Below are 230686 nucleotides of genomic sequence, written 5' to 3' on the forward strand. Positions count from 1 at the left end.
CCGGTCCGTCTAGGCAACGGACCGGCTCAAGACGGGTTTCCCCTGCGGCCTGACGTGGCACGCCTGATCCGGCACCGGCCGGCGATGATAAGAAGGCAAATTGGGGATATCGGACAAGATGGCGACGAAGAACTGGGGCGAGCTGAAAGAAAACCTGCGGACGAGCGTCAGCGAGTACAACTACACCAACTGGATCGCACCGCTGGAGCTGCTGTCCCTGCGTGAAGGTGTCGCCACTGTCGCTGCCCCCTCGGGCTACGCGGGCACCTATGTCCAGCGTCACTTCGAAGACGACATCCTGCGCGCCCTGACCGTGCTCGACCCGGCCGTGCGCCGCATCGATTTCACCGTCGTGCCGCGCTCCGCCAATTCCGCCAGCGCGCCCAGCACCGCCGCCGCCCCCACGGCTGCCCCCACCGCCCATACCGCCGCGCCCCAGCCCACCCCGCGTCCCGAAGCCGCCGCCCCCCGCGATGCCGGCCTCTCGATGCAGGACCGCATGCTGCAGCCCGCGCCGCTCGACCCGCATTACACCTTCGACAGCTTCGTCGTCGGCAAGCCGAACGAACTGGCCCATGCCGCTGCCCGCCGCGTCGCCTCCGGCGGCGAGGTGGAGTTCAACCCGCTCTTCCTCTACGGCGGCGTGGGCCTGGGCAAGACCCACCTCATGCACGCCATCGCGCATGAGCTGAAGGCCTCCCAGCCGCACCTCAATGTCGTCTACCTCTCGGCGGAGCAGTTCATGTACCGCTTCGTCCAGGCGCTGCGCGAAAAGAAGATGATGGACTTCAAGTCCCTCTTCCGCACCGTCGACGTGCTGATGGTCGATGACGTGCAGTTCATCGCGGGCAAGGATTCGACCCAGGAAGAATTCTTCCACACCTTCAACGCGCTGGTGGATCACAACAAGCAGATCATCATCTCGGGCGATTGCGCCCCCAACGAGATCAAGAACCTGCCGGCCCGCCTGTCCTCGCGCCTGTCTTCGGGCCTGGTCGTCGACCTGCACCCGACCGACTACGAACTGCGCCTGGGCATCCTGCAGTCCAAGGTCGCGACCTTCCGGATGAAGCACCCCGACCTGGCCGTGGCCGACGGCGTGCTGGAATTCCTGGCGCACCGTATTTCGACCAACGTGCGTGTCCTCGAAGGCGCGCTGACCCGGCTCTTCGCCTTCGCCTCCCTCGTGGGGCGCGAAATCACGCTGGAACTGACCCAGGATTGCCTCTCGGACGTGCTGCGCGCCTCGGAACGCAAGATCACCATCGAAGAAATCCAGCGCCGCGTTGCCGAACATTACAACATCCGCCTTTCGGACATGATCGGCCCGAAGCGCGTGCGCAGCTTCGCCCGCCCGCGCCAGATCGCAATGTATCTCTGCAAGAAGCTCACCTCGCGCAGCTTGCCGGAAATCGGCCGCCGCTTCGGCGGGCGCGACCACACCACCGTCATGCACGGGGTGAAACGGATCGAGGAACTGATGCAGCAGGACGCCCAGATCGCCGACGACCTGGAACTGCTGCGCCGCGCGCTCGAAGCCTGATCTGTCAGGGCGACCTGTAGGGCGAGGCCCCGGGAGTGGTGGATGAAATCCACCGTTCCCGGACCCGCTCGCCCCCCGTAGGGTGGATGCCAATCCACCAATCCGAGACCAACCCCGCACCACCCCACGCCCCGCGCGATCACGCGCTGCGCACCTCACACGGCAGCATCCCGTGGTACAGGCCCTCGATTTCCGCGGCACCGGTCCGGATGTCCGCCATCCGCCGCAGCGATTGCGCCGCCGCCTCTGCCGCCCCCGGCTCGTAGGCGCGCAGGGCCGCGATCAACCCGCGCAGGGTCATCGGCGCGCGAAACACCCCGGGGGCGAAATTCCCCTCCCGGAAATGCGGCAGATCCGCCGGCGTGACGAATCCCCCGATGCCCGCCGGCCCGGCCAGAACAAGGCCGATCCCCGCCGCCAGGCACTCCATCGCACAGCGCCCCGATGCGATGGCGATGTCATGGCCGCGCGCATGCTCCGGCAGGTTCTCCACCCGCTTCAGGTAGCGCGGCCCGACCAGTGACAGCCGCATCCCCAGCCGTCCCGCCGCCAGCACCCCGTAGCCCAGCAGGTTCCGGTCGCGCTTCTGCTGCCCGACCAGCAGCAGGCGCCGCGGCACCTTCGGCAGCGGGTCCTGGCGCGGGGTGAAGCGGCCCAGGTCGACGTAGTTGCCCAGAACCCGATCGGCCGGCCGCCCCGTCAGGCGCAGGATCTTGCGGTTCATCGTCGGGGTCACGCCGCAGACCAGCCGGATCTCCGGCACCGGCACGGCGAAGTCATCGGGCACCCTGCGATGCCACTGCAGCAGCATCGGCACGCCGGGGAACCGCGCAGCCAGCGGCGCGGCCAGTGCCAGGTCGTTCAGATGCACCACGTCGGGCCGGGTCAGCGCCCCGGGCTCGCAGACCTCCAGCCCCTCGTTGCGGCGCAGCTCGCAGGCCAGCGGCCCCAGAAGCGGGGCGGTCAGGGTCACCCGGTGCCCCCGCGCCCGAAGCGCGACCGCCAGGTCGCGCGCGGCCATTTCCGTGCCCGTCCGCTTCGACAGGCGCTCATTCGCGATCAGGACATGCATTCTCGGAATCCGGACTTGGCCGGCTCCGCTCCCGACCTCGAAAGTTCATGCCGCAGCTTGTCGCAGACCCTCCCGCAGCTGTCCCCCGAAAATCGCCCCGCCGCCGGAAATTCCATCCCCTGGGGAAGGGTGGCAACACAGACCCGGCCCCGCGCCCCACCCCCAATTGTCACACCAACGCCCACCCCCGGCGCACGCCCCGTTAACCCGGCCATTTCGCCCATGCTGCACCGCCGCAATACCGACGGAATACCGACGTGATACCGACGTTGCGATTTCGGGCCGAAAGCCCTGTTAACCAAGGCGCCGCCCGCGTGATTCGCCGCACTGCAGTACCGACGTTGGAAACGATGGGGTAAGGTGCGGTTAACCCCGCCCCGCGCCGGGGCCGATGGGCCAGCCCCGGTGGCATCCGCCATCCGTCCGGTTGCGTCATGGGCACGGGCCCCGGCATTCCGCCGTCAGCCTGCTTGACCTCCCCCTCCGGAGGCCCGAAAACGAGAAAAACCGTTGTACTGCCTGCGGAAACAGGTAGCTTAACGATCCCGGGCCACCCGGGAACCAGCACGAGGGAAAATGGCCATGAAATTCAGCATCGAACGTGCCGCGCTTCTCAAGGCCGTCGCCCAGGCGCAGTCGGTCGTGGAACGCCGCAACACCATCCCGATCCTGGCCAACGTGCTGATCGAGGCAGAAGGCAACGACGTCCAGTTCCGCGCCACCGACCTGGATATCGAGGTCGTGGACAAGGCGGCAGCCGTTGTCGAACGCGCAGGCGCAACCACCGTCTCCGCCGTAACTCTCCATGAAATCGTGAGAAAATTGCCAGACGGCGCCATGGTCACCCTCTCGGATGACGGGGCTGCGGGGCGCCTGACGGTGCAGGCCGGCCGGTCGAATTTCAACCTGGCGACCCTGCCGAAGGAAGATTTCCCGGTCATGGCGACCTCGGAATACGCCTCCAACTTCTCGGCCCCGGCGCCGGTGCTGCGGCGGCTGTTCGACAAGTCGAAGTTCGCGATCTCGACCGAGGAAACCCGCTACTACCTGAACGGCGTCTACATGCACGTGGCCGAAAGCGAAGAGGGCCGGGTGCTGCGCTGCGTCGCCACCGACGGCCACCGCCTGGCCCGCATCGACGCGACCCTCCCCGAAGGCGCCGAGGAGATGCCCGGCGTGATCGTCCCCCGCAAGACCGTGGGTGAACTGCGCAAGCTGCTGGACGATGACGAGATGCAGATCGCGGTGTCGGTCAGCGAAACCAAGGTGCGTTTCGCCACCCCGCAGATCACCCTGACGTCGAAGGTCATCGACGGCACCTTCCCCGATTATTCGCGCGTGATTCCAATGGGTAACACCCGCCGCCTGGAAGTCGACGCGGCAGAGTTCGCCAAGGCCGTCGACCGGGTCGCCACCGTCTCCTCCGAACGCTCCCGCGCGGTGAAGCTGGCGCTGGACGAGGACCGGCTGGTGCTGTCGGTCAACGCCCCCGACAGCGGCGCGGCGGAAGAGGAACTGGCCGTGGCCTATGCCGACGAGCGGCTGGAGATCGGCTTCAACGCCAAGTACCTGCTGGAAATCGCATCCCAGGTGGATCGTGAAAACGCGGTCTTCATGTTCAACTCCTCCGGCGACCCGACCCTGATGCGCGAAGGCAATGACACCTCCGCCGTCTATGTCGTCATGCCGATGCGGGTGTAAGACGACGAGCGGCGAAGGGGTCGCGCCGCTGGCGCGACGGCCTTCGGCGAGAGTATTTTCAGCCAACGAATAGGGGGGTTTGGCCCATGGGGCGGCTGTGTCTGACCCGGCTGGACCTGTCGCATTTCCGCTCCTGGCGGCGCGGATCGCTCAGCGTCGACGGCCGGCCCGTGGCGATCTGGGGTCCCAACGGCGCGGGCAAGACCAACATCCTCGAAGCGGTCTCGATGTTTTCGCCCGGGCGTGGGTTGCGCCGTGCGGCGGCAGAGGAGATGGTGCGCCGGCCAGAGGCGATCGGCTGGAAATTGTCCGGCATTCTCCGCAGCTTGCACCAGGTGCACGAGATCGGGATGCAGGTGGAGCCAGGCCAGGGCCGCACCCTCAGGATCGACGACAAGGCGGCGGCGCAACTGGCGCTTGGCCGCATCGCCCGGGTGCTCTGGCTGGTGCCCTCCATGGACCGGCTGTGGATCGAAGGGGCCGAGGGACGCCGCCGTTTCCTCGACCGCATGGTGCTCAGCTTCTTTCCGACCCACGCCGATGCCAGCCTCGCCTACGAGAAGGCCATGCGGGAACGCAACCGCCTGCTGAAGGACATGGTGCGCGACGCCCACTGGTACAGTGCGCTGGAACGCCAGATGGCCGAGGCGGGGGAGGAGATCAGCTCCAACAGGCTGAAAGCACTGCAACTTATTGCCGAGGCGACGGAGGAGGCAGAGACCGCCTTTCCCGCGCCCCAGCTGTCGCTGACCCATCCCGAAGGGGAAATGGCCCTGAACGCCCCGGACCTGCTCGCAGGCTTTGCCGAAGGGCGCGCGCGGGACATGGCCGCCGGGCGCACCCTTCTGGGCCCTCACCGGGTCGATATGGAGGCTTTCTGGGCCACCAAGGGCATCCGCGCCGCCGATGCCTCCACCGGGGAGCAGAAGGCCCTGCTGGTCAGCCTGATCCTGGCCAATGCGCGCGGGTTGTCGCGGGATTTCGGCGCGCCGCCGATCCTGCTGCTGGATGAGGTCGCGGCCCATCTGGACGCCGGCCGCCGCGCCGCGCTTTATGATGAGATCTGCGCCCTGGGCGCGCAGGCCTGGATGACCGGCACCGGGCCGGAACTGTTTGCCGATCTGGGGGATCGCGCGCAGTATCTGGAGGTAACGGAGGAGGCCGGCGAGAGCCGTGCCGAGGAAAGGACAGCCCCATGACCGACAGCCCCGCACTGCCCGCCACCTTGCCCGCCGCCCGGGTCAGCCTGATCACCCTGGGCGTCGAAGAGCTTGATCGCGCACGTCAATTCTACGAGGCGCTCGGCTGGGTCCCGGCACAGGTGGCGCCCTCGATCGTATTCTTCCAGCTCGACGGCATGGCGCTTGGCCTCTTTGGCAAGGCCGCCCTTGCCGCGGATCAGGGCCGCCCCGATACGCCCCTTGGCACCGGCGCCATGACCCTGGCACAGAACTTCAACGACCGCGCCTCGGTCGATGCCGCCTATGCGCTTGCCCTGGCCTCCGGCGCGACGGCCCTGAAGGCCCCGGAAGAGGTCTTCTGGGGCGGCTACTCCGGCTACTACGCCGATCCGGACGGCCATGTCTGGGAAGTGGCCCACAACCCGTTTGCCACCCTGGATGCCGCAGGCCGGTTCGCCCTGGGCGGCACGGACTGAGGGCCGGCGCAGAGCCGCATCCCGCGCCGCTAGCCGCCGTCCGGAACAGCCACTTTGACAGGCGCCCTTCGTGCTGCCCGGATGGCCTTTCAGCGCCCCGTTCCGCGCCCCGCGGGCAGAGCGGAAAACGGCCCGGAAAGTTATGTCATCGACGTGACATTCTTCCGGCCGGAAGGTATAAAATCGGCAGCAGAAAGAGGACCATAGCCGCATGTCGGACACGCCTGAGCAACAACCCAGCTATGATGCAGGATCCATCAAGGTTCTCAAGGGCTTGGATGCCGTCCGGAAACGCCCGGGCATGTATATCGGCGACACCGATGACGGGTCCGGCCTGCACCACATGATCTACGAGGCCGTGGACAACGGCATCGACGAGGCGCTTGGCGGTTATGCCGACTTCGTGAAGGTGGTGATCCACGCGGACAACTCGGTCTCCGTGCGCGACAACGGGCGCGGCATTCCGGTGTCGATCCACCCCGAGGAAGGCGTTTCCGCGGCCGAGGTCATCATGACCCAGCTGCACGCCGGCGGTAAGTTCGACCAGAACTCCTACAAGGTGTCCGGCGGTCTGCACGGTGTGGGCATCTCGGTCGTGAACGCGCTGTCGGACTGGCTGGAACTGCGCATCTGGCGCGACGGCAAGGAGCATTACGTCCGCTTCGAACATTCCGAGACGGTCGAACCGCTGAAGGTCGTGGGCGATGCCAATGGCGAGAAGGGCACCGAGGTGCGCTTCCTGTCGTCCACGCAGACCTTCTCCAACCTGGAATACAGCTACGCCACCCTGGAAAAGCGCCTGCGCGAACTGGCCTTCCTGAACTCCGGCGTGCGCATCGTGCTGGAAGACCACCGCCCGGCGGAAGCCCTGAAGACGGAGCTTTACTACGAAGGCGGCGTGAAGGAATTCGTCAAGTACCTCGACCGGTCCAAGCAGGCGATGATGACCGACCCGGTCTTCATCACCGGCGAAAAGGACGGCATCGGGGTCGAGGTCGCGATGTGGTGGAACGACAGTTACCATGAAACGGTCCTGCCCTTCACCAACAACATCCCCCAGCGGGACGGCGGCACGCACCTTGCGGGCTTCCGTGGTGCGCTGACCCGGACCCTGACCAAATACGCGCAGGAAAGCGGCATCGCCAAGCGCGAGAAGATAAACTTCACCGGCGACGATGCCCGCGAGGGCCTGACCTGCGTCCTGTCGGTGAAGGTGCCCGATCCGAAATTCTCCAGCCAGACCAAGGACAAGCTTGTTTCGTCCGAGGTGCGCCCCGTGGTCGAAACCCTGGTGGGTGAAAAGCTGTCGGAGTGGTTCGAGGAAAACCCCAACGAAGCCAAGATGATCGTCGGCAAGATCGTCGAGGCCGCCATGGCCCGCGAAGCGGCGCGCAAGGCGCGCGAACTGACCCGGCGCAAGACGGCGATGGACGTGAACTTCCTGGCCGGCAAGCTGAAGGACTGTTCCTCCAAGGTGCCCGCCGAAAGCGAAGTCTTCCTGGTCGAGGGTGACTCCGCCGGCGGTTCGGCCCAGACGGGCCGAGACCGGCGCACCCAGGCCGTCCTGCCCCTGCGCGGCAAGATCCTGAACGTGGAACGCGCGCGGTTCGACCGGATGCTGTCCAGCCAGGAAATCGGCAACCTGGTGATGGCGCTCGGCACCGGCATCGGGCGGGACGAGTTCAACATCGAGAAGTTGCGCTACCACAAGATCGTCATCATGACCGATGCCGACGTCGACGGCGCGCACATCCGGACCCTGCTGCTGACCTTCTTCTACCGGCAGATGCCGGAGCTGATCGAAGGCGGCTACCTCTATATCGCGCAGCCCCCGCTCTACAAGGCGACGCGCGGCAAGTCCGAGGTCTACCTGAAGGACCAGGCGGCAATGGACGACTACCTGGTCGAACAGGGCACCGACGGCACCCGGCTGAAGCTGGGCGGCGGATCCGAACTGGCCGGTGAGGACCTGAAGCGCGTGGTCACCGAAGCGCGGCAGCTCAAGCGCGTGCTTGATGCCTTCCCGACCCATTACCCGCGCCACATCCTGGAACAGGCGGCGATCGCCGGGGCCTTCGTGCCCGGCGCCGTGGATGCCGACCTGCAGGGCGTCGCCGACAAGGTCGCGGCACGGCTCGACCTGATCGCGCTGGAATACGAAAAGGGCTGGCAGGGTCGCATCACCCAGGATCACGGCATCCGCCTGTCCCGCATCCTGCGCGGCGTCGAAGAGCTGCGCACGCTGGACGGCCCGATGCTGCGCTCGGGCGAGGCGCGCAAGACCGGCTCCTTCACCAAGTCCCTGCAAGAGGTCTACAACGTGCCCGCCACGCTGGTCCGCAAGGACCGCAGCCAGGTCATCTACGGCCCGCTGGAACTGCTGCACGCGATCCTCTCCGAAGGGGAAAAGGGCCTGTCGATCCAGCGCTACAAGGGCCTGGGGGAGATGAACCCCGACCAGCTGTGGGAAACCACGCTGGACCCGGATGCCCGCACCCTGCTGCAGGTCCGGATCGAGGATATGGCAGAGGCCGACGACATCTTCACCAAGCTGATGGGCGACGTCGTCGAACCGCGCCGCGAGTTCATCCAGCAGAACGCGCTGAGCGTGGAAAACCTCGACTTCTGATCGGGTTGTCATTGCATTGAAAGGGCCGCGCCTTCCCCGGGCGCGGCCCTTTTCCGTTTCGCCCCGCCGCTGTCGCAGGAATTTTACATTCGCGTCACGGGGGTGAGATCATCCGCGCCTACTCCGGAAACATCCGAATGAATTGGGTGAGGCGGGATGAGCGGCAACTGGGAAATCGCGAGGAACTGGATCGTCGACAGCATCGCGTCGAAGGCGCTGACCCAGGGCGACAGGCTGCCGACGGAACAGGAGCTTCTGCGCCAGATCGGCGTCGGGCGGCATTCGCTGCGCCGGGCCGTCGCCTCGCTCGCGGCCGAGGGCGTGCTCTCGGTCGAACAGGGGCGCGGGACCTTCGTGCGCGACCAGCCCCGGATCAACTACCGTATTGGCCGCCGCACCCGCTTTCGTGAAAACCTGCTGAGCCAGGGCGTGAAACCGGGAGGGGAGACGATCTCCGCCGACGTGATCCCGGCAGAGGCCGACGTGGCCGATCACCTGTCGCTGCCCGCTGGCACGCCCGTGCACCGCATCCTTGGCCGGTCCCGCGCCGATGACCATCCGCTTGGCCTGAACCGCAGCTTCCACCCCGCCGACCGCTTCCCCGGCCTCGGGCGGCAGCGTGAAAGCCGCCGCTCGGTGACGGAAATCTACGCCGAATACGGCGTGACCGATTACCGGCGCCGCACCACCTCCATCTACGCCCGCCAGCCGGAGAAGTGGGAGGCGAAGCTGCTGGAACAGCCCGCCGACCAGCCCGTCATCGTCATGTGCAAGCTCGACGAAGACCTCTCCGGCACCCCCATCGGTTGGTCCGAGGCGGTCTATGCCGCCGGCCGCATACGTTTCACCCTCGATTTCCCGGATTGAGCCATGTTCGACACCGACGGCGCCCTGCCGCCCTCCGACATCCTGACCACCCTGGCCCGGGCCGATGCGGCACGGCTGAAGGCCCTGGCCGAAGACATCCTGCCCCTGCTGGGCGATCCGCAGGTCCTGAAAAGCGGCACCGGGCTAGTCATGCTGCCCCTGCGCGACACGGTGCAGGGCGTGGCCTTCCACCTGGGCGAGGTCCTGGTGGCAGAGGCCCACATCCGCCTGCCCGACGGGTCGGAAGGCTACGGCATGATTACCGGCCACGACATCGAACGCGCCATGGCCATGGCGCTCCTCGACGGCGCGCTGACCGCCGGCATCGCGGCGGACCGCGTCCGTGCCTTCGTCATGGCAGAGGCCGCAACCCAGCAGGCCGAGGATGAGGCAACCCTGCGCCGGATCGAGGCCACCCGCGTCGACATGGAGACTTTCTGATGCCCACAACTCCCCTGCATGCCACGCCCCTGCCCGACACCGAAGAGGTCCGCGACAACGCCAGTTTCGAGGCGATCCTCGGCGCGCTGTCCCGCCCCGGCACCCTGCACCCCCTGCCCGAACCCGGGCTGCTGCCCGTGGCGCTTGCCCTGCTGGACCGCGAATGCCGCTTTGCCGCCGATGATCCGGCGCTTGCCGCCCGGCTCGCCATGACGGGCGCGCAGCCCGCGCCGCTGGCGCAGGCCGATCATGCCTTCCTCGACCTCTCCGACGCCCCCGACCGCCTGACCGAGCTGCCCGCCGGGTCGCAGCTCTACCCCGACGAGGGCGCCACGGTGATCGCCACAGCCCGCCTCGGCGAGGGGCCGGAGCTGGAGCTGACCGGCCCCGGCATCCGCGACACCACCCGCATCCGGCTGGGCGGCATCGGCCCCGGTCTCTGGGCCGCGCGAGCACGGCTTTGCCGTTACCCGGAAGGGATAGAGATGATCTTCGTCGACGGTGCGCGCCTGCTGGCCATCCCGCGATCCACCACCGTGAGGGAGCTCTGACATGGCCTATGTGGCAACCCGGGGCGGCGAACGCGCCATCGAACAGTCCGAACGGCTCTACCGTGCGCAGATGGGCCGCATCGAGGCCGCCCGCGTGGCGGAGATCGAACGCGCCCTGCCCGCGCTGATCGACCGGCTGATGGGGGAGGCCTCCCTTTACGCCCCCGACCTTGCCGCGCTGGCGCTGGCCCAGGCGGGGGGCGATCATTACGAAGCGCTGCTGCTCTTGCGGGCCTGGCGCACGACCCAGCCGCGCCTGCAGGTGGCAGAGGTCGTGGCCCCGGACGAAGGCTTTACCCACCGCCGCATCTCCGCCGCGTTCAAGGACATTCCCGGCGGCCAGATCCTTGGCCCGACGCTGGACTACGCGCACCGGCTGCTGGCGACCGAGGTGCTGGAGGGCCGGCCCTTCGACCCTGCCCCGGTCACCCCGGCGGCCCGGCCCGCCCCCGCCCGCCATCCGTCGCTTGCCGCATGGCAGCAGGCGCAGGGGCTGGCCGACAAGCCCAAGGCGGAGGAGACGCCCCCCGACGACATCCCCGACCTCACCCGCGAACCGCTGCTCTTCCCCGCCAGGCGCGCCCACACCCTGCAAAGCCTCGCCCGTGCGGATACCGGGGGCACGCTGGCGCTCGGCTACTCCGCCATGCGCGGTTACGGCAATGCCCACCCCACGGTGAACGAACTGCGCCTGTCTGAGGTGGAGCTGACGGTGCGCCACCCCAATGGCACCCCCTTCTCCGCCGGTCGGGTGAAGACCTCCCAGGCGGAGGTCGTGACGACGAAGGGCAAGGGTAAGCTGCGGCTGGGCTTTGCCGCCACGCTGGGCTGGAACGAGGTCAAATGCATCTCGGCCGCCACGCTGGACCTGAACGCGCCGGGGGCCGAAAAGGGCTCCCCCGTCGAGGAGGAGTTCTTCCTCTACCACACCGAGCCGGTCGAAAGCTCCGGCTTCTGCATCCACTTCAAGCTGCCCCATTACGTCACCTTCCAGTCCTCGCTCGACACCCTGCGGGCGGCGAAGGCGACCCGGACGGAAAGGGAACCCGCATGAGCCTCGCTGCACTCTCCGGCCAGTGGAAGGCGTTTTCCTACGGCTTCCTCGACGGCTCCGCCAAGCGGGAGCTGCGGCGCAAGATGATCAAGGCCGTGGCGGTGCCCGGCTGCCAGATGCCCTATGCCTCCCGCGAGGTGCCGATCGCGCGCGGCTGGGGCACCGGCGGGCTGCAGGTGACGCTGACGCTGGTCAAGCCGTCCTCGGTGGTGAAGGTCATCGACCAGGGCGCCGATGACAGCGTCAACGCCGCCTCGATCCGGCGCTTCCTGTCGCGCGTCTCCGGCGCGGCGGAAACCTGGGACACCCAGGCGGCCACCCTGATCCAGTCGCGCCACCGCATCCCCGAGGAAAAGCTGCGCGCCGACCAGGTGCTGATCCTGCAGGTGCCCAACCCCGAACCCCTGCGGCCCGTCGAACCCAACATGTCCATCGCCCGGCAGATGCATGCGGATGCCGATTACGGGCGGATGTGGCTGGTGCTCTACGAACAGATGGTGCGCTCGGGCCGGGTCATGCTGGGCGCCTCCTATCCGTCGATGGTCAACGGGCGGCACGTCATGGCGCCCTCCCCCATTCCCCGCTGGGACGTGAAGAAACTGCACATGGCCGAACACCTGACGATCCTCTCGGCGGGGCGCGAAAAACGGCTCTACGCCGTGCCGCCCTTCACGCGGGTCGAACCGCTGGTCTTCGACGACGTGCCCTACCGGGTCGAGGATCACGCCCGGCTGACCTGCGCCCGCTCCGGCCTCACCGGGTTCTTCATGAACGAGATTCCGCAGGCGGACGGCACCTCCCTCCATGAGGTCTCCGACAGCAACCTCGGCATCAAGGCGATCGACGGCCAGCCCCTGGGCGAGACCTGGTATCGCGACGGAGACATGGCATGACCGCCCTTCCCAAGGAGGCGCCGCGCCTCGTCACCACCCGCCCGCTGATGGAGCTGACAGGGGTGAGCAAACGCTACGGCCCCGTGACGGCACTGGATCACGTCTCCGCCCGCGTCTACCCGGGCGAGGTTCTGGGCATCGTCGGCGAGAGCGGGTCGGGCAAATCCACCCTGCTGCGGATGATGAACCTGGAGGAGGAGCCGGACACGGGTACCTACCACCTCGACCTGCCGGACCTGCCCGCGAACCTCTTCGACCTGGACCGTTTCGACCGCCGCATGCTGCGCGCCCGGCGGATCGGCATCGTCTACCAGAACCCGCACCTGGGCCTGCTGATGAAGCACAGCTCCTCCGGCAATGTGGCCGAACGGCTGCTGATCGCGGGGGAACGCCGCTTTGCCGTGCTGCGCGACAAGGCGCAGCAGGCACTGGAGGCGTCGGAATTCCCGATCCCCCGCATGGATGCCCCCCCGGCGGAGCTGTCGGGCGGCATGCAGCAACGGGTCCAGCTGGCCAAGGCCATCGCGCTGGAACCCGCCGTGCTGCTGCTGGATGAACCGACGACGGGGCTCGACGTTTCGGTGCAGGCGCTGGTGCTGGATACGCTGAAGCAGCTGCAACAGGATCGTCGCATCACCATGGTACTGGTCAGCCACGACCTCGGCGTGATCCGCACCATGGCCGACCGGGTCATGGTCATGCGCCACGGCCGCGTGGTCGAGGAAGGGCTGGCCGACCAGGTCTTCCAGGATCCGCAGCACGCCTACACCCAGCAACTCGTCCACGCCAAGCTGTGAGGAAGCGATGACCGAAACACCCGTGATCCTGCGCGCCTGTGGCCTGTCCAAATCCTTCCGGATGCACCACCTGGGGACGGAGCTTGCCGCCTTCGAAGGCCTCGACTTCACCCTGCACGAGGGGGAGTTCCTGCTGCTGTCCGGTCCCAACGGCGTGGGCAAATCGACCCTGCTGCGCACGCTCTACCGCAGTTACCTGCCGGTGGCGGGGCAGCTGCTGTTCCATGGCCGCGACGGGGTGATCGACCTGGCGCGCGCCGCCGACATCGACGTGGCCCACCTGCGCCGCACCGAAATCGGCTTCGTCACGCAGTTCCTGACCGCCCGGCCCCGCGTCGCGGCGGAGGAGATCGTGGCCGAACCCCTGCGCCTGGCCGGCACCCCCCGGGCGGAGGCGCTGGACCAGGCCCGGCACTGGCTTTCGGCCTTCGGGGTGAAACCCGACCTCTGGCGCGCCTATCCCACGACCTTTTCGGGCGGCGAACAACAGAAGGTGAACCTGGCCCGCGCGCTGATCCTGCCGCAGCGCCTGCTGCTGCTGGACGAACCCACGGCCTCGCTGGACCGGGGCGCGCGGGCGGCCCTGGTGGACCGGCTGGCCGAGCTGAAGCAGCAGGGCGTCGCCATGATCGGCGTCTTCCACCACCCGGGCGACGTGGCCGCGCTGATCGACCGGGAAATCCCCCTCTCCCCCAAGACCCCGATACAGGAGCTTGCCGATGTGGCTGAGTGACTTCCGCGTCGTCCTTCCCGAAACCGTCCTGCCCCAGGGTTCCGTCCGGATCGAGGGCAGCCGCATCGCCGAGGTGGTGGACCACCCCGTCGCCAATGCGCGGATCGACGGGCGCGGCCTGCTTCTGATGCCCGGTTTCATCGACATGCACGGCGACATGATCGAGCGGGAGGTGGAACCGCGCCCCAACGTGAAGATGCCGATGGAACTGGGCCTGCGCGATCTGGACCGGCGGCTGAAGGTGGCCGGCGTGACGACCGGCTTCGCCGCCGTTTCCTTCACCCCGAAATCCGTCCACGGCCATATGCGCAGCTATGAACATTCCTCCGAAATGCTGCGGTCGCTGAAGCAGATGCGCGGGATGCTGAAGGTCGATCACCGCGTCCACGCCCGGTTCGAAGTGAACTTTCCCAATGCCCTGGCGGTGATAGAGGAACTGATCGCGGAAGGGACCGTCGATCTGGTCTCCCTGATGGACCACACCCCCGGGCAGGGACAGTACCGCGACCTGGAAAAGATCCGCGCGAACGCCATGCGCGCCGGGGCCACGGCGGCGGAAGCGGATGAAAACATCCAGCGTCGGATCGACATGCGCCTGGCCGCCCAGGGCGACGTGGGGGCGACCCTCGCTGCCATCTCCGCCACCTGCGCCGAACATGACATCGCGCTTGCCTCCCACGATGACGACACCGCGGAGAAGGTCGCGCTCATGCAGTCTCTCGGCGCGGGAATCTCCGAGTTTCCGGTCACGCTGGAGGCGGCGCAGGCGGCAAAGGACCGCGGCTTGCTGACCGCCATGGGCGCCCCGAATGCCCTGCGCGGTGAAAGCTATTCCGGCAATCTTTCGGCCCGCGACGCCTGGCAGGCCGGGGTGCTCGACATCCTGGCGGCCGATTACCACCCCTCCGCCATCCTGCCCGCCATCCTGGTCCTGGCCCGCAGTGCCGGGCGCGACCTGGCGCAGGCCACCCGGCTGGCGACGCTGAACCCGGCACGTGCCCTGCACCTGACCGATCGTGGCGCGATCGAAACGGGCAAACGTGCGGACCTTGTCATCGCCGATGACGAGGGCGTCGGCCACGTGCGTGTCACCTATTCCGGGGGCTGTCCGGTCTTCTCCGACGGCTCCCTCACCCCGCGCGACATCTCCCTCGCGGCGCAATAAGGAACCTTCCCATGACCCTCCCCGTGATCGGCGCCGCCCTTGGCGTCTCCGAACTGGCCACCTTCCGCGACTGGCTGTTCGAAAAGGACCGCGACCTGGAAATCCAGAGCTTTTCCAAGCCCGAACTGCTGGTCTCCGGCGACTGGCAGCCGCTGGTGGACGAGGCGAAGAAGCAACTCGACGGTTTCGGCGGGCGCTACGGCATCCACGGGCCCTTCTGGGGCCTGAACTTCGCCAACCCCGATCCGGAGATCCGCGCGGTGGTCCGCAAACGCATGACCCAGGGGATGGAGATCTGCGAGGCGCTCGGCGCGAGCCACATGGTCATCCACTCGCCCTTCACCACCTGGGATCACCACAACCTTGCGACCTATCCCGGCGCCATCGACATGGTCACCGGCTGGATCCACGAATGCCTGGATGAAACCGTCGCCCGGGCGGAAAACGCCGGTGTCACCCTGGTGCTGGAAAACATCGAGGATATCGACCCGGAGGCCCGCAAGACCCTGGTGAAGACCTTCGACAGCGACGCGCTGAAGCTCTCCATCGACACCGGCCATGCCCATTACGCCCATGGGTCCACCGGCGCGCAGCCGGTCGATTTCTTCATCCGCTCGGCGGGGGAGATGCTGGGCCATGTCCACCTGCAGGATGCCTGCGGCTACGCCGACCGCCACTGGGCCCTAGGCGAGGGCACGATCCGCTGGCACGAGGTCTTCCGCGCCCTGGCGGAGATCGACGCCACGCCGCGCCTGATCCTGGAACTGCGCAACAAGGCGGGCATCCTGCCTTCCATGGCCTGGCTGGAACGGGAGGGGCTGGGCCAGTAACGCCCAGGCAGGGCCGGCAACCCCTACCTGCGCTGGCACCATTTCACCGTCGTCTCCCACTCCAGGGGGATGGCGGTTTCTTCGGCGTCGGCGCCTGCACCTGCGGCGGCGTGCACATGGGCCGCGCAGATCGCGTTCAGCTCCGCCATGACCGGGCCAAGACCGATGCGGCGCACCAGGGTCCAGACCACCGCGCGGGTCAGGTAGAGGTCGACAACCTGCCGCGCACTGCGTCCTTCGGTCCAGCGATAGGTTCGCGACCGTGCCGTCTTGAACCCCGGCAGGCCCGACAGTTCGCGCACCGTCGGCTCCCTGCTGGCCGTGGTGGCGGGGAAATCGCCGATATCGCGGGATGCCTCGCTGACGTATCCGTCCAGCGCATCCAGCAGGGGCGACGGAACCCTGCGATTGCGCACCACCGCCAGAAGGCCGCCCGGCGCCAGGACGCGGCGCGCCTCGGTGAAGAAGGCCGCGCCGTCGAACCAGTGGAAGGCGGAGCAGGCCACGATCAGCCCGGCGGACCCATCGGGTAGCGGCAGGGTTTCCGCCAGCCCGTCGGCCACCTGTACCCGGGGCTCCCCGCTGAAACTGCGGGCCAGGACCCGGCGCATGTCGCGCCCCGGTTCGACCGCCGTGATCAGCCAGTCACCCGGCAACGCCGCGCGCAGGGGCCGGGTCGAATTGCCGGGCCCCGCGCCGACGTCCACCGCCAGGACCCTGTCACTGCCACAGGCCGGAAGAAGATCGCGGAACGCCTCGACCGGGTAATCCGGGCGATGCAGGGCGTAGGTCTCTGCCAGCCCTTCGAAGCGTTCGACGTTCTCGGGCATCATGGGGCGTCGAAATCTCCGCTTCGGAAGGCCGTACGGCCCGCGCGCATTGTCATGACGACCCGGGGCGCCGCGCCCTCCGGCCAGTCGAGCAGCACCAGGTCGGCACGCTGACCCGGGGCGATCTCCCCCCGGTCGGGCAGGTTCGACGCCCGCGCCGGGTTGGTCGAGATCAGCTTCCACAGCTCGTGCAGCGGGCGCAGGCCATCCGCGTGCATCCGCGCCACCGCCCCCAGCATCGCAGGATAGTAGTAGTCCGAGGCAAGGATATCGCAGAGCCCCGCCGCCACCATCTCCGCCGCTGAAGGCGATCCGATGTGGCTGCCACCGCGCAGCACATTGGGCGCCCCGAAGATGATCCAGTCGCCCGCCGCCCGCGCGGCCTCTGCCACGGTCAGGTTCATCGGGAATTCGCTGACGCGGGAGCCATGGGCGCGGTAGAAGTCCCGCGTTTCCACCTGCGTGTCGTCATGCGACAGCATCGACGCCCCGGCCGCCCGCGCCGCTTCCGCCACCCGGGCGATCTGCCCGGGCACCTGCGGGCGCAGGTCCCATGTCCGGCGCATCAGCGCCACGAACTCCGCCACCGGCACATCGGCCCGGGCCGCGCGCTTTTCCATCTTCTTCGCGAAGGCCGCGCTTGCCATGTCCGTCACCGGGTAGTCCGGCACATGATCGAAAGGCCGCGCCTGCAGCGGCACCGAAGGATCCAGCAGCCCCATCGTCGTATGGTCGTTGAAGGCGACCGAGGGCGTCAGCGGCCCGGCCAGCATCTCCTCGATCAGGGGAATCGCCTCGAAACAGAAGGTCTCCCACCGCAGCTGCACCCGGTTTTCCACCGACAGGCGCGGCGCCAGCGCAGCCAGCCGCGCCGTGATGTCCCGCCCATGGGCCACGGACCGCAACCCGGGCTCCCAGCTCAGCGTCAGGGCATGAAAGGCCGTCGCGATACCGTTGCCGGCAAGTTGCCGGTCGGTTTCCAGCAGGGCCGTATCGACAGGGAAGAACACCCCCGGGCGCGGCATCAGCTGCCGTTCGAAGGCATCGCCATGGATATCGACCAGCGCCGGAGCCAGGATCAGGCCCCGCGCGTCGATGACCGCCGCGCCGTCGCGCGCCATGTCCAGGCCCCGGATCTCCCCGCCCTCGACCTGCACCGAAACCTCTTCGGTTCCGTCCGGAAGGAGGACCTTTGCCCCGTCGATCTGGAATTTCTGCATGCTGCGCCTCCTCACCACCGCCTGCGCATCGCGCCGCGGGGCCAAGTGATCCGAATGAATACCTATGCGCTGCACGTAACGGGAAGGCGTCCGATTTGTGAATGGATCTTGACGACCGCGCAGCGGAAACATCCGGACCAATTCCCGCCCCCTGCGACAGGACCCACCGCGAGGACTCGCCTCAACTCCATGAAATTAAAAGATTTCCCAAGACGCCATTCACAAATTTGACTCAACGGTTGGGCGCAATATTCATCCGAATGAAATTCTGGGGTCACGATCCTGCCCGACGGTCCCGCCCATGGAAAACGCATCCCTGACCCTCACTTCCGTCACGCGCCGCTTCGGGGAAACCCGGGCGGTGGACAACGTGACCCTGACAGTCGAGCCCGGCCAGTTCGTCGGCGTCATCGGCCGCTCAGGCGCAGGCAAGTCGACGCTGCTGCGCCTGATCAACCGCCTGATCGATCCCAGCGAGGGGCAGATCACCTTCGGAGACCGCCAGATCACCGCCATGAAGGGCCGCGAGCTGCGCGCCTGGCGGCGCGACTGCGCGATGATCTTCCAGCAGTTCAACCTGGTCGAACGGCTGGACGTTCTGACCAACGTCCTGGTGGGCCAACTGGCGGGCCACGGCTTCCTCAACTCGATGACCATGCGCTTTTCGGATGCCGAACGCGCCATGGCGATCGAGGCGCTGGACAGGCTGGACATGGCCCCCAAGGCGCTGCAGCGCGCGGGCACCCTCTCGGGCGGCCAGCAGCAGCGCGTCGCCATCGCCCGCGCCCTGGTGCAGAACCCGCGCATCATGCTGGCGGATGAACCCATCGCCTCGCTCGACCCCGGCAATGCCACCCGCGTGATGGAGGCCCTGCGCAGCATCAACCGCGAAGACGGGCTGACCGTGCTGGTCAACCTGCACACCCTCGACACCGCCCGCGCCTATTGCGACCGCATCATCGCCATGCGCGAAGGCCGCGTCTTCTTCGACGGCACCGCCGCCCAGCTGACCGATGATGTCGTGCGCGACATCTACGGCTCCGACGGGCTGGAGGAGTTCAACGAGGCCGTCACCTCCACCTCGATTTCCACCGGTCACGCCGCCCGCATTCCGGCCTGACCCCGCTTGCAGACAATCCCAGGGAGAGACCCCATGAAACTGCTCAGCACCGCTGCCCTCGTGGCACTGATCGCCGCCCCCGCCATGGCCGAGGGCTGGAAGGACGACTACCAGGTCGTGAAATTCGGCATCCTCTCGGGCGAGAACGAGAAGGACCGGCTGATGCGCAACGAACCGCTGCGCGCCTACCTCGAAGCCACCCTCGGCGTGAAGGTGGAGATGTTCACCGCCGGCAACTACGACGGCGTGGTGCAGGCCATGGCCGCAAACCAGATCGAGGCGGCCTCCTTCGGCTCCTCCTCCTATGCGGCGGTCTACACCCTGACCGACGGCGGCGTGCGCCCCACGCTGACCTCCATCAAGAAGGACGGCAACACCGGCTACCGCTCCATCGTGGTGACCCGCTGCGACAGCGGCATCAAGAGCCTGGAAGACGCCAAGGGCAAGATCCACGCCTTCGCCGACCCTGACAGCACCTCCGGCTATGCCGTGCCCTACTTCAACATGAAGGAAAAGCTGGGCATCGACCCCGCCACCTACTTCAAGGCGACCCCCTTCGGCGGCAGCCACGAAGCGGATGTGACCGGCGTGGTCAACGGCACCTTCGACACCGCCTCCACCTACCAGAACAACGACGAGGACGGCGTCTACCAGCGGATGGAAGCCAAGGGCATGATCGAGCCCGGCGTGATCTGCAAGATCTGGGAATCCCCGGAAATCACCACCGGCCCCTGGACCTTCCGCACCAACCTGCCCGAGCAGATGATCGAGGACATCACCTCTGCCATCGAAAGCTTCCCCCAGGCAGATCCCGAAGGCTACGCCACCTATTCCTCCTTCGACCCCGAGGATCCCAACCCCTCCGTCGGCTACACCCGCGTCGATCATGAGCGTTACCAGTGGATCGTCGATATGCGCGAATGGCTGAAGCGCGAGCGTCGCGGTTCCTGATCGCCTGACCTTCGGGCGGGTCCCTGCGGACCCGCCCCTTTCCGTTCCGGAGCCTCCCATGACCCTGATTGCAGAGTTCACCGACAGCCCACCCCTGTCCGGCCCTTCCGCCATTGCCGCCTTCGAACGCGACTTCTCTGTCCGGCGGCGGCGCGCGCGGGTGAACTGGGCCCTGGGCACCGTTCTCTTCATGGCGGTCTTCCTGCTGACGGCCTGGATGGGGGATTTCTTCAAGGTCACGCAGGTCACGCTGCGCGACGGGTCGCGGGAATGGGCCTGGATCATCCCCGCCGGGCTGCCCCGGCTGGGCGAATTCATCGTCAAGACCTTCCCCGACCTGCACCGGGCCACCCTGGGCGCCGACCTGGCCGAATGGTTCTGGCGCTGGCAGACCTGGCTGCGGCTGCTGCTGGAAACCGTGCTGATCGCCTTCATGGCCACCGTCTTCGGCGTCATCGGCGGCTTCCTGATCTCCTTCCCGGCCTCGCGCAACCTGGCGCCCAACCGCACTGTCCTGTGGATCGCCCGCCGCTACCTGGAAATCGCCCGCACCGTGCCGGAACTGGTCTGGGCGCTGATCTTCGTCTTCTGCTTCTCCGTCGGCCCCATGGCCGGGGTGCTGGCGGTCGGCCTGCACGCCTGCGGCTCCCTCGGCAAGCTCTACTCGGAAGTGAACGAAAACATCGACATGCGCCCGCTGGAGGGCGTGAAGGCCGCCGGCGGCAGCTGGTTCGACCAGATCCGCTATGCCGTCGTGCCGCAGGTCCTGCCCAACATCATCAGTTACACCCTGCTCCGGTTCGAGATCAACGTGCGCTCCTCGTCGATCATCGGCTACGTCGGCGCGGGCGGGCTGGGGCAGGAGATCCGCACCGCCATGTCCTTCCAGGAATACACCGACCTCTCGGCGCTCTTCCTGATCATCCTCGTCACCGTCGTCGTGATCGACTTCGGGTCCGAGAAACTCCGCCATCGCATCATCGGCCTGGGAGAGCGCGACGCATGACCCCCGAACAGATCGCAGCCGCCCGCGCCGCCTACCCCACGGCCTTCCGCGCGCCCCTCGGGATCCGCCTGCGCCGCGCCGCCCTCTGGGCCGCCTTCGCCGCGCTCTTCCTCTACTGCCTCATCGCCTTCGACTTCTCCCCCGCCCGAATCTGGACCGGGATCGAACGGTTTGGCGACGTGCTGGGCTTCATGTTCCCGCCCTACATCTGGAAAAGCTGGGCCGAGTTCCTGCCGATCCTCGAAGGGCTCGGCGAAACCCTGTCCATGGCCTTCCTCGGCACGCTGATCGGCGCCGTCTTCGCCTTCCCGCTCTCCTTCCTCGGCGCCAAGAACATCAACCGCTTCTGGCCCCTGCGCCTGGGCATCCGGCGCGGCTACGACGTGATCCGCGCCTTCGAAACCCTGATCCTCGCCCTGATCTTCATCCGCGCCTTCGGCCTGGGCCCCCTCGCCGGGATCCTCGCCATCGGCGTCAGCGAGGTCGGCACCTTCGCCAAGCTCTTCTCGGAAGCGATCGAGAACACCTCCGAAAAGCCGGTCGAGGGGATCCGCGCCTCCGGCGGCGCCCGCCTGCAGCAGATCCGCTTTGCCGTGATGCCGCAGGTCATGCCGGTGATCTGGTCGATCCTGCTCTACAACTTCGAATCCAACGTCCGCTCGGGCACCATCCTGGGCATCGTCGGCGCGGGCGGCATCGGCTTCCTGTTGTCGGACCGCATCGCGGCCTACAAGTGGGACGAGGCCTGGTCGATCATCTTCCTGATCATCGCCATGGTCTACGTGATCGACTGGATCTCAGGCATCATCCGTGCCCGCATCATCGGCACCCCCGAAGGCGCCGCCCGCTGACCCCGAAAGGCCCCCCATGTCCGCCAAGCGACTGACCGAAACCCCGAACGTCCACGACAGCGCCACCGTCATCGACTGCACCCTTGGCCGCTGGTCCGAAGTGCAGGCCAATGTCACCCTGAAGGAGGTCACCTTCGGCGATTACTCCTACATCGTGAAGGACAGCTCCGCCGTCTGGTCCACCATCGGCAAGTTCTGCTCCATCGCGCAGGGCGCCCGGATCAACCCGGGCAACCATGCCACCTGGCGGGCGACGCAGCACCATTTCACCTACCGCGCGGAGATGTTCGACCTGGGCGAGGATGATCACGCCTTCTTTCAGTGGCGCCGCGATCACTGGGTCACCATCGGCCATGACGTCTGGATTGGCCATGGCGTCACCGTCCTGCCCGGCGTCACCATCGGCACCGGCGCGGTGATCGGCGCGGGCGCCGTGGTGTCAAAGGACGTCGCCCCCTACGAGATCGTCGGCGGCGTTCCGGCCCGTCCCCTCAAGCGGCGGTTTACACCGGAGCAGGGAGAGGCGATCATGGCGATAGCCTGGTGGGACTGGAGCCATGAGGAGCTGCGCGCTCGCCTGCCGGACATCCGAGCCCTTTCCATAGACGCCTTCATCGAGAAATATTCGTGACATCCCCCAACGGGTCCGAGGGATCTCCCCCCGGTCCGAAAAAGCGCAAGAAGATCGACGCGGGTCTCATCACCCTGCTCTCCATTTGCCTGGCCAGCGGCGCCGGGGTCTGGGTGAAATTCGGCTTCGGCACCGTGCTGGCGACCATGCAGTCCGAAATGGGCTTCGTCCTGGTCCTGCTGCCGAAACTGATCGGCGCGGCGCTGCTGGCGGTCTCCCTGGGCTATGTCATTCCCCGCGAAAGGATCATGGCCCTGGCCGGTCCCGATAGCGGCGTGCTGGGCCTGGCGGTGGCGGCCATCGCCGGGGCGGTCTTTCCGGGCGGGCCTGCGGTGACCTTTGCCCTGACCGCCGGCCTCATGGCCTCGGGGGCCGATCTGGCGGCGGGAGTGGCCATGGTCACGGGCTGGGTGCTGCTTTCGGCCAACCGCACGCTGATCTGGGAATTGTCGTTCCTGCCCGCGCATTTCGTGATCTTCCGGGTGCTGGTCACCCTGCCGGTGCCGATCCTGCTGGGCCTGGCCATCCGCCGCTTCACCCCTCGGGAGGTGCCGGCGGAATGAACATCCTGATCGGCACGATCGTCATCTGGGCCGCCGCCCTCTGGGCGCTGCACCGCGTCCGCCGTGATCACGCGTCCGAACTGCGGACGGTCTTCACCATCTCGATGGATACCTTCACCTTCATGCTGCCCCGGCTGATCCTCGGCATGATGAGCGCGGGCTTCATCGCCCTCCTCCTGCCGGAGGAATTCATCCGCCGCTTCCTCGGGGAAAGCTCGGGCCTGTCGGGGATGCTGATGGCCTCGGTCTTTGGCGCGCTGACGCCTGCCGGGCCCTTCGTGGCCTTCGCGATCTCCGCCTCGGCGATCAAGGCGGGCGCCACCTTCGGGGCCGTGGCCGCCTATGTCACCGCCTGGTGCATCTACTCGCTGCTGCGCATCATGAGCTACGAGGTGCCGATGCTGGGCGGCCGCTTCGCCCGGCACCGGCTGCTCTACTCGCTGCCGGTGCCGGTGCTGATCGGCCTGGCCGCCCAGGCGCTGATGTAGCGCTCAGCCCGCCGCCTTCTGCGGCTCGGCCCCGTGTTTCGCGGCCCATTCGGCGCAGGAACGGATCCCGCCGAGCGGGAAGAAATGCAGCTGTTCCGGCACATTGTCCTGCGTCGCCATGGCTTCGGCGAGATCGGTCAGCACCTCTGTCGGTTCATAGGGCAGCATCAGCTTGGTCACGTCCATCGCGCGCTTCTGCAACACCTTCAGCGACGGACCGACACCGCAGGCGATGGCGAACTTGATCAGCGTCTGCAGCTTCGCGGGCCCCGCGATGCCCACATGCACCGGCAGCTCCACCCCCTCGGCCCGCAGCCGCGCGATCCAGTCCAGCACCGGCTGCGCCTCGAAGGCGAACTGGGTGGCGATGGCCATCTGCGCATCCGTCCGTTCGCTGAAGGCCTGTTTCCAACGCAGCGCCTCGTCCACCATCCGGGTCGAGCCGTCGGGGTCGATGTCCTTGTTGCCCTCCGGGTGGCCACCGACATGCAGCCGGGTGAAGCCGTCGAAACAGCCCGTCTCCATCAGCTGCATCGAGGAGTGGAAATCGCCCACCGGGGTCTTCACCCCGCCCGCCAGCAGGAGCGCCTGATCGACGCCCGCCTCGCCCCGGTAGCGCGCGATCCAGTCCGCAAGCATCGCCTTGTCCGCGATGATCCGCGCCGGGAAATGCGGCATCACCGGGAAACCCTCCCCGGCCAGCCGTTTCGCCGTCGCCACCATTTCCTCGATGGGCGTGCCCTCGATATGGGCGATGTAGACCCGGGTGCCCGCGGGCAGCAGGGTGCGGAAATCCTCGATCTTGGCGGCCGTGCGCGGCATCACCTCGATCGAGTAGCCCTGCACGATCCGATGCAGACCGGCCCCGGTGGCCGCGCCCGACCTGTCGCGTCGTCCGATGAAAGAAATCATGTCTGCTATCCTCCTCATGAGATCGGCCATCCCGGCCCCTCAGTTCATCATCGTGTCCGGCAGGATCAGGACGATCTGCGGGAAGGCGACCAGGATCGCCAGCGTCACCAGCATGGCGACCCAGAACGGCGTCACCCCGGCAAAGATCCGACCCAGCGGCACGTCGCGGGCCACCGATTTCACGATGAACACGTTCACCCCCACGGGGGGGGAGATCAGCCCCATCTCCAGCGTCAGCACCACCAGCACCCCGAACCAGATCGGATCCAGCCCCAGTTGCAGGATCACCGGGAAGTAGATCGGCATGGTCAGCACCAGCATCGCGAACCCCTCCAGGAAGCAGCCCAGCACCAGGTAGGTCAGCAGGATCAGCGCCAGGATCACCGTCGGGCTCAGCGCCAGACCTTCCAGCCAGAGCCCCACCAGCTCCGGGATATGGGTCAGCGCCAGGAAGGGGTTGATCATATGCGCCGCGATCAGGATCAGCATGACCGTCGCCGTCGTCACCACGCTGTCCTTGGCGGCCGCCCAGAAGCGGCGGAAGGTCAGCTTGCCCTGCGCCGCCCCGATCACGATCACCAGACCCGCCCCCACGGCCGATGCCTCGGTGGGCGAAAAGATCCCGGTGTAGATCCCGCCGATGGTCAGGATCACCACCATCAGCACCGGCAGGGCCCCCACCATGGCACGCGCCTTGTCGCCCATGGTCGTGCGCGGCCCCTGCGGCCCGAACCCCGGGCGCAGCCAGCACAGGATCGAAATCGTCGCCAGGAACATCGCCAGCAACAGCAGCCCCGGCAGGACGCCCGCCAGGAACAGCCGCCCGATGCTCTGTTGCGTCAGGATCGCGTAGATGACGAAGCCGGTCGATGGCGGGATCAGGATCCCCAGCGTCCCCCCGGCGGCCACCACCCCCGTCGACAGCCGGCTGTCGTAATTGTAGCGGTCCATCTGGTCCATCGACACCTTGCCCATGGTCAGCGCCGAGGCGACCGAGGACCCAGACAGCGCCGCGAACCCCGCGCAGCCCAGTACCGTGGCCGAGGCCAGCCCACCCTTCATCCGTCCGATCACCGCATAGGCGGCATCGTAAAGCCGCGCGCTCATCCCCGTGACGGAGGCGACATTGCCCATCAGGATGAACAGCGGCACCACCACCAGCTCCGCCGAAGAGGCGAGGGTGAAACTTTCCGAGGCCATCAACGACATGGCCGAATTCAGGTCCCGCAGCACCCAGATGCCCACGAACCCCACGGCGAACATGGCGATCGCCACCGGGATGCGCAGCACCAGCAGACACAGCAGGATCACCATGCCGATCAGGCCGATCATCTCTCCGCTCATTCACGGATCTCCTTCTCGGCCCGGGCCGTTGCCCCCGAAAGGGTCAGTTCCACCGCCCGCAGCAGCATGCCCAGGGCGGTCACCACCGCCAGGGCCGACAGGCCCCACTGGAAATACCATTTCGGCAGGCGGGCAATGTTCGTGGCCAGCTTCAGCATCTGCGACAACTTCGAACTGTCGTAGACCGTCCAGGCGATGCCGGCAAAGATCGCGGCCCCCAGCAGGGCGGCGGCGATATCCAGCAGGTGGTTCAGGCGCGGCGGAAAGCTGCGCTCGAAGATGTCGACGCTGACATGCCCGCCCAGCTTGTCGCAAAGCGCCATGCCGCCGAAGACGATGATCACCATCCCCATCTGGGTGTAATCCTGCGCGCCGGTCAGCGGCGCGTGGAAGCTGCGGCCGAACACATCCACCAGCACCACCAGCGTCACGAAGACCAGGCCCAGGGTGCCGATGAAAGCGGACAGGCCGATCAGCCCGTCCGCGATCTTTCTGAGGGATCCCAGCATTTCGGGCCCTTAGTTGCCGTGCATCACGGCATAGACGTCCTCGCCCCCGATTTCGGAGACGACCTCCGCCGTGACCGGTTCGGTGATCGCGCCAAAGGCCGCGGCCGCGTCGGCCGACAGGGTGATGACCTTCTTCGCAGGATCCGCTTCCAGCCCGGCGATGGTCTCATCCGCGACCCGGTTCCAGGCATCCTCGGCACTCTTCGACAGGGCCTCGCCGGAATAGGCGTCGATGGCGGCCTGCATCTCGGGCGTCAGGCTGTCGAACTTGGCCTGGTTCATCACCACGTAGAAGGTCAGCCGGCCAAGCGGCGCGCCGATGGTGTAGGAATTGGCCACCTCCGACAGCTTGAAGTCGGTGACGGCAGAGGCGCCGGTGACGACGCCGTCGATCAGCCCGGTCTGCAGCGCATTGTAGATCTCGCCCGCGGGCATCTGCACCGGGGTGGCGCCAAGCGCCTCGATCATCGCCGCAGAGGTGGATCCGGCGACCCGCATTTTCAGGCCCTTCAGGTCCTCCGGGCTCTCGATGTCCTTGTCCTTCATGATGAAAATGTTGGGCTCAGACGTCCACAGCGCCAGCGGCTTGGTCGCCGGGAACTCCTGCTTGATCAGGTCCATCGCGGCCCAGAGCGCGGGATAGCCCGGCTCTCCATCCGCGATCACGCCCGGCATTTCGGCGATCATGGTCTTCTGGAACTGGGACGAGGTATAGCCCGGCAGGCCCCAGACGATATCGGCCACGCCCTGCACCACGCGGACGTATTGCTCCAGCGGGCCCTTGCCCAGCTCGCCGCCCGGATAGGCGCGGATGGTCAGCGCGCCATCGGTATCGGCGGCCACGCCATCGGCCAGGGGCTCAATCACCGCGCCCGTCAGGGTATGGGTCGGCGCCGCGAAATGGGCGAAGGACAGTTCCTCCGCCTGGGCGGTCGCCGCGGCAAAGGTAAAGGCACTGGCAAGCGCCAGGCCGGTCACTAGACGATTCATTATTTTCCTCCCGTTTGCAGGGTCGCGGCGCGGGCTCCTCTTCCCGCGTCACTCCGGACCCATGTATACAGACGATACGCCGGATTTCTGAAATATCGAGGGGTTTCGTGGCGAAACCTCGTTTTGTTCTCCTGATTTCCGGGATCACCCCCGGCCCGCAGGGCAGGCCGGGGATACATGGCACTGGATCAGGCGGGCTCTGCCGTCTTGGTGCGCCAGCTGTCCGCGTAGTTCTCCCGCGCTTCCTTGGCATAGGGCGTGGCAGAGACGCGCACCCGGATGTCCGCCTGGCGGTGCTTCTCGGTAGAGGTCTTCTGCGTCTCGTCCGGCTCGCCCCACTTCAGGGTCAGCACGTCACCGATCTGCACGTCCTGGGCCACCACGCCGAGGGAAAGCACCCGGCGCTCGTTGAAGGAGTAGCCGTTGAACATCGACATGCCGACCATCTTGCCGTCCTTCATCACCATGTCGGTGGAGGAGGAGGCATAGTTGGGCTGCGGGAAATCGATCCACTTGCAGGGCACGCCGTCCTCGAAGCTGGAGGCGATGACCTTCATCACGTCCTCGGGGTTCCACTCGAAGGTGACCTTCTTGCGGTTGCTGGGGGCGTCCTTCAGCTTGGCCAGGGCCTCCTTGCCGATGAAGCTGTCCTTCTTCCAGCCGATGTAGAACCCGTAGCCCAGTTCGAACGGGTTGGTGTAGTAGTTCGCGATATCGTCGGTCACGTAGGACCCGCCGATGGAGCCGACGGCCTCGTAGGCATCGGCGCCCAGCCAGTCGCGGTATTCGGCCATCATGCCGTCGCCGGTGTAGATGCCCGGCAGCGGGGAAGGGATCCAGCCCGATTCCAGCGTGTTGGTGGAATAGGCGCGGGACCCGACGCGGCGCAGGTCGACCCCGACCTTCTGCGCGGCCTCCAGGATGGTGGACAGGACGTAGTCGCGATCCTTGTAAGGGCCCCAGACCTCCAGCCCCGGCGCGCCGGCCATGCCGTGCCGCAGCGCCTGCACCTTCTTGGAGCCGATGTTGATCCAGTCGACGTTGAAGAACTTGATCTCCGGCACGGGGCCGCCGTTGATCTCGGTAAAGATCTTGTCGGCATCCGGGCCCTGGATCTGGAACCGGTAATGGGTGCGCAGCACGCGCTCGCCATCGGGCCGGGAATCGGAGCGGGGGTCATGCAGAAGGCGGACGTTCCACTTACCGATGGCAGCCTGGAACTTGGTCCAGTTGGCGGTCGGCTGACGACCGACGAGGACGAACTTGTCCTCGCGTTCGCGGAAGATGATCATGTCGCCGATCACATGGCCCGCGGGCGTCACCGGGACAAAGTGCTTGGCCTTGTTGGTGTCGAAGCTCTTGAAGCCGTTGATGCCGACATAGGCCAGGAAGGCCTCTGCATCGGGGCCCTCGACGATCAGCTCGTCCATGTGGTGGGTCTGATCGAACAGCACCGCGGTATCGCGCCAGGCCTGCTGTTCGCTGCGCCAGTTGGAATATTCCGGGGCGACGACCGGGTATACATAAATCCCGCTTTTCGAATTGCGCAGCAGGTCAACAGCGTTGCCGGCAGCCGAAATAGCAGAGCTAAGGCTTTGAATGGCCATGTGAGGCTCCTCCCTAATCACATGTCTATGTATACATGGGATCGCGAGTCGCGGCGAAAAAATCAAGAGGAAATTCCACGCACCCCCAATAGGAGGCCCGTCGAAAGGCGGCAAATCGCCCCCATCTGCCCTTCTTTCACAGGGATTTTACGGGATCACTTTTCCAGCGGCGCCAGAAGCTCCAACCCCGGAACGGTGGTGATCATGCTGTGATCGCGCGAGAAGATGTATTCAAGATTGCGCCGTGCCGCCTGGGCATGCTCCCGCGCGAGGGCCTCTGCCCGCGCCCCGGCACGCGCCGCGATCGCCGCCACCAGCTCCCGGTGCTGATCCTGTCCGATGGCGAGCGACCGGCGAAAGGCCGAAAGCTCCCCCTCGTTGGGCAGAAAGGCGGAGGGGGAGGCAAAGGGAAGGCTCTTCACCCTCAGAAGTTCCCTCTCGAAGGTGGCGGAGCCGGGAAGGGCCGCCAGGGCCTCGTGAAACTGGCCGTTGAGGTCGGAATAGGCTTCGAAATCAACATCATTGGGATCATCGCCAAAGCAATCATCCAGCCGCCGGACGATATCGCCGATCTCCCTCATCCTGGCCTCGGGCACACCCCTTTCGGCCGCCAGCCGCGCCACGGTACCTTCAAGAACGCCGCGCAATTCCAGGGTATCCAGCACATCGGCATAGGCGAAGCTGCGCACCATGAAGCCGCCATTTCGTGCCCGCTCCAACAAGCCCTCTTCGGCCAGGCGCGACATGGCTTCGCGCACCGGGGTGCGGGAAATCTGCAGCTCCTCCGCCATGGCGACCTCGAACAGGCGGGTGCCACCGGGCAGATCCCCGCTCATGATCCTCTGACGCAGCTCCACCAGGGCGCGCATCGTGTGGGTCTTCGCGGTGGATTCACGGGCCATGTCACTCTCCATCTGACCGGGGATTTGTATACACGCGCCGGGCGCCGCGCAAACCACTTGCGGGAAAACTACCAGCGCGACCACACCATGTATACATTTCAGGCCATTTATCCTTGATACAGACCCGATTCCCGGATAATCCTTCGATCAATGTATGCGCCGTGGAGGGAAGGGAGGACCGCCATGACGACACTGCTACTGATACCGGGGCTTGTCTCCGACGCGCGGATCTGGCGGGAGGTGGGCCAGAGCGCCCCGCTGCCGGCGGCGGATGCCGATGTCACCCGCGACAGCACGATTCCCGACATGGCCCGGCGCCTTCTGGCGGAACACCCCGGCCCGCTGATCCCCGTGGGGCACTCCATGGGCGGCCGCGTCGCGATGGAGATGGCCCGCCAGGCGCCAGACCGCATCCGCGCGATGATCCTCGCCAATACCGGCCACGACAGCCGCAAGGAGGGTGAGGAACCGAAACGCCTGGCGAAAATCGCCCTGGGCCACGCGGACATGGCACGGCTGGCCGCCGAATGGCTGCCGCCGATGCTGGCGCCGGAACGGGTGGGCGACACCGCCCTGGTGGCGGATCTGACCGAGATGGTCCTGGCCATGGGTCCGGAGGTGCATGAGCGCCAGATCCGCGCCCTGCTGGACCGGCCCGACGCCAAGCGCGCCCTGCCTGCGATCACATGCCCCGTGCTGCTGATCACCGGCGCGCGGGACGGCTGGTCCCCCGAGAAGCAACATCATGAAATTGCAGCGCTTCTGCCGCAGGCAGAGGTGAAGGTGATCGAAGGCGCGGGCCATTTCCTGCCCGTCGAGCGGCCGGAGGAGACCGTCGCCGCCATCATCCCCTGGCTGCAGGCACATCTGGAGGAATGCGCATGACCGAAGCGACCATCCCGGAAACCCCGCTGTTCGACCGGCAGGGATCCATCCGGGGCTACAAGATGAACAAGATGGCGATGTCCCTGGGCATCCCGGCCAACCGGGAGGCGTTCCGGATGGACGAGGAAGGCTACCTCGACAGTTACGGCCTGACGGCAGAGGAAAAGGACGCGGTGATGTCGCGCGACTGGCGCCGCATGGTGGCGCTTGGCGGCAACCTGTTCTTCATCCTGAAGATTTCCGCGATCGACCCGGTGGCGATGTCGCAGATCGGCGCGGCCCAGGCGGGGCTGGAGCACGAGGATTTCCTGAAACAGCGTCTGGGGAAAGTGTAATGGCCAGGATCATCGGCGGCGTGGGCACCAGCCACGTACCCTCCATCGGCGTGGCGATCGACAAGGGGCTGGCGGGGACGCCGGACTGGAAGCCCTTCTTCGACGGCTACATCCCCGGCAAGCAGTGGATGGCGGACCAGAAGCCGGATATCGCGGTGGTGATCTTCAACGATCACGGCAACACCTTCTTCCTGGACCGCGTCCCGACCTTCGCCGTGGGCGTGGCCGAGAGCTATCACCCGGTCGATGAAGGCTGGGGCCCGCGGGCGATCCCCGATTTCCAGGGCGCGAGCGAGCTGAGCTGGCATTTCGTGGACAGGCTGGTGGAGAACCATTTCGATCCGCTGGTCTGCCGGGAGATCGAGGTGGATCACGGGCTGCAGGTGCCGATGGAGCTGTTCTTCGGCCGGCCCGAGGCCTGGCCGGTGAAGGTGGTGCCGATCTGGGTGAACACGATCCAATACCCGATTCCCACGCCGCAGCGCTGCTGGGAGATGGGGAAGGTCCTGCGCGAGGCGATCGAGAGCTTCCCCTCGGACGAGCGGGTGGTGATCATGGGCACCGGCGGGCTGTCGCATCAGCTGCAGGGCAGCCGGGCGGGGTTCATCAACCGCGAGGCCGACGAGGCCTGGCTGGACGGGATCGCCAACGATTTCGAGAAGTACCGCGACATGAGCCGCGAGGATTATGTCGAGCAGTTCGGCTCGGAAGGTGCCGAGTTGATCATGTGGCTGGTAATGCGCGCGGCGATGAACCCGCAGGTGGCACTGAAGCACCGGCATTACTACGCCCCCGCCTCCCTCACCGGGGCCGGGATGGTCGTGCTGGAGAACGCGTGATGGCCTTCTTCCTGATGCGCTGCCTGCATCACCCGGACCAGGACGCGGCGAGGGATGCGCACCGCCCGGCGCATCGCGCCTGGGTGCAGTCGGGGGGCGGAGGTCTGGCCTCCGTCCTGATCGGGTCGGCCCTGCTGGGGGAGGCGGGCGGGATCGGCAATTTCGGCATCCTGGAGGCGGCGAGCGCAGCCGATGCCCGGGCCTTTGCCGAGGGCGATCCGTTCAACGCCGCCGGGATCGTGGCGCGGATCGAACTGACCCCGCTGCCCGACACCTTCCAGGCGGGGCGGATCACCGATCCGATGTCGCCCCGGCTGACCGATGCCTGACGGCGCGCCCCCTGCACTGACCGGCCTGCGCACCCGGGTCTTCGTGGAGGGGCTGCAGGTGCAGGCCCTGATCGGCGTGCTGCCGCATGAGCAGGGCCAACGGCAACCGCTGATCCTGGACGTCGAGATGGAGGTGACGCCGCCCACCCGCGACGACCTGCAGCAGGCGCTCGATTACCGCCTGGTGGAGGAGATCGCCGGCGCGCTTGCCGCCCGGCAGACGGGCCTGGTGGAGGTCTTCGCGCAGCGGCTGGCGCGGCAGCTGGTCGATCATCGGCAGGTGCATTCCGCCCGGGTCCGCCTGCGCAAACCCCGCGCGCTGGACAACGGGATCGCCGGGACCGAGGTCACGCTGAGCGCGGCGCACTGAGTCTCCCCCACCGGCAAGATCGCTCAGGATTCAGGTAGAACTTTGCCGATCTTGCTGCGGGGCAGAAACAAAGTTTCCTTTCAAACACACGTGGATCCTTGTTTTCCACGCTCTGACGTCCCTGGACGCCTTGCATGTGCGCTCACAATATTTAACACATTGCGCCAAGATGGGGCGCCGGAACGGCAAGGCCCAGCCAGCGAATTTCGAAAGGACGGGGCCATGAGCTATCCCGACACGCTTCTTCTGATCGACGGTGCCTGGGTGCCTGCCGCCTCCGGCAAGACCCTGGGCGTCGTGAACCCCGCCACCGGCGAAGAGATCGGCCGCTGCGCCCATGCCGGGACCGAAGACCTGGATCGCGCCCTGGCGGCGGTGGACCGGACCTTCCCGGCGTGGAAAGCTGCGGGTCCCTACGAACGCGCGAAGATCATGCGCCGCGCCGCCGACCTGCTGCGGGAGCGCGCCGATGCCGTGGCCGCCATCATGACCGCCGAACAGGGCAAACCCCTGGGCGAGGCCAAGACCGAGATCCTGGGCGCCTGCGACACCATCGACTGGTTCGCCGAGGAAGCCCGCCGCGCCTATGGCCAGGTGATCCCGGCCCGCAAGCCCGGCGTGACCCAGATCACCATCAAGGAAGCCGTCGGCCCGGTCGCCGCCTTCACGCCCTGGAACTTCCCCATCAACCAGGTGGTCCGCAAGGTTTCGGCGGCCCTGGCGACCGGCTGCACCATCATCGTGAAGGCGCCGGAAGAGACCCCGGCCTCCCCGGCCGAACTGATCCGCGCCTTTGTCGATGCGGGCGTGCCCGCCGGCGTGCTGAACCTGGTCTATGGCGATCCGGCCGAAATCTCCGGCTACCTGATCCCGCATCCGGTCATCAAGAAGATCTCCTTCACCGGGTCGACCCCGGTGGGCAAGATGCTGATGGGGATCGCCGGCCAGCACATGAAGCGCGCGACGATGGAACTGGGCGGTCACGCCCCGGTGCTGATCTTCGACGATGCCGATGTGGATGCCGCCATCCAGGGCATGCTGGGCGCCAAGCAGCGCAACGCGGGCCAGGTCTGCGTCTCCCCCACCCGCTTCCTGGTGCAGGAAGGCGTGGCCGATGCCTTTACCGAAGGCTTCGCCAAGGCCTATTCCGCGCTGAAGGTGGGGCCGGGTACCGATCCGGACACCCAGATGGGCCCGCTGGCCAATGACCGCCGCATCCCGGCGCTGGAACGGATGATCGAAGATGCCGTGGCGAAGGGCGCCACCGTGAAGACCGGCGGCAAGCGGGTCGGCAATGTGGGCAACTTCTTCGAACCGACGGTGATCTGCAACGTGCCCACCGATGCGATGATGATGAACGACGAGCCCTTCGGCCCGCTGGCCATCGTCAACCGCTACGAGACCGAGGACGAGATCTTTGCAGAGGCGAACCGCCTGCCCTTCGGCCTGGCCTCCTATGCCTGGTCGACCTCCTCGCGCCGCGTGCAACGGCTGCAGGACGAGGTGCGCGCGGGCATGCTGACGATCAACCACCTGGGCCTGTCGATGCCCGAACTGCCCTTCGGCGGGATCGGCGACAGCGGCATGGGGACGGAAGGCGGATCCGAAGCGATTGAATCCTACCTCGAAACCCGCTTCGTCACCCGGCTGGGATGACGAAGCGGGCCGACCGGTGAACGCGCCGTCCCGAGCGCGTGACCGGATCAGCTGAGTTCGATGTTGAGCATCTTGCGGAGCAGCACCTTCAGCTGCTCCTCTTCCTCGTCGGTGAGATTGGTCGACACCCGACGTTCCAGCCGCGCGATATCGTCATCGGCGCTTTCGAGCAGCAGGAACCCCTTGCGGGTCAGGTTCACGCAGATCGACCGCGCATCGGTGAGCGAGGCAAGCCGCTCCACCAGACCCTTCCGCTCCATCCGGCGCAGGGTATCGCTGACCGTGTTGACGTCCAGCGCGACCATCTCCCCAATGGTCTTCTGCGAGGAATTCGGCTTCTGCCCGATGGCCACCAGCAGTGCCAGCTGACGCGAGGTGATCTCGTATTCCGCGAACACACCCGGAAACAGCGACTCGCACCGGAAATGCGCCCGACGGAGCAGGTGAACCATCACGTCCAGCAAGGCATACTTGCGCGCCACGCTGGACATCCGCATGTCCAGTTCGGCCCGGTCTTTCATATTTTCCATAACACCCATGAAACATCCCCTCCTGCCCGCGTCATCGGGTAGAATGCGCGGAACTGATACAAACAATTTTGATTTTACCTAAAACAACTACACATTGACACAACTCAATTTGCAATTGAGCAATTACGTCGGGCTAATTATACTTTTGTCGTACGGCAGACGTGATTTCATTGATCAGCGCCCTTTGCGCGGGGGTCGGGATCCAGTCTGCCCGAGTGGTCAGACCGATGGGGCGCCGTGTCCCTTCGAGGGCCAGGTGCAGGGGCCGGATCAGGCCCAGGTCGACCTCTGACGCGACCTGCATCCGGGAAATGAACCCGATGTGATCCGAGGCGCGCAACAGTTGCCGCATGAGGATCATCGAGCTCGTCTCGACAAAGCTGTCGGGCCGGGGCAGCCCTTCGAAGAGCGCATCGAAAATCTGCCGTGACGGGGTGCCGTGGCGCGCCAGGACCCAGGGCATCCCGGCCAGTTCCTCCAACGTCAGGTCCGTCCTGTCCCGCAGGGGATGATCGGGGCCCACCACGGCAATCAGATCATCCTCGAACAGCACCTCCTGTTGCACGTCGCCAATGGGAAGCGGGTCGCGCAGCGCGCCGATCAGCACGTCGATCTCCCCCCGGCGCAGACCGTGCAACAGGTCGTCGTAGGGGCCCTCGTCTATGCGGATCTCGATCGTCGGGCGCGTGGCGCGGAAGGCGACGATGGCCTCCGCCAGGATCGAACTGCGCGACAGCGGCATGGCACCCACGACAATGCGCCCGGCCTCCCGCCCTGCATGTTCTGCAAGCTCCATCACGGCCTGGTCGAGTTCGGCAATGGCCAGGCGCGCCGCATCCGCCAGCTGGCGCGCGGCGGCCTTGGCGCGGATGCCCGATGCGCTCCTTTCGAACAGGGGTTTGCGCGCTTCCTCCTCCAGGTAGGCGACGGCACGGTGCACTGTGGGCTGCGCCAGGCCAAGCTGCCGCGCCGCGAGAGAGAAATTTCCCGTTTCCCGCAAGGCGATCAGCGCTTCGAGCTGGGCCAGGCTGGCACTACGCCCCAGGCGCGGGGCGATCGGTGCGGCGGCCCCGTCTATGCGGCGCAGGGCGCGCCCGACCCGGGCGGCCAGAAGCTCCCCCGCGTGGGTCGCGTAAAGGCCCTGCGCCTGATGCCGGAACAGCAGCTGCGCCAGGTCCCGCTCCAGCTTGGCGATCGCCTGGGTCGCCGCGGGCTGCGACAGGTGACAGTCCTCCGCCGCGCGGGAGACAGAGCTGTGCTGCACCACCGCCAGGAAGACCCGCAGGTGACGCAGGTTCCATTTCACCATGATCCGCCCCTTTTGGAATCGGCCTCGCTGCATTGCAGAAAGATCCGCGGCATTGGGAATTCCGCCGCCTTTCAATTGCCGCCGCGGCAAGATGAACGGCCAAGACGCCCATCCTGTCTATAGCATGAGCTTATGAGCTGTCACTGTCTTCAAATTTGGGTTTTGCCCGGCGATGCCCGACAGTCCGCGCGAGCGCAACCGCCGCCTGCCGCGCGGTTGCCAGGAAGGAGACCCCCCAATGCCCGACTCGTCCGACAAACCCACCGTCCTGGTCCTTTCGGCCCACGCCGCCGACTTCGTCTGGCGCTGCGGTGGCGCCATCGCCCTGCACGCCCAGAAGGGCTACGACGTGACCGTCGCCTGCATGTCCTTCGGCGAACGCGGAGAGAGCGCGCGCCTGTGGAAGGACGGCAAATCCCTGGAGGAGGTGAAGGCCATTCGCCGCGCAGAGGCAGAGGCCGCCGCCGAAGCGCTTGGCGTGGCCCGGCTGGAATGCTTCGACCTGGGCGATTACCCGCTGGAGCTGGACTGGGAGGACAAGTACCGGCTGGTCGATCTGATCCGGCAGGTTCAGCCGAAGTTCATGCTGAGCCACAGCCAGTACGACCCCTACAACACCGACCACATGTACATGACCCAGGTCGCGCTGGAGACCCGGATGATCGCCCAGGCCTGGGGCCACAACCCGGGCGAAAAGGTGCTGGGCGCGCCGCAGCTCTACCTGTTCGAGCCGCACCAGACCGAGCAGATGGGCTGGAAGCCGGATACCTTCCTGGACATCACGCCGGTCTGGGACAGGAAGCGCGCGGCGATGGAATGCATGAACGGGCAGGTCCATCTGTGGGACTACTACACCCGTGTCGCGCAGCAGCGCGCGAACCATTTCAAACGCAACTCCGGCGGGATGTCCGGCGGACGTGACTGCCAGTACGCGGAGGGCTTCCAGTCCATCTTCCCGCGCACCGTCGACGAACTGTGAGGCCCGAGATGACCCAAGTCCCCACCATGCCGCAACCCGACCTGGCCCACCTCGGCCATGTCGAGGTGCTGACCAACAAGTACGAGGAAAGCCTCGATTTCTTCACCCGGGTCTTCGGCCTGAAGCTTTCCGCCGAGGACGAGGGCAGCGCCTACCTGCGCGCCTGGGAAGACTACGAGTTCTGCACGCTGAAGCTGACGAAATCCGACACCACCGGGATCGGGCACATCGGCTACCGCGTCGCCTCGCCCGAGGCGCTGGAGCGGCGCGTGGCCGCCATCGAGGCCAGCGATTACGTCAAGCACGGCTGGGTCGAGGGCGACCTGTCCCATGGCCGCGCCTACCGGTTCGAGGATCCCTTCGGCCATGTGTTCGAACTGTACTGGGACACGGTGAAGTACCAGGCGCCGCCCGAAGATGCCTCGGCGTTGAAGAACCTGGCCTCGCGCTATCATCACACCGGCATCAGCCCGCGCCGGATCGACCACGTGAACCTGCTGGGCGAGGACGTGACCGCCTTCCGCGACTGGGTGGCGACCTGCCTCGGGTCCCGCGTGACCGAGTACATCCAGCTGGACAACGGGCGGCTGGGGGGCTGCTGGTTCTCCTGCAACAACAAGACCTATGACCTTGTCTGTTCCGAGGAACGCGGCGGCGGCAATGGCCGTCTGCACCACGTCACCTTCGCCACCGACACGCGTGAAGACATCCTGCGCGCCGCCGACATCTACCTGGAAAACGGCGTGCATATCGAGACCGGGCCGCACAAGCATGCGATCCAGGGGTCGTTCTTCCTCTATGCCTGGGAGCCTGCGGGCAATCGGATCGAACTGGCCAATGCCGGGGCGCGGCTGATCCTCGACCCGACCTGGGAACCCGTCGTCTGGACCGAGGCGGACCGGATGAAGGGCCAGGCCTGGGGGCTGAAGACCATCGAGAGCTTCCACACCCACGGCACCCCGCCGGTGAAGAAGGAGCACTGAGCCATGGCAAATGTTGTCGTTCAAAACGTCGAGCGGGCCGATCCTGCCGTGATCGACGAGCTGGCCGCCGCGGGCGTGGCCACCGTGCACGAGGCCGCCGGGCGCACCGGCTGCCTTGCCGCCTACATGCGTCCCATCCAGCAGGGGGTGAAGATCGCGGGATCGGCGGTCACGATCTCTGCCGCGCCCGGGGACAACTGGATGATCCACGTGGCCATCGAGCAGTTGAAGGCGGGGGACGTGATGGTGCTGGCGCCGACATCACCCTGCGACAACGGCTATTTCGGTGACTTGCTGGCGACCTCCGCCCAGGCGCGGGGCTGTCGCGGGCTGATCATCGACGCCGGCTGCCGGGATACCGCCGACCTGCGCGAGATGGGCTTTCCGGTCTGGTCCAGGGCGGTATCGGCGCAAGGCACCGTGAAGGAAACGCTGGGGTCGGTGAACGTGGATATCGTCTGTGCCGGGCAGGCGATCCGGGCGGGCGATATCGTGGTGGCCGATGACGACGGCGTCTGCGTGGTGCGCCGGGAAGAGGCCGGAACGGTGCTGGAGGCCGTGCGCAAGCGGCTGGCGGCGGAAGAGGCCAAGCGGGTGCGGCTTGCCGCCGGTGAGCTGGGCCTCGACATCTACGACATGCGGCCGAGGTTGGAGGCCAGGGGCCTGAAATACATCTGAGGGAGGGAGGGGGCGCTGCCCCCCTCTTGAGCCCTGGCGGGCTCAATTCACCCCCGGAGTATTTCCAGCCCGGTGATTGGGAGTTTCGCGATGAGCTTTGAGGCCGATGGCATTCCCTGCCTGTGGATGCGGGGCGGGACGTCGAAGGGGGCCTATTTCCTGGCCTCCGACCTGCCGGCGGATCCCGCCGCGCGGGATGCGGTTCTGCTGCGGATCATGGGATCCCCCGATCCGCGCCAGATCGACGGGATCGGCGGGGCGGATCCGCTGACCTCCAAGGTGGCGGTGCTGGCGCCGCCCACACGGCCCGATGCGGATGTCGACTACCTGTTCCTGCAGGTCTTCGTCGATCAGGCGCTGGTCAGCGATGCCCAGGCCTGCGGCAATATCCTGGCAGGTGTCGGCCCGGCGGCGATCGAACGCGGGCTGGTGCCGGTCGCGGGGGAGGTGACCGGGGTGCGTATCCATATGCTCAACACCGGAGAGGTCGCCGTGGCGAAGGTGCAGACGCCGGGCGGGAGGGTCAGCTACGCGGGCGATGCGGCCATCGACGGCGTGCCCGGGACCCACGCGCCGGTGCCGCTGATGTTCACCGGGATCGCCGGGTCGATGACCGGCGGGGGCGTGATGCTGCCCACCGGGAACGGCGTCGACGTGATCGACGGCGTGGCCTGCACCCTGATCGACAACGGCATGCCCTGCGTGATCATGGCCGCCCGCGATCTTGGCATCAGCGGCGAGGAGACGCGGGAGGAGCTGGAGGAGAATGACGCGCTGAAACAACGGCTTGAGGCGATCCGCCTGCAGGCCGGCCCGCGGATGAACCTGGGCGACGTGACCGGGAAGTCGGTACCGAAGATGACGCTGGTCTCCGCCCCGCGTGCGGGCGGCGCCCTGTCGACGCGGAGCTTCATCCCGCATCGCTGCCATGCTTCCATCGGGGTCTTTGCCGCCGTCACCGTGGCCTCTGCCTGCCTGGTGCCGGACAGCCCGGCGGCGCGGCTGGCGGTGCTGCCCGGCGACGGACGGTTCCGGATCGAGCATCCCTCGGGCGCTGCGGAGGTGCTGATCGAGACCGACGCAGCGGGCGCCATCACCGGGGCGGGCACCCTGCGGACGGCGCGCAAGCTGTTCGATGGAAAGGTTTTTACCTGAAGATCAGAAGACGGGGTGTTCGATCTCGGGCGGGAAGATCACCGTGCCGTCCTCGTCGTGGTAGAGGTAGCCGTAGGGGTCGATCCGGGCATCGCCGATGCGCAGGCGGACATCGACCTGGCCGTCCCCGCGCGACATGCAGTGGCGGGGGATATTGCCCAGGGCGAGGATGCCGATGTCGAACGTCCGGATCTCCGTCACGTCCTTCACCGCGCCCCAGATGACGATGCCGGCCCAGCCGTTTTCGGCAAAGCGGCGGGTGAGTCGGCCCCCCAGAAGCGCTGCGTGCACGGATCCGCCGCCATCCACGACCAACACGCGGCCATCGCCTTCGCTGCGGGAGAGTTCGCGCAGTTTCGTGTTGTCTTCGAAGCACTTGAGTGTCTCGATAGGGCCGTGGAATACCGTGCGGGAGCCGTAGGATTTCAGGCCGTAGGGCAGGATCTCGATTGCGTTTCCGTAATCTTCATGCAGGTCGCATGTCGTCTTCATCGTTACCGTTTCCAGAAGGGGGGACAGGCCCGCATGGAACGCCTCGCAGAGCTTTTTTTCAATGGCTTGCCGCCCGAATCTGCCGTGCTCATGGCGGGTATGAGCCTCGCGTCTAGCTTCATCACCGCGTCGATGGGGATCGGCGGCGGGGTGCTGCTGCTGGCGGTGATGGCGAGCCTGTTTCCGCCGCTCGCGCTGATCCCGGTGCATGGGGTGATCCAGCTGGGGTCGAACTTCTTCCGGGCGCTGGTGATGCTGGGGCATGCGCATCGCGGGCCGGCGCTGGCTTTCCTGGCCGGGTCGGTCCTGGGCGTGGCCCTGGGCGGGCTTTTCGCAGTGCAGCTGGAGCCTGCCTGGGTGCAGATCGGCATCGGCGGCTTTGTCCTGTGGTCCGTCTTCATGAAGCCGCCGAAATGGCTTTCGAAGGCGGCGGGGCCGACCGGGCTGATCTCCTCCTTCCTGACGATGTTCTTCGGCGCGACCGGGCCTTTCGTGGCCAACTACGTGAAATCGCTGCAGCTTCCCCGGCAGGGCCATGTCGCCACCCAGGCTGTCCTGATGACGATCCAGCACCTGCTGAAGAGCGTGACCTTCGCCGTGCTGGGGTTTGCCTTCGCCCCCTGGGCGGGGTTCATCGCGCTGATGATCGCCATGGGGTTCCTGGGCACGCTGCTGGGCAAGCGGGTGCTGATGAAGATGGGCGACCGGGGGTTCCGCCGGGCGCTGGATATCATGCTGTTTCTGCTGTCACTGCGGCTGCTGTGGCAGGGTGGGAGCACGCTTCTGGGGATCTAGCGGCCCAGGGCGTCGATCTCCTCCAACAGGGAGATATCGGCGGTGATCCCGCTCTCCGTGATCTCCTTCCGGAGCTGCTGACGCCGGCGGCCCGGCAGGCGGGCACCTTCCATCCCCTCGATTTCATTGGCCAAATCGGCGAAGCGGGCGGTGGCCTGGGGGCCGAAGACGCCGGCGTCGATGACCAGGATGGTCTGGCCGACCTTCATGGCGGGGCCGTCGAGATCGAAGAAGGAGGCGGCCTCGTAGCCGTAGGCGGCACCCGTCAGGCCGGCGCAGAGCATTTCCACCATGATCGCCAGAGCGGTGCCCTTCGCCTCCCCCATGGGGACCATCGTGCCCTTCATCGCGGCATGGGCATCGGTGGTCGGTTTGCCCTCGGCGTCCAGCGCCCAGCCTTCGGGGATGTCCTCTCCCTTCTGGGTGGCGGCCATGATCTTGCCCTTGGCGACCTTGGACAGGGAGATGTCGACCACCACGGGGTCCCCTCCGGCGACGGGCGCGGCAAAGGCGATGGGATCGGTGCCGAAGAGCGGCTTGCGCCCGCCCCAGGGCGCCATGGCGGCGGGGGCATTGGCCATGAAGATGGCGATCAACCCCTGCCGCGCCAGCGCTTCCACCGGCAGGCCTGCAACGCCGCAGTGATGGGAATTATGGAACCCTGCCAAGGCGATACCGTTTTCGCGCGCCATCTGCGGCAGCTGTTCCAGCGCCAGATCCATGGCCGGGTAGGCAAAGCCGTCATGCACGTCGACCAGCAGCGCGCCGGGCCGAACCCGCTGGCTGGTGGGCTGCGCGCGGCCCTTCACCTTGCCCGAAAGAACGTGGCTGCCGTAGATCGGAAGGCGGCGCAGACCGTGGCCGTATTGCCCCGTGAGCTCCGCCCCGACGAGGGCCTCTGCCACCGGGGCGGCATTGGCGGGATCGGTCCCGCAGCGGGTGAGCGTGTCGATGACGAGGCTGCGAGCCTCGGCGACGGAGAGGGTTCTGGTCTGCATGGAATGTCCGATCGGTAATCTGCCGCCAATGGGCCAGAGAGCCCCGCAAAGGTCAAGTTCCGCAGCGTCAAAAACCGCGCCGATACGTACCCGCAATTGAATCGCGAAGTGTCTGAAAAGGGCTGTTTTTAACGTCGGTATTACGTCGGTATCGCGGCGGTATCACGCAGGTGCGATCCGCGCGGCGCCCAAGCGGCGGGCCAGATCAGGACCGGGCCGGATCTAGATCGGGCGATGGCGGTTCAGCCGCAGCAGCAGCGCAAGCGCCGCGAGACTGATCAGCCCGAGGATCCAGAGCATCGCGGCGGGACCGATCCCGGTCAGCACCAGCGCCAGCAGCGGCGGGGCAAGGGCGTTGCACAGGTTGCGCGGCAGCGAGATCGCCGCCGAGGCGCGGGCGAAATCCGCACCCTCGTAGAAGACCAACGCCATGGTGGCCCGCGACACCGCAAAGGCCCCCGCCCCCGCCGCGAAGAGCAGGAGGAAGAGGCCGATCCCCCAGAGCGAGGCCCCCAGCAGGCCGATGGCGAGGAGCCCCGCCGGCATCATGACCGAGGAGACGAGGCCGGTGGTCAGCCCGTCCCAGCGGCCGCCGCCCAGGATGTCGATCACCCGGCCGCCGATCTTGAAGAGCGCCATGGCCGAGGCCGCCGCCAGCGCGACGTCGGGGGCGGCGCCGAGACTGCGGAAAAGCTCCAGCCCCATCGTCTCGATCCCGAAGGAGGCGAAGGAGTTGAGAGAGAGCGCCGCCAGCAGCAGCCAGAACACCGGGGCGCGGTAGAAGCTGGGCGGGGGCGGGGCAACTGCCGCCGGGTCAGCCTCCGGGATTGGGGGCTTCGGGGTTGGGGGCGCCGGGCGCGCATCGGGCAGCAGGGCGCGGGTCATCAGCGGCAGCGGCAGGGCGCAGAGCAGGGCCAGGCAGGCGACCGCGCCGCGCCAGCCGAAGGCCCCCTGAAGCCAGTGGGTGACCGGGTAGATGATGCCGGTGGCCAGCCCCGTCACCAGCATGAGCGCCCCGATCAGCCCGCGCGCGGCACGCGGCCCTGCGACATCGGCAAGGTAGACATGGGGCGCCGTCGCCAGGAAGGCCGCCGCCCCCAGCCCGCAGACCGCCCAGGCGAGATCCAGCACCACCGGCCCCGGCGCCGCTGCCACGCCCGCCAGCGACAGGCCGCAGAGCACCCCGCCCCAGGTCATCGCCGCCCGGGTGCCGATCCGCAGGAAGAGCCGCCCGGCGGCCGGGCTGGCCAGGGCCATGGTGGCAAAAAGCAGGGAGGTGCCGGCGTAGACATGGGGCAAGCTCATCTGCAGGTCGGCGGCGATGGCGGGCGCCAGCACCGGCAGGAAGAGCAGCGCGCCCCAGCCCAGCGTCTGGGTGATGGCGAGCACGGCGAGGATGCGCAACCGGGCCGGGGGCAGACCGAGGATCCTGCCCTGCGCCCCGGGCGTGGCGCTCATGCCGTGCCCAGCAGCTTGTCCGCGATCAGGTCCCCGATGGGCAGGGCAGAGGTCGCCGCCGGGGAGGGGGCATTGCACACGTGCAGCATGCGCGGCGTGTCGAGGAAGACGAAATCCTGTTGCATCGTGCCGTCCTTCATCACCGCCTGGGCACGGATGCCGCAGGGCTCCGGCGTCAGGTCGCCCAGCTCCAGCGCGGGGCAGTAGCGGCGGCAGGTTTCGAGGTAGCGGCGCTTGAACAGCGAATTGCCGATCTCGGTCAGGCCGGGGCCGATGTACTGGGCGATGGATTTCCAGAAGCCGGGGAAGGTGAACATCTGCGCCATGTCGCGGGCGTTGACCGAGAGCTTGGGATAGCCTTCGCGGGCCAGGCCCAGCATGGCATTGGGGCCCACGGTGACATAGCCGTCGATCATCGGCGTCAGGTGGGTGCCGAGGAAGGGCAGGCCCGGTTCCGGCACCGGGTAGATCATGGCGTTGACCACGTCGTTCAGCCGCGGCGCGAGGCGGTAGTATTCGCCACGGAACGGCACGATCTGCAGCCCCGGTTCCAGCCCGGCCATGCGCGCCACGCGGTCCGACTGCAGCCCGGCGCAGGCGACGAGGCGGCGCGCGGTGAAGCTTTCGGAGGCGGTGGCGATGGAAACGCAGTCGCCCTCCTCCCGGATGGCTTCGGGCGCGGTGGAGAAGCGGATCTGCGCGCCCTGGTCCGTGATCTCCGCCAGGATGGTGCGCATGACGGCGGTGTAGCTGACGATGGCCGCTTCGGGCACCCAGATCGCCTTCAGCCCGGTGACATTGGGTTCGCGTTCGCGGATGCCCTCTGCGCTGACCAGTTCGGCGGTGATGCCGTTCTGGCCCGCCCGTTCGAAGAGCGCGTCGAGGCGGGGGATTTCATCGGGCCTCGTGGCGACGATGAGCTTGCCGCGATCCTCGAAAGGAATGCCGTGCTGCTGGCAGAGCTCCTTGGTGCGGGCCGAGCCTTCGCGGCAGAGCTTCGCCTTGAAGGAGCCGGGTGCGTAGTAGATGCCGGAGTGGATCACGCCGGAATTGCGCCCGGTCTGGTGGCGGCCGAGGTCGGCTTCCTTTTCCAGCAGCAGGAGGGAGGCGCCGGGGGTGCGGGAGAGAAGCGCGCGCGCGGTGGCGAGGCCGACGATGCCGCCACCGATGACGCAATAGTCGTAGATCATGGATCCGGTCCGGATTGAGTCGCGGGGACCGGGGGTGCCCTCGGTCCCGGGGATGATGGCAGCCTTGGGGCGAAAGTGCCAGAGCCGGAGGTGGGTATCGGGATTATGCGGCTGACGCATGAAGCCATGAGAGGAACTCGTTTCATGTCGGGCGCTTCGGGCGGTAGGTAGGGAAAAGGCATGACGAGAGGGAATGACATGGCATCGGGAACGGGTGAGGCGCCGCTGAAGGGTCTGAAGGTGGTGGAGCTGGCGCGGATCCTGGCGGGGCCCTGGATCGGGCAGACCCTGGCGGACCTCGGCGCCGAGGTGATCAAGGTGGAGGCGCCGGAGGGCGACGACACCCGCCGCTGGGGCCCTCCGTTCATCACCCGGCCCGACGGCCACGGCGGAGAGGAGACGGTGGCCGCCTATTTCCACGCGGCGAACCGGGGCAAGACCTCCATCACCTGCGATTTCGGCGATGCGGCGCAGCTGGCGCAGCTGAAGGCGCTGATCGCGGAGGCGGATGTGGTGCTGGAGAATTTCAAGGTCGGCGGGCTGGCGAAGTTCGGGCTGGATTACGAGAGCCTGCGAGCGGTGAACCCGCGGCTGGTCTATGCCAGCGTGACCGGGTTCGGCCAGGACGGGCCGCGGGCGAAGCAGCCGGGCTATGATTTCCTGATCCAGGGGATGTGCGGCATCATGGACCTGACCGGCGATCCGGCGGGCGAGCCGCAGAAGATCGGCGTGGCCTGGATCGACATCTTCACCGGGCTTTACGGCGTGATCGGCGTGCAGGCCGCCCTGGCCGAGCGCGAACGGTCCGGCCTGGGGCAGCATGTGGACCTGAGCCTGCTGGAATCGGGTGTCGGCGTCCTGGCCAACCAGGCGATGAACTACCTTCTGGGCGGGCAGGTGCCGCACCGGCTGGGCAATGCCCATCCGTCGATCGTGCCCTACCAGGTCTTCCCGGCCAGCGACGGCCATTTCATCGTCGCCTGCGGCAATGACCGGCAGTTCCGCGCGCTTTGCACGATCCTGGGGCTGGACCTGGCCGATGATCCGGATTTCGCCACCAATGCCGCGCGGGTCGCCAACCGGGACCGGCTGGCGGCGCTGATGACCGAGAAGACCGGCGCGCGCCCCAAGGCGGAGCTGATCGCGGCGATGGAGGCCGGCGGCGTGCCCGGCGGGCCGATCAACACCGTGGCGGAGGCCCTGGCCGATCCCCAGATCGCCGCGCGGGGCATGCAGATCGCGCCGGAGGGAATCGCCGGGCTGCGCAGTCCGATGCAGTTTTCGCGTTCCGGGCTGGTGGCGGAGAAGGCCGCGCCGGCGCTTGGGGACGGGGCGTGGCGGTTCACCTCGGAGTGAGGCATGCATACATTGCGGCGGCGTAGGAAAGGTGGATTGCATCCACCCTACGGGTGCAGGGTGGATATGATCCACCATTTTTCGCCCAAATATCGCCTTGTAACGCCACCTGCTGGGAAAAAGGCATAGCCTGCGCACCGGCTCCCATGTATACATCACGATGGAGGAGTGAGCGGGTGCCCATGGCATCCGGGGAGGCAGCATGCAGCAGAGACAGGACCGTTCCGCCCCGCGCGGGGGCCTGGGCCGCGAAAGGCGCCCGATCGGAACCCCGTGCCTCCGAAAGGAAACAGCGGGGTGCATTTCGCCGCCTTTTCGCGCGGAAGTGTCGCGCCCGGCGCTGCGCGGGCCTGTTTTCCCGCCAGAAGTTCCGGTAGCGAAGCACCGACCCGAACCGCCCGCCCTCCGCGCGCGGAGACACAGGAGCCCGAACGCATGCCCGAACAAGAGACCGCGCAAATCATTGATGGCAAGGCCTTCGCCGCGGACGTCCGTGCCCGCGTCGCCCAGAACGTCGCGGCGCTGAAAGCTGAACACGACATCACCCCCGGCCTGGCCGTGGTGCTGGTGGGCGAGGATCCCGCCAGCCAGGTCTATGTCCGCAACAAGGGCAAGCAGACCATCGAGGTCGGGATGAACAGCTATGAACACAAGCTGGATGCCGACACGCCGGAAGAGGCGCTGCTGACCTTGGTGGCCAGCCTGAACGTGGACCCGTCGGTACATGGCATCCTGGTGCAGCTGCCCCTGCCCGACCATATCGACGAGGCCAAGGTGCTGGCCGCCATCGACCCGGCGAAGGACGTGGACGGATTCCACATCTCCAACGTGGGCCTGCTGGCCACCGGGCAGAAGGCGCTGGTGCCCTGCACGCCGCTGGGCTGCCTGATGATGCTGCGCGAACAGCACGGGTCGCTTTCGGGCCTGAACGCCGTGGTCGTGGGCCGGTCCAACATCGTGGGCAAGCCGATGGCCCAGCTGCTGCTGCGCGACAGCTGCACCGTGACCATTGCCCATAGCCGCACCAAGGACCTGGCCGAGGTCTGCCGTGGCGCCGATATCCTGGTGGCCGCCGTGGGCCGCCCGCAGATGATCCCCGGTGACTGGGTCAAGCCCGGCGCCACGGTGATCGACGTGGGCATCAACCGCATCCCCGCCCCGGAAAAGGGCGAAGGCAAGACGCGCCTGGTGGGCGACGTCGACTTCGCCAGCGCCGTGAAGGTCGCCGGTGCGATCACCCCCGTGCCCGGCGGCGTCGGCCCGATGACCATCGCCTGCCTGCTGGCAAATACCCTGACCGCCTGCTGCCGCGCAGCCGGGCTTCCCGAACCCGAGGGCCTGACCGCCTGAGCGCGGCACCCCACCGACAAGGGCCCCGGCCAAACGGGGCCCCTTCCCAACAAGGACCTGACAATGAGCGAATTCACCCTGACCGTGACCTGCGCCACCCGGCGCGGGATCGTTGCCAAGATCTCCGGCTACCTGGCCGATGCGGGTTGCAACATCACCGACCTGAACCAGTACGACGACGTGATCACCGAGCGGTTCTTCTGCCGCGTGAGCTTCGTCAGCCAGGAAGGCAAGGATGCGGCGGCGCTGACCGAGGGCTTTGCCGAGATCGCCGGTGACTTCGACATGCAGTTCCAGTTCCACGACCCGGACGAGCGGATGAAGGTGATCATCATGGTCAGCCGCTTCGGGCACTGCCTGAACGACCTGCTGTACCGGGCGCGCATCGGTGCGCTGCCGATCGACGTGGTGGCCGTGATCTCCAACCACATGGATTACCAGAAGGTCGTGGTGAACCACGACATCCCCTTCCACTGCATCAAGGTGACGAAGGAGAACAAGCCCCAGGCCGAGAGCGCGATCATGGACGTGGTGCGCGACACCGGCGCCGAGCTGATCGTGCTGGCGCGCTACATGCAGATCCTTTCGGACGAGATGTGCCAGAAGATGTCGGGCAAGATCATCAACATCCACCATTCGTTCCTGCCGTCCTTCAAGGGGGCCAACCCCTACAAGCAGGCCTATGAACGTGGGGTGAAGCTGATCGGGGCGACCTCGCACTACGTGACGGCGGATCTGGACGAGGGCCCGATCATCGAGCAGGACACCGTGCGGGTGACCCATGCGCAATCCCCGTCGGATTACGTGTCCCTTGGCCGCGACGTGGAGAGCCAGGTTCTCGCCCGTGCGATCCACGCGCATATCCACCACCGGGTCTTCCTGAACGGCAACAAGACGGTGGTCTTCCCGGCGTCCCCGGGCAGCTATGCGTCTGAGCGTATGGGGTGAATTGACGAACCTCGCTTCACGAGGCGAAACGTCCGGGGGACGTTTCGGTCAATTCACGGGCGGAGCCCAGGGGCTGAGTTCCGATCTGCTCGCTCGCAGAGTGAGCAGATGAAACGCTCCGGGGGAGCGTTTCAAGGACCGAACGCGGCAGGCGCGAGCCTGTCGCGCACCCGGACCGTTTGGAGTGATTACGGGCGGAGCCCCGGGGCTTCGAGGAGTGATGGACAGGGCCTGCGCTTGCGGGCCCTTTTTCTTTTGGCAGCTGATCTTCCGCCATGCAGAACTTGCGGATCTGGCGCCGAATACCCCCCTTTCACCAAAGTCGAAACCTTCCGAAATTGACGTCAGGCAAATTGACGTCAGGCAATGCCACCATAGACCCTTGGCACGTCACCTCCCCTTGCGGGCGAAACAAGCCCCCCCCCCGAAATTGCCCCAAGCAAGGGACCGAGGGTCAATAAGAAATACAAATCCCTCCGCTACCCAAATTGACTTGATACATTTGCCGTGCAAGGTTTTTGCCTGGATAAGCTTGAATTTCTGCGTCGAATTTTCCAATGCGCAGCGCGACACCCCGAGGACATCCATGAGAAGTTTCATACTCTCCTTATCCGTGATTGCAGCCTCGATCTTCGGCAGCGCATTGCAAGCCGAGATAGTTGAGGAACTTCAAAAGCTTTGCCTTCAGGGAGACCTGACAGCCTGTGAAAGCGCAGGATTTTCATATGAAAGCGGAACCGAAATCGCGGCGGACAATGTCAGGGCCGCTGAATTCTACGGCATAGGTTGCACGGGTGGGCATGGAAAGTCCTGCAGCCGCCTATCCCGGCTATATGCAGATGGACGCGGCGTTACGCAAAGCTTCGACGAGGCCTGGCGGCTCATTGGTCTTGCCTGCGACAATGGGCATTTCTACAGCTGCAATACTCTCGGAACCGCGCACGAACGCGGATTTCCCCTCACCCCGAACTCATATGGACCACCGGATCCATTGCAAGCTTCTGAATTTTACAATCTCGCGTGCGAGGGCGGATACGGTATTGGGTGCAGCAATTTGGCAGCCCTCTATCACGCCGGGTCTGGCGTGCCGCAGAACACTGAAACGGCCCGGTCCCTTTATCGAAAGTCATGTGAACTGGGGGCCCGTTCCGGGTGCAACGGCCTGGCACGGCTGGATCAAATCGACCGGTAGAAGATCAATCATCGCCCCCCTGAGCGGCACCAAGAAGGCCGCATACCCGGCGGCCCTGGCAGTTGCGCGAGCGAAGGACCGAGGCGGCGGTGAGCCTGCCGCCCGGCGAATTGGATGGTGGATTGCATCCACCCTACGAGCGGAGGGCGTCCGCAGGCGGCGTGCCGCGTAGGGTGGATGCCAATCCACCATCCCCACCCCGCCTTTTCACCGCCCGCGCTTCGTGATCTGTTGTCCCCCACCCACGGAGAGCACCCATTGACCGACCAACCCGAGACAGATGAACCGGCGAAGCTGCGGCAGAACCCGCATGCGCTGCGCGAAAGCCGCGAGAAGAACCTGGAGGTCGCCATCGGCCGGCAGGTGCGGGAGCTGCGCAAGCGGCAGCGCATGACCGGAAGCGACCTGGCGCAGGCGGCGGGGCTGTCGGTGGGGATGCTGTCGAAGATCGAGAACGGAGTGATCTCCCCCTCGCTGTCGACGATCCAGGTGCTGGCCCATGCCCTGCGCGTGCCGCTGGTCCAGCTGTTCACCGGCTACGAGGAAGCGCGTGGCTGCGTCCACACCAAGGCCGGCGAAGGCGCCGAGGTCGACCGCGAAGGCACCCGCGCGGGGCATCAGTACAACCTGCTGGGGCATATCGGGTCCAACAACTCGGGCGTCGTGGTCGAACCCTACCTGATCACCCTGAGCAACGAGAGCGACCGCTTCCCCGTGTTCCAGCATGAGGGGATGGAAATGCTCTACATGCTGGAGGGCCTGCTGGATTACCGCCATGGCGATCAGCTCTATCGGTTGGAACCCGGCGATACGCTGCTGTTCGATTCCGATGCGCCCCACGGGCCCGAGGGCCTGCAGGAATTCCCCATCCGCTACCTGTCGATCATCACCTATCCGCAGCAGAAGTGAGCCGGGGCACCCATCGGGCGCCGCACGGCTCCCTTCGCCCCCGCCCCCTTCGGCCCCGCACCCGGGCCGGATCTGCACGGTTTTTCGGCACCCGGCGGGGCCATGGTTGCGCCTGGGCGGCACTTGGGCCTGATGCGGCCGACCGCAGCCGCATTATTTCCAGAGGGGCGAATTTATTTCTTGAAAGGAAACTGAGGCGCGCGCTATCACCATGGCAACGGGGCCCTGAGTCCCCTTTGCTGATGGAGTGACAATATGTGTGGCATCGTTGGCCTGTTCCTGAAAAAGGACGAGCTGCGCCCCCAGCTGGGCAATATGCTGACCGATATGCTGATCACCATGACCGACCGCGGCCCCGACAGTGCCGGGATCGCGATCTATGGTGACGCGGAAGACGGCCTGAAATTCACCGTGCAGTCGGACGATCCGGCAGCCTTTGCCGGCCTCGACGGGGCACTGGACGACGCGCTTGGCGTGACCGTGAAGATGACGGTGAAGGACACCCACGCCGTCCTGCTGATCCCGGCCGAGAAAGAGGCCCTGGCCATCGAGGTGATCGAGGCCCGCGGCCTGCGGATCATGGGCATCGGCGAGGCGATGGAGATCTTCAAGGAAGTCGGCCTGCCCAAGGACGTCGCCGCACGCTTCGGCCTGCGCGAGATGGGCGGCAGCCACGGCATCGGCCACACCCGCATGGCCACCGAGTCGGCCGTGACGACCCTGGGCGCGCACCCGTTCTCGACCGCCGAGGACCAGTGCCTTGTCCACAACGGCTCCCTGTCGAACCACAATGACATGCGCCGCAAGCTGGCCAAGAAGGGCGTCTTCACCAAGACCGAGAACGACACCGAGGTGGGCGCGGCCTACATCAGTTCCCGCATTGCCGAGGGCGCGAGCCTGGGCGAGGCGCTGGAAGGGACGCTGAAGGACCTGGACGGGTTCTTTACCTTCGTGACCGGCACCAAGAACGGTTTCGGCGTGGTGCGTGACCCGATCGCCTGCAAGCCCGCCGTCATGGCCGAGACCGACGACTACGTCGCCTTCGCCAGCGAATACCGCGCCTTTGCCGACCTGCCGGGCATCGACGCCGCCCGCGTCTGGGAACCGGAACCCGCCACCGTCTATTTCTGGGAGCGCTGATCCATGACCACCCTCGACCTGTCCCAGACCCCGCTGCGCGAGGTCAATTCGACACTTCAGGCGGCGGCCAAGGCCGGTGCCAACGAACCCTTCGAGATCGTCAACCCGCGCGGGTCGCATGCCATGGCCGTGGGCCTGGACGGCCCGGTCAGCGTGACCGTGAAGGGATCCACCGGCTACTACTGCGCCGGGATGAACAAGGACGCCACCGTGCATGTCGAAGGCTCTGCCGGGCCCGGCGTGGCGGAAAACATGATGTCCGGCACCGTCATCATCGACGGTGACGCCAGCCAGTATGCCGGGGCCACGGGCCATGGCGGCCTGCTGGTGATCAAGGGCAATGCCTCCTCGCGCTGCGGGATTTCCATGAAGGGGATCGACATCGTGGTGCATGGCTCCATCGGGCACATGTCCGCCTTCATGGCGCAGAAGGGCAACCTGGTGGTGCTGGGCGACGCGGGCGATGCGCTTGGCGACAGCCTGTACGAGGCCAGCCTCTTCGTGCGCGGTTCGGTCAAATCGCTGGGCGCCGACTGCATCGAGAAGGAGATGCGGCCGGAGCATCTGGCGACCCTGAAGGACCTGCTGGAAAAGGCCGGTGCGGATGCCAAGCCGGAAGAGTTCAAGCGCTACGGCTCTGCCCGGAAGCTCTACAATTTCAACATCGACCACGCCGACGAGTACTGAGGAGCGCGACATGGAAAAGACCCCGCACACCGAACCGCGCCAGTCCTGGACGTTTTCGAAGGAAGTGAACTCGGAAATCCGCCGGGCGGCGGCGACCGGCATCTACGACATCCGGGGCGGTGGCGCGAAGCGCCGCGTGCCGCATTTCGATGACCTGCTGTTCCTTGGCGCCTCGATTTCGCGCTACCCGCTGGAGGGCTACCGGGAGAAGTGCGAGACCGCCGTCACCCTGGGCACGCGGTTTGCCAAGAAGCCGATCGAGCTGAAGATCCCGATCACCATCGCGGGGATGTCCTTTGGCTCGCTGTCGGCCAATGCGAAGGAAGCGCTTGGCCGCGGGGCGACCATGGCGGGCACCTCCACCACCACCGGCGACGGCGGCATGACCGAGGAAGAGCGCGGCCACAGCGAGAAGCTGGTCTACCAGTACCTGCCGTCCCGCTACGGGATGAACCCCGACGACCTGCGCCGTGCGGATGCGATCGAGGTCGTGGTGGGCCAGGGCGCCAAGCCCGGCGGCGGCGGCATGCTGCTGGGTCAGAAGATCACCGAGCGGGTCGCCGGGATGCGCGATCTGCCCGTGGGCATCGACCAGCGGTCGGCCTGCCGTCACCCCGACTGGACCGGGCCGGACGACCTGGAGATCAAGATCCTGGAGCTGCGCGAGATCACCAACTGGGAAAAGCCGATCTACATCAAGGTCGGCGGCGCGCGCCCCTATTACGACACGGCCCTGGCCGCCAAGGCCGGTGCGGATGTGATCGTGCTGGACGGCATGCAGGGCGGCACCGCCGCGACGCAGGACGTCTTCATCGAGCATGTCGGCCAGCCGACGCTGGCCTGCATCCGGCCCGCCGTTCAGGCGCTGCAGGACCTGGGCCTGCACCGGGAAGTGCAGCTGGTGGTGTCGGGCGGGATCCGCAACGGCGCGGATGTGGCCAAGGCGCTGGCGCTTGGCGCCGACGCGGTGTCCATCGGCACCGCCGCGCTGATCGCGCTTGGCGACAACGATCCGAAGTGGGAGGCCGAGTACAACAAGCTGGGGTCGACCGCGGGGGCCTATGACGATTGGCACGAGGGGCGTGACCCGGCGGGTATCACCACCCAGGATCCCGAGCTGATGGCGCGGCTGGATCCGGAGGCGGCGGGGCGTCGCCTGCGGAACTACCTGAACGTCATGACGCTGGAATGCCAGACCCTGGCCCGGGCCTGCGGCAAGAGCCATGTGCACAATCTTGAGCCGGAAGACCTTTGCGCGCTGACCATGGAGGCCGCAGCCATGGCGCAGGTGCCGCTGGCCGGTACAAACTGGTGGCCGGGCAAGCCGGGGTTCTGAGAAGACAGGTAGCGGCGGGGTGAACCCCGCCCTACGCATTTTTGGTGCCCGCGGGGTGGCGTTGATCCCGCCGCGCGGGACCGGACCGCTCTGGAACGGTGGATTTCATCCACCCTACGGGGCAGGCGCGACATGGGCCGGATCGGCCCGTAGGGTGGATGCCAATCCACCGATCGCCACGGCGACGACGACGAACGAACGAGACCGGGGCACACCCCCGCGACACGACAGGGAAAGGACAAGCCGATGACCGACCTTACCGCCTTCGCGAAGGAAAAGGGCGTCAAGTACTTCATGATCTCCTACACCGACCTCTTCGGCGGGCAGCGGGCCAAGCTGGTGCCGGCCGCCGCCATCGCGGACATGGTGGAGGACGGTGCCGGTTTCGCGGGTTTCGCGACCTGGCTGGACATGACCCCCGCCCACCCCGACATGCTGGCGGTGCCGGACCCCACCACGGTGATCCAGCTGCCCTGGAAGCCCGAGGTCGCCTGGGTCGCCGCCAACTGCGTCATGGAAGGCCAGGAAGTTGACCAGGCCCCGCGCAACGTGCTGCGCAAGCTGGTGGCCGAGGCCGCCAAGGAAGGCCTGCGCGTCAAGACCGGGATCGAGGCGGAATTCTTCCTGCTGACCCCCGAAGGCGACGTGATCAGCGACCCCTTCGATACCGCCGAGAAGCCCTGCTACGACCAGCAGGCCGTGATGCGCCGCTACGACGTGATCTCCGAGATCTGCGACTACATGCTGGATCTGGGCTGGGGCCCCTACCAGAACGACCACGAGGACGCCAATGGCCAGTTCGAGATGAACTGGGAATTCGACGACGCCCTGGTCACCGCCGATCGCCACAGCTTCTTCAAGTTCATGGTCAAGTCCGTGGCCGAGAAGCACGGCTTCCGCGCGACCTTCATGCCCAAGCCCATCGAGGGGCTGACGGGCAACGGCTGCCACGCGCATATCTCGGTCTGGGACCTGGACGGCAAGACCAACGCCTTTGCCGGTGACGCGGGCGGCCAGATCGGCGAAGTGGGCCTTTCGGAACGCGGCGGCTACTTCCTGGGCGGCATCATGAAGCACGCCGAGGCGCTGGCCGCGCTGACCAACCCCACCGTCAACAGCTACAAGCGCATCAACGCGCCGCGCACCATGTCGGGCGCCACCTGGGCCCCGAACACGGTGACCTGGACCGGCAACAACCGCACCCACATGGTCCGCGTCCCGGGCCCGGGCCGGTTCGAACTGCGCCTGCCGGACGGCGCGGCCAACCCCTACCTGCTGCAGTCGGTGATCATCGCGGCTGGCCTGTCGGGCATCCGCTCCAAGGCCGATCCGGGCCAGCGCCACGACATCGACATGTACGCCGAGGGCCACAAGATCACCGATGCGCCCAAGCTGCCGCTGAACCTGCTGGACGCCATCCGCAACTTCGAAGCGGATACCGAGCTGCAGGCGATGCTGGGCGAAGGTTTCTCCACCTCCTACGCGAAGATGAAGCACCAGGAATGGAATTCCTTCGTGTCGCATTTCTCCAAGTGGGAGAAGGACAACACCCTGGATATCTGAGGTTTACCCCGAGCGGCCTTTGGGCCGCCTGACCTGGGCCCGGCTTTTGCCGGGCCTTTTTTGTGGGTGGCACCGGACATTGCGCTTGCCCGGGCCAAGGCGGAGGGGGACACTGCCCCATGAGCATCACCAACCGATCCACCGCCCCCCATTACACCTGGGCACAGGTCTGCGACGGCTGGCGCCTGCTGGAGGGTGACGACCTGAGCGTGATCGAGGAGCGCATGCCGCCGGGCAGTGCAGAGACCCGCCACCGGCACGGCGCGGCGAACCAGCTATTCTACGTGCTGGACGGTGTCCTGACCATTGAGATGGATGCAAAGGTGCACCGGCTGTCGGTGGCAGATGCGCTGAACGTGCCGCCCGGGCGGGCGCACCAGGCGCGCAACGAAGGCTTGGTCGATGTGCGGTTCCTTGTGATTTCTGCCCCGACGACGCGGGGTGACCGCGAGGCGGTCTGATCCATCCGGCCAGTGCGGAATTAACCGGGAATGACGCACGGGATGACGGCTACAGATGACGGCATGGGCTGACAGGCGGCGCGCTTTGGTCTAGGTCCGGGCCGTTTGCATAAAATCGGAGGCACGGATGACCGTTTCACGGAGTGAACTCGCACGGCGGATGGCGGGGGTGGCGACGCTGGAAGGAGAATTCCTGCTGCGCTCCGGCCAGGTGTCGCGGACCTATTTCGACAAGTACCGGTTCGAGGGCAATCCGGCGCTGCTGAAGCCGCTGGCGCAGACCATGGCGGAGCTGCTGCCACCGGAGACGGAGATCATCGCCGGGCTGGAACTGGGCGGGGTGCCCCTGGTCACGGCGATCGCGCTGGAAACCGGGCTTCCGGCTGCCTTCGTGCGGAAGGAGGCCAAGACCTACGGCACCTGCCGCGCCATCGAGGGGCAGGACGTGACGGGCCGCAAGGTGACCTTCATCGAGGATGTCATCACCACCGGCGGCGCCGTGGCCGATGCCCATGCGCTGTCGCGGGCCGAGGGCGCGGAGGTGCTGGCCGTCGTCTGCGCCATCTGGCGGGGTGAGGGCGCGCCCGCCATCCGGGGCCTGCCCGGGCTGGAGGTGCGCCCGGCCTTCACCCGCGCCGACCTGGAGTGCTGAGACAGGCAAAACCCCCCGCCGTTGCCGGCGGGGGGGCAGGACCGGGGAGAGCCCGGCGCCCTTGGGGGACGTTAGCTGCGACCGGGCCTTCCGCGCCCTGCTTTCCTTGCAGACAGGCCTCGCTGCGGGACCTTGCTGCCGGGCATTACTGGGCCCAGGTCTTTTCCTTGAAGCTCTTGACCAGGGCGTAGATCAGGAAGGCCGCGGCCAGAACGACGCCGATGTAGATCAGCGCGTAGAAGATCGGGTACATCGGTTGGTGATCCGACGCGACTTCAAGGGTTTGCATCACGGAGCCCACGGGGGCGTCCTGCGCCGCAGCCGGGCCGGCGAGGGCCAGAAGGGCGAGCACTTTCGCGGTGAGGGCCTTCGGGGTGAAGCGGGTGAGGATATTGGTCATCTCGGTACTCCTTCCTTCGCTCAGGCGGTGACCGCAGAGCGGTTGCCCAGTTTCAGCCAGGTCGCCGGGTGGCGGCCATCGAAGGCCAGGTGCGGCACCTTGACGGCGAAACGACCATCGCCTGCCACGACCAGCACCCACATCATCAGCAGCCACATCAGCGGGAATTCATAGCCGCCCACGGCGTAGACCGGGCCGCGGAAGAACACGACGCCGATCACGCCGATCATCAGCGGGGTCATGGCGATCATGCAGAAGCGGGAATAGATGCCCAGCACGAGGAAGGGGATCACGAAGACCTCGGAGCAGATGTCGAGGTAGGTGAAGAGCCCGGCGAGCGGGAAGCCACGCTCGACAAAGGACTGGGTGGTGTAGCTGAGGGGTTGCGAGATCTTCCAGTAGAAGTGGTAGGCGAAGAACGCCGCCAGGATGATCCGCAGCATCAGCGAGACAGTTGCGGCTGCCTTTTCGTTGTACATGTGTCTTCTCCGTTACGGGCGCGCCGGTGGCCGGCGCGCGGGCCGTCGTCTTGCGCCCGGCGCCCGAGTGAAGGCGCCGGTGGCGGGACGGCTTGCGGTGTCAGTTCATGAAGCGGACAACGGACCACCGGGGCGCTGGCCAATGCGTGCGCCCCGTATCGTCTGAGGGGACCTGCCCCCAGGTCCCTGGCCATCCGGCTCCGTCGCGACAAGCTGTCGCATGTGAAGCGTTTGATAAATCCTAAAAATCCCTTTTGGAATGTGTTGAATGAAGAAGTATTAATTCACTACAGGTGAAGAATGGACCTTCTGGCACATATGCGCATCTTTGCCGCCATCGCGGAGCAGGGCAGCCTGGCGGGGGCGGCGCGGGTGCAGGGCATCGCGCCCTCGGCCGTGACGGCCAGCCTGAAGCGGCTGGAGGATCACGTGGATGCCCAGCTGGTGCTGCGATCCACCCGGCAGCTGAAACTGACGCCCGAGGGGCAGCGCTTCCTGGCGGATTGCCGGGAGATCCTGCAGCGGGTGGAAGGCGCGGTGGATCAGCTAGCGGCGGACGGGCCGTTGCGGGGGATGATCCGCATCACCTCGATCATGGATTTCGGCCGGTCGCGGCTGGCCCCGCTGCTGGAAGAGTTCGTGGCGCGCCACCCCGGGGTGCAGGTGGACCTGCAACTGGAAGACCAGATGGCGGAGCTGATCGGCGGCGGGTTCGACCTGGCGCTGCGCACCGGGCCGCTGAGCGACTCGCGGCTGGTGGCGCGGCTGCTGCGGCGCAGCCGGCGCATGGTGCTGGCCGCGCCGGCCTATTGGGACAGGCACGGCCGCCCCGCCCATCCAGCAGAGCTGGGCGGGCACAACTGCCTGCACCTGTCGCAGCGGCACCGGGCCTCCCGCTGGGAATTCCGGGCGGCGGGCAAGCCGCTGCTGGTGGCGGTGAAGGGCAACCTGACCAGCAATGACGCCGGGCTGTTGCGGCAATGGGCGGTGGCCGGGCGGGGCGTGGTGCTGAAGAGCGATCACGACGTGGCCGGGGATGTCGCAGCCGGGCGGCTGGAGCCGGTGCTGGAAGGGTTCATGCCAGCGGAAGTGAACCTCTATGCCGTCCATGCGGCGGGCGCGCATTTGCCGCGACGGGTCGAAGCCCTGCTCGACTTCCTGGCGGAGGCGCTGCGGGCGGAGGTCTAGCCGCGCCCGCTGCCCGGCGGATGGCCGTATTCGCGGCGGTAGAGATCGGCGAAATGCGCCTGGCTGGCGAAGCCGGTCATCTGGGCGACCTCGCCCACCGACAGGCCGGGGTGGCGCAGCAGTTCGCGGGCCGTCGACAGGCGTATGCGGCGGTAGAGCGCCATGACCGAAAGCCCCGTCGCCGCCTGCACCTGGCGTTGCAGCTGGCGCGGCGACAGGCCCGTGAGCTGGGCCAGCTGGCCAAGGTCGAGCGGATCGGCGAGGTGGCTTTCCATCAGCGCGATGGCCGCTTCGGCCGCTGCCGGGAGCGCGCCGTAACGGGCGGCGATCGAGGCCTGCTGCGGGGCTTCGGCGGGGCGGACCTCTGTCTGGATGAACCAGTCGGAGATCTTCTGCGCGAAGGGCACGCCGTGGTCGCGGGCGATGATGGCGTGCATCATGTCGAGCGGCGCGGTGCCGCCGGCGCAGGTGTAGCGGTCGCGGTCGATGACGAAGAGGCGGCGTTCCATCAAGAGGTCGGGGCGCAGGCGGCGCAGGTCGTCTTCGTGGTGCCAGTGCACGGTGAAGCGGTAGCCGTCCAGCAGCCCCGCCAGCGCCAGCACCACCGCACCCCCGGAGATGCCGCCAAGCGCCACCCCCGCCCGCGCCTGCGCCCTGAGCCAGGCAAAGAGCGCCGGATCCTGCAGGGTCGAGGGATCGCCCCCCGCCACGACGAAGAGCATGTCGAGCCCCGCAGGCGCCATGCGGTAGGCCACCGAGGGAAAGCTGGCCCCCACGGAGGAGCGCGCGCTTTCGCCCGGCCGCCGCAGCGGGTGCAGGTCGTAGACCGGCTGCGGCGCAAAGAGATTGGCCGCGCGGAAGGGTTCCAGCGCCGCCGCGGTGGACATCAGCGCGTAACCGTCAAGGAGCAGAAAGCCGAGCCGCCGCATGTGTCCCTTTCGCGATGCATCATGACCTTTTCACGAAAGAAATAGTCGGGGTGCCCCGCTATCTCAAGGGCAACAGACCAAAGGAGCACCCATGCGCTTTTCCGGGTTCAAAGTGGTGAAGGAAGCCCTGACGGGTCACAAGGGATGGAAACCCCTGTGGCGCGATCCGGAGCCGCAGCCGGAGTACGACATCGTCATCGTCGGGGGCGGCGGTCACGGGTTGTCCACCGCCTATCACCTGGCCGCCAAGTTCGGGCAGGCGCGGATCGCCGTGCTGGAAAAGGGCTGGCTCGGGTCCGGCAACATCGGGCGGAACACCACGATCATCCGGTCGAACTACCTGCTGCCGGGCAACCAGCCCTTCTACGAGCTGTCGATGAAGCTGTGGGAAGAGCTGGAGCAGGAAGTGAACCTGAACTCCATGGTCAGCCAGCGCGGGATCATCAACCTGATCCACACCGACGGCCAGCGCGACAGCTACCGTCGCCGGGGCAATTCGATGATGCTGTCGGGTGCGGGCGCCAAGCTTCTGTCGCGCGACGAGCTGCGGGAGATGGTGCCCTTCCTGAACTACGACAACCCGCGATTCCCCATCAAGGGCGGGCTGATGCAGGAACGCGCGGGCACCGCCCGGCATGACGGCGTCGCCTGGGGTTATGCCCGGGGCGCGGACATGCGCGGCGTGGACATCATCCAGAACTGCGAGGTCACCGGGTTCCGTATCGAGAACGGCGCGGTGAAGGGCGTGGAGACGAACCGCGGCTACATCGGCGCCAAAAAGGTGGGCGTGGCCGTTGCCGGATCGTCGGGCCGGGTCATGGCCATGGCAGGCATGCGCCTGCCGATCGAGAGCCACGTGCTGCAGGCCTTCGTGAGCGAGGGTCTGAAACCGGTGATCCCCGGGGTCATCACCTTTGGCGCGGGGCATTTCTACATCAGCCAGTCGGACAAGGGCGGGCTGGTCTTCGGCGGCGACATCGACGGCTACAACAGCTACGCGCAGCGCGGCAACCTGCCGGTGGTCGAGGACGTGGCCGAGGGCGGCATGGCCCTGATGCCGATGATCGGCCGGGCGCGGCTGCTGCGCATGTGGGGCGGGGTCATGGACATGTCCATGGACGGATCGCCGATCATCGACCAGACGGGGGTCGATGGCCTCTATTTCAACGGTGGCTGGTGCTATGGCGGCTTCAAGGCGACGCCTGCCTCCGGCTTCTGCTTCGCGCATCTGCTGGCCACGGGCCGCAGCCACGAGGTCGCCGCCGCCATGCGGCTGGACCGCTTCACCCGTGGCGCGCTGCTCGACGAGCGCGGCGCCGGCGCGCAACCCAACCTGCACTGAGGGCGACATGCTGATACCGCACCCCCTTCTGGGCCTGCGCGACGCGCAGGAGTTCACCTACCTCGGCGATGCGAGCCTGCTGAACCGGCCAGATCCCGCCCTGGGCGAGGCCGTGATGGCCGAGCATGTCTACCTGCGCGACAACCCCGCGGGCATCCACCGGGAGCTTTGGTACCACGAGCAGGGCGACCGGTCCTGGCTGGTGGTCACGCGCAACACCCTGACTCACGAGATCCTGGGCGCCGAACTGGCGCGGGACGTCAAGCAGGAGGCCGGGGCATGATGCAGAAGGCAAGGCTTCAGGGCGGTCTGATCGACCGCAGGAAACCGCTGAACTTCCGCTTCAACGGCCGGGAGATGCAGGGATACCAGGGGGATACGCTGGCCTCTGCGCTGCTGGCCAATGGCGTGCGCCTGGTCGGGCGCAGTTTCAAGTACCACCGGCCGCGCGGCATCTTCACCGCCGGGTCGGAGGAACCCAATGCGCTGGTCACCCTGCGCGAGGGCGCCCGGGCCGAGCCCAACACCCGCGCCACGGTGGCCGAGCTTTACGACGGGCTGGTGGCCGCGAGCCAGAACCATGCGGGGCCGCTGGGGCTCGACATGCTGGCCGTGAACGACCTGCTGTCGCCCTTCTTTGCCGCCGGGTTCTACTACAAGACCTTCATGTGGCCCAAGGCCTTCTGGGAAAAGGTCTATGAGCCGATCATCCGCAAGGCCGCGGGCCTGGGCGCGCTGTCGGGGCTGGCCGATCCGGATGCCTACGACAAGGGATTCCTGCACTGCGACCTGCTGGTCATCGGCGGGGGCGCCGCGGGGCTGGCCGCCGCGCTGACCGCGGGACGCGCGGGGGCGCAGGTCATCCTGGCGGACGAGGATTTCCGCCTGGGCGGGCGCCTTCTGTCGGAGCGCGACACGCTGGACGGCGGGCCAGCCGTGGACTGGATCGCCACGGTCGAGGCGGAGCTGGAGAGCCTGCCCAACGTGCGCATCCTGCGGCGCAGCACGGTCTTCGGGGTCTATGACCACGGCATCTACGGCGCGGTGGAGCGGGTGGGCGACCACCTGGCCGAGCCTGCAGGCCTGCGCCAGACCCTGTGGCGGATCACGGCCAAGCGTGCCGTGCTGGCCGCCGGCGCGACGGAGCGGCACATCCCGTTCCAGGACAACGACCGCCCCGGCATCATGCAGGCGGGCGCCATGCGTGCCTACATGAACCGCTGGGCCGTGGACCCGGCGCCGCGCGGCAAGGTCGCCGTCTTCACCAACAACGACGACGGGCACCGGACGGCGGCGGACCTGCTGGAACGCGGGGTGGAGCTGCTGGGTGTCATCGACACCCGGGCGGATGCGCCGCGCCTGGGGGATTACCAGATCTTCGCGGGCGGCCGGGTGACCGGCAGCCGTGGCCGGCGCGGGCTGAGCAGCATCCGCATGGCCTGGGACGACAAGGAGCACGAGCTGGAATGCGCCGCGCTGGCCGTTTCAGGCGGCTGGAACCCCAATGTGCAGCTGGCCTCGCATCACCGTGGCCGGCCCGCATGGGACGAGAGCCGGCTGGCCTTCCTGGCGCAGGGCGGCCCCGAGGGGCTGATCCCCGCAGGTGCCGCCGCCGGAGAGGGATCCACCGCGAAGGCCCTGGCCGATGGCGTGCGCGCCGCGACGGAGGCCCTGGCCGCGCTGGAGATCACCGCCCATGCCCCCGCCCTGCCGCAGGCCGAAGATCACCCCGCCCGTGGCGAGGCCTTCTGGCACGTGCCCGGCAAGGGCCGCGCCTGGGTGGATTTCCAGAACGACGTCACGGTCAAGGACATCAAGCTGTCGCACCAGGAGAACATGCGCTCGGTCGAGCACATGAAGCGCTGGACCACGCTGGGGATGGCCACCGACCAGGGCAAGACGTCGAACGTGACGGCGTTGGCCGTGATGGCAGAGCTGACCGGCAAGGGCATCCCCGAGACCGGCACGACGATCTTCCGCCCGCCCTATACCCCGGTCGCCCTGTCGGTGCTGGGCGGCGGCGATACCGGGCCCGACTTCCGGCCCCGGCGCCTGACGCCGACCCATCACTGGGCCGAGGCGCGCGGCGCCGTCTTCACCGAGGTCGGCCAGTGGATGCGCGCGCAGTACTACCCGCAGCCGGGTGAAACGCACTGGCGCCAGAGCGCCGACCGCGAGGCCCTGGCCGTGCGCAGCGCCGTGGGTCTGTGCGACGTGACTACCCTGGGCAAGGTCGACGTGCAGGGCCCCGACGCGGGCGAGTTCCTGAACCGGATCTACGCCAACATGATGGGCACCCTGAAGGTCGGCAAGGTCCGCTACGGGCTGATGCTGCGCGAGGACGGCTTCGTCTACGACGACGGCACCTGCGCCCGGCTGGGCGAGGCGCATTACGTGGTGACGACCACCACGGCCAATGCGGGCCTCGTCTTCCGCAACATGGAATTCGCGCGGCAGTGCCTGTGGCCCGACCTGGACGTCACGCTGATTTCCACCACCGATGCCTGGGCGCAGATCGCCGTGGCCGGGCCGAAATCCCGCGAACTGCTGAACCGGATCGTCGATGATTTCGACCTGTCGAACGAGGCCTTCCCCTTCATGGCCTGTGCCGAGTTGACCGTGGCAAATGGCTGCCCCGCGCGGCTGTTCCGGATCAGCTTCAGCGGCGAGATGGCCTTTGAACTGGCCGTGCCCGCGCGCTTTGGCCATGCCCTGATGCAGCGGCTGACGGAGCTGGGCGAGGACCTGGGCGTGACCCCCTACGGCACCGAGGCGCTGTCGATCTTGCGGATCGAGAAGGGCCATGCCGTGGGCGCAGAGATCAACGGCCAGACCACGGCCGCCATGCTGGGCATGGGGCGGATGGTATCGCAGAAGAAGGATTCGATCGGCGCGCTGATGTCGCGCCGCGCCGCGCTGGAGGCGGACAACCGCCGCCTGGTGGGGCTGCAGCCCGTCGTTGCCTCCCAGGCTGTCGCGGCCGGATCGCATCTGTTTGCCGAGGGTGCCGCGCGCGACATGGCGCATGACCAGGGCTGGGTGACCTCTGCCTGCTGGTCGCCGCATGTCGAGAGCTTCATCGCGCTCGGCTTCCTTGAAAAGGGTGACGAAAGGATGGGTGAAACCATCGTCGCCGCCAACCCGCTGGAGGGGGTCGAAGTGACCCTCCGCGTGGTGCCTGCCCACTTCGTCGACCCAGAAGGAGGACGTCTTCGTGACTGACCTTGCTCCCATGGGCGCGCTTGGCACGCCCGACCCCGCGACGGCGCGCATCGGCGCGCTGGAACTGACCGAGAATACCGCGCTGATGCTGATTTCCGTGGCCACGCGCCCGGGCGCACCCGCGCCGCACCCGCTGGGCCTGCGCCTGCCGGGGCCCGGGGGCTGGTCGACCGGCGTCGGCGCCGCCGCCTTCTGGACCGGGCCGGGGCAGTGGATGATCGAAACCGATGTGCCCGATCACGCCGAACGCCTGCGCGACGCCATCCTGAGCGCACCGGGCGCACGGCTGACCGACCAGAGCGACGGCTGGGTCTGCATCGAGCTGCGTTCCTTCGAGGGAGCGGGGCCGATCCGCGCCCTGCTGGAAAAGACGGTGAACCTGGCGCCCGACCAGATCGGCACGGGCCGGGCCACCCGGACCCTGCTGCATCACATGGGCTGCTTCGTCATTCGCCGTGCCGAGGACCGGCTGGCGGTGCTGGCGCCGCGTTCGTCGGCCGGAAGCCTGTGGCATGCGCTGTGCGAGACCGCGGGGCGGCTGCCCGCCGCGCTGGAGCTTGCCTGAGCACCAGGACCGGCTTCGGCCAAAGGTGACACGCCCATGCGGCGCGGGATCTGGACAATCCCGCGCCGCAGGTTTTCAGTGCCTTCCGAAACGAGAGGAAGGCGAAGATCATGGCACGCGAGACAGTTGAAAACCGGGAACCGCTGATCTTCGACGGGCACAACGACCTGATCCTGCGCCTGTTGTCGAACAAGGTCACCGCGGCCCAGGTGAAGAGCGGCGGCCACGGGGGCCATATCGACCTGCCCCGCGCCGAAGCCGGGGGCCTGGGCGGCGGGTTCTTTGCCGTCTTCGTGCCCTCCCCCCAGGAATCGGGCTTCTCGATGTCCGATTTCGCCAGCCCTTCCTATGACGTGCCCCTGCCCCCGCCGCTGTCGCAGCCCTATGCCGCCGAGGTGACAGAGGCCGGTTTCCAGGCCGCGGAGGCCCTGGCAGCGGCCGGCGTGATCGAGATCTGCACCGATGTGGACGCGCTGGAGGCCGCCCTGCCCGGCCCCGCCATGGCCGCCATCCTGCACGTGGAGGGCGCCGAGGCGATCAGCGCCGACATCTCGGAGCTGGAAGGCATGCATGCGCGCGGCCTGCGCTCTCTCGGTCCGGTCTGGAGCCGGCCGACGATCTTTGCCGAGGGGGTCCCCTTCCGCTACCCGGCCACGCCCGACACCGGCGGGGGCCTGACGGAGAGCGGCGCGCGGCTGGTGCGGGAATGCAACCGGCTGGGCATCCTGATCGACCTGAGCCACCTGAACGAAAAGGGCATGGACGGGGTCGCCGCGCTGAGCGATGCCCCCCTGGTCGCCACCCATTCCAACGCCTGGGCGGTCTGCCCCCATGCGCGCAACCTGACGGACCGGCAGCTGGCGCAGATTGCCGAAAGCGACGGCATGGTGGGGATCAACCTGGCCACCGGGTTCCTGCGGCCGGACGGGCAGATGGATGCAGACATGCCGCTGGACATGCTGCTGCGCCATCTGGATCACCTGGTGGAAAAGCTGGGGGAGGAGCGTGTCGGCTTCGGATCGGATTTCGACGGTGCCATCGTGCCGGCGGAGATCGGCGATTGTGCCGGTCTGCCCGCCCTGAGGGCAGCGATGCGCGCCCATGGCATCGACGAGGCGCTGATGACCAAGCTGTGCCACGGCAACTGGATGCGGGTCCTGCGCAAGACCTGGAAGAACTGACACGGGAAAAGCGACGCGGGGAAAGCGACGCGGGGCAGAGCCGCCCTGGGCTGTCGGGCCATGATGCCCCGAGGGTGGCCCCGTTCAGGCGCGCCCCGGCGCCTGCCGTGCGGCGGCCCTGTCGATCACCCAGCGGGACAGCGCGGCCATGGCCGCCGTTTCATCCTGCCGGTCCACGGCGCGGCACAGCTCAGACAGGGCGGCGGCGATTTCAAGCTCCGACAGATGCGCCTCTGCCGCGCGCAGGATCTTGGGATGGGGCGTGGTGCGCATGTCGGAACCGATCAACAGCTCCTCATGCAGCTTTTCGCCGGGACGCAGGCCGGTAAAGCGGATCTCGACCTCTCCCCCGGCATGGCCGGTTCCCTCGGCATGGCCAGGCCCCTCTGAGCGGTCGGGCAGGCGCGGGGTGAGGCCAGCAGCGCGGATCATGCGCTGCGCCAGGTCCAGGATGCGCTGCGGCGGCCCCATGTCCAGCACGAAGACATCGCTTGCGCGACGGGGATCGGGGCTTGCGCATTGGACATCGGGGCGAGGGTCCGAGCAAGTGTCGCTTCGGGCCGGGTCGGGGAAAAGCCAGGCCCCGGCGAGCAGGGTAAGGCGGACCGCCTCGGCCCCGGTCATGAAGTAGCGGGTGACCCGGGGATCGGTGACGGTGACGGGCCCGCCCCGGGCGATCTGATCCGCGAAGAGCGGCACGACAGAGCCGGACGACCCCATGACATTGCCGAAGCGCACCATGGCGAAACGGGTGCCGGTGCTGCGCGTCGCGAGGTCCTGCACCACCTCTTCGGCCAGCCGTTTCGTGGCCCCCATGACAGAGGTCGGGCGCACCGCCTTGTCGGTGGAGATCAGCACGAAGCGGGCGGTGCCGGCACGGGCCGCGGCCTCTGCCAGGGTGCGGGTGCCCAGGACGTTGTTGGCGATGCCGGGCAGCGGGTTCTGCTGCACCAGCGGCACATGCTTGTAGGCGGCGGCGTGAAAGATCGTGTCGACCCGGTACCGGGACAGCAGGCCCGAGACCAGCGCACCATCGGTGACCGAGCCCAGCAGCGGGGTGACGGCAAAGCCTTCCTCCGTCAGGTCGCGGGCAATGGTGTAGAGCGCCGCTTCGGAGTGGTCGAGCAGCAGCAGGCGGTGCGGGGCCATCCGGGCCAGCTGCCGGCAGAGTTCGGCGCCGATGGAGCCGCCCGCGCCGGTCACCAGAATCACCCTTCCGGCGTAGCTGTCACGGGTCTGCGGCAGGTGCCGGTCGATCCCCGCCCGCCCCAGCAGGGCGCCAAGATCCGGCGGCCCGTCCTGCCCGCCCCAGAGCCGCGCGGCAAAGGCTGGCAGGGTCAGGACCTCTGGCTGCGGATCCTGCCGATGCCGCGCGCAGAGATGGGCGCGGGTGCGGGCGGCGCCCCGGGCGCCGGGGGGCAGGGCCAGGACGATCGCATCCATGTGCTGTCGCGCCAGCAGGATCGGCAGGCGGGCCGGCGCATGCACCGGAAGCCCGAAGAGCCAGCCGCCCTGCTTGCGCGGATCATCGTCGATGAAGCCCGCGCAGAGGTGGGTCCGGTCGGTGGCGAGGGCCGCCGCCAGCTGCCGCCCGGCCTCCCCCGCGCCCCAGATCAGCAACCGCGCGGGGCGATGCGCCCGGGCATGGGCGATCCGGGCCAGCCGCAGCAGCAGCAGGTGCCCCGTGAGGGTCAGCGCGACAAAGAGCGCCGCCAGCATGACCGCCGTGGCAAGCGGAACAAGCGGCAGGGCCAGCAGCCCCAGGGCGAGGGCGAGCGCAAGGCTGCGCGGCAGGCCATGGGCGGGATAATGCATCAGCTTCACCCGGTGCAGGCGCAGCGCCGCGCCGCCCGCCAGTGCCGCAAGCGGGGCCAGCACGGGTGTCATCGCGGGCGTCATCGGCGGTGCCAGCAGCCCGGCGAAGACCCCGGCCAGCAGCCCCGCCAGAGCCTCCAGCGCCAGCAACACCGCCTGCTTCTGGCGCGGCCCGAGGCCGGTGATGAGGCTGCTGATAAGGCCGGTGATCCGCAGCGGCGTCATGCCTGCCCCCGGGGCGGACCGGCACGCCAGCGGCGGCGCGGCCAGAAGGTGCGCCCGATCACCCAAAGATCCAGCCCGATCCCGGCCCGCGCGCCATAGAACAGATCCAGCCGCGCCTTGGCGGGCAGGCAGCGCGTCAGGTAGATCCGCTCCGTCTCTGCCGGGCTGCGACAGGGGGCGAGGAGCCGGGCCTCCCGCCGGCGAAAGACGACGGTGGCCAGGCCGGTCAGGCCGGGACGGCAGGACAGGATACGGGCAAAAAGGTGCGGCTGCGCCTCCACATGGGTGCGGAGCGGCGGGCGGGGCCCCACCACGGAGATATCGCCGCGCAGCAGGTTCCAGAGCTGCGGCAGTTCATCCAGCCGCCAGCGGCGCAGGTGCCGCCCCAGGGGCGTGATGCGCGCCGCCTTGTCCCCGCCGGTAACGCCCCGGTCGCAGGGATCGGGCCGCATGGTGCGGAATTTCCACAGGCGGAAGGGCCGACCCGGTGCGCGCATGCGTTCGGAGGCGAAGACCACCGGGCGGCCATCGCAGAGCAGCACCAGCAGGGCCACCCCCAGGATCAGGGGCCAGAGAAGGGCAAGACCGGCCAGGGTCAGGCAGAGGTCGAACGCACGCTTGCGGGTCGAGAGGGGGATGCGGGGGGTCATACCGGGGCCCCCGGTCCCAACCCTGCCCCCACGTGGCCGAAGCCGGGCCACTGCGCCAGCAACCCCTGCGCCGTACCACTGCCGTCCAGCCCGCCGACAAGTGCCTGCAGCCGGTCGGTATCGAGGGACAGGTCATGCAACGCGCCCGCCGGCGCCTCCTGCCAGGTGACGAAGTGACCGGCGGCGCGCACCACATCTTCCATCGGAAGGGACACCGGCCCGGCGAGGTTGAGGCGTTGCGGCAGCTGTTGCAGCGGCAGGTCGGCCAGGCGGGCCAGCACCCGGGCCAGATCCGCCACCCCGAGGTAGGCCCGGCGCGGCCCCGTGCCATCGGCGAAGAGATCGAGCGTGACGGGCGCGGCGGTGGTCGCGCCCTGATCTTGGCTGGTTCCTTGGCTGCGTCCCTGAATGGTCCCCGAATTGGCCCCCGACTTAGCCCCCGACTTAGCCCCCGACTTAGCCCCCGCACGGGCAATCGCGACCGACAGGCTGTCGGCGCCCAGCAGGTTGCCCAGCCGCAGCACCACGGCACGCGGCCCGTCATCGTGGCGACGGGCCCAGGCGGCAAGCTCTGCCTCCGTGGCGGCCTTGGCGCGTCCGTAGGCCGAAAGCGGCGCGGCGGGCGCATCATCGGGCACCGGCCCGCCCACGCGGTGCCCGGCTACCACGGCCCCGCTGGACAGATGCAGGACCCGATCCGCACCGATGCGCCGCCCCAGCCGCTGCGCCGCCAGGGCGAGGGGGGCGTTGCGCGCCAGCGCCTCTTCCGAGCCGGAGGTCACGCCCCAGAGGGAAATCACGACCCGCGCCCGCAGCCCCGGCGGCAATTCCGCCCCAGGGGTCCAGCGAAGGCGCCCCGGCCCGCCGCGCCGCGACTGCCACAGCAGGCGCGCGTCACCGAAGAGATCCGGCCACTGCACCAGCGCGGCCCGCAGCAGGTGGCCGATACGCCCGTCGCTTCCCAGTATCAGAAGATCCGCGGTGGTCATCGCTCTCGCCTCGTTCCGTCCCGTGGCGGCAGGCTGACGGCATATGGTTAAACTTCCCCTCCCAACGGGAGGGCCCCCACGACAGTATCTGCGCGGGCGGCGGGAGGCAGGCAGGGCTCGGCCCGTGAAATCACGAAAATTGCGCCTGTTAAGCCCGCTGCAACCCCGCCGCGCTACCCCTTGGGACGGGTGAGTAAAGAGGTGGATGGGATGAGCGGGCCAAGCAACGCCCAGCCGATCATTATCAAGAAGGTCAAGAAGGGCGGCGGCGACGGCCACCATGGCGGAGCCTGGAAGGTTGCCTATGCCGACTTCGTGACGGCCATGATGGCCTTCTTCCTGCTGATGTGGCTGCTGAATGCGACAACCGAAAAGCAACGCAAGGGTATCGCGGACTACTTCAGCCCGACGATCCCCCTGAACCGCGTGTCCGGCGGGGGCGACGGCGCCTTTGGCGGCGAAAGCACCTTTTCCGAGATCGCCCTGCCGCAGGTGGGCACCGGGGCGACCTCCCTCAACCCGACGCCGCAGGACAAGTCGGCGGGGCGCGAGGTAAAGGAGGAGGCGGAGCAGCAGGAGCAGCGCCAGCTGGAGGAGATCGAGAAGATCCTGCGCGGCCAGGCGGGCGAGAGCAACGTGCACCCCGAGATGCTGCGCCATATCATCACCCGGGTCACCGACGAGGGGCTGGTGATCGAATTGTTCGAGACGGAGGAGGCCGGGCTGTTCGTCGGCGAAACCTCCGAGCCGACCGCCCTGCTGGAGGAGATGGCGGCGATGCTGGTGCGCGTGACCTCCCTTGTCCGGAACCAGATGGCGATCGAGGGTCATGTGCATGCGCGGCCCCTGGTGTTGCTGGACAACCCGGTCTGGGACCTGTCGACCCGGCGGGCCGAGGCGATGCGGCGGCTGATGGAACAGCAGGGTCTGCGCAACGAGCGTGTCGCGCGGATCACCGGCCACGCCGACCGGGAGCTGGTGGACCGCAACCCCATGTCCCCGCGCAACAATCGACTGGAAATCATCCTGCTGCGGCAGGACCGCTAGGGCCAGAACCGCCCCGATCCCCCGGAAAACAGAGGTCCGAGCGGCCCCGCGCGAGGCGGGCGCCGCCCCCCGGAAGTGCCGAGGATTTTAGTTGTTAGCGGCATGTTAAGCCGGCGCCCGTAGCTCTGTGCACGACGAAAGGTCGATGCAGCAGAAAGGCGTATTCATGACTATTTCCTCGTCCCTCAACGCGGGCGTTGCCGGTCTTCAGACCAATGCCACCCGCCTTGCGGCGATTGCCGACAATATCGCCAACTCCTCCACCTACGGCTACAAGCGGGTCGAGACCGACTTCAGCTCTCTCGTGCTGGGGGATTCCGGCGGCGGCTATACTGCGGGCGGCGTGCGGGCCACGACCCAGCGGCTGATCGACCAGCGGCGGTCCATCGTGCCGACGGACAATCCGACGGACCTGGCCGTGCGCGAACGCGGCATGCTGCCCGTGGCCCTGTCGACGGAGGTCGCGGCGACGGGCACCTTCGACCAGATGCTGCTGACCTCCACCGGGTCGTTCCGGATGGATGCGGACGGCTACCTGACGACGGAAACCGGGCTGATCCTGCTGGGCTGGCCAGCCAATTCCGACGGCACCTTCGACAATGTCCCGCGAGAGACCGACAGCGCGCTGGAACCGATCCAGATCGACCCGTCGAGCTATGCCGGAAACCCGACGACCGAGATCAGCATGGGCGTCAACCTGCCCGCGACGGAGACGGAGCCCACGGCGGACGGCGATCCCCTGGAAGTGACGGTCGAATATTTCGACAACCTGGGCAAGCCGCAGACCCTGACGGTGACCTATACGCCCGACACCTCTGGCGCGACGGCCACCAACATCTGGGCGATGGAAATCACCGACAGCGCCTCCGCAACGGTGGTGGGCGAATACGACCTGACCTTCAACGACTCGCGGACGGCGGGGGGCACCCTGGCCGACGTGACGCTGACCGGGGCCGGCACCGCCTATGACACCACCGCGGGCACGATCGTCGTCACCGTGGCCAGCGGCCCGATCGAGATCGACCTGGGGCTTTACGGAGAGAGCGGCGGCCTGACCCAGCTGGGGGATGCCTTCGCCCCGACCGGGATCACCAAGGACGGATCGGCGGTGTCGAACATGACCGGGGTCGAGGTCGACGCGAACGGCTATGTCCGCGCCTATTTCGAAAGCGGCGAGGCGATGATCCTGTACCAGGTGCCGCTGGCGGACGTGGTGAACGTCAACGGCATGCGATCTCTGGACTACCAGACCTACATGCCGACCCCCGAAAGCGGCGGCTTCTACCTGTGGGATGCGGGCGACGGGCCGACCGGCGACATCGTTTCCTACGCGCGGGAGGAATCGGGCACCGACGTGGCGGGCGAACTGACGGACATGATCCGCACGCAGCGCGCCTATTCGTCCAACGCCAAGGTATTCCAGACCGTAGACGAGATGTTGCAGGAAACCACGAACATCAAGCGATAACAGCCGCTTGACGGAACCGCGGCGCGCAGCGTGCCGCGGACCACCAGCCTTTCGCGATGAGAAAGCCCTGAGCCATGTCCCTATCCGGCGCCCTTTCCAATGCCCTGTCGGGCCTGACCGCCACGGCCCGCAACTCCTCTGTCGTGGCCTCCAACATCTCCAACGCGATGACGGAGGGCTATGCCCGCCGGACGCTGGAAATCTCCGCCCGGTCCTACGGCAGCTGGGGCGGGGTCCAGGTGGACGGCGTCCTGCGCCATGTCGACCAGGGCCTGGTCGCCGACCGGCGGGAGGCCAATTCGGCCCTGCAATACGCCGACACCGTCACCACCTTCTACACCCGGATCGAGGATCTGATGGGCACGCCCGAGGATGGCGCCAGCCTGTCGGGCCGGCTGACCACCTTCGAAAGCGCGATGATCGCCGCCGCCGCCCGCCCGGACCTGACGGAGCGGCTGACCACGGCCTTCTACGCCGCCGAAGAGGTCGCGGCGACGATCAAGGACATTTCCGACGGGATCCAGGATGTCCGCATGGACGCGGATACAGAGATCGACACCACCGTCACCCGGATCAACACCCTGCTGGACCAGGTGGCAGAGCTGAACGTGGGCATCAACAAGGCCCGCATGACCGGCGGTGACCCGGCTTCGCTGATCGATCACCGCCAGGCGGTGGTGGACGAGCTGTCGGACTACATCCCCATCGTGGAGGTCGCGCGCGACAACGATACCGTCGCGCTCTACTCCGCCGGTGGGGCGATCCTGCTGGACGGGTCCTCTGCGGTCGAATTCGGCTTCACCCGCACGACGATGATCACCGCCAACCTGACCCAGGACAACGGCCTTCTGTCCGGGCTGACGATCAACGGCGTGGCGATCGACACCGCCGACGGCACAGGACCGATCAGCGGCGGCCGCCTGGCCGCGCTGTTCGAGGTGCGCGACGGGCTGGCGGAAGAGGCCCAGGCGCGGATCGATTCCGTCGCCCGTGACCTGGTCGAACGGTTCCAGGACCCGACGCTGGACACGACCCTGGTGGCAGGCGATGCCGGCCTGTTCACCGACGGCGGCGCTGCCTTCGCGGCGGCGGACGAGGTCGGCCTGGCCTCTCGCCTGGAAATCAACGCCGCCGTGGACCCGGACCAGGGCGGAGAGGTCTGGCGCCTGCGCGACGGATTGAACGCCACCACCCAGGGCCCGGTGTCCGACGCGGCCCTGCTGCAGGACATGCTGGCGGCCCTGAACGAGAAACGCACCCCCGCCTCCGGCCCGTTCAGCAGCTCGGGGATCTCGGCGCCCGATCTGGCCTCTTCGCTGATCTCCATGGCCGGAACGGAGCGCAACCTGGCCGAACAGGGGCTGAGCTTTGCCACCACCCGCGAGGCGGAGCTGAACGCCCGGCTGCTGTCCGACGGTGTCGACACGGACGAGGAAATGCAGCGCCTGCTGCTGATCGAACAGACCTATTCCGCCAATGCGCGGCTGGTGCAAACCATCGAGGATCTCCTCGATATCCTGATGAGGATCTGACCCATGGCTTCCCCCATCACCATCGGCGACCTGGCCCAGAGTTTCATGCTGCGCCAGCAGAACACCGACCTGAAGAGCCGGATGAACCAGCTGAGCCAGGAGCTTGCCTCCGGCAAGACGGCGGATGTGGCACGGCACCTGTCGGGCAGCTATTCCTACCTGGCCGACGTGGAGCGCAACCTGGTGCTGCTGGAAAGCTACGACAGCGCCAGCAGCGAGGCGGTCCTGTTCACCGGTGCAATGCAGGAGGTGCTGGAACGCTTCCAGACCCTGGCGACCGACCTTGGTTCCGCCGCCCTGACCGCCGCCGGGTCCTTTCTGGACGAAGCGGTGATCAGCGCCTCGACCCGGGCGGGCGAGGACCTGGAAAACATGGTCAATGCGCTGAATACCACCGTGGCCGGGCGGGCCATCTTCTCCGGCATCGACAGTGACACGGCGCCGCTGATCTCTTCGGAGGAGATCCTGGACGAGCTGCGGACGGCCCTGGCGGGCCAGACCGACCTGGCCGGGGTCGAAGGGGTGCTGGACACCTGGTTCGGCACCGGCGGCGATTTCGAAACGGTGGCCTACCAGGGGTCCACCACCTCCCTCCGGCCCTTCGTGCTGGGAGAGGGGGAAACGGTGGACCTGGACCTGCGCGCCGATGACGAGGGCATCCGCGACCTGCTGAAATCCGCCGCCATGGCCGCGCTGGCTTCGGACGCCACGCTGGGGTTCGACAGCGACCTGCAGCTGGAGATGATGAAGGCCGCGGGCGAAGGGCTGACCTTCCGGCAGGAGGGGGTGGTGCAGATCCGCGCCGACCTGGGCTATGCCCAGACCCGCGCCGAGGAAGCCACCTCCCGCATCGTGTCCGAACGCGCAAGCTACCTCATCGCGCAGTCGGAATTGCTGGCGGTGGACCCCTATGAAACCGCGACCCAGCTGGAGGACGTGCAGTTCCAGCTGGAGGCGCTCTATGCGCTGACGGTCAAGCTGTCCCGGCTGTCGCTGACGGATTACCTGTGATGTTGCAGCGCCTTGCCCCCCTTCTTCGTGGTCTTGCGATCTGCCTTCTGGCGCTGTGCGGCCTGGTCTGGATCGCACCCGCCCCGGCACAGGCCGGGCCGATCCGGATCAAGGACCTGGTGGAATTCGAAGGGGTGCGCGGCAACGACCTGGTGGGCTACGGCCTGGTGGTCGGGCTGAACGGGACCGGCGACGGGTTGCGCAACGCGCCCTTCACCGAGGAAATCATGACCAACATCCTGGAACGGCTGGGGGTCAATGTCACGGGAGAGCAGTTCCGGCCCAAGAACGTCGCGGCGGTTTTCGTCACCGCGGCCCTGCCCCCGTTTTCGCGGGCGGGGGGCAAGATCGACGTGACCGTTTCGGCCATCGGCGATGCGACATCCCTGCTGGGGGGCACCCTGATCATGACCCCGCTGAACGCCGCCGACGGGCAGATCTACGCGGTGGCCCAGGGCACCATCATCGCCGGGGGCGCCGCGGCGCAGGGGCAGGCAGCCCAGGTGGTGGAAGGGGTCCCGACCGCGGGGGTCATCCCCTCCGGTGCGCGGGTGGAACGCGAGGTCGCCTTCGACCTATCCGCGCTCGGGTCGCTGCGCCTGGCCCTGCGGGAACCGGATTTCACCACGGCCGCCCGGGTCGAACAGGCCATCAACGAGGCCTTCGCCCGCCCCGTCGCCCGCATGCTGGACGCGGGCACGGTGCGGCTGGACGTCATCGCGACGGGGCTCGCCTCCCCCGCCCATGCGCTGAGCCGGGTGGAAAACATCCTGGTCGAGCCGGAGCGCAAGGCGCGGGTGGTCGTGGACCAGCGGTCGGGCACCATCGTGATGGGCGACGACGTGCGCATCAGCCGGGTCGCGGTGAGCCAGGGCAACCTGACCCTGCGGATCGAGGAGGCGCCGGTGGTGGTGCAGCCCAACCCCTTTGCCGAGGGCGAAACCGTGGTGGTACCGCGGACAGCGGCAGATATCGTGCAGGAACCGGGCATCGGCCTGGCCGAGATCAACGAGGGCACCTCCCTGTCCGAGGTCGTCGCGGGGCTGAACGCCCTGGGCGTTTCACCGCGCGACATGATCGACATCCTGAAAAGCATCAAGGCCGCAGGCGCCCTGCATGCGGAGTTCATCGTGCGGTAGGGCGGGGATGCCGACGGAGGGGGAGGGAAGGTGAGAGCAGGGGACGGTGGGAGGATGGAGTGGTAGCACGGTGGATTTCATCCACCCTACGGGTCGGCGCATTGGGAGCCGGGTGCCTAAACAGAAGGGGCAGGCCGATGACCTGCCCCTTGTTCGGGTGCAGCAGGCGAAGGGCCTGCCGGTCGTTCGCCGCTCAGAACGTCTGGTCGTAGTCGCCGACACCCGGTTCGGTGCGGATGACATCGTCGATCTGCTTGAAGATCGCGCGCAGCTCCTCTTCCGAGTCGGAGCTTTCGCAGACCACCACCAGGTTCGGCGTGTTCGACGAGGCGCGGACCAGGCCCCAGGAGCCGTTTTCCAGGATCACCCGGGCGCCGTTCACCGTGACGACTTCCTTGATCGCCTTGCCGGCGAAGGTTTCCCCCGCATCGGCAATCGCGACCAGCTTTTCGACGATGCGGTCCAGGATGCCGTACTTCTCCTCATCCGCCGCATAGGGCGACATGGTGGGGGTGGAGAAGGTCCTGGGCAGGTCCTTGCGCAGGTCCGACATGGACTTGTCGGGGTTGCGGTCCATCAGCTTGCAGATCTCGACCGCGACACGCATGCCGTCGTCGTAGCCACGGCCGATGTCGCCGGACAGGAAGTAGTGCCCCGACTTCTCGAAGCCCGCCAGCGCGCCCAGTTCGTGCACGCGGCGTTTCATGTGGGAGTGGCCGGTCTTCCAGTAATCCGCCTTGGCACCGCCGGCGATCAGTTCGGGATCGGAGGCGAAGAGGCCGGTGGATTTCACGTCGGCCACGAAGGTGGAGCCGGGGTAGAGCTTGATCAGGTCGCGGGCCATGATCACGCCGACCTTGTCGGCGAAGATCTCTTCGCCCTCATCGTCGACCACGCCGCAACGGTCGCCGTCCCCGTCGAAGCCGAGCGCGAAATCGGCGCCCGATTCCTTGACCGTGTCGGCCATGTCATGGAGCATCTCCATGGCTTCGGGGTTCGGGTTGTAGTGCGGGAAAGTGTAGTCGAGCGTGTTGTGCGAGGGCACGATTTCCACGCCGAGCCGTTCGAAGACGGCCGGGCCGAAGGCCGAGGCGGTGCCGTTGCCGGTGGCGCAGACGACCTTCAGCTTGCGGGTCATCTTGAAGTCGCCGACGAGGTCGTCGAGGTAGGCTTCGAAGACACCATCCACGCGTTCGACCTTGCCGCCGTCGCGCGCCACGCCTTCACCGTTCAGGACGATGTCGCGCAGTTCGGCCATTTCCTCGGGCCCGTGGGTCAGGGGCATGTTGAAGCCCATCTTCACCCCGGTCCAGCCGTTGGGGTTGTGGGAGGCGGTCACCATGGCCACCGCACAGCCGCCCAGGTGGAAGGAGGAGAAATAGGCCATGGGCGTGATGCAGGGGCCGATGTCCTTGACGGTGATGCCGGCCTGCACCAGGCCCAGGATCAGCGCGTTCTTGATGGCGAGGGAATAGTCGCGATAGTCGTTGCCGACCGCGATGACCGGTTCGATCCCACGCTTGTACATCTGGGTGCCGAGGCCGAAGCCGAGGGCCGTCATGCCGGGCAGGTTGATCTCTTCGGGGTATTTCCAGCGGGCATCATATTCCCGGAACCCGGTCGGCTTGATCATGGGCTCGCGCAGGAATTCCCAGGTGTTGGGGGACACGGTGGAAAGGGGTTTGGTCATACCAAGTCTTCCGTTTGAAAAGGATCAGTTGCATTCGCGTAAAGAGGTAGCGCTGCCTTATGCCCGGATCAACGGAGATCAGCCGGAACCCGGGGTTTGTTACCAAATCGTAAAGAGTTGGGCGGATGCCCGCCACGTAAGGCGGCAACCGGCCCGGGTTTGCGGCCTGGCGAGGTTGGACAGGCCCGGTCGCCTTGCCTATAGCTTTGGGCCAAGGGCGCGCCCCCGGGACGGGGCGCGGCAAGAGCAGAAGTGGGGCAAGACAGCGATGGCAGGCAAACTCTTCGGCACCGACGGGGTGCGCGGGCAGGCGAACAAATGGCCGATGACGGCGGATGTCGCACTGCGGCTGGCTGCGGCGGCTGGCCGGCATTTTCGCCGTGACAAGCAGGAGCACCGGGTCGTCATCGGCAAGGACACGCGCCTGTCGGGCTACATGCTGGAAAACGCGCTGACCGCCGGGTTCACCTCCACGGGCATGAATGTCTTCCTGCTGGGCCCGGTGCCGACGCCCGCCATTGGCTACCTCACCCGGTCGCTGCGCGCCGACGTCGGCGTGATGATCTCTGCCAGCCACAACCCGGCGGCGGACAACGGGATCAAGTTCTTCGGACCGGACGGGTTCAAGCTGTCCGACGACGACGAGGCGGCGATCGAGGCGCTGATGGCAGAGGGCGTGCCCCCGGCGCAGCCGCAGAACATCGGCCGCGCCAAGCGCTACGAGGACGCCCGCGGGCGCTACGTGGAATATGCCAAGGCCACCCTGCCCCGCCGCACCCGGCTGGACGGGCTGCGCGTCGTGCTGGACTGCGCCAACGGGGCCGCCTATCGCACCGCGCCCGCCGTGCTGTGGGAGCTGGGGGCAGAAGTCATCCCCATGGGGGTGGAGCCCAACGGGTTCAACATCAACGAGGACTGCGGCAGCACCCATCCCGAACAGGCCGCGCGGCGCGTGCGCGAGACCCGGGCCGATCTGGGCATCTGCCTGGACGGGGATGCCGACCGGGTGATCCTGATAGACGAGACCGGCCGCGTGGCCGATGGCGACCAGATCATGGGCCTGATCGCCGCGCGCTGGAAAGAGGCGGGCCTGCTGGCCGGCGACACCCTGGTTGCGACGGTGATGTCGAACCTGGGGCTGGAACGGTTCCTGGAAGGCAAGGGGATCGGGCTGGAGCGGACCTCTGTCGGGGACCGATACGTGGTCGAACGCATGCAGTCCGGCGGTTTCAACCTTGGTGGGGAGCAGTCCGGCCATATCGTGATGACGGACCATTCGACCACCGGCGACGGGTTGCTGGCGGCGCTGCAGTTCCTGTCGGCCATGGTCGAGACGGGCCAGAAGGCAAGCGCGCTGTCCAACGTGTTCACCCCGGTGCCGCAGAAGCTGGTGAACGTGCGCTATGCCGATGGCAAGACCCCGCTGGAGGTCGACAGCGTGCAGGCGGCCATCGCGGCGGGCGAAGCCGCCCTGGGCAAGGGCGGTCGGCTGCTGATCCGGAAGTCGGGAACGGAGCCCCTGATCCGCGTCATGGGCGAGGCAGAGGATATCGGCCTGCTGGACAAGGTGCTGGACAGCATCGTCCGGGAGGTGCGCGCCGTCGCGAGCTGATCAGGCGCGCAGGGCTGTCCGGGCCGTGCCATGTGACAGCCGGTTTTCCCACAGCTGCCGCGCGCGGGGCCCCGGGTCGCTGACGCCGAGGGTATCCAGGGCCAGCTCTGCCGTGCCGATGACGATCGCTTCGGCGAAATCGTCCTGCCAGTCCCCGGACCAGAGCCGCGCCAGCAGGGTCGGTTCCGTCCAGCCCTGGTTCAGGCGAGCGACGTCCTGCATCAGTTCCGGCGCGGTGCCATCATGGCTTTCGCCACCGCGCAGGCCGAAGAGCGCAATACCCTTGGTGGGGTTGCGTTCGAATTCACCGCCGCCGCCCTTGATCACCGTCAGGCCCTTCTGCCCCAGGAGCTTTCCCGCGTCGGCCTGAAGCTCCCTGTAGGGGGGATGGAAGACCCCCTGGACGGAGGCCGGGGCCTGGGCCGGGTTGAGCACCCGAAGAACGGTATTGATACAGCTGCGCACGCCCAGCTTGTCGCGCAGGCGCAGCAGGTCCAGCAGCATCGGCTGGAAGGCTTCCAGAGGCAGGTAGGCGATCCCGCAGGCCTCCAGCAGGCCACCGGCGCCTTCGACCGAATTGGCCACGGGGATCCCGGCGAAGGGCAACGCTGCCCGCACGGACGCAGAGCTGTCCATGTGATGTTCGGAGTTCCAGCCATGCAGCAGCACCGGGTGGCCCGCCTGCGACACCAGCCGCGCGGCCAGCAGGAAGAAGGGCAGCCCCCTTGTCCGGCCCGCCGCGTAGGAGGGCCAGTCGAGCGCCGGGCGCGGGATCTGCGGCAGGGTTTCGCGTGCGGCAGAGGCAAAGCCCGCGATCTCTTCCGCCACTTCCCCCTTCATGCGCAGCAGCGCCAGGATGGCGCCGATCGCTTCCGCGTCACCTTCCCCGTCGAGGATGATCCGCATCACCTCCTGGGCCTCTGCCAGCGTGAAGGAGCGGGAGCGGCCGGGACCGCGGGCCAGGATACGGGTATAGGGCGCAAGTCTCATCGGGGTACTTTCAACGAAACGGTTGGGGGCGCGGGGCGCGCCTCATTCGGCGGCCTGCCTCTCCGTTGGTAGCTTGAGCACCGGGGTGCGGGCAAGGAGCTCCGCCAGTTCGGGCCGGCAGGAACCGCAGTTGGTCCCCGCGCCAAGCGCCTCTCCGATGGCTTCGACCGAGGCGAGGCCCTGCGCCTCGATCGCGGAGAGGATGGTGTTGACCCCCACGCCGAAGCAGGAGCAGATGACCGGCCCCGGATCGGGCTGATCGGCCCCGCTGCGGCCCGACAGGACGGCAGGCGCATCTGTCCCGGGCAGGGTGGCGACGTAGTCCCTCATGACGGCCACCGGCTCCCGCGCGGCGAAGAAGGCGGCGCGCAGGCGGCCGTCCTGCACGAGGGCGGCGCGATAGATCCCCCGCGCCGGGTCCGACACCACCTGCAGGTCTTCGGGATCCGCATCGAAGAGGCCGGCCACGTAGGCGCCCCAGTCGTCAGGGCAGTCGGTATCGGCGATTTCGGCCCGCCAGCCCTGGGCGGTCCGCGCCCGGGCCCAGTAGTCGGATGCGGGGGTGAACCCCTGCGTCGAAACGGCGAAACCGTAGAAACCGGCGGCCCAGCGGGTCACCCGGGCGACGGCCGCCTTGCTTTCGGGCTGGCCGGAGACGGGATCGGTCACGGGGGCGACAAGGGCGTCAATGCGGGCCGAGGGCGCTGTTTCGCCGGTCCAGTGCATCGGCGCGAAGACCTCGCCAGGCTGCACCCGGTCGGTGATCAGGGCCCGCAGGATCGCCTGGCCGCTGGGGGTTTCCACCTTCACCAGGTCAGAAGGTTGCAGGCCCAGCCGCTCCGCATCTGCCGGGTGGATTTCCAGGAAGGGTTCGGGCAGATGTGCCGACAGCCGGGCCGACCGGGCCGTCCGGGTCATGGTATGCCACTGGTCCCGGATGCGGCCCGTGTTCAGGCGCAGCGGAAATTCCTCCGACAGGGCGGCGACGGGGCCACGGTGATGCAGCGGCAGCATCCGGCCCTTGCCCGTCGGCGTGAAGAAGCGGCCATCCCCGAAGAAGCGCCCGCCTTTGCGGCCCTTTGCGACGGGCCAGCGGGTGGGGTCCAGCGCGTCGTATTCCGCATCCGACAGGTCCGACAGGCCGGAGATGTCGAAATCGAGCCCGAAGCCCCCGGCAAGACCGGAAAGCGCTGCATATTCGCGGAAGATCTCTGCCGGGCTGTCGAAATCGAAGGCCCGGGTCCATCCCATGCGACGGCCGAGTTCCGCCAGGTGCTGCCAGTCCGGGCGCGCTTCCCCGGGGGCATCCAGCAGGGCGCGCTGACGGCTGATCGTGCGGTCGGAATTGGTGACCGTGCCCGATTTCTCTGCCCAGGCGGTGGCGGGCAGCAGCAGGTCGGCCAGGCGCGCGGTATCCGTCGCCCCGGTGATGTCGGAGACGACGACGAAGTCGCAGCCCGCGATGGCGTCCCGCACCCGGTCCGCATCCGGCATCGAGACGGCCGGATTGGTATGCATGATCCAGAGCGCCTTGATCCTGCCCTCGGCCACGGCCTGGAACATGTCCACGGCCTTCAGCCCCGGCGCCTCGGGCATCTGGGGGGCGTCCCAGAAGCTTTTCACCGCGGACCGGTGATCGGCGTTTGTCAGCTCCATGTGGCAGGCCAGCATGTTGGCCAGGCCGCCGACTTCCCGCCCGCCCATGGCATTGGGCTGCCCGGTGACGGAGAAGGGCCCCATGCCCGGCTTGCCGATGCGGCCCGTGGCCAGGTGGCAATTCAGGATCGCGTTGACCTTGTCGGTGCCCGATGCGCTCTGGTTCACGCCCTGGGAGTAGATGGTCACGACCTTTTCGGACCGGATCCACAGGTCGTAGAAGCGGTGAAGTTCCGCCCCGTCGATGCCGGTGACCGACAGATCGGTGTTGGAGGCCGCGCAAAGCGCATCGGAGAAGCCTTCGACATGGGCCATGAATTCGCTGTCGACGGCGCCCAGTTCATGGATGCGGTTCAGCAAGCCGTTGAACAACGCCACGTCGGCGCCGGGTTTGACCGGCAGGTGCATTTCCGCAATGTCGCAGGAGGCCGTGCGGCGCGGGTCGATCACCACGATCTTCATCTGCGGCCGCGTCTTCCGGGCGGCAAGGATGCGTTGGTACAGCACCGGGTGGCACCAGGCCAGGTTGGACCCGGTCAGCACGATCAGGTCGGCTTCCTCCAGGTCCTCGTAGGTGCCCGGCACGGTGTCGGTGCCGAAGGCGCGCTTGTGCCCGGCAACCGAGGAGGCCATGCACAGGCGCGAGTTCGTGTCGATATTGGCGGAACCGATGAAGCCCTTCATCAGCTTGTTGGCGACGTAGTAGTCTTCGGTCAGCAGCTGACCCGAGACGTAGAAGGCAACCGAATCCGGCCCGTGATCGCGGATCGCGGCGCCAAACTTTTCCGCCGCGAGGTCCATGGCCACGTCCCAGGCGACCCGCTCTCCCCCCAGGGTGGGGTAAAGAAGCCGGTCTTCGGGCCCCGTGGTTTCGCCCAGCTGGGTGCCCTTGGAACAGAGCCTGCCGAAGTTCGCCGGGTGATCCGGATCGCCCCGCACGTCCAGACCGCCCTGCCCGTCGGGCGACAGCAGCACGCCGCAGCCCACGCCGCAGTAGGCACAGGTCGAACGGATCTGGTTGGCGGAGAGGTCCTTCATCACGCGGCGCTCCTCTTGCCGACCGCCACGGCGTCCAGCAGCAGCCGGTCGCCCTCAAGACGGATCGGGTAGGTGGCGATGCGACCGCCACCCAGGGTCACCTCCTCGCCGGTGGCGAGGTCGAAGATGTCGTTGTAAAGCGGGCAGGTCACCCGCGTCCCGTGTACGATGCCGTTGGACAGCGGGCCGCCGTCATGCGGGCAGGTATCCTGCACCGCAAAGACCTGCGCCTCGTCCGTGCGGATCACCGCGATGGCCCCCGCATGGCTGTGGACCAGCCGCGCGCCGCGCAGGGGGATGTCGTTGATGGAACCGATGTCGATCCAGCTCATTCCGCAGCCTCCAGGGTCAGGTCGGCAAGGGGCTGGTACTGATCGGCGCGCTTCTCGGCGTGCTCGGCCCAGGGATCCTTGCGGTAGACGGATTGCGAGATTTCGAACCGCTCGTTCAGCGCGGCCCGGGTTTCGGGATCGGACAGGGTCTCTTTCACCCAGTCCAGGCCCACCTTGGCGACCCACTTGTAGGGACGGTCGAGGTATTTGGCGTTCTCGCGGTAAAGCTGCACGAAGGCACCGGTCCACTCCAGAACCTCTTCCTCGGTCTTGCAGTCCACCAGGCGCTCGGTCTCCTTCACGTCCATGCCCGCCGCGCCCGCGACACCGATCTGGTAGCCGCTGTCGACGCAGATCACGCCGACGTCCTTGCAGGTGGCCTCGGCGCAGTTGCGCGGGCAGCCCGACACGCCCAGCTTGACCTTGTGCGGCGTCCAGGAGCCCCAAAGCTTCTTCTCAAGCGCGATGCCAAGACCGGTCGAATCCTGGGTCCCGAAGCGGCACCATTGTTTGCCGACGCAGGTCTTCACCGTGCGCAGACCCTTGGAATAGGCGTGACCCGAGACCATGCCCGCGTCGTTCAGATCCGCCCAGATCGCCGGCAGGTCTTCCTTGCGGACCCCAAGAAGGTCGATCCGCTGGCCGCCGGTCACCTTCACCTCGGCGTTGTATTTCTTGGCCGCGTTGGCGATGGCGATCAACTCGTCCGGGTTGGTCATGCCACCCCACATCCGGGGCATCACCGAATAGGTGCCGTCCTTCTGGATATTGGCGTGGTTGCGTTCGTTGACGAAGCGCGACTGCAGGTCGTCCTGGTACTCCAGCGGCCAGTCGGCCAGCAGGTAGAAGTTCACCGCCGGGCGGCAGACGTGGCAACCGTTGACGGTTTTCCAGCCCAGTTCCTGCCAGACGGCGGGCTGGGACTTCAGTTCCTTTGCCTTGATCAGGCGGCGGACATCGTCATGGCTAAGGTCGCAGCAGCCGCAGATGCTCTCGGCCTGGGGAATGACGAAATCATCCCCCATGGTAGCCGCCATGACCTGTTCCACCAGGCCGGTGCAGGTCCCGCAGGAGGCGGAGGCCTTGGTCACCGCCTTGATGTCGGCCAGAGAGGTTGCGCCATCCTGGATGGCCTTTACGATCTGTCCCTTGCAGACGCCGTTGCAGCCACAGATCTCGGCGTCATCCGCCAAGGCTGCAACGGCTGCCAAAGGGTCCCCTGCGGCCCCTCCCTGGAAAGCCGGGCCGAAGATCAGCGTCTCGCGCATGTCCTCGATGCATTCGGCGTCCTTCATCAGGCCGTAGAACCAGTTGCCATCGGCGGTATCGCCGTACATCACCGCGCCGATCAGCTTGTTGTCCTTGATGACCAGCCGCTTGTAGACCCCGCGCGCCGGGTCACGGAAGACGATGTCGTCGCGGTCCTCGCCCTCGGCGAAGTCACCGGCGCTGAAGAGGTCGCAGCCGGTGACCTTCAGCTTGGTGGACACCTCGCGCGGGACAAAGGCAGCGTCGATACCGTCCAGCGTCTTGGCCAGCACCTTTGCCTGATCATAGAGCGGCGCGACGAGGCCGAAGACGGCGCCGTCATGTTCGACGCATTCGCCCAGGGACAGGATATCGGGATCCGAGGTGACCATCTGGTCGTTCACGACGATCCCGCGCCCGGTTTCCAGCCCGGCCTGCTGCCCAAGCGCGATGTTCGGGCGGATGCCCACGGCCATGACCAGCAGGTCGCAGGGCAGCTGCGTGCCGTTGTCCAGTTCCAGCGCGCGGACCTTGCCGTCTTCGCCCAGGATCTGCTTCGAGTTGGTGGAGCAGAGCACCTTGATGCCCCGGCGCACCAGTTCCTTGCGCAGCAGGTAGCCCGCGGCCTCGTCCAGCTGGCGTTCCATCAGGTGGCCCATCAGGTGCACGACGGTCACGTCGACCCCGCGCGCCTGCAGGCCGGCGGCGGCCTCCAGCCCCAGAAGGCCGCCGCCGATCACCACCGCGCGCGCTTCGGGGTCCCGGCCGAGCGCGATCATGCGGTTGGTGTCTTCCAGGTCGCGATAGGCGATCACACCATCGAGATCGTGACCGGGAAGGGGGATGATGAAGGGGTTCGACCCGGTGGCGATCACCAGCTTGTCGTAGGACAGGACATCACCGTTTTCTGCCGTGACGGTCCTTGCGGCGCGGTCGATGCCCGCCACCTTTTCGCCGAAGCGGCAGGTGACGCCCTGGCCTTCGTACCAGGCGGCATCATGGGTGACGATTTCCTCGTAGGTCTTCTCCCCCGACAGGACGGGCGAGAGCATGAGGCGGTTGTAGTTGCCGCGGGGTTCGGCGTTGAACAGGGTGACATCCCAGTCGCTGCCCTGCTCGAACAGATGCTCCAGCATCCGTCCGGAGGCCATGCCGGCGCCGATGACGATCAGTTTCTGAGCCATTTATTCCTCCGTCAGAGGTCATGTGGGGATCGGGCAGCGCCCGGGGGCGCCGCTGCATGGTCTATGGGTGCGCGGTCATTCCGCCGCGATCTTGGTGGGCTCCAGAGCCACCGGCTTCGGCGCCGACTTGGGCTTGGCGCCGTGTTCGTACTCCTCGAGGAAATCGAGGACCTCCTGCCGGTAGGTGTAGTAGTCGGGGTGCTCCAGCAGAGCCTTGCGGGTGCGCGGGCGCGGCAGGTCGACATTGGTGATCTTGCCGATGGTGGCCTGCGGGCCGTTGGTCATCATCACCACGCGGTCGGCCAGCAGGATCGCCTCGTCCACGTCATGGGTGACGCAGATCGCGGTGACCTTGGTGCGGGACCAGACTTCCATCAGCACTTCCTGCAGTTCCCAGCGGGTTAGGCTGTCCAGCATGCCGAAGGGCTCATCCAGCAGCAGCAACTTCGGCGACAGGGCGAAGGCGCGGGCGATGCCGACGCGCTGTTTCATGCCGTTGGACATGGAATGCGCGGGGCGGTCCATCGCATCGCCAAGACCGACGCGTTCCAGGTAGTACTCGATCACGTCCTGCTTTTCGGCCTGGGAGGCCTTGGGATAGACCTTGTCGACACCAATCGCCACGTTCTCCTTGGCCGACAGCCAGGGGAAGAGGTTGGGCGACTGGAAGACCACCGCGCGTTCGGGATCGGCGTCTTTCACCTCGTAGCCGTCCAGCTTGATCACGCCCTTGGAAATGGCGTTCAGGCCGGCGGTCATTGTCAGCACCGTGGACTTGCCGCAGCCCGAGTGACCGATGAGGGAGATGAACTCGCCCTTGTTGAGCTTCAGGTTGAAGTCTTCGACCACGGTCAGCGGGCCCTTGGGCGTCGGATAGACCTTGTGCAGCCCCTCGAAGGACAGGAAGCGATCCTCGATCATGCCCTTCTGCGCCTCTGCCACGGCCTTGGGCAGGTTGTGCACGGCGGTGACATCGGGCAGCTGGCGCGAACCCTCGGCCTTGGCCTCGATGCCGACGTCCATCAGGTAGGTGGTGACCTGCGCGCGCAGGGCCTTGAACTGCTCGTCGTGGTTCATCGCGGTGCGGTCGCGGGGCCGCGCCATGTCGACGCGGAATTCCTCGCCCAGGGTCCCGTCGGGGTTCAGTGCGATGATGCGGTCGGCCAGAAGGATGGCTTCGTCCACGTCGTTGGTGATCAACACGCAGGTCTGCTTTTCCTCGTTCCAGATCGCCTCGATCTCATCGCCCAGGTTGGCGCGGGTCAGGGCGTCCAACGCCGAAAGCGGTTCGTCCAGCAGCAGCACCTCGGGGTTCATGGCCAGCGCACGGGCCACGTTGACCCGCTGGCGCATGCCGCCCGACAGTTCCGCCGGACGCCGGGTGGTGGCGTGGCTCAGACCGACCATCTTGATGTACTTGGCCGCCTTGGCTTCCCGCTCCGCCTTCTTCAGGTCGGGGAAGATCGTGTCGACCGCCAGCATCACGTTGCCGTGCACCGTCAGCCAGGGCATCAGCGAGTAGTTCTGGAAGATCACGCCGCGTTCCGGGCCGGGGCCCTGGATAGGCTTGCCGCGGAAGGTGACCTCTCCCTTCGTGGGAAATTCCAGGCCCGCCATCAGGTTGATCAGCGTGGTCTTGCCGGTGCCGGAGAAACCGAGGAGGACGAGGAATTCGCCTTCCTCCACGGTCAGGTTGATGTCCTTCAGCACCTGGGTCGCATGGGTCCCCTCGCCGAAGCTCTTGCAGACGTTCTTGAACTCGATCGCAGCCATGTCGCTCACCGGTTGTTCGAGAAGGTGAAGAGGGATTGCAGGGCGTACATCACGCGGTCCAGCAGGAAGCCGATGATGCCGATGGTGAAGACAGCCACCATGATCTTGGCCAGCGAGCTGGAGGAGCCGTTCTGGAACTCATCCCAGACGAACTTGCCGAGGCCCGGGTTCTGCGCCAGCATCTCGGCGGCGATCAGCACCATCCAGCCCACACCGAGGGACAGACGCAGGCCGGTGAAGATCAGCGGCAGCGCCGAGGGCAGCACCAGCTTGGTGATCTTCGACCAGGTGCCCATCTTCAGCACCTTGGAGACGCTGATCAGGTCCTTGTCGATGGAGGCCACGCCAAGCGCGGTGTTGATCAGCGTGGGCCAGAGCGAGCAGAGCGTCACGGTGATGGCCGACACCAGGAAGGACTTGGCAAAGAGCCCGTCATTGGTGGTGTAGACGGCAGAGACGACCATTGTGACGATGGGCAGCCAGGCCAGCGGAGAGACCGGTTTGAAGATCTGGATGATCGGGTTGACCGCGGCGTTCGCGGTCTTCGACAGGCCGGCGGCGATACCCACCGGAATGGCCACGACGGAGGCCACGAAGAAGCCGAAGAACACCGTCTTGATCGAGGTCCAGATCTGTTCGTAGTAGCTGGGCGCGCCGGTGTAGGGGATGACCTTCACCTGGTCGGCCTTGCCCTGCGCGATGAGCCGCTCGTTCCGGGCCTCAACGCGTTCTTCGAATTTCTGCTTGTCCGCAGCGGTCTTCACCGCGGCTTCGTGCAGGCCGACGGCCTCTTCCCAGACCTGCGCCGGGCCGGGAATGGCCCCGAGGGAGGTCTGCACCTTGGGCGCCAGCGTGCCCCAGAGCAGCAGGAAGACGGCAATGGCCAGCAGCGGCACGCCCAGCAGGCGCCAGACTTCCTTCGCCTGGGTCCGGGGGTTGTCGCCCGCGGCGGCCTTCAGCATGGGGGTGATCCACGCCAGCCCCAGAACCTGGAACCATTTGTCGGCGGCGTTGATGCGGGTGAAATACCTGGCTCGACGGGCCTCGCGGGCTGCGGCGCGCTCGAATTCGGGATCGACAGTTGTCATGCGTCTTCTCCTGGATCTTACGGGCAAGCCCGCTGTTTTTCTGTTTGCGAGTATGTCTGGGGAGACAGCACGTGCGGTTCGCACCCCGGGGGAATGGAGGACCGCCGGGGACGGACCGCACGCGCCTACTCGTTACCCCTGAACTTCGTTACCAATGACACGCTGATCGCCTTTCAGGCCGATCGGCAGGGACTCGAGATACTCGTTCGGCTTGGAGCCATCGAAGGGGATGCCGTCGATCACGTCCTCACCCGGGGTCGCGGCCTTGTAGCCGTCGCTGTCCCAGTCGAAGTCGGCTTCGTCGACCAGGCCTTCCTCGACCAGCAGCTTGGCGGCTTCGAGGAAGATTTCCGGCTTGTAGACGGACTTGGCGACCTCATCGTACCAGCTGTCGGGCTTCGCTTCGGAGATCTGACCCCAGCGACGCATCTGGGTCAGGTACCAGACCGCGTCGGAGTAGTAGGGGTAGTTCGCGTTGTAGCGGAAGAAGACGTTGAAGTCGGGAACCTCGCGCTTGTCGCCCTTCTCGTACTCGAAGGTGCCGGTCATGGAGTTCGCGATGACCTCGTAGTCGGCGCCGACGTATTCCGGGCGGGACAGGATTTCCACGGCCTCGGGGCGGTTGGCGTTGTCGTTCGCGTCCAGCCACTGGGCGGCGCGGATCAGCGCCTTGGTCACGGCCAGGGTGGTGTTGGGGTTTTCTTCGGCGAACTTGGCGGAGATGCCGAAGACTTTCTCCGGGTTGTTCTTCCACAGCTCGTAGTCGGTGATGACCGGAACGCCGATGCCCTTGAAGACGGCCTGCTGGTTCCACGGCTCACCCACGCAGTAGCCGCTGATGGTGCCGGCTTCGAGGGTCGCGGGCATCTGCGGCGGCGGGGTGACGGAAAGGAAGGCCTCTGCCCCGATCTGACCGGTGACGTTTTCGGGGCTGTAGTAGCCCGGCTGGATGCCGCCGGCGGCCAGCCAGTAGCGCAGCTCGTAATTGTGGGTCGAAACCGGGAAGACCATGCCCATGTTGAAGGGCTTGCCCTCTGCGTTGAACTCCTCGATCACCGGCTTGAGGTGGGACGCGGAAATCGGGTGGGACACCTTGCCATCCGCATCGGTCGGCAGATTGGGCTTCATCATGTCCCAGACTTCGTTGGACACGGTGATGCCATTGCCGTTCAGGTCCATGGAGAAGGGGGTGATGATATGCGCTTCGGTGCCGTAGCCGATGGTGGCCGCCAGCGGCTGACCCGCCAGCATGTGGGCGCCGTCCAGGGTGCCGGAGATCACGCCATCCAGCAGCACTTTCCAGTTTGCCTGGGCTTCGAGCGTGACGAAGAGGCCCTCGTCGTCGAAGAAGCCCTGTTCATAGGCCACGGCCAGCGGCGCCATGTCGGTCAGCTTGATGAAGCCGAAGGTCAGCACGTCCTTTTCCAGGTCGAGCATTTCGGCGGAGGCAGGAGCGACCAGTGCGGTCGTCGCAGCCAGAGAGAGAAGAATGCGCTTCATTTTCATACCCCGTTCTGTTCTTCGAACCCGGGGATGTTTTTTCTTCTCCCGGGCGAATGTGAAAAGCCACTCTGACAGACCCGGATGATCGTCATCCGGAGTGTCGAGCGGCCTTGCTCAGTCAAACCCAATCGGTGGGAGAATGTCCTAGGTGGGCGCCATTGCCTACCTGCAAGAATGTTTCTGAAGGATTCGGTTTCGCTTTGCAAAGATAACCGTGCCGCCATCGCCATTTTCCGTCACGCCACGGCCCGCACCCCGAAAAATGCCCGCGCTGCGCGCAATTTTCACACGAATGGCTCAAAAACGCGGCGATCGAAGAACGAATCCGGCAGAAGGGACAGGTGCCCGGCAGCCGACGCGATGGAGGTTTCCTCCGCCACGCCCCCTTCGATCTTGGACGAGGCGCCGGGCAGATCCGCTTCGGTGCCCTTCAGGGCGGCGCGGTGCAGATCGCTGCGGAAGGCCTGCGCCCCGGTGCGCCGCGCGGCGTCCAGGTCCAGCCCGGTGCGCGCCGCCAGCTGATGCGCGATCCATTCCGCCTGACTGCGCCAGGGGAAGGTCGCGCAGCCCCGGTGGAAGCCCACGAAGCCGAAGCAATCCCGTACCTCGCCACGGGAATTGATGATCATCCGCCCGTTGAGGGACCGTTCCAGCACCTCGACCGGCAGGTTCAGGTATTCGGAGCGCGCCAGAAGATCGGCCGCCAACCCACGCGACGCGGGTTCGGCCAGCCAGCGACCGGCACGCCAGCAGGCCCGGATCAGCCGCCCAAGCAGGGCCTCTTCGCGTTCCGCCCAGTCGGTACGCACCGCCAGGACCTTTTCCGGGGCGAACTGCCAGATCGCCTTGCCGGGCAGCAACAGCTCCCCCGCGCCGTTTTCCACGGTGATGGATCCCCAGGGTTCGCCCACGCAGAAGGCATCAAGTTCCCCCGCGGCCATGGCATCGGCCATCAGGGGCGGCGGAACGGTGCGGATTGAAACGCCCTGCGGCGCCGGCAGACCAAGGGCCGAAAGCCAGTAGTAAAGAAGCTCCGCATGCATGGAGAAGGGGAAGGGCACGCCCAGGCGCAGCGGCCGGTCGGCGGGCTTGGCCCGGATCAGCGCCTCTCCCGCCGCGCGGGCATCGTTGAAGGCAAAGTCATGCCCGACTTCGCGCAGGCGCTGCGCCAGCGCGTTCGACACGCCGATGACATTGCCGTTGACGTTCAGCACCGAAACCGCCGACAGGGCGGCCCCGGTCCCGCCAAGGCCAAGGGCGGACGCCACCGGCACCGGGGACAGCATGTGGGCCGCATCGACCCGACCGAAGACCAGCATGTCCCGCAGGCTGGACCAACTGGGCGCCCGGACCAGATCCAGCGCGATGCCTTCTTCGGCGGCAAAGCCCATTTCCTGCGCCGCGATCAGCGGGATCGAATCGACAAGGGGGATGAACCCCACGCTCAGCACCGTCGGCGTCATCCCAGAAGCCCCGCGGTCGAAACCAGCGCCTGCGCCACGTCGGCCACGCGCTTTCCCTGGTCCATGGCCGCCTTGCGCAGCAGCGCATAGGCCTCGTCCTCACCCAGGCCCCGCGCCTTCATCAGCAGGCCCTTGGCGCGGTCGATCACCTTGCGTTCTTCCAGCGCCTTCTTTGTCGTCTCCAGTTCGGTGCGCATGCGCTGGAACATGTTGAACCGCGCCACCGCCGCATCCAGCACCGGCTTCACCCGGTCCGACTTCAGGCCGGCCACGACATAGGCCGAAACCCCCGCCTCGATCGCCGCACGTGTCAGCCCGTCATCGGACTGGTCCACGAACATGGCAACCGGGCGGTCCAGCGGTCCGGAGGCCAGCGTCAGCTCCTCCAGCATGTCGCGGGAGGGGTTGGCGATATCCACCAGCACCATGTCGGGGTTGTGGGCCTTCACCTTGCGGGCAAGCCCTGTCACTTCGGAAATGACGTGGATGTCGTAATCCCCCGCCCCCGCGAGGCTGTCGACGATCAGCAGGGCGCGATCGCGATCCGGTTCAACAACGATGATGGAAAGCTTGTCGGACATGCCTTCGACATGTGGCCAGCGCGGGTGATTTGTAAACAGGCCCGATGATCTATCGCGACCATCGGCGACCAGCGTGGCGTCTGTACCGCTCAAAATTCTGGCGGCGTATGGTTGCCGGCCCGGCCCTTTGGCGGGGCCGCATGACGCCCGTGGCCCGCGCCTCCGGCTCCTCCCCGGGTGCGCCCTGCCTGTGCGCAGATCGGGGGCTGCAAATCGCGCCGGATCCCCTAGCTTTGCAGCATGAGTGAGGTGCCCCGATGAGCTGGAATCCCGATCCCCTTCTGACCGACCCCGATCTGGTCGCGGCCTCCGCGCTGCAGAACGTGCTGATTCCCCGTTCCCGCGATATCGGCGGGTTCGAGGTCCGCCGTGCCCTGCCCGCGCCGCGTCGCCAGATGGTCGGCCCCTTCATTTTCTTCGACCAGATGGGCCCGGCGGAACTGCTGTCGGGCGACCGCATCGACGTGCGCCCGCACCCCCATATCGGACTGGGCACGGTCACCTACCTCTTCGACGGCAGCTTCCGGCACCGCGATTCCGTGGGTTCGGATCAGCTGATCACCCCAGGCGACGTCAACTGGATGGTGGCGGGGCGCGGCGTGACCCATTCCGAACGCTCCCCCTCGGCCGAGGCGGGCGGCACGATGTACGGCGTCCAGACCTGGATCGCCCTGCCCGAAGCGGCCGAGGAAACAGCGCCCCTCTTCGAACATTTTCCGAAAGCGCAGCTGCCGGAACTGGAGGCGGAGGGCATCCATGCCCGGCTGATCCTCGGCACGGCCTTCGGCGAGGCCGCCCCGGCGCAGCTCTACTCCGAAACCTTCTACCTCGACATCACGCTGGCCCCCGGCGCCGCCGTCCCCCTGCCGGACGATCACGAGGATCGCGGCGTCCATGTCACCCATGGCAGCATCGAGGTCGCGGGCGACAGCTTTTCCGCCGGGCAGATGATGGTCTTCCGCCCCGGGGACCGCATCAGCCTGCGCGCCGGTCCCGAAGGGGCGCGCCTGCTGGCGCTCGGCGGCGCGACGCTGGAAGGGCCGCGCTACATCTGGTGGAACTTCGTCTCCTCCTCTCCCGACCGGATCGAGGCGGCGAAGGTCGACTGGCGCCGCGCGGCCTGGGGCGAAGGGCGGTTCACCCTGCCGACAGGCGATGATGCAGAGTTCATCGAGGCCCCCGCCGACCGCCCCGGGAAACTGCTGCCGATGCGGGCAGGACCACGCAGGCCAGGCGACTGAAGGGCCGGCGCCCTTGCCCCGCACGGCCCGGCAGGGATAGGAACAAAAGGGAAACGACAGGAAGGATTCCCATGCTCCGCGCCCTAGAAGACCAGTTCCAGTCCGCCTCCGACAGCTATGCCAGCCATTACGGGATCGACCGCGATGCCGACTGGTACCTGCTGAAACTGATGGAGGAAGCGGGCGAGGTCACCCAGGTCTGGAACAAGCTGCAGAACCGGGGCCGCCGCCGGGGCGCGACGGATGAGGCGCTGCGCGCAGATCTCGCCGATGAACTGGCCGACCTGCTGGGCATGGTCCTGCTGATGTCACGCCAGAACGGGGTCGACCTCGCCGCCGCGGTGGAGCGGAAATGGCACTTCCGTCCTGCGCTGCCGGACTCCGAGATGCCTGACGCCGAGATCCCGAACACCGAAAGCGCCTGAAACCCCGGTTTCGCGAATAGCCGCCCGATTTCCGGCGCCGCGCCCGGCCCGATCCGCGCTAGACTGGTCCCATGATGCTGACAGACCTGCCCCCCGACGACATCCTCTATGACGCGCTGCTCGCCCGCGACGACAGCTACGAGGGCCGTGCCTTCGTCTGCGTCACCTCCACCGGCATCTTCTGCCGCCTCACCTGCCCGGCGCGCAAACCCCGGCGGGAAAACTGCATCTTCCACGCCAGCCCCGGCGCCTGCATCGAAAGCGGCTTCCGCCCCTGCAAGCGCTGCCACCCGCTGCGCGGCGCGGAGGAGGCCGAACCGGCCGTCACCCGCCTGCTCGAAGCGCTGGACACCCGGCCCGATCACCGCTGGACCGAGGGGGACGTCATCGCCATGGGCCTCGATCCCTCGACGATCCGCCGGGCGTTCAAGCGGCTCTTCGGCATGACCTTCCTTGAAATGGCCCGGCAACGCCGCCTGCGGGACGGTTTCCTGACCCTGGCCCAGGGCGGCCGGGTGATCGACGCCCAGCTTGACGCGGGGTTCTCCTCCCCCTCCGCCTTCCGGGAGGCCTTTGCCCGGCTGCTCGGCACCTCGCCGGGCAATCTCGCCACGGATGCCATGTTGCGGGCCAGTTGGATCGCGACGCCGCTGGGGGACATGATCGCCATTTCCTCCGCCTCGCAACTGCACCTGCTGGAATTCACCGACCGTCGCGCCCTGCGATCAGAGGTTCAGCGGCTGGCCCGCGACGCGAAGGGGGCGCTCGGCATCGGGGTGCATCCACCCACCGAACAGGTGAGAGAGGAACTGGGCCGCTTCTTCGCCGGCACCTCCGCCCGTTTCGCCACGCCCCTGGCCCTGCACGGCAGCGACTTCACCCGGCAGGTCTGGGAAGCGCTGCAGGAGATCCCTGCGGGCGAGACGCGCAGCTATTCGCAACTGGCCCGCCAGATCGGCAGGCCCGACGCCCACCGTGCCGTCGCCCGTGCCAACGGCGCCAACCAGATCGCCCTGCTGATCCCCTGCCACCGGGTGATCGGTGCCGATGGCGCGCTGACGGGCTACGGCGGCGGCCTCTGGCGCAAGCAACGCCTGCTGGAGATCGAGGCCGCCTACCGCGCGCCCCTGCCTGCCGCAGGCTGATCCCGCGCCCGGGCGCAGCCCTGCCCGATCCGGTCGCAGGCCGCCCCCAGGCACCATTTCCGCATTTCCGTGGCGTTCGTTCACCGAATGGCCTGACTTCGCCTTGCACCCCCGCCTGCGCCGGGACTATCTGGCGGGATCATCCGCCCAGATACCCATCCAGATACCCGGACCTCCCAATGACCCCCAGCTACCTCGTGACCCATTCCGGCGGCTTTCACGCCGATGAGGTCCTGTCGACCGTCATCCTGACCCGCCTCTTCCCCGAGGCAGAGCTGGTGCGGACCCGTGACCGGGACTGGATCACCCCCGCCGCCGACCGGCTGATCTACGATGTCGGTGGCGCCTACGATGCCGATGCAGGTATCTTCGACCACCACCAGAACGGCGCCCCGGAACGCGAGGACGGCAACCCCTACAGCTCCTTCGGACTGATCTGGAAGCATTTCGGCATGGATTACCTTGCCGCCCGGGACGTGCCCGAAGCCGCGCGGGAACAGGTGCACAAATCCGTCGACCGCAGCTTCGCCCTGCCCGTCGACCTGGGCGACAACGGCCTGGTCAGCGCCGCTGACGCCGGCGCCATGTCGGCCCTTACCCTGCCGGCGCTGATCGAGTCGCTGAAACCCGTCTTCGACGATACCGATCCGGAGGCCGAGCTGCGCGCCTTCCGGCAGGCCGTGGAGATCGCCCGCCAGTTCATCGAGGCCCGGGTCGCCCGCAGCGCGGCCAAGCTGCGCGCCACCGCCATGGCGGAAGAGGCCGTCGCGGCCGCGGGCGAGGGTCACATCCTCGAACTGCCGATGGGCATGCCCTTCCGCCCTGCCGTGGTGAAGGCCGGCGCCGACCACCTGCTCTTCGTCGTCACCCCGCGCGGTGGCAACGACTGGACCCTCGGCGGCATCCGCAAGCATGACGACGGCTTCGAACTGCGCGCCGACCTGCCCGCCGCCTGGGCGGGGCTCTCCGGTGCCGACCTGGAAGCGACCAGCGGCGTGCCCGGTGCCAGCTTCTGCCACAAGGCCCTGTTCATCGCCGCCGCAAAGAGCCGCGAGGCGATCATGGCCATGGCCGAGATCGCCGTGCGCGAAGCGCTGGCGAACGGCGCCCTCTCGGAAGCCCCCGCCGAAGGCTGATCAGCCCAGCGCGCGCCGCAGGGCCTGCCCGAAGGCGCGCGCGATCCGGTCCCGGTCGACATGCCGCCCGTCCCGCACCAGGTGACGGCCCGCAGCCCAGACATCGGCCACCGTCACGTCCCGCCCGAAGATCCAGCGGTCGAGCAGGGCATCCCCCGCCAGCGTCAGGTCATGCGGATCCGCAAGGGCCACCAGGTCCGCCGGGGCGCCCAGGGCGATTTCCGCCGGATGTGCGTCCAGCGCGCGGGCCCCGCCCTCCAGCGCCGCGCGGAACAGCCGCCCGCCGGTGGAACCGCCCTCCTCCGCCAGCACGTTGCGCGCCCGCAGGGTCAGGCGCTGGCCGTATTCCAGCATCCGCAGCTCCTCCGCCACGTCGATCCGCACGTTGGAATCCGTCCCGATCGCCACCTGCCCCCGTGCCGACAGGAACTCACCCGCCGGGAACAGCCCGTCGCCCAGGTTCGCCTCCGTCACCGGGCAAAGCCCCGCCACGGCGCGGGACCCGGCGATGCGCGCGCATTCCGCGCCGGTCAGATGGGTGGCATGGATCAGGCACCAGCCGTCATCCACCGCCACGTGGTCGAACAGCCACTCCACCGGGCGCGCGCCGGTGACGGCAAGGCAGTCCTCCACCTCCTTCACCTGCTCCGCGATGTGGATGTGGACAGGCCGCCCCGGCAGCGCATGGGACAGCGCCGCAAGCTCCGCCCCGGTGGCCGCGCGCAGGGAATGCGGTGCATAGCCGACCCTGTCCTGCGGGCGGCGGATCATCCCGTCGCACCGCTCGACCAGCGCCAGGAAGCGGTCGATGTCATGCAGGAACCGCCGCTGCCCCTCGCTGGTCCCGGCCCCGCCGAAACCGCCGTGGGCGTAGAAGACCGGAAGATGGGTCAGCGCGATCCCGCTGTCCGCCGCCGCCGCAAAGATCCGCCCCGACAGCTCCGCCGGATCGGCATAGGGGCGACCGTCGCGATCATGGTGCAGGTAGTGGAATTCGCCCAGCCGGGTATAGCCCGCCTCCAGCATCTCGACACAGGCCATCGCCGCCAGGGCCTGCACCTCTTCCGGATCCACGCCCAGGGCGAAACGGTACATCATCTCCCGCCAGGTCCAGAAGCTCTCCCGCCCGGCGCCACGCAGCTCCGTCAGCCCGGAAAAGCCGCGCTGGAAGGTATGGCTGTGCACGTTCGGCATCCCCGGGATCAGCGCATCTACCAGACTGTCGCCCGCCAGCGGCACGGCCCCCGCCGTGACGGAGGTGATTCCCCCCTCCGACAGCTCCACCCGCACGTTCTCGGCCCAACCGCCCGGCAGCATCGCCTTTTTCGCGTAGATCATTCCGCATCCTTTTCCGCCGGTTGCCCCCCGCGCAAGCCCCGTGCTGCGGCAAGCCATGGGTTTTCCCTTGCAATATGTATATACTTATTTGCAGAATGGGGCAAACCCGGAATGGAGCGAGGACCGATGGCGGAGAGGACGATCTGGATCAACGCGCGAACGGCGGGCCAGGGGGACACCCTGACCGACATCGCGGTCGAGGACGGGCGCATCGCGGCCATGGGCGCAGCCCTGCCCCGTGACGGCGCCCGGCTCATCGACTGCGAGGGGCGCCTGCTGACCCCGGCCTTCCTCGACTGCCACAGCCACGTCATTTTCGGCGGCGACCGCAGCCGGGAATTCGAGATGCGCCTCGAAGGCGCGACCTATCAGGACATCGCCCGAGCGGGCGGCGGCATCGTCGCCTCCACCACCGCGACCCGGGCGCTGGATGTCGACGGGCTGGTCGCGGCCAGCCTGCCCCGCGTCGATGCCCTGCTCGCCGAAGGCATCTCCACGCTGGAGGTGAAGTCGGGCTACGGCCTCTCGGTCGCCTCCGAACTCGACATGCTGCGCGCCGCGCGGAAGCTGGCAGAGGTCCGCCCCCTGCGCATCCGCACCACCTGGCTTGCTGCCCATGCCCTGCCCGCCGATTTCGACGGCACGAAGGAAGACTACATCCGCGATGTCGCCATCGCCGGGCTCTCCCTTGCCCATGCCGAAGGGCTGGTGGATGCCGTCGATGCCTTCTGCGAGGGGATCGCCTTTTCCGCCGGACAGATCGAACCGCTTTTCGCCCATGCCCGCGCCCTGGGCCTGCCGGTGAAGCTGCACAGCGAACAGCTGACCCGCTCCGGCGGGGCGGCGCTGGCGGCGCGGCATGGCGCGCTGTCGGTCGATCACTTCGAATATGCCGAGGCGGAGGACGTGGCCGCCATTGCCGCCTCCGGCACCGTGGCCGTGCTGCTGCCCGGCGCCTACTACATGCTGAACGAGACGCGGAAGCCCCCGATGGACCTGCTGCGCGCGGCGGGCGTGCCGATGGCGCTGGCCACCGACTGCAACCCCGGCACCTCTCCGGTCAGTTCGCTGCTCATGGTGATGAACATGGGCGCCGTGCTCTTTGGCCTGACCGTCGCGGAATGCCTCGACGCGGTGACGGCGAATGCCGCCCGCGCGCTTGGCCTGCAGGACATCACCGGCCGCCTCGCCCCCGGGCTTTCGGCCGATTTCACCCTCTGGGACGTGGAACGCCCCGCCCAGCTCATCGGCCGGCTCGGCCTCAACCCGCTGCATCAGCGCGTCTTCCAGGGAAGCGTCACCCATGGCTGAACTCCTCTCCCCCGGCCAGGTGCCCCTCCGCACCCTGGCCCGCGTCTACTGGGAGGCGCTGCCGACCCGCATCGACCCCGCCGCCGATGCCGACATCGCCCGCGCCGCCGCCCGCATCGCCCAGGTCGCCGCCGGGAACGAGGCGGTCTACGGCGTCAACACCGGCTTCGGAAAGCTCGCCTCGATCCGCATCGCGCCCGGCGACGTGGCCACCCTGCAGCGCAACCTGATCCTGTCGCATTGCTGCGGCGTGGGCGACCCGCTGGCGCCCGAGGTGGTGCGCCTGATCATGGTGCTGAAGCTGATGTCGCTGGCCCGTGGCGCCTCCGGCGTCCGGCCCGAGGTGATGACCCTGATGCAGGCCATGCTGGAGGCGGGCGTGCTGCCGGTGATCCCCGAAAAGGGCTCCGTCGGGGCCTCGGGGGATCTGGCGCCGCTGGCCCACATGGCCGCCGTCCTGATCGGGGAGGGCGAGGCGATCCACGACGGCACCCGCCTGCCCGGGGCCAGTGCGCTGGCCCGCGCCGGGCTCAGCCCCGTCGTGCTTTCGGCCAAGGAAGGGCTGGCGCTGATCAACGGCACCCAGGTCTCCACCGCGCTGGCGCTGGCCGGGCTCTTCCGCGCGGAACGGGCGCTGCAGGGGGCCGTGGTCACCGGCGCGCTCTCGACCGATGCCGCCATGGGCTCCACCGCGCCCTTCGCCGAGGAAATACATACCCTGCGCGGCCATGCCGGCCAGATCGAGGTGGCGGCGGCCCTGCGCGCCCTGCTCGCCGGGTCGCAGATCCGCGACAGCCACCGGGAGGATGACGAGCGGGTGCAGGATCCCTATTGCCTGCGCTGCAATCCGCAGGTCACCGGCGCCTGCCTCGACCTGCTGCGCCAGGCGGCCCGCACGCTGGAGATCGAGGCGAATGCCGCCACCGACAACCCGCTGGTCCTGTCGGACGGGCGCGTCGTCTCGGGCGGCAATTTCCACGCCGAACCCGTGGCCTTCGCCGCCGACCAGATCGCCCTGGCCGTGGCCGAGATCGGCGCGATCGCCCAGCGCCGCATCGCCATGCTGGTCGACCCCGCGCTCAGCTTCGGCCTGCCCGGTTTCCTGACCCCGGCGCCCGGCCTCAACTCCGGGCTGATGATCGCCGAAGTCACCTCCGCCGCGCTGATGAGCGAGAACAAGCAGCTCGCCCACCCGGCCTCCGTCGACAGCACGCCCACCTCCGCCAATCAGGAAGACCACGTGTCGATGGCCTGCCACGGCGCCCGGCGCCTGCTGCAGATGACCGGCAACCTCTTCCACATCCTCGGGATCGAGGCGCTGACCGGCGCCCAGGGCATCGCCCTGCGCGGGCCGCTGACCACCTCCGCCCCGCTGGCCACCGCCATCGCCCGGCTGCGCCAGGACGTGCCGCAGCTGGCCGAAGACCGCTACATGGCGCCCGACCTCGCCGCCGCGACCGATCTGATCCACCACGGCGCGCTCACCGCGCCGCTCTCCACCCTGCTGCCGGAGGTCTGCCAATGAACCCCGTCGATATCGTCCGCGGCGACAGCCCTCTCGTCCTCGGGCTGCCCCATACCGGCACCTGGGTGCCCGACGACATCCGCGCCCGCCTCAACGACGAAGGCCGCCTGCTGCGCGACACCGACTGGCACATCCACCAGCTCTACGGCGGGCTGATCCCCGGGGCGACCATGGTGCGCGCGGCCTTCCACCGCTACGTGATCGACGCCAACCGCGATCCCTCGGGCCTGTCCCTCTACCCCGGGCAAAGCACCACCGGGCTGGTGCCGTTGACCACCTTCGACAATGCCCCGATCTGGGCCGAGGAACCGGATGAGGCCGAGGTCGCGCGCCGCGTCGCGCTCTATCACGCGCCCTACCACGCCGCACTTCTGGCAGAGCTGAGCCGCGTGCGCGCCCTCCATGGCTATGCCGTGCTCTACGACTGCCACTCGATCCGTTCGGTCATTCCCTGGCTTTTCGATGGCACGCTGCCCGATCTCAACATCGGCACCAACTACGGCACCACATGCGCGGCGGGCATCGAAGAGGCGGCCCTTGCCGCCGCTGCGGCCACCGGGCGGACCCATGTCCTGAACGGTCGCTTCGTCGGCGGCTGGACCACCCGGCACTACGGCCGCCCCGCCGAGGGCTTCCACGCCATCCAGATGGAACTGGCGCAATCCTCCCACCTCGCGACCGAGGAACCGCCCTTCGACATCGACGTCGAAAAGGCCGCCCCCCTGCGCAAGCAGCTGACCGCGATCCTGACCGACATCCTGACAGCGGCCAAGGCCGCCGCCGGCCCCGCCCCCGCGCTGCCGCGCCCCTGACCGAGGACTCCGAGATGACCCAGACCCGCCACAACACCCGCGACATCTTCCCGCCCACCGGGACGGAGCTGAACGCCAAGTCCTGGCTGGCAGAGGCGCCGCTGCGGATGCTGATGAACAACCTGCACCCCGACGTGGCCGAGAACCCGCATGAGCTGGTCGTCTACGGCGGCATCGGCCGCGCCGCGCGCAGCTGGGAAGACTTCGACGCCATCGTCGCGGCGCTGAAGGATCTCGAAGCGGACGAGACGCTGATCGTCCAGTCCGGGAAACCCATCGCCATCATTCGTACCCACGCCGATGCCCCCCGCGTCCTCATCGCCAATTCGAACCTCGTGCCCAACTGGGCCAATTGGGAGCATTTCAACGAGCTCGATAAAAAGGGCCTGATGATGTACGGCCAGATGACCGCCGGGTCCTGGATCTACATCGGCGCCCAGGGCATCGTGCAGGGCACGTATGAGACCTTCGCCGAAGCCGGGCGCCAGCATTACGGTGGCGACCTCAAGGGCAAGTGGATCCTCACCGGCGGCCTTGGCGGCATGGGCGGCGCGCAACCTCTGGCGGCCGTCATGGCCGGCGCCTGCTGCCTGGCCGTCGAATGCGACGAGACCCGCGCCGATTTCCGCATCCGCACCCGCTATTGCGACGCCAAGACCCACGACCTGGATGAGGCTCTGGCGATGATCGGGGCCTGGACCACGGCGGGCGAGGCGAAGTCGGTGGCGCTGATCGGCAATGCCGCCGACATCTTCCCCGAGATCCTGCGCCGCATGCAGGCGGGCGAAGCCCTGCCCAACGGCCGCCCCGATATCGTGACCGACCAGACCTCGGCCCATGATCCCTATCACGGCTACCTGCCGAAGGGCTGGACCGTCGGAGAGTGGCGCGCCCGTCAGGAAAGCGCGCCGGAAGAGGTGAACCGCGCCGCCCGTGCCTCCATGAAGGATCACGTCGCCGCCATGGTGGGCTTCTGGAACGCCGGGGTGCCGACGCTCGACTACGGCAACAACATCCGCCAGATGGCGCAGGAGGAGGGGCTGGAAGACGCCTTCGCCTTCCCCGGCTTCGTGCCCGCCTATATCCGTCCGCTCTTCTGCCGTGGGGTGGGCCCGTTCCGCTGGGCCGCGCTCTCGGGCGATCCGGAAGACATCTACAAGACCGACCAGGCGATGAAGGAGCTCTTCCCGGAAAACGAGGGCCTGCACCGCTGGCTCGACATGGCGCGGGACCGGATCGCGTTCCAGGGCCTGCCCGCACGGATCTGCTGGATCGGCCTCGGCGACCGCCACCGCGCCGGGCTGAAGTTCAACGAGATGGTCGCCAGTGGCGAGCTGAAGGCACCGGTGGTCATCGGCCGCGACCACCTCGACAGCGGCTCCGTCGCCTCTCCCAACCGGGAAACCGAGGCGATGCGCGACGGCTCGGACGCCGTATCGGACTGGCCGCTGCTGAATGCGCTGATGAACACCGCCTCCGGCGCGACCTGGGTGTCGATCCACCACGGCGGCGGCGTCGGCATGGGCTTTTCGCAGCATGCGGGCGTGGTGATCTGCGCCGACGGCACGCCCGAGGCGGCAAAGCGACTGGAGCGCGTGCTCTGGAACGACCCGGCCTCCGGCGTCTGGCGCCATGCCGATGCGGGCTACCCGGAGGCGATCGCCTGCGCCAAGGCCCACGGCCTGCGCCTGCCGCGCATCCTGGGATGACCCTGCACCGCGCCCGCGACCGGCGCTTTGCCCCGTGGAAGAACGGCGGCGGCGAAACGGCAGAGATCCTCTGCCATCCGCCCGGCGCCGGGTTCGACGACTTCCGCTGGCGGATCAGCACGGCGCGGGTGGCGCAGTCGGGGCCGTTCTCGACCTTCGAGGGCGTGACCCGGGTGCTGACCGTCCTCGACGGCGGCAGCATGACCCTCGGGATCGGCGACGCCGCACCCGTGACCCTCGGCCCCGGCGCGCCGCCGCTGCGCTTCGCCGGGGACCTGCCCTGCGACTGCACCCTGCATGGCGCGCCGCTGCTGGATCTGAACGTCATGCTGCGCGGGTTCGACTGCGATGTGCGCCCCGCCACCCAGCCCGCGAGCAGCGCCCTGCGCCCGCTGGCGCGGCTGCTCTTCGCGCTGGCCGACCTGCCTGATCCCGATGTCCCCGCGCAGGGCCTGCAGCGTTTCGACCTGCAGGAGCTGTCGCCCGATCACGCCGGTCCGCTGCCGGAGGCCGCGCTGATCATCGACATCCTGCCGCTCAGCCCCGGGGCGTAGGCCCCTCGGCCGCCGGCCCCGGCTCGAACTCGGCCGTCAGCTGGTGCTGGTCGCCGGGGTAAAGAAGCCGCGCATGGGTGACCCAGGCGGCATCCATCTCCGTCCGCCGCAGGATTTCGAGGCAGGCGGTGCCCGCGGGCAGGCCCAGCGCCTTTGCATCCCGCCCGGCAGCACTGACCGCGCGCACCACGTGGCGCGCCGCCGACCAGGGCATGACCTGCTGCAGCCAGCCACCCGGCGCCTCGACCGCGAAATCGACCTCCAGCGCGGCGGGCACCACGGCGGGGTTGATCACCCGCGCCTCAAGGCAGAAAGGCTCGCCGTCGGCCAGGTGCACGCCCTGCAGGAACAGCACCTCGCCCAGGTCCTCCATCACGCCCAGCAACCCCAGGTCCGATGCCGTCGCCCGGCGATGCGCTCCCTCTGTCAGGGACCAGTCATAGCGGCGGCCCAGCGCCTCGACCTCATGGGCGGGGTTGTTGATCTCCATCACCGCCGACTGCACGCGCACCTTCGCCACGAAGGTCCCGCTGCGCTTGCGCCGCACCACGAACCCGTCCTGCGCCAGCTGGGTCAGCACCTTGTTCATGGTCATGCGCGACACGCCGTATTGCGCGGCCAGGTCGGTTTCCTTCTCCAGCTTGCGACCGGGCGGCCAGGCGCCCTCGACGATCTTCTGCCGGAACTCGGCCAGGATCGCCGCATGTCGCGGTTCGGAAGGGCGGGGCGGGGCCATGAGATGTCCTGTGGCACGGGCGGGAAAGCCGCTGATATCCGCGACTTGGCATTGCGGAACCCTATCGCCACGCGGCCCGGCATGCAAAGGCTTCGCCACCCCGACAGAGGCCGCGGTTTCTCCTTCAGGGCCTCTTTCGGGGGCAGTTCCCCCCGAAGCATGCCCGCGCCCCGCCTCCCCGCGTGACACCGCCCGGCCCCCTGCCTAATCTCCGCCGCAGACAACGACGAAAGGCCCCCCGATGTTCGACCTGCTTCTTCGCAACGCCACCCTGCCCGACGGCCGCACCGGCATCGACATCGGCATCACCGCGGGCCGCATCGCCGCGCTGGAACCCGGCCTGCCCACAGAGGCCGGAGAGGTCATCGACGCCGGAGGTCAGCTCGTCTCGCCGCCCTTCGTCGATCCGCACTTCCACATGGATGCCACCCTCTCGCTCGGCCTGCCCCGGATGAATGTCTCCGGCACCCTGCTCGAAGGCATCTCCCTCTGGGGGGAACTGCGCCCCACCCTGACGAAGGAGGCACTGGTCGAACGGGCTGTGCGCTACTGCGATCTGGCGGTGTCCAAGGGCCTGTTGGCAATTCGCAGCCATGTCGACGTGTCGGACCCCCGGCTGGTCACAGCCGAGGCCCTGCTCGAAGTCCGCGAGATCGTCGCCCCATACCTTGATCTACAGCTTGTGGCGTTCCCACAGGATGGCTACTACCGCTGCGCGGAAGCACAAGATGCATTGTCCAAAGCCCTGGATATGGGTGTGGATATCGTTGGGGGTATTCCCCATTTCGAACGCACCATGGAAGACGGCGCCCGCTCGGTCGAGGCGCTCTGCCGGATCGCCGCCGACCGCGGGCTGATGGTCGACATGCACTGCGACGAGACCGATGATCCGATGTCCCGCCACGTGGAAACCCTCGCCGCCCAGACCGTCCACTTCGGCCTGCAGGGGCGCGTCGCGGGCAGCCACCTGACCTCCATGCATTCCATGGACAACTACTACGTCTCGAAACTCATCCCCCTGATGGCAGAGGCAGAGCTTCGCGTGATCCCCAACCCACTCATCAACATCATGCTGCAGGGGCGCCACGACACCTACCCCAAGCGGCGTGGCCTGACCCGGATCCAGCAGCTGATGGAGGCAGGGCTCACCGTAGGCTTCGGCCAGGACTGCGTGCTCGACCCCTGGTATTCCATGGGTTCGGGCGATCTGCTCGACGTGGCGCATATGGCGCTGCACTGCACGCAGATGGGCTCGGGCCAGGACAAGCGCGCGCTCTTCGATGCGGTCACCGTGAACTCGGCCCGGATCATGGGGCTCGACGGCTACGGGTTGGAGGTCGGCAACCACGCGGACATGGTGTTGCTGCAGGCCAAGGACCCGGCAGAGGCGATCCGCCTGCGCCCCGTCCGGCTCAAGGTCATCCGGCGCGGCAAGGTCATCGCCGAAACCGCACCCGAAATCACCCGGCTTTCTCTCGACAGCCGCCCGGCACAGGTCGATCCGGCCGATTACGCGCCCCGCCACGCTTCCTGAACGTTTGGTCAGGAATTTGCCCGTTTGCGCGGCAGACCCGGGGGTTAGTGTCCCGCCCTGCGGGGTGTCCGACCGGTCAGTGTCTTGACAGGACGGCCCCCGCGGGCGCCGATAGCGCATCACGATACCCGGCAGCAGACCGGGCTTTGACAGGGAGAGATACTTTGACTCGCATTATCATGAACCGCCGTCGCCTGCTGGGCACCGGCGCCGCTCTTGGCGCCTCCACGCTCTTCGCCCCCGCGCTGCGGGCGCAATCCGCCCCGGTGAAGGTCGCCGGCATCCATGCCTCCCCGGTGGAGAACGCCTGGAACTCCGTCCTGCACGCCGCCATGCTGGCCGCGGCAGAGGAAGGCGTGATCGAATACACCTTCTCCGAAGGCGTCTCTGGCACCGACTACCCCCGCGCCATGCGTGAATACGCCGAGGCAGGCAACGTGCTGATCGTCGGCGAAAGCTACGCCGTCGAACGCGAGGCCCGCACAGTGGCCGCCGACTACCCCGATACCGCCTTCCTCATGGGCTCCTCGGGCGAGGCCTCGGGCGACAACTTCGGCGTCTACGGCACCTGGAACTGGGAAGCGGCCTACCTCTGCGGCATGCTGGCCGGCGCGATGACCGAAACCGGCACCGTCGGCTCCGTCGGCGCGATCCCGATCCCGGAGGTCAACATGCTGATCAACGGCTTCGCCGATGGCGTGAAGGCGGTGAACCCCGACGTGAAGCACCTGGTGGGCTTCATCGGCACCTTCTTCGATCCGCCCAAGGCGCGCGAAGCGGGCCTTGCGCAGATCGACGCCGGGGCGGACATCCTCTTCGGCGAACGCATCGGCACGGCAGATGCGGCGCAGGAACGCGGCATCAAGGCGATCGGCTCGCTGATCGACTACACGCCCCGCTACCCCGAAACCGTCTTTGCCAACGCCATGTGGTCCTTCCGCCCGCTGCTTGACGCCGCGCTGGCCGATGCGACCTCCGGCACGCCGGTGGGCAAGAACTACACCCCGCTCAGCCTGATGAAGGACGGCGGCAGCGACATCACCTACGTCGAGGGCGCAGCGCCCGAAGCCGCGGTGAAGACCATGCTGGAAACCCGCGCCGCGATCATGGCGGGCGAATTCGAAGTGCCGCGCAATTTCGACGAACCGGCCTGATCCGGACCTGCGGATCCCCTGCCGCGCGGGTGACCGCGCGGCATGACCGCCAAGATGACACGCACAGCCGCCCCAAACGCCGCCCCGACCGACGCGACCTCCCTCGCAGGGGCCCTGGCGAGAGAAGAGATCACCGCCGACCGCGCACTGCAGCTTGCCCGCAGCCGCGCCGCCGACATGGCGGAGCTGGGCGCGCTCTGCTGGCTCACCCCCGAAGATCCCCCCCTGTCCGATGCATCCGCCGGCCCCTTTGCGGGCGTGCCCCTGCTGGTGAAGGACCTGGGCGGGCCCTTCGCGGGCATCCCCGTGCGCGCCGGATCTGCTGCGATGGCCGGGCGCAAGGGCGTCTCCGACAGTGACCTTGCCACCCGCTTCCGCGCTGCGGGCTTCCGTGCCTTCGGGGCAACCACGGTGCCGGAATTCGGCCTGTCGCTGTCCTCGGAACCAGCGACCGGGCCGGTCTGCCGCAACCCGCTGGATCCCACCCGCATCGCCGGAGGCTCCTCCGGCGGATCGGCAGCAGCCGTGGCCGCGGGCATCGTGCCGCTGGCCCATGCCACCGATGCGGGCGGCTCGATCCGGGTGCCCGCCGCCTGCTGCGGGCTGGTCGGGCTGAAACCCTCGCGCGGGGCGATCCCCGGCGGACCCGGCTATGGCAACCACCTGGGCGGCATCGCCACCGAATTCGCCGTGACCCGCACCACCCACGACGCCCGCGCGCTCTGGCCCTGCCTGACCGGCCACGCCCGCGGCCCCTTCCCCGATCCGGCCCAGCTCCGCGCCGAGGGTCCGATGATCATCGGCCTCGTGACCGATGCGCCCGACATCGACCCCACCCGCTCCGCCGCGCTGGAACAGGCGGCCATGTGGCTCGAAGATGCCGGGCACACCCTGCGGTCCCTGCCCGCCACGCGGCTCGACCGACTGCGGCAGGGCGCGGGCCGCGTCTTTGACCGCATCGTCTCCGCCAACCTCGCCTCTCTCGGTCCGGCGGGCCTCGACCTCTCGCTCTGCGAACCGCTGACGCAGGCCTTCGCCGAACGCGGCGCCGCCCTCTCCGCCCCGGAGCTCTGGACCACGCTGGAGGCAGGAACCGCCGCAGCCCATGGCCTCTGGCGGCTCTTCGACGACCTCGACGCGATCCTGCTGCCCATGCTCTCCTCCGCGCCGCCCGCGCTTGGCGCCTTCCCCACCGATCACCGCGACCCCGACCTGCAGCTGGCGCGCATGGATGCCTTCGCCCCCTATGCCGCGCTGGCCAATGTCACCGGTGCCCCCGCCCTGACCCTGCCCATCGGCCGCGATGCCGAAGGCCTGCCCCTGCCCGTGCAGCTCCTCGCGCCCATCGGCGGCGACCTGCGCCTGCTCACCCTCGGCCAGACGCTGGAGGACGCCGGGCGCTGGACCCACCCCATTCCGCTCTTCGGAGGCCTCTCGTGACCCGCGTCCTCGAACTGTCGCACATCACCAAGCGCTTCGGCGCCGTCACCGCGAACGAGGATGTGTCTTTGCACCTCGACCGCGGCGAAATCATCGCCCTGCTGGGCGAGAACGGCGCGGGCAAGACGACGCTGATGTCGATCCTTTTCGGCCATTACACCGCCGACGAAGGCACGGTGAAGGTCAACGGCACCGAACTGCCTCCCGGCAAGTCACGCGCCGCGATCCGTGCGGGCGTCGGCATGGTGCACCAGCATTTCGCGCTGGCGCCCAACCTGACCGTGCTGGAAAACGTCATGACCGGCACCGAACCGCTCTGGCGGCTGCGCTCCGACCGCGCCGCCGGGCGCGCGCGGCTGCTGGACCTGTCGCAGCGCTTCGGTCTGAAGGTCGATCCCGACGCCCGTGTCTCGGACCTCTCGGTGGGCGAATGCCAACGGGTCGAGATCCTGAAGGCGCTCTACAACGACGCCCGCGTGCTGATCCTCGACGAACCCACCGCCGTGCTGACCGCGCAGGAGGCCGAAAGCCTCTTCCTCACCCTGCGGGAAATGGCGGCCAAGGGGCTGTCGCTGATCTTCATCTCCCACAAGCTGCACGAGGTCATGTCGGCCTCCGACCGCGTCGTCGTGCTGCGCCGGGGCCGGGTGGTGGCCGAACGCGCCACCTCCGCCACCTCGAAGGAGGAACTGGCGGAGCTGATGGTCGGCCGTGCCGTGAAACGCCCCGAACGCCCGCCCGCCACGCCCGGGCCCGTCCTGCTGGAAGCGGTCGGCGTCTCCGTCGGCGGGCATGGCGGCGCCTCGCTGAAGGAGGTCAGCTTCCGCCTGCACGCGGGCGAAACGCTGGGCATCATCGGCGTGTCCGGCAACGGGCAGACCACGCTGGCGGGTCTCGTCTCGGGCCTGCATGCCCCCGACAACGGCGCCCTGCTGATCAAGGGGCAGGAACCGCCCGCCTACGACGTGCCCGGCGCCATCCGCGCGGGCATAGGACGGATCCCCGAAGACCGCAACGCCGAAGGCACCATCGGCGACATGTCCACCTGGGAAAACGCCGTGCTGGAACGCATCTGGTCGCCCGAGTTCTCCGCCCGGGGCATGGTGAAACGCACCGCCGCCCGCGCCGCGACCGACGCGATCCTGCGCGACTACGACGTGCGCGGCGCCACGGTGGACGGTCGCATCCGGCTGCTGTCGGGCGGCAACATGCAGAAACTGATCCTCGGCCGCGTGCTGACCGCCGTGCCGGACATCCTGGTCGCGGCCCAGCCCAGCCGGGGGCTCGACGAAGGCGCCATCGCCGGGGTCCATGAACGCCTGCTGGAGGCGCGCGGGCGCGGCGCCGGCGTGCTGCTGATCTCCGAAGACCTGGACGAGGTGATCGGCCTGTCGGACCGGATCCGCGCCATCGTTAACGGGCGGCTCTCGCCCGCCATCCCGGCGGAACGCGCCGATGCGCAGCTCCTCGGCCTGATGATGGCCGGCGACTGGACCCTGGCAGAACAGATCGAGGCAGACCATGCGCTTTGAACGACGCGACCATCCCTCCACCGCGCTGACCCTGCTGGCGCCGCTGGGGGCGATCCTGGCCGCCCTGGTCATCGCGGGCGTGCTGATCGCCATCGCGGGCGCCAACGTGATCGACGCCTACCGCCTGATCCTGAAGGGCGCCTTCGGCTCCCGCCTGGGCTTTTCCGAAACGCTGACGCGCGCCACGCCGCTGATCCTGACCGGCCTTGCCGCCGCCGTGGCCTTCCGCGCCAGGCTCTGGAACATCGGCGGTGAAGGGCAGTTCTACATGGGTGCGCTGGCCGTCGCGGCCTTCGGCATGATCCCCGCCGTGGGGGCCCTGCCCGCCCCGCTCGCGATCCTGCTCTGCCTCGTCGCGGGCGCTGTGGCGGGGATGATCCTGCTGCTCCTGCCCCTGGGCCTGCGCCTGAAATTCGGCGTGGACGAGGTCGTCACCACCCTGCTTCTCAACTTCGTCGCCGTGCTCTTCGTCTCGCTGATGATCGAAGGGGCTATGAAGGACCCGCTGGCCTTCGGCTGGCCGCAGTCGGTGCCCGTGCCCGACAACGCCCTGCTGCCGAAACTCATGGCCCGCACCCGCCTGCACGCGGGCCTCGTCATCGCCGTGGTCATGGCCGTGACGGTCTGGTGGCTGCAATCGCGCACGGTCTTCGGGATGCGCTCCCGCGCGGCCGGGCTGAACCCCCGCGCCGCCGCCTTCGCAGGCGTTCCGCTGGGCCGCACCCTGATCGCCGTCGCCTGCCTCTCGGGCGGGCTGGCGGGCCTTGCCGGCGCGATCGAGGTGATGGGGGTGAAGGGCTATGTCACCACCGACCTGTCCCCCAGCTACGGCTACTCGGGCATCGTCATCGCCATGCTGGCCAACCTCAACCCCATCGGGGTGATCGGCGCCGCGCTCTTCTCCGCCGTGATGTTCGTCGGCGCCGACAGCATGTCCCGCGCCCTGGGCATCCCCAGCTACATCGCCGACGTCACCGTGGCGCTCTCGCTGCTGACCATGCTCGTCGCCCTCTTCCTCACCCAGTACAGGATCCGCAAATGAGCGTTCTCTTCGACATCCTGGGCACCATCGGCCTCTGGGAAGCGGTGCTGCGCATCGCCACGCCGCTGATCTTCGGCACGCTGGGCGTCCTGCTGTGCGAACGGGTGGGCGTGCTGAACCTCGGGATCGAGGGCATCATGACCTTCGGCGCCATGGTCGGCTGGCTGACGGTCTACTCCGGCGGCGGCCTCTGGCTGGGCCTGCTGGCGGCAGCCCTCGGCGGGGCGATCTTCGGCCTGCTCCATGCGCTGCTCACCGTCGTTCTGGGCCTGTCGCAGCACGTCACCGGGCTGGGCATCACGCTCTTCGCCTCCAGCTTCTCCTACTACGTCTTCCGCCTGGCGGTGCCGACCTCCTCCTCCCCGCCCACGATCGAGCCCTTCCGGCCCTGGCCCGTGCCCGGCCTGTCAGAGATCCCCTTCATCGGCCCGGTGGTCTTCAACCAGACGGCGCCGACCTACCTCGCGCTGGTGCTGGTGGCCCTGCTGGCCTGGGTCCTCTACCGCACGCCGCTGGGGCTGGCCCTGCGGATGACGGGGGAAAACCCCCACGCGGTGGACGCCCAGGGCATCGACCCGATCCGCCTGCGCATCGGCGCCGTCATGGCCGGATCCGCCCTGATGGGCATGGGCGGCGCCTTCCTGACCCTGGCGGCCTTCAACAGCTTCTTCCCCACCATGATCCAGGGCCGTGGCTGGATCTGCGTCGCGCTGGTGGTCTTCGCGCTCTGGCGCCCGGGCCGCGCCCTGCTGGGGGCCGCGCTTTTCGCCTTCTTCGACGCCTTCCAGCTGCGCCTGCAGACGGTGGTCGACGGCGTGCCCTACCAGCTCTTCCTGATGCTGCCCTACCTGCTGTCCATCGTCGCGCTGATCATCATGGCCCGCCGCGCCCGCGTGCCCCAGGCCCTGATGCAGCCCTACCGGCGGGGCGAACGCTGACCTCGCTTAGGCTCTGCCTCATCCCCTGTTAGGAACTTGCTACTTTCCACCGCCGGGCGCCCCCGCGCAGATTAGCCCCGGATACATCTTTGCAAGGGCACCGGAGGCAGAATGACAGTCGAAGAAATCGATACCCTGGTGGTCGGCGGCGGCCAGTCCGGCATCGCGATGAGCGAGCACCTTAGGGACATGGGCGTCCCCCACCTGGTGCTGGAACGCGCCCGCGTGGCCGAGGCCTGGCGCAGTGGCCGCTGGGATTCGCTGGTCGCCAACGGCCCCGCCTGGCACGACCGGTTCCCGAACCAGACCTTCGACGACATCGACCCCGACAGCTTCCCCGCGAAGGAGCGCGTCGCCCGCTATTTCGAAGACTACGCCCGCAGGATCGACGCCCCCCTCCGCACCGGGGTCGAGGTGCAGTCGGTGGTCCGCAACGAAGGCCGCCCGGGCTTCACCGTCACCACCTCCGACGGCGTGATCGAGGCGCAGCGCGTGGTCGCCGCCACCGGGCCCTTCCAGAAGCCCTCGATCCCGCCCGTGGTGCCCGAAACCCCGGGGATCGACCAGATCCACTCCTCCGCCTACCGCAACCCCGACCAGCTTGCGCCGGGGGCGGTGCTTGTGGTGGGCGGCGGCGCCTCCGGCGCGCAGATCGCGCAGGAACTGCAGCGCGCCGGGCGCCGCGTCTTTCTCTCCATCGGGCCGCACTACCGCCCGCCGCGGGCCTACCGGAACCGCGATTACGTCTGGTGGCTGGGCGTGCTGGGCAAATGGGATGCGACCCGCCCCGACGACAGCCGCCGCCATGTCGCCTTCGCCGTCAGCGGCACCGATGGCGGCCATACCGTGGACTTCCGCCGCCTCGCCGCCTCCGGCGTCACGATCACCGGCCTGACCGAAAGCTGCGAGAACGGCGTGATCCGCTTCGCCGACGACCTGCGCGAAAATATCGCCGCCGGTGACCGCGCCTACCTGGAGGTCCTGGCCGAGGCCGACGCCTACGTCGAACGCAACGGCCTCGACCTGCCCCCCGAGCCGGAGGCCTGGGACATCGCCACCGATCCCGACTGCATCGCCCACCCGCTGAAAGACCTCGACCTCGCGGCAGAGGGGATCACCACCATCCTCTGGGCCACCGGCTTCCGCTTCGATTTCAGCTGGCTTCAGGTCGATGCCTTCGACGCCGCCGGGCTGCCCGCACACAGGCGCGGCATCTCCACCGAACCCGGCATCTACTTCCTCGGCCTGCCGGAACTGACCAACCGCGCCTCCTCCTTCATCTACGGTTGCTGGTATGATGCGAAATACCTCGCCACCCATATCTTCGTGCAGCGCAACTACCTCGCCTACGAAAAGGCATGACCCCGAAAGGCCCTCCCATGGAGCATATCCGTCATCGCAAGTTCAATACCAGCGACACCTACCCCGAACAGAACCTCGACAACGACCTGGCCCAGGCCGTGGTCGCGCGCGGCACGACGATCTTCCTGCGCGGCCAGTGCCCGCAGGACCTCGACACGGCGCAGAACATCGAAAGCCACGACCCCGTCGAACAGACCCACAAGGTCATGCAGAACATCCGCCAGCTGGTGGAGGAATGCGGCGGCCGGATGGACCATGTCACCAAGCTGGTCGTCTACATCACCGATGTCCGCCACCGCGAAGCCGTCTATCGCACCATGGGGGAATACATTCGTGGGGTGCACCCGGTCTGCACCGGCCTTGTCGTCGTGGCCCTCGCCCGGCCCGACTGGCTGGTCGAAATCGACGCCACCGCCGTGATCCCCGACCAGTGACGCCCGAACTGTAGTCCCCTCTCTGCGACCCTCGGCCCCAGCAACACCGGAAACCGCGCCATGACCTTTTCCCTCGTCGGCCACTGTCCCGAAACCGGACAGTTCGGCCTCGTCATCTCCTCCTCCTCTCCTGCCGTCGCGGCGCGTTGCGCCTTTGCCCGTGCGGGCACCGGCGCCGTCTGCTCCCAGAATGTCACCGATCCACGGCTGGGGCCCAGGGCGCTCGACCTGATGGAACAGGGTGCCACCCCGGCAGAGGCGCTCTCGATCCTCGAAAGGGTCGGCCATCACATGGACTACCGGCAGGTTCTGGCCGTCGGTCGCGGCGGGGACAGCGCCATCCTCTCGGGCACCAGCGTCCTGGGCCAGTGGGGAGAGGCCCAGGGCCCCTGCTGTGCTGCCGCCGGGAACCTGCTGGCCGATACCGCCGTGCCCCAGGCCATGATCTCGGCCTTTCGCGACAGCACGAGCACGCTCGGCACCCGGCTGATCACCGCATTGCAGGCCGGGCTGGCCGCCGGCGGCGAAGCCGGGCCGGTGCATTCCGCCGGGCTGCTTCTGGTCGACCGGCAAAGCTGGCCGCTGGCGGAATTGCGCATCGACTGGACCGAGGACTGCCCGATCACGGCCCTCGCCGCCGCCTGGGCCGTCTACGAACCCCAGGCGCAGGCCTATGTCACCCGGGCGCTCGACCCGCGCGACGCCCCGTCCTACGGTGTTCCCGGCGACGAATGATCGCCGAAACCGCACAGGACGGAACCACACAGGACGACGGGCCCCATGCCGCTACGATTCACGCTCAGGCAGCTTGAATATTTCATCGCCGTGGGGGAGGCGGGCAGCATCGCCATGGCGGCGGAGAAGGTGAACGTCTCCGCCCCTTCCATGTCCTCCGCCATCGCCCAGCTGGAAGCCGGTTTCGGCGTGCAGCTCTTTACCCGGCGCCATGGCCAGGGCCTGTCACCGACACCGGCGGGCGAACGGTTCCTGGACCAGGCGCGCGCCGTGCTGAACGAGGCCGGACGGCTCAACGATCTGGCCACCATCTTCACCGACACGGTGCGCGGCTCGCTGCGCGTCGGCTGCCTGCGCACCTTCGTGCCCACGATGTTTCCGTTGCTGCGGCGCGGGTTCGAGGACAAGCATGAAAACGTCGACCTGTCGCAGAGGGAACTCGACCAGGCGCAGATCCTCGACGCGCTCGGCGCCGGGCGCATCGACCTGGCGCTGACCTACGACCTGGCCCTGCCCGCCGACGTCAGCTTCGAACCGCTGCACAGCCTGCCACCCCTTGTCCTGCTCGCCCCCGATCATCCGCTGGCCGGCCACGCGCGGCTGACCCCGGCGCAGCTGCTGGATCATTCCATGGTCCTTCTGGATCTGCCGCACAGTGCCGATTACTTCATGGCGCTCTTTCGCGGTCTCGGGCAGCGCCCGCGCATCAGCGAACGAACGGCGGACGTCGCCGTACAACGCAGCCTCGTCGCCTCGGGCTACGGCTACGGCATCACCAACCTGCGGACCGTTTCGACCCAGGCGATGGATGGCCGCCCGTTGAAGTTCATTCCCCTGGACACCGACCTGCCGCCGCTGCAGCTGGGCCTGGCCATGGCCCGCGCGACCCATGTCTCCCGCACCATCCGCGCCTTCATCGACCATTGCCACGAAGCGGCCGACGCAGGCGCGCTTCCGGGCCTCGTCGCGGCGCATTGATCCCGGCTCCGGGGCCAACCAGACTGGCAACCAGACTGGCCCCGCATGACAAATCCCGTCAGCCCGGGCGCCGCCCCTTCACAGCCCCCCGCGAATGCCTAGTTTCAGGGGCAGAACGACGATTTACGCCAACCCGATATTTTCGAAACGGATTTTACCATGCCCCGCATTTCCGCCTCCCGCACCGCCCCGATCCTCGCCACGCTCGCCCTCTGCGCCATGCCGTTCCAGGCCGCCTGGGCGATCACCTACAACAACGGGCAGGAACTGGCCTTCTCCTTCCAGAACAGCCACGGCAAGTGGTTCGCCTGCGGCCCGATCCAGTGCACCGACATCTCCGACCCGACCGAAGACAAGGCGCTCGGCTACGTGATCAAGCCCAAGGGTCGCTACCTGGGCCAGTACGGGCGCTGCTACTTCTACCAGAACGGCAATCCCGTCGATGGCGGGGACTATTCGACCGACTGGGTGATCCGCCGCGCCAACGACAAGTGCTGACAGCAGGCCAAGGGGCCCCCGGGACAATACCCCGGGGGCCATTCACCTGACGGCCCGCGGTCCTCAGTCGATGTCAAAGACCACGCCCTGCGCCAGCGGCAGCTCGGACGAATAGTTGATCGTGTTGGTCGCCCGCCGCATGTAGGCGCGCCAGGCGTCCGATCCGCTTTCCCGGCCGCCGCCGGTCTCCTTCTCTCCGCCGAAGGCCCCGCCGATCTCCGCGCCGGAGGTGCCGATGTTGACGTTGGCGATCCCGCAATCGGAGCCCCGCGCCGACAGGAACACCTCCATCTCCCGCAGGTCCGTGGTGAAGATCGACGAAGACAGGCCCCCGCCCACCGCGTTGTGGCTCTCCAGCACCGCATCGAAATCGGAATACTTCATGACATAGAGGATCGGCGCGAAGGTCTCCCGCAGGACGGGGCCCGCCTGCTCCGGCATCTCCACCAGGGCGGGCTTCACGTAATAGGCCGTCTCGGGCCCCACCGCCTGCCGCGCGCCGCCATGGACGATCCCGCCCAGCGCCGCCGCCTCTTCCAGCGCCGATGCCATGGCCTCATGGGCGGCACCGTCGATCAGCGGGCCGACCAGGGCCTGGGTCTCCAGCGGGTTGCCCACGCTGACGGAGGCATAGGCCTTCTTCAGTGCCGGCACGATCTGGTCATAGACATCCTCGTGCACGAACAGCCGCCGCATGCTGGTGCACCGCTGCCCGGCGGTGCCCATGGCGCCGAAGGCCACCGCGCGCAGGGTCATGTCCAGGTCGGCCGAGGGGCAGACGATGCCGGCGTTGTTGCCGCCCAGCTCCAGGATATACTTGCCGAAGCGTGCCGCGACCTTCGGGCCCACGATCCGCCCCATCCGGGTCGACCCGGTGGCAGAGATCAGCGCGACCCCGGGGTTGTCGACCAGCGCCTCGCCCACCTCCGGCCCACCGACCAGCACCTGGCTCAGCCCCTCCGGCGCATCCGTGCCGAACCGTGCGATGGCGCGCTCCAGCACCGCCTGGCAGGCCAGCGCGGTCAGCGGGGTCTTCTCCGACGGCTTCCAGATCACCGGATCGCCACAGACCAGCGCCAGCGCCGCGTTCCAGCACCAGGGTGCACAGGGGAAGTTGAAGGCGGTGATGATCCCCACCACCCCCAGCGGGTGCCAGGTCTCCATCATCCGGTGGCCCGGGCGCTCCGTCGCGATGGTCAGCCCATAAAGCTGGCGTGAAAGGCCCACGGCGAAATCGCAGATGTCGATCATCTCCTGCACTTCGCCCAGCCCCTCGGAGGGCGACTTGCCCGCCTCGATCGACACCATGCGCCCCAGGTCCTCCTTCGACCGGCGCAGCTCCTCGGCGAAGAGCCGCACCAGTTCGCCACGGCGCGGCGCGGGCACCAGGCGCCAGGCACGAAAGGCGGTTCCGGCCCGGGCGATCGCGGCCTCGGTATCGGCCACCGAATGCACCGCCAGATGCGCCACCGGCGCGCCGGTGACGGGGCTGACCACCGCCATGCCCCCGGGGGCGGAAAGGGCAGCGCTTGCGCCGCAGTTCGCCATGGTTTCGGCGGTGATCTGCAGAAGGGGTTCGGTCATGACAGCTCCTCGGAAGCGGGGTCGGAATGGCGCTCACCCGGGCCGCCACGCGCAACCGCAAGGGCGCTGGCAGGAGGCCAGGTAATGCTCTGCGCTCATGCTAGCCCCAGGTCTGCGCCCCGGCCAACGATGGTTCCACATGCCTCCATTCCGGTTTCGCATGGCCTTCGCCCGACGCGCGCGTTTACATGTCCCCGCCCGAAGAGGAGAGCCCAATGCCCCAGCAACGCCGCGACCTGCCCGATATCCGCATGCTGGTCACCTTCGAATGCGCCGCCCGCCACGGCAATTTCACCCGCGCCGCGCAGGAGCTTTCCCTCACCCAAAGCGCGGTCAGCCGCCAGATCCGCGACCTGGAGGCGCAGATCGGCAAGCCGCTGTTCGAAAGGGTGCGCGGGCGCGTCGTCACCACCCAGGCCGGCCGCGCCTTCCTGGCAGAGGTCGAAGACCTCCTCGACATGGCCAATGCCACCATGCGCCATGTCACCGCCGGGGCGCAGGGAGAACGCATCCTTGCCGTCAACGCCCCGCCCACCTTTGCCTCCCGCTGGCTGGTGCCGCGGCTGTCGGGCTACCTGCAGCAGCACCCCGATACCCGTTTCGACATCACCACGCGCCGCGACCTGTTCGATTTCGCCACCACCCAGTGCGACCTGGCCATCCACTTCGGTCAGCCCGCCTGGCCCGGCGCCCAGTGCACCTACCTGTGCAGCGAACTCGTGGTGCCCGTGGCCGGTGGCGCCCTGCGCGACACGCCGCTCCGCGACGCCCAGGACCTGGCAGAGGCGCCGAAGATCCACCAGACGGGGCGCCCGCAGCTCTGGACCGACTGGTTCCGCCGCTGCGGCGTGGATCTGGCGGCGCCGAACGAAGGCCACTGGTTCGAACAGTTTTCCCTGACGATCGAGGCAGTCAAATCCGGCCTGGGGTTCGGCCTGCTGCCGCGCTACCTCATCGAAAGCGAGCTCGCCCGGGGCGACCTGCTGATCCCGCTTGATATCCCGCTGTCCACCGACAAGGCCTATTACATCGCTACGCCCGAAGGCCGGGCAGACGCCGCCCGCGATTTCCGCGACTGGATGATTGGCACCGTCTCCTTCCGCCCCCTCGCCTGAAAGCCGGAACAGCCCCCGCGCACGGCTACCCTTCGGCTTTCCCGGCAAGCGCCGCGACAAGGGCGCCCGGACGGAACGGACGGATCGGCATCTGCACCGCGCCGATACCGATCCGCCCGTGCCCTGCTCATTCGCTTTCGACAGGCTCGGCCAGGGGTTCCTCTGCCGCTGCGCTGACGCCAGGCGAACGCTCGGCCACATCCGCGAAATGGCGGAGCGAGAACAGGTGAAGCAGGGTGCATTCCAGCTCGTCCGTGCGGAACATCTGCGCAACCACATCGTCCCCCAGGGCCTTCAGCTTTTCGCGGTTAACCGTCTGGAAACCGGTCAGCGTGCGTGGCTCTCCTCCCGGCAGGGCGAAGGTCGCCCGCATCGGCTGCAGCAAGTCCAGATCGACCAGGCGCTTGCAGTAAAGCTGGGTCCGGCTGAAACGCACCTGGTAATCCTGCAGGAAGGCGACGACACCGCGCAGGTACTGGGTCTGGGCGCCTTCGGCATCGAAAAGCTTCTCGCCGCGCCCCTCTTCGTTCACCCCCGCGTAGCCTTCGTCGACATGCAGAACCAGCTTCTTCTCCGCCGTCTCATGCGAGAAGACGAAAGGATAGCGACGGATGAATTCGGGCAGGTATTTGCCCGTCCAGCTCCCATCCTCGGCCAGGAAGGCATTTTTTGCCCCCTCGACACCCAGAATGGCGGTGGGGATGATATTGTCGCCCTTGCCCGCGAAGACGATGGGGAACTGCGCCGCCGCTGCGGCAAACTCCGACGCCACCAGCGGAACCGAGTTCACCTCCGAGGCAAAGCTGAAGTCGTCGCCGGCCTTCACGCTGGTCTTGCCGTGGCGGGCAAAGCTTACCGGCATGGCGTTCTCGTAGAAGAAAAGCTGCTTGGTCATAATGATCACTCCGTTAATCGGCCACGCCACTTTTGGCGTTGATTGGCCATGGTCAAGGGTTGGCCCGGTCATCCAGGCCCATGAGCAAGGGCGCCGCATCGCCTTCGTCGATTTCGAGCGTCAGGCTGCAGCGCTGACCTGCGGGAATACGCCCGCCCGGGTTGGGCAGGCTCAACCGCAGGCCGAAAGTGTCCGAGGTCGCATCGAAGACCTGGTCGATCACGGAAATTTCGGCCGTCACCTGCTCTCCGGCGGGCTGGCGCAGCGTAATCAACCCGGCATCGCCGAGGGCCAGCTGTTCATAGGCCGAGATCGGCAGGAAGGCTTCGACGTAGAGCGGATCCAGCGCGGCGATCTGCACGATCTCCGCATCCTGCCCGACATATTCCCCGACATCGAGCGATCGGGTGACGACGATCCCGTCGATCGGGCTCTCGATGCTGCGCAGGTCCAGCGTTGCCTGCAGCCGGTCAAGCTCGAGCCGGGCCAGGTCCAGCGCCATCTCGAGGCTGCGGATCTCGGCCCGGTTGACCTCTAGCTCGGCCTCGACCTCGTCCAGCTGCGCCTGGGTGGCTCTGCCCCGTGCGAAAAGCTCATGGGTCCGCGCGGCGCTGCTTTCGGCAAGGGCCAGGCGGGCCTGCTGCGCCTCCAGATCAGAGCGGTCATTGGCGGCGGCGCGCTGCGCCACGACGGCGGCGGCCTCGACCCGGTCTTCCAGCCGGGCGACGCGCTGCCCGGCACGCAGGTGATCGCCACGCTCCACGTCGATCTCGGCCAGAACGCCCGTCACCGGACTGCCAAGCGCCAGCTGGCGGCTGGGGCGAAGCACGCAGTCGAACTGCGCCTCGGCAAGCGCGGGCGCCGCCGTCAGGGCCAGAATTGTCAGGGCCAGAACCGTCGGGGCCAGAAAGCCGAATTCAATCAGCCGAACCGGCAAATGCCATCGCATCGTTCAGTACCTCTTCCTGTCTTTGCAGATCGCGCCGCATGCGGGCATGCAGCGCCTCGGCCCGGGCCTGGGCCCGCGCGACCAGTTCGGCCCGCCGCCAGGGCAGCCAGCGGGCCAGCCAGCGCGCCCGCGCCGGGGCATGGGCCAGCACCAGCGCGTCTTCCAGCGACAGCACAGGCCGGAACGAACCAGGATCGCCCTGCCGCCCGGCGCGGCCTGCAAGCTGCCGGTCGATCCTGCTGCTGTCGTGGGCCTCGCTCATCAGCACCGCCAGCCCGCCCCGCGCGCGCACCGCGTCGCCCAGCTTGATGTCGGCCCCGCGTCCGGCCATGTTCGTCGCCACGGTGATCCGCCCCGCCTGCCCTGCGGCCGAGATCAGCATCGCCTCTTCCGCATCCTGCGCCGCCGAAAGCACCTCGTGCACCAGCCCACGCGCCTGCAGAACGCGGCTCGCCTCGGCGCTGGCAGCGACCGAGCGGGTCCCGATCAGCACCGGCCGCCCAGCGGCCTGCAACTGTTCGGCCTGGCGGGCGATCTCGCGCCAGCGGGCCGCGCCGGTGCGGAATATCAATGGCCGCAAGGCGCGGCGCTGCACCGGGCGGTGGGTCGGGATCTTCGCCGTGGCCAGCCCGTAGCCTTCATACATCTCGCGCGCGACTTCCTCGACCGTGCCGGACATGCCCCCGATCCGGTCATACCGGGAGAAGAAGCGCTGGCAGGTGGTGCGCGCCAGAGTGACCCTGCCGCCCGAAAGCTCGACCTGTTCCTTGAGCTCGATCATCTGGTGCAGCCCGTCGGTCCAGAAGCGGTCAGGCATGGCGCGGCCTGTATATTCGTCAATGATCACCACCTTGCCATCGCGCAGCAGGTAATGTTCGTCGCGATGGAAAAGATGACGGGCGGTCAGGGACTTGGTCACCAGATCCTCGCGCACCACGCGATTTGCCAGAAGGCCCTCGGTCGCCGCATCGGCCAGCCGGCGCGACCCGGCCGGGGTCAGCGCAACCCGGCGCGCCGAGGTGTCGACGGTATAATCCCCGGAGCCTAGGGGCCGGGCCAGCGCATCGGCGGCGGCCAGCAATTCGGGGGCAAAATTCGCCGGCCCCTCGCCCGACAGGACCAGCGGCGTGCGCGCCTCGTCGATCAGCACGCTGTCGGCTTCGTCGATCAGCGCAAAGGCCAGCCCGCGCAGCAGCGTCACCGCGCCCCGGCTGCCATGGCCCTGCGCCACCCGCCGACGCAAAGCACCCGGCTGGGCGCCGGAAATCCGGTCCTTCAGAAAGTCGAAGGCGATCTCGGTGTTGGAGCAATAGGTGACATCGCACCGATAGGCCCGGGCGCGCTCTTCCGGGGCCATCTCCTGGGTGACGAGCCCGACACTCAGCCCAAGGGCCGCATAGACCGGTGTCATCTCTTCGCAGTCACGGCTGGCAAGGTAGTCGTTGGCAGTGATCACATGGACCGGGCGCCCCGTCAGCGCCATCCCCGCGGCAGACAGGGTCGCGGTCAGGGTCTTGCCCTCACCCGTGGCCATCTCGGCCAGCTGGCCGCGCATCATCGCCCAGCCCCCCATCAGCTGCACCGGGTAATGCCGGTAGCCCAGGGTGCGCGCCGCCGCCTCGCGCACATGCGCGAAGAGAGGGGCCGCATGAGCCAAATCCGCAGGCTCGTCCAGGGCGGCCCGTTGCCCGGCCGCGCGGGCGCTATGCTTCAGCGCCGCATCGTCCAGCCCGGCCAGGGCTTTCTCGGCCCGCAGCACTGCCGGGGTGATCCGGCGCAGCGCCCGCCCGCGCAACCGCGGCGTTGCCGCCACCCAATATCCCCCTGCCTGCGCCCAGAGCCTGTCAGCCAGGCCCGTCCGAGGCAGCTTTGCCTCATGGCCCAGCCAGGGCTCGCGGGCGATGCGGTCGGGGGAAAAGAGCGCTGCGTCAGACATCGAACTGCCTCAGGAACATCTGGCGCAGGCTGCGTGCCAGCCGCCACGCCAGCGGCTCGGCCCCGTGATCGAAGCGGATATGCACCCGCTCACCGATCGTGATCCGGTCCAGTGGAAGCCGCGCATCAATCTCGAACAGGAAATGCGGATCGAGCGCCCTCAGCCCCTCCGCATCGGCCGGGTCGAGCGCGATCCGTCCACCACCCCGCACGCCAAGCGCCGCCGAGGGCAGGCTCCGCGTGGCCTTTGGCGTGGCCTGAACGATGCGCGCGGCCAGCGGTGCGCCCTCGGCGCCGGGCAGCATTACCGCCACCCCCTTCAGGCGGCGGCGTACCAGATCGGCGCGGGCCTGGGGCACCGCGACGCGGATCCTGGCATCACCCTCGTTCAGGATATAGCCCAGCCGCATACCGCGTTCGACATATCGCCCGGCCAGGTCGGAGGCGCGCGGCACCACCAGCCTTCCGGCACGCGGCGCCACCATATGCAGCCCTGAAAGCTGCTCGTCGATCCGCGCCAGGGTCGCCTCGGACTGGCCGATCTGCTCATGCAGGATCGCCACCTGGGCCGGATCGGCACCGATCTCCCGGTCAAGCTTCAGCACCAGTTCGGCCCGCTGGGCGGCAATCAGGTCTCGCCGCGCGGCAAGGCTGTCGTCGCGCAGATCCAGCAGTGGCGCCCCGGCGGCGACTGCTCCTCCCTCGGCCAGGCGTTCCACGAAACCGGTGCCCGAAATGCTCAGGATCGCCGCCTCATCAAGCTGGATCACCCCATCGGCCGACGTGCCATAGGGCAGCGGCAGCGCCAGCACCGCCAGGCCCAGGATCGCCGCCGCCAGCCCCGACAAGGTCAGCGCCCGGCCCCTGCGACCCCGCAGCTCGGGTGCCTCTGCCAGCCACCATATTCCCTTGAAGGCGGGAAAGACGAAGGCGGTGCTGACCGCCCAGATCGCCAGGATCACCCCGACAAAGAAGAACTGCTTGGCCACGAAAATCGCGATCCCCATCACCACCGACAACCGGTACAGGAAGGACCCCATAGCATAGGCCATGAACCAGCCGCGCTCTCCCGGCGCCGTCGCGGGCGAGGCCGAGCTGCGCAGGCCGAAGACGTGGCGACGCAGGACATGGAAGAAATGCTTGTTGGCCCGGCTCGCCAGGTTGGGGATCTCGATCAGGTCGGCCAGCACGTAGTAACCGTCGAAACGCAGCAACGGGTTGCCGTTGAAGACCAGCGTGGAAATGCCGCCGATCAGCGCCGCGTCGAAGGCGGCGGCGCGAAGCAGGCCAGGCTCGGCACTCGCCCAGATGATCATCGCGGCGCCGGCCACGAACAGCTCCACCAGGATCCCGGCACCACCGACCGCGGCGCGCTGCCACTTGCTCCGGAAGGCCGCTGCGGCGGAGGCATCCACATAGGGCATCGGCACCAGGACCAGGAACATGAACCCCATCTCGTGCACTTCGCCGCCCCAGCGTTTCACCGCATAGCCATGGCCGAATTCATGCAGCGCCTTGATCGCGGGATAGACCAGCGCCAGCAGCAGAAGGTTTTCGGACAGGAAGACCCGGTCGGCCAGCCCGCCGGTCAGCTCGTCCCAGTTCAGCACCGCCAGGGTCAGCCCCGCGCCCACCACCGCCAGCCAGAGCAGCACACCGACCCAGCCGAAGATCCAGCGCACCAGCGGCAAGGTGGCGGAAAGAAAGCGATCAGGATCCCAGACCGGGATGCGCAGGGCCAGCGGGTTGCGGATCCGCTGCAGCAGCGCGCCGCTTTCGCGGCTGCGCGCGCGAAAGGCCAGCTCTTCGATGTCCTGGGGCATGTCGCCCGCCATCAGATCGGCGCGATGCAGTTGCGCCAGCAGGCGGATCGCCTCGTCCTGGGTCGGCGGCTCGGCCTCGGTTCCGGCCCAGGCGGTGGCGGCCTCCCAGATCTGCGCCATGCTGCGGCGCCCGTCCATCAGGCCGATCATGTGATTGGCCGCAGGCGACAGCCGGTGATAGCGCCCGGTTTGATCGTCCTGAACCACGTACCAGGTTTCCCCCCGGAAGCGCTGACGGTGCAGGCGCGCATGGCTGCGCAGCCGCGGCCGCAGGGCGGAGACGCGAAACCAGTTCTCGCTGAAGACCGAGCCCGCCATCTATCCGAACCACTGCCAGAGCTTCAGCCGCGCCCAGGCCCGCGCCTCGCGCGTCCAGATGGCGATACGCAGCTGTTCGCCCTCGTCGATCTTGGCGACGCCCTTCATGCCCGGGCCGATACCCTCGGTGCTGTCGGTCAGCTGTGCCTCGACCCGGAACTGGTTGCGCCCGTCGGTCACCGTGGCCACCGGCGTGACCGTCTCGACCCGGATCGGAAAGCGCATGTCGGGCAGGGCCGTGACCACCAGGGTGCCGGTATCGCCCGGGGTGATCTCTGCAATCCGGGCCTCGTCCACCGACAGGGTGATGCGCATCTCCCCTGCCGGAGCGACCTCGAACAGCAGATCCCCGCGGCTGACCGAACTGCCAATGTGATGGGTCAGATCGCCCGAGACGATGACGCCGTCGAAAGGCGCGCGCATCTCGGCCCGGGCAAGCTGAGCATCGACGAGCGCGATCTGGGCCCGGGCCTGGGCAATCTGCGTGCGAATGATCTGCGCCTCGGACCGATCTCCCTCGCCCAGGGCGCGGTTGTATTCCAACTCTTTCTGACGCTCCTCGGTCAGCCAGCGCAGCCGTTCCAGTGCCATGTCGCGATCGTCGAGCGCCGCGATCACCTCGCCCTCCTGCACCGCGTCGCCGGCCCGCAGGGCAGCGCTGCGGACATAGCCGTCATAGGGCGCCACGACGCCACGCAGGGTGGCCCCTTCGACAACGGCCTCGGTCGCGATGCGATAGGGGCCTGTCCAGGTGGCAACGACTGCGGTCAGCCCGATCAGAGCCAGCATCGCCAGCTTGCGCCCGGCATGGCCCGGGCCGATCAGCCGGATCAGCTGTCGCCAGCCGGTTTCGGCAGCGGTGACGATCAGCCAGCGGTCGTTCAGCCGCTTGTCCCACAGGGCGGGGCCGACAAGGCTGGTGATGAAATCGAGAAAGCCGACCTCTTCGGCACTGAAGGGCCGGTCTGCCGCGCGTTCGAAGACGATGGCGCCCCGGGGCTGCGCTTCGACCCGGAACGGCAGGGTCAGCACCGCCGAAGGGCCGTGACCGCGCGCGAGGTCCTCCTGCGCGCGGGTTGAGTTGATCTCCCCCTCCGGAGCCGGATGGCTGAGGGCGGCGCGCTGGTCGATGGCCTCGTCCATCGCGGCGGCGGCCTGCCGGTTCAGCGCCATCCGCTTGCCGAATTCGGCGGAATGGGAGACGGCGGCGATCTCGCTGCGGCCGCGGCGGCGAAAGCCCAGGCTGACCCGCTCGGCGCCCGAAAGCCGCGCCAGCCGGTTGACCACCTCCAGGGCGGCGGCGCGGCTGTCCCCATGCTCCATCGCGGCCGCGAAGACCTCATGGGCGGCGCGCATGGCTGCACGTGCCCCGGCCTCGCGGGCGTCCTCTTCGCCGCGCCGGGCCTCGCGCAGCCAGGCAGCGCCCCAGGCCAGGGCACGGCTCGCATTGCGCAAACGCTGCGGGCTGGCATCCAGGATGCGGATCACCGCAGCGCCCCAGGGCCGGGCCCCGGCCTCTGCCAGGGGCTGCCCCAGCAGCGCGGTGCGGGGGGCCTCCTGCGGACGGTCGACCACGGGCGCGGCGGTTTCCAGACAGCGCAGGGCGACCCGGTCCGCCGCTTCGGGCGACAGCTCTCCCTCGCGGGCAAGGGCCCGGGCACCTTCCGCGCTCAGCCGGTAGACGGCCCCCGCATCTGCACCTGCCTGGCGCAACTGCAGCTCAAGCCAGGGGGCGGCCAGCCGGTCAAGATCACCGCCCCGGCGCAGGGCCTCCCAGGCGGCACTGTCGCTTGCCACGACATCCGGGCGGGCTGCATGTTTTCCCCTCAGGCGAGTCCTCTGCTGCATATCCTGCGGGCTCATTCCACACCTGCTCCGAACGGCAAATTCCTGCCCCGGCCGCTTGCTGTACACATCCTCCGGTAGTACGCTTTTCCCGTGTTACACGGGAAGGGTCCGGGATGAGCGACATCGGCAAGCTTCAGCGGGAATTCTATTTTCCGACGGGGATTTACTACAGGGACCTGCCCGATGCGCCTGCCCTCAACACGGCGCTTCTTGCGGCGATCGAGGCCGAGCGTCGTGCCGATCTGAAGGGGATCGAACGCTCGAATGTCGCACCGCTTGGCGGCTGGCACAGCAAGACCGACCTGCACAGGAAGGCCCCCTTCGCCGGGTTCTGCCAACAGTTGCTGCAGACCGCCGCCGATATCGGCGAGATGCAGGGCTACGACCCCGCTTATGAGCTTGCCATCGACAACCTCTGGTCGATCATCAATCCCCCGGGCAGCTACAACCGCGCCCATATCCACCCCAATTCGCTCTGGAGCGGGGTCTATTACATTCAGGTTCCGCCAAAGTCGGGGCGCATCCTGTTCACCGATCCGCGCACCCAGGCGCTTTCCCACCAGGCACGCTTCGACCCCGCCCGCCCGCGTACGGCCGAAAGCTGGACCGAGGTCTATTACGAACCTGTCGCAGGGCGGATGATCCTGTTTCCCAACTGGCTTTATCATGAGGTCGAAGTGAACCTCTCGGATGCGGAAGGATCCGCAGCCGAGCGGATCATCCTGAGTTTCAATCTGTTCCAGCGCCGCAAGGGCTGAGCCCCGCGCTTCGCCTTTCTGTCCAGGGCACGCATCGGGGCCCGGCGCGGCGGCGAACAGGCCCTTTCGGCCCGCCCGCCTGCGGTCGTATCGCCTTTGCACCCGCATCATTCCGCCGCGATGGCCGGGAAGGCGATCGGGCCTTCCACCTGCAGCTGGGCCACTTCGCCCGCGCTCAGCGAACGATCGTACCAGGCGACCTCGTCGATGGCGCCGTCGAAGTGATCCGACACCCGCGCCTTGCCATAGCTGACGCTCAGCGCAGCACCGATGGCCACCGGTTTCTCCGCGCCCAGACCGCCGGCATAGGCCGAGCTGTCCACCGCGACCCCGCCGACGTAGAGCGTCAGGCCGCCCTCGCCCCAGGTCACCGCGACATGCTCCCAGGCATTGGCCTGCACCGTACCACCGTCAAGGCGGTAGCGCTGGCCGTCGATGGTCAGCTCGACCGCGATCCGGCCATGTTCGACACGGATTTCGAAGCTTTCGCCGCAATCGCCGGCCATCGACAGCAGGGTGCCGTTTTCGCAGGCGCTGTCGGGCTGCATCCACAGCTGGATCGTGCCCGAAGCCGTCGCCAGCTCCGGATCGGCCGCAAGGATCGCCACGGTATCGTCGCGCCCGTCGAATTCGACCGAACCGCCCTCCGACACCGGCGCGCCCTCGGCACTGGCCGCATCGTCCAGGCCGTGCTCGCTGTAGAAGACCGCATCCTGCGGGCGACCCGAAAGATCGTGCAGCACGCTGCCATCGCTTTCGTCCATGCTCAGATGCAGCACCGGCTGGCTCACCTCCTGCTCAAGCGTGACCGACAGGGTGTCGGCAACCCGCAGAAGCTGGCTGCCCTGGGCGAAGACCCTGAACCCACCTTCGGGCAACAGCTCGTCCCAGGCGCCCAGCAGGGTCAGCTCCGTGCCCGGCGCGCCCAGCAGGACAACCTCGTCGCTGCCCGCCAGCGCCTCCGCCTCACCCGCGGCCAGGGCCGCCGGCAGGGCCGAGCCGGAACCGATCACCAGACCGGTCGTGCCATCCTCGAAGGCAATCGCCTCGATCCCCGCGACGGTGACCGATGCGCCGCTGTCGAGGCTGGTCAGCACCAGCCCCTCCGCATCGCCGCCCAGCGCGTAATCGGCGGCCGATCCGGCCAGACCCTCGGTCGTCCAGACATGGCCCGCGGCTTCGAACAGGCTCAGCCCGCTGCCATCGGCCATGAAACGGGCAATGGTGGCCGCGCCATACTGGCTGTCATGGATCGCGAAACCGTCCAGGCTGCCGCGGAACCCGTCCTCGACCCGCACCGAACCGTGCTTCTCGCTGCCGTAGACCGCGCCGATCCACAGATCGCCGGTATTGTCCTGCAGCCCCCCGGTAAAGGCATCCACACCCACCAGAACCCCGTCGAGCCAGAGCATCAGCCCCTCCTCGCCCCAGGTCACGGCAACATGGCTCCAGTCGCCGCGCTGCAGGCTTTCGGTCCCACGCAGATCGACGATCACCTGGCCCGTACCCACGGCTGTCTCCAGGGTCAGCACCAGCTGGCCGTCTTCCAGCACAAGCTCGAACAGGTCCTGGCCATCCACCATCGAGAACAGCACCTGCCGGTCATTGCCGTTGCTCGACCGCTCGGCCCAGAACTGCAGCGTCCCCGAGGCAAGCTGCAGCGTTTCGCTGGCCGAGACCAGGATGCCCGCATTGCCGTCAAGCTCGATCCCGGTGCCGGAAACCGCGATGTCGTCCAGGTCGGTACGACCCTTGCCCACGATCTCGCCCTCCAGCCCCGACGCACTGTCGGCAACCGTGTCGCCGCTGTCCTCATCCAGATCGAACTGGACCAGCGCAGAACTGCCCGGCAGACCAAGGTGGTCGGTGCCCGCGCCGCCGAAGATCACGTCATCGGCGCCGACACCAGCGATCCAGTCGTCACCGTCACCGGCGTGGATCACATCGGTCCCGGCCCCCGCGATGATCGTGTCGTCGCCGGTTTGCAGCCCGTCGGGGTCATCGCCCCAGATCACCGTATCGCCAGCCCCGGCAATGATCAGGTCATTGCCCGCCCCACCGATGATCTCCACCGGCAGCCCGACCGAGGACCCGACCTCGATCACGTCGTCGCCGCCCACGCCCATCAGCACGAGCCCGGTCAGGTCGCTGGCCAGCACATAGATCGCCCCATCGGCGTCCATGCCAAGCGCCACGTCGGAAATGCTGTCCGAAACCGGAATGCCATCCGGGTTGGAGATCTTCAGCACCGTCTCGGGGGCCCGGCCGGTCACCTCGACAGTGTCGAAGCTGACGGTTTCCCCGCGGCCGGAAAGATCGGTTGTGATGCGGATGCGCAGGCTTTCGCTGCCTTCCTCTCCCAGATCCCAGGACAGGGTCGCACCCGTGGCGTCAAAGCTCTGGCCCGTGGTCTGGCCGACAAAGCTCTGGCTGGCCTCGTCCACCGTAAAGACCTCCAGCACTTCCCAGCCGTCGCCGGTGTCGATCTCGATCGTCACCGTATCGCCATCACCATTCCAGTCGGGCCCTTCGAACCCGTCGCGGCTGTCGCTTGCATCGGCGCTCATCACCAGGCTCAGCACCGTCTCGGACAGGGTCGACACATCAAGCCAGTCGCTGGTGAAGACATCTTCGGTGGACTGCCCGAAGCCGCGGCCATTGCCATTTCCGCCGGTCCCGGTGCCCGCGAAGGCACTGCCGTCCGTGGCCGTGATCGCATGGCTTTCCGCAGCGCCCAGCGGGATCTCGAACAGCGGCGCCTCTGTAGCAGTGACCAGCAGGTTGTCGATCTCGATCCCGTCGCGGCGGTCGTCGAAGGAACTGCTGATCTGCAGCGTGAAACTACCGCTCAGCCCCAGGTCGCTCAAATCGTAGCTGAGCGTCCCGGCATCCCAGCCGATCACCTGGCCGGAGCTGCCCACCAGCGTCGCGAAACCGGTCCCGTCGCGGGTGAAGCTGTCCAGGGTGATCACGCTGCCGTCTTCCAGCACCAGCTCGACCGTCACGGTATCGTCGGAACTGCGCGTCTTGCCCGCCGCGGCCAGAAGCTCGGCACTGAAGCTCAGCGTCAGATCGTCCAGCCCGGAAGGATCGCCGATTTCGAAGCTCAGGGAAGAGCTGCCGCTGCCGGTCAGCTGCCCCGCGCTTTCGGTCGCCTCCAGGAAGCTCCACTCGCCGTCCATGGACGTGCTTCCGCCGAAGGTCTGTTCGAACAGCACGACCTGCTGCGGCGTGAACAGCGCGGGGTCGATGGTCTCGATCCGGATGCTTTCATCCGCATTGGTGCCCACGACGCCCAGGCGCCCGTCTTCATAGACGAAGATCCCCGACAGGAAGACCGCCGTCTCGCCGCCATCGCCGGCCCCGTCGTCGTCGGACAGGCTGACGGTGATGTCGTAAAGATTGGGCGAGGCATAGTCGTGATCAATCGAGAAGCTGCGCGCCCCGACCTCAAGCACCACTGTCTCGATGGTGCCATCGCCCCAGTCGATGACCAGCGTATGCTGGTCGGCACTGCCGCTGTCGGTGAAGCTGCCGGTCAGGGTCACCGGCTCACCGGGCATGACGACACCGGGCACAGAGGCAGAATTGTCCAGCGCGGTCAGAACCGGCGCGGCATTGGTCACCGTGACGGTACGGCTGCCGGTGGCGCTGGCGCCATCATCGTCGCTCAGCGTCAGGGCAATGGTGAAGCTGCCGCTTGCCTCGCTGTCCTCTTCGGTGGCGACATCCAACGCATCCTCATCCGCATAGGTATGGGAGATCGAGAAGCTGCGCGCCGCGCCAGCGGCAAAGCTCAGCACCTCGGGCGCCGAACCATCGCCCCAGTCGATCAGCAGCTCATGGCTATCGCCCAGGCTGGCATCGGTGAAGCTGCCGGTCAGGGTGACGGTGTCCCCCTCGGTCAGGGTGGTGACGTCCAGCCCGGCGGGATAGGTCGCGCCATCCTCGCTGACCAGGGTGAAGGCGGGGGCGACATTGGTCACCTCGACTTCGGCCGTGACCGCAGCGCTGGTGGCGCCCTCGTCATCCGTTGCGGTGGCGGTGACCGTGTAGCGGCCCGTACCCTCGGCCAGGGCGGTGGCACCGGTGCCGTCGTCATCGTCGAAGACGTGGCTGGCGCTGAAGCTGCCCGTGGCCGGATCCACCGCGACGACGGTCGCCTCGGATCCGTCGCCCCAGTCGATGCTGACGGTCTGGGTATCCAATGTGCCCGCATCGCTGACCACACCGGTGAAGGTCACCTGGCTGCCCTCGGCGACGGTCTCGACCACCGGGGCAAACAGGGTGACCTCGGGCGCCACATTGGCGATCTCGGTGCTCAGCGGCACGGCATCGCCCTGGGCCCCGGCATCGTCGACGGGGGTCAGGGTAACCGCGTAGGTGCCATCCTCGGCATAGGTATGGCCGGCGCTGAAATCGCCCGCGGCATCGGCATCGACCAGCTGTGTCACGCCATCGCCCCAGTCGACGATCACCTGCAGCACATCGCCCACACCGGCGTCGCTGACGTTGCCGCTCAGGGTCACGGCACTGCCTTCGTCGCCATCCTCGATCGTGGCGGCGTTGATCACCGGCGGGACATTGCGCACCGTGATCCCGACCGGCGCGGCGGCATAGCTGCCGTCTTCGTCGATTGCCGTCACCTGCACGGCGTAGCTGCCATCGGCGGCATAGACATGGGCCGGGCTGGCGCTGGCGCCGGTGACCGTCTCACTCTGGCCATCGCCCCAGTCGACCACCCAGCCGGAGACCGTATCCGTCCCCAGGTCGAGCGCGGACAGGTCGAGCGTCACCGTCCCGCCTTCGTCGATCTCGGTCGCGGAAGGGGTCACGGTCAGCTCGGGCGCCACATTGACCACCGTGACCTCGCGGGTGGCGGCGATTTCGCCCCCGTCCTCGTCGCTGGCGGTGACAGTCAGGGTGAACACCCCGCTCTGCCCGGCCTGATCGGCCGTCTCGGCACCGATCGCATCGTCGTCGGCATAGGTGTGGCTGGCGCTGAACGCCCCGGTTTCGGGATCGACGGCCACGGCCTCGGCCGGGCTGCCATCGCCCCAGTCGATCATCAGGGTCAGGCTGTCGCCGCTGCCCGGATCGGTGACCCGGCCGCTGACGGTCAGGCTGCCCGCCTCGTCGACCTCGGTCAGGCTCAGGGCAAAGGGCTGCACCGTGCCCTCCGTGTCGGGGTCTTCTCCGGCAAAGACCGGCGCCGCATTGACGACCGAAACCGTGGCCGAGGCAGCAGCGCTTTCCTCGCCCGCATCGTCGCCCGCCACGGCAGTGACGGTGTAGTCGCCCTCATCGGCATAGGCGTGGCTGGCGCTGAAGATGCCGCTGGCCGCGGTGACCTCGATCACCTCGGGCGCAGACCCGTCGCCCCAGTCGATCGTCACGCTCAGCACATCCGCGGCACCGGCATCGGCAATCAGCCCGGTGAAGGTGGTTTCCTCGCCCTCCACGGCCTCGGTCTGCCCGGTCGAGAAGGCCAGCACCCCGGGCGCCAGGTTCGACACATCAGCAGTGACGGTCGCCGCGCTCCCGGACAGGCCGTCGTCATCGACGGGCGTCACGCTGATCACGTAGCTGCCGTCCTGGGCATAGGCATGGGACAGCTCGAACCCGCTGTCGCCCAGCGCGATCTGCTCGACGGCCGAACCGTCGCCCCAGTCCACCAGCACCGTCAGCCCATCCGCGGCACCGGCATCGCTGGCCGTTCCGCTCAACACTGCGGCGCCGCCCTCGACCGACGCGGTGACGGCCAGGGTGTCGACCTCGGGCGCGGCATTGGCCACGCTGACCTGCAGCGGGCTCGCCGCCCAGGCGCCATCCTCGTCCACCGCCGTCACCTGCACGGCAAAGCTGCCGTCGTCGATGAAGGCATGGCTCAGGCTGGTCGTGTCACCGCTCACCGTTTCCACGGCGGATCCATCACCCCAGTCGATGCGCCACTGGCTGACCGTATCGGCCCCCGCATCGCTGGCGGCCAGGGTGATCTCGTAGGTCTCGCCCTCGGCCACCTCCTGGGTGACGGCACTGACCACCAGTTCGGGCGCGGTATTGGCGACGCTGTAGCTCACCTGCAGCCGCGTGACGTCTTCCCCGTCAGAGATATAGACGGCCAGGGTCCTGACCCCGTCGTCGTCCTGATAGGCGGCGGGGATCTCGATCTCGGTCACGCTGACCCCCGAAAGTTCGCCCTCGTCGTCGAAATCACCATCGTTGTTGAGGTCGTAGGAATAGGTCAGACCCGCATCCAGATCGCCCTGGGCCACATCGGTCACATCGCTCAGGCTCAGGGTGGCGGTCTCGCCCTCCTCGATCGTGTCGCCGCTGGCAGCGGTCACGGTGGCACTGCCCGTCGGGGCGACATTGGCCACGACCAGCAGGCCCTCGGCGGAAACCTCGGTGCCGTTCTCGTAGCTGCCGGTCAGGCGCAGGCCGTAGCTGCCGTCATCCGTCAGCCCCATCGCCTGCAGCGCGGCCCAGTCGAGCACCAGGCTGCCGCTCGCCGGGATCGCAATCGGGGCCTCGTCATACTGGCCGTTGCCATCGACATCGATCACCAGCGACAGGCTGGCGGGATCTATGGCCCCCAGGGTCGCAACCCCGATCTCGACCTGGCCGCCCTCGTCCATCGTCAGGCTGGTGACAGCGCCGCTGCCCGACGCCGTACCGCCCGAGGCATCGGTCAGGGCAACCGCATCCGCGGGCACCTCGACCAGAACCTCGACCGTGGTCGAGGCGCTCACGCCTTCCTCGTCGGTGGCGGTGATCGTCACCGTGTAGGTCTGCGGCTGGTCATAGGCATGATCCGCGCCCGTGGTACCCGCACCGAAGCTTTCCGGCGTGCTGCCGTCGCCCCAGTCGACGACCCATTCGACCACGCTGTCATCGCCCGGATCGCTGGCCGCAAAGGCCAGTTCAAGCGCGCTGCCCACCGACAGCGTGCTGGTGGCAGCGCTGCCCGAAACCACCGGCGCCGTATCCGTCACCGTCAGCTCGGCCGTGCCGTAGCTGGTGCCGTAGTCGTTCGTCAGGCGGATGCCGATCGTGTAGCTGCCATCGTCGACAATGCCCTGATCCTTCAGCGCCTGCCAGTCTTCCAGCCGGATCTGGTACTGATCGTAATAGACGGTGGCCCCGTCTTCCTCGACCGCGACCTGGCCGACATAGACCGCCGTCAGATCGTCATAAAGCCCGTCCAGGCCCATCTCGATCTCGGGGGCGGTGGTCAGGCCGCTGCCATTGGGCTGCACGAGGAAGCTGATCACCGCGCCCTCGCCCTCTGCGATGACGGTGACGCCCGCGCCGCCGAATTCCGGCGCCGCGACCTGCACCACCTCCTCGAAGCCGGTCAGGGCCACCACGCCCGACCCCTCGGTCGTCAGCGTGCCCGAGGCCGGGGTGCCGGTATCCTCGATCAGCGCATCGCCGGGATCGTATTTCAGCACGTCCCCGGGTGCCTCGGTCGGGGTTCCGCCCTGCAGATCCACAAGGGCGACATCCTCGGGCACCGCCGCGGCAGAGATCTCGACCACATCGGCACCTTCGCCGCTGTCGGCCTCGATCACCTGGCCCGCGCCAAGTGCGGCGAAACGGATCGTGTCGGTGCCTTCACCGGTCGTCAGATCCAGCGCACCGCCCTCTCGGGTGCTTTGAACCAGAACGCTGTCGTCGCCTTCGCCGGTGGCCACGGTGGTCGTGCCCGCGGCCCCATCGACCATGTCGAAGACCGAAACCGTGTCATTGCCCGCGCCGCTGTCGATGGAGACATCGCTCACACCGCTGCCGGGGCGTTCGGTCAGGGTGACGGCATCATCGCCCGCACCGGTGCTCACCCCCAGCGCCGCCATATTCGCAAAGCTCACGCTCGCCCTGACCGCGGTCACGGTGGTTTCGTCCAGGGTGAAGGTCGCGATACCGCCCTCGGCAGTCACGCCGCTGCCCGCACTGGCCACCCAGAGGGTCGCCGTGCCATCGGTGCTGCGCCCGGTCTGCAGCATCACCGGCGTGTCGAGCCCCTCGGTCCCGCCGGTCGCATCGCGCAGGACCTGCACGAAGACCATGCCCCCGGTCACCTCGCCCGCCGAATCCAGCCGGCGCTGGAACACCGCAATCGCATCGCTGTCGCTGCCCGCGACGATGACATAGCTGCCATCCGGGCTCAGCGCGATGTCGCTGGGCGTGTTCAGACCGCGCACGCCGTCGGTGCCGTTGCTGGCCTCTTCGATCAGCACCAGGCCGTCGCCGCTGATCTCGTAACTGCTGAGGGAATCGCGGCTGGCCGAAGCGACATAGACATAGCCGTCGCGGTCCATGGCGACGGCCACGGCGCCGGAAAGCTCGGCAATATCGGCCACTGCGGCAGAGGCGATGCCCGTCAGGCTGGTCGCATCCAGAACCACCAGGCCAGCGGCCCCGGTGACCGCGATGCGGCTGCCGTCCTGAGAAAGGGCCATATCGGTGATCCCGCCCGCCAGCACTGCCTGCTGCGCGGTGTCGAGCGTGGCGCCCGTCAGGCTCGCCGCGCTGCCGTCGGTTGCATAATCGGCGGCAAAGCCGACCGCCAGAACGCCATCCGCCCCGGCCAGGTACAGCGTCTGACCGTCTTCGGACACCGCCAGCCCGTCAGCGAACACCCCGCCCAGATCGGCCGCGCTCAGGTCCAGATCGCTGCGCGCCGTCAGCTCGCCCGTGGCGCCGACCTCGTAGACCTCAAGACCGCTCTCGCCCAGGGCGACGACAACGCCGTTGTCACCGACACCCGACAGGTAGGCGATCTGCGTCGCGTCGCTCAGCCCGTCGGTATCGAAGCCCGAGCGCAGCAGCTGGCGCTGGCTGCCGTCCTCGTTGACCACGACGATCGCGCCGGTCGTGGTATCAAGCCCGTAGGTGATCCCGCTGTCGGGATTGACGGTGATCGCATCGACCCCGGCCAGGGTGCTGCTGGCCACCTCGCGTTCGGGCAACTGCACGTTGAGGGTGATCTTGTCCCCGGCCACCGCCAGGGTGCCCGCCTTGTCGCCGGCGCTGCCGGTATAGATGACCTCGCCGGTGCGCGATCCGCTATCGCTGTCGCTGTCGCCAAAGAAGGACACCGCGACTTCCAGCGCGCTGTAGCTGTCGGGAACCAGCGTGACCCAGATCTGCCCGGCGCCCAGTTGCTCCATGTCGCTGTCGCCCGCTGTCATCGCCAGCAGATCGTCGAGCGAGACGGAGCCGTCGGCCAGGGCGATCTCGGGATTGGAAAGCGCCACGTTCGAGACGTTGATCACCAGAACCGCGTCATAGCCCTCGTAATCATCCGTCGACAGGGTGCCGTCGATCAGCTCGACCGGGACCTCGTCCATGCGGATGACGACCGCCAGGGTGGTGTAGTCGATCTCGATGTCATAGGCCTCGACCAGTTCGGCATAGGTCAGATCGGCCAGGATCCCGGCCACATCCGCGCCGCCGTCCAGCCCCGCGATCAGCGGCGTGCTTTCGGCGCCCGCCTCGCCCTGGACGAAGTCGTTGACGTTCTCTTCGCCGTCCAGCTGGGCATCATAGACCTCGGTCGTGCCATCGACCCCCGCCAGGCTGCTGGTCGAGGTATCGACCGTGGCCCCGTTGAAGGAGATGTCGCTGCCCACCAGGACAAGCCGGCCATCGGCGCCATCGGCACCGTCATCGGCCGTCGCGTTCTGGTTGCCGCCATCAGCGCCTTCGCCGCCCGAAGCGTCGACCTCGGTGCCCGAGTAGCTTTCGATGACCGAGCCGCTCAGGATCACGGTGCCCCCGGCCCCGCCGCCGCCGCCGCCACCGTCGCCGCCATCGCCACCGGCACCTCTGGCGCCGCCATCACCGCCGTCGCCGCCATTGCCGCCCGCGCCGGAATGCAGGATGCCCTGGGTGCCGCGACCGCCGCCAAAGGCGCCATCGTCGCCGTCTTCGCCGCCGGCGGTGGAATCGCCATCCGCGCCCGCCTGGGCGCCGTTCTCGGTGCCCGCCGCGTCGGCATCGCCGCCGCTGACGTCGAAATCCGTGCCGTAAAGGGTCAGGCGCCCCTGGGCCACGATGGCAAAGGCACCGCCGCCATCGCCGCCGTCGCCACCATCGCCGCCGTCACCGCCGTTGCCTCCCTGGGCGCCGTCGCCGCCATCGCCGCCTTCACCGCCGGTCCCGCCTTCGTCGCCGACACGGCCACCGCCGCCGCCACCGGCACCGCCGCCGCCGCCACCGGCACCGCCGCCACCACCGCCGCCCTGTCCCCCGGCGGAACCGCCTGCACCGCCGCCACCGGCGACCAGCTCGATCCCGCTGCCGTCATTGCTGCCACCCGCGCCGCCGGTGCCGTCTTCACCATCGCCACCGGGCTTGCCTTCCTCACCGGGATCCGCATCCGACGCGCTTTCGCCGGAATGACCGCCCTCGCTGCCGCCCGAGCCGCCTTCCGAACCGGCCCCGCCAGTGACGCCGCCGTCGCCACCGTCGCCGCCATCGCCGCCCGCAACGGCCACGCCGCCCGTACCGCCCGCGCCGATGCCGTCCGTGCCAGCCGTCCCGGCACCGCCCGCAGATCCGGCAAGGCCGTCGCTGCCCGCACCGCCGGTTTTGCCATCGTCGCCCCGGTCCCCGGACGAGGGATTGAAGCCCTTCTCGCCCGGCTCGCCCCGGTTGCCGCCGGTGCCGCCTTCGCCGAAGGCACCGCCAGAACCGGTGACAATTTCCTCGTCGGTTTCAGGATCGGTGCTGATGAGGACGTCAGTGCCCCCGACGCCCCCGGTGCCGCCTTCGCCCGCCCCGCCATAGACCGCATCCGCGTCCGCATCCTCGGTGTTCGGCGTCGCCTCGAACGAAACATTGGCGCCAAGGGTGATGTCGTTGGTGACGTTGAGCGTGGCGCCATTGCTGCCCTCGAAGACAACCGTGATGTCGTCGCTCTCCAGGGTGCCCAGCACCAGGTCACCGTCATAGGTCCAGGTGGAGACCCCATCGACCTGCGTCGCAGTGCCGAAGCTGGTCAGCACCGCGCTGTCCTCGATCCCGTCGCGCAGCCCGGTCAGGGTGAAGGCGCTGCCGTCATCGGCGTCGAAGGTCACCTCTCCGGTGTCGGTGTCGAAGGTGATCGTGCCCTGGCCGTGAATCTCGAGCGTATCGACATAGCCGCCATCGGCCTCGCCGCTGCCCGTCAGCCCCTCGATCGCCTCGACCTCGATATTGTCGATGCTGCCGCCCTTGGCGTCGACGATCAGCGCCGTCAGCCCGGTAAAGCTCGCGTCGATCGCATCGAGAGAGGTGAAGGTCTGCGACTGGCCGTTGACCCAGACCGCCGTGATCTCGACCCCGTCGCCGCCGGTGATATCCAGGCCGTAAAGCGCAAAGGCATCGCCGCTGGACGAGGTGATGACCGCCTTCTGATCGCTGGCCAGTGCCAGCGAGAGGCTGGGGTCGCTCGCCACCGACATCGCCTGCGCCCCGGCATCGACGATGGTCGCGTCGTTCCCGGCCGAGGCATCGGTCACGAAAACGTCGAACCCTTCCTCGCTGTAAAGCGTGCTGCCCTCGACCAGGCCGGAGAAATCAATCGCCGTGCCGTAATTGGTATAGGTCTGGTCATCCTCGTAGCTGGCGACCTCGATCCCGGATGCCAGGGTGACATTGTTGCCGGTGATATTGGCCGTGACATCCGCCGTGGTGGTGGTGACCACATCCAGCGTATCGCTGCCCGCGGCCGACCCCGTAAGGGAGATCTCTCCGGCACCGTCGGTCTGCAGGATCTGATGCGCCTCCGCCTCGTTCTCGCGCCGGGCGGTCAGCAGGACACCGTCGGTCAGCACCCAGTTGATCGGCTGGCCGGTCCCGCCCGAGGCATCGATGCTCAGCAGTTCGGTGGTCAGCGACAGCAGGGTGTAATCCTGCTCCGCCAGATCGCCGGTCACCGGCACGACGACCTCATCCTCGCCGGTGCCGCCGCGGATCGCGGTGGCGGCGTTGGTGCTGACACTGTCCACGGTGACCAGGTCATTGCCCGCGCCGGTGTCGATGCTCAGCGCCATGGCGGCAAAGCTGTCCAGGCCCGTGGCCTGGGCATTCAGCGCCAGGGTATCGTTATGGCTGCCCAGCAACAGCTCGAACCCGGCCAGGTCGCTGAAGCTGACCGTGCCGAAGCTGATGAAATCCGTTTGAGCAATCGTGACGCTGCCACTGGCCTCGCCGGTGCCGGTGACCTCGGCCGCCATCTGGGCGCTTTCCTCCGACAGGTCGATGCGCAGCAGATCGGCCCCGCCGCCGGTACCGTCACCACTGACGATGACACCCGCCGTCTGGCCGGTGATCACCGCCGTGTCGTTGCCCGCGCCAAGATCGAGGTCGATCAGCGCATCGCCGCCCTCGATCGTCACCGTGTCGTCGCCACCGTTCAGATCGATGTCCAGCGCCGTCGGGGTGCCCCGCACCACGAGCGTATCCGCCGCATCCGACAGCGACAGGGCCACCGACTCGACCCCGTCGAAGACAGCCCGCGCCGGATCGCCGCTCAGCACGCCGGTCTCACCCTCGGCATCAATCACCAGGTTCGCCGCCACGGTGGGCGCCGCCTCCAGCCGGTCCTGGCCGGTACCGCCCATGATCGTCAGCGCGCCCTCGATCTGCGACAGATCCGGGCCCAGGCTGACCGTGTCGTCGCCCGCCCCCAGGTCAATCACCGTCTCCGCATCGGTCGCCCCGACGCGGAAGTCGTCATCGCCTGCGCCCAGCAAGATCGTCAGGTCCTCGATCCCGGTCATCCGCAGCCCGGCAGCGGCACTGGTGCCGCCCGCGCCGTCGTCACCCATGCCAAGGCCGCTCAGCCCGATGACACCGGCAAACGACTCCATCGCGCCGCTGCTGCCGATATCGGCACTGTCGTCGACCAGCACCGTATCCGTCCCGGCATCGCCGTCCAGCGTCACCCGGCCTGCCAGCGCGGCAAGCGTGCCCGTGTCGCCCAGGGTCACGGTATTCTCGCCCCCGCCCAGCACGATGCCGGTCAGCGTATCTGCGGCGCTGCCGGTGACGGCGACGGTGTCGTCGCCATCGCCCAGCACCAGCGTCACGGCCTGAAGGCCGCTGTAGGTGACCTGGCCGGGCAGCAGGCTGCCGGTCAGCTGGCCCGCGGCAAGGCTCACCCCGGCGTCCTGGCCAAGCCCGGAGCTATCAAGCAGCAGCTGATCGTCGCCGCCCGCGCCGGTCACCTGCAGGCTGCCGGTCACGTCCATCAGCGTGCCGCCCGTGGCGCCCGCCGCCGTGGCGGTCGAACCGATCAGGACCTGATCCTCGCCGCCTTCGCCCAGGTCGATGACCGTGGCATCGGTGACCTCGCGCAGGGCAACGATATCGGCCCCCGCCCCACCGCTGATCGTGATGGTGCTGCCACGCAGGCTGCCCAGCAGCTCGATCGTCGAAGTGCCCGCGCCGTCGTCCTCGGTCCGCCCCGCGCTCAGCGTCACGCCCGCCGCACCCTGGATCAGCGATCCGGCCTCGGCCAGCAGATCATCAAAGGCGATCAGCGTGACCTGCCCCTGAACCGCGCGCACCAGGCTGTCCGCGCCCAGCGCAAGATCGTCGTCGAATTCGCCGCTGGTCTCGCTCGCGGCGGTGATCAGGATGTCGCCGGTATCGGATTGCACCGTGCCCAGGCCAAGCCCGCCACCCAGATCCGTCACCGCGATGTCGCCATGGGCCTGCACGTCCAGCGTGCCGGTCCCGGTCTGGATCTCCAGCGCATCCGCCGCCGTGCCGACAGACCCGCCCGCCGCGCTCAGCGTCACATGGGCCGCCGCAATATCGAGCGTGGTTGCCCCCTCGTCCTGCAGCGCATCGCCGTCGCCGATCGCGCCCCAGGCGGCAATCGCCACCGTGGCATCGCTGCCCGCGGCCTCGATCAGGCCAAGCGCGACATCGTCGGCCTCCGCAATGCGGATGTCGCCGCTCTCGGCGCTGGCCGAAAGCAGGCCGGTGCTGACCTGCAGCGCATTGCCCGCCTCGCCGATCGCGCCCCCGGCGTTCAGCACCAGGGTCGGAACGTCGAGCAGACCACCGGATTTCTGCCGGATCGAACCTTCGCTGGCCAGCGTTGCGGTGCCCAGCTTGGCATGCACCTGGCCCGCGATCACAATATCCCCGACCGAGGTGACGCTCAGCGTGGTCTCGTTGTCCTCGGTGCCGGGCTCGGCATGCCAGCCGCTGGTGTCGCCCGCGGTCGTGCGGACATTGGCGGTAAGCGCGGTCGCGTCATTGACGGCCTCGATCACGCTCAGCTGCACGGCCTCGGCGCGTTCGTTGACGATGGTCACCTTGTCGAAGGCCGTCGCGAAGGTGATCGTCGCATCGCCCTTCAGCACCGCATTCGACCCGGTCTCGTCCAACAGGCTGGCGGCAACGATGAAATCGACCGACCCCGCCTTGCTGGTGTCGTTGACGATGTCGCTGATCACCCAGACTCCATCCTGCAGCGTGGCGCTCAGCCCGCCCGTCGCCTCGACATCGCCGTTCTCCCGGATGGTGACAACCGGGCTTTCCGGCCCCAGCAGCAGCACCGAACCATCGAACGAGATCGTCCGCACGTAGCTGAAGTCCTTGTCTTTGTTGAAGTCCTCACGGTCGGTAAACACCACGTTGCCGCTGGTCTTGGACTGCGAAATCATCCTCGGATCGCTCGGCGCATAGGCCTCGACGTCAAGGTCGCGGGTCTTGATCAGAACCGCCGATCCGGCCACCACATCGACCGTCATCACCAGATCGTAATCGCTCGAAACGCTCGAGACGACGTCGACCAGCTGGTGACGTTCGATCTCGGCCCGGGCGCGGGTGTCGACCTCCTCCGAACGGGCCGACAGGACCACGGCGGTCTCCCCCTGGATGAGGACCTCACCGGACAGGGTCAGCGCAACGGCATTGGTGATGTCCGTCGTCGCATCGGCGCTGGAGCCCGCAAGGACGCCGCCGATCGTCGCGGAAGCCCGCGAATCCGCGGCCAGCTTCGCCTGCAGCGCCTGCAGGGTGACGCTGTCGCCCGCGGTGATCACGCTGCCGTCCAGCACCTCGACCTCGGTGGTCTGGTCCAGGTCGGTGGTGGCAAAGAGATTGGCCCCGGCCCCGAAGGCCCCGCCCTTGCTATGCGCGAAGGTTTCGACTTCGACATCGGATTTCGCCCGCACCACGACGCTGCCCGCGGCGCTGATCTGCGTGCCGCGGCCCAGCAGCACCTTCACCACGTCGGTCACATCCGCATCGGCGTTGGCGCGCAGATATTGCACCACGGCGGAATAGCCCTGCCCCTCGGCCTCGACATCGGCGGTGGTCTTGCCATTGGCCAGGACCGAGACCGAGCCGCGCTCTGCCAGCAGGCTGACCCCGGTGCTGTCGTCATCCTCGCTGCCGATGGTGACCAGGGTGTTGTTCGTCAGGTCGATCCGCGCGATGTGAATGCCGAAATCGGCCACCAGGCCGAATTCGCCGGTGCTGGTGGCGGGCACGCCCTCGACCGTCAGGTCGATGTCGCTGTCGGCCAGCAGGCGCAGCGCCGCTTCGGCCCCGTCGTCGCCCGTGGCCTTCAGGATCGCGCCGTCGCCGATGGTGACATGGGCGCCGCTCTCGACCGTGCCTTCGACCGAAACGCCGGTGCCGTTCAGCACCCCGTAAGAGGCCGGGTAGGCCGCGATATGGGCGGTGATGTCGTTTTCGGCCAGCAGCGCGACACTGGCGCCGGTCAGCCGGGTGTTGCGCCCGCTGCGCACACCCGCCTGGCCGGAAATATCCAGCGATCCGGTGACCATGCCGATGGCGACCACCGCCAGGGAGGCATTGGCGATGCGCACGGTCACATCGGTTTCGCTATGGGCCCGGGCCAGGATCGCCCCGCCCGCCTCGACAACCGCCTCATCGCCGAACAGCACGGTGGTATCGCCACCGACCGTCACCTTCCCCAACCCGGCCGAACCGCCGCCCAGGCCGACAGCCAGGGCAAAGGTCATCGGCTGGGTCCCGCCAGAGGGGGAATCCACCGTCAGATCGCGTTCGGCCAGGACGGTCACGTCGCCTTGGGCAAAGACGCTGGACCCGGCGGCAATGGCCGCCAGGGTGGTCACATCCAGATCAGCCTTGACCACGGCCGCGCCGACCGCAACGCTGCCGCCCGCGCCTGTGCCGACCCGCAGACCGTAATCCAGCGTGCTGTCCGCCTCGACCGTGACATCGACATAGCCGGTGACCGAGGTCTCCCGACCGGCAGCGGGATCGCCGCCTTCGGTGTCGGGCGTGCCGCCCAGAATGGCCTCGACCTGGGTGGTGTCGTTCACCAGCGTTGCGACCTGGGCCAGGGTGGTGGCACCGACGGAGCCGGCAATCGCGGTGCTGGTATAGCTGGCGTCGTAAACGGCCCGGATGGCCAGATCGCCGGTGCCGTCGCCGATCAGCGTGACGCCGGTCTCGACATAGGCGGCCACGTCCACATCGACGTTCAGGATCCCGATGCCGATCCCCGCCGAAACGGCAGCGCCCGAAAAGGCGCCGGTGGCGTTGTAATGGGTGACCTGCTGCCCGGCCAGAACGCTCAGGTTGGGCGAAGTGACGGTGGCGCCCTCGCCGATCAGCGCATGGGTGCCCGATTGCGTCCCGGTGGTCGCGTTCAGCCGCCCGGTCAGCTCGTTCTCCGAAGTGCTGGCGGCCATGACGGCCTGGGCGCTGGCGACGTAATCGGCAGCGCTGCTCAGCAGGGCGTGACTGCTGCCGGTGGCCCCGCTCGTGTCGATGTCGATGCCCTGCCCCGCCAGGGCCTCCTCATGGCTTTCGGCCAGCCGGATCACACCGTTGTCGGCATCCTCGACGATGACGTAATAGGTCGCCCCGTCCACCAGCCCGCCGATGGCGCTGCCATCCCCCGCGCTGTAGGTGACGGTATCGCCGGTCAGCAGCGTGCTGTCGCCGCCCAGGGTGAAGGTATCGGCGGCGCCGTCCACCACGGCGCTGTCCTGCGCGTCGAAGGTGGCAAGGGACTCGGTGCTCGTGGCCTCGCCCATCATCCCGGCCAGCTGGCTGTCCACCAGATCCTCGACGCTCTTGCCGTCAAGCTCGGTCGCGTTATCGCTGCCGCCATCGGTCGTGTAGAGCGCGGAATAGTCATCGCCCAGCGAATAGACCATGATCGCGCCGGAAATGGCGCCGACGCCCCCCGAAAGGCCCAGGGTATTGCTGTTGGTCTGCCAGTCGCTGCTGGCCTCGACCACGGTCTTGTCGCCCGCATCGACCTGGGTGCCGGGGCCGCCGATCAGGGCCGAGGTGTCATTGCGCACCACGCCGATGTCGACCGAAGCGCCAACCCCGACGGCCCCGCCGCCCAGCGCACCGGCATAGGAATCGATCTCGACCGTGTTGCGCGCCAGAACGGCGACATCCACGCCCGCCGCAGGGCTGCTGGCCTGGTTGACCTGGGCACCGCTGTCGATGGCCGCCCGCGTGGTGCTGTCGATCACCGCCGCGTTGACCGACCCGGCGATCCCGGCCCAGTACCCGCCCGCCGCCGAAGCGCTGATCGAGGTCAGTTCCTCGCTGCTGGTGGCGCGCACGACCACGCCGTCATAGCTGTCGGCGGTGCTGGCCTCCTCGCCCACGGCAATGCTGCCGCTGCCACCGTTCAGCGCATCGACGCTGGCGCCGTTGTCGATCCGGGCATCGGTCTCCTTGGTGAGATAGATCAGCGACAGGGCGCCCGCCCCGGCGCCTTCGCCAAGGCCAAGCGCACCACCGCCCGAAACCGCCCAGATCCGGGTGCTGTCCTCGGCATCGACCAGCACGTCATCGCCCGCGGTCACTTCGACATTGCCGGTGATCAGGGCGCTGGTCGTGGTGTCCATCACCAGGGCCGCAGCCGATCCGACAAAGGCAAAGGCATCCGCCCCGGCAAGCCCGATCGAAACGGCCGTCATGCTGGCCTCGGCATCGGCGCTGACGCGCACGTCGCCCGCCGCCTCAACCACGGTCTGCTCCGCGCTGCTGCTGCCCTCGATCGTGGCCAGGGTTTCGCCGTTCAGCACCGGCACGGCCACCGAAGGCGTGCCCGCCGTGGTGCCACTGATCGCCGCACCGACCGAAACCGCGACCACGCGGTAATCGCGCAGCGCCGCAATGGTCACATCCTGCGCCGCCGAAGCCCCGAGCGTATTGCCCAGGCTGTCTTCGCCGGTCAGCGTGTTGATCCTTGCCCCGGCGCCGATGGTGGCGCTTGTGTTGATCTCATGCACCGCGATCGAGCCCGAGACCGCGATGCCCGTGGTCATCCCGCCGGTGCCCTGCACGCCGATCACCGCCAGGTCCGAATCCGCGACCGCGGTGACGATCACGCCGCTCTGCCCCGCGCGCTCGGCCGACTTGGCCGTATCGGCCAGCATCGCATCCGAATCCACGTAGTCGCTGCCCAGGTCGACCGAGCCAGAGGTATCCATCGCCTCGAAGACATGGAACTGCGCCGCATCAGCCGCGCCTTCGCTCAGGTCGATCAGGTTGGTGCCCGCCTGGGCATCCTCCGCGGTCTCGGCCAGCATGAAGCTGTTTTCGCCGGTGACGACCACGTAATAGCTCTTGCCGCTCTGCAGCCCGCCAAGCGCAACACCCTGGGCGAGGTAGATCACCTCCTGCCCGGTGACAAAGCCATGCGCCGCATCGGAGGTCAGCACATCGCTGTCGTAGTCGACATCGCTGCCCAGCAGCTCGGCTGTGCTGCCTTCGGTGGCAACCTCGACCTGGCGCAGCACGCCCGCGGCGCTTTCCGGGCTCAGCACGGTGCCGGTCGCGGCATCCAGCAGGCGGATATGATCGGCGTCGATGCGCTGCACGATATAGACGGTGCCGTCGTTCAGCCCGCCTGCGGTGGTGGCGTCGAAGACCACCTGGTCACCGCTGACCAGCCCGTGCCCGGCGATCTCGATGCTGCTGCCGCCGTCGGTGGCGGCGTCAAAGCTCAGCCCGTCAGAGGCGACCACCGCACCGGTATAGGCGAAAGTCTCGTCGCCCAGCGCCAGGGCGGTGACCTCGGCGCCCCCGGCAATGGTGGAATGGGTGTCCTGGCTCAGCGTGCCCACGGCCATGCTGATCCCGAACCCGACCGAGCCATCGGCCCAGGTGAAGCTGCCCGCGCCCAGCCCGGCATCCAGCACGTCATGGGCCGAAACCAGCACATTGTTCCAGGCCAGCACCCGGGCGCCCGAGTCGATGGTGGCCGATGTATCCAGGTCCAGGACCGAAACCGTTGCGCTGGCGGCGACCCCGGCACCGCCCGTTGCCGTCGCGGTGGCCGACACGCTGACCAGGTCTTCCTGGGCCTCGGCCGCGACGACGACATCGTCCTGTGCCACGATATCGGTGCCCGCCCCGAGCGAGGCGCGGCTGCGCCGGTTGACCACGCTGGTGTCCGAGCCCAGGCCGAACCCGCTCTGGCTACTGCCGGTCAGGTTGCCCGCGACCCCCGTCAGCAGCAGCATCGAACTGACCAGAACCACCACATCGCCCAGGCTCTCGATCTCTCCGCCGTCGCCGGCGGTGGCGCCGTCTTCCAGCGCCTCGACATAGGCGCGGGTGTCATCGGTGATCACGTTGATCGTCAGCGACCCCGACAGCGCATTGGCATTGTTGGAGACCGCGCCGCCGATGGCGACATTGATCAGCGACAGGTCCGAAACCGCCTCGATCACCACGCCCTCGTAATCCGTGCCCTGCGCATCCGTGTAGCCAGAACCGTCCAGCCCGCCGCTGCGCGCGCTCAGGCTGGCGGCGGCATCCACATAGGCGCGGGTGTCGTTGTTGACCGTCAGCAGGCTGATCGAGGCGCCAACGGTGGTCTTGTTGCCCCAGGCAACCTCGCCCGCGATGCTCAGCACGCCCTGTTCGTTGCGCGCCAGGACAAGGATGTCGCCGGTGGCATCCACATCGGCATCGCCGTCGATCCGCGCCACGACGTCATTGTCGATCACCGTCACCACGACCGACCCCGCCCCGGCAAAGGTGGTGCGGGCATTGCTCACGATGCCGACGCCCAGGGTCAGCGCATAGACCTCTCCGGTCTCGACGGCCCGCACCAGCACATCCTGCGCCGCCTGCCCGCTGTCCCCCGCGCTCACGCTGGCATCGACGATGCTCGCGTCCAGCTCATTGGCGATGTAGTTGGCGGCGATGGCCGCCCCCAGGGCGCTCGACCCATAGGCCGCCCCGGCGGTCAGGGCGGCGATGGTCGTGTCGTCCAGCGCCTCGACGCTGACCGCACCATCGGCGATCGCCTCGGTATCCGCGCCGCGGATCGTCGCACGGACCTCCTGCTTGACGCCGTTGATCTGCACCGCCGCCGCGATGGCGGCCTTGTCCTGCCCCGAGAAGCTGACCGCGCCGCTCACCGCCGCCGCGGTGATCTTGCTGTCGAGCACATCGTTGCCCGCCGTGGAATTCGCCCGCACCGCGATGCTGCCCGCGGCCCGGACCTGGGCGTTCTCGATCACCGCCTCGACCACGTTGCTGACCTGGTTCCAGGCCAGCCCGGCCCCGAAAGCACTGACATTCCCGGAAACCGAGACCGCGCCCGCCACCGCCAGGATCGCGGATTCATCCTGGGCCAGGACCGACACGTCGCCCCCCGCCGTCACGGCACTGCCGCTGATCTCGGCCCGCACCGCCTGATCCGCGCCGTCGCGCCCGTCGATGAAATAGCTCGGGTCGACCGAGATCATGTTCACCGCCACCGTCAGCGCCCCGGCCGAGCCGAAATCGGCAAGCGACCCGGTCCCCCGCGTCGGCTGCAGCGCCGCCGAGACCGAGATCGCCGTCAAATGGGTGTCGTTCAGCGCCTCGACAGCGACATCGCCGCTTTCCAGCACCACCACGCTGTCCAGGATGCCCGCATGGACCTGGCTGACCACCTGGTTGAAGGTCAGCGAGGCGCCATAGGCGGCGCTGCCGCCGCTGACGATGGCATCGGTGGTGGCGATCAGCTCGGCCCGGTTGCTGGCCAGGACCGAAAGATCGCCCTCCCCGGTCAGGGTCACGCCACTCAGAAGTGCCGTCACCTCGTCATCAATGCGGTTGATCGCGATCGAACCGCCATACCCCTTGCCGTTGTTGGCGCTGTCATAGGCCAGGGCGGCGGCCACGGCGATCACCTGCCCGGTACGCTTGGCCTCGATCAGGTAATCCACCCCCTCGGCATCCGCTGCCGTCCCGGTGATCGTCGCACCACTGACAGAGGCCACCGTGTCATGGCTGACATTGTTGACAGCAAAGGCCACCCCCGTCGCGCGCGAACGCTGGGTGTCGGCCTTGTTGCTGCGCACCGAGATCACGGCGCCGCCGGTGACCGCCAGCAGATCCGTCGCCGTCGTGGCCGTCACGCTCAGCTCGCCCAGGTCAAACTCGCCCTCGTCGGCGATATAGGCCAGGGTATTGCCCGTCTCGATGTTGAGCGAGATGGAGCCCGCCACGCCATAGGTGCCGCCGACATCGCCCGCCAGGTCCTGAACGGCGCCGAAATCAAGGCCATCGGCCAGTTCTGCGGGCGCGCTCATCGCCGAGCTGCCGGTCTTCTGGCCGGTCCCGGCCACGGTGACCGAATAGGTGTTCCCCCGCGTCTCGGCATTGACGCTCAGCCCGGCGACATCGAAATCGCTGCTGCCAGAGGCATCGGGCAGGTTCCCCGACCCGTCGTCATAGGGGGTGCCCACATAGGCCACCACGTCACGGTCAAGCTGCACATAGGCCATCGAGCCATTGGCGCCGTTGTTGGCGGTTCCGAAGGAGAGGGTCCCGGCGATCAGGATGTTGATGACATCGCTCACCGCCTCGACCTCGACCGTGCCGCCGCTGATCGTGCTGCCCGCATCGATACCGGCGATCGCGTCACTCAGGTGGACATAGGTCAGCACCGACCCGTTCAGGCTGGTGCCAACACCGCTTGTCGACGCGACCGAGGTATCCTTGCTGGCCGATTCCGCGAAGGCGAAGTTCAGGACGTCTTCCTCAGCGTTGACCCGCAACGACCCGGAAGAGCCCAGCGCGACCGCAGCGCCGCTTTCCAGCACGGCAACGGTGGAATTCTTGATCACCTCGGCCAGGGCCGCAAAGCCCAGGGAATCGGAATCCGATGTGCCATAGGGCAGGATGGACGAGCCCGTTAGAATCCCGGAAATAAGCTTGCCCTTGAAGTTGACATCGGCCAGCCGCCCCTCGTGCAGACTGAAAAAGCCGGTGCCGGACAGCGACAGCAGCGTCATGTCGGTCTCGGCGCTCAGCAGAACCGAGGATCCCGCGTCGGGCGCCCGGTTCTGGTTGATCCGCGCACCCGAGGCGATCGTCGCCTTGGTGGTATTGTCGTAATAGGAAATCAGCACATTGACCGCGGTCGTGTCGCCCGAGGATTGCGAGGCCGAGGCCTGGGTCTGCACCCAGTTGTTGAACATGCTCGCACTGATGCCGAAGGTACCGTCCAGCATGAAGCGCAGGGCGGTGACCCCGTCGCTGGCCAGTCGGTCGGGGAAGCCGGTGATCAGGTCGTAGAGGGTCATCAGCAGCGGGTATTCGGTCAGCGCGGTGACCTTGACCGTTCCGGCGGCGTCGATATCGGCATTGCCCGCGATGGTGGCCCGCGTGTCGTTGTATATCAGCGCCATCGAAAGCGACCCGGCGGTGGCCGAAGCAGAGCCCCCCGTATCCGCCTGGGCGCCATAGCTCATGATGTAGTTGATCTGGCTCTCGCTCTGCGTGGCCGAAACGACGACATCGTCATCGCTGGTGATGCTGGCGCGGTCGGTCAGGCTGGCATCGGCGCCGACGCTGGCCGTGACGGTATGGTCGGCATAGTTGACCCCGACCCCCCCGGCGTAGGAATCCGATTGCTTGAATTCCTCGGCGACCGGGGTCAGCGAGGTGACTCCGGCGAGAATCCCGTAGACCCCGGCGGCGGTCACGTCGGAATAGGCAAAGATATCCTTCACCCGCGAGATGTCGAAGCTGCTGCCGACCTCGGGCAGCGCCACGACAGAGTTGGAGGAGCTCAGGTTGGCGGTGATCCCGACACCGTTGACCAGCACGGTCGGCACGAACAGATGCACCTCGGTTTCGGTGCCCTCGGTCTCGGGGGCCTCGATATCGACGGGGGTGGAAAGGGCGATGGCCTCTTCATAGGTCTCGACCAGGCGGATGGTGTAGTCATCCACCACCACCACGTAATAGGCACCGGTGTCTTCCAGCCCGTCGATGGGCTTGTCTTTCTTCTCGACCTCCTTGGTGCCGAGTTCTTTGCCAACGATGGTGAGAACCGGCGCAGTGACCGTCACCTCGGGATCGACCGCGTAGATCACCACATCGCCGGTGCTCAGCCCGTGAGCGCTGTCGAAGGTCAGGCTGCGGGTGGCGGAATCGACGGCGCCGCCCTCCTCGACCGCATTGGGGCTGAACGAGATCACGAAATCCTCGAACAGCCAGCCATGGGTATTGGCGCCATCGGCGGCGGAAATGTCGATGATGTCGCCGACGCTCTGGTTGCCCTCGTCATCGGTGATCAGTTCGCGCAGGCGGAAACTGTCCTCGTCGATCAGCTCGACCACGTAAGAGGTCGAGCGGCTCAGCCCGTTGATCACCAGATCGCCGTCACCGACGGTGGAATAGGTGATCACCTCGCCATCGGCAAAGCCGTGATCGGCCATGCGGATGATATTGCCGGTCTCGCCGTCTTCGGTGACGGTGGTATCGTCCAGCTCGCCCAGCACGATGACCCGCGCCACATCGTCCGACACCCGGGTGAAGGTATGGGTGCCCAGGGCGCCGTCCTGGCTGACCTCGATCAGGTTGCCATCGGCATCCTCAAGCGTGATGAACTCGTCATCCGCGCTTTGCACCCAGTAGGTCTGGCCACTGACCAGCCCGCCGATATCGCCATCACCCGAGCTTTCGTAAAGGATCTCGTCGCCCACCTCGAAGCCGGATTCCACGATCCGGATCGTGTCGGCCTCCGCGTCGATGGCATCCAGCGCCATCTCGGCCGCTTCCATGCTGGTCAGCGTCTGGGTCGAATTCTCGTAGGTCTCGCTGCCATCCAGGTCGAGCGGCGCCACGGTGCTCAGCTGGAAATGATCGTCATCCACCTTGATGACGTAATAGGTCGTGCCATCGACAAGCCCGTCCAGCACGGTGCCCTCGATCGCCTCGTCGCCTGTCTGGATCGCATAGACGATGCCGTCGCCGGTCTCGTAGCCATGATCGGGGACATAGATCGTGTCGGTGGCGAAATCGATCGCCTCGCTGTCCTCGCCATAAACTTCAAGCGCGCCGGTCTGGTCGGACAGGTGGCCATCGGCCACGATGGTGCCGTTGGCCTCGGCGGTGACCTTCGAGATATCGAAACTCAGCGCCGCAGAGATCGACACGCGCCCGTCCTTGTAGATCATCGACACGGCCTTGGAATTTGCCCCCGAACTGCCATTGGCGATCAGGTTGACGTTCCCGCCCGAGATGATCGTCGTGTCGCTGCCCAGCGAGGCCTTCACATCCAGGTCGGTATAGGCGATGGCCAGGGCATAGCTCTGGGCCGCGTCGCCATTGCCCGTCTCGGTCATCAGCGAAAAGATGTTCGAGGTCCGCGACATCGGCTTGGCCGTCGCGCTGCCCTCGGCATCCAGGGTCACGTCGCCCACCGCGTTGATCGTGCTCGTGCCGCTCAGGATCAGGGTCGTACGGGCGGCGGCGCTGGCATAGGCCCCGGCAAACATCGAGCCCGTGGCAATCTTGTCGCCCGACAGGACCGAAGACACCGCCACCGCCGTCACCTTGGCCTCGGTCGTGGCATTGCTCAGCATCTCGACATCGCCGCTGGCGGTGATCGTGCTGTCGTTCATCTCGATCGAGGCCTCGACCGAATGGATCGAGACGGAGGCGTCGAACCCCAGCAAGCTGGTCACCGAGGGGATCGCCTCCAGCAGCGCTTCCAGGTTGCCCATCACCCCGGTCGCGAAATTCTCGACCTCAATGGCGGCGTCCAGATCGTCGACCGTCGCCGTGATCGTGACATCGCCGCCCAGGATCGTCGCCCCTTCAAGCGTGACAGTCGCCTTCAGGAAGGCCAGCTCGGGGATCGGGTTCACCAGGTAGCGGGCCACGTCCAGCATGTAGTCATCGGGAGTGCCGTCGTAGCTTTCGACCGCTGCGGTGATCGTCACCGCCCCGTCGGCGAAATCCTCGGCGCCCCTTGCATCCACCACCGCGCCCAGACCAAGGCTGATGTCCTTGCCGCTCAGCTCCACCGAACCGCCGTCACCGCTCTCTGAACTGGAATCGAGCCCCGCCGTCGCGACGCTCTTCACCGCCACCGAAAGCGAAGAACCCACAGCGTCGGGATCCTCGAAGGTGACCGTGTCACCCACCGCGTAGCCGCTGCCCAGGGCGACCAGCGTCACCTCGGGCACGCCCTCGTCGGATACGGTGACCTTCACCACCATGCCGGTGCCGCTGCCGCTCGTGGCAGTCTGGCTCAGCGTGTAACTCGTGCCCGGGGTCCAGGCGACAAAACCGTCGCCGCCGGCATATTCATAGGTCTCGACCGTGGCACCGATGTCGATCGTCTCGGCAGTGATGCTGATCGCACCGCCATTGGTCACGACCGTCGTGTCGATGGTGACCGTGTCACCGGCGCTGGCATCCTCGTAGAAATAATCCGACAGCTTGTCGCTCGCCCGGGCGCTGTTGCCCTGTCCGTCGATGGTCAGATCGCCGCTGAAATCCGCATCCCAGGAGGTCACCCGCAGCTGATCGTCAGCACCCGTCAGGAGGATCGACAGGCTTTCGGTGGGTGTGTCGAAACTGATGCCGAAGGAACTGCCAGAGGCATCGGCCAGGGTGAACAGCCCCTCGGCAAAGCTCAGTTCGGCATCGGCACCGTCCTGGAGCACGCCGCCGCTCAGATCAATGTTCACCCGGTCCGCGCCCAGCACCGTCTCGGTGCCGGAAAAGCTCACGCTGATCCCGTCGCTCGCTTCGACCGAGGCCACGCTGCCGGCCCCTTCGGCAGCCGTCTTGACGCCCAGCTCGACCTCCGAAACCAGCTCCAGCGTATCGCTGCCGCCGCCGGCCAGATAGGTGATCTTGGGGGTGGTGTAGCCTTCGAAACTGTCCAGATCGAGGCTCAGCACATCATCCTCGGAGGTGCCGGTGATCTGGATTTCCGTCGCGCCGGCCTCCTCGTCGGCCAGTACCACCTCGGTGTCACCGATGATCTCGACCACCTGGATGCGCTGCTGGGATTCGGCGTTTTCCGCGGCCTCGTCCGACAGGTCGAGCATCCGCACCAGCACCTGGTGGCTCGCCCCCGAAAGGTCCATCGCCCCCAGGTCGAAGGCCAGCACATCGGCACTCAGAAGCAGGCGGGGCTCCAACGGCTCGAAATGCAATCCGGGCACACCGGCACGCCTCAGTGTATCCAACGCCATGACGCCTTCCTCCGCTCCGAACGGTTAGGCGAGCTCCGGCTAAATATGCCGGAAAATCTGCCAAAAAACCTGTATACATCTCCAATGGGGACAAAACGAAATCGGACCCCGACTTGTCAATGTCAGAGTGGTATCCCCAAAAATATTTCTCGCTGAGGTAGAATAAAGTGCACTACGGGATCGTAGTTTTCGGGCCAGAATCCCGTAATTCCATTTAATTCCAGTTGCTTGATGCAACCATTCGGATGTGGGCAAAAACTAGGCTCCGAACCCATTGTTTTCGGCCGGACGCAGTGACTCAAGGTTCAATAAACGAGCCGTGACATTTCCGGTCTCTTCTGGATGGGCGACGCGCAATTGGCGCGCTCCGCGTCCTTGTTCCCGAAGCACTACGGCAAGCCGCCCGTCGATGGCCGCCGTCCCCCAGAGGGCGATTATCCGCATCAATTGCAATGAGTTACCCCGCAGGGACGCACCGCTGCGCCGGGCCATCACAATTGCGGGGAACCGTGCCCGGCAGCGCCGCGAAAAGCCCCCGAAACCCGGTGCAATTGCTGGAAGCCATGGCGTGAGAAGGGAATCCCCGCGCAATTGCTGACCGCGCTGGCAGGCAAGAACGACCATGAAGAGACTCATGATGATTTACGCCGCCCATTTGACGCCGCTTCGCACGGCGTCCAGCCCGGGCACGAAACAGGGGCCCCGCCGTCTGACCAGACAGGGCATTGCAAATGCAATATCCCGAAAGGGCGCCCCAAACCCGGCATGAACCCAAAGCTGCAGGCACGCCACGGCAGCAAAGGCCAGGCGATCAAGCTATTCGCCTCGGCGGGGCTACAAACAGGCGGCAGCAAACCAGGGGAACTCCCTGGCAAGACCTTCCGAACTGCGTGGGGCTTTGGCGGAGGAAGTGGTGCCGGTGAAGGGACTCGAACCCCCGACCCCATCATTACGAATGACGTGCTCTACCAGCTGAGCTACACCGGCACTTCCTTCCGAGGCGCGCTGAGCGGGCCTCGTGGGCCGGGGCTATAGCACCCCGACGCCACTTGGAAAAGCGCTAATTGCGCTCCGTTTACCGGCTGCCGCCGATGGGGGCGGACTTCTCCGTCTCCGGCTCCTCCTCGGGGGGCAGGACCTCTGCATCGGGGACCTCGGTGGCGGAGGCTGCAGGCGTCTCCTCCGGTGCATCCTCCGGCGCAACAGGAGCCCCAGACGGAGCTGCAGAAGGCGACACGGGCAGGTTGGAACCGGGCAGATGGCCCGGCGCCTCGTCGACACGGCCCACGATCATCGGCAGCATCTGCTGCGCCATGGGCGTCTGGTATTCGGCCGCCGGGGCGTCCTTCCAGGCCAGGGTGTCGAAGGCACCGCAGTTCTCGCAGACCGGGGTCCATTCGGAATGCACCTGGCCGCAGTTCTCGCAGGTCCATTGCGGCCCGCGCGGGGCGGACACGGCCCGGGTCAGCCAGCCCTTCACGATGGCATCCGACGCGCCCTCGCCCCGCTCCACCGCCGCCATGATGGTCAGCGCGCGGGCATCGGGCTTCGTCGTCGCCAGATCGCCCAGGGCACGCCGCGCCTCGGGGAAATGCTCCGCCGCGATGTTCAGCTCTGCCAGCAGCAGCCGGGTTTCGCGGTTCTCCGGATGGACCCGGGTCAGCACCCGGAACCGCTTCAGCCGCTCCTCCGCGCCCTCGTCGGGCTCGATGGCGGCAAAGGCGGCGGCCAGGTCGGGATGCGGCGACGCCTCCCAGGCCTTCTTCAGCACCCGCACGGCCAGCTTGGGCTTGCCCTGCTCGACATAGGCGCGGGCGGCGAAACAGGCCGCCGGGATCAGGTCGGGCGACAGGCGGTTGGCCTCGATCGCGGCCTCCCGCATCTCGATCGTGCTGTCCTCGGCGATCACCGTCTTGGCCTCGCTCAGCGCCAGCACGGCATCGCGGCGCTTGTGCACGTCGCGCGGCAGGGCGCCATGGCGCAGCTTGGCCTTCAGCGTGCCGCGCGCGCCCTTCCAGTCGGCATTGGCCGCCTGCAGCTTCAGCAGGGTATCCTGCACCTCCACATGCGACGGCTTCAGCGCAAAGGCCTTCTCCGCCAGCTTCATCGCCTTCTCGGTATCGCCCTCGGCCAGCTTCTGCTTCATCAGCCCGCGCACGCCGACGAACCGCGTCCGCTCATCCGTGACCAGCTTCTTGTAGGCCTCCTCGGCGCGCTTCTTGTCGCCACTGACCTCCGCCGCCTGGGCGATGACCAGCGTCGTCAGATCGCGCCGGTCCAGGTATTTCTCCGCCTTCTGGGCCTTCGACATCGCCAGGCGCCCCTCGCCGGAGGCAAGCGCCATCAGGCTGTCGGACAGCGCGTTGAACCCCTTCCGCTCGCGGTTGCGGTCGAAATAGCGGCTCAACGCGGTCTCGTCGCCATTGATGAACTTCAGCAGGGCGATGGTCAGCCCGGCCAGCTTCAGCAGCAGCCAGATCGCCACCACCAGCAGAAGCAACCCGATCACGGCCCGGATGGGGGTCAGGTTGAACTCCGTCGCGCCCATGGCGATGCGCACGCCGCCGTCCAGTTCCAGCAGGTAGGAGGCGCCATAGGTCGCCGCGGCGACCAGCACCACGAAGACGAGGATCTTAATCAGGGACCAGAGCATCGGGTTACCTTCCTCACTTCGTTACATCGGTAGCACTGGCCTGCAGCGCCTCGGCCGCATCCAGCGTATGCGCCCGGGTCCGCGCCGGTTCCAGCCAGCCGTGCATGGCCTCCAGCGCGGGTTCGGGCAGGCCGTCCAGCTCCACCAGGGCGCCGGACAGGTCGCCGTCGTTCAGCTTGCCCTCGGCGCGGGACAGGATCGAATCCGGATCATCCCCCGCCTGCGGGGTCAGCGACCGCGCGCCCAGCTGGTTCTTCAGGAAATCGCCAAAGCTGCCACCCAGGCTGCCGTCGCGCGTCGCGGCCAGGGCGGCGCGGGCGGCATCGGGGAAATCGGCGCGCAGCCGGGCCATGGTCGGCACGCCGCCCGTGGCATTGGCCTCCAGATCCGCCGGGATCTCCAGCCCCAGTTCGGACAGCGTCTTCAGCGGCGCCTCGTAGTTGGATCCGTCTTCCAGCGCGCCGTTCAGCTTCACCAGGGCGGCGCGGATCTGCGTGTCACGCGCGGTGGCGGCGGCCTCGGCCTTCAGGTCCTGGCTGTCGCTGACCATCTGGCTGATCTCGTCCTTCTGGTCCTGCATCGACTGGCGCAGCCGTTCCAGCTCCGCCTCGTAGGCGGCCACGGCCTCGTCCGTTGCCCCTTCCGACAGCGGCCGGGATTCCAGCTCCGCCACCCGGTCGGTCAGCGCCGAAAGCTCTCCCGTGGCGGCGGACATATCATCGCCCAGCCCCGAAAGCTGACTCTCCAGCTCACCCACGCGGGCCTGCAGGGCGGTGATGTCCGAACTCTGCGCACTGGAAGAGGCGCTGTCCTGCAGCGCGGCGATATCGGCACTGTTGCGGGCCGCTGCGGCCTCCAGCTCTGCGGTGTCGGTGGGCGGGAAGGCGATCATCGCGGCGCCAAACCCGATGCCGGCGGCAATCACGCCCCCCAGCAGCGCCGGAACGAAGGTATTGCGGCGCGCGGGTTCAGGTTCAGGCGCAGGTTCAGGCGGCGGCGGGGGCGGCATCGCGCTCTCCCCGCTGGTGTCCTCTTCGCCCAGAACATCGTCGCTGGAAGACAGGGCGCCCTCCTCGTCGGGGTCCAGGATGTCCAGCTCGCCCGCTTCTTCCACATCCGGGGCGGCGATGGCCTCATCGCCCGAAACCGCGGCGTCATCGCGCGGATCATGCTCCGGCGCGGAAAGTTCGGGGGAAACATCAGGGGCAGCTGCGGCATCGCTTGCGGGCACATCCGGCTCCGGATCGGACGGGTCATGCTCCGGCGCGACCAGCGCGTCAGATGCTTCTCCGGTCTCGACGTCTTCCTTCGGCGTCTCCGCGCCCTTTTCGGGGGTGCTGTCTGCCTGCTCCGCCCCGGGCGTGAGCTTTTCGGTCTCGTCGTCCCTGCTACCTGCCAATGCTCAACCCCTTCGATTCTTGCCACCACGGCGCGGCCACCGCGTTCAGCTTAGACGGCACCCCTCCCGGTCTCAAGCTGATGCGCTGCGGCGATAAGTCCAGCGAGTTCCGTCAGCATGGATTCGCCGTCTGGCTGTGCGGCAATGGAAAGGGCATTCCTTGCCAAATGCTTGATCGGGGCAGCGGCGGCGGCGCTTATCGCGGCAACCAGCAGCGGCGCATCGCCCTGCCAGGCCTCCGCCAACCGTCTTGCGGCGCCCGGCGAATAGACCGGCGCCACCACCGGCGCCCGCCCCCGCATGGCCGCCCGCGCGGCCTCCGTCGGCGCCAGTGTAACCTGCCCGTAGCCCTCGACAGCCCTTGCGCGCAGGCCCTCCGCCACCAGCCGCGCGACCAGGTCCCCCCGGTGCTGGGCGCCCCGCACATGGCACAGCTCGGCCCCCGGTCGCTCCCTCAACAGCAGCGCCAGCAGGTCCTCTGCATCGCCCCCGGCGGATATCGCCTCCAGCCCCGCCGCGCGCGCCGCCTCTGCCGTGGCATCGCCCACGCACCAGGCCCGCCCACCTGCCCGCCCCCCTGCCCGACCGCCTGCACGCTCAAAGGCCCGCACCCCGTTGCGGGAGGTGAAGATCACCTCGCTCCCCCCGGGGATCACGATGTCGCGAAAGGCGATGCCGGTCAGCGGCGACACGACCGCGCGCGCCCCGCAGCCCTCCAGCCGCGCCGCCAGCGCGCCGGCCTCCGGCTCGGGCCGGGTGATCAGAAGGATGGGCGCCATGGCCGCTCCGCCTCGCCATTGTCCAAGGGCTCCCCCGGTGTTACCTCCGGGCGACAGCTTAGGCAACGGAGCCCCCATGGACCGCACGCTGACACTTCTTGGCATCGAAAGCAGCTGCGACGACACCGGCGCCGCCGTCGTCACCGGCACGCCCGGCGCCGCCACGGTGCTGTCCTCCGTGGTGAAGGGCCAGAACGACCTGCACGCGGCCTTCGGCGGCGTCGTCCCCGAAATCGCCGCCCGCGCCCATGCCGAACGCATCGACACCACCGTGGCCGAAGCGCTGGCCGCCGCCAACATGACCCTGGATCAGATCGACGCCATCGCCGTCACCGCGGGCCCCGGGCTGATCGGCGGCGTGCTTTCGGGCGTCATGTGCGCCAAGGGCATCGCCGCGGCCACCGGCAAGCCGCTCGTGGGCGTCAACCACCTCGCGGGCCACGCCCTGACACCCCGGCTCACCGATGGCGCCACCTTCCCCTACCTGATGCTGCTGGTCTCCGGCGGCCACTGCCAGTTCCTGCTGGTCCACTCCGCCACCGAATTCACCCGCCTCGGCTCCACCATCGACGACGCCCCGGGCGAGGCCTTCGACAAGACCGCCCGCCTCCTCGCCCTGCCCCAGCCCGGCGGCCCCTCGGTCGAGGCCTGCGCCCGCACCGGCGATCCGACCCGCATCCGCTTCCCCCGCCCGCTCCTCGACCGGCCCGGCTGCGACATGTCGTTTTCCGGGCTGAAGACCGCCCTGCTGCGCGAACGCGACAAGCTGCTGGAAGGCGACGCCCTGCACGAGAAGGACCGCGCCAACCTCTGCGCCGGCTTCCAGCAGGCCGTGGTCGACGTGCTGGAGGAGAAGACCCGCCGCGCCCTCACCCGCTACCTCGCCGAAAGGCCCGCAACGCCCCTGCTGGCGGTGGCCGGCGGCGTCGCCGCCAACGGGCCGATCCGCGCGGCGCTGCAATCGCTCTGCACCGACATGGGCGTGACCTTCACCGCGCCGCCGCTGGCGCTCTGCACCGACAATGGCGCGATGATCGCCTATGCCGGGCTGGAACGCTTCGCCGCAGGCGCGCAGGACGACATGACGCTGTCGGCCCGGCCCCGCTGGCCGCTGGACAAACGCGCCCCCGCTCTGCTCGGCTCCGGCAAGAAAGGCGCCAAGGCATGACCGCCACTCCCGTTTCCGTGCCCGTTTCCGTGCCCGTTTCAGTGCTGGGCGCCGGCGCCTTCGGCACCGCGCTCGCCACCTCCTTCGCCACCCATGCGCCGGTCTGGCTCTGGGGCCGCAACGCGGGCACCATGGCGCAGATGCAGGCGACCCGGACCTGCCCCCGCCTGCCCGGCATCCCCCTGCACCCCGCGCTCACCTGCGCCTCCGACATCGCGGACCTGCCGCCCGACGGCCCCGTCCTCCTCGCCGTGCCGATGCAGACCCTGCGGGAGGTCACCACGACCTTCGCCCCGCAACTGGCCCACCGCACCCTCGTGCTCTGCTGCAAGGGGATCGAACTCTCGACCGGCCTGCGCGCCTCCGAAGTGCTGGCCCGGACCCTGCCCGATGCCACCCCGGCGGTACTCACCGGCCCCAGCTTCGCCGCCGACATCGCCCGCGGCCTGCCCACCGCGCTGACACTTGCCTGCGAAGACGCCACCACGGCGGAACGGCTGCAGGATCAGCTGCAGGCGCCGCACCTGCGCCTTTACCGCACCACCGACGTGACCGGCGCGGAACTGGGCGGCGCGCTGAAGAACGTCATCGCCATCGCCTGCGGCGCCGCCATCGGCGCGGGCCTGGGCGATTCTGCCCGCGCCGCCCTGATGACCCGCGGCTACGCCGAGATGTCGCGCATGGCCACCCCGCTCGGCGCCTCGCCCGCCACGCTGGCCGGGCTCTCGGGCTTCGGCGACCTGGCGCTGACCTGCACCTCCGAAGGGTCGCGCAACTACCGCCTCGGCCTCGCCATCGGCCGCGGAGAGACCTTCGACCCCGCCGTCACCGTCGAAGGCGCCGCCACTGCACGCGCCACCGATGCGCTCGCCCGCGAAAAGGGCTGGGACATGCCGATCACCGCCGCCGTCACCGGACTTGTCGAAGCCCGGCTGGATGTGAAAACTGCCATGGCGCAACTGCTGTCGCGCCCGTTGAAAGAGGAAACCCCATGACCACCTTCGTCCTGATCGCCCATGACAAGCCCGGCGCGCTGGAAATCCGCAAGGCCAACCGCGAGGCCCACCTGGCCTACCTGTCCGAAACCGGCGCCGGCACCTTCGGCGGCCCGATGCTGGATGCGGAGGGCAACATGTGCGGCTCGATGCTGATCCTCGACGTGGCCGACATGGCCGCGGCCGAAGCCTGGGCCGCAGGCGATCCCTACGCCAAGGCCGGGCTCTTCGCCTCGGTGGAGATCAAGGGCTTCAAGCAGGTGGTGGGTCTCTGATGCGCTACTGGCTCTTCAAATCCGAACCGAACACCTGGGGGTGGGACGACCAGGTGGCGAAGGGCGACGCGGGGGAGGAATGGGATGGCGTGCGCAACTACCAGGCGCGCAATTTCATGCGGGAAATGGCCCTGGGCGACCGTGGCTTCTTCTACCACTCCGTGAACGAGAAACAGGTCGTGGGCATCGTCGAGGTCATCGCGCGGGCCCACCCCGACAGCAAGGCCGGGGATCCGCGCTGGGAATGCGTGGACATCAAGGCGGTGCGCCCCTTCACGACGCCCGTGACCCTGGACCAGATCAAGCTCGATCCGGCGCTGGCAGACATGGTGCTGGTGAAGAACTCCCGCCTCTCGGTGCAGCCGGTGACAGCGGAAGAATGGGCCCGGGTCTGCGAGCTGGGCGCGACGGACCCGAGCTGACCTCCGGCGCCTGCCCAAGTGGAGCCTGCCCGCGTGGGGCCTCGCCCGGCTGGCGCCCCCGGGGCCACCCACGGGCTCCCGCGCCTGCCGCTCTGGCCATTCCCCCAGATCCATTGCCCCGTCCATCGCCCCCATACATTCCCCCGTCCCTTCCTTCTGGCCATTCTCTCTTGGCCATCCCCTTGCTCCGATCCGGAAGGCCCGTCGGGCGCTTCACCCGTGCAAATTCCCCCGAAGCAAATTCATCGGGCAATTCCCTTAGGCAATTCCCTCTGGCAATTTCATCGGAAGACCCAATCGAACGGGCCCATCCTGCCCTCCCGTCCGGCAAGGCAAATCGCCCCATTCCCTGGGGCCGCCCCTCCAAGCCGCCCAACCTCCCGGCACCTTCGGCGAACACCCCAGGCTGCGGTTTCAACCGGCGTCTCCAGCTGACCTCTTAAACAGGGCAAGGCAGATTTGACCGACCCGCCGCCTACCTGTCCCGCCGCCTACCTGTCCCGTCGCCCCGTCCCGACAACAGCTCCCGCCCGGATGTCATCACCACCCGCCATGCAAACCGCCGGGTATGCCAGCGACCAGCCACGCCAGTTCTAAGCCACGCCGGTTCTCAGCCATGCCAGCCAACGCTTGTGCCGGTCACCGGCAGGCCAACGGATGCGCCGGTCACCCGTCAGGCCAAGGATCGGCCAAGGGAACCCGACGCCCGTAACCGTCCCTGCGCGACCATCACTGAGCGACAGCTCCCGCAAGGCCATCACCACCCGGCCATGAGCCCCGCACCCATGCGCGCGCATCTCTCACTTGTAGACATAGCCGCAGCGCCTCATCTCCTCTCCGCAGATCCGCTCGAAGCTGTCCATCTGCGCCCCGGTCCAGCCGGTCTGGTCCAGCATCGGGTCGCGCCGGATCTGGTCCAGACCCTGGGTGCTCGTGCTGCTTCCGCTGGCGAAATAGTCGCGGATGACCGGCTCCGCGATCTCCGCCTCCAGGCCAAGGTGCGTCGCGATCCGGCAGTGGCAGGCCCAGGGATCCTCCAGCAGCTCCTGGTGGCGGATCGTCAGCAGCCTGTCCGCGATCTGCGCCTCCACCTTGAAATAGGCCCGGATGGAAGAGGCCCACATCTCGCAGGCCAGGTCGAACTCCCGCCCCGGCCAAAGCCGCAGGTTGGACCGGACGTTCTCGATTCCATTGCGGTGCAGGTGGATGAATTTCGCCTCCGGCAGCCAGCGGTGCAGGATCGGCGCGGCATAGATCATCTGGAAACCGGGCGTCTTGTCGTAATGGTCGCGATAGCCGTGATGGGCGCTGATCAGCTCATCCATGGCCAGGGTGACTGCCCGAAACACCTCGTCGAAACCGATGCGGTTCACCTCGAACCCGTTCTTGGGGATCGACCGTATGATGCTCGCCTTGCCCTGCTGCATGTGGTTCAGCAGGCGGTAGACATGCCCCTCGGCGTAGCCACTGAATTCCAGCACGTCCTTGAAGTAGGCGGCAAGCTTCGACGTGCCCGACCGGTGCGCGCCCAGTATGAAGACCTTGCGCATGTGGTGCCCTGCGCCGGGCGCCGTGCCCACCCCTGTCGTGCCCACCTCTGTCGTCCCCACCTCTGTCGTCCCTGTCATCGCTGCCTCGCCCTGGATCCGTCGCACGGCGCCCGGGACGCCGCACCTCATGGCTAGCGGGCATGTCTTAAGCACCACTTAACCATGACCTGCGGCATCCTGGCAGCGGGGACGCGGCAGCAGGACCCGGCCACGAAGGGCAGGGCTGGCAGGGCACCTGCACGCCCCCCGACCCGTCCTGCCAGCCCGTCCTGCGGAAGCGATCCACCGGCCAAAATGCACCCCCGCAATACCGACGCGATACCGACGTAATACCGACGTTTTAATCCGGGGATTTCAGGGACTTCGCGATTCAATTGGGCATTGTGAATACCCCGCGGAATCCGCGCATTTCTCTGCGGCGCAGAATGGGATTTCGCAAATGAAAACGGAGGGCACGACCACAGGCCGAACCCTCCGTCACCCCACGTGCTCCCTACGCACCACACGTGATCTCTGAAAAGGTCCGGGCCGTCCTGGCCGTACCCCGGGATAGCGCGAAACCACCGCGCCGGGCAAATGCCGAATACCGAAAATCCGATGGATCGGCGGCAAAAAGGGGCGGTTTCGCAGGCGGTGTCAGGCGTAGACGGCTTCCTTGCCGAAGGCCTTGACCAGCAGGTAATACATTACGGCGCGATATTTGTTCCGCTCGGATTTACCATAGGTTTCAACAGCTTTCTCGATCGCCGCCATCAGCTCGGGCCCATCGGAAAGGCCCAGTTTCTTGATCAGGAAGTTGGTTTTCACGGTTTCCAGTTCCCCCGGCTGCGAAGATGCCACGGTGGAGGCATCCGCATCGTAGATCGACGGGCCGCAACCGATGGTCACCTTCGTCAGCAGGTCCATGTCCGGCTCCATGCCGCATTTGGTCTTCAGGTCCTCGGCATATTTGGCGATCAGCTCATCACGTTTGCCCATGGTCTTCCCTTTCCTGTCCCGGGGCCGCGCCACTGCCACCCCTTCACGAAGGTTAATCAGCAAAAGCCGTCAGGAAAATTGCCAATTTTATTCATTATTGGGAAAAATTCGCCTGTATGCAGGCTGCGGACCGGAAAAGATGTAAATAACTCATGACACAAGTCCCTCTGATTGCCAGTCTGACGCTATGCGGCAGCAGCTGCATTCCGGGCCCGAGCCCCGCGGGAAACCGCAGCGGGACCCGCAAAAATTAAGAGGGAGAGTTAAGATGTCTGACGAAATTTTCGTCGTTGCCTATGAGGGGGACGACGATTCCGGCACCTTGCTGGATTACGCGATCGCCCGGGCGAAGAAGGACGACGCCGCGCTGCACGTGGTGCATGTCCTTGAATGGTCGCCCTATTCCTTCCTGACCCCGCAGGAGATCGAGGAGCGTCACGCCCGCCGCAAGCAGGAACTTGCCCGCGCGGACGAGGCGATCATCAAGCCTGCGCTGGCCAGGATCAGCGCTGCCGGCCTGACCGGCACCGGAGAGATCCGCTATGGCCAAGTTGTTGAACTCATTGCCGGAATTGCCACGGAGAAGGCTGCCGCGATGATCTTCGTCGGTCGGTCCGGGTCCAATTCGGTCGCCGCACGCGTCTTCGGCTCGGTCCCCCTGGGCCTTGCGCAGATCGCCCCCGTTCCCACCGTGATCGTGCCCTGAGGAGATGCCGATGACCCGATTTTCCAAGTCCTTCGCGCTCGCCTCGGCGCTGACGCTGCTGGCCTCCGGGGCCCGCGCCTCGGTCGACGAAGCGATCAACAACGTTGTCGGCGCCGCCACCGGCCCCTTCGTCAGCTTCATCTTTTCGCCCCTTCCGGGCACCAACTTCCCCTGGATCGTTCTGTGGCTGGTGGTCGCCGCGACCATCTTCACCGTCTACTTCGGCGTCATCCAGTTTCGCGCCTTCCCCCATGCCATCGGCTTGGTTTCAGGGAAGTATTCCGATCCGAACGACGCCGGTGAAGTCAGCCACTTCCAGGCGCTTGCCACCGCGCTTTCGGGCACCGTCGGCCTTGGCAACATCGCCGGGGTCGCGGTTGCCGTCTCCATCGGGGGGCCCGGCGCGACCTTCTGGATGATCCTCGCCGGCCTGATGGGCATGGCCTCCAAGTTCACCGAATGCACGTTGGGCGTGAAGTTCCGGAACGAGTATTCCGACGGCTCCGTGTCGGGTGGGCCGATGTACTACCTGTCCAAGGGGATGACCGGCGGCAAGTCGGTCCTGGGCAAGATCCTGGCCGTGCTCTTCTCCATCTTCTGCGTGCTGGGCGCCCTAGGTGGCGGCAACATGTTCCAGGCCAACCAGGCCCATGCGCAGATCACCAATATCGTCGGGGACTACCCGGGTTGGATCACCGGCATCATCTTTGCCGCGATCGTCTTCGCGGTGATCGTGGGCGGCCTGAAATCCATCGCCCAGGTGACCGAAAAGGTCGTGCCCTTCATGGGCATCATCTACGTCGGTGCCGCACTGATCATCCTGTTGATGAACTTCGACAAAATCGGCTGGGCCTTTGGTCAGATCTTCGCCGGCGCCTTCACCGGGCTGGGCGTTGCGGGCGGCCTCGTCGGCGCCCTGATCCAGGGCTTCAAGCGTGCGGCCTTCTCGAACGAGGCCGGGGTGGGCTCCGCCGCCATCGCGCACTCTGCCGTGAAGACGAAGGAGCCGATCACCGAGGGCTTCGTTTCGCTTCTGGAACCGCTGATCGACACCGTGGTGATCTGCACCATGACGGCGCTGGTCATCATCATCACCGGCGTCATGATCCAGGATCCGGAAACCGGCAAGTACATCTGGAACGAAGCCGCAGGCCGTATCGATACCGTGGGCGATGCCTCCGGTGTGGCACTGACCTCTGCCGCCTTCGGGACCAATATCTCCTGGTTCCCCTACATCCTGGCCCTGGCGGTGATCCTCTTCGCCTTCTCGACGATGATTTCCTGGTCCTACTACGGGCTGAAGGCCTGGACCTACCTCTTCGGTGAGGGCAAGGCGCAGGAGCTGTCGTTCAAGATCATCTTCTGCATCTTCGTCGTGATCGGCGCCGCGATGAGCCTTGGCCCCGTGATCGACTTCTCCGACGCGGCGATCTTTGCCATGGCACTGGTGAACATCACCGGCCTGTACTTCCTGATGCCGATCGTGAAGCGGGAGCTGGACTCCTACTGGTCGCGCCTGAAATCGGGTGAAATCAAGAAGTTCGGCTAAGGCCCGGACCGTAATGAACCAAAGGGGCCCCGGAAAACCGGGGCCCCTTCGCCATTTCAGACCCGTCGGATCAAAGCCGCATCTCGCTCTGCGCATCGAAGAGCGACAGCTTCGTCGCGTCGTACCACATGGTCACACGCTCCCCCGCGGCGGGGACGGGGCCCCAGTCGGACAGCAACTTGACCGAGACCGTCCCCCCCGAAAGTTCGGCCCACAGAAGGGCATCGGCGCCCATGCTTTCGTAGACACTGACAGTCAGGCCGACCGGGCAGCAGCCTTCCTCCGGCTCGACCTGCAGGTGTTCCGGCCGCAGACCCAGGGTGACCTTCTGCCCGTCCTGCGGACGTTCGGCGAAGGGATAGCGCGTCAGGTCGATGGTGCTGCCGCGCGCGGTCTTCAGATCCACCTTGCCATCGCGCAGCATCAGGGCCCCGTCGATGAAGTTCATGCCGGGAGAGCCGACAAACCCCGCGACGAATTTGTTGACCGGACGGCGATAGATTTCTTCCGGCGTATCAAGTTGCTGGATGACCCCGCCCTGCATGACGGCGATCCGGTTGGCGAGGGTCAGTGCCTCCACCTGGTCGTGGGTGACGTAGATCATCGTCGCCCCCAGTTCCGCGTGCAGCTTCTTCAGTTCCACCCGGAGTTCCGTCCGCAGCTTCGCATCCAGGTTCGAGAGCGGCTCGTCGAAGAGGTAGACATCCGCATCGCGCACCAGGGCCCGCCCGATCGCGACCCGCTGACGCTGCCCGCCCGAAAGCTCTGCCGGGCGCCGCTGCATCAGCGCCTTCAGCTGCAACATGTTCGCCGCGCGTGCCACCCGCTCACGGATCTCCGACTTGGGGTGACGGGCCATTTCCAGGCCGAAGGACATGTTCTGTTCAACGGTCATCCGGGGATAGAGCGCGTAGGACTGGAACACCATGCCGATCCCGCGGTCCTTGGGTTCGGCCCAGGTGACGTTGTTCTCTCCGATCCAGATCTGGCCGCCGGCGACGTCGGTCAGACCCGCGACCGCGTTCAGCAAGGTGGACTTGCCGCAGCCGGATGCGCCGAGCAGGACAAGGAATTCTCCCGGTTCGATCTGCAGGTTCAGGTTCTGGATGACCCGGTTGGATCCGAACGTGATATCGAGGTTCTTGATGGCAACTTGCGACATGGGTTCACCCTTTGACGGCGCCTGCGGCGATGCCGCGAACAAACCAGCGCCCGGAGAAGAAGTAGACGATAAGCGGCACGAGCGCGGTCAGGATCGTCGCGGCCATGTGGACGTTGTATTCCTGGGCCCCGCGGGCACTGCTGACGATATTGTTGAGCTGGACGGTCATCGGCAGCCGGTCGGACCCGGCGAAGATCAGGCCGAAGAGGAAATCATTCCACACACCGGTCACCTGAAGGATGACGGCCACCACGATGATCGGCGCCGACATCGGCAGGACAACGCGGCGAAAGATCGTCCAGAAGCCGCCGCCGTCGATGCGGGCCGCCTTGAACAGGTCCATTGGCAGGCTGGCGTAGTAGTTGCGGAAGAGCAGCAGCATGATCGGCATGGCAAAGATCGTGTGCACCGCGACGATGCCGCCGATATTGCCGTAAAGCCCGACGGAAGAAAGGATCCGCACCAGGGGGTAGATGAAGACCTGGTAGGGAATGAAGAGCCCGATCAGCAGGCCGCCGAACAGCAGCTTCCCGCCACGCGGCCGCCAGAACGACAGGGCGTATCCCGTCACGGCCCCCAGTGCGACGGGCAGCACCACCGAAGGCACGAGGATCAGCACCGAGTTGACGAAGCCGCCGCGCAGGCCATCGCAGGTCAGGCCGGTGCAGGCGCTGGTCCAGGCGACCTTCCACGCCTCGAAGGACGGATGGGACGGCCAGCTGAAGATGGATCCTTCGCGCACGGCATCCATGTCCTTCAACGAGGTAGAGACCATCACCCAGAGCGGAAAGAGAAAGGCCGCCGCGGCCAGGATCAGACATGCATAAAGCGCCACCCGGGACAGGCTGAGCCGTCGCGGGCGGGGCCCTGAGGCATCGGCGGGAAAAAGGCTGCGGGCGCTCATGTGCGGGCCCTCCGGGCACGTTGGGACTGGACATATGCAATGGGGGCCAGGGCGGCGATCACCGTGACCAGCAGGACGACCGAAGCCGCTGTTGCCAGGCCCAGGTTCTGGCGGCCGAAGAGGTAATCCATGATGAACTTGGCGGGCAGTTCGGTCGCATTGCCCGGGCCGCCGCTGGTCATGGCGACGACGAGGTCGTAGGACTTGATCACGGCCACCCCCAGCAGGACGACGGAAGAGAAGATCGAGGGTTTCAGCAGGGGAAGGACGACCCGCAGGTAATAGCGTGGTGCACTGGCGCCATCGACCCGGGCGGCCTTCCACAGGTCGCCGTCGACACCGCGCAGGCCGGCCAGCATCAGTGCCATGACAAGGCCCGAAGCCTGCCAGATCGCAGCCCCCGTCAGCACGTAGATCGCCCTGTCGCGGTCCACCAGCCAGTCGAAGGTGAAGCTTTCCCATCCCAGGTCCCGTACGGCTTTCTGCAAGCCCAGGCTGGGGTTCAGCACCCATTGCCAGACCAGTCCGGTCACGACGAAGGACACTGCATAGGGGTACAGGAAGATCGTCCGGAACAGGCTTTCACCCTTCACCTTCTGGTCCAGCAAGACCGCCAGAAGGAACCCGATGACCAGACAGCCGAGGATGAAAAGACTGCCGTAGACCAGCATGTTTTCCACCGACTGGATCCAGCGGTTCGATCCGAAAAGGCGTTCGTACTGCTTGAAGCCGACGAAGGTATCGACCGGCATGGAGCGCGAGGCGGTAAAGGATATCCGGGTCGTCCAGATGATCGTTCCGAGGTAGGCTACGATCAGGATCAACCAGCCGGGCAGGAGCGCCGCCTGACCCTGCAGCAGTTTCATAGGTCTTCGCATGGATAAGGGTCCCGTCTGGGGCCATTCCGGGACTGTCCGGAATGGCCAGTTCTGGCTGGATCAGTTGAACATCGATGCCGTGTCTTCGAGTTCGGCCACGAGGTCTTCGGCGGTCGCGCCGCTGTCGACCCAGAAGTTGCCCAGCACATCGCCGAAGCTGCCCGCCGCATCGCCCGACAGAAGGGCCGGGTAGGCAGAGACACTGCCGTCCACCTTCTCCTGCTCCAGGGCGAGGCGGGAACAGGAATCGAGTTGGTCGGTCGGTGCATCGGTCCGCACCGGCATCGATCCCTTGAGGATGTTGAACCCGACCTGGGTTTCGACGGAGGTCAGGGTGGTGGCCAGCAGCACCTGCGCATCGGTGGGCGTTTCGCTGCCATCCATGGCGGGGAACATCATCGCGTCGCCGCTGATGGAGACGGGGGAATCGTCAAGGCTGATGGAGCAGAAGATATCCTCACCCGGGGTCAGGCCCGCGGCCGAGATTTCGCCCTTGGCCCAGTCCCCCATCAGGTAGAACGCGGCTTCCCCGTTCATCACCATCTGGTTGGAGATGTTCCATTCGCGCCCCGGGACACCGGGATCGGAATAGTCACGCAGCTTGGCAAAGATTTCCGCCGCCTTGAGCAGGGCAGGGTCGTCGAACACCTCCGGATCGAGGGCGTGGAACTTGTCGAAGGCCTCGATGCTCTGCGAGGCAAGGATGAAGCCGAAGGTGTTCAGGTCCCAGTACCATTTGCCCGGGTGCGCATAGGGGATGATCCCCGCGTCCTTCAGGCGGTCACCCATTTCGAAAAGTTCGTCCCAGGTCTTCGGCGGTTCGCTTTCCCCGATCGCCTCCAGCGCCTTTTTCGAGGACCAGAGGAAGTTGTTCACGCTCATGTTCACGGGCGCGCCGTAATAGTGGCCATCGACTTTCACGGCATCCAGCAGGGAGGACGGAATGGTGTTTTCCCAATCCAGATCGCTGGCGATGTCATCGAGGTTCGCCAGGTTCCCAGTCAGCGCCACATCCTCGTATTCCAGCACGGAAGAGCCGACAAAGGCGGTCGGCGGATCACCGGCCTGGATCCGGGTGTTCACGGCAGTACGCGCCGCATCGGTGCCTGCCACGGCCGCATCGAGCCATGTACCACCGGCGGCCTCGTAATCCTTGGCAATCACGGCAACGGCCTTGGATTCGCTGTCGGAAGTCCACCAGTGGATGACTTCCGCCTCTTGCGCTGCGGCGGCGGAGACACCGCAGGTGAGCGCAGAAGTCATGAGAAGGGCGTTTAGCGACAGTCGCTTCATGAGTATTCTCCTGTTGGGTGATGTTCGGTTTTCTTGTCCCGGGCCGGCCGGACCGCCCCGGGAAGGTCGTCAGTACCGCGCCTGTTCCTGCCCGCAGAACGCATCCACGGGGGAGGTCCCCTCGAACGGGGTCTTGCCCATCAGCGCATCCAGGACGGCGCGCTGCATTTCGGGAAGGGTGGAATAGGCGTTCACATAGGTCGGAACCCTGGGCGCATCGTAGAGGTAATAGGGGTGGCCAAAGCCGACCATGATCGTCGGAATGTCCTGCCACGGACGCTCGGTCGCGCGGTGGAAAGCTCCCATCATCTCGTACCAGTCGATGTAGATGTGGCTCTTCATGAAGAGCGATTCATCGGCCATCAGGTAGAGCACGAGGTCGGTTTTTTCCGGGTCAAAGGTCGCGCCTTCGTGGGTGTCGGGGTCGAAACGATGCACTTCGAAGCCCTCTGCCTCCAGCATGTCGGGCAGGTCCATCGGGCGGCGCACGCCATGACCGAAAAGCGCGTTCCGGATGCCGTTTTCGATCACGAGGATGCGCTTGAACCGATCGGGGGTCAGCGGGAGCGTGGCGTTCACGTCCTTGATCAGGGTCGGGGCCCTGCGGAAGGCCTCGGCCGCGCAGGCCGCATCCTCGGGGCGTTTCAGCGTGCCGCGGGCGGTGGCCGCATCCACGGGGCGGTGCGTGCCATCAAGCAGGCCAACCACCGTTTTCAGGGCCAGCACGCGCGCCACGGCCTCATCCAGGCGTGACTCCGGCAGGAAACCGGTTTCGACGGAGTTGCGCACCTGCGCCATGTCGGCCTCCGGATCGAGCGAGAACAGGATCACGTCGCAGCCAGCCCGCAGGACTTCGGTCGGCATGTCCTTCTGGGAGATCCAGGCGCACATGCCACCCATTTCGGTGGCATCCGACACGATGATGCCGTTGAAGCCCAGCTCTTCGCGAAGCAGGCCCGTCGTGAGCGCGGGGTTGATGCTGGCAGGGCGGAACGCCTCCTTGCCGCAATCGGGATCAACGGCCTTCATGTAGGCCGGGAAACCGATGTGCGCGGACATGACGGACATGACGCCCGCGTCGAACGCCCTGCGATAGATCCGGCCGAATGTCTCGTTCCAGTCGTCCAGTGTCAGGGGGTTCTGGGTGGTGACCAGGTGCTGGTCACGATCATCGTATCCTTCGCCGGGCCAATGCTTGACCGTCGCGGCGACCCCGTTTTCCTGCAGGCCGCGAATATGCGCCAGAGCGTGCCGTTCGATCCGATCCACGTCACTGCCGTAGGATCGGGACCCGACGATGGAGCTGCGGAAGGCCGCGTTGACGTCGACCACGGGCGTGAACGACCAGCTGACCCCCATGGTCCTGCCTTCCCGCGCCATGATGGCAGAGCAGGCTTCGGTCAGGGCCGCGTCATCCACGGCCGAAAGGGCCATCTGGTTCGGAACCTTGGTCCCGAAGGCAAAGCTCAGATGGCTGCCCTCCATGTCAGCGCTAACAAGCGGAGGAACGGGAAAGGCATCGAAGATGCGTTGCATCTGCGCCGTCTCATATTCCAGGTCATCGCTGAAGAAGCGGGTGATACCGCCCGGCTTCATCTTGATGACCTTCTCGAAGTCCTCTTCTTTTTCCCCCATCAGGATCAGGAAGAAGACCTGCGCCACCTTGTCTTCGAGAGGCATCCCCTCGACCCTGTTCCGAACTTCTTCGACCTGCTGGTCAGTCAGGTTGAAAGGCGCGTTCTTCAGGCTGTCGTAGATAGTCATGGTGACTCCAAGTCTGTCTTTCCGGCACCGGCTCATTGGGTGCGCAGCAGAGTTTCCTGGATTCAGACTATGTGTATCGGGGGGACATATTCTCGCACTTGGTTGCCAAGGTATTGGTCTCAGACAGTCAATCTGAGCCGGCTGGAAATGCCCGCGTGCCTGCGGGGCAAGTATTTACCTGGCAATAAAAAGCAGGCGCCGGAAGGGCGCCCGCGTTCTGGACTTCCGATGATCCGAGGGGTCAGCTTTGATCCAGGAGGGTCTTCGGCGTGAAACCGTAGACCTTCTTGAACGCCTTGCCGAAATAGGAACTGTCGTTGAAGCCATAGGAGAAGGCCGCCTCGCTCACGCTTTCCACGCGCCCCTCGTTGAGGGCGGCATAGGCATTGGCAAGTCGCTGGGATTGCAGCCAGGCCATCGGCGTGGTGCCCGCATCCGTGAAAAGCCGCGCCAGGGTCCGCATCGAGACATTCTGCGCAGAAGCGATATCCGCGAGGCTGAGCGTATTGTCGTCCAGGTTGTCCCGCATGTAGCGCTGGATCCGGGCCAGGAGCTTTTCATTGCGGGTGCCGTGGTCGTTGCAATCGCCGAAACCGGATCCGATCGCGGCGGTGATCATGTCCAGGACGGAGCTGCTGAACCTCTGCAGTTCCCCGTCGGAGTTGTCCTGACCCGAGAGGGAAGTGGCCTCGCGGATGAGGGAGGAAATGATCCTCCCGTAGGGCGCATCCCCCTTCAGCACCCGGCCGGAGATATCGTCGAGCCGGTCCAGGCGGGCCTGGGCCAGCGCGCGGGGAATGCGCAACGAGACACAGCGATAATCGACGTCCGAATGGTGCTGGTAGGGACGTGCCGAATTGTAGAGGTAGACGTCGCCGGGATGGGCCCAGGCCTCTCTCCCGTTCTGCGTCAGAAGGGTACGCCCGCCCAGCATGGCAACAGCGTAGAAATCATCCCGTGGATCGTATTTCACGTCGGAGGCCCGTCGATCATAGGTGATCGCACTGGATACGACGTTGGTGACCATCATCTGGCCGAAATGGCTTGCCTCAAGGCTGGCACGAAACTGGGGCAGTTCATCTACCTTGCCGACACAGGGCGCATAGGTCTTGAAGACCACGTCATTCCAGTAGGAGAACCGGTCCGGCGTGGCAATCTGGTCGGTGTTGAAAAGAGCATTCATCAAGAATCTCCTTCGATCAATTCGCGATGCGGAAGTCTCGGTCCGAATGCGGCAGAGGTGAACGCGGCCGCTTCCGGGTTTCGTCACCCGCCCCCCCGATGCTCAGGAATAGGGCGAAAATGCCAATTTTTGCGCCGCTCTGAAATCACCTTTCCCGGCCTTGCGTGCCGACCCTGACGTTTGCCTCCGGCAATCCCGCGTGGCATTCGGCCACATCCATCAGGCGCGACGACCCAGGCTGAAAAGGCTGGCCGCAAGCAGGGTGATCAGACCGACCAGCCAGTACTGCCACTCCGTTCCGACCTGCATGAAGGTCGTCGCGGAAAACGTCAGCTGAATCAGCAGAGCGCCGAAAAGGGTTGCAAGGAAGGATCCCATGCCACCGCTGATGACGGCGCCCCCCAGCACGACGGCGGTGATGCTCATCAGGCTGTAGTTCGCGCCGGTGGTCCCGGACCCGACGCCGACAGTGGCGGCCAGAAGAAGACCGGCCAGGCCGACGAGGAAGCCGTTCAACGCGAAGGCCGACGGCAGGAGAACAGCGCGGCGCGCGCCCAGCTTGGCAGCCGAGGGGGCATCGGACCCGAGCGCGCGCAGACGTTTGCCGAAGCCAGAGCGCAGGAGCATCGCCTCCATCGCGAGGGCCAGGATGACGGTGACGATTGCGGCCAGCGTCACGGGGCCGAAGGCCTTCAGCGCAACCCCAACAAGCTTTCCGTCGATGGTCCCGCCGGGAACCGGGCGAAGGTAAAGCGACAGGCCCTGCAGCGCGAAGAATGCCGCGAGGGTCACGATGATCGACGGGATACGCAGCACCAGCGTCATCATCCCCTGCAGAAAGCCGAGCAACGTGGTGATCCCCAGGATCAGCACCGACACCAGCACGAGGTCGACCCCGCTGATCCCGTAGGGCATCCAGTAGGACGCCAGCACCACCACGAAACCCGCCATCGGCCCGACCGAGAAGTCGATTTCCCCCTGCAGGATCAGGAACAGCTGCCCGAAGGCGATCAGGGCCAGCGTCGCCATCTGGATCTGCACGTTTTCAAGGTTGTAGGGCGAAAGGAAGCGATCGTTGGCCGATACCGCCTGCTGGATGATGATCGCAGACGCCACGGTGAGGATGGAAATCGCGAACCACTTGCTGTCCAGCAGGTTGCGCAGAACTGCACCACGCGATTTCCCCTCGGCCGTGTCTTCCGTCCTTTGCCCGCCAGCGGTCAGGTTCGCGGCCGTGATTTCCGCGTCGGTGAGGCGGTCGCCGTCCAGCTGGGCCGCGACTTCTCCGCGCGCCATGACAACGACGCGATCGCAGAGCCCTTCCAGTTCGACCCCGTCGGAGGAGCTGACGATGACAGCCACCCCCTGCGCGGCAAGCGCCCGAAGTTTGTGGTAGATATCGCTTTTCGATCCGATATCCACGCCCTTGGTCGGCTCGTCGGCAAGGAAGATGCGCGGATTTCCGATGATCTCCCGCCCGATCAGGACCTTCTGCTGGTTCCCGCCGGACAGTGAATTGATCGTCACCCCATGAGAGGGCGCCTTGATGCGCAGATCCGTCGTATGTTCGGCGATGGCCCGGCGCTCTCCCGACCGGTCGATCATCAGGCCGTCCGACGCATGACCGGCGCCCAGGTTTTCGGCGATGCTCATCGACATGAACAGGCCTTCCTTGTGCCTGTCGTCCGGCACGAAGGCGACACCGGCCTCCCGCGCGGCGGCGCGATCGGCCCAGCTCAGCGTTTCGCCGTTGAGCACGATCGCCCCGCTGTGCGGCGTCAGGCCCGCCAGCGCGCGCATCAGTTCCCGCTGGCCCTGTCCTTCGACCCCAGCAAGGCCCAGGATCTCCCCCGGGCGCAGGGTCAGGTCGACACCACGGAAGCCGGGGCCGCTCAGATCCCTGAGCTCAAGAAGGTCCCGATCATCCCCCGCGCCGAGCTTGGCCGGATAGACCTGACCGATGGGGCGGCCGACGATCATGGAAACGATGTCCTGGCGCGTGAACTCTGCCCGGGGGCGCGTTGCGATCAGCTCGCCATCCCGCAGGACCGAAATCCGGTCCGCGATCTCTTCGACCTCGTCCAGCCTGTGGGAGATATAGACGATGGCGATGCCCCGATCCCGCAGCCGGCGGATCAACGCGAAGAGCTGCCGCACGTCGTCTTCCTTGAACGGCTCGGTCGGCTCATCCAGCACGATGATCTTGGGATTGGAGGCGAGGGCACGGGCGATTTCGACAACATGCCGCTGTCCGATAGAAAGCTCCGCCACGCGGGCGCGCGGATCTGAACGCAGGGGGCCATTGGTCACCTCCGCGATCAGGTCCCGCGCGCGGGCCTCTCCGGCACGTCCCGACAGGGATGGATCCGCCAGGGACAGGCATTCCAGAACCGTCAGATGCGGGGGCAGGGGGGGATGCTGGAACGCGACCGAGATCCCCGCAGCACGATAGCGATCCGCATCGGCGCCCGACATCCGCTGACCGTCGATCACGACCTCGCCACGGGTCACGGGCAGGACACCGCAGGCAACGGAGATGAGCGTGGACTTGCCCGCCCCGTTCTCTCCGATCACCGCGTGCACCTCACCCGGGGCGACAGACAGGTCCACGCCGGCAAGGGCGATGGTCTTGCCGAAGTGCTTGTGGATATCGCGCAGCTCCAGCACGGCCTTGCGATCCTCTGCAGGGGCCACCGGGCGGGAGGCCGGATCCCCGGGAAGGCCTGCACCGCCACGTTCCCGGAAATGTCGCACAAGTTGGGGCAGGGTGACGCCCGCAAGGATGATGACCGCCTGGACGATGCTCTGGATCGCGTAGTCGAAGCCGAGCGAGACAACGATCTGATCCAGGACGATCAGGAAGACGGCGCCGATCATCGTCGCCAGGACACTGCCCCGGTCCCCGTTCAGCGGGCTCCCCCCGACGATCACCGCGGCAACGGTTGTCAGCATGTAGGGATTGCCGGACAGCAACGTCGGCGTGACGGCCAGCCCGGCGAGCATGATCCCCGCAAGGGCAAAAAGGAACCCGGCGACGGCATAGGCGCCCAGGGTGCACAGGTTCACGGGGATCCCAAGTGCCCGCGCGGCATCGGCACTGACGGCGGACATCAGGAACTGGCGACCGACCTTCGTTCCGGACATGAGCCAGGTTGCAAGGGCGCCAATGGCAACAAAGCCAAGGAAGAGGACGGACACCGAGGCGACCCGGGTGCTCGCTACCGCGACCAGGACATCGGGCGCCGACTGGATCGACCCGCCCGTCAGCCAGTAGACGGCGCCGATCAGAAGGGAATTCGTACCGATGGTCACGATCAGCGGCGGGACCCGCAGCCATGTCACGATCGCGCCGTTCAGCAGGCCGATCCCCGCCCCGGTCAGAAGTGTCAGGACGACGTAGCCCAAAGTACCGGCCAGGCCGGTATCGACATCCGGCAGCGCCGTCATCATGACCGCCGCGATGGAGATCGTCCCGGCAACGGACAGATCGAACCCGCGTTGCTGGATGACCAGGTACTGGCCGATCGCGGCAACGCCCAGAACCCCGATGAACGGCGCCATGGCGAAAAGGGAACCCGCCGACAGGCTGCGCGGGGCGACGATCAGCGCCAGAATGACCAGAAGCACGACACCCAGAAAGGCCCGCATCGCAAGGGAACCGGCCATTTCACGCAGTGTCTGGCTTCGATTTTCGGAAGTCGCCATCGGGCACCTCGGTCATGTCTTGAAATTCGATAGGGACGGAACTCGCCCGGGTTCCGTCCTCTCGGAAGGGGAGAGGCCGCGGCGACCCTGCCGCCGCGGCCCTGCAGGATCACTCGAAGATGGCGATCAGCTGTTCCTTGGACAGGAGGGACGACGGCAGGGAAACGTCTGCCGGCAGGTCCGGGTCGCACACCGGCTGCTTTGCCGGGTCGTCGGACGTGCTGTCCACCAGAAGGTCGACATTCACGATGCTGGGCTCGGTGCTGTCGATATCGTTGACCGCGGCCAGACCCTTGCGCAGTGCCAGACGGAAGATCCAGGTCCAGGAGCTGGTCAGACCGATCTCGAAGTCGGGCTCATCGGCCTTGTGATCCAGGAAGTAGCACTGGGCACCGTTCGCATCGAGGCCGGTCACCGGCGGCATCGGACGATTGGCCGCTTCGAACGCCCGCAGGGAGCCCAGGACGCCAACGCCGTAGTCGGAATACATGCCGTCGATTTCCGGATACTTGGCCAGCAGGGCAGTGGTCACCTTCTGGTACTGCGCCGGATCCCAGCCGGAAACGACGGGACCTTCCAGGACGTTGATCCCGGGATTGTCCGCGAACACCTTTTTCCAGCCCGGCATCTGGGCCGCGGTCTGCGGCGCCCCCGGAGACCCGCCCCAGACGATGACATTCCCCTCGCCATCAAGCTGATCGACAAGGAACTGGGCGTAGACGCTGGCCATCTGTTCCTGGTTCGGCGTCACGACCATGGTGTAGTCGACACCGGGCTGTCCGGGGAAATCCACGCCCACTTCGACCGGGATCACGACGGAGCCCATGCGCATTGCATCACGCATCGCGGGAATGGCCGCAGGACCGGCATCCGGCGGCCCGAGGATGATGATGTCAAACCCCTGCGCCGCAAGGGAACGGATGTTGGCCAGCTCCTTTTCCGGATTGCCCTGCCCATCGGCCAGGCCGACCTCGGTGATGTTGGAGCATTTGGCCGCTTCGTCCTTCAGCTCTTCGAACTTCATCTGCCGGTTGGCATTCATGAACCCGACGGAGAGCGCAACCTTGATCGGCTTGGTCCCGCAGAACTGGGAAATGTCGAGGAATTCATCCTCTGTACCGACCTTGTCCGGGGAAAGGTCGGCGGCCTGCACCGCTCCCGCCAGCATGGTCGCTGCGACGAGGCTGCCAGCCAGGCGCGTGACGGTGGAAAGGAAGGAAGTCGTCATTCTTCGGTCTCCTGTTGGATCGGACGCTTTGCGCCCTTTTTATGAGTTTGGGGAGAAGAGGCCCTGCAGCCCGGCCAGCGACAATCGGTCAGCCGGGCAGCGCCCCTCAGTCAGCCCCCTCAGTCAGCCCCGCCGAAGACCTTCCGGCGGGTGAGGGGGAGGGAAACCATCGTGTCGAAATCGATGAACTTGGCGCTGTCTTCGATGACTTCGGGAATGGCCCAGCATTCCTCTGCCTGCGCTTCCGTTTCGAAGCTGTAGATCGAGATCGCATCGTATTCGAGGTCACCTTCGGTGACGTAGCGGCCTTCCTTGCTGGAATGGTCCGCCGGGAAATGCTCGTAGGAAATCAGGCCGCGATCCGTGATGTGCTTCAGCATGAGAGGCCCATGATGGTCGCGGTAGTAGGTGTTGAACTCTTCAAGCGACATGCCGGGCTTGCGGCGGAAAATCATGGCAACGGTGTACATCGATGCGATCCCTGTTTCTGTTTGCGGCGCCTTCTCCGGACTTGGCGGGGCGCGCCTTGCCGCTTTCCTAGCACGCGCCTCAAAGCGCCGACGCGCATCCCCCTGCCAGATTTCGGAACTGAATTGCCACGGCAGGCAGGATTTTCCTGCCCCACTGCCGATCTTGGCAAAATGCTCCCTCCATTCGGCAGGCAGGTTCGATCCCCGCGCCCTTCCCCTGTTCTAGAAATCGGGAAAGCCGGGGCGATACGCCCCGTCGCACTGACGAATGGAGATACAGAGATGACCGAGCAGAACCGCAAGACACTGCGCCTGAAGATGCCGCAATGGCAGGGTGGCAATCTTCCGGCCTATCATTTCGGTTCGGAGCTGCTGTCCTGGCTGGCGCCTGCCTCTTCCGACCCGGTCGCAGAAGTGAAGATCGACGATCCTACCGACACCCCCCTGCCGCTCGAAGACGGGATCCTCGACAAGACGCGCCTTCTTGTACAGGCGAAAGCCGCCCGCGAGGTGATCGACGCGCAGGCCCCCGACCGGCTTGTCGTCTTCGGCGGGGACTGCGGGGTGGACCTGGTGCCCTTCGCCTACCTGAACGAGAAGTATCAGGGCGACTTGGCCATCCTCTGGGTCGATGCCCACCCCGACATCATGACGCCGGAGCATTTCGAACGGGCCCACGCCATGGTCCTGGGCAACCTTATGGGCCGCGGGGATGCCGATTTCACCGCGATGGTTCCGCGCAAGATCGACCCGTCCCGCGTCGTTTACGCCGGCATGGACGACATGAGCGAGCTGGAGCGAGGGATGCTCAAGGACATGGGCATCCCCCATGTCGGATCCGCCGCCCTGGCAGATGACAGCACGCCGATCCTCGACTGGATCCGCAACTGCGGTGCCAGCCACGTGGCGATCCACCTCGACCTGGATGTGCTGGACCCCACGAAGTTCCGTTCGCTTCTGTTCAACAAGCCCGGTTCCGACAATGCCGAATGGAACACCACGCCCCAGGGGAAGATGACGATCCAGCAGGTCGTCCGCTTGCTCAAGGACGTATCGAAAGAGATCGACATCGTCGGCCTTGGTATCGCCGAGCACCTTCCCTGGGACGCCATGAACATGCGCGACATGCTGGCGGAACTGCCGCTGCTGTCCGAGTGACGTGGGCTGACACCGGGCGGGCGGGGATGATCCTGCGCCCGCCTCGGGCCAGTGCTTTGGCAAGGACAGCACAGAAGGGATGATCGGACGTCTGTATGGTCATGGCAGCACGTCGACGTGCCGAGCCCCCATCAATCGCGTCGGTCCGTTACCCCCAACCGCGAGGTTCCCATGCATACCATCGACATCCACCCCACGGTCCTGGAACGTGGCCGGGCAAACCGCAACGGCAAGGATCGCGCCTATACCGCCATCGACATGAGCCGCACTGCACATGTCGTGGTGGACATGCAGAACGGCTTCCTCGCCGAAGGGTCGGTGTCCGAAGTCCCGATCGCGCGGGAAATCGTCCCCAACGTGAACAGCATTTCGCAGGCCGTTCGAAAGGCCGGCGGGCTGAATGTCTTCCTGCGCTACACCTATGACGCCAATGAAAGCCGCCCCTGGAACAGCTGGTACGGCTCTCTCCTCGGCGCTCCTTTCGCCGCCGGCCTGATGGAGCATTTCACCCCGGGCGCCGCCCAGCATGACCTGTGGCCCGAAATCGACGTCGCGGAAGGGGAGCCTGTCCTGGACAAGACGCGGTTCAGCGGCTTCACGCCCGGCACCTGCGATCTGGCCGCTGTGCTGGAAGCGCGGGGGATCGATACCGTCATCATTTCCGGCACGCTGACCAACTGCTGTTCGGAAGCCACGGCACGTGATGCCCACCAGCTGAGCTACAAGGTCATCTTTGTCACGGACGCCAACGCCACGCTCACCGACGCCGAACATAACGGGGCCCTCGGCAGTCTTTACGCCGTCTTTGCCGACACGATCCCGACGGCCGAGGTGCTCTCCCTGGTAACAGCCTGAGCCGCCCGAAGGGGCAGGTCTCCTGGCTGGATCCCCGCCCCCTGGCAAGGAGGGCTTGAAAACGGAACCATTGGAGAAGCGGGTCTTTCCGGGCCGCGCCTTCAGGCGTGCGAACATTCAAGATATTGATATTATTATATATTTGGCGAAATTAAAGGCAGGGAGCTTCTGAAGGGATCACATTCCGTGCACCGATGCAGCCCCCGTCACCCAGGCCGATCACGATCACCGGCGCCCCTTGATTACCGCAGGTCCACGGGCTGTCTTTACGCATGGAGTCAGCTCACATGCATCAGCCATCAACGAACGACCGACAGATGACCAAGACCGACGTGGAAGCTTTCGCCCCGAGGGACAGAGAGGCGTTCTGGAGCGAGGTGATGATCCGCAACTACGCCCCGGCCGAAACAAAGGTCATCTGCGCCCCCGAAAGCTTCCGGGGGTCGGTCACGCAACGGGAATTCGGTACCCTGGATCTGAGCCTCGTGGTGTCTTCGCCACAGCTCTCCTCCCGGACCCCGAACGACATCCGGAAGACACCCAATGACTGTTTCTACCTTTCCCTGCTGCGAGATGGTCAGGGATGCCTGCGCCAGGACGGCAGAGAGACATTGCAGCGTGCGGGGGAATTCCTCCTCTACGACAGCGCGCGCCCCTTCGAATACCGCTGGGACACGCACTATTCCGGGTACTGGTTGCGACTGCCGCGACAGATGCTCACCAATCGGCTTGCCTCGGCGGAGCAGATGACGGCGCGAACCATTTCATCAACCTCCACCCTCGGCAGGCTGGTCGGAATGATGTTGCAGGAAAGCTTCTCTCTCGACCTGCTGACGGATGGGGTCGCGACACGCCGCGTTGCCGCCTCCCTGGTCGACCTCATCACCGCAGCGATGGAGACACACGGGGGCCTGCAGACCGATCGCACCTTCCGTCATGCGAACCTCCTGGACAGGGCGCATTCCTTCATCCTCGCAAACCTCGAGGATCCGGAGCTGGATTGCGACGTTCTGGTTCGCCAGCTGGGCGTGTCGCGCAGCACCCTGACCCGCCTCTTCGCAAAGGACGGAACCACGCCCACAAGGTGGATCTGGAAGCAGCGCCTGAACCGAAGCTGCGAGATGTTGAAGCAAGGGCAGGCGCAGAAGGTGACGGATGTCGCGCTCAGCTGCGGGTTCAGCGACATGTCCCACTTTTCCCGTGCCTTTCGTGCCGAATTCGGGGTGACCCCCAAATCGCTTCTGACCCGGCACTGAACCGGTCATCCAGGCCCGGAGCGGGCAAAGACGACGCCCCATGGGCGGCAAGGAAACAGGGCGCGGAGTTTCCTCCGCGCCCTGCCCAAAACTCTGACCCCGGAAGATCAGTAGCGGTAGTGTTCCGGCTTGAACGGGCCTTCGGGTGCGACACCGATGTAGGCGGCCTGTTCCGGCGACAGCTTGGTCAGCTTGGCACCGACTTTGGCCAGGTGCAGCGCGGCGACCTTCTCGTCGAGGTGCTTGGGCAGGATGTAGACCTCGTTCTTGTACTCGTCGCCCTTGGTCCACAGCTCGATCTGCGCCAGCACCTGGTTGGTGAAGGAGGCGGACATCACGAAGGAGGGGTGGCCGGTGGCATTGCCGAGGTTCAGCAGGCGGCCTTCGGACAGCAGGATGATCCGGTTGCCGCTCGGCATCTCGATCATGTCCACCTGGTCCTTGATGTTGGTCCACTTGTGGTTCTTCAGCGCGGCGACCTGGATTTCGTTGTCGAAGTGGCCGATGTTGCCGAGGATGGCCATGTCCTTCATCTGGCGCATATGCTCGATCCGGACGATGTCCTTGTTGCCGGTGGTGGTGATGACGATGTCGACATCGGCGATCACGTCTTCCAGCAGCACGACCTCGAAACCGTCCATGGCGGCCTGCAGGGCGCAGATCGGGTCGGCCTCGGTCACCTTCACGCGGGCACCGGCACCGGCCAGCGAGGCGGCAGAGCCCTTGCCCACGTCACCGTAACCGCAGACGACGGCAACCTTGCCGGCCATCATCACGTCGGTGGCGCGGCGGATGCCGTCGACCAGCGATTCCTTGCAGCCGTACTTGTTGTCGAACTTCGACTTGGTGACGCTGTCGTTGACGTTGATCGCCGGGAAGGGCAGCTGGCCCTGCTTGTGCAGCTCGTACAGGCGGTGCACGCCGGTGGTCGTCTCTTCGGAGACGCCCTTGATCTGATCACGCATCTTGGTGAACCAGCCCGGGGAGGCCTCCATGCGCTTGGCGATCTGCGCCTTGATCACTGCCTCTTCCTCGGAGGAGGGGACGGGGATGATGTCTTCACCGGCCTCGGCGCGGGCGCCCAGCAGGATGTACAGCGTGGCGTCGCCGCCATCGTCCAGGATCATGTTCGGGCCTTCCTCGAACATGAAGGACTTGTCCAGGTAGTCCCAGTGTTCTTCCAGGCTCTGGCCCTTCACGGCGAAGACGGGGACGCCGGCCTCTGCGATGGCCGCGGCGGCATGGTCCTGGGTCGAGAAGATGTTGCAGGACGCCCAGCGGACGTCGGCGCCGAGCGCGACAAGCGTCTCGATCAGGACAGCTGTCTGGATCGTCATGTGGAGCGAGCCCACGATACGGGCGCCTTTCAGGGGCTTGGACTCTCCGAACTCCGTGCGGCAGGCCATCAGGCCCGGCATTTCGGTCTCGGCAATATCCAGCTCCTTGCGGCCGTAACCAGCCAGGGCAATGTCTTTGACAATGTAGTCTTGGGTCATCCGTCACTCCAAAAGGGTTCGATCGGTCGGGCAAGGGGTATCACCGGCAACCGAAGGGCACAACGTGCTTGCCCCAAGGTTCATGTGGACCCGCCACGGACTTGGCGCAGGAATAATCAAGAACTGCTTAAGATCCGGTCGCGCCGATTTGCGCGCAACGGGAACAGGACAACGCCGGGAGCAATTTACACCTCTGCATGCCCCGCGTACTCAGGGTGCGAAAGGACCTTCCGATGAAACAGCCCCGCGCCTGGCAACGCATGCTCTCCGGACGTCGCCTGGATCTGCTCGACCCCACGCCGATGGATATCGAGGTGGAGGACATCGCCCACGGCCTGGCCTTTGTCGCCCGCTGGAATGGGCAGACCCGGGGTGACTACGCCTATTCGGTCGCCGAACATTCCCTGCTGGTCGAGGCCCTGTTCCGGCGGATGTGGCCCTCTGCCAAACCCGCCGATCTGCTGACGGCACTTCTGCATGACGCACCGGAATACGTGATCGGGGACATGATCAGCCCGGTGAAGGCGGCCGTCGGCCCCGACTACGGCCAGCTTGATGCACGCCTGACCGCCGCGATCCACATCCGTTTTGGCCTGCCCGCGACCACGCCGGTGAGGCTGAAGCAGAAGATAAAGAAAGCGGACAAGATCTCTGCCTGGATGGAAGCGACGCAGATCGCCGGGTTTTCCGAAAAGGAGGCAACCAGGTTCTTCGGTCGCCCTGATCCCGCGGTGATCGAAGGGCTTGATATCGTGTTGCGCCCGCCGGTGGAAACCCGGTCGGAGTTCACCGCACGCCATGCCGCGCTGCTGAAGGAAATGCCCTGATCAGGGGAATCGAAAGGGATCTCATGCTGCATATCCGCAGGGCAGGGCGCCTCGACTGCCTGCCGATGGCCGAACTGCTGAACGAGATCATTGCGAGGGGCGGGACAACCGCGTTGACCGATCCCGTCGCCGCCGGCGATCTTGCCCGATGGATGGGCGGTTCCGCCCGGGCGATCTGGCACCTGGCCGAAGATGACGCGGGCCAGGTCCTGGGTTTTCAGTACATAGAACCGCATGCGGAGCAGGGCGAGCGGGTTGCCCAGATCGCAACCTTTTCCCGGGTTGGCAGAACCGGCCTGGGGATCGGATCAAAGCTTTTCGAGGCAACGCGGAAGGCCGCGCTGGCGGCGGGATATACCTGGATCAACGCGGAAATCCGCGCCGACAACAGTTCTGGCCTAGCCTATTATCAGTCACGCGGCTTCGAGGACTACGGCAGGATAGATGGGCGCCGCCTGGCCGATGGAACCGTGGTGACCAAGATCCTGAAAAGGTTCGATTTGCACTAGAAGTGGTCGACACCACGAATTCTCCGGCTGACACAAAGCGGAATCAGGCCGCAAAAATCGTCAATTTTCCTTTACGGAATCAGATTGACCGTCCATTTTACGGGTATGGACATCATTGACCGCAAAATTGTCAATTTACTCGCACAGGACTCCCGACGCTCGCTTTCCGACATCGGCGGGGAGGTCGGCCTGTCCATCTCTGCAGTGAATGACCGGATCAAGAGGCTGACGGCCTCCGGTGCGATCATGCGGTTTACCGTTGAAACCTCGGCCCAGGCACTGGGGCTGCCGACACTGGTTTACCTCTGGATTGCCCTCAGGGAAGACGCGGACGAGCCTGCCTTCAGGAGCTTTGCGGCAAGCCATCCGGCGATCGCGGAATGCCATCATGTCACCGGCGCCTGGTCATACCTCGCAAAGCTCCGCGTCGGCGGAATCGAGGAGATCGAACCGATCCTGGAGGAGATCAAGGCGCAACGCTTCCTGGGTCGCAGCGAAACGGTGATCGTTCTCTCCTCGCCGGTCGAGGCGGGGATGATCCCCAAGGGCTGGTGATGGATCCCGTCCTCATCCTGAAGGGCGTCTTGCTGGGCCTTGCGGTTGCAATGCCGCTCGGGCCGATCGGCGCGCTTTGCATTGCACGGACGTTGGAACGTGGATTTCTGGCAGGGGTTTCCGGCGGATTGGGCACGGCACTTGCCGATGCCACCTACGCGCTGCTGGCTGCACTTGGCTTTGCCGCCTTCGCCTCGACCCTGCAGATGATCGACCTGCCGCTGCGGATTTGCGGAGGAGGGTTCATGATCTGGCTCGGGCTTGCCTCCTTCCGCCCGGCACGCCCGCAAAAGTCTGCCACGGCGGAGACCCGGAACCTTGTCGGAACGACGCTGACCACCTTTGCCCTGACCATTGCGAACCCGGCCACGATCCTGTCCTTCGCCGCCCTTTTCGCGGGCCTCGGCCTTGCGGCGGACGACAACAGGGCAGCGGGCGTCGGGGTCACCCTCGGCGTCTTCGCCGGGTCCATGCTGTGGTGGATCCTGCTCTCGGGCGCGGTCGCGCTGATCCGTCACCGCCTACCGGAGGCCTTCGGCCTCTGGGTTACGCGGGCTTCAGGTGTGATCCTGCTGGGCTTCGGCCTTTGGGCCATTGGTGGCGCCCTGCCAGGGATGCACGAATGACGTCGCCCGGGCCTGAAGGGATGTAAGGCCCGGGCGAACAGGGGAATCAGGAACCGGTTATTCCCCCTCGCCAGCGAGCAGGGCGGCATTGCCGCCCGCCGCCGTCGTATCAACGCAAAGGTGACGTTCGTGCAGGGCGTGACCGACATCGGGAAGCCCGGTCACCAACGGCAGGATGGCGCCCTTGCGGGAGGCCAGCGCCCGGTTGAAGGCGCGGCCTGTGGCGACATCTCCCCACCAGATCGCCCCGGAGATGCCTTCCAATCCTGCAAGCATCGACGCATCCGGAACACCGCCGGCCGCCAGGGCCTGACCGCCAAGCGCCTCCACCGCGGCGACCTGCGCCGCTTCGGCATCCGGACCCGGCCCCATGCAAAGGAGCGGCGCACGCTGGTACGAGGCGAGCCGGTTCAGCTCCCCGGTCGGGCCGGGCAGAAGCTCTTCCCCGACCATGTTCCCTTCGGAGTAGCCAGCCAGCTTGTGCACCAGCATCTCTTCGGTGACCGGGCCATCCTCCTTGCCCTCCACCGGGGCGGGCGCGGCCCGGAAGCGGTCCAGGTAGTTCGGACCACCGGCCTTGGGCCCCGTGCCCGAAAGGCCCTCACCACCGAAGGGCTGCGAGCCGACGATCGCGCCGATCTGGTTCCGGTTGACGTAGAGGTTGCCCGCGTGAATCGCCTCGGTCACGTCCTGCACGCGGGTGTCGATCCGGGTGTGCAGACCGAATGTCAGGCCGTACCCCGTGGCGTTGATCGCGGCGATGACCTTGGGAAGATCACGCCCCTTGAAGGTCGCGACATGCAGCACCGGGCCGAAAATCTCCCGCTCCATCTGTTCGATCCCGGACACTTTCAGCATCGTGGGCGCGACGAAAGTGCCACCCCCAGGGATCGCCAGCTTGTGCAGCAGCAGGCCGTCCGCCTCTGCGGCGGCGATGTAGTCCGCGATCCCCTTGCGGGCTTCTTCGTCGATCACCGGACCCACGTCGGTGGACAGCAGCCAGGGATTGCCGACCGACAGCTCATCCATCGCGCCGCGGATCATTTCGATCATGTGCGGCGCGATATCCTCCTGAAGGTAGAGGCACCGCAGCGCGGAGCACCGCTGCCCGGCAGACTGGAAGGCCGAGGCAACGATATCGCGCACGGCCTGCTCCGGCAGGGCGGTGCTGTCGACGATCATCGCGTTGAGCCCGCCGGTCTCCGCGATCAGCGGCGCGCCGGGGTCCATCGCCTCCGCCATGGTGCGGCGGATAATCTGCGCGGTTTCGGTGGAGCCGGTGAAGGCCACGCCCTGCACGGTCGCCGCCCCGGTCAGTATGGCACCGACCGCGCCATCACCCGGAAGCAGCTGCAGGGATTCGACCGGCACACCGGCTTCGTGCAGCAGGCGCACGGCCATGGCCGCGGTCAGGCTGGTTTGCTCCGCAGGCTTGGCCAGCACCCCGTTACCCGCCGCAAGCGCCGCCGCGATTTGCCCGGTGAAGATAGCCAGGGGGAAGTTCCACGGGCTGATCGCGGTGAATATCCCACGGGCGGCATCCTCACGACGGGCCCCTTCGGCGGCGTAGAAGCGCAGGAAGTCGACCGCTTCCCGCAGTTCGCCCACGGCGTCCTTCAGGGTCTTGCCCGCCTCCTGGGCAAGGACGGCGAAGAAGGGCCCATAGCTCGCCTCGTAGAGGTCCGCTGCACGTTTCAGTACCTCCGCCCGTTCAGCCGGGGTGACATTCCATGGTGCAGCGGCGGCAACGGCCGCCTCGACGCAGGCCGCATCCGCATCGACCACGCGGGCGATGACAGCGCCATCCGCCGGATTCAGGACATCACGCGCCGCACCCGATGCCTTTCCGGCGACAAGCGGACCTGCATCGGGAATGTCGACTTCGCGCGCGGCCTCGATGGTGGCCAGCATACGGGCATCCGACAGGTCGAACCCGCGGCTGTTCAGCCGGTCCTCCCCGAAGATGCCATCGGGGCGTGCCAGGCCTGCCGGGGCCTTCGCATCAGCCGCCTGGGCGAAGGGATCCAGTGCAATCTCTTCTGGCGTGACTTCCTCATCCACGATCTGGTTCACGAAGGAACTGTTGGCGCCGTTCTCCAGCAGGCGCCGGACCAGGTAGGCCAGCAGGTCCTTGTGCGCACCGACCGGCGCGTAGATCCGGCAGCGGCCCGGGCCTTCCTTTATGACGATGTCATGCAGGCGTTCCCCCATGCCGTGCAGGCGCTGGAATTCGTATTCCACGCCGTCACCGGCCATTTCCAGCACCGCCGCCACGGTATGGGCGTTGTGGGTCGCGAACTGCGGATAGATCCGGTCGGCGTAGCCGATCAGCTTCTTCGCATTGGAAATGTAGCTGACATCCGTCGCAACCTTGGAGGTGAAAAGCGGGAAGTCGGGCAGCCCCTCGACCTGCGCACGCTTCATCTCGGTGTCCCAATAGGCGCCCTTCACCAGTCGCACCATGATGCGACGGTCGTATTTCGCCGCTGTGGAGTAGAGCCAGTCGATCACGGCACCCGCGCGCTTGCCGTAGGCCTGCACCACAACACCGAAGCCATCCCAGCCGGACAGTTGCTCATCCGACAGGACAGCTTCGATGACCTTGAGGGAGATGACCAGGCGGTCCTGCTCCTCGGCGTCGATGTTCAGCCCCATGCCGGCGGCACGGGCCTTGCGCGCCAGGTCCCGGACGACGGGCACCAGCTCCTCCATGACGCGCGCCTCCTGCGCCACCTCGTAACGGGGGTGCAGGGCGGAAAGCTTGATCGAGATGCCGGGATTGTCCTTCACCGAACCCTTGGTGCAGGCCTTGGCGATGGCGTCGATGGCGTCGGCGTAGTCCTTGGCGTAGCGGGCCGCGTCAGCCGCAGTCATCGCAGCCTCGCCCAGCATGTCGTAGCTGTAGGTAAACCCCTGATCCTCGCGCGTTTTCGCACGTTCCATGGCCTTTTCGATGGTCTGCCCCAGAACGAACTGGCGGCCCATTTCCTTCATCGCGCGACCGACGGCGGTTCGGATGACCGGTTCGCCCAGGCGCTTGACCGCGCCCCGCAGGGTTGCCGCCATGCGCGGCCCCTCATCATCCAGAACCCGCCCGGTCAGCATCAGCGCCCAGGTCGAGGCATTGACGAGCGGAGAAGAGGCGCGTCCAACGTGGGAGGACCAGTCGGAAGGCGCGATCTTGTCTTCGATCAGCGCGTCGATAGTCAGCTTGTCGGGCACGCGCAGCATGGCTTCGGCCAGGCACATCAGCGCCACACCTTCACGAGTGGACAGGCCGTATTCCCCCAGGAAGTGCTCCATCAGCGTCGGCTTCTGGCTGCTCCGGATCTTGCGCACCAGGTCGGCCGCCCTGTGGGAAATCATCTCCCGCGCGGCCTTGCTCAGCCCGGCGCGCTCCGACAGGCGCTCGACCAGCGGGGCTTCAGGCGTGAACTTCGACGGCCCTTCCAGGGCGTCGAAACGAGGGGCATTGGATTGGTCCTGCATGGCACTCTCCCGATGGATGCCGGCCAGATGGCCGTTGGTCGGTGTCTAACAATTTCCTTCTGGTCGTTTCGCCCAAACTCGTGCCAAAATGGATACGTTCGCACTTAAATTCAGGGCATATATAGTCGATGAGCACAAACGACCTGGATCAGACAGACCGAAAGATATTGCGTGAGCTCACCGCGAACGCGCGGATCTCCGTGGCGGAGCTTGCACGCAAGGTCGGGCTTTCGAAAACCCCCGTCGCGGCACGCCTGAAAGCGCTGGAGGAAACAGGGGTGATCACTGGTTACCGTGCCACGCTGTCCCCCCGAAAACTGGGGCTCACCCATGTCAGCTTCGTCGAGGTTCGCCTCGACGATACGCGCCAAAAGGCGCTCGAGGCATTCAACGCGGCTGTGCGCAAGGTCCCCGAGATAGAAGAATGCTACATGATTGCAGGGGGATTCGACTACCTGCTGAAGGTGCGTTCACAGGACATGGCCGATTACCGCCGCGTCATGGGAGAAGAAATCAGCGCCATGCCGCATGTCACGGCGACCACGACCTTCGTATCGATGGAGGCCGTGGTGGAGGGCAGCAGCCCGACCCTGTGATCGGGGGCCCTTGTTGATCACACCGCACCGTCGCCATGGCCCAACCCGAAATCAAGCAGGGCCGGCAATCGGAGGCGTGCTGAGAAACCGGGGCGCAAGCGTGCCCTGACGGCGGATTATCGCAACACGCGGCGCAGTTCTGCCTGCAGCTGCTGCAACGGCTTGAGGTAGCGCAGCGGGATCTCCTCCACCGCCGCGTCGCGCACCGGCAGGCCGAGGTTCAGTGCGGCGATCACGCGGTTATGCGCATCCCGGATCGGCACGGCGATGGAGCGCAGGCCGATCTCTACCTCCTGGTCGATCACCTCGAAGCCGCGCGCCCGGACGATGGCAAGCCGCGCCATCAGCGCCTCGGGGTCGGTGACCGTGTGCTCTGTCCGCGGGACCAGCGCCATGCGCGACAGCCGAGCGCGGGCTTCCTCCTCCGGCAGGGCGGCCAGCAGGACGCGACCCATCGAGGTGCAGTAAGCGGGCAGGCGGGACCCGGGCATCAGCGCGATGGACATCACCCGGCGCTGCGCGGCACGGGCGACATAGACCACCTCGCCCTCGTCCAGCACCGAGACGGAAGAGCTTTCGCCCAGCTCGTCCGAAAGCTGATCCAGCGAGGGCTGGACGATCTGCGCCAGGGGCAGGGTGGCCAGGCAGGCGGTGCCAAGGCGCAGGACGCGCGGCGTCAGGGTGAAGTACTTTCCATCGTGGGAAGCATAGCCCAGCTCCACCAGCGTCAGCAGGCAGCGGCGCGCGGTGGCGCGGTCGTAGCCGGTCGCCTCCGCCACCTCGGCAATCGATTGCCGCGCATGCTCCGCCGTGAAGCATTCGATCACCCTGAGCCCCTTCGCAAGGCCAGAGATCATGTCCCGCTGGTTCAATGCCATTTCAATGCCACGCCATTCCTGTTTGTGCGATATCCGGACAAAGGTAGCATATCGCACAAATTGCGTGGACGTCGAGGGGGAGGCGGGCGTATGAGTCCCGCCAGCAAAGGAGGATCCGCATGGACAAGAGACTCCCCGGCCTTGTTGAGGCCGTTTCCGGGATCAAGGACGGCGCCACGGTCATGATCGGTGGCTTCGGCGGTTCGGGTAACCCGATCGAACTGATCCACGCCCTGATCGACGCAGGCCCGAAGGACCTGACGATCATCAACAACAACGCGGGCAACGGGAAGATCGGCATCGCCGCATTGATCGACGCGGGCCAGGTGAAGAAGATGATCTGCTCCTTCCCCAAGTCGTCCGACCCCCGCGCCTTTACCGACCGCTACATGGCCGGCGAAATCGAGCTGGAGCTGGTGCCCCAGGGCACCCTGGCCGAACGCATCCGCGCCGGTGGCGCAGGTATCCCCGCCTTCTACACGCCGACCTCCTTCGGGACGGAACTGGCCGAGGGCAAGCCGATCGGTGAATTCGACGGCCGCAAGTACGTGCAGGAACGCTGGCTGAAGGCCGATTTCGCGCTGATCAAGGCCGAGGTCGCCGATACCATGGGCAACCTGACCTACCGCATGGCCGCCCGCAACTTCTCTCCGCTGATGGCAACCGCGGCCACGACGACCATCGTGCAGGCCAGCACGATCGTGGAGCCCGGCGGCATCGACCCCGAGCAGGTGCACACCCCCGGCATCTTCGTGAACCACATCGTCGAAGTGTCCGAGCCCCAGCAGGAAGAAGCCCTGATCCGCGCAGGAGTCGAATATGAGCGAGCTTAAGCTTTCCAACGCCCAGATCGCCTGGCGCGCCGCGCAGGACATCGAGGACGGCGCCTACGTCAACCTCGGCATCGGCTTCCCGGAAATGGTGGCACAGTACACCATCGAGGGACGCACGCCGATCTTCCACACCGAGAACGGCATCCTGAACTTCGGTCAGGCGCCCGCCGCCGGCGAAGAAGACTGGGACCTGATCAATGCCGGCAAGAAGGCCGTGACGCTGAAACCCGGCGCCTCCTTCTTCCACCATGCCGACAGCTTCGCCATGGTGCGCGGCGGCCACCTGGACGTTGCCATCCTGGGCGCGCTGCAGGTCGCGGAAAACGGTGACCTCGCCAACTGGCGCGTCGGCAACAAGGGCGTGCCCGCCGTCGGTGGCGCGATGGACCTGGTGCATGGCGCCAAGCGCGTCGCGGTGCTGACCGACCACGTCACCAAGAAGGGCGAGCCGAAGCTGGTCTCCGAATGCACCTTCCCGCTGACCGGCGTGGGCTGCGTGACCCGCGTCTACACCTCGCTGGCCGTGGTCGACATCGAGGGCGGCAAGTTCATCCTGCGCGAGAAGCTGGCCGGGATGTCCATGGAAGAGCTGCAGTCCCTGACCGGCGCGCCGCTGCACGTCGAAGGCTCCGTCGCGGACCTGGTGGTTCCCGAGCTGTAAGGGCCAGGCAGAGGTGGATTGCATCCACCCTACGAAATCCCCACGGGCGGTGCGCCGCCCGTCGGTCACCCATCGGGGCGGATCGGCATGCGATCGCCCAAGAGGAGGATACCCATGACCGAAGTCTATATCTGCGACTACATCCGCACCCCCATCGGCCGTTTTGGCGGCACCCTGGCCACCGTCCGCGCCGATGACCTGGGCGCGATCCCCCTGAAGGCACTGATGGCGCGCAACGGCTCCGTCGACTGGGAAGCCGTCGACGACGTGATCTACGGCTGCGCCAACCAGGCCGGTGAGGACAACCGCAACGTCGCCCGCATGTCGCTGCTGCTGGCAGGCCTGCCGGTCAGCGTGCCCGGCACCACGATGAACCGCCTCTGCGGGTCCGGCATGGATGCCATCATCACCGCCGCCCGCGCCATCAAGGCAGGCGAGGCCGAGCTGATGATCGCAGGCGGCGTCGAATCGATGTCCCGCGCGCCCTTCGTCATGCCCAAGGCCGAAAGCGCATTTTCCCGCGCCAACGCCGTCTATGACACCACCATCGGCTGGCGCTTCGTCAACCCGCTGATGAAGAAGCAGTACGGCGTGGATTCCATGCCCGAAACCGGTGAAAACGTCGCCGAGGACTTCAACATCTCCCGCGAGGATCAGGACCTCTTCGCCCTGAATTCCCAGAACAAGGCCGCCGCCGCGATCGCTTCCGGGCGTCTGGCGAAGGAGATCACCCCGGTCACCATCAAGCGCCGGAAGCAGGATGACCTGATCTTCGACACCGACGAGCACCCCCGTGCCTCCACCCTGGAAAAGCTGGCCAAGCTGCCGACGCCCTTCCGCGAAGGCGGTTCGGTCACGGCGGGCAATGCCTCTGGCGTGAACGACGGGGCTGCCGCGCTGATCCTGGCCTCTGCAGAAGCGGTGAAGAAGCACGGCCTGACCCCGATCGCCCGCGTGCTGGGCGGGGCCGCCGCAGGCGTGCCGCCGCGCATCATGGGCTTTGGCCCCGCACCCGCATCCAAGAAGCTGATGGCGCGCCTCGGCCTGAAGCAGGAGGACTTCTCGGTCATCGAACTGAACGAGGCCTTCGCCTCCCAGGGTCTCGCAACGCTGCGTGACCTGGGCATCGCCGACGACGACGCGCGCGTGAACCCCAACGGCGGCGCCATCGCCCTGGGTCACCCGCTCGGCATGTCCGGCGCCCGCATCACCGGCACTGCCGCACTGGAACTGAAGTCGGGCGAAAAGTCCCTCTCCACCATGTGCATCGGCGTCGGCCAGGGCATCGCGGTCGCACTTGAAGCGGTCTGATCCGCTCCTTGCCTCGAACAACCAAGGGCGCCTCCCCGGGCGCCCTTTTGGTGTTCGCCCGGGCCTCCTCCAGGGGTGACCCGTGGTGCAAATCCCGTCGCCGCAAGCCCTTCATTCGCCGCTTCAAGCCTTCCCCAAAGCGCCGTCCTGTGGTTTGTGTGAACCCAACGTCAAATCGGAGCACAGCCCATGAAAACGCGCGCCGCCGTGGCTTTCGAAGCCAAGAAACCCCTCGAGATCGTAGAGGTCGACCTGGAAGGCCCCAAGGAAGGCGAGGTCCTGATCGAGATCATGGCCACCGGCATCTGCCACACCGATGCCTACACCCTGGACGGGTTCGACAGCGAAGGGATCTTCCCCTCGATCCTCGGCCACGAAGGCGCCGGCATCATCCGTGCCGTGGGCCCGGGCGTGAAATCGGTCAAGGTCGATGATCACGTCATCCCGCTCTACACGCCGGAATGCCGCCAGTGCAAATCCTGCCTCTCGGGCAAGACCAACCTGTGCACCGCGATCCGCGCCACCCAGGGCAAGGGCCTGATGCCCGACGGCACCTCGCGCTTTTCCTACAAGGGCGAGACGCTGTACCACTACATGGGCTGCTCGACCTTCTCGAACTTCACCGTCCTGCCGGAAATCGCCGTGGCGAAGATCCGGGAAGACGCGCCCTTCGACAAGGCCTGCTACATCGGCTGCGGTGTTTCCACCGGCGTCGGCGCCGTGACCAACACCGCCAAGGTGACCCCCGGCTCCAACGTGATCGTCTTCGGCCTGGGCGGCATCGGCCTGAACGTGCTGCAAGCGGCGCGCATGGTGGGCGCAGACAAGATCATTGGCGTCGACCTGAACGACGGCAAGGAAGAATGGGGCCGCAAGTTCGGCATGACCCATTTCGTGAACCCGTCCAAGGTCGAAGGCGACATCGTCCAGCACCTGGTGGAGCTGACCGACGGCGGCGCCGACTACACCTTCGACTGCACCGGCAACACCGACGTGATGCGCACCGCGCTTGAGGCCTGCCACCGCGGCTGGGGCGTCTCCACCGTGATCGGCGTGGCGGAAGCGGGCAAGGAAATCTCCACCCGTCCGTTCCAGCTGGTCACCGGCCGCGTCTGGCAGGGCTCCGCCTTCGGCGGCGTGAAGGGCCGCACCGGGGTCCCGAAAATCGTCGACTGGTACATGGGCGGCAAGATCGAGATCGACCCGATGATCACCCACGTGCTGTCGCTTGAAGAAATCAACAAGGGCTTCGACCTGATGCACGCAGGCGAGTCCATCCGGAGCGTCGTGGTCTTCTAAAATGGAAATTCTCAGCACCAACCGCGCCTTTGGCGGCACCCAGGGCGTCTACAAGCATGCCTCCACCTCCACCGGGACGGAAATGACCTTCTCCGTCTACGTCCCGGACCATGCGGAGGGCGAAAAGCTCCCCGTGCTCTGGTACCTGTCGGGCCTCACCTGCACCCATGCCAATGTGACCGAGAAGGGTGAATTCCGCGCCCATTGCGCGAAGCACGGCATCATCTTCGTCGCCCCCGACACCTCGCCCCGCGGCGAAGACGTGCCGGACGACCCCGAGGGCGCCTATGACTTCGGCCTTGGTGCCGGGTTCTACGTCAACGCCACGCAGGAGCCCTTTGCCAAGCACTACCGGATGCGCGACTACATCGAAAAGGAACTGCCGGCGCTGATTGCGGCGGAATTCCCGGCAGACATGTCGCGCCAGGGCATCATGGGCCACTCCATGGGCGGTCACGGCGCGCTGACCATCGGCCTGCGCAATACCGAGACCTACAAGTCGATCTCGGCCTTTGCGCCCATCGTCTCTCCGCTCAACTGTGCCTGGGGCGAAAAGGCCCTGACGGGCTACATCGGCGAGGATCGCGCGGCCTGGCGTGAGTACGACGCCTGCGCACTGATCGAAGATGGCGCACGTCAGCCCACCGGGCTGCTGATCGACCAGGGCACCGCCGATGGCTTCCTGGATGATCAGCTGAAATCGGTGCTGCTGGAAATCGCCTGCCGGTCCACCGGCCAGGTCTTCGAGATGCGCATGCAGGAGGGGTATGACCACTCCTACTACTTCATCTCCACCTTCATGGGCGACCATATCGACTGGCACGCCGCCCGTCTGAAGTGACGATCAGGGGCGGCTGGGCTTTCCCAGCCGCTCCAGCCCCGCGCTGCAGAAGTCGATCAGCAGGTTGTAGCTTTTCTCCAGGTCATCGACACCGGGTGCATCGGTGCTGTCCGGCAGGACCGGGCGCCGCGTCCTTTCGGTCAGGCAGCGCTGCATCGCGGCCAGCACGAAACCGAGGCCGATCTTGATGTCCTCCTCGTTCCAGCCCGGCATGGCATCGCGCATGGCATTGAAGAAGACCTCCAGCGTCGGATCGAAGTGATCGTCGATCAGCACGCGGAACTTCCTCTCGTGCGACAGGAAGCTCAGCATGGCGACGTAGTTGAATTGCCCTCGATCTCCGGACAGCACCATGTCCACCAGCGGCCCGATATAGGCCCGCAGGATCGCCGAAAGGTCCGGCTTCCCGTCCGCGGGGATTTCCTGCAGCCGGGCCAGGCGGGTCCGGCTCAACTCCTCCGACCGCCGCAGCACGACCTCGGTATAAAGGTTTTCCTTGGAGGAGAAGTAGTATTTCACCAGGGCCAGGTTGACCTCTGCCTCCGTGGTGATGCTGCGAAGCGAGACCCCTTCATAGGGCGCCTGGGCAAAGGCCGCCTCGGCCGCATCCAGGATCCGCAGGCGCGTAACCTCACCGTCCGAACGGCGCGTGCGTCCTGCCGCACCCTCGGAAGGAGAGCCGGACTCCCCCTTGCTATCGTCGTCGCCCATTTGCCTACCTCAACATTGAAATAGGGCCGGCGCCCGGGAATGACGTCAGCCCAACTAGATATCGCGACAAGATTGGTTTCAGGATGCGCGCAATTGGCGACAGGGATCGGGACATCCCATTGGCCGGCGCATCACCATGCTTGCAAACTCGGTGGAGTTTTATAATCAGCGCGGAGACCGCTTTGCAAGGATACGTTGCAAAGTACGCCTGTGCATGTTCAGGCGGCGCGCAGTTTCCGAGACATTGCGATCACAAAGCTCGTAAACACGCTGGATATGCTCCCATCGGACGCGATCCGCGCTCATCGGATTTTCAGGCGGCGGCGGCAGGGCGTCATCGCTCGCCAGCAGCGCATTGACGATGTCCGTCGCATCGGCGGGCTTGGCAAGATAGTCCGTTGCACCGACCTTCACGGCCGCAACCGCCGTCGCGATCGCACCGTATCCCGTCAGGACGACAATCCGGCAATCGGGGCGCTTTTCCCGAAGGACCTCCACGACGTCGAGGCCATTGCCATCCTCAAGCCGCAGATCGCAGACCGCATAGGCCGGCGGCCGGGAGGAGACGATGGCCTTGCCCGCCGCAACGGTTTCCGCCGTCTCGACTTCGAAGCCACGCTTTTCCATCGCCTTGGCAAGGCGTTTCAGGAAGGGCTCATCATCATCCAGCAGAAGCAGGGATCGGTCTTCGCCAATCTCGCGCAGTTCCGTCATCTCTATTCGTCCCGTAAAGGTGACCCGAGGCGGGCTTCCGCGCGCCTCAGACAGTAATAGGGCCCCGAGTCCAAGCCGTCAAACCGGCGCGGATCATTTTGTCGCACGGGTGAGGCGCCAAGGCCCCGGTTTTGCTATATCATTCGCCATCTGGCCCCACGCGGGACGGGTCGCCACCCCTGCGACAGCCCTGCCTGCACGGCCGATTGCCATGCCCGCCGGCGCCCCCTATCACTCTCGCAGCACATGTTCAGACGGACCGGGGATACATGGCACAACAGGACAGCCAGACAGCGGAAACCGACCTCTACGCGCAGCAGACACATGCGCGCGGCAACTGGATCCGTCTTCGGACGCTGATCCTGTTGCGGTGGATGGCCATCACCGGCCAGTTCTCCGCCCTGATCGTCGCGGCCCAGATCTACCACCTGGATCTGGAATACGGCGCCTGTCTCTTCGTCGTCGGCCTTTCGGTCATCGCCAACCTGATCACCGGATTCGTCTTCCCGGAAAACAAGCGCCTGAACGAGGTCGAAAACCTCGCCATGGTGCTTTTCGACCTGCTGCAGCTCAGCGCGCTGCTCTATCTGACCGGTGGCCTGAACAACCCGTTCTCGATCCTCATCGTGGGGCCCGCCACCGTTTCCGCCCTGGCGCTCTCTGCCCGGCTGACGCTCTTCGTCGGCTCGACCGCGATCGTCGTGGTTACCCTTCTGGCGGAATTCCATCTGCCCCTGACAACCGCAGACGGGCGCAGCCTGGAAATCGCGCAGATCTTCCTGTTCGGCAACTGGCTGGCCATCGTGATCGCGGTACTCTTCCTCGGCGTGTATTCCCGCTGGATCGTGAACGAGATGCATTCCATGTCCGACGCGCTGCAGGCCACGCAGATGGCCCTGGCGCGGGAACAGAAACTGACCGACCTCGGCGGTGTCGTCGCGGCGGCCGCGCATGAACTGGGCACGCCGCTGGCCACCATCAAGCTTACCTCTTCGGAACTGATGGACGAACTCTCCGACGCGCCCGATCTGGCCGAAGATGCACAGTTGATCAGGGATCAAGCCGACAGATGCCGCGACATCCTGCGCTCCATGGGCCGGGCGGGGAAGGACGATCTGCAGATGCGCCAGGCGCCCCTTTCCACGGTGGTGGAAGAGGCAGCGGAACCGCATATCGACCGCGGCAAGACCATCCTGTTCCAGCATGGCGACGGCAGCACGCCGCCACCGTCGATCCTGCGCCGTCCGGAGCTGATCCATGGCCTGCGCAACCTGATCCAGAACGCGGTCGATTTTGCCAAACGGGACGTCCGGGTGGAAACGCGCTGGACGGATCAGACCATCTCGGTCCGGATCATGGACGACGGCCGCGGCTTCAGCGCCACCGACCTCGGCCGCATCGGGGACCCGTTCATGCGCCGCCGCTGGTCTTTCTCCGAAGGGAACGAGCGTCCCGGCTACGAAGGCATGGGGCTTGGCCTTTTCATCGCCAAGACCCTGTTGGAACGCACCGGGGCCGAGCTCATCTTCGCCAACGGCCCGGAAACCAGCGAAACCCGCACCCGGCCCGGCCACCCCGGCATTTCCGGCGCCATTGTCGAAGTCACATGGCCGCGTCGCGCCATCGACGCGCGAACCGGCGAAAACGCCCTGCTGCCCGGGAAGAACCGGCCCTTTTCCTGAAAGGCGCCGGTGGCCCGGCACGGGGTCGCGCATGGGGCAGCGAAGTTCACTCCTCACCGGACCAGCTTAAGAGATTTTTTACGTTTCATTCACCATCCTTGCCTCAACGGGGCCGGAGGATGAAATGACGCTACTCAACGCCATATCCATCGATGATCTTACCAGGTCGGAGCTTTTCCAGGCGCTTGTCCTGAGCGTGCTCCTGTCCTTCGGTGCGCTCGCGACCTTTTCCGCGTTTCAGCGGCGTGGCCTGCGGTCGGGACGGCCCGAGGCAGGGCAGGGGGCGCTCGACCGGATCCGCTTCGTCCTGCAGGATGAAACCCTGACCGAGGCGCCCGCCCCCTGGCGGGATCTGATCTCCGAAGGCGGCGAAGGATCGGACTGGGCACGCCTTCACAGGTTGCTTTCCCTGCGCTTTCCGTCGATCCCCGATCGGCCCTGGCTCAACGATCGCGGCACGCTGCGGCTGGTGACCGACGCCGAAGATGATCCGGCAAGCCTGGTGCTGCGCCAAAGGGGCAACACGCTTGTCCTCACCCTAGAAGAACGCTGCCCCGGATCGCAGACCGATCGGTACCGCGCCCTTGCCATGGCCCGCAGGGCCCATCGGCTGCAGGACCGGGTCGAAAACCTGCCGATCGCGTCGTGGGCGATATCGGACGGCCGCATCAGCAGCGCCAACGCAGCCTTTCGTCAGATCGAAACCCAGTTCGCCGCATCGAACGAAGCCCTCGCCCCCCTGCTGCGCAGCGCGGACCTGTCGGAAGAGCGCCCGACCTTCAGCTACCGGGCGATGCTGCCTGCCCAGGGAAAACACCCGGAAAGCTGGATCGATGTCTTCGCCCGCAGGGTGGACGGGGCCTGGCAATGCACCGCGCAGGATGTCACCGCCCTGGTGAAGGCCGAGAAGGCGCAGCGCAACTTCGTCCAGACGCTGACCAAGACCTTTGCCCAGCTGTCGACGGGGCTGGCCATATTCGACCGCGACCGGCAGCTGATCCTGTTCAATCCGGCCCTCCTTGACCTGACCCAGCTGTCGCCCGAATTCCTCAGCTCCCGCCCCGCACTGTCGCACTTCTTCGACAACCTGCGCGATCTCCGCATCATGCCGGAGCCAAAGAACTACGCCAGCTGGCGCGAACAGATCAACGAACTGGTCAGCGCGGCTGCCGATGGCCGCTACCACGAAACCTGGAGCCTTCCATCCGGCGCCACATACCGCGTGACCGGGCGCCCGCATCCCAACGGCGCTGTCGCCTTCCTGTTCGAGGACATAACCGACCAGATTTCCATGACCCGCCGCTTCCGGCAGCAACTGTCGCTTTCCCAAAGCGTTCTGGATGCCTTCACCGATGCCATCGCCATCTTCGACAGCGACGGCATGATGAGCCATTGCAACAGCGCCTATCGGCGTTTCTTCCACATCCCGGCGGACGCAGACCTTGGCGCCGTCAACGCGATAGATGCACAGCGCCTCTGGTCGGCGCATGCGATCTCTCCCTTCGGGCTGGACGATATGCTGACCCAGCTGGTCATGCGCCAGGACAGCACGCCATCACTGCACCAGCTGGAGCTCAAGGACAGGGGCGAAGTCTGCTGCACCGTGCTGCCCTTGCCCGGTGGGGCCCGCATGGTCAGCTTCGGCAGCGGCGCCCACGAGGCGCCTCCGCTGCGGCAGGCGCACCACGCCTGACAGGCACCGCTCCGCCTGCCAACAGATCCCGCTTGCGACGGCCCCGGGGCAAGGTAATCTCCGCCCCCATGAGCAGCGATTTCACCCTGGACCACATCCTCGCCTCCGCCGAGGAGACAGAGGCGTTTGCCGAAGCCATCGGCGCAAGGCTCCACCCCGGCGACGTCCTGTTGCTGTCCGGGGGAATCGGCGCCGGGAAAACCCATTTTGCCCGCGCCCTGATCCGCTCCCTCCTGGAGGAGGAGGAAGATATCCCATCTCCGACCTTCACCCTGGTGCAGGAATACGAAACCCGCGCCGGCCCGCTCTGGCACGCGGATCTCTACCGCCTGTCCGATCCTCTGGAAGTCGTCGAGCTGGGCCTGGACGAGGCGTTCGAAACCGCTATCTGCCTTGTCGAATGGCCGGATCGCCTGTCCGACCTTGCCCCGCCCGATGCCCTCGCGCTGGAGCTGGAGCCGATGCCCGATCTGCCCGAAGCACGCCGCCTGCACATCTCGGGCCCCGCCCGCTGGAAATCGCTGCTGGCAGAGGTTCTGGCATGAGGACGGAGTCCGACAAACGCAGCTTCCTGGCCGGAACGCCCTGGGCCGAAGCCCGGATCTCGCCCCTCGCCGGCGATGCTTCGCTGCGCAGGTACGACAGGCTGACCGCCCCTGACGGCGCCCGGGCGGTGCTCATGGATGCCCCGCCGACCCACGCCGAAGAGGTACGCCGCTTCTGTCATATCGCCCGCCACCTTGACGCCCTGGGGCTCTCTGCGCCCCGCTTGCTGAAGGCAGAACCCGAAGCCGGTCTGCTCCTTCTGGAAGACCTCGGTGACGCGCTCTTTGCCCGGGTGGTCGCGGAGGATCCTGCGCTTGCCTCGCCGCTCTACGGCGCTGCGGCAGATGCCTTGGCAAGATTGCAATCCGCCCCCCCGCCTGAAGGCCTTGCTCCCTACGATCCCATCGCCTTTGCAGAGATGATCTCCCCCGCCTACGACTGGTACCAGGCGGGTATCACCGGCGCCCCCGCCGATGGCTGCGCAGAATTCCTGGCGATCTTTCAGCCCATGCTGGATGAACTCGGGCCGGGCCGTGTCGTCATCCTAAGGGATTACCACGCCGAAAACCTGCTCTGGCTTCCGGATCGTTCCGGTGTCGCCCGGGTCGGCCAGCTCGACTTTCAGGACGCGATGATGGGCCATCCGGCCTATGATCTGGTTTCACTGCTCCAGGATGCACGCCGCGATGTCGATCCCGCCCTCGAGGAAGAGATGATCCAGCGGTTCGCCGCCGCGACCGGCCGGGATCCGATCGCCTTCCGGCGCTCCTACGACCTGCTGGGCCTCCAGCGGAACCTGCGCCTCCTTGGGGTCTTTGCAAGGCTTTCCATGCACTTCGGGCGCCCGCGCTACGTTGATTTCGTGCCCCGCGTCTGGGGCCTTCTGCAACGCGGCCTCAATCGCCCCGGCATGGAAAGACTGCAGGAACGCCTTCTGCGTGACATGCCCCCGCCCACCCCAGAAAACCTCCGGATCCTGAAGGACAAATGCGCGACCGTCCCGCTTCCCTGATGCTCTTCGCCGCCGGTTTCGGCACGCGGATGGCCCCCCTGACCGATGATCGCCCCAAACCCCTGGTGCAGGTCGCCGGGCGGCCCCTGGTGGATCACGCGCTGGACCAGGCGGGCGATCTGCCGCTGAAGGTCGTCGCCAATGCCCACTACCTGCCTGAACAGGTCGAAGCGCATTTTGCCGGAAGCGATGTCACCGTCGTTCGTGAACTGCCGGAGATCCTGCAAACGGGCGGCGGCCTGCGCAACGCGCTGCCAGCCCTGGGCGAAGGCGCGGTCTTCACGATGAACACCGATGCGGTCTGGAACGGCCCTGCCGCCCTGCCACTGCTCGCCCGCGCCTGGGATCCCGAAGCGATGGATGCCCTGCTCCTGTGCGTGCCGCAGGCGCAGGCGCGCGGCCATGTCGGCAAGGGCGATTTCATCGCCGATGCCGAGGGGCGCGGCACCCCCGGCCCGGGTGGCATCTGGACTGGCGCGCAGATCATCCGCACCGGCCTGATGGACGGCATCGCAGGCCCCGCCTTTTCCATGTGGGAGCTGTGGAACCGCGCCATGGCACGCGGGCGCTGCTACCTTCTCGACTATCCCGGCCTGTGGTGCGACGTCGGCCGCCCCGACTGCATCCCCCTGGCCGAGGCCATGCTGACCGAAGAGACCGCCAATGGCTGACTTCCGCCTCTTCGATACACCCGGGCCCCGCATGTTCGGCCTGCCGCTTGGTTCCGACTTCCCGGCGGACCTCCTGCGCGGGCTGGAAGCGCGGTTGCAGGGCGCTGCCCCGCATGAACGCGCACAGGTCCAGCTGATCGTCAACACCAGCCGCATGGCCCGCCGGATCCGCGCGATCTATGACGCCGGGCCACCACAGCTGCTGCCCCGCATCGACCTGCTCACCGGGCTCAGCTGCCGCGCCGCGATCCCTCGCGCCGTTTCCCCGATCCGCCGGCGATTGGAGCTGATCCGCCTGATCTCCGCCCTGCTTGACGCGGAGCCGGAGCTCGCGCCGCGCGCCGCGCTCTACGATCTGGCCGACAGCCTGGCGAAGCTGCTGGACGAAATGCAGGGCGAACGCGTCACGCTGGCAGACATTGCCGCCCTCGACGTGTCGGATCAGTCAGGCCACTGGGCGCGGGCGCAGCGTTTCCTGGAAATCGTGGGGCTGGTGCAGCGCGAAGACGACCTGCCCGATCCCGAATCCCGCCAGCGCCAGGTGGTCGAGACGCTGATCGCCGAATGGGAGGCCGAACCGCCGCAGCATCCGGTGATCCTTGCCGGCTCCACCGGGTCGCGCGGGGCAACACACCTTCTGATGCAGGCTGTGGCGCGGCTGCCGCAGGGCTGCGTCGTGCTGCCCGGCTACGATTTCGACCTGCCCGACGACATCTGGGAAAAGCTCGACGATCCGCTGACCGGCGAAGATCATCCGCAATACCGCTTCCGCAAGCTGATGCTGGGCCTCGACATGGCGCCGGGCGAGGTCGGCCAGTGGCTGCCCTCCGCCAGCTGCAACGCCGCCCGCAACCGCCTGCTGTCACTTGCCCTGCGCCCCGCGCCGGTGACGCACCAATGGCTGGAAGAAGGCCCCGGTCTTGGCGATCTGGCCGCCCCCCTGCAAGAGGTCACGCTGGTCAAGGCCCCCGGCCCCCGGGCCGAGGCGATGGCCATCGCCCTGCGCCTGCGCCAGGCCGCCGAAGAGGGCCAGACCGCCGCCCTGATCACCCCCGATCGGATGCTGACCCGTCAGGTCGCAGCCGCGCTGACCCGCTGGGGCATCACACCCGACGACAGCGCGGGCACGCCGTTGCAGACGACGCCACCGGGGCGCCTGCTGCGGCAGGTGGCCGATCTCTTCACCGCGCCGCCCACGGCGGTGAAACTGCTGTCGCTGCTGAAACACCCGCTGACCCATGACGGCCCCGAACGCGGCACCCACCTGACCCTGACCCGCGCACTGGAACTCTACCTGCGCGACAAGGCCCGCCCCCTGCCGGAACCGGAGGATATTCACGCCTTCGCCGCCGGGCGCAGCGAACCGCTGGCACCTGCCTGGGCCGCCTGGATCTGCGACACGGCTTTTGCCGCCGCCGCCCCCGATCCGCTGCCGCTCGACCACCGCGTCGCGGCCCATGTGGCGCTGGCCGAACGCATCGCGCGCGGCACCGCGGACGAAGGGGCAGGGACGCTCTGGGACAAGGATGCAGGCGAAAAGGCACAGGCCGTCATGGCCCGCCTGGCCGAGGATGCGCCCCATGGCGACGACTTCTCGGCCCGGGATTACGCCGATCTCTCCGGCGCGATCATCGCCGGTGAAGAGGTCCGAAACCCCGACGAACCGCACCCCCATGTCCTGATCTGGGGCACGCTGGAGGCACGGGTGCAGGGCGCCGACCTGGTGATCCTGGGCGGGCTCAACGAAGGCTCCTGGCCCGAGGCGCCGGACCCGGATCCCTGGATGAACCGCCAGATGCGCAAACAGGCTGGCCTCCTGCTGCCGGAACGGCGCATCGGCCTGTCCGCCCACGACTTCCAGCAGGCCATCGCCGCGCGGGAGGTCTGGCTGACCCGGCCCCTGCGCAGCCAGGATGCAGAAACCGTGCCCTCCCGCTGGCTGAACCGGCTGACCAACCTGCTGGGCGGTCTGCGCGACGGTGGCGGGCCGGATGTGCTGGCGCAGATGGAGGCGCGCGGCGCGCACTGGCTGGCCCTCGCCCGCGAGGTGGAGGAGCCGTTCAGCGCCCCCAAGGCACATCGCCCCTCTCCCGCGCCACCGCTGGCCGCACGTCCGCGCAAATACTGGGTAACCGATGTCCGCACCCTGATCCGCGATCCCTATGCGATCTATGCCAAGCGCATCCTGCGCCTGCGCCGCCTCAGCCCGCTGATGCGCGATCCCGACGCGATGATGCGCGGCATCGTCAGCCATACCGCGATCGAGACCTTCGTGCAGGGCGTCAATGCAGGCGAGCTCGACCTGACCCGCGCCGCGCTCCTCACGACCGTGGCCGAGGTGCTGAACACCGATGTTCCCTGGGGAGAGGCCCGCGCGCTCTGGCAGGCGCGGCTGGAACGCAATGCCGACTGGTTCATCGCCGGGGAGCAATCGCGCCAGCAGGAAGCGGAACAGGTCCACACCGAAACCAAGGGGCAGGCCGAAATCACCAAGCTCGGCGTCACCCTCGCCGCCAAGGCCGACCGTGTGGATGTCGATGCCCATGGCCGCGTCCACCTCTTCGACTACAAGACCGGCGATCCGCCCACCGAGGCGCAGCAGAAGGCCTTCGACAAGCAGCTCCTGCTGGAAGCCGCGATTGCCGAAAGGGCAGGCTTCGGCGACCTTGGGCCCCGCCCCGTCGCCCGCGCCGTCTACATCGGGCTTGGCACCCACCCCAAGGAAGTGCCCGCCCCCCTGGACGAGGAAACCCCCGGCACAGTGTGGGAGAATTTCACCGAACTGGCCGAGAAATGGCTTGATCCTGCAAAGGGTTACACCTCCCGCCGGGCGATGGAGGAAACCCGGACCGGCAGCGATTACGACCAGCTTGCCCGCTTCGGTGAGTGGGAGGATACAGACCTGCCCGTGATCGAAAACCTGACGCAGGAGGATGAGGCATGAAGCGCGACGCCGCCTCCTCCCGCCAGATCCTGGCAGCCGATCCTGCGCGCTCCACCTGGCTGGCCGCCAACGCAGGCTCCGGCAAGACCCGCGTGCTGACCGACCGCGTGGCGCGGCTGCTGCTTGGCGGGGTCTCTCCGCAGAACATCCTCTGCCTGACCTACACCAAGGCCGCCGCGAGCGAGATGCAGAACCGCCTGTTCCAGCGCCTTGGCGAATGGGCCATGCTGGACGATGCCGCGCTGCGCAGCGCACTTGACCGGCTGGGGGTGGAGGATGAGATCGACGCAGCCCGGCTGGCCCGCGCGCGCACCCTCTTTGCCTCGGCCATCGAGACGCCGGGCGGGCTGAAGATCCAGACGATCCACTCCTTCTGCGCCTCGCTGCTGCGCCGTTTCCCGCTGGAATCCGGCGTCTCTCCGCAGTTCAAGGAAGTCGACGACCGCAACGCCCTGATCCTGCGCGACGCCGTGATCGAGGAGATCGCCGAAAGTGCCGAAGCCAGCGTGCTGGACCGCGCCGCCCTGCTGATGACCGATGAAAGCTTCCGCGGTCTGACGGCGGAAATCGCCCAACATCGCGACCTCTTCGATGCCCCCTTCGACCCCGAAGCGCTGGATGAGGTTCTGGGCCTGCCGCAGGACGTGACCGAGGCTGATATCCTGGACCAGGCGATCACCGCGCAGGACATGGACCTGCTGCCGCGCCTGATCGAGGCGCTGCGCAGCGGCACCACCAAGGGCGACGAGACGGCGATGCACAAGCTGCAACCGCTCGGCACGCCGTCCATGTCCATGCTTGCCGTGCTCGAAGACGTCTTCCTGACGGGCGCCAAGACGAAGGAGCCCTTCAGCCCGTCCTCCCGCTTCCCCAGTGCCGCAGTGAAGAAGGCCCACGCCCATCTGATGCCGGAGCTGGAAGACTGGCAGGCCCGCGTGGCCGAGGCCCGCGCCCTGCGCGTGGCAATGAAAGCCCGCGACAAGGCCCTTGTCCTGCATGACTTCGCCCGCGCCTTCCTGCCCCGCTACGAGGCGGCGAAACTGGCGCGCGGCTGGCTCGACTTCGACGACCTGATCCTGCGCACCCGGGAACTGCTAACGAATACCGTTGTTTCCCAATGGGTTCTGTGGCGACTGGACGGCGGGATCGACCATATCCTCGTGGACGAGGCGCAGGATACCAGCCCGGTGCAATGGCAGGTGATCGCGGCACTGGCGCGCGAATTCACCTCCGGCGCCGGGGCGCGGGACGGGGTGGAACGCACGATCTTCGTCGTCGGCGACAAGAAGCAGTCGATCTATTCCTTCCAGGGCGCCGACCCCTCGGGCTTTGACCGGATGCGCGACGATTTCGGTGCCCAGCTGGCCGAAACCGGCCGCCCGCTGCAGGTGCTGGAACTGGAATACTCCTTCCGCTCCGCCGCGCCGATCCTGACCCTGGTCGACCGCGTCTTCGACGGGCGGGAGGCCGCGGGATTTACCACCGACCAGCGCCACCGCGCCTTCAAGGATGCCATGCCGGGGCGCGTCGACCTCTGGCCGCTGGTCGAAAAGCCCGAGAAGGAGGAGAAGGACGAGTGGTGGGATCCGGTCGACAAGCCGGGCCGCAACAACCACCACCTCGAACTCGCCCGCCGCATCGCGGATGAAATCAAGCGGATGCTCGACGCGCGCCTGCCCATCCCCGAAGAGATCGGGCACAGCGGCACCTACCGCGCCCGTCCGATCCGCCCGGGCGACATCATGATCCTGGTGCGCACTCGCTCGCGGGTCTTCCCGCACCTGATCGCGGCCTGCAAGGCGCTTGGCCTGCCGATGGCCGGGGCCGACCGGCTGAAGGTGGCCGCCGAACTGGCCGTGCGCGACATCACGGCGCTGCTGAACTTCCTCGCCCTGCCTGCGGATGAGCTGAGCCTTGCGGCCGTGCTGAAATCGCCGCTTTTCGGCTGGGACGAACAGCGGCTTTTCGACCTGGCGCAGGGCAGGGGGCAACAGACCCTCTGGCAGGCGATGCAGCGCCAGCCGGACCGCTACCCGGCCGAAATCGCCCTGCTGCGCGACCTGCGCGATCAGGCCGACTTCCTGCGCCCCTTCGACCTGATCGAACGGCTGCTGACCCTGCACGAGGGCCGGCGCAAGTTGCTCGGCCGACTGGGGGAAGAAGCAGAGGACGGCCTTGATGCGCTGCTCGACCAGGCGCTGATCTACGAACAGACCGAAGTGCCCTCGCTCACCGGGTTCCTCGTCTGGATGGAGGCCGACGAGCTGCAGATCAAGCGGCAGGCCGACAGTTCCTCGGACCAGATCCGGGTGATGACGGTGCATGGCGCCAAGGGCCTGGAAAGCCCGGTGGTGATCCTGCCCGACAGCCTGAATTCCCCCGACCAGGACCGGACCCAGGTGGTCAAGTCGCTCGACCTGCCGCTCTGGTCCGTCCGCGCGGAGGAGGAGCCGGAAGCCCTGCAACAAGCCCGCGCCATTCGTCGCGAACGCGCGGCGGAGGAACGCGACCGGCTGCTTTACGTCGCCATGACACGGGCCGAGAAATGGCTGATCGTCTGCGGCGCGGGCAAGCTGGCGAAGGACAACAGCGACTGGTACGCCCGTATTGCCGAGCAGATAGAGGAGATGGGCGCAGAGGTACATCCCCAGCCCGGCGGCGATGGCCTGCGCCTCGAAACCGGCGGCTGGGAGGGGCTGGAGATGACCCTTGCCCCGAAGGTCACCGTTCCGCGTCCCGCGCTGCCCGACTGGGCGCGGCGCGATGCGGCCAAGGTGGTGACGGCGCCCCGCACGCTCTCCCCCTCTGTCGATCTCGGCGGTGCAAAGGCGCTGCCCGGCGAAGACGGGCTGGATGAGGAGGCCGCGAAACGCCGGGGCCGGCAGGTCCACCTGCTGCTGGAACATCTGCCGACCCGCGCGGCCGCCGACTGGCCCCGAGTGGCGACGGATCTGCTCTCCGACGGGCCAGATGCCGCAGAACGCCCCGAAATCGCCCTGCTGCTGGCAGAGGCGACGAACGTGCTGACCCGTCCCGCCACCGCCCGCTTCTTCAGCGGAGAGGCCCTGGCGGAGGTTTCCGTGACGGCAGCCCTGCCGGAGCTGGACGGCCGCCGCATCCACGGCACCATCGACCGGCTGATCGTCGGGGAGGGGGAGATCTGGGCGGTGGACTTCAAGACCAATGCCACTATCCCCGACCGGCCCGAGGACGTCCCCGACGGCCTGCTGCGCCAGATGGGGGCCTACCTGGCCGCACTTGGGCAGATCTACCCGGGTCAGACCATACGCACGGGACTTTTGTGGACCCGCAACGCGACGCTGATGCCTTTGCCCGACACCCTGGTCATGGCAGCCCTGCACAGGTCGGAGCCTTCTTGACCGCTGAACCGCGGATACCTAGATTCCGGTCAACATTCCTCCATGGAGACGAGATATGGCAACCGTTCACGCCACCGACGACACCTTCGAAACCGAAGTCCTGAAATCCGACACCCCGGTCCTGGTCGACATCTGGGCCGAATGGTGCGGCCCCTGCCGCCAGATCGCCCCGGCGCTTGAAGAAATCTCGGAAGAGATGGAAGGCAAGCTGAAGGTCGTGAAGGTCGATGCAGACGCCAACCCGCAGTCCGTGATGTCCATGGGCGTGCGCGGCATCCCGGCGCTGTTCATCTACAAGGACGGCCAGATCGTTTCGAACCGCACCGGCGCAGCCCCGAAAGCCGCGCTGCAAAGCTGGATCGACGACACGATCTGATCCTTCAGGATCCGCTGTTTCCAAGGGGCACTGCTGCGGCAGTGCCCTTTTTTCGTGGCACCCCGACCGGGTCCATCGGTACCCCGCACCGTGCCAGCCGATCTGCAATCTTCTGATCTATGACCGCAGGCCGACCCAGGTTCAGGCTCATCTTTTGCCAAAACCACCAGATGAAGCGATCAAACTCCGGCTGATGCTCCGCCGCCCGGTCGAACGCATCGCCGCCGAGGCAGATATGGTGGAAGTCGATCCGCGCAAAGGTGATCGCGGGCTTGCCGAAGAAGAACCCGGAAAACGCGGCGGAACTGTTTTCCGTCACGACGTAATCGCAGGTCCGCAGCAGATCGCCCATCGGCGCGTTGACCACCTGCAGCCTGGGAAAGCGGGCCGAAAGCGCTTCAAGCGCCGAAAGCTCGCTGGCGGTGTAGTCCTCCTTCGGATGCAGCGTCACCAGCAGCTTTCGCTGCCTTTCCCGGTCCAGGGTCCGTTCCAGCATCTCCAGCGGGGAACAATCCTGGAAGGACCTGTGCTCCTCCAGGCGCCCCTGCAGCGGGATATAGACGAAACCCTCGCGACAGGCCCGTTGCGGCGCCTGACCGAACAGCTTTTCCTGCCAGCGGGCGTAAAAGGCCGCGGCCTTTTCCGGATCGACCCTGTCCAACGGAAACCGCGCCTGGGCAACGGGCCAGCGCCAGCGCGCCGCGCTGCTTTCAATGGCCCAGAAGGGGCTGTGATAGACCTTGCGGAAGACCAGCGCACGGTCATGGGTCGGGTGCTCCATCCGGTACATGGCCCAGCCGGGCAGGGACGGTGCCCTTTCGCGGGCCTCACGCCCGGTGCGGCACAGTTCCACCCGGTAGCCATGGGCCTTCAGAACCCCGGCAAGCCGCATGAGGAACCCATGCCGTCCCGCCTCTGCCTGGCGGATCACCTTCGGGGATAGGTAAATGCGAAAGTCACGGGACGGGTCCATCCGCGAACGCTAGGCTGCCCCTGCGGATCCGGCAAGAGGAAGCGCATGGCGCCCCTTCGGGTTGCCCCGCGCCCATGCCGCCCTCATATAGCCTGACAGACCAAAGGAGACTGAAGACATGGCAGAGAGCGATTTTCCCGGCTGGCACGGCACCACGATCATCGGCGTCCGCAAGGGCGGCAAGGTGGTTGTCGCCGGTGACGGGCAGGTGTCCCTCGGCCAGACCGTGATCAAGGGCACCGCGAAGAAGGTCCGCCGCCTGTCCCCGGGGGGCTATGACGTTGTCGCGGGGTTTGCAGGTTCCACCGCCGATGCCTTCACCCTGCTGGAACGCCTGGAGGGCAAGCTGGAAGCGACGCCTGGGCAGCTGGCCCGCGCCAGCGTCGAACTGGCGAAGGACTGGCGCACCGACAAGTACCTGCAAAAGCTGGAAGCGATGCTGATCGTCACCGACGGCAAGGATCTCTTCGTCATCACGGGCGCCGGCGACGTCCTGGAACCCGAACATGACATTGCCGCCATCGGATCCGGCGGGAATTTCGCCCTGGCCGCCGCCCGCGGTCTTTACGAACACGAAGCGGATGCCGAGCAGATTGCGCGCAAGGCCATGGCCATCGCCTCCGACATCTGCGTCTACACCAACGGCAACCTGACGGTGGAAGAGATCAATGGCTGACATCACGGCGGAGGATCTGCGCGCCGCCGTCGCAGCTGGTCATCTGAACGAGGGGCAGGCGGCCGCGCTGAAAACCCTGGCGGAGACCCGCGCGGGCATGCGTCAGCCCGAAGATGAACCCTTCGAGCTGTTCCGCGGCTTTTCGGAGATCTTCGTCACCGTTGGCCTCGGCATCCTGATCGCCGGCGGCTTCGGCCTGGCGCTGGCGACCAGCATGGGCGTGGTCTCCGCCATCGGGATCGGCTGTTTCTTTCTTCTGGCCCGCTACTTCACGCTGAAGCGGCGGATGATGCTGCCGTCCATCCTGCTCACGACCTGCACCGCGGGCGCGCTGACCCTGCTGATGGCGTCCATTCTGTCCGTCGGCAATCCCTTCGACTCCATGTATGACCTCTTCGGAGAGGCGCGGACGAACCTTGCCCAGCATCTGCTGATCTGCGCCCTGGTCGCGGCGGGGCTGATCGCCTGGTTCCGCCTGTTCCGGGTGCCCTTCAGCATGTTCCTGCTGGGGCTGACCGGCGCCTTTGCCGTGCTTTCCATCGCGGGGGCCACGGGTGATATCTCCGGCTCGGACAATCCCTTCGACCTGCTCGAAGGGTCCTCTGTTGCCTGGGGCACCCTGATCCTGGGTCTGGCCGCTCTTGCAGGTGGCACCTGGTTCGACATGCGCGACCCGCACCGGCTGGGGCGACTGTCATCCTCGGGCTTCTGGCTGCATCTCGTGGCCGCTCCCGCACTGGTCAACACCATCGCCCAGACCTTCCTCGTTATGGGGCCCGGGCTAGGCTACGTCCTGATGGCCATCGCCCTGCTGCTCATCACCCTTCTGGCCGTCGTCCTGGACCGGCGCAGTTTCCTGACAGCCGGCATCGGCTACCTCATCTTCCTTCTGACCTATGTCACCGACCGCTCCGGCGAAGGACGAAGCTGGGTCTTCGTCTTCCTGGGCACCGGTGTCTTCCTGACCCTCCTCGGCAGTTTCTGGATCGAGGCCCGCGGCCGCATCATGCGCGCCCTGCCCGACTTCCCCGGCAAGGACCGGCTGCCACCCTACCGAACGGAGATCCAATGACCGACCTTACTCCCCGCGAAATCGTTTCCGAACTCGACCGCTTCATCATCGGCCAGAAGGACGCAAAGCGCGCCGTGGCCGTGGCGCTGCGCAACCGCTGGCGGCGCAAGCAACTGCCCGATGACCTGCGCGAAGAGGTCTATCCGAAGAACATCCTGATGATCGGCCCCACCGGCGTCGGCAAGACGGAGATCTCCCGCCGGCTGGCCAAGCTGGCCCGCGCCCCCTTCATCAAGGTCGAGGCGACCAAGTTCACCGAAGTCGGCTATGTCGGCCGTGACGTGGAACAGATCGTCCGGGACCTGGTAGATGCCGCAATCGCGCAAACGCGGGACTTCATGCGGGAGGAGGTGAAGGCCAAGGCCCACGCCGCCGCCGAAGACCGCGTGATCGAGGCGATCGCCGGCACCGATGCCCGCGAGGGCACGCGGGAAATGTTCCGCAAGAAGCTGCGCGACGGCATGCTCGACGACACCGTCATCACGCTGGAGGTCGCCGATACCTCCAACCCCTTGGGCGGCATGATGGATGTCCCCGGCCAGCCCGGCAGCCAGATGGGCATGATGAACCTGGGCGATATCTTCGGCAAGGCCTTCGGCGGCCGCAAGGTGACCAAGCGCCTGACCGTCGCAGAAAGCTACGAACTGCTGATTTCCGAAGAGGCCGACAAGCTGCTGGACGACGAGACGGTGAAGAACACCGCGCTCGCCTCGGTCGAGGAGAACGGCATCGTCTTCCTGGACGAGATCGACAAGGTCTGTGCCCGTACCGATGCCCGTGGCGGCGATGTTTCCCGTGAAGGCGTGCAGCGTGACCTGCTGCCGCTGATCGAAGGCACGACCGTCTCCACCAAGCACGGCCCGGTGAAGACCGACCACATCCTCTTCATCGCCTCCGGCGCCTTCCACATCGCCAAGCCATCTGACCTGCTGCCGGAACTGCAGGGCCGTCTGCCGATCCGCGTGGAACTTCAGGCCCTGACAGAGGCCGATTTCACCCGCATCCTGACCGAAACGGACAATGCCCTGACCCGCCAGTATGCAGAAATGATGGGCACCGAAGAGGTCACCGTGACCTTCACCGAAGACGGCATCGCCGCCATCGCCCGCATCGCGGCAGAGGTGAACCGCTCGGTCGAGAACATCGGCGCGCGGCGGCTCTATACCGTGATCGAACGCGTGTTCGAGGAGCTCAGCTTCCAGGCTCCCGACAAGGCGGGGGAGGCGGTGACCATTGATGCCGCCTTCGTCGAAGAAAATGTCGGCGCCCTGGCGGCCAGCGCCGATCTCAGCCGCTACGTGCTGTAACCGCTTCACGTGAAACAATACGACGCCCCCCGGAGCCTGCCTCCGCGGGGGCGTTTTTCGTCCCTTGGCGCGCCCTGCGGCGCTGCTGGATGTTGACCTGTGCCCGTTCAGCGCGGATATGACGCGCGCACCGACTGTTCAGCCCCGGAACCCAGCCATGACCGCCAACAAACGTATTGCCCTGTCCAGTGACCACGCAGCCATCGCCCTGCGTCAGGTCGTTGCCGCCCATATCGCCAGCCTCGGCTGGGAAGCCGTCGACGTCGGCCCGACCACCGGTGAAAGCACGCCCTATCCCGAACGCGGCGCCGATGCCGCGCGGCTCGTGGCCTCGGGCGACTGCCGTTTCGGCATCATCCTCTGTGGCACGGGGCAGGGCATCATGATGGCCGCCAACAAGGTGAAGGGCATCCGCTGCGGCGTCTGCTCCGAAAGCTTCTCTGCCCGGATGATCCGGCAGCATAACGATGCAAACATGCTCTCCATCGGGGCGCGCGTAGTGGGTGAATCCCTGGCCATCGACATCGTCGAAGCCTTCCTGGGTGCGGAATTCGAAGGGGGCCGTCACGCCACCCGCGTCGACATGATCAAGGCGATGGAAGCCTGATCCGACAGGACCCGAACCAAGAGCCGGCCCGGGCGCCCCGGGCCGGTCCAGTATCATCCGGCAACACAGGCCGGTATCACACGGCAACACCGAAAAGCGCACCGACCCCGGCGGTCACCGCCATGGCGAAGGCCCCCCAGACGACAACGCGCAGCGCGGCCGGCCCCCGGGGCGCACCGCCCGCTTGGGCCCCTAGCGCCCCCAGCACCGCCAGAAGAACAAGCGTGACGACCAGCACCACCGGGATCACCATGCCGCCCGGCGCAAAAAGCGCCGCCAGCACCGGCCAGATCGCCGCCGCCGAAAAGGTCACGCCCGACGCCAGCGCCGCCTGAAGAGGGTTCGCGGCAGAAACCTCCGTCACCCCGATCTCGTCCCGCATGTGGGCCGCCAGGGCATCGTGGGCGTGCAGTTCCCGCGCGACCTGCGCCGCTGTCAGCTGCGACAGGCCACGCCCCTCCCAGATCGCCGCAAGCTCCGCCATCTCTCCCCTCGGATCGGCTTCGATCGCCGCCGCCTCGCGCTTCATGTCGGCCTGTTCGGTATCCGACTGCGACGAGACGGAGACATATTCCCCCGCCGCCATGGACATGGCACCGGCCGCAAGACCGGCGACACCGGCGATGGCGATACTGCGGGGATCAGGTGTGGCTGCGGCCACACCGACGATGATGGAACTGACGGAAACGATCCCGTCGTTGGCCCCCAGGACCGCGGCGCGCAACCAGTTGGAGCGCGTCATGAAATGGGGATCATCGTCATGGTTCGTCATGGGGACTTCGGGCTGGCGCTCTGGCTGGCTCAGGGCATTCACGTCGTCGACTCCTCGGTTACTTTAGATCCATTCTAAACTACTCCCGCGACCCTGCCCAGCGGTTTCGACCTCACGGTGACCTTTTGCCACCGGTTTCCCTCCGAACAGCCTTTGTCATTTGAACGACGGGTCCCCGACGTGGGAAATCGGACAGGAAAGGGCAGGGACAAGGACCGGGACCATGAAGACCTACGCGCTCGGCATTCCCGCCATCGGCCACGGTATCGATACCCTGCTGTGGAAGGCGGGGATCGAAACCTCCTTCACGCTGGCCTCTGCCCCCGGCTCCATGCTGAGCTCCCGACAGCCGCTCTTTACCGCGCGTCTGCCGTTTCACACCCGGCCGATGTACGTCCTCGGCCTGCCGCTGGGGGATCCCGCGCCGACACGGGCCGTCGTCCCCAGCCCCGTCGCGGGCCGGCTGCTGATGGTCCAGGCTTCCCACACGCCGCTGGCCGAACGGTATCGCTTCACCTCCGCGCGCGGCAGTCATGCCCCTTCGCTGGATCTGGCCGCCATCATCGAGGTCAGCCAGAAGACCAAAGTCAACGTGGCGCCGATCTACGCCGGCTATCGCCGCATGATCCTGCGCCTGGCGCGAAACCTCCGCGGCGGCGAAGGGCAGATCCTGCGGGAACTGATCAACCGTGAATTCGCGGAACTGTCGGGCCATTTCTGCCCGGTCTTCGACATTGCTGACATCACCGGTCAGCAGTCGGATTGACAGGTTTCCGGGAAAGGCTCACTTGTGGGCCTGCCCGTCCCCATGACAGTGCCCATCCCCCACCACGTTCTTGGTGCGCCAGCGCGCAGCCGCTCGGATCAGCTCTTTTTCGGGACAGAAATGAACGTGATTGACGCAATTACAGGTCAACAGCATGTATTGCGCCAACTGACCCGAGGATGCCCCATGCAAGCCGCTCATAGCCCGCAAGATACCAGCCCTCCCGACGATTCCGCCCGCAACAAGCTGGTGATCGGCCTGCTGATGATTTCCACCTTCACGGTGATCCTGAACGAGACGCTGATGTCGGTCGCCCTGCCGCGCCTGATGAACGATCTCGACGTGACCGCGAACGCGGCGCAGTGGCTGACCACCGCCTTCCTGCTGACCATGGCCGTGGTGATCCCGATCACCGGTTTCCTGCTCCAGCGGTTCACGACGCGCAACGTCTTCCTCCTCGCCATGAGCTTCTTCACCCTCGGCACGCTGATCTGCGCGATCTCTCCCAGCCTGCCGCCGCTGATCGGTGGCCGGATCGTCCAGGCTGTCGGCACCGCGATCATGATGCCACTGCTGATGACCACGGTCATGGCGCTGGTACCGCCCGAAAGCCGGGGCAAGACCATGGGCAACATCTCCATCGTGATCTCGGTCGCCCCGGCGATCGGCCCGACGACCTCCGGCCTGATCCTGGAATATTTCCACTGGCGCTGGCTCTTCATCCTGATGATGCCGATTGCCATCGGTGCCCTGACCATGGGCTATTTCCGCCTGGTCAACGTGAACGAGGTGAAACCGCGCAAGCTCGACCTCCTGTCGGTGCCGCTGTCGGCCATCGGGTTCGGCGGGCTGGTTTATGGTTTCTCCGCCATCGGCGAAGGCCATGGCGAAGGCGGCCCGCTGCCGCTCTGGCTGCCGATTGCCGTGGGGGCCGTCTTCCTCGTGGCCTTCATCTGGCGCCAGCTGGTGCTGGGACCGAAGGACCGCGCCCTGCTGGACCTGCGCACCCTGGGGGTGAAGGTCTTCACCGTCTCCGTCATCATGATGGGCCTGGCGATGATGGCGCTCTTCGGGATGATCATGCTGCTGCCGCTCTTCATGCAGAACGTGCTGCAGCTGAACACGCTGCACTCCGGCCTGCTGCTGCTGCCGGGCGGGTTGATCATGGGGCTGCTGTCGCCCACCGTCGGGCGGCTCTTCGACAAGCTCGGCGCGCGCAAGCTGGTGATCCCCGGCGCGGTGATCGTCAGTGCCGGGCTCTGGGCGATGACCCTGCTGACGCCCGCCTCGTCGATGTTCGTCGTGCTGGGGTCCCACACCCTGCTCAGCATCGGCCTTGCCATGCTGTTCACCCCGCTCTTCACCTCCTCCCTCGGTTCGCTGCCGAAGGACCTCTACTCCCACGGATCCGCCGTCATTGGCACGGTCCAGCAGGTGGCGGGCGCGGCGGGGATCGCGATCTTCATCTCCGTCATGTCCCTGCGGATCGGGGCAGAAATGGAAGCCGGCGCCGATACGGTCAATGCCATGGCCGCAGGCCTGCACCAGGCCTTCACCGTGGCGGCCTCGATCTCTCTGCTGATGATCGTCGCGGGCTTCTTCGTGCGGCGCCCCCCGGACAGCAACCCGCAGGCCGGTCCCGGCGGTCACTGAAGGCGGGCACTGAACCTGCCTGCCGCCTAGCGATTGCGGCGCAGGTAGACGTAATAGGCCCCGGTGCCACCATGTTTCTGGTGCGCCGGGGTCACCTGCAGCACGATCTGGCTCAGCGGCGGCATCGAAAGCCAGTGCGGCAACTGGTGCTTCAGGATGCCGTGACGCACCGGGATCGGCCCGTCCTGTTCTGCCCGGCGGCCCTTGCCGGTGATCACCAGGACCAGGCGCATCTCGTTCTGGAACGCCCGCAGGATGAACCCGGTCAAGGCCCGGTGCGCGCGGTCCACGGTCATGCCGTGCAGGTCGATCCGCGCATCCGGAGACATCTTGCCCCGGGTCATCTTCCCGTGGGTCTTCTTATCCATCATCACCGGCGCCTTGTGCAGGCGTTCATGCACCGGCGGCAGGATATCATGCGCCGCAGTCCCACGCCCCCGGGCCTTCTCTCCCAGGCGGAAGGGCGCGAATTGCCCTGACGGAGGCTCTGCCGGGGCAGGGGGGGCGATCGGCTTTTCGGCCTTCTTGGCCGGCCGGGCCAGGGCCCGCTTTTCGGGATGCATCCGCTCGGTCGAACCGGCGATCTTCTCCCACAGCTCCTGCTCTTCGGGGCGCAGCTTGCGGCGGCGGCTCACGATGCGTCCTCCGTCAGCATGGCGTAGGCGCGCTGGATCGGCAGCAGCATGACCAACCGCCCGCCGTCCTTGATCTTGGCGGCTTCCTTGCCCGCACCCGGCCCCGACCCGACGAAGACGTCGGCCCGCTGCGGCCCCTTGATGGCCGATCCGGTATCCTGTGCGACCATCAGCCGGCGCATGCCGCGGAACCCCTTCTTTTCGATCCAGACAGGGGCGCCCAATGGCACGAAGGCCGGGTCGATGGCAACCGACCGCATCGCCGTCAGCGATCTGTTCATCGCGCCCTTCGGTCCGGCCTCAGGCGATACATCCTTGATTACACGGAAGAATACATAGGACGGATTGTGCCGCAGCAAATCCGCCCCCTCCAGCGGATGGCGTTTCACCCAATTTCCGATCACCGCTGCCGAAACCTGATGCGCCTTGTAGATGCCGCGTCGCACCATTTCCTGCCCGATCGACCGATACGGGTGACCGTTGTCCCCCTGGTAGCCGATACGGATATGGCTGCCATCCCGGAGCAGGATACGCCCCGACCCCTGGATCTGCAGGAACATCAGCGCCGCCGGATCATCGACCCAGGCGATCTCCAGACCGCGCCCCGACAGGACGCCCTGCTGTTCGATCTGGGCGCGGGTCAGCCAGGGGCGCACCTCCTTCGCCTCTGGCGGCATCCGGTAGACGGGATAACGGAAGGTGTCGGTCCGAACCCGGGATCCCTCGATCTCTGGCTCATAGTAACCGGTGAACAGGGCAGGTGTCCCGTCCTGCACCAGGACCGGCGTGAAGAACAGTTCGAAGAAGGTGCGCGCGGTCTCGGCTGTCTGCGTCTTCGCCATGTTGCAAAGCGCGGTCCAGTCCGGCTCCCGCAGGTCACCGCAGGTGGCGACAAAGGTCTTCAGCGCGGCGGCGTGATCATCGGCCGCCCAGCCCTGCAGATCCTTGAAGGTCAGGATCGAAACCGTCGGTTCGGGGTCTTGGGAGAAAAGCCCCTGCGCGGGGGCCAGGGCGGGGTGGAGGACCGCCAGCGCCAGATATGCCGCGATCCTCCGAAACCTCATGCAGCCTTATTCTCCCGTCGCGACCAGCTGCCAGTTCAGATCGTCCGACCCCATGCGACGCTCGAAGGTCCAGCTGTCCTTCTGGGTCTTCACCTTGCCCTCTTCACCCTCGATGATGTCGCCACCACGGTCGCGCACCACCTGGGTCAGCTGACCGACGTAGCGCACCGTCAGTTCGGCGATGCGGGTATCGGGATCGAATTCGGCATCCACCAGGCTCAGCTCGCGAACACCGATGAAATCGGCCTCCACCGTCAAGCCCTTCGCATCCCGATCGGCCACGACCTCGGCAAAGGTCTGGTACACTTCGTCAGAGAGGAAGGGCTTGATTTCGCCCAGTTCTCCGCGTTCGAATCCCATCAGGATCATCTCGTAGGCGCCACGGGCACCGCCCAGGAATTCCGAAACGGAGAAGCTCGGCTCGGCTTTCTTCATCTGCGCCAGGGCGCGGGCGGCAGGGCTGTCCTCTGCGACGTGATCGGTGATGTCCGGATCCGGACCGCCTTCGATCACCTCGAAACCGGAGCGTTGCAGCGGCGAATTCGACGCGGGGCCGGTCACCGGCGGCTTCTCGAATCCTTCTCGGGTCCCGAGCACGTTTTTCAGGCGCAGGATCAGGAAGACGGCAATGCCGGCAAGGACCAGAAGCTGGATAATCGGCAAGTTCATGAACTCCTCTCAGCGGCCGGGGTTGGTACTTTCCCGGTTCCGTCCCTATGTAGGTGCTAGGCAGGGCCAAGTCTACTCTGCCGGGGAAAGGAGATTTACGACATGTGGCTTCTACTGGCCTTCATTGCGGTTCCCATGATCGAGATCGCGCTGTTCATCCAGGTGGGTGGGGTGATCGGCCTCGGCTGGACGCTGGCGATCGTGCTGTTCACCGCCGTGCTGGGCACCTGGCTGGTCAAGCAGCAGGGGCGCCAGGCGCTGATGAATATCCAGCGCAGCTTCTCCGAACTCTCCGATCCGTCAGAACCGCTGGCCGATGGGGCCATGATCCTGCTGTCGGGCGCGCTGCTTCTGACGCCGGGCTTCTTCACCGATGCCTTAGGCTTCGCGCTGCTGACGCCGGCGTTCCGCCGCATAGCCTTCCTGTGGCTGCGCAAGCGGGTCAAGGTCCAGGGCAGCTTCACCTTCGGCGGCGGCATGTCCGGGACCACCCGCCCCGGTGGTCGTCCTGGTGGTCATCCCGGTGGCCCGCGCGGGCCGCGCAACTCCGGCCCCGATGTCATCGACGGCGAATTTACCGAAGTCGACTCCTCCAAGGCGCCCACCCATCCCTCCGGCTGGACCCGCCACTGACCCCTTCCCGGGCGTATGGCACCTGTCGCCACGGTCCTTTCTTTCCTGCCTGCAAGGAACATTGAGGCCCGCGCGCCAAGCTGCTAGGACAGCGGCAAGCCGAGATGACGACACGGGAGGGCCCAATGGCCGACGAAACTACCAACGGCGCAGCGCCGCAACAGGCGCCGCAAGTCAAGATGAACGTGCTGAACCAGCACATCCGCGACATGTCCTTCGAGAACATCCTGTCGCGCAAGCCGGTCCCCGGCAATGTTCAGCCCGACGTGAAGGTGCAGGTCGCCCTCGACGCCAAGAAGCGCGACGTGGAAAACCAGTACGAAGTCGTCCTGAAGCTCACCGTGACTTCCAACGACAAGGAAACGCAGTCGCCCATGTTCCTGATGGAACTGGAATACGTCGGCGTCTTCCACATCGAAGGCGTCCCGGAAGAGCAGCTGCACCCCTTCCTGCTGATCGAATGCCCGCGCATGATCTTCCCCTTCGTGCGCCGCATCGTCTCCGACGTGACCCGCGACGGTGGCTTCCCGCCGCTGAACCTGGACACCATCGATTTCGTTCAGCTCTACCGCGCAGAACTGCAGCGCCGCGCAGCGGCCCAGCAGGCCGCGCAGGCCCCCGCGAACTGATCCGGACGGGGGGCGCACAGCCCCCCATCACGCCGCCAAATGCGGCGCAACCCATTCATTACATTTAATAATTACAGCGGAGCGCTCAGCCGAGGCGCTTCCAAAGCGCCTTGTCGCCCATCTTCTCGACGAAGGCGTCATGGGCCGCCCGCTCATCCTCTGCCAGGCGGGAGGGCAGGGCGACAGGACGCGGGCGCGGGCGCCAGTTCTCATCGACCTGTTCCGTATCGGCGCCCTTCTTCTTGCCCTGCGCCAGCACCAGGTCGGGCTGACGGCCACCGATCAGCTCAAGATAGACCTCCGCCAGGATCTCGGAGTCGAGCAGCGCCCCGTGCAGCGTCCGGGCAGAGTTGTCGATGCCGAACCGCCGGCACAGCGCATCCAGCGAGGCGGGCGAGCCCGGGAATTTCTTGCGCGCGATGGCCAGGGTGTCGATCGCCTGCTCCCAGGGCAGCTTCGGCATGCCAAGCCAGCCCAGTTCGGCGTTGAGGAACTTCATGTCGAAGGCGGCATTGTGGATCACAAGCTTCGCATCGCCGACGAAATCCAGAAAGTCCTGCGCCACCTCGCGGAACAGGGGCTTGTCCCGCAGGAACTCCGACGACAGCCCGTGCACCTTGAAAGCATCTTCGGGCACGTCGCGTTCGGGGTTGATATAGACGTGGAAGGTCTGCCCCGTCGGCACGTGGTTGAGCAGTTCGACACCGCCGATTTCCACCAGCCGGTCGCCCTGTTCAGGTTCGAAACCGGTGGTTTCCGTATCCATCACGATTTCACGCATTCGTCGAACCCGTCCTTATTTTCTCAACGATTTCATGCACTTGATCCTGCGCATGCTCCGGCGTGTCGGTGATGACCAGGTAATCGGCCCGGGCGCGTTTCTCTGCGTCGGGCATCTGCTTGGCCAGGATCATCTCGAACTGCGCTTCGGTCATCGTGCCCCTGTCCAGCACGCGCTTGCGCTGCTCTTCCGGGCTTACGCTGACCACCACGACCGCATCCATGCTCCGCTCCGACCCGCCTTCGAACAGCAGGGGAATGTCGAGCACGACGATATCAGCATCCGTCGCCGCGATGAAGGCCGCGCGATCTTCGGCCACGAGGGGATGCACCACCGCCTCGATACGCTTCAGGGCCCCGGGATCCGCGGCGATCACCCGCTTCAATGCTTCACGTGAAACACTGCCCCCTTCGACCACCTCCGGCCAGAGCGCGCCGAGCGGCGCCACCGCGGCCCCGCCTTCGGCGTAAAGTCGATGCACTGCCGCATCCGCATCCCACAGGGCGCAGCCTTCGGCGACGAACATCCGCGCCGTGGTCGACTTGCCCATGCCGATGGATCCGGTCAGGCCAAGGAGAAAGCTCATGCCAGCGCCGCCGCGCGGGCCTCCGCCGTGACCTCGGGCCGCTGGCCGAACCAGCGTTCAAACCCCGGCACCGCCTGGTGCAGCAGCATGCCCAGGCCGTCGACAACCGTCGCACCGGCCTTTTCCGCTTCCTGCAATATGTGTGTTTTCAATGGGTTATAAACCAGATCCGTCACAACCTGCCCGGCGTGCAGCCCATCCATGGGCACCCGAAGCTCCGGCTTGCCAACCATGCCCAGGGACGTCGTGTTCACCACCGTGGCGGCGTCTTCGATCATGTTGCCGGCTTGAACCCATTCCACCACGCGCAGCTTGCGACCAAAATCATCATGCAGCGCCTCGGCCCGGGCGCGCGTGCGGTTGGCAATCATGATCTCCGGCGCGCCAGCCTCCAGCAAGGAAGAAATGACCGCCCGCGCGGCACCACCGGCCCCCAGAAGCGCGACCGGCCCCGCCTTGGGATCCCAGTTCGGCGCATTTTGCCTCAGATTCTCGATGAATCCGTAACCATCTGTATTATCAGCATGAATCTTCCCATCCTTGCGGAAGATCAGCGTGTTTGCCGCCCCGATCACCGTTGCGCGGTCAGTCACGAGGTCGGCAATTTCCAGGATCGCTTCCTTGTGCGGGATCGTCACGTTCACCCCGACAAATCCCATCTTCGGCAGGGTGCGCAGCACCTCCCGCAGGTTTTCCTGCTCCACGTGCATCGGCACGTAATGTCCCGCAAGTCCGAGGGATTTCAGCCAGTACCCATGCAGATGCGGCGAACGGGAATGGGCAACCGGGTTGCCGATCACCCCCGCCAGGGGGATCTGTGCATCACTCATGAAGAGATGGCTCCTCTCAGGGCCAGGTAGTCCAGGATTTCCAGCAGCGGCAGCCCCAGAACGGCAAAGAAATCGCCGTCGACGCGGCTGAACAGCCGCGCGCCTTCCGCTTCCAGCTGGTAGGCCCCGCAGGACCATGAAATTTCCGGCCAGTTCCGCTCTATATACTCGTCCAGGAAAGCGGAGGAGGGCGTGCGCATGGTCATCTTCACCTCCACCAGCTTGCGCCAGACCGGCCGGCCGTCGTTGAAAATCACCGCCGCCGTGTGAAGGGAGTGCCGCTTGCCCGCCAGTTTCTCCAACTGCGCGCGCGCCGCCTCCTTCGTCGGCGGCTTGGAAAAGATCTCTCCCTCCAGCTCCAGCACCTGGTCGCAGCCGATGGTGAAGCTTTCCGGGTTCTTCCGTCCGACCTTCTCCGCCTTCAGCCCTGCAAGGGCATCGGCGATGTTCCGGGGCGTTTCTCCCTCCGCCAGAAGGGACGCCTTTATCATCTCTTCGTCCACGCGCGCTTTCGCCACCTCGAAGGTGACACCGGCGCGGCGCAGAAGCTGCGCCCGGATTTCGGAGGAAGAAGCCAGCAGGACAGGAGAGAGCATGTGGATAAGTCGGTGTAGAACGGGACGATTACTTGCCGACACTTCTGGGAAAAATCACGGCTTGACGCAAGTCCCGCCGACCCCCTGTGAGGGACTCACCGAGTCCTGCACAGAACCACAGAAGACTCCCACCGAGGGATAAGGAAAACCCGCCATCGGCCCGTACCTGAGTCTCCCCGGATTCAATCCCCACAGGAGGGTTTCACTTACACACAGGATTTTCCCGGCTCAAGTCGCTGGAATCCGGGCCATTTTGGAATCTCGCCGAAACTTCTCCTCGATTCGCTAACGATTCCCCCCAGACATATCCACTTGTGGATAAACCGGTGTGTAAGAAAAGGATCCACAGGAAGAGGGCTCCCAACATCAAACAACAACTTCTTTTTTTCTTTCTTATTTATTAGGGGAGAGGGACCAGACCGGAGATCAGAATGCTCGACTTGCTCGCCATCGCGTACCCGTGGACAAAGTTCCTGCACATCATCTCGGTGATTTCCTGGATGGCCGGAATTTTCTATCTGCCCCGCCTCTACGTGTACCATTCCGAGCAGGAGATGGACGAAAAGACCGACCAGCTCTTCCAGACCATGGAAAGGCGGCTCCTGAGGGGCATCATGAACCCCGCGATGATCGCCACCTGGGTTTTTGGCGTAGCGCTCGTCCTGACGCCGGGAATCGTGGTCTGGGGCGATGTCTGGCCCTGGACCAAGGGCGCCTGCGTCATCGCGATGACGGTTTTCCATCACTGGCTTGCCAACCGGCGCAAGGATTTCGCCCGTGGAGAGAACAAGCTCCCCGGCCGGACCTACCGGATGATGAACGAGGTTCCGACGCTTCTGATGGTGATCATCGTCGCCTCCGTGGTCGTGAAGTTCTGATTTTATTGACTCAGAAGCGGGGACTGCCTATCTACCCGCCAACGCCGCCCGTCCGGGTGAGTCGATCTTCCATGCATATACCGTACCGCGCGCCCTGACCGGGCCGGACGAAGGATCTTGTTTACATGACCGAAAACCGTCTCAATCTCTCCGATCTGAAGGCGAAGAGCCCGAAGGATCTGCTGGCGATGGCAGAGGAGCTCGAAATCGAGAACGCCTCGACCATGCGCAAGGGCGAGATGATGTTCCAGATCCTGCGCGAACTGGCCGATGACGACTGGCAGGTCGGCGGCGATGGCGTGCTGGAGGTCCTGCAGGACGGTTTCGGCTTCCTCCGCTCGCCCGAGGCGAACTACCTGCCGGGTCCCGATGACATCTACGTCTCGCCCGACATGATCCGGCAGTTCTCGCTGCGCACCGGCGATACCGTCGAAGGCCTGATGAAGGCGCCCGACGACAACGAGCGGTACTTCGCGCTGACCACCGTGTCCTCGATCAACTTCGAGGAGCCGGAGAAGGCCCGCCACAAGATCGCCTTCGACAACCTGACGCCGCTCTATCCCGACGAACGCCTGAAGATGGAGATCGAGGATCCCACCATCAAGGACCGTTCCGCGCGCATCATCGACCTCGTCGCGCCGATCGGGAAGGGCCAGCGTTCGCTGATCGTGGCACCGCCGCGCACCGGTAAGACCGTCCTGCTGCAAAACATCGCCAGCTCGATCGAAAAGAACCACCCGGAGTGCTACCTGATCGTCCTGCTGATCGACGAACGCCCGGAAGAAGTCACCGACATGCAGCGTTCCGTGAAGGGCGAGGTCATCTCCTCCACCTTCGACGAACCTGCCACGCGCCACGTTGCCGTCTCCGAAATGGTCATCGAAAAGGCCAAGCGTCTGGTCGAACATAAACGAGATGTTGTGATCCTTCTCGATTCGATCACCAGACTTGGTCGTGCCTTCAACACCGTGGTGCCGTCCTCGGGTAAGGTGCTGACCGGTGGTGTGGACGCCAACGCCCTGCAGCGCCCCAAGCGCTTCTTCGGTGCCGCACGGAACATCGAAGAGGGCGGGTCGCTCACCATCATCGCGACCGCGCTGATCGACACCGGCTCCCGGATGGACGAAGTCATCTTCGAAGAATTCAAGGGCACGGGTAACTCCGAAATCGTCCTGGACCGCAAGATCGCCGACAAGCGCGTTTACCCGGCGATGGACATCCTGAAGTCCGGCACCCGGAAAGAGGATCTGCTGGTGGACAAGGTCGATCTGCAGAAGACCTTCGTCCTGCGCCGCATCCTGAACCCGATGGGCACCACGGATGCGATCGAATTCCTGATCTCGAAGTTGAAGCAGACCAAGACGAACTCGGAATTCTTCGACTCGATGAACACCTGAGCCAGGGAAGGCTAGGGACCAATGGATACCATCTTCGCGCTTGCCTCGGCCCCGGGCCGGGCAGGCGTATCCGTGATGAGGATCTCAGGGCCGGGAGCTTTCCCGGCCCTCTCCCGTTTTGGCACGACCTGCCCCGAACCACGGGCGGCCGCCCTGCGCCTGCTGCGTGATGGCGATGATGTCGTCGATCAGGCGTTGATCCTGGCCTTTCCGGGCCCTGCCAGCTTCACCGGCGAAGATGTCGTCGAACTTCACCTGCATGGTTCGCCCGCCGTCGTGACCTCCGTCCTGCGGATGCTGTCAGAGGTGGAGGGCCTGCGCATGGCCGAGCCGGGCGAATTCACCCGCCGCGCGCTTGAAAACGGCAAGATGGACCTGGCGCAAGTCGAAGGGCTTGCGGACCTGATCGATTCCGAGACCGAGGCGCAACGCCGTCAGGCGCAGCGCGTCTTCTCCGGCAAGCTGGGGGAGGTGGTGCAGGGCTGGCGCCGTGACCTGATCCGCGCCGCGGCCCTGCTGGAAGCGGTGATTGATTTCGCCGACGAAGACGTGCCCGTCGATGTCCGGCCAGAGGTCAACGACCTCCTCTCCGGGGTTTCCGCCTCGCTTGAGGTGCAGGCCCGTGGCGCCGCCATGGCCGAACGTGTCCGCCACGGCTTCGAGGTTGCGATCCTCGGTGCGCCGAATGCGGGCAAGTCCACGCTGCTGAATGCCCTTGCCGGGCGCGAAGCGGCGATCACCTCCTCCGTTGCCGGCACCACCCGCGACGTGATCGAGGTGCGGATGGACCTGCGCGGCCTGCCGGTGACCCTGCTGGACACCGCCGGGTTGCGCGAAACCGAAGACGAGGTCGAAGCGATCGGCATTGCCCGCGCCAGGGCTCGTGCCGAAGACGCCGACCTGCGGCTCTACCTCCTGGCCCCCGGCGAAGATCCGCAGATCGACCTGCGAGAGGATGACATCATCCTGCAGGGTAAGGCAGATGTGACTGGCAATCCCGAGGGAATCAGCGGAGTGACGGGGCAGGGGATCGACGCCCTGATCACGCGCCTGGGCCAGGTTTTCGCCAGTCGTTCCGCCCTCGTGGCCACGGCGACCCGGGAACGACACCGCGTCGCGATCCTGCGGGCGCTCAGCGACCTCGCCCAGGCGAGGGAGATGCTGGACAACCCCGCCTGGACCGAGGACCTGATCGCCGAGGAACTGCGCTCCGCTATTCGGGCGCTCGATTCTCTGGTAGGCATCGTGGATGTCGAAAACCTTCTGGATGAGATCTTCTCGTCCTTCTGCATCGGCAAGTGATCGGGGCAAGTGATGGGAGATGTTTCACGTGAAACAGTCTGATTTCGATGTCATCGTTGTTGGGGGCGGTCATGCGGGTTCCGACGCCGCATCGGCGGCCGCGCGGGCAGGGGCCCGGACGGCGCTGGTGACGCTGAAGTTCGATGGCATCGGCGTGATGTCCTGTAATCCGGCCATTGGCGGGCTCGGAAAAGGGCACCTCGTGCGCGAGGTTGATGCCCTTGATGGCGTCATGGGCCGCGTGGCGGACCTCGCCGGGATCCAGTTCCGTCTGCTGAACCGTCGCAAGGGCCCTGCCGTGCAAGGCCCCCGCGCCCAGGCCGATCGCGCCGTCTATCGCCGCGAGATGCAGCGCGAAATGACCTCTCAGCCCGGTCTGACCGTGATCGAGGGCGAGGTTACCGATTTCATCATGCAGGGCGACCGCGTTGCGGGTCTCGTCCTGGCCGATGGCTCCGAAATTCACGCCCGCGCCGTCGTCCTGACGACAGGCACCTTCCTGCGCGGGTTGATCCATATCGGTGACGTTCACTATTCCGGCGGTCGCATGGGCGACAATGCCGCTAACAAGCTGGGCGAACGGATGGAGGGCTTCGGCCTGCCCCTCGGGCGGCTGAAAACCGGGACCCCGCCGCGCCTCGACGGTCGCACGATCAAATGGGACCTGCTGGAAGAACAGCCGGGGGACGAGGATCCCGTCCTCTTCTCCTTCCTCTCGACCAAGGTGAACCTGGCCCAGGTCCCCTGCGGGATCACCCATACCAACGCCGCGACGCACCAGATCATCCGCGACAACCTCTCCCGCTCCGCCATGTATGGCGGCCATATCGACGGTGTCGGCCCGCGCTATTGCCCTTCGATCGAGGACAAGGTCGTGCGCTTTGCCGACAAGGACTCGCACCAGGTCTTCCTCGAACCCGAAGGGCTGAACGATCACACCGTCTACCCCAACGGGATCTCGACCTCCCTGCCGGAGGAGGTGCAGCACGCCTATGTCCGCTCCATGAAGGGGCTGGAAGACGTGGTGATCCTGCAACCGGGCTATGCCATCGAATACGACTACGTCGATCCCCGCGCGCTGGATACCCGTCTGGGCTTGCGCGACGTGCCGGGTCTCTTCCTCGCGGGGCAGATCAACGGCACCACGGGCTACGAAGAAGCCGCCGCCCAGGGCCTCGTCGCCGGTCTGAACGCCGCGAAAGAGGCGCTTGGCCAGGATCCGGTGACCTTCAGCCGCGCCGACAGCTATATCGGCGTGATGATCGACGACCTGACGACGCGCGGCGTCTCGGAACCCTATCGCATGTTCACCTCCCGCGCCGAATACCGCCTGTCGCTGCGCGCCGACAACGCGGATCAGCGCCTGACCCCCAAGGGGATCGAGGCCGGTTTCGTGGGGCAGGGACGTCGCGAGGCCTTCGAAGCCAAGATGGAACGTATCGGCGCCGGGCGGGAAATCCTCGACGGAACGACGGTCACGCCGAAACAGCTCAACACCGCCGGCATCAAGGTGGGGGAAGACGGCAAACAGCGCACCCTCTACCAGGTCTTGGCTTTCCCTGAGACTTCGGTGGCAGATCTGGTGGCTCTCGCCCCGGCGCTCGCTGATCTCGACATGGAAACCCAGGAGCAACTGCGCCGCGACGCGCTCTACGCCACCTATATCCAGCGTCAGCAGAACGATGCCCAGGCGCTGCAAAAGGACGAGGCGCGCGGTATTCCCGCCGATTTCGACTATGACCGCCTCGAAGGGCTGTCGAATGAACTGAAGTCGAAGCTGGTCCGCATCCGCCCGGCAAACCTCGCCCAGGCGGGCCGGATCGAAGGCATGACCCCAGCGGCGCTCGCCCTCATCCTCTCCCGTCTCAACCGGGCACAGAAGGAAAAATCGGCGTGAGCAGGGCTGATCTCGCTGCGGATGTTTCACGTGAAACACTGGACCGCCTCGATACCTACGCCGCGTTGCTGGAACGCTGGAATCCGAAGATCAATCTCGTGGCCAAGAGCACCATTCCAGAGCTCTGGACCCGCCATCTGACAGATTCCGCCCAGATCCACGGCCTGGCGCCCGATTTCTCCACCTGGGCCGATATCGGCACCGGCGGCGGCTTCCCGGGCATGGTCATCGCGATCCTGGCGGCAGAAAGCCACCCCGAAGCGCAGTTCACGATGATCGAATCGGACCAGCGCAAATGCGCTTTCCTGCGGACCGTAGCCCGGGAATGCGGGCTGAAGGTGGCGATTCTGGCCGAACGGATCGAATCTGCCCCCGCGCAGGGCGCCGATGTGCTCTCTGCCCGGGCCCTGGCCAGCCTCGACCTGCTGCTTGGCTTCGCGGAACGCCATCTTGCGCCCTCCGGTACAGCGATTTTCCTCAAGGGCGCGCGCTGGAAAGAGGAAGTTGAGCAGGCCGAAGCCCATTGGCGCTTTCACTGGGACGCGGTGCCGAGTAAAACCGAAGGCGGGGCAGTGATCCTTAAAATCGGAGGAATCGAACGTGTCTAACCTGCTGACCGCACCGGGGCCGCGGATCGTCGCCATCGCGAACCAGAAGGGCGGCGTGGGCAAGACCACGACGGCCATCAACCTGAGCGCCGCGCTGGTAGAGCAGGGGCAGAAGGTCCTCCTGATCGACTTCGATCCGCAGGGCAACGCCTCCACCGGGCTCGGCGTCGAACCCGAGGACCGGGAATACACCACCTATGAGCTGATGCTGGACGATGCGCCGCTGGATGACATCATCCGCCGCACCAATATCGCCAACCTGGACCTTGTTCCGGCCACGGTGGACCTCTCCTCGGCCGATATCGAGCTGATCGCCAACGAAAAACGCTCCTTCCTGCTGCATGACGCCCTGCGGCAGCCGGCGATGGCGCAATACGGCTACGATTTCATCCTGATCGATTGCCCGCCCTCGCTGAACCTGCTGACGGTGAACGCCATGGTCGCTGCGCATTCTGTGCTGGTCCCCCTGCAAAGCGAATTCTTTGCGCTTGAAGGCCTGTCGCAGCTGATGCTGTCGGTCCGCGAGGTTCGCCAGACGGCCAATCCGGAGCTGCGGATCGAAGGGATCGTCCTGACCATGTACGACGCCCGCAACAACCTCTCCCAGCAGGTAGAGGAAGATGCGCGCGAAAACCTGGGAGAACTGGTCTTCCGCACGATCATCCCGCGCAATGTCCGCGTCAGCGAGGCGCCCTCCTTCTCCGTTCCGGTGCTGGAATTCGATCCGACGTCGAAAGGGGCGATGGCCTACCGCGCGCTGGCGGCGGAAATCCTGCAGAAATACGAAAGCGTCGCGGCCTGACGCGACTGGAGAGCAGCATGGAAAAGAAAAAGAGCCGGGGACTGGGCCGGGGGCTTTCGGCCCTCATGGCCGATGTGAACGAACAGCCGGTCGCCGCAGCCGCCCCTGGCGCGGGCAATGTCCGTCGTCCGGACATGACCGTCCCGATCGAGAACGTCGTTCCGAACCCGGATCAGCCGCGCCGCACCTTCACCGAAGCGCAGCTGGAAGAGCTGACCGCCTCGATCAAGGAAAAGGGCGTCATTCAGCCGCTGATCGTCCGTCCGAAGCCCGGTGACCCCGGCAAGTACGAGATCGTTGCCGGCGAACGCCGCTGGCGCTCCGCGCAGCGCGCGCAGCTGCATGAACTGCCTGTTATCGTTCGCGATTTCGACGATACCGAGGTTCTCGAAGTCGCCATCATCGAGAACATCCAGCGGGCGGACCTGAACCCCATCGAAGAGGCGGCGGGCTTCCGTCAGCTGATGGAGAAGTTCGGTCACACCCAGGAAAAGCTGGCCCAGGCCCTCGGCAAGAGCCG

General features: G+C 66.7%; 187 protein-coding genes and 1 tRNA gene (1 of these 188 cut by a window edge). 119 read left to right on the forward strand and 69 right to left on the reverse strand.

The window, feature by feature from the left end; genetic code table 11:
• The first annotated feature begins 118 nt into the window (after positions 1 to 118).
• On the forward strand, positions 119 to 1543 hold the full coding sequence (dnaA, locus tag AC2IR1_RS00005; RefSeq protein ID WP_486474230.1) for a chromosomal replication initiator protein DnaA: 1425 nt from the start codon (positions 119 to 121) through the stop codon (positions 1541 to 1543).
• Between the two features lie 139 nt (positions 1544 to 1682).
• Here dnaA and AC2IR1_RS00010 read toward each other — a convergent pair whose 3' ends face one another.
• Positions 1683 to 2615, reverse strand: a complete 933-nt coding sequence (locus AC2IR1_RS00010) for a glycosyltransferase (RefSeq protein ID WP_486474231.1) — start codon at positions 2613 to 2615, stop codon at positions 1683 to 1685.
• Between the two features lie 582 nt (positions 2616 to 3197).
• Between AC2IR1_RS00010 and dnaN the strand changes: the two genes are divergently transcribed.
• The 13 genes from dnaN (at position 3198) to AC2IR1_RS00075 (ending at position 15933) form a co-directional block, all read left to right on the forward strand.
• The gene (gene dnaN / locus AC2IR1_RS00015; protein WP_486474232.1) at positions 3198 to 4316 is read left to right on the forward strand and encodes a DNA polymerase III subunit beta; all 1119 of its coding nucleotides are present in this window, start codon (positions 3198 to 3200) and stop codon (positions 4314 to 4316) included.
• 86 nt (positions 4317 to 4402) lie between these two features.
• The gene (gene recF, locus AC2IR1_RS00020) at positions 4403 to 5515 is read left to right on the forward strand and encodes a DNA replication/repair protein RecF (protein ID WP_486474233.1); all 1113 of its coding nucleotides are present in this window, start codon (positions 4403 to 4405) and stop codon (positions 5513 to 5515) included.
• Positions 5512 to 5973 (forward strand): VOC family protein, encoded by a 462-nt coding sequence (locus AC2IR1_RS00025; RefSeq protein ID WP_486474234.1) that lies wholly within the window; start codon positions 5512 to 5514, stop codon positions 5971 to 5973. Before recF ends, AC2IR1_RS00025 begins: the two co-directional genes overlap by 4 nt.
• 211 nt (positions 5974 to 6184) lie before the next feature.
• Complete coding sequence (gene gyrB / locus AC2IR1_RS00030) at positions 6185 to 8602, forward strand: DNA topoisomerase (ATP-hydrolyzing) subunit B (protein WP_486474235.1); 2418 nt, start codon at positions 6185 to 6187, stop codon at positions 8600 to 8602.
• 156 nt (positions 8603 to 8758) lie between these two features.
• The gene (gene phnF, locus AC2IR1_RS00035) at positions 8759 to 9469 is read left to right on the forward strand and encodes a phosphonate metabolism transcriptional regulator PhnF (RefSeq protein WP_486474236.1); all 711 of its coding nucleotides are present in this window, start codon (positions 8759 to 8761) and stop codon (positions 9467 to 9469) included.
• A gap of 3 nt (positions 9470 to 9472) precedes the next feature.
• Positions 9473 to 9910, forward strand: a complete 438-nt coding sequence (gene phnG / locus AC2IR1_RS00040) for a phosphonate C-P lyase system protein PhnG (protein ID WP_486474237.1) — start codon at positions 9473 to 9475, stop codon at positions 9908 to 9910.
• Positions 9910 to 10461, forward strand: a complete 552-nt coding sequence (gene phnH / locus AC2IR1_RS00045) for a phosphonate C-P lyase system protein PhnH (protein ID WP_486474238.1) — start codon at positions 9910 to 9912, stop codon at positions 10459 to 10461. The genes phnG and phnH overlap by 1 nt, the downstream gene beginning before the upstream one ends.
• Before the next feature lies 1 nt (position 10462).
• Positions 10463 to 11515 carry a carbon-phosphorus lyase complex subunit PhnI gene (locus AC2IR1_RS00050; RefSeq protein WP_486474239.1) on the forward strand — a complete coding sequence of 351 codons (1053 nt, stop codon included), beginning with the start codon at positions 10463 to 10465 and terminating at the stop codon, positions 11513 to 11515.
• Entirely contained in the window at positions 11512 to 12408 is an 897-nt protein-coding gene (locus tag AC2IR1_RS00055) for an alpha-D-ribose 1-methylphosphonate 5-phosphate C-P-lyase PhnJ (protein WP_486474240.1), read from the forward strand. The genes AC2IR1_RS00050 and AC2IR1_RS00055 overlap by 4 nt, the downstream gene beginning before the upstream one ends.
• On the forward strand, positions 12405 to 13205 hold the full coding sequence (locus tag AC2IR1_RS00060; RefSeq protein WP_486474241.1) for an ATP-binding cassette domain-containing protein: 801 nt from the start codon (positions 12405 to 12407) through the stop codon (positions 13203 to 13205). The genes AC2IR1_RS00055 and AC2IR1_RS00060 overlap by 4 nt, the downstream gene beginning before the upstream one ends.
• A gap of 7 nt (positions 13206 to 13212) precedes the next feature.
• Positions 13213 to 13938, forward strand: coding sequence for a phosphonate C-P lyase system protein PhnL (locus tag AC2IR1_RS00065; RefSeq protein ID WP_486474242.1), 726 nt, complete (start codon positions 13213 to 13215; stop codon positions 13936 to 13938).
• Positions 13925 to 15103 carry an alpha-D-ribose 1-methylphosphonate 5-triphosphate diphosphatase gene (locus tag AC2IR1_RS00070; protein WP_486474243.1) on the forward strand — a complete coding sequence of 393 codons (1179 nt, stop codon included), beginning with the start codon at positions 13925 to 13927 and terminating at the stop codon, positions 15101 to 15103. Before AC2IR1_RS00065 ends, AC2IR1_RS00070 begins: the two co-directional genes overlap by 14 nt.
• 11 nt (positions 15104 to 15114) lie before the next feature.
• The gene (locus tag AC2IR1_RS00075) at positions 15115 to 15933 is read left to right on the forward strand and encodes a sugar phosphate isomerase/epimerase family protein (protein WP_486474244.1); all 819 of its coding nucleotides are present in this window, start codon (positions 15115 to 15117) and stop codon (positions 15931 to 15933) included.
• A 23-nt stretch (positions 15934 to 15956) separates the two neighbouring features.
• Here AC2IR1_RS00075 and AC2IR1_RS00080 read toward each other — a convergent pair whose 3' ends face one another.
• Together AC2IR1_RS00080 and AC2IR1_RS00085 are read right to left on the reverse strand one after the other, a co-directional pair.
• A complete protein-coding gene (locus AC2IR1_RS00080; RefSeq protein WP_486474245.1) occupies positions 15957 to 16766 on the reverse strand; it encodes a class I SAM-dependent methyltransferase in 810 nt (269 codons plus the stop codon).
• Positions 16763 to 17983, reverse strand: coding sequence for an alpha-D-ribose 1-methylphosphonate 5-triphosphate diphosphatase (locus tag AC2IR1_RS00085; protein ID WP_486474246.1), 1221 nt, complete (start codon positions 17981 to 17983; stop codon positions 16763 to 16765). The genes AC2IR1_RS00080 and AC2IR1_RS00085 overlap by 4 nt, the downstream gene beginning before the upstream one ends.
• A 301-nt stretch (positions 17984 to 18284) precedes the next feature.
• On the opposite strand from AC2IR1_RS00085, the gene phnC reads away from it, so the two are divergent.
• Genes phnC through AC2IR1_RS00120 form a run of 7 tightly spaced genes read left to right on the forward strand, consistent with a single transcriptional unit; the run spans position 18285 to position 23593 of the window.
• Positions 18285 to 19103 carry a phosphonate ABC transporter ATP-binding protein gene (phnC, locus tag AC2IR1_RS00090; protein WP_486474247.1) on the forward strand — a complete coding sequence of 273 codons (819 nt, stop codon included), beginning with the start codon at positions 18285 to 18287 and terminating at the stop codon, positions 19101 to 19103.
• 33 nt (positions 19104 to 19136) lie between these two features.
• Positions 19137 to 20054 carry a phosphonate ABC transporter substrate-binding protein gene (gene phnD / locus AC2IR1_RS00095; RefSeq protein WP_486474248.1) on the forward strand — a complete coding sequence of 306 codons (918 nt, stop codon included), beginning with the start codon at positions 19137 to 19139 and terminating at the stop codon, positions 20052 to 20054.
• 58 nt (positions 20055 to 20112) lie between these two features.
• Positions 20113 to 21060 carry a phosphonate ABC transporter, permease protein PhnE gene (phnE, locus tag AC2IR1_RS00100; protein ID WP_486474249.1) on the forward strand — a complete coding sequence of 316 codons (948 nt, stop codon included), beginning with the start codon at positions 20113 to 20115 and terminating at the stop codon, positions 21058 to 21060.
• On the forward strand, positions 21057 to 21911 hold the full coding sequence (phnE, locus tag AC2IR1_RS00105) for a phosphonate ABC transporter, permease protein PhnE (RefSeq protein WP_486474250.1): 855 nt from the start codon (positions 21057 to 21059) through the stop codon (positions 21909 to 21911). The genes phnE (AC2IR1_RS00100) and phnE (AC2IR1_RS00105) overlap by 4 nt, the downstream gene beginning before the upstream one ends.
• 16 nt (positions 21912 to 21927) lie before the next feature.
• Positions 21928 to 22542 carry a DapH/DapD/GlmU-related protein gene (locus AC2IR1_RS00110; protein WP_486474251.1) on the forward strand — a complete coding sequence of 205 codons (615 nt, stop codon included), beginning with the start codon at positions 21928 to 21930 and terminating at the stop codon, positions 22540 to 22542.
• On the forward strand, positions 22539 to 23105 hold the full coding sequence (locus AC2IR1_RS00115) for a hypothetical protein (RefSeq protein WP_486474252.1): 567 nt from the start codon (positions 22539 to 22541) through the stop codon (positions 23103 to 23105). The genes AC2IR1_RS00110 and AC2IR1_RS00115 overlap by 4 nt, the downstream gene beginning before the upstream one ends.
• Complete coding sequence (locus tag AC2IR1_RS00120) at positions 23102 to 23593, forward strand: hypothetical protein (RefSeq protein WP_486474253.1); 492 nt, start codon at positions 23102 to 23104, stop codon at positions 23591 to 23593. The genes AC2IR1_RS00115 and AC2IR1_RS00120 overlap by 4 nt, the downstream gene beginning before the upstream one ends.
• Positions 23594 to 23596: 3 nt before the next feature.
• Here AC2IR1_RS00120 and AC2IR1_RS00125 read toward each other — a convergent pair whose 3' ends face one another.
• The 6 genes from AC2IR1_RS00125 to AC2IR1_RS00150 form a co-directional block, all read right to left on the reverse strand.
• Positions 23597 to 24505 (reverse strand): methylenetetrahydrofolate reductase, encoded by a 909-nt coding sequence (locus AC2IR1_RS00125; RefSeq protein ID WP_486474254.1) that lies wholly within the window; start codon positions 24503 to 24505, stop codon positions 23597 to 23599.
• 39 nt (positions 24506 to 24544) lie between these two features.
• Positions 24545 to 25849: a TRAP transporter large permease gene (locus AC2IR1_RS00130; RefSeq protein WP_486474255.1), complete on the reverse strand. Its 1305-nt coding sequence runs from the start codon at positions 25847 to 25849 to the stop codon at positions 24545 to 24547.
• Positions 25846 to 26358 (reverse strand): TRAP transporter small permease, encoded by a 513-nt coding sequence (locus AC2IR1_RS00135; RefSeq protein WP_486474256.1) that lies wholly within the window; start codon positions 26356 to 26358, stop codon positions 25846 to 25848. The genes AC2IR1_RS00130 and AC2IR1_RS00135 overlap by 4 nt, the downstream gene beginning before the upstream one ends.
• Positions 26359 to 26367: 9 nt before the next feature.
• A complete protein-coding gene (locus AC2IR1_RS00140; protein ID WP_486474257.1) occupies positions 26368 to 27348 on the reverse strand; it encodes a TRAP transporter substrate-binding protein in 981 nt (326 codons plus the stop codon).
• Between the two features lie 188 nt (positions 27349 to 27536).
• Positions 27537 to 28955 carry a vanillate/3-O-methylgallate O-demethylase gene (gene ligM / locus AC2IR1_RS00145; RefSeq protein ID WP_486474258.1) on the reverse strand — a complete coding sequence of 473 codons (1419 nt, stop codon included), beginning with the start codon at positions 28953 to 28955 and terminating at the stop codon, positions 27537 to 27539.
• Positions 28956 to 29110: 155 nt separating this feature from the next.
• Positions 29111 to 29857 (reverse strand): GntR family transcriptional regulator, encoded by a 747-nt coding sequence (locus AC2IR1_RS00150; RefSeq protein ID WP_486474259.1) that lies wholly within the window; start codon positions 29855 to 29857, stop codon positions 29111 to 29113.
• A 183-nt stretch (positions 29858 to 30040) separates the two neighbouring features.
• Between AC2IR1_RS00150 and AC2IR1_RS00155 the strand changes: the two genes are divergently transcribed.
• The 6 genes from AC2IR1_RS00155 (at position 30041) to AC2IR1_RS00180 (ending at position 34271) form a co-directional block, all read left to right on the forward strand.
• Positions 30041 to 30742 carry an alpha/beta fold hydrolase gene (locus AC2IR1_RS00155; RefSeq protein ID WP_486474260.1) on the forward strand — a complete coding sequence of 234 codons (702 nt, stop codon included), beginning with the start codon at positions 30041 to 30043 and terminating at the stop codon, positions 30740 to 30742.
• The gene (locus AC2IR1_RS00160; RefSeq protein ID WP_486474261.1) at positions 30739 to 31077 is read left to right on the forward strand and encodes an extradiol ring-cleavage dioxygenase; all 339 of its coding nucleotides are present in this window, start codon (positions 30739 to 30741) and stop codon (positions 31075 to 31077) included. Before AC2IR1_RS00155 ends, AC2IR1_RS00160 begins: the two co-directional genes overlap by 4 nt.
• Positions 31077 to 31916 carry a class III extradiol dioxygenase family protein gene (locus tag AC2IR1_RS00165; protein WP_486474262.1) on the forward strand — a complete coding sequence of 280 codons (840 nt, stop codon included), beginning with the start codon at positions 31077 to 31079 and terminating at the stop codon, positions 31914 to 31916. The genes AC2IR1_RS00160 and AC2IR1_RS00165 overlap by 1 nt, the downstream gene beginning before the upstream one ends.
• On the forward strand, positions 31916 to 32245 hold the full coding sequence (locus AC2IR1_RS00170; protein ID WP_486474263.1) for a YciI family protein: 330 nt from the start codon (positions 31916 to 31918) through the stop codon (positions 32243 to 32245). The genes AC2IR1_RS00165 and AC2IR1_RS00170 overlap by 1 nt, the downstream gene beginning before the upstream one ends.
• Positions 32238 to 32615: a dihydroneopterin aldolase gene (locus tag AC2IR1_RS00175; protein ID WP_486474264.1), complete on the forward strand. Its 378-nt coding sequence runs from the start codon at positions 32238 to 32240 to the stop codon at positions 32613 to 32615. The genes AC2IR1_RS00170 and AC2IR1_RS00175 overlap by 8 nt, the downstream gene beginning before the upstream one ends.
• A gap of 222 nt (positions 32616 to 32837) precedes the next feature.
• Positions 32838 to 34271, forward strand: coding sequence for an NAD-dependent succinate-semialdehyde dehydrogenase (locus AC2IR1_RS00180; protein ID WP_486474265.1), 1434 nt, complete (start codon positions 32838 to 32840; stop codon positions 34269 to 34271).
• A 47-nt stretch (positions 34272 to 34318) separates the two neighbouring features.
• On the opposite strand, the gene AC2IR1_RS00185 is transcribed toward AC2IR1_RS00180, so the two are convergent.
• Together AC2IR1_RS00185 and AC2IR1_RS00190 are read right to left on the reverse strand one after the other, a co-directional pair.
• A complete protein-coding gene (locus AC2IR1_RS00185) occupies positions 34319 to 34810 on the reverse strand; it encodes a MarR family winged helix-turn-helix transcriptional regulator (RefSeq protein WP_486474266.1) in 492 nt (163 codons plus the stop codon).
• A 124-nt stretch (positions 34811 to 34934) separates the two neighbouring features.
• Positions 34935 to 36110 carry a LysR family transcriptional regulator gene (locus AC2IR1_RS00190; protein ID WP_486474267.1) on the reverse strand — a complete coding sequence of 392 codons (1176 nt, stop codon included), beginning with the start codon at positions 36108 to 36110 and terminating at the stop codon, positions 34935 to 34937.
• A gap of 238 nt (positions 36111 to 36348) precedes the next feature.
• Here AC2IR1_RS00190 and AC2IR1_RS00195 point away from each other — a divergent pair, with 238 nt between their 5' ends.
• The 4 genes from AC2IR1_RS00195 to AC2IR1_RS00210 all read left to right on the forward strand — a co-directional run bounded on the left by AC2IR1_RS00195 (position 36349) and on the right by AC2IR1_RS00210 (position 39905).
• Positions 36349 to 37089, forward strand: a complete 741-nt coding sequence (locus AC2IR1_RS00195; RefSeq protein WP_486474268.1) for a PIG-L deacetylase family protein — start codon at positions 36349 to 36351, stop codon at positions 37087 to 37089.
• 8 nt (positions 37090 to 37097) lie between these two features.
• Positions 37098 to 38072, forward strand: a complete 975-nt coding sequence (locus AC2IR1_RS00200) for a VOC family protein (RefSeq protein WP_486474269.1) — start codon at positions 37098 to 37100, stop codon at positions 38070 to 38072.
• A gap of 3 nt (positions 38073 to 38075) precedes the next feature.
• Positions 38076 to 38750 (forward strand): 4-carboxy-4-hydroxy-2-oxoadipate aldolase/oxaloacetate decarboxylase, encoded by a 675-nt coding sequence (locus AC2IR1_RS00205; protein WP_486474270.1) that lies wholly within the window; start codon positions 38076 to 38078, stop codon positions 38748 to 38750.
• 90 nt (positions 38751 to 38840) lie between these two features.
• Complete coding sequence (locus AC2IR1_RS00210; RefSeq protein ID WP_486474271.1) at positions 38841 to 39905, forward strand: 4-oxalomesaconate tautomerase; 1065 nt, start codon at positions 38841 to 38843, stop codon at positions 39903 to 39905.
• Positions 39906 to 39908: 3 nt separating this feature from the next.
• Here the strand turns inward: AC2IR1_RS00210 and rraA are convergent, their stop codons facing one another.
• Positions 39909 to 40397: a ribonuclease E activity regulator RraA gene (gene rraA, locus AC2IR1_RS00215; protein ID WP_486474272.1), complete on the reverse strand. Its 489-nt coding sequence runs from the start codon at positions 40395 to 40397 to the stop codon at positions 39909 to 39911.
• Positions 40398 to 40430: 33 nt separating this feature from the next.
• Between rraA and AC2IR1_RS00220 the strand changes: the two genes are divergently transcribed.
• On the forward strand, positions 40431 to 41192 hold the full coding sequence (locus AC2IR1_RS00220; protein WP_486474273.1) for a sulfite exporter TauE/SafE family protein: 762 nt from the start codon (positions 40431 to 40433) through the stop codon (positions 41190 to 41192).
• Here the strand turns inward: AC2IR1_RS00220 and AC2IR1_RS00225 are convergent.
• From AC2IR1_RS00225 to lhgO, 3 genes are all read right to left on the reverse strand, one after another.
• The gene (locus tag AC2IR1_RS00225) at positions 41189 to 42190 is read right to left on the reverse strand and encodes an Ldh family oxidoreductase (protein ID WP_486474274.1); all 1002 of its coding nucleotides are present in this window, start codon (positions 42188 to 42190) and stop codon (positions 41189 to 41191) included. The genes AC2IR1_RS00220 and AC2IR1_RS00225 overlap by 4 nt on opposite strands.
• A gap of 222 nt (positions 42191 to 42412) precedes the next feature.
• Positions 42413 to 43648, reverse strand: a complete 1236-nt coding sequence (locus AC2IR1_RS00230; protein WP_486474275.1) for an MFS transporter — start codon at positions 43646 to 43648, stop codon at positions 42413 to 42415.
• A complete protein-coding gene (gene lhgO / locus AC2IR1_RS00235; protein ID WP_486474276.1) occupies positions 43645 to 44838 on the reverse strand; it encodes an L-2-hydroxyglutarate oxidase in 1194 nt (397 codons plus the stop codon). The genes AC2IR1_RS00230 and lhgO overlap by 4 nt, the downstream gene beginning before the upstream one ends.
• A gap of 180 nt (positions 44839 to 45018) precedes the next feature.
• On the opposite strand from lhgO, the gene AC2IR1_RS00240 reads away from it, so the two are divergent.
• The 11 genes from AC2IR1_RS00240 to pyrE all read left to right on the forward strand — a co-directional run bounded on the left by AC2IR1_RS00240 (position 45019) and on the right by pyrE (position 56432).
• On the forward strand, positions 45019 to 46194 hold the full coding sequence (locus AC2IR1_RS00240; RefSeq protein ID WP_486474277.1) for a CaiB/BaiF CoA transferase family protein: 1176 nt from the start codon (positions 45019 to 45021) through the stop codon (positions 46192 to 46194).
• 435 nt (positions 46195 to 46629) lie between these two features.
• Complete coding sequence (gene folD / locus AC2IR1_RS00245; RefSeq protein ID WP_486474278.1) at positions 46630 to 47544, forward strand: bifunctional methylenetetrahydrofolate dehydrogenase/methenyltetrahydrofolate cyclohydrolase FolD; 915 nt, start codon at positions 46630 to 46632, stop codon at positions 47542 to 47544.
• Between the two features lie 63 nt (positions 47545 to 47607).
• Complete coding sequence (gene purU, locus AC2IR1_RS00250) at positions 47608 to 48492, forward strand: formyltetrahydrofolate deformylase (protein WP_486474279.1); 885 nt, start codon at positions 47608 to 47610, stop codon at positions 48490 to 48492.
• Positions 48493 to 49078: 586 nt separating this feature from the next.
• On the forward strand, positions 49079 to 49684 hold the full coding sequence (locus AC2IR1_RS00255; RefSeq protein WP_486474280.1) for a tetratricopeptide repeat protein: 606 nt from the start codon (positions 49079 to 49081) through the stop codon (positions 49682 to 49684).
• A gap of 258 nt (positions 49685 to 49942) precedes the next feature.
• A complete protein-coding gene (locus AC2IR1_RS00260; protein WP_486474281.1) occupies positions 49943 to 50593 on the forward strand; it encodes a helix-turn-helix domain-containing protein in 651 nt (216 codons plus the stop codon).
• A gap of 255 nt (positions 50594 to 50848) precedes the next feature.
• On the forward strand, positions 50849 to 51733 hold the full coding sequence (locus tag AC2IR1_RS00265; RefSeq protein WP_486474282.1) for a class II glutamine amidotransferase: 885 nt from the start codon (positions 50849 to 50851) through the stop codon (positions 51731 to 51733).
• Between the two features lie 3 nt (positions 51734 to 51736).
• A complete protein-coding gene (locus tag AC2IR1_RS00270; protein WP_486474283.1) occupies positions 51737 to 52420 on the forward strand; it encodes a GltB/FmdC/FwdC-like GXGXG domain-containing protein in 684 nt (227 codons plus the stop codon).
• A gap of 10 nt (positions 52421 to 52430) precedes the next feature.
• Entirely contained in the window at positions 52431 to 53756 is a 1326-nt protein-coding gene (locus AC2IR1_RS00275) for an FMN-binding glutamate synthase family protein (RefSeq protein WP_486474284.1), read from the forward strand.
• 246 nt (positions 53757 to 54002) lie between these two features.
• Complete coding sequence (gene glnT / locus AC2IR1_RS00280; protein WP_486474285.1) at positions 54003 to 55319, forward strand: type III glutamate--ammonia ligase; 1317 nt, start codon at positions 54003 to 54005, stop codon at positions 55317 to 55319.
• A 119-nt stretch (positions 55320 to 55438) separates the two neighbouring features.
• On the forward strand, positions 55439 to 55780 hold the full coding sequence (locus AC2IR1_RS00285) for a cupin domain-containing protein (RefSeq protein WP_486474286.1): 342 nt from the start codon (positions 55439 to 55441) through the stop codon (positions 55778 to 55780).
• Positions 55781 to 55907: 127 nt separating this feature from the next.
• Entirely contained in the window at positions 55908 to 56432 is a 525-nt protein-coding gene (gene pyrE / locus AC2IR1_RS00290) for an orotate phosphoribosyltransferase (protein WP_486474287.1), read from the forward strand.
• 145 nt (positions 56433 to 56577) lie between these two features.
• Here pyrE and AC2IR1_RS00295 read toward each other — a convergent pair whose 3' ends face one another.
• Together AC2IR1_RS00295 and AC2IR1_RS00300 are read right to left on the reverse strand one after the other, a co-directional pair.
• Entirely contained in the window at positions 56578 to 56832 is a 255-nt protein-coding gene (locus AC2IR1_RS00295) for a hypothetical protein (protein ID WP_486474288.1), read from the reverse strand.
• A gap of 20 nt (positions 56833 to 56852) precedes the next feature.
• Positions 56853 to 57311, reverse strand: a complete 459-nt coding sequence (locus AC2IR1_RS00300) for a DoxX family protein (protein WP_486474289.1) — start codon at positions 57309 to 57311, stop codon at positions 56853 to 56855.
• A gap of 300 nt (positions 57312 to 57611) precedes the next feature.
• On the opposite strand from AC2IR1_RS00300, the gene AC2IR1_RS00305 reads away from it, so the two are divergent.
• Positions 57612 to 58499: a LysR family transcriptional regulator gene (locus AC2IR1_RS00305; protein WP_486474290.1), complete on the forward strand. Its 888-nt coding sequence runs from the start codon at positions 57612 to 57614 to the stop codon at positions 58497 to 58499.
• Here the strand turns inward: AC2IR1_RS00305 and AC2IR1_RS00310 are convergent.
• The gene (locus AC2IR1_RS00310) at positions 58496 to 59428 is read right to left on the reverse strand and encodes a GlxA family transcriptional regulator (RefSeq protein ID WP_486474291.1); all 933 of its coding nucleotides are present in this window, start codon (positions 59426 to 59428) and stop codon (positions 58496 to 58498) included. The two genes, AC2IR1_RS00305 and AC2IR1_RS00310, sit on opposite strands and share 4 nt — an antisense overlap.
• A gap of 91 nt (positions 59429 to 59519) precedes the next feature.
• Here AC2IR1_RS00310 and AC2IR1_RS00315 point away from each other — a divergent pair, with 91 nt between their 5' ends.
• The 5 genes from AC2IR1_RS00315 to AC2IR1_RS00335 all read left to right on the forward strand — a co-directional run bounded on the left by AC2IR1_RS00315 (position 59520) and on the right by AC2IR1_RS00335 (position 65738).
• Positions 59520 to 60770, forward strand: a complete 1251-nt coding sequence (locus tag AC2IR1_RS00315; protein ID WP_486474292.1) for a sarcosine oxidase subunit beta family protein — start codon at positions 59520 to 59522, stop codon at positions 60768 to 60770.
• Between the two features lie 7 nt (positions 60771 to 60777).
• Positions 60778 to 61053, forward strand: coding sequence for a sarcosine oxidase subunit delta (locus AC2IR1_RS00320; protein ID WP_486474293.1), 276 nt, complete (start codon positions 60778 to 60780; stop codon positions 61051 to 61053).
• Positions 61050 to 63992, forward strand: coding sequence for a sarcosine oxidase subunit alpha family protein (locus AC2IR1_RS00325; protein ID WP_486474294.1), 2943 nt, complete (start codon positions 61050 to 61052; stop codon positions 63990 to 63992). The genes AC2IR1_RS00320 and AC2IR1_RS00325 overlap by 4 nt, the downstream gene beginning before the upstream one ends.
• Complete coding sequence (locus tag AC2IR1_RS00330) at positions 63985 to 64557, forward strand: sarcosine oxidase subunit gamma (protein ID WP_486474295.1); 573 nt, start codon at positions 63985 to 63987, stop codon at positions 64555 to 64557. Before AC2IR1_RS00325 ends, AC2IR1_RS00330 begins: the two co-directional genes overlap by 8 nt.
• 110 nt (positions 64558 to 64667) lie before the next feature.
• Positions 64668 to 65738, forward strand: coding sequence for a dipeptidase (locus AC2IR1_RS00335; RefSeq protein WP_486474296.1), 1071 nt, complete (start codon positions 64668 to 64670; stop codon positions 65736 to 65738).
• Positions 65739 to 65822: 84 nt separating this feature from the next.
• Here the strand turns inward: AC2IR1_RS00335 and AC2IR1_RS00340 are convergent, their stop codons facing one another.
• The 3 genes from AC2IR1_RS00340 to AC2IR1_RS00350 are packed head-to-tail and all read right to left on the reverse strand — an operon-like array spanning position 65823 to position 69417.
• Positions 65823 to 67778: a polysaccharide biosynthesis protein gene (locus tag AC2IR1_RS00340; protein WP_486474297.1), complete on the reverse strand. Its 1956-nt coding sequence runs from the start codon at positions 67776 to 67778 to the stop codon at positions 65823 to 65825.
• Complete coding sequence (locus tag AC2IR1_RS00345; protein ID WP_486474298.1) at positions 67775 to 68428, reverse strand: sugar transferase; 654 nt, start codon at positions 68426 to 68428, stop codon at positions 67775 to 67777. The genes AC2IR1_RS00340 and AC2IR1_RS00345 overlap by 4 nt, the downstream gene beginning before the upstream one ends.
• Positions 68425 to 69417 carry an NAD-dependent epimerase/dehydratase family protein gene (locus AC2IR1_RS00350; protein ID WP_486474299.1) on the reverse strand — a complete coding sequence of 331 codons (993 nt, stop codon included), beginning with the start codon at positions 69415 to 69417 and terminating at the stop codon, positions 68425 to 68427. The genes AC2IR1_RS00345 and AC2IR1_RS00350 overlap by 4 nt, the downstream gene beginning before the upstream one ends.
• A gap of 210 nt (positions 69418 to 69627) precedes the next feature.
• Between AC2IR1_RS00350 and AC2IR1_RS00355 the strand changes: the two genes are divergently transcribed.
• From AC2IR1_RS00355 to AC2IR1_RS00375, 5 genes are all read left to right on the forward strand, one after another.
• Positions 69628 to 70464 carry a flagellar motor protein MotB gene (locus AC2IR1_RS00355; protein ID WP_486474300.1) on the forward strand — a complete coding sequence of 279 codons (837 nt, stop codon included), beginning with the start codon at positions 69628 to 69630 and terminating at the stop codon, positions 70462 to 70464.
• 166 nt (positions 70465 to 70630) lie between these two features.
• Positions 70631 to 71932 (forward strand): flagellar hook protein FlgE, encoded by a 1302-nt coding sequence (locus AC2IR1_RS00360; protein WP_486474301.1) that lies wholly within the window; start codon positions 70631 to 70633, stop codon positions 71930 to 71932.
• Positions 71933 to 72006: 74 nt separating this feature from the next.
• Positions 72007 to 73464, forward strand: coding sequence for a flagellar hook-associated protein FlgK (flgK, locus tag AC2IR1_RS00365; RefSeq protein WP_486474302.1), 1458 nt, complete (start codon positions 72007 to 72009; stop codon positions 73462 to 73464).
• Between the two features lie 3 nt (positions 73465 to 73467).
• Positions 73468 to 74475, forward strand: a complete 1008-nt coding sequence (locus AC2IR1_RS00370) for a flagellin (RefSeq protein WP_486474303.1) — start codon at positions 73468 to 73470, stop codon at positions 74473 to 74475.
• On the forward strand, positions 74475 to 75614 hold the full coding sequence (locus AC2IR1_RS00375) for a flagellar basal body P-ring protein FlgI (RefSeq protein ID WP_486474304.1): 1140 nt from the start codon (positions 74475 to 74477) through the stop codon (positions 75612 to 75614). The genes AC2IR1_RS00370 and AC2IR1_RS00375 overlap by 1 nt, the downstream gene beginning before the upstream one ends.
• A gap of 193 nt (positions 75615 to 75807) precedes the next feature.
• On the opposite strand, the gene AC2IR1_RS00380 is transcribed toward AC2IR1_RS00375, so the two are convergent.
• Entirely contained in the window at positions 75808 to 77304 is a 1497-nt protein-coding gene (locus tag AC2IR1_RS00380; protein ID WP_486474305.1) for a phosphomannomutase/phosphoglucomutase, read from the reverse strand.
• 268 nt (positions 77305 to 77572) lie between these two features.
• Between AC2IR1_RS00380 and glmM the strand changes: the two genes are divergently transcribed.
• Entirely contained in the window at positions 77573 to 78916 is a 1344-nt protein-coding gene (gene glmM / locus AC2IR1_RS00385) for a phosphoglucosamine mutase (protein ID WP_486474306.1), read from the forward strand.
• On the opposite strand, the gene AC2IR1_RS00390 is transcribed toward glmM, so the two are convergent.
• The 9 genes from AC2IR1_RS00390 to AC2IR1_RS00430 all read right to left on the reverse strand — a co-directional run bounded on the left by AC2IR1_RS00390 (position 78917) and on the right by AC2IR1_RS00430 (position 91772).
• Positions 78917 to 79906: a glycosyl transferase family protein gene (locus AC2IR1_RS00390; protein ID WP_486474307.1), complete on the reverse strand. Its 990-nt coding sequence runs from the start codon at positions 79904 to 79906 to the stop codon at positions 78917 to 78919.
• Positions 79907 to 79948: 42 nt separating this feature from the next.
• Positions 79949 to 82600 (reverse strand): molybdopterin-dependent oxidoreductase, encoded by a 2652-nt coding sequence (locus tag AC2IR1_RS00395; RefSeq protein WP_486474308.1) that lies wholly within the window; start codon positions 82598 to 82600, stop codon positions 79949 to 79951.
• The gene (nirD, locus tag AC2IR1_RS00400; protein ID WP_486474309.1) at positions 82600 to 82932 is read right to left on the reverse strand and encodes a nitrite reductase small subunit NirD; all 333 of its coding nucleotides are present in this window, start codon (positions 82930 to 82932) and stop codon (positions 82600 to 82602) included. The genes AC2IR1_RS00395 and nirD overlap by 1 nt, the downstream gene beginning before the upstream one ends.
• Positions 82929 to 85364, reverse strand: a complete 2436-nt coding sequence (nirB, locus tag AC2IR1_RS00405; protein WP_486474310.1) for a nitrite reductase large subunit NirB — start codon at positions 85362 to 85364, stop codon at positions 82929 to 82931. Before nirB ends, nirD begins: the two co-directional genes overlap by 4 nt.
• Before the next feature lie 75 nt (positions 85365 to 85439).
• The gene (locus tag AC2IR1_RS00410; protein WP_486474311.1) at positions 85440 to 87137 is read right to left on the reverse strand and encodes an ABC transporter ATP-binding protein; all 1698 of its coding nucleotides are present in this window, start codon (positions 87135 to 87137) and stop codon (positions 85440 to 85442) included.
• Positions 87138 to 87142: 5 nt separating this feature from the next.
• A complete protein-coding gene (locus tag AC2IR1_RS00415) occupies positions 87143 to 88225 on the reverse strand; it encodes an ABC transporter permease (protein ID WP_486474312.1) in 1083 nt (360 codons plus the stop codon).
• 132 nt (positions 88226 to 88357) lie between these two features.
• Positions 88358 to 89725, reverse strand: coding sequence for a CmpA/NrtA family ABC transporter substrate-binding protein (locus AC2IR1_RS00420; RefSeq protein ID WP_486474313.1), 1368 nt, complete (start codon positions 89723 to 89725; stop codon positions 88358 to 88360).
• Positions 89726 to 90012: 287 nt separating this feature from the next.
• Positions 90013 to 91191 (reverse strand): CmpA/NrtA family ABC transporter substrate-binding protein, encoded by a 1179-nt coding sequence (locus AC2IR1_RS00425; RefSeq protein WP_486474314.1) that lies wholly within the window; start codon positions 91189 to 91191, stop codon positions 90013 to 90015.
• Positions 91188 to 91772, reverse strand: a complete 585-nt coding sequence (locus tag AC2IR1_RS00430) for an ANTAR domain-containing response regulator (protein WP_486474315.1) — start codon at positions 91770 to 91772, stop codon at positions 91188 to 91190. Before AC2IR1_RS00430 ends, AC2IR1_RS00425 begins: the two co-directional genes overlap by 4 nt.
• Before the next feature lie 257 nt (positions 91773 to 92029).
• Here AC2IR1_RS00430 and AC2IR1_RS00435 point away from each other — a divergent pair, with 257 nt between their 5' ends.
• The 4 genes from AC2IR1_RS00435 (at position 92030) to AC2IR1_RS00450 (ending at position 95719) form a co-directional block, all read left to right on the forward strand.
• Positions 92030 to 93013 (forward strand): pirin family protein, encoded by a 984-nt coding sequence (locus AC2IR1_RS00435; RefSeq protein ID WP_486474316.1) that lies wholly within the window; start codon positions 92030 to 92032, stop codon positions 93011 to 93013.
• A gap of 71 nt (positions 93014 to 93084) precedes the next feature.
• On the forward strand, positions 93085 to 93438 hold the full coding sequence (locus AC2IR1_RS00440) for a pyrophosphohydrolase domain-containing protein (RefSeq protein ID WP_486474317.1): 354 nt from the start codon (positions 93085 to 93087) through the stop codon (positions 93436 to 93438).
• 74 nt (positions 93439 to 93512) lie between these two features.
• Positions 93513 to 94583: a bifunctional transcriptional activator/DNA repair enzyme AdaA gene (locus tag AC2IR1_RS00445; RefSeq protein ID WP_486476457.1), complete on the forward strand. Its 1071-nt coding sequence runs from the start codon at positions 93513 to 93515 to the stop codon at positions 94581 to 94583.
• A gap of 179 nt (positions 94584 to 94762) precedes the next feature.
• Entirely contained in the window at positions 94763 to 95719 is a 957-nt protein-coding gene (locus AC2IR1_RS00450; RefSeq protein WP_486474318.1) for an MYG1 family protein, read from the forward strand.
• Here AC2IR1_RS00450 and AC2IR1_RS00455 read toward each other — a convergent pair whose 3' ends face one another.
• A complete protein-coding gene (locus AC2IR1_RS00455; RefSeq protein ID WP_486474319.1) occupies positions 95720 to 97057 on the reverse strand; it encodes a formimidoylglutamate deiminase in 1338 nt (445 codons plus the stop codon).
• A gap of 126 nt (positions 97058 to 97183) precedes the next feature.
• Between AC2IR1_RS00455 and hutI the strand changes: the two genes are divergently transcribed.
• Genes hutI through AC2IR1_RS00480 form a run of 5 tightly spaced genes read left to right on the forward strand, consistent with a single transcriptional unit; the run spans position 97184 to position 102968 of the window.
• Complete coding sequence (gene hutI, locus AC2IR1_RS00460) at positions 97184 to 98368, forward strand: imidazolonepropionase (RefSeq protein ID WP_486474320.1); 1185 nt, start codon at positions 97184 to 97186, stop codon at positions 98366 to 98368.
• Positions 98361 to 99893, forward strand: a complete 1533-nt coding sequence (gene hutH / locus AC2IR1_RS00465; protein ID WP_486474321.1) for a histidine ammonia-lyase — start codon at positions 98361 to 98363, stop codon at positions 99891 to 99893. The genes hutI and hutH overlap by 8 nt, the downstream gene beginning before the upstream one ends.
• Positions 99890 to 100705 (forward strand): N-formylglutamate deformylase, encoded by an 816-nt coding sequence (hutG, locus tag AC2IR1_RS00470; RefSeq protein ID WP_486474322.1) that lies wholly within the window; start codon positions 99890 to 99892, stop codon positions 100703 to 100705. The genes hutH and hutG overlap by 4 nt, the downstream gene beginning before the upstream one ends.
• A 14-nt stretch (positions 100706 to 100719) precedes the next feature.
• Positions 100720 to 102414 (forward strand): urocanate hydratase, encoded by a 1695-nt coding sequence (hutU, locus tag AC2IR1_RS00475; RefSeq protein WP_486474323.1) that lies wholly within the window; start codon positions 100720 to 100722, stop codon positions 102412 to 102414.
• Entirely contained in the window at positions 102411 to 102968 is a 558-nt protein-coding gene (locus AC2IR1_RS00480) for a HutD/Ves family protein (RefSeq protein ID WP_486474324.1), read from the forward strand. Before hutU ends, AC2IR1_RS00480 begins: the two co-directional genes overlap by 4 nt.
• Here the strand turns inward: AC2IR1_RS00480 and hutC are convergent.
• Positions 102952 to 103704 (reverse strand): histidine utilization transcriptional repressor HutC, encoded by a 753-nt coding sequence (gene hutC, locus AC2IR1_RS00485; RefSeq protein ID WP_486474325.1) that lies wholly within the window; start codon positions 103702 to 103704, stop codon positions 102952 to 102954. The two genes, AC2IR1_RS00480 and hutC, sit on opposite strands and share 17 nt — an antisense overlap.
• Positions 103705 to 103945: 241 nt before the next feature.
• Between hutC and AC2IR1_RS00490 the strand changes: the two genes are divergently transcribed.
• The 11 genes from AC2IR1_RS00490 to AC2IR1_RS00540 all read left to right on the forward strand — a co-directional run bounded on the left by AC2IR1_RS00490 (position 103946) and on the right by AC2IR1_RS00540 (position 115351).
• Positions 103946 to 105238: an amidohydrolase family protein gene (locus AC2IR1_RS00490; protein WP_486474326.1), complete on the forward strand. Its 1293-nt coding sequence runs from the start codon at positions 103946 to 103948 to the stop codon at positions 105236 to 105238.
• 164 nt (positions 105239 to 105402) lie between these two features.
• Positions 105403 to 106392, forward strand: a complete 990-nt coding sequence (locus AC2IR1_RS00495; protein WP_486474327.1) for a BMP family protein — start codon at positions 105403 to 105405, stop codon at positions 106390 to 106392.
• Between the two features lie 54 nt (positions 106393 to 106446).
• Positions 106447 to 107832 (forward strand): amidase, encoded by a 1386-nt coding sequence (locus AC2IR1_RS00500; protein ID WP_486474328.1) that lies wholly within the window; start codon positions 106447 to 106449, stop codon positions 107830 to 107832.
• Entirely contained in the window at positions 107829 to 109364 is a 1536-nt protein-coding gene (locus AC2IR1_RS00505; RefSeq protein ID WP_486474329.1) for an ABC transporter ATP-binding protein, read from the forward strand. Before AC2IR1_RS00500 ends, AC2IR1_RS00505 begins: the two co-directional genes overlap by 4 nt.
• Positions 109354 to 110406: an ABC transporter permease gene (locus tag AC2IR1_RS00510; protein WP_486474330.1), complete on the forward strand. Its 1053-nt coding sequence runs from the start codon at positions 109354 to 109356 to the stop codon at positions 110404 to 110406. The genes AC2IR1_RS00505 and AC2IR1_RS00510 overlap by 11 nt, the downstream gene beginning before the upstream one ends.
• The gene (locus AC2IR1_RS00515) at positions 110403 to 111344 is read left to right on the forward strand and encodes an ABC transporter permease (RefSeq protein WP_486474331.1); all 942 of its coding nucleotides are present in this window, start codon (positions 110403 to 110405) and stop codon (positions 111342 to 111344) included. Before AC2IR1_RS00510 ends, AC2IR1_RS00515 begins: the two co-directional genes overlap by 4 nt.
• A gap of 111 nt (positions 111345 to 111455) precedes the next feature.
• Positions 111456 to 112706: a flavin-containing monooxygenase gene (locus tag AC2IR1_RS00520; protein WP_486474332.1), complete on the forward strand. Its 1251-nt coding sequence runs from the start codon at positions 111456 to 111458 to the stop codon at positions 112704 to 112706.
• A gap of 17 nt (positions 112707 to 112723) precedes the next feature.
• Positions 112724 to 113140 carry a RidA family protein gene (locus AC2IR1_RS00525; RefSeq protein ID WP_486476458.1) on the forward strand — a complete coding sequence of 139 codons (417 nt, stop codon included), beginning with the start codon at positions 112724 to 112726 and terminating at the stop codon, positions 113138 to 113140.
• Between the two features lie 60 nt (positions 113141 to 113200).
• Positions 113201 to 113875 (forward strand): DUF1028 domain-containing protein, encoded by a 675-nt coding sequence (locus AC2IR1_RS00530; protein ID WP_486474333.1) that lies wholly within the window; start codon positions 113201 to 113203, stop codon positions 113873 to 113875.
• 45 nt (positions 113876 to 113920) lie between these two features.
• The gene (locus AC2IR1_RS00535; protein WP_486474334.1) at positions 113921 to 114853 is read left to right on the forward strand and encodes a LysR family transcriptional regulator; all 933 of its coding nucleotides are present in this window, start codon (positions 113921 to 113923) and stop codon (positions 114851 to 114853) included.
• A 159-nt stretch (positions 114854 to 115012) separates the two neighbouring features.
• Positions 115013 to 115351 carry a hypothetical protein gene (locus AC2IR1_RS00540; RefSeq protein WP_486474335.1) on the forward strand — a complete coding sequence of 113 codons (339 nt, stop codon included), beginning with the start codon at positions 115013 to 115015 and terminating at the stop codon, positions 115349 to 115351.
• A gap of 63 nt (positions 115352 to 115414) precedes the next feature.
• Here the strand turns inward: AC2IR1_RS00540 and amaB are convergent, their stop codons facing one another.
• Positions 115415 to 116935 carry an L-piperidine-6-carboxylate dehydrogenase gene (amaB, locus tag AC2IR1_RS00545; protein ID WP_486474336.1) on the reverse strand — a complete coding sequence of 507 codons (1521 nt, stop codon included), beginning with the start codon at positions 116933 to 116935 and terminating at the stop codon, positions 115415 to 115417.
• A 215-nt stretch (positions 116936 to 117150) separates the two neighbouring features.
• Between amaB and AC2IR1_RS00550 the strand changes: the two genes are divergently transcribed.
• Complete coding sequence (locus AC2IR1_RS00550; RefSeq protein WP_486474337.1) at positions 117151 to 118050, forward strand: LysR family transcriptional regulator; 900 nt, start codon at positions 117151 to 117153, stop codon at positions 118048 to 118050.
• Between the two features lie 127 nt (positions 118051 to 118177).
• Here AC2IR1_RS00550 and AC2IR1_RS00555 read toward each other — a convergent pair whose 3' ends face one another.
• The 5 genes from AC2IR1_RS00555 to AC2IR1_RS00575 are packed head-to-tail and all read right to left on the reverse strand — an operon-like array spanning position 118178 to position 125818.
• Entirely contained in the window at positions 118178 to 118945 is a 768-nt protein-coding gene (locus tag AC2IR1_RS00555; protein WP_486474338.1) for a SapC family protein, read from the reverse strand.
• A 52-nt stretch (positions 118946 to 118997) separates the two neighbouring features.
• Complete coding sequence (locus AC2IR1_RS00560) at positions 118998 to 119894, reverse strand: efflux RND transporter periplasmic adaptor subunit (protein WP_486474339.1); 897 nt, start codon at positions 119892 to 119894, stop codon at positions 118998 to 119000.
• On the reverse strand, positions 119863 to 121830 hold the full coding sequence (locus AC2IR1_RS00565; protein WP_486474340.1) for a preprotein translocase subunit SecA: 1968 nt from the start codon (positions 121828 to 121830) through the stop codon (positions 119863 to 119865). The genes AC2IR1_RS00560 and AC2IR1_RS00565 overlap by 32 nt, the downstream gene beginning before the upstream one ends.
• On the reverse strand, positions 121823 to 123970 hold the full coding sequence (locus AC2IR1_RS00570) for a peptidase M50 (protein ID WP_486474341.1): 2148 nt from the start codon (positions 123968 to 123970) through the stop codon (positions 121823 to 121825). The genes AC2IR1_RS00565 and AC2IR1_RS00570 overlap by 8 nt, the downstream gene beginning before the upstream one ends.
• Complete coding sequence (locus tag AC2IR1_RS00575) at positions 123971 to 125818, reverse strand: GAF domain-containing protein (RefSeq protein ID WP_486474342.1); 1848 nt, start codon at positions 125816 to 125818, stop codon at positions 123971 to 123973. It lies immediately after the preceding gene.
• A 113-nt stretch (positions 125819 to 125931) separates the two neighbouring features.
• On the opposite strand from AC2IR1_RS00575, the gene AC2IR1_RS00580 reads away from it, so the two are divergent.
• A complete protein-coding gene (locus AC2IR1_RS00580) occupies positions 125932 to 126576 on the forward strand; it encodes a TIGR02466 family protein (RefSeq protein WP_486474343.1) in 645 nt (214 codons plus the stop codon).
• A gap of 107 nt (positions 126577 to 126683) precedes the next feature.
• On the opposite strand, the gene AC2IR1_RS00585 is transcribed toward AC2IR1_RS00580, so the two are convergent.
• The 5 genes from AC2IR1_RS00585 to AC2IR1_RS00605 all read right to left on the reverse strand — a co-directional run bounded on the left by AC2IR1_RS00585 (position 126684) and on the right by AC2IR1_RS00605 (position 157884).
• Positions 126684 to 153053, reverse strand: a complete 26370-nt coding sequence (locus AC2IR1_RS00585; RefSeq protein ID WP_486474344.1) for a PKD domain-containing protein — start codon at positions 153051 to 153053, stop codon at positions 126684 to 126686.
• A gap of 911 nt (positions 153054 to 153964) precedes the next feature.
• Positions 153965 to 154040, reverse strand: a tRNA-Thr gene (locus AC2IR1_RS00590).
• Between the two features lie 88 nt (positions 154041 to 154128).
• Positions 154129 to 155706, reverse strand: a complete 1578-nt coding sequence (locus AC2IR1_RS00595; protein ID WP_486474345.1) for a heme biosynthesis HemY N-terminal domain-containing protein — start codon at positions 155704 to 155706, stop codon at positions 154129 to 154131.
• 13 nt (positions 155707 to 155719) lie between these two features.
• Positions 155720 to 157105, reverse strand: coding sequence for a COG4223 family protein (locus tag AC2IR1_RS00600; protein WP_486474346.1), 1386 nt, complete (start codon positions 157103 to 157105; stop codon positions 155720 to 155722).
• Positions 157106 to 157155: 50 nt separating this feature from the next.
• Positions 157156 to 157884 carry a uroporphyrinogen-III synthase gene (locus AC2IR1_RS00605; RefSeq protein WP_486474347.1) on the reverse strand — a complete coding sequence of 243 codons (729 nt, stop codon included), beginning with the start codon at positions 157882 to 157884 and terminating at the stop codon, positions 157156 to 157158.
• A gap of 76 nt (positions 157885 to 157960) precedes the next feature.
• Here AC2IR1_RS00605 and tsaD point away from each other — a divergent pair, with 76 nt between their 5' ends.
• From tsaD to AC2IR1_RS00625, 4 genes are read left to right on the forward strand one after another with little or no spacing between them, the layout of a single operon-like run.
• Positions 157961 to 159052 (forward strand): tRNA (adenosine(37)-N6)-threonylcarbamoyltransferase complex transferase subunit TsaD, encoded by a 1092-nt coding sequence (gene tsaD / locus AC2IR1_RS00610; RefSeq protein ID WP_486474348.1) that lies wholly within the window; start codon positions 157961 to 157963, stop codon positions 159050 to 159052.
• A gap of 29 nt (positions 159053 to 159081) precedes the next feature.
• Positions 159082 to 160047: an NAD(P)H-dependent glycerol-3-phosphate dehydrogenase gene (locus AC2IR1_RS00615; RefSeq protein ID WP_486476459.1), complete on the forward strand. Its 966-nt coding sequence runs from the start codon at positions 159082 to 159084 to the stop codon at positions 160045 to 160047.
• Positions 160044 to 160322 carry a YciI family protein gene (locus AC2IR1_RS00620; RefSeq protein ID WP_486474349.1) on the forward strand — a complete coding sequence of 93 codons (279 nt, stop codon included), beginning with the start codon at positions 160044 to 160046 and terminating at the stop codon, positions 160320 to 160322. Before AC2IR1_RS00615 ends, AC2IR1_RS00620 begins: the two co-directional genes overlap by 4 nt.
• Positions 160322 to 160744, forward strand: coding sequence for an EVE domain-containing protein (locus tag AC2IR1_RS00625; RefSeq protein WP_486474350.1), 423 nt, complete (start codon positions 160322 to 160324; stop codon positions 160742 to 160744). The genes AC2IR1_RS00620 and AC2IR1_RS00625 overlap by 1 nt, the downstream gene beginning before the upstream one ends.
• 800 nt (positions 160745 to 161544) lie before the next feature.
• On the opposite strand, the gene AC2IR1_RS00630 is transcribed toward AC2IR1_RS00625, so the two are convergent.
• Together AC2IR1_RS00630 and AC2IR1_RS00635 are read right to left on the reverse strand one after the other, a co-directional pair.
• Positions 161545 to 162372, reverse strand: coding sequence for a sulfotransferase family protein (locus AC2IR1_RS00630; RefSeq protein ID WP_486474351.1), 828 nt, complete (start codon positions 162370 to 162372; stop codon positions 161545 to 161547).
• A 558-nt stretch (positions 162373 to 162930) separates the two neighbouring features.
• The gene (locus AC2IR1_RS00635; RefSeq protein WP_486474352.1) at positions 162931 to 163272 is read right to left on the reverse strand and encodes a DUF2853 family protein; all 342 of its coding nucleotides are present in this window, start codon (positions 163270 to 163272) and stop codon (positions 162931 to 162933) included.
• Between the two features lie 268 nt (positions 163273 to 163540).
• On the opposite strand from AC2IR1_RS00635, the gene AC2IR1_RS00640 reads away from it, so the two are divergent.
• Both AC2IR1_RS00640 and AC2IR1_RS00645 read left to right on the forward strand, forming a co-directional pair.
• Positions 163541 to 163978, forward strand: a complete 438-nt coding sequence (locus AC2IR1_RS00640; RefSeq protein WP_486474353.1) for a universal stress protein — start codon at positions 163541 to 163543, stop codon at positions 163976 to 163978.
• 10 nt (positions 163979 to 163988) lie between these two features.
• Positions 163989 to 165527 carry an alanine/glycine:cation symporter family protein gene (locus tag AC2IR1_RS00645; RefSeq protein WP_486474354.1) on the forward strand — a complete coding sequence of 513 codons (1539 nt, stop codon included), beginning with the start codon at positions 163989 to 163991 and terminating at the stop codon, positions 165525 to 165527.
• A 70-nt stretch (positions 165528 to 165597) separates the two neighbouring features.
• On the opposite strand, the gene AC2IR1_RS00650 is transcribed toward AC2IR1_RS00645, so the two are convergent.
• The 9 genes from AC2IR1_RS00650 to AC2IR1_RS00690 all read right to left on the reverse strand — a co-directional run bounded on the left by AC2IR1_RS00650 (position 165598) and on the right by AC2IR1_RS00690 (position 178114).
• Positions 165598 to 166689 (reverse strand): ABC transporter ATP-binding protein, encoded by a 1092-nt coding sequence (locus tag AC2IR1_RS00650; protein WP_486474355.1) that lies wholly within the window; start codon positions 166687 to 166689, stop codon positions 165598 to 165600.
• 4 nt (positions 166690 to 166693) lie between these two features.
• On the reverse strand, positions 166694 to 167593 hold the full coding sequence (locus AC2IR1_RS00655) for a carbohydrate ABC transporter permease (protein WP_486474356.1): 900 nt from the start codon (positions 167591 to 167593) through the stop codon (positions 166694 to 166696).
• Positions 167590 to 168459, reverse strand: coding sequence for a carbohydrate ABC transporter permease (locus AC2IR1_RS00660; RefSeq protein ID WP_486474357.1), 870 nt, complete (start codon positions 168457 to 168459; stop codon positions 167590 to 167592). Before AC2IR1_RS00660 ends, AC2IR1_RS00655 begins: the two co-directional genes overlap by 4 nt.
• 72 nt (positions 168460 to 168531) lie before the next feature.
• Entirely contained in the window at positions 168532 to 169764 is a 1233-nt protein-coding gene (locus AC2IR1_RS00665; RefSeq protein WP_486474358.1) for an ABC transporter substrate-binding protein, read from the reverse strand.
• 69 nt (positions 169765 to 169833) lie between these two features.
• Positions 169834 to 171528, reverse strand: a complete 1695-nt coding sequence (locus AC2IR1_RS00670; protein WP_486474359.1) for a glycoside hydrolase family 3 protein — start codon at positions 171526 to 171528, stop codon at positions 169834 to 169836.
• A gap of 241 nt (positions 171529 to 171769) precedes the next feature.
• Positions 171770 to 172711 carry a helix-turn-helix domain-containing protein gene (locus AC2IR1_RS00675; RefSeq protein WP_486474360.1) on the reverse strand — a complete coding sequence of 314 codons (942 nt, stop codon included), beginning with the start codon at positions 172709 to 172711 and terminating at the stop codon, positions 171770 to 171772.
• A 219-nt stretch (positions 172712 to 172930) separates the two neighbouring features.
• Entirely contained in the window at positions 172931 to 176416 is a 3486-nt protein-coding gene (locus tag AC2IR1_RS00680) for an ATP-binding cassette domain-containing protein (protein ID WP_486474361.1), read from the reverse strand.
• A gap of 109 nt (positions 176417 to 176525) precedes the next feature.
• Positions 176526 to 177644: a substrate-binding domain-containing protein gene (locus tag AC2IR1_RS00685; RefSeq protein ID WP_486474362.1), complete on the reverse strand. Its 1119-nt coding sequence runs from the start codon at positions 177642 to 177644 to the stop codon at positions 176526 to 176528.
• Between the two features lie 119 nt (positions 177645 to 177763).
• Positions 177764 to 178114, reverse strand: coding sequence for an EthD domain-containing protein (locus tag AC2IR1_RS00690; protein ID WP_486474363.1), 351 nt, complete (start codon positions 178112 to 178114; stop codon positions 177764 to 177766).
• A 282-nt stretch (positions 178115 to 178396) separates the two neighbouring features.
• Between AC2IR1_RS00690 and AC2IR1_RS00695 the strand changes: the two genes are divergently transcribed.
• The 3 genes from AC2IR1_RS00695 (at position 178397) to AC2IR1_RS00705 (ending at position 181383) form a co-directional block, all read left to right on the forward strand.
• A complete protein-coding gene (locus AC2IR1_RS00695) occupies positions 178397 to 179272 on the forward strand; it encodes an arginase family protein (RefSeq protein ID WP_486474364.1) in 876 nt (291 codons plus the stop codon).
• Positions 179273 to 179443: 171 nt separating this feature from the next.
• Positions 179444 to 180127 carry a cysteine hydrolase family protein gene (locus tag AC2IR1_RS00700; RefSeq protein WP_486474365.1) on the forward strand — a complete coding sequence of 228 codons (684 nt, stop codon included), beginning with the start codon at positions 179444 to 179446 and terminating at the stop codon, positions 180125 to 180127.
• Positions 180128 to 180444: 317 nt separating this feature from the next.
• Complete coding sequence (locus tag AC2IR1_RS00705) at positions 180445 to 181383, forward strand: helix-turn-helix domain-containing protein (protein WP_486474366.1); 939 nt, start codon at positions 180445 to 180447, stop codon at positions 181381 to 181383.
• A 107-nt stretch (positions 181384 to 181490) separates the two neighbouring features.
• On the opposite strand, the gene ahcY is transcribed toward AC2IR1_RS00705, so the two are convergent.
• Positions 181491 to 182879 (reverse strand): adenosylhomocysteinase, encoded by a 1389-nt coding sequence (gene ahcY, locus AC2IR1_RS00710; protein WP_486474367.1) that lies wholly within the window; start codon positions 182877 to 182879, stop codon positions 181491 to 181493.
• 233 nt (positions 182880 to 183112) lie between these two features.
• On the opposite strand from ahcY, the gene AC2IR1_RS00715 reads away from it, so the two are divergent.
• The 4 genes from AC2IR1_RS00715 (at position 183113) to AC2IR1_RS00730 (ending at position 185396) form a co-directional block, all read left to right on the forward strand.
• The gene (locus AC2IR1_RS00715) at positions 183113 to 183706 is read left to right on the forward strand and encodes a hypothetical protein (protein ID WP_486474368.1); all 594 of its coding nucleotides are present in this window, start codon (positions 183113 to 183115) and stop codon (positions 183704 to 183706) included.
• Positions 183707 to 183729: 23 nt separating this feature from the next.
• Positions 183730 to 184215, forward strand: coding sequence for a GNAT family N-acetyltransferase (locus AC2IR1_RS00720; protein ID WP_486474369.1), 486 nt, complete (start codon positions 183730 to 183732; stop codon positions 184213 to 184215).
• A gap of 84 nt (positions 184216 to 184299) precedes the next feature.
• Positions 184300 to 184770 (forward strand): Lrp/AsnC family transcriptional regulator, encoded by a 471-nt coding sequence (locus AC2IR1_RS00725; protein WP_486474370.1) that lies wholly within the window; start codon positions 184300 to 184302, stop codon positions 184768 to 184770.
• Entirely contained in the window at positions 184770 to 185396 is a 627-nt protein-coding gene (locus AC2IR1_RS00730) for a LysE family translocator (protein ID WP_486474371.1), read from the forward strand. The genes AC2IR1_RS00725 and AC2IR1_RS00730 overlap by 1 nt, the downstream gene beginning before the upstream one ends.
• A gap of 57 nt (positions 185397 to 185453) precedes the next feature.
• On the opposite strand, the gene putA is transcribed toward AC2IR1_RS00730, so the two are convergent.
• Positions 185454 to 188885 carry a bifunctional proline dehydrogenase/L-glutamate gamma-semialdehyde dehydrogenase PutA gene (putA, locus tag AC2IR1_RS00735; protein WP_486474372.1) on the reverse strand — a complete coding sequence of 1144 codons (3432 nt, stop codon included), beginning with the start codon at positions 188883 to 188885 and terminating at the stop codon, positions 185454 to 185456.
• A 128-nt stretch (positions 188886 to 189013) separates the two neighbouring features.
• Here putA and AC2IR1_RS00740 point away from each other — a divergent pair, with 128 nt between their 5' ends.
• Positions 189014 to 189481, forward strand: a complete 468-nt coding sequence (locus tag AC2IR1_RS00740) for an Lrp/AsnC family transcriptional regulator (protein WP_486474373.1) — start codon at positions 189014 to 189016, stop codon at positions 189479 to 189481.
• A gap of 116 nt (positions 189482 to 189597) precedes the next feature.
• Here the strand turns inward: AC2IR1_RS00740 and AC2IR1_RS00745 are convergent, their stop codons facing one another.
• The gene (locus AC2IR1_RS00745) at positions 189598 to 190359 is read right to left on the reverse strand and encodes an IclR family transcriptional regulator domain-containing protein (RefSeq protein WP_486474374.1); all 762 of its coding nucleotides are present in this window, start codon (positions 190357 to 190359) and stop codon (positions 189598 to 189600) included.
• 119 nt (positions 190360 to 190478) lie between these two features.
• Between AC2IR1_RS00745 and AC2IR1_RS00750 the strand changes: the two genes are divergently transcribed.
• The 5 genes from AC2IR1_RS00750 (at position 190479) to fghA (ending at position 195304) form a co-directional block, all read left to right on the forward strand.
• The gene (locus tag AC2IR1_RS00750; RefSeq protein WP_486474375.1) at positions 190479 to 191192 is read left to right on the forward strand and encodes a 3-oxoacid CoA-transferase subunit A; all 714 of its coding nucleotides are present in this window, start codon (positions 190479 to 190481) and stop codon (positions 191190 to 191192) included.
• Positions 191179 to 191853 (forward strand): 3-oxoacid CoA-transferase subunit B, encoded by a 675-nt coding sequence (locus AC2IR1_RS00755; protein WP_486474376.1) that lies wholly within the window; start codon positions 191179 to 191181, stop codon positions 191851 to 191853. The genes AC2IR1_RS00750 and AC2IR1_RS00755 overlap by 14 nt, the downstream gene beginning before the upstream one ends.
• A 114-nt stretch (positions 191854 to 191967) precedes the next feature.
• The gene (gene pcaF, locus AC2IR1_RS00760; RefSeq protein WP_486474377.1) at positions 191968 to 193164 is read left to right on the forward strand and encodes a 3-oxoadipyl-CoA thiolase; all 1197 of its coding nucleotides are present in this window, start codon (positions 191968 to 191970) and stop codon (positions 193162 to 193164) included.
• A gap of 189 nt (positions 193165 to 193353) precedes the next feature.
• The gene (locus AC2IR1_RS00765; protein WP_486474378.1) at positions 193354 to 194463 is read left to right on the forward strand and encodes an S-(hydroxymethyl)glutathione dehydrogenase/class III alcohol dehydrogenase; all 1110 of its coding nucleotides are present in this window, start codon (positions 193354 to 193356) and stop codon (positions 194461 to 194463) included.
• A gap of 1 nt (position 194464) precedes the next feature.
• On the forward strand, positions 194465 to 195304 hold the full coding sequence (gene fghA, locus AC2IR1_RS00770; RefSeq protein ID WP_486474379.1) for an S-formylglutathione hydrolase: 840 nt from the start codon (positions 194465 to 194467) through the stop codon (positions 195302 to 195304).
• A 3-nt stretch (positions 195305 to 195307) separates the two neighbouring features.
• Here the strand turns inward: fghA and AC2IR1_RS00775 are convergent, their stop codons facing one another.
• Both AC2IR1_RS00775 and AC2IR1_RS00780 read right to left on the reverse strand, forming a co-directional pair.
• Entirely contained in the window at positions 195308 to 196015 is a 708-nt protein-coding gene (locus AC2IR1_RS00775; protein ID WP_486474380.1) for a TetR/AcrR family transcriptional regulator, read from the reverse strand.
• Between the two features lie 165 nt (positions 196016 to 196180).
• Positions 196181 to 196729 (reverse strand): ActR/PrrA/RegA family redox response regulator transcription factor, encoded by a 549-nt coding sequence (locus AC2IR1_RS00780; protein WP_486474381.1) that lies wholly within the window; start codon positions 196727 to 196729, stop codon positions 196181 to 196183.
• A gap of 269 nt (positions 196730 to 196998) precedes the next feature.
• Between AC2IR1_RS00780 and regB the strand changes: the two genes are divergently transcribed.
• From regB to trxA, 8 genes are all read left to right on the forward strand, one after another.
• Positions 196999 to 198411, forward strand: coding sequence for a sensor histidine kinase RegB (gene regB, locus AC2IR1_RS00785; RefSeq protein WP_486474382.1), 1413 nt, complete (start codon positions 196999 to 197001; stop codon positions 198409 to 198411).
• Positions 198412 to 198535: 124 nt separating this feature from the next.
• Positions 198536 to 200104, forward strand: a complete 1569-nt coding sequence (locus AC2IR1_RS00790) for a PAS-domain containing protein (protein WP_486474383.1) — start codon at positions 198536 to 198538, stop codon at positions 200102 to 200104.
• A gap of 68 nt (positions 200105 to 200172) precedes the next feature.
• Entirely contained in the window at positions 200173 to 200649 is a 477-nt protein-coding gene (tsaE, locus tag AC2IR1_RS00795; RefSeq protein ID WP_486474384.1) for a tRNA (adenosine(37)-N6)-threonylcarbamoyltransferase complex ATPase subunit type 1 TsaE, read from the forward strand.
• Complete coding sequence (locus tag AC2IR1_RS00800) at positions 200646 to 201662, forward strand: aminoglycoside phosphotransferase family protein (RefSeq protein ID WP_486474385.1); 1017 nt, start codon at positions 200646 to 200648, stop codon at positions 201660 to 201662. Before tsaE ends, AC2IR1_RS00800 begins: the two co-directional genes overlap by 4 nt.
• Positions 201638 to 202333 (forward strand): nucleotidyltransferase family protein, encoded by a 696-nt coding sequence (locus tag AC2IR1_RS00805; protein ID WP_486474386.1) that lies wholly within the window; start codon positions 201638 to 201640, stop codon positions 202331 to 202333. Before AC2IR1_RS00800 ends, AC2IR1_RS00805 begins: the two co-directional genes overlap by 25 nt.
• Positions 202326 to 205277, forward strand: a complete 2952-nt coding sequence (gene addB, locus AC2IR1_RS00810) for a double-strand break repair protein AddB (protein ID WP_486474387.1) — start codon at positions 202326 to 202328, stop codon at positions 205275 to 205277. Before AC2IR1_RS00805 ends, addB begins: the two co-directional genes overlap by 8 nt.
• Positions 205274 to 208657: a double-strand break repair helicase AddA gene (gene addA, locus AC2IR1_RS00815; RefSeq protein WP_486474388.1), complete on the forward strand. Its 3384-nt coding sequence runs from the start codon at positions 205274 to 205276 to the stop codon at positions 208655 to 208657. The genes addB and addA overlap by 4 nt, the downstream gene beginning before the upstream one ends.
• Before the next feature lie 55 nt (positions 208658 to 208712).
• Positions 208713 to 209033 carry a thioredoxin gene (gene trxA, locus AC2IR1_RS00820; protein ID WP_486474389.1) on the forward strand — a complete coding sequence of 107 codons (321 nt, stop codon included), beginning with the start codon at positions 208713 to 208715 and terminating at the stop codon, positions 209031 to 209033.
• Between the two features lie 4 nt (positions 209034 to 209037).
• Here the strand turns inward: trxA and AC2IR1_RS00825 are convergent, their stop codons facing one another.
• Complete coding sequence (locus AC2IR1_RS00825; protein WP_486474390.1) at positions 209038 to 209925, reverse strand: hypothetical protein; 888 nt, start codon at positions 209923 to 209925, stop codon at positions 209038 to 209040.
• 199 nt (positions 209926 to 210124) lie between these two features.
• On the opposite strand from AC2IR1_RS00825, the gene hslV reads away from it, so the two are divergent.
• From hslV to rpiB, 4 genes are all read left to right on the forward strand, one after another.
• Positions 210125 to 210682: an ATP-dependent protease subunit HslV gene (gene hslV, locus AC2IR1_RS00830; RefSeq protein WP_486474391.1), complete on the forward strand. Its 558-nt coding sequence runs from the start codon at positions 210125 to 210127 to the stop codon at positions 210680 to 210682.
• A complete protein-coding gene (locus tag AC2IR1_RS00835) occupies positions 210675 to 211754 on the forward strand; it encodes a hypothetical protein (RefSeq protein ID WP_486474392.1) in 1080 nt (359 codons plus the stop codon). Before hslV ends, AC2IR1_RS00835 begins: the two co-directional genes overlap by 8 nt.
• Positions 211751 to 213061, forward strand: a complete 1311-nt coding sequence (gene hslU, locus AC2IR1_RS00840) for an ATP-dependent protease ATPase subunit HslU (RefSeq protein WP_486474393.1) — start codon at positions 211751 to 211753, stop codon at positions 213059 to 213061. The genes AC2IR1_RS00835 and hslU overlap by 4 nt, the downstream gene beginning before the upstream one ends.
• 157 nt (positions 213062 to 213218) lie before the next feature.
• Positions 213219 to 213668, forward strand: a complete 450-nt coding sequence (rpiB, locus tag AC2IR1_RS00845; protein WP_486474394.1) for a ribose 5-phosphate isomerase B — start codon at positions 213219 to 213221, stop codon at positions 213666 to 213668.
• 76 nt (positions 213669 to 213744) lie between these two features.
• Here the strand turns inward: rpiB and AC2IR1_RS00850 are convergent, their stop codons facing one another.
• Positions 213745 to 214410 carry a VIT1/CCC1 transporter family protein gene (locus tag AC2IR1_RS00850; RefSeq protein ID WP_486476460.1) on the reverse strand — a complete coding sequence of 222 codons (666 nt, stop codon included), beginning with the start codon at positions 214408 to 214410 and terminating at the stop codon, positions 213745 to 213747.
• Between the two features lie 253 nt (positions 214411 to 214663).
• Here AC2IR1_RS00850 and AC2IR1_RS00855 point away from each other — a divergent pair, with 253 nt between their 5' ends.
• Both AC2IR1_RS00855 and AC2IR1_RS00860 read left to right on the forward strand, forming a co-directional pair.
• Complete coding sequence (locus AC2IR1_RS00855) at positions 214664 to 215206, forward strand: hypothetical protein (RefSeq protein ID WP_486474395.1); 543 nt, start codon at positions 214664 to 214666, stop codon at positions 215204 to 215206.
• Positions 215207 to 215392: 186 nt separating this feature from the next.
• Positions 215393 to 216859 carry an MDR family MFS transporter gene (locus AC2IR1_RS00860; RefSeq protein WP_486474396.1) on the forward strand — a complete coding sequence of 489 codons (1467 nt, stop codon included), beginning with the start codon at positions 215393 to 215395 and terminating at the stop codon, positions 216857 to 216859.
• A 26-nt stretch (positions 216860 to 216885) separates the two neighbouring features.
• Here the strand turns inward: AC2IR1_RS00860 and AC2IR1_RS00865 are convergent, their stop codons facing one another.
• From AC2IR1_RS00865 to AC2IR1_RS00875, 3 genes are read right to left on the reverse strand one after another with little or no spacing between them, the layout of a single operon-like run.
• Positions 216886 to 217494 carry a Smr/MutS family protein gene (locus tag AC2IR1_RS00865; RefSeq protein WP_486474397.1) on the reverse strand — a complete coding sequence of 203 codons (609 nt, stop codon included), beginning with the start codon at positions 217492 to 217494 and terminating at the stop codon, positions 216886 to 216888.
• Entirely contained in the window at positions 217491 to 218558 is a 1068-nt protein-coding gene (gene mltA, locus AC2IR1_RS00870; protein ID WP_486474398.1) for a murein transglycosylase A, read from the reverse strand. The genes AC2IR1_RS00865 and mltA overlap by 4 nt, the downstream gene beginning before the upstream one ends.
• A gap of 6 nt (positions 218559 to 218564) precedes the next feature.
• The gene (locus tag AC2IR1_RS00875; protein ID WP_486474399.1) at positions 218565 to 219227 is read right to left on the reverse strand and encodes a Tim44/TimA family putative adaptor protein; all 663 of its coding nucleotides are present in this window, start codon (positions 219225 to 219227) and stop codon (positions 218565 to 218567) included.
• A 102-nt stretch (positions 219228 to 219329) separates the two neighbouring features.
• Between AC2IR1_RS00875 and AC2IR1_RS00880 the strand changes: the two genes are divergently transcribed.
• On the forward strand, positions 219330 to 219860 hold the full coding sequence (locus AC2IR1_RS00880; RefSeq protein ID WP_486474400.1) for an FxsA family protein: 531 nt from the start codon (positions 219330 to 219332) through the stop codon (positions 219858 to 219860).
• Positions 219861 to 219985: 125 nt separating this feature from the next.
• Positions 219986 to 220489, forward strand: coding sequence for a protein-export chaperone SecB (gene secB / locus AC2IR1_RS00885; protein WP_486474401.1), 504 nt, complete (start codon positions 219986 to 219988; stop codon positions 220487 to 220489).
• An 85-nt stretch (positions 220490 to 220574) separates the two neighbouring features.
• Here the strand turns inward: secB and dnaQ are convergent, their stop codons facing one another.
• The 4 genes from dnaQ to AC2IR1_RS00905 are packed head-to-tail and all read right to left on the reverse strand — an operon-like array spanning position 220575 to position 223282.
• Positions 220575 to 221270, reverse strand: a complete 696-nt coding sequence (dnaQ, locus tag AC2IR1_RS00890) for a DNA polymerase III subunit epsilon (RefSeq protein WP_486474402.1) — start codon at positions 221268 to 221270, stop codon at positions 220575 to 220577.
• The gene (coaE, locus tag AC2IR1_RS00895; RefSeq protein WP_486474403.1) at positions 221263 to 221856 is read right to left on the reverse strand and encodes a dephospho-CoA kinase; all 594 of its coding nucleotides are present in this window, start codon (positions 221854 to 221856) and stop codon (positions 221263 to 221265) included. Before coaE ends, dnaQ begins: the two co-directional genes overlap by 8 nt.
• Entirely contained in the window at positions 221853 to 222686 is an 834-nt protein-coding gene (locus AC2IR1_RS00900; protein WP_486474404.1) for a shikimate dehydrogenase, read from the reverse strand. Before AC2IR1_RS00900 ends, coaE begins: the two co-directional genes overlap by 4 nt.
• A complete protein-coding gene (locus AC2IR1_RS00905) occupies positions 222683 to 223282 on the reverse strand; it encodes a Maf family protein (RefSeq protein WP_486474405.1) in 600 nt (199 codons plus the stop codon). Before AC2IR1_RS00905 ends, AC2IR1_RS00900 begins: the two co-directional genes overlap by 4 nt.
• Positions 223283 to 223713: 431 nt before the next feature.
• Between AC2IR1_RS00905 and hemJ the strand changes: the two genes are divergently transcribed.
• The 7 genes from hemJ to AC2IR1_RS00940 all read left to right on the forward strand — a co-directional run.
• Positions 223714 to 224160, forward strand: a complete 447-nt coding sequence (gene hemJ / locus AC2IR1_RS00910) for a protoporphyrinogen oxidase HemJ (protein WP_486474406.1) — start codon at positions 223714 to 223716, stop codon at positions 224158 to 224160.
• Positions 224161 to 224285: 125 nt separating this feature from the next.
• Positions 224286 to 225557 (forward strand): transcription termination factor Rho, encoded by a 1272-nt coding sequence (rho, locus tag AC2IR1_RS00915; RefSeq protein WP_486474407.1) that lies wholly within the window; start codon positions 224286 to 224288, stop codon positions 225555 to 225557.
• Between the two features lie 21 nt (positions 225558 to 225578).
• On the forward strand, positions 225579 to 226859 hold the full coding sequence (gene mnmE, locus AC2IR1_RS00920) for a tRNA uridine-5-carboxymethylaminomethyl(34) synthesis GTPase MnmE (RefSeq protein WP_486474408.1): 1281 nt from the start codon (positions 225579 to 225581) through the stop codon (positions 226857 to 226859).
• A gap of 19 nt (positions 226860 to 226878) precedes the next feature.
• Positions 226879 to 228756, forward strand: coding sequence for a tRNA uridine-5-carboxymethylaminomethyl(34) synthesis enzyme MnmG (gene mnmG / locus AC2IR1_RS00925; protein WP_486474409.1), 1878 nt, complete (start codon positions 226879 to 226881; stop codon positions 228754 to 228756).
• Positions 228753 to 229364, forward strand: a complete 612-nt coding sequence (rsmG, locus tag AC2IR1_RS00930; RefSeq protein ID WP_486474410.1) for a 16S rRNA (guanine(527)-N(7))-methyltransferase RsmG — start codon at positions 228753 to 228755, stop codon at positions 229362 to 229364. Before mnmG ends, rsmG begins: the two co-directional genes overlap by 4 nt.
• Positions 229357 to 230166, forward strand: coding sequence for a ParA family protein (locus tag AC2IR1_RS00935; RefSeq protein WP_486474411.1), 810 nt, complete (start codon positions 229357 to 229359; stop codon positions 230164 to 230166). Before rsmG ends, AC2IR1_RS00935 begins: the two co-directional genes overlap by 8 nt.
• A gap of 17 nt (positions 230167 to 230183) precedes the next feature.
• A protein-coding gene (locus AC2IR1_RS00940) for a ParB/RepB/Spo0J family partition protein (protein ID WP_486474412.1) crosses the window boundary here: on the forward strand, positions 230184 to 230686 show its 5' portion. Its footprint extends 412 nt past the window's final position; only the first 503 of its 915 coding nucleotides appear in the window; its start codon is at positions 230184 to 230186; the stop codon falls past the right edge of the window.

The organism is Pseudooceanicola sp. NS-SX8 (assembly GCF_057380755.1).

Bases quoted from the DNA above. Each gene is read 5' to 3' on its own strand.
- dnaA (WP_486474230.1), top strand. From the start codon at position 119: ATGGCGACGAAGAACTGGGGCGAGCTGAAAGAAAACCTGCGGACGAGC.
- AC2IR1_RS00010 (WP_486474231.1), bottom strand. From the start codon at position 2,615: ATGCATGTCCTGATCGCGAATGAGCGCCTGTCGAAGCGGACGGGCACG.
- dnaN (WP_486474232.1), top strand. From the start codon at position 3,198: ATGAAATTCAGCATCGAACGTGCCGCGCTTCTCAAGGCCGTCGCCCAG.
- recF (WP_486474233.1), top strand. From the start codon at position 4,403: ATGGGGCGGCTGTGTCTGACCCGGCTGGACCTGTCGCATTTCCGCTCC.
- AC2IR1_RS00025 (WP_486474234.1), top strand. From the start codon at position 5,512: ATGACCGACAGCCCCGCACTGCCCGCCACCTTGCCCGCCGCCCGGGTC.
- gyrB (WP_486474235.1), top strand. From the start codon at position 6,185: ATGTCGGACACGCCTGAGCAACAACCCAGCTATGATGCAGGATCCATC.
- phnF (WP_486474236.1), top strand. From the start codon at position 8,759: ATGAGCGGCAACTGGGAAATCGCGAGGAACTGGATCGTCGACAGCATC.
- phnG (WP_486474237.1), top strand. From the start codon at position 9,473: ATGTTCGACACCGACGGCGCCCTGCCGCCCTCCGACATCCTGACCACC.
- phnH (WP_486474238.1), top strand. From the start codon at position 9,910: ATGCCCACAACTCCCCTGCATGCCACGCCCCTGCCCGACACCGAAGAG.
- AC2IR1_RS00050 (WP_486474239.1), top strand. From the start codon at position 10,463: ATGGCCTATGTGGCAACCCGGGGCGGCGAACGCGCCATCGAACAGTCC.
- AC2IR1_RS00055 (WP_486474240.1), top strand. From the start codon at position 11,512: ATGAGCCTCGCTGCACTCTCCGGCCAGTGGAAGGCGTTTTCCTACGGC.
- AC2IR1_RS00060 (WP_486474241.1), top strand. From the start codon at position 12,405: ATGACCGCCCTTCCCAAGGAGGCGCCGCGCCTCGTCACCACCCGCCCG.
- AC2IR1_RS00065 (WP_486474242.1), top strand. From the start codon at position 13,213: ATGACCGAAACACCCGTGATCCTGCGCGCCTGTGGCCTGTCCAAATCC.
- AC2IR1_RS00070 (WP_486474243.1), top strand. From the start codon at position 13,925: ATGTGGCTGAGTGACTTCCGCGTCGTCCTTCCCGAAACCGTCCTGCCC.
- AC2IR1_RS00075 (WP_486474244.1), top strand. From the start codon at position 15,115: ATGACCCTCCCCGTGATCGGCGCCGCCCTTGGCGTCTCCGAACTGGCC.
- AC2IR1_RS00080 (WP_486474245.1), bottom strand. From the start codon at position 16,766: ATGATGCCCGAGAACGTCGAACGCTTCGAAGGGCTGGCAGAGACCTAC.
- AC2IR1_RS00085 (WP_486474246.1), bottom strand. From the start codon at position 17,983: ATGCAGAAATTCCAGATCGACGGGGCAAAGGTCCTCCTTCCGGACGGA.
- phnC (WP_486474247.1), top strand. From the start codon at position 18,285: ATGGAAAACGCATCCCTGACCCTCACTTCCGTCACGCGCCGCTTCGGG.
- phnD (WP_486474248.1), top strand. From the start codon at position 19,137: ATGAAACTGCTCAGCACCGCTGCCCTCGTGGCACTGATCGCCGCCCCC.
- phnE (WP_486474249.1), top strand. From the start codon at position 20,113: ATGACCCTGATTGCAGAGTTCACCGACAGCCCACCCCTGTCCGGCCCT.
- phnE (WP_486474250.1), top strand. From the start codon at position 21,057: ATGACCCCCGAACAGATCGCAGCCGCCCGCGCCGCCTACCCCACGGCC.
- AC2IR1_RS00110 (WP_486474251.1), top strand. From the start codon at position 21,928: ATGTCCGCCAAGCGACTGACCGAAACCCCGAACGTCCACGACAGCGCC.
- AC2IR1_RS00120 (WP_486474253.1), top strand. From the start codon at position 23,102: ATGAACATCCTGATCGGCACGATCGTCATCTGGGCCGCCGCCCTCTGG.
- AC2IR1_RS00125 (WP_486474254.1), bottom strand. From the start codon at position 24,505: ATGATTTCTTTCATCGGACGACGCGACAGGTCGGGCGCGGCCACCGGG.
- AC2IR1_RS00130 (WP_486474255.1), bottom strand. From the start codon at position 25,849: ATGAGCGGAGAGATGATCGGCCTGATCGGCATGGTGATCCTGCTGTGT.
- AC2IR1_RS00135 (WP_486474256.1), bottom strand. From the start codon at position 26,358: ATGCTGGGATCCCTCAGAAAGATCGCGGACGGGCTGATCGGCCTGTCC.
- AC2IR1_RS00140 (WP_486474257.1), bottom strand. From the start codon at position 27,348: ATGAATCGTCTAGTGACCGGCCTGGCGCTTGCCAGTGCCTTTACCTTT.
- ligM (WP_486474258.1), bottom strand. From the start codon at position 28,955: ATGGCCATTCAAAGCCTTAGCTCTGCTATTTCGGCTGCCGGCAACGCT.
- AC2IR1_RS00150 (WP_486474259.1), bottom strand. From the start codon at position 29,857: ATGGCCCGTGAATCCACCGCGAAGACCCACACGATGCGCGCCCTGGTG.
- AC2IR1_RS00155 (WP_486474260.1), top strand. From the start codon at position 30,041: ATGACGACACTGCTACTGATACCGGGGCTTGTCTCCGACGCGCGGATC.
- AC2IR1_RS00160 (WP_486474261.1), top strand. From the start codon at position 30,739: ATGACCGAAGCGACCATCCCGGAAACCCCGCTGTTCGACCGGCAGGGA.
- AC2IR1_RS00165 (WP_486474262.1), top strand. From the start codon at position 31,077: ATGGCCAGGATCATCGGCGGCGTGGGCACCAGCCACGTACCCTCCATC.
- AC2IR1_RS00170 (WP_486474263.1), top strand. From the start codon at position 31,916: ATGGCCTTCTTCCTGATGCGCTGCCTGCATCACCCGGACCAGGACGCG.
- AC2IR1_RS00175 (WP_486474264.1), top strand. From the start codon at position 32,238: ATGCCTGACGGCGCGCCCCCTGCACTGACCGGCCTGCGCACCCGGGTC.
- AC2IR1_RS00180 (WP_486474265.1), top strand. From the start codon at position 32,838: ATGAGCTATCCCGACACGCTTCTTCTGATCGACGGTGCCTGGGTGCCT.
- AC2IR1_RS00185 (WP_486474266.1), bottom strand. From the start codon at position 34,810: ATGGGTGTTATGGAAAATATGAAAGACCGGGCCGAACTGGACATGCGG.
- AC2IR1_RS00190 (WP_486474267.1), bottom strand. From the start codon at position 36,110: ATGGTGAAATGGAACCTGCGTCACCTGCGGGTCTTCCTGGCGGTGGTG.
- AC2IR1_RS00195 (WP_486474268.1), top strand. From the start codon at position 36,349: ATGCCCGACTCGTCCGACAAACCCACCGTCCTGGTCCTTTCGGCCCAC.
- AC2IR1_RS00200 (WP_486474269.1), top strand. From the start codon at position 37,098: ATGACCCAAGTCCCCACCATGCCGCAACCCGACCTGGCCCACCTCGGC.
- AC2IR1_RS00205 (WP_486474270.1), top strand. From the start codon at position 38,076: ATGGCAAATGTTGTCGTTCAAAACGTCGAGCGGGCCGATCCTGCCGTG.
- AC2IR1_RS00210 (WP_486474271.1), top strand. From the start codon at position 38,841: ATGAGCTTTGAGGCCGATGGCATTCCCTGCCTGTGGATGCGGGGCGGG.
- rraA (WP_486474272.1), bottom strand. From the start codon at position 40,397: ATGAAGACGACATGCGACCTGCATGAAGATTACGGAAACGCAATCGAG.
- AC2IR1_RS00220 (WP_486474273.1), top strand. From the start codon at position 40,431: ATGGAACGCCTCGCAGAGCTTTTTTTCAATGGCTTGCCGCCCGAATCT.
- AC2IR1_RS00225 (WP_486474274.1), bottom strand. From the start codon at position 42,190: ATGCAGACCAGAACCCTCTCCGTCGCCGAGGCTCGCAGCCTCGTCATC.
- AC2IR1_RS00230 (WP_486474275.1), bottom strand. From the start codon at position 43,648: ATGAGCGCCACGCCCGGGGCGCAGGGCAGGATCCTCGGTCTGCCCCCG.
- lhgO (WP_486474276.1), bottom strand. From the start codon at position 44,838: ATGATCTACGACTATTGCGTCATCGGTGGCGGCATCGTCGGCCTCGCC.
- AC2IR1_RS00240 (WP_486474277.1), top strand. From the start codon at position 45,019: ATGACGAGAGGGAATGACATGGCATCGGGAACGGGTGAGGCGCCGCTG.
- folD (WP_486474278.1), top strand. From the start codon at position 46,630: ATGCCCGAACAAGAGACCGCGCAAATCATTGATGGCAAGGCCTTCGCC.
- purU (WP_486474279.1), top strand. From the start codon at position 47,608: ATGAGCGAATTCACCCTGACCGTGACCTGCGCCACCCGGCGCGGGATC.
- AC2IR1_RS00255 (WP_486474280.1), top strand. From the start codon at position 49,079: ATGAGAAGTTTCATACTCTCCTTATCCGTGATTGCAGCCTCGATCTTC.
- AC2IR1_RS00265 (WP_486474282.1), top strand. From the start codon at position 50,849: ATGTGTGGCATCGTTGGCCTGTTCCTGAAAAAGGACGAGCTGCGCCCC.
- AC2IR1_RS00270 (WP_486474283.1), top strand. From the start codon at position 51,737: ATGACCACCCTCGACCTGTCCCAGACCCCGCTGCGCGAGGTCAATTCG.
- AC2IR1_RS00275 (WP_486474284.1), top strand. From the start codon at position 52,431: ATGGAAAAGACCCCGCACACCGAACCGCGCCAGTCCTGGACGTTTTCG.
- glnT (WP_486474285.1), top strand. From the start codon at position 54,003: ATGACCGACCTTACCGCCTTCGCGAAGGAAAAGGGCGTCAAGTACTTC.
- AC2IR1_RS00285 (WP_486474286.1), top strand. From the start codon at position 55,439: ATGAGCATCACCAACCGATCCACCGCCCCCCATTACACCTGGGCACAG.
- pyrE (WP_486474287.1), top strand. From the start codon at position 55,908: ATGACCGTTTCACGGAGTGAACTCGCACGGCGGATGGCGGGGGTGGCG.
- AC2IR1_RS00295 (WP_486474288.1), bottom strand. From the start codon at position 56,832: ATGACCAATATCCTCACCCGCTTCACCCCGAAGGCCCTCACCGCGAAA.
- AC2IR1_RS00300 (WP_486474289.1), bottom strand. From the start codon at position 57,311: ATGTACAACGAAAAGGCAGCCGCAACTGTCTCGCTGATGCTGCGGATC.
- AC2IR1_RS00305 (WP_486474290.1), top strand. From the start codon at position 57,612: ATGGACCTTCTGGCACATATGCGCATCTTTGCCGCCATCGCGGAGCAG.
- AC2IR1_RS00310 (WP_486474291.1), bottom strand. From the start codon at position 59,428: ATGCGGCGGCTCGGCTTTCTGCTCCTTGACGGTTACGCGCTGATGTCC.
- AC2IR1_RS00315 (WP_486474292.1), top strand. From the start codon at position 59,520: ATGCGCTTTTCCGGGTTCAAAGTGGTGAAGGAAGCCCTGACGGGTCAC.
- AC2IR1_RS00320 (WP_486474293.1), top strand. From the start codon at position 60,778: ATGCTGATACCGCACCCCCTTCTGGGCCTGCGCGACGCGCAGGAGTTC.
- AC2IR1_RS00325 (WP_486474294.1), top strand. From the start codon at position 61,050: ATGATGCAGAAGGCAAGGCTTCAGGGCGGTCTGATCGACCGCAGGAAA.
- AC2IR1_RS00335 (WP_486474296.1), top strand. From the start codon at position 64,668: ATGGCACGCGAGACAGTTGAAAACCGGGAACCGCTGATCTTCGACGGG.
- AC2IR1_RS00340 (WP_486474297.1), bottom strand. From the start codon at position 67,778: ATGACGCCGCTGCGGATCACCGGCCTTATCAGCAGCCTCATCACCGGC.
- AC2IR1_RS00345 (WP_486474298.1), bottom strand. From the start codon at position 68,428: ATGACCCCCCGCATCCCCCTCTCGACCCGCAAGCGTGCGTTCGACCTC.
- AC2IR1_RS00350 (WP_486474299.1), bottom strand. From the start codon at position 69,417: ATGACCACCGCGGATCTTCTGATACTGGGAAGCGACGGGCGTATCGGC.
- AC2IR1_RS00355 (WP_486474300.1), top strand. From the start codon at position 69,628: ATGAGCGGGCCAAGCAACGCCCAGCCGATCATTATCAAGAAGGTCAAG.
- AC2IR1_RS00360 (WP_486474301.1), top strand. From the start codon at position 70,631: ATGACTATTTCCTCGTCCCTCAACGCGGGCGTTGCCGGTCTTCAGACC.
- flgK (WP_486474302.1), top strand. From the start codon at position 72,007: ATGTCCCTATCCGGCGCCCTTTCCAATGCCCTGTCGGGCCTGACCGCC.
- AC2IR1_RS00370 (WP_486474303.1), top strand. From the start codon at position 73,468: ATGGCTTCCCCCATCACCATCGGCGACCTGGCCCAGAGTTTCATGCTG.
- AC2IR1_RS00375 (WP_486474304.1), top strand. From the start codon at position 74,475: ATGTTGCAGCGCCTTGCCCCCCTTCTTCGTGGTCTTGCGATCTGCCTT.
- AC2IR1_RS00380 (WP_486474305.1), bottom strand. From the start codon at position 77,304: ATGACCAAACCCCTTTCCACCGTGTCCCCCAACACCTGGGAATTCCTG.
- glmM (WP_486474306.1), top strand. From the start codon at position 77,573: ATGGCAGGCAAACTCTTCGGCACCGACGGGGTGCGCGGGCAGGCGAAC.
- AC2IR1_RS00390 (WP_486474307.1), bottom strand. From the start codon at position 79,906: ATGAGACTTGCGCCCTATACCCGTATCCTGGCCCGCGGTCCCGGCCGC.
- AC2IR1_RS00395 (WP_486474308.1), bottom strand. From the start codon at position 82,600: ATGAAGGACCTCTCCGCCAACCAGATCCGTTCGACCTGTGCCTACTGC.
- nirD (WP_486474309.1), bottom strand. From the start codon at position 82,932: ATGAGCTGGATCGACATCGGTTCCATCAACGACATCCCCCTGCGCGGC.
- nirB (WP_486474310.1), bottom strand. From the start codon at position 85,364: ATGGCTCAGAAACTGATCGTCATCGGCGCCGGCATGGCCTCCGGACGG.
- AC2IR1_RS00410 (WP_486474311.1), bottom strand. From the start codon at position 87,137: ATGGCTGCGATCGAGTTCAAGAACGTCTGCAAGAGCTTCGGCGAGGGG.
- AC2IR1_RS00415 (WP_486474312.1), bottom strand. From the start codon at position 88,225: ATGACAACTGTCGATCCCGAATTCGAGCGCGCCGCAGCCCGCGAGGCC.
- AC2IR1_RS00420 (WP_486474313.1), bottom strand. From the start codon at position 89,725: ATGAAGCGCATTCTTCTCTCTCTGGCTGCGACGACCGCACTGGTCGCT.
- AC2IR1_RS00425 (WP_486474314.1), bottom strand. From the start codon at position 91,191: ATGACGCCGACGGTGCTGAGCGTGGGGTTCATCCCCCTTGTCGATTCG.
- AC2IR1_RS00430 (WP_486474315.1), bottom strand. From the start codon at position 91,772: ATGTCCGACAAGCTTTCCATCATCGTTGTTGAACCGGATCGCGATCGC.
- AC2IR1_RS00435 (WP_486474316.1), top strand. From the start codon at position 92,030: ATGAGCTGGAATCCCGATCCCCTTCTGACCGACCCCGATCTGGTCGCG.
- AC2IR1_RS00440 (WP_486474317.1), top strand. From the start codon at position 93,085: ATGCTCCGCGCCCTAGAAGACCAGTTCCAGTCCGCCTCCGACAGCTAT.
- AC2IR1_RS00445 (WP_486476457.1), top strand. From the start codon at position 93,513: ATGCTGACAGACCTGCCCCCCGACGACATCCTCTATGACGCGCTGCTC.
- AC2IR1_RS00450 (WP_486474318.1), top strand. From the start codon at position 94,763: ATGACCCCCAGCTACCTCGTGACCCATTCCGGCGGCTTTCACGCCGAT.
- AC2IR1_RS00455 (WP_486474319.1), bottom strand. From the start codon at position 97,057: ATGATCTACGCGAAAAAGGCGATGCTGCCGGGCGGTTGGGCCGAGAAC.
- hutI (WP_486474320.1), top strand. From the start codon at position 97,184: ATGGCGGAGAGGACGATCTGGATCAACGCGCGAACGGCGGGCCAGGGG.
- hutH (WP_486474321.1), top strand. From the start codon at position 98,361: ATGGCTGAACTCCTCTCCCCCGGCCAGGTGCCCCTCCGCACCCTGGCC.
- hutG (WP_486474322.1), top strand. From the start codon at position 99,890: ATGAACCCCGTCGATATCGTCCGCGGCGACAGCCCTCTCGTCCTCGGG.
- hutU (WP_486474323.1), top strand. From the start codon at position 100,720: ATGACCCAGACCCGCCACAACACCCGCGACATCTTCCCGCCCACCGGG.
- AC2IR1_RS00480 (WP_486474324.1), top strand. From the start codon at position 102,411: ATGACCCTGCACCGCGCCCGCGACCGGCGCTTTGCCCCGTGGAAGAAC.
- hutC (WP_486474325.1), bottom strand. From the start codon at position 103,704: ATGGCCCCGCCCCGCCCTTCCGAACCGCGACATGCGGCGATCCTGGCC.
- AC2IR1_RS00490 (WP_486474326.1), top strand. From the start codon at position 103,946: ATGTTCGACCTGCTTCTTCGCAACGCCACCCTGCCCGACGGCCGCACC.
- AC2IR1_RS00500 (WP_486474328.1), top strand. From the start codon at position 106,447: ATGACACGCACAGCCGCCCCAAACGCCGCCCCGACCGACGCGACCTCC.
- AC2IR1_RS00510 (WP_486474330.1), top strand. From the start codon at position 109,354: ATGCGCTTTGAACGACGCGACCATCCCTCCACCGCGCTGACCCTGCTG.
- AC2IR1_RS00515 (WP_486474331.1), top strand. From the start codon at position 110,403: ATGAGCGTTCTCTTCGACATCCTGGGCACCATCGGCCTCTGGGAAGCG.
- AC2IR1_RS00520 (WP_486474332.1), top strand. From the start codon at position 111,456: ATGACAGTCGAAGAAATCGATACCCTGGTGGTCGGCGGCGGCCAGTCC.
- AC2IR1_RS00525 (WP_486476458.1), top strand. From the start codon at position 112,724: ATGGAGCATATCCGTCATCGCAAGTTCAATACCAGCGACACCTACCCC.
- AC2IR1_RS00530 (WP_486474333.1), top strand. From the start codon at position 113,201: ATGACCTTTTCCCTCGTCGGCCACTGTCCCGAAACCGGACAGTTCGGC.
- AC2IR1_RS00535 (WP_486474334.1), top strand. From the start codon at position 113,921: ATGCCGCTACGATTCACGCTCAGGCAGCTTGAATATTTCATCGCCGTG.
- AC2IR1_RS00540 (WP_486474335.1), top strand. From the start codon at position 115,013: ATGCCCCGCATTTCCGCCTCCCGCACCGCCCCGATCCTCGCCACGCTC.
- amaB (WP_486474336.1), bottom strand. From the start codon at position 116,935: ATGACCGAACCCCTTCTGCAGATCACCGCCGAAACCATGGCGAACTGC.
- AC2IR1_RS00550 (WP_486474337.1), top strand. From the start codon at position 117,151: ATGCCCCAGCAACGCCGCGACCTGCCCGATATCCGCATGCTGGTCACC.
- AC2IR1_RS00555 (WP_486474338.1), bottom strand. From the start codon at position 118,945: ATGACCAAGCAGCTTTTCTTCTACGAGAACGCCATGCCGGTAAGCTTT.
- AC2IR1_RS00560 (WP_486474339.1), bottom strand. From the start codon at position 119,894: ATGCGATGGCATTTGCCGGTTCGGCTGATTGAATTCGGCTTTCTGGCC.
- AC2IR1_RS00565 (WP_486474340.1), bottom strand. From the start codon at position 121,830: ATGTCTGACGCAGCGCTCTTTTCCCCCGACCGCATCGCCCGCGAGCCC.
- AC2IR1_RS00570 (WP_486474341.1), bottom strand. From the start codon at position 123,970: ATGGCGGGCTCGGTCTTCAGCGAGAACTGGTTTCGCGTCTCCGCCCTG.
- AC2IR1_RS00575 (WP_486474342.1), bottom strand. From the start codon at position 125,818: ATGCAGCAGAGGACTCGCCTGAGGGGAAAACATGCAGCCCGCCCGGAT.
- AC2IR1_RS00580 (WP_486474343.1), top strand. From the start codon at position 125,932: ATGAGCGACATCGGCAAGCTTCAGCGGGAATTCTATTTTCCGACGGGG.
- AC2IR1_RS00585 (WP_486474344.1), bottom strand. From the start codon at position 153,053: ATGGCGTTGGATACACTGAGGCGTGCCGGTGTGCCCGGATTGCATTTC.
- AC2IR1_RS00595 (WP_486474345.1), bottom strand. From the start codon at position 155,706: ATGCTCTGGTCCCTGATTAAGATCCTCGTCTTCGTGGTGCTGGTCGCC.
- AC2IR1_RS00605 (WP_486474347.1), bottom strand. From the start codon at position 157,884: ATGGCGCCCATCCTTCTGATCACCCGGCCCGAGCCGGAGGCCGGCGCG.
- tsaD (WP_486474348.1), top strand. From the start codon at position 157,961: ATGGACCGCACGCTGACACTTCTTGGCATCGAAAGCAGCTGCGACGAC.
- AC2IR1_RS00620 (WP_486474349.1), top strand. From the start codon at position 160,044: ATGACCACCTTCGTCCTGATCGCCCATGACAAGCCCGGCGCGCTGGAA.
- AC2IR1_RS00625 (WP_486474350.1), top strand. From the start codon at position 160,322: ATGCGCTACTGGCTCTTCAAATCCGAACCGAACACCTGGGGGTGGGAC.
- AC2IR1_RS00630 (WP_486474351.1), bottom strand. From the start codon at position 162,372: ATGACAGGGACGACAGAGGTGGGGACGACAGAGGTGGGCACGACAGGG.
- AC2IR1_RS00635 (WP_486474352.1), bottom strand. From the start codon at position 163,272: ATGGGCAAACGTGATGAGCTGATCGCCAAATATGCCGAGGACCTGAAG.
- AC2IR1_RS00640 (WP_486474353.1), top strand. From the start codon at position 163,541: ATGTCTGACGAAATTTTCGTCGTTGCCTATGAGGGGGACGACGATTCC.
- AC2IR1_RS00645 (WP_486474354.1), top strand. From the start codon at position 163,989: ATGACCCGATTTTCCAAGTCCTTCGCGCTCGCCTCGGCGCTGACGCTG.
- AC2IR1_RS00650 (WP_486474355.1), bottom strand. From the start codon at position 166,689: ATGTCGCAAGTTGCCATCAAGAACCTCGATATCACGTTCGGATCCAAC.
- AC2IR1_RS00655 (WP_486474356.1), bottom strand. From the start codon at position 167,593: ATGAGCGCCCGCAGCCTTTTTCCCGCCGATGCCTCAGGGCCCCGCCCG.
- AC2IR1_RS00660 (WP_486474357.1), bottom strand. From the start codon at position 168,459: ATGAAACTGCTGCAGGGTCAGGCGGCGCTCCTGCCCGGCTGGTTGATC.
- AC2IR1_RS00665 (WP_486474358.1), bottom strand. From the start codon at position 169,764: ATGAAGCGACTGTCGCTAAACGCCCTTCTCATGACTTCTGCGCTCACC.
- AC2IR1_RS00670 (WP_486474359.1), bottom strand. From the start codon at position 171,528: ATGACTATCTACGACAGCCTGAAGAACGCGCCTTTCAACCTGACTGAC.
- AC2IR1_RS00675 (WP_486474360.1), bottom strand. From the start codon at position 172,711: ATGAATGCTCTTTTCAACACCGACCAGATTGCCACGCCGGACCGGTTC.
- AC2IR1_RS00680 (WP_486474361.1), bottom strand. From the start codon at position 176,416: ATGGCGACTTCCGAAAATCGAAGCCAGACACTGCGTGAAATGGCCGGT.
- AC2IR1_RS00685 (WP_486474362.1), bottom strand. From the start codon at position 177,644: ATGACGACTTCCTTCCTTTCCACCGTCACGCGCCTGGCTGGCAGCCTC.
- AC2IR1_RS00690 (WP_486474363.1), bottom strand. From the start codon at position 178,114: ATGTACACCGTTGCCATGATTTTCCGCCGCAAGCCCGGCATGTCGCTT.
- AC2IR1_RS00695 (WP_486474364.1), top strand. From the start codon at position 178,397: ATGACCGAGCAGAACCGCAAGACACTGCGCCTGAAGATGCCGCAATGG.
- AC2IR1_RS00700 (WP_486474365.1), top strand. From the start codon at position 179,444: ATGCATACCATCGACATCCACCCCACGGTCCTGGAACGTGGCCGGGCA.
- AC2IR1_RS00705 (WP_486474366.1), top strand. From the start codon at position 180,445: ATGACCAAGACCGACGTGGAAGCTTTCGCCCCGAGGGACAGAGAGGCG.
- ahcY (WP_486474367.1), bottom strand. From the start codon at position 182,879: ATGACCCAAGACTACATTGTCAAAGACATTGCCCTGGCTGGTTACGGC.
- AC2IR1_RS00715 (WP_486474368.1), top strand. From the start codon at position 183,113: ATGAAACAGCCCCGCGCCTGGCAACGCATGCTCTCCGGACGTCGCCTG.
- AC2IR1_RS00720 (WP_486474369.1), top strand. From the start codon at position 183,730: ATGCTGCATATCCGCAGGGCAGGGCGCCTCGACTGCCTGCCGATGGCC.
- AC2IR1_RS00730 (WP_486474371.1), top strand. From the start codon at position 184,770: ATGGATCCCGTCCTCATCCTGAAGGGCGTCTTGCTGGGCCTTGCGGTT.
- putA (WP_486474372.1), bottom strand. From the start codon at position 188,885: ATGCAGGACCAATCCAATGCCCCTCGTTTCGACGCCCTGGAAGGGCCG.
- AC2IR1_RS00740 (WP_486474373.1), top strand. From the start codon at position 189,014: ATGAGCACAAACGACCTGGATCAGACAGACCGAAAGATATTGCGTGAG.
- AC2IR1_RS00745 (WP_486474374.1), bottom strand. From the start codon at position 190,359: ATGGCATTGAACCAGCGGGACATGATCTCTGGCCTTGCGAAGGGGCTC.
- AC2IR1_RS00750 (WP_486474375.1), top strand. From the start codon at position 190,479: ATGGACAAGAGACTCCCCGGCCTTGTTGAGGCCGTTTCCGGGATCAAG.
- AC2IR1_RS00755 (WP_486474376.1), top strand. From the start codon at position 191,179: ATGAGCGAGCTTAAGCTTTCCAACGCCCAGATCGCCTGGCGCGCCGCG.
- pcaF (WP_486474377.1), top strand. From the start codon at position 191,968: ATGACCGAAGTCTATATCTGCGACTACATCCGCACCCCCATCGGCCGT.
- AC2IR1_RS00765 (WP_486474378.1), top strand. From the start codon at position 193,354: ATGAAAACGCGCGCCGCCGTGGCTTTCGAAGCCAAGAAACCCCTCGAG.
- fghA (WP_486474379.1), top strand. From the start codon at position 194,465: ATGGAAATTCTCAGCACCAACCGCGCCTTTGGCGGCACCCAGGGCGTC.
- AC2IR1_RS00775 (WP_486474380.1), bottom strand. From the start codon at position 196,015: ATGGGCGACGACGATAGCAAGGGGGAGTCCGGCTCTCCTTCCGAGGGT.
- AC2IR1_RS00780 (WP_486474381.1), bottom strand. From the start codon at position 196,729: ATGACGGAACTGCGCGAGATTGGCGAAGACCGATCCCTGCTTCTGCTG.
- regB (WP_486474382.1), top strand. From the start codon at position 196,999: ATGGCACAACAGGACAGCCAGACAGCGGAAACCGACCTCTACGCGCAG.
- AC2IR1_RS00790 (WP_486474383.1), top strand. From the start codon at position 198,536: ATGACGCTACTCAACGCCATATCCATCGATGATCTTACCAGGTCGGAG.
- tsaE (WP_486474384.1), top strand. From the start codon at position 200,173: ATGAGCAGCGATTTCACCCTGGACCACATCCTCGCCTCCGCCGAGGAG.
- AC2IR1_RS00800 (WP_486474385.1), top strand. From the start codon at position 200,646: ATGAGGACGGAGTCCGACAAACGCAGCTTCCTGGCCGGAACGCCCTGG.
- AC2IR1_RS00805 (WP_486474386.1), top strand. From the start codon at position 201,638: ATGCGCGACCGTCCCGCTTCCCTGATGCTCTTCGCCGCCGGTTTCGGC.
- addB (WP_486474387.1), top strand. From the start codon at position 202,326: ATGGCTGACTTCCGCCTCTTCGATACACCCGGGCCCCGCATGTTCGGC.
- addA (WP_486474388.1), top strand. From the start codon at position 205,274: ATGAAGCGCGACGCCGCCTCCTCCCGCCAGATCCTGGCAGCCGATCCT.
- trxA (WP_486474389.1), top strand. From the start codon at position 208,713: ATGGCAACCGTTCACGCCACCGACGACACCTTCGAAACCGAAGTCCTG.
- AC2IR1_RS00825 (WP_486474390.1), bottom strand. From the start codon at position 209,925: ATGCGGCTTGCCGGGGTTCTGAAGGCCCATGGCTACCGGGTGGAACTG.
- hslV (WP_486474391.1), top strand. From the start codon at position 210,125: ATGGCAGAGAGCGATTTTCCCGGCTGGCACGGCACCACGATCATCGGC.
- AC2IR1_RS00835 (WP_486474392.1), top strand. From the start codon at position 210,675: ATGGCTGACATCACGGCGGAGGATCTGCGCGCCGCCGTCGCAGCTGGT.
- hslU (WP_486474393.1), top strand. From the start codon at position 211,751: ATGACCGACCTTACTCCCCGCGAAATCGTTTCCGAACTCGACCGCTTC.
- rpiB (WP_486474394.1), top strand. From the start codon at position 213,219: ATGACCGCCAACAAACGTATTGCCCTGTCCAGTGACCACGCAGCCATC.
- AC2IR1_RS00850 (WP_486476460.1), bottom strand. From the start codon at position 214,410: ATGACGCGCTCCAACTGGTTGCGCGCCGCGGTCCTGGGGGCCAACGAC.
- AC2IR1_RS00855 (WP_486474395.1), top strand. From the start codon at position 214,664: ATGAAGACCTACGCGCTCGGCATTCCCGCCATCGGCCACGGTATCGAT.
- AC2IR1_RS00860 (WP_486474396.1), top strand. From the start codon at position 215,393: ATGCAAGCCGCTCATAGCCCGCAAGATACCAGCCCTCCCGACGATTCC.
- mltA (WP_486474398.1), bottom strand. From the start codon at position 218,558: ATGAGGTTTCGGAGGATCGCGGCATATCTGGCGCTGGCGGTCCTCCAC.
- AC2IR1_RS00875 (WP_486474399.1), bottom strand. From the start codon at position 219,227: ATGAACTTGCCGATTATCCAGCTTCTGGTCCTTGCCGGCATTGCCGTC.
- AC2IR1_RS00880 (WP_486474400.1), top strand. From the start codon at position 219,330: ATGTGGCTTCTACTGGCCTTCATTGCGGTTCCCATGATCGAGATCGCG.
- secB (WP_486474401.1), top strand. From the start codon at position 219,986: ATGGCCGACGAAACTACCAACGGCGCAGCGCCGCAACAGGCGCCGCAA.
- dnaQ (WP_486474402.1), bottom strand. From the start codon at position 221,270: ATGCGTGAAATCGTGATGGATACGGAAACCACCGGTTTCGAACCTGAA.
- coaE (WP_486474403.1), bottom strand. From the start codon at position 221,856: ATGAGCTTTCTCCTTGGCCTGACCGGATCCATCGGCATGGGCAAGTCG.
- AC2IR1_RS00900 (WP_486474404.1), bottom strand. From the start codon at position 222,686: ATGAGTGATGCACAGATCCCCCTGGCGGGGGTGATCGGCAACCCGGTT.
- AC2IR1_RS00905 (WP_486474405.1), bottom strand. From the start codon at position 223,282: ATGCTCTCTCCTGTCCTGCTGGCTTCTTCCTCCGAAATCCGGGCGCAG.
- hemJ (WP_486474406.1), top strand. From the start codon at position 223,714: ATGCTCGACTTGCTCGCCATCGCGTACCCGTGGACAAAGTTCCTGCAC.
- rho (WP_486474407.1), top strand. From the start codon at position 224,286: ATGACCGAAAACCGTCTCAATCTCTCCGATCTGAAGGCGAAGAGCCCG.
- mnmE (WP_486474408.1), top strand. From the start codon at position 225,579: ATGGATACCATCTTCGCGCTTGCCTCGGCCCCGGGCCGGGCAGGCGTA.
- mnmG (WP_486474409.1), top strand. From the start codon at position 226,879: ATGTTTCACGTGAAACAGTCTGATTTCGATGTCATCGTTGTTGGGGGC.